The organism is Streptomyces sp. ME02-8801-2C, from assembly GCF_033793965.1.
Taxonomy (GTDB): Bacteria; Actinomycetota; Actinomycetes; order Streptomycetales; family Streptomycetaceae; genus Streptomyces.
Genome location: NZ_JARAXP010000006.1, coordinates 111905 through 338998 on the forward strand (window position 1 = coordinate 111905; position 227094 = coordinate 338998).

Consider the following 227094-nt stretch of genomic DNA (forward strand, 5'->3'; position numbering starts at 1 on the left):
GAAGGTCGAGCGGGGCGAACTGACGAGCGGGCCGATGTCGTCGACGGCGTACTACAGCACGTACGGCGTGAAGGCGGCGGTGACCGCGCCGGAGGGCGGGGACACGGCCGATTTCAAGGAGCTGCTGGGGAATTCGGGAGCCTCGTCGGTCCCGCCGGGTTAGGCTCACGGTCGTTTCTGTGAATCGACCGTGTGTTCACAGTGTTCTTTGTTCATCGTTCCTTGGGGGGAATCATGGGTGCTTCTTCTGTGCGTGCAGGACGTGTAGGCCTCGCTGTGCTGCTTCTCGGTACGGGCGCTGTCGCCTGTTCCAAGGGCGCCTCGGAGGAGTCGCCGAAGATGACGCCGGCGGCGGCCGTCGCCACGGCGGCCAAGAACGTGGAGTCCATCACCTCCTTCAGCTACCGGATGACCGGCAAGATGCCCGAGGAGGGCCGCGTCAAGGCCGAGGCCAAGATGCGTCTCAAGCCCGACCTGGCGATGAGCATGAAGATCACGGCTCTCGACAAGGGCGCCGACGGCACCGCCGAGATCCGTCTCGTCGACAAGGCGATGTTCATAGGCGGCGGCGCGGCTGCGGCCAAGGAGATGGACGGCAAGAGCTGGATCAAGTTCGACATGGCCGCACTCGGCGCGGCCGGCGCGGGCGGTTCGCTCGGGGCCGCCGGGCAGGCCGACAAGAACCCCGCCCAGGAGTCCACCTTCCTCACGGGTTCCAAGGACGTGAAGGAGGTCGGCACCGAGACCGTGGACGGGGTGAAGACCACGCACTACCAGGGCACGGTCACCCTCGACCAGTTCCGCGAGCACCTCAAGTCCCAGAGCAAGGTGACCCGCGAGCAGCGCGAGAAGAGCCTCGAGCAGTACGAGAAGCTCGGCATCGACAAGTTCACGATGGACATGTGGATCGGCAAGGACCAGCGGCCCAAGCAGTTCCGGATGCGTGGCGCCGCCGACAAGGGGCCCCTCGACATGATGGTCACCTTCGACGGCTTCAACGTGCCGGTGAACATCGCCGCGCCGCCCGCCAAGGACGTCGCGGACCTCGCCGAGATGATGAAGGGTGCGCAGGGCTGAGGGTCTTTTGGCCTGTGTTCGCTGCGGGGCGGTGGGGGCTGGTCGCGCAGTTCCCCGCGCCCCTAGGCGCGCCCCTTGCGGGGCGCGATTTGCTTGGTGCGGATACCCTCACGTACTCTCCTTGAGAAGCCAAAGACCGCTGGTCGTTGCCTTGTGCTCGTAAGAGGACTTGGTGGCCGAAGGATCCGCTGAACTGCGGACGACCCGCGCAGGTGACTGTGGAAGTGCTCCCGGACGGACTCCGCTCACGGAATTCGTTTGGTCGAGCTCACGCCCCGTGCGCCTGCGCCGGGGCGTTTCGTTTTCCCAGTCTCCTTCCGAGCGGTCCTCATCACCCGGAAGGAGGCCACGCTTATGGCAAGGCCCGACAAGGCTGCCGCGGTAGCCGAGCTCGCGGACCAGTTCCGCAGCTCGAACGCCGCTGTGCTGACCGAGTACCGGGGTCTCACCGTGGCGCAGCTCAAGACGCTGCGTCGTTCGCTCGGTGAAGACGCCCAGTACGCCGTGGTGAAGAACACGCTGACCAAGATCGCGGCCAACGAGGCCGGGATCTCCACGCTCGACGACCTGTTCAACGGTCCGACGGCGGTTGCCTTCATCACCGGTGACCCGGTGGTGTCGGCGAAGGGTCTTCGTGACTTCGCCAAGGACAACCCGAACCTCGTCATCAAGGGCGGTGTCCTTGACGGCAAGGCGCTGTCCGCCGACGAGATCAAGAAGCTTGCGGACCTCGAGTCCCGCGAGGTTCTGCTCAGCAAGCTGGCCGGTGCTTTCAAGGGCAAGCAGTCCCAGGCTGCCTCGCTCTTCCAGGCGCTGCCGTCGAAGTTCGTCCGCACCGCGGAGGCGCTTCGCGTCAAGCTCGCCGAGCAGGGCGGTGCCGAGTAATTCGGCTCGCACTCTGACCGCCGCCTGACGCGGTGGTCGACGCGGGCCGAACGTACGCCCGCCGACATGTACATCCGGCACCTGCCGAATTGACTGGAAGGATCGCCCAACATGGCGACGAAGCTGTCCCAGGAAGAGCTGCTCGAGCAGTTCGAGTCCCTCACCCTCATCGAGCTCTCCGAGTTCGTGAAGGCGTTCGAGGAGAAGTTCGACGTCACCGCCGCCGCGGCCGTCGCCGTTGCCGGCCCGGCCGGCCCGGCCGCCCCGGCCGAGGCCGCTGAGGAGCAGGACGAGTTCGACGTCGTCCTCACCGGCGCCGGCGAGAAGAAGATCCAGGTCATCAAGGTCGTGCGTGAGCTGACCTCCCTGGGTCTGAAGGAGGCCAAGGACCTCGTGGACGGCGCCCCGAAGCCCGTTCTCGAGAAGGTCGCCAAGGAGGCCGCCGAGAAGGCTGCCGAGTCCCTCAAGGCCGCCGGCGCCTCGGTCGAGGTCAAGTAACTCGACTTGCGGCTGACACAGGGCTGTCCGTAGCCCTGTAACGCTGACGCAGTGAAGAGCGATCATCCATCTGGGTGGTCGCTCTTCGGCGTTCGAGGGGTCGGGTCGTGGCTGCCTTGCAGGCTCGTTGACGGCGAGTAAGGTGATCTTCGTCCTGCCTCCGAACGCCCCTGATGACATGCCGTACGTGACGATGGCAGCACCGGGTTTGGGGCATGGAGGCCTTGACGAACCGCACGTAGCGCGCAATTCTCAGGACGCGTCGTCACATCGATCCGAATCCGAGGCATGGATCGGTGGCGAAGAGGGCAGTATCGATGTGCATCGAGGGCGTGGCTTGCAGCAGGGGTTGAGAGCAACGAGGGTCTTCAAAAACCCGCACTGGACATCAGTGGGCCAAGTGGCTACACTGACCCTTTGCGCTGCCTGTTAGCTGCCTCCTGCCCGTCACCAGGGGCATGCCCTCGCTTGAGCACCGACGATCGGACCTTCTCCGACCTGGCCTTTCCGGCTGGTCGTGGAGCGCCCGTCTCTGTGCCCCGGTGAGGGGCCGGTACGCGCGTAGTGAGTCCGAGCCCTCGGAAGGACCCCCTCTTGGCCGCCTCGCGCACTGCCTCCGCGAATACGAACCACGGCGCCAGCACTGCCCCGCTGCGCATCTCTTTTGCAAAGATCAAGGAGCCCCTCGAGGTTCCGAACCTCCTTGCGCTGCAAACCGAGAGCTTCGACTGGCTGCTCGGTAACGCCGCGTGGAAGGCTCGTGTCGAGGCGGCTCTGGACAGCGGACAGGACGTCCCCACCAAGTCCGGTCTGGAGGAGATCTTCGAGGAGATCTCCCCGATCGAGGACTTCTCCGGGTCGATGTCCCTGACGTTCCGCGACCACCGCTTCGAGCCTCCGAAGAACTCGATCGACGAGTGCAAGGAGCGCGACTTCACGTACTCCGCGCCCCTTTTCGTCACGGCCGAGTTCACCAACAACGAGACCGGCGAGATCAAGTCCCAGACGGTCTTCATGGGCGACTTCCCGCTCATGACCAACAAGGGCACCTTCGTCATCAACGGCACCGAGCGTGTCGTCGTGTCGCAGCTGGTCCGTTCGCCGGGTGTCTACTTCGACTCCTCCATCGACAAGACGTCCGACAAGGACATCTTCTCCTCCAAGGTGATCCCCTCCCGGGGCGCCTGGCTGGAGATGGAGATCGACAAGCGCGACATGGTCGGTGTCCGCATCGACCGCAAGCGCAAGCAGTCCGTCACCGTCCTCCTGAAGGCTCTCGGCTGGACCACCGAGCAGATCCTCGAGGAGTTCGGCGAGTACGAGTCCATGCGCGCGACCCTGGAGAAGGACCACACCCAGGGCCAGGACGACGCGCTGCTCGACATCTACCGCAAGCTCCGTCCGGGCGAGCCGCCGACCCGTGAGGCCGCGCAGACGCTTCTGGAGAACCTGTACTTCAACCCGAAGCGCTACGACCTCGCCAAGGTCGGCCGTTACAAGGTCAACAAGAAGCTGGGCGGCGAGGCCCCGCTGGACGCCGGTGTGCTGACCGTCGAGGACATCATCTCGACGATCAAGTACCTGGTGAAGCTGCACGCCGGTGAGACCGAGACCGTTGGCGACAACGGCACGACGATCGTCGTCGAGACCGACGACATCGACCACTTCGGCAACCGTCGTCTGCGCAACGTCGGCGAGCTCATCCAGAACCAGGTCCGTACGGGTCTGGCGCGTATGGAGCGAGTCGTCCGCGAGCGCATGACGACTCAGGACGTCGAGGCGATCACGCCGCAGACCCTGATCAACATCCGGCCGGTCGTCGCCTCCATCAAGGAGTTCTTCGGCACCAGCCAGCTGTCGCAGTTCATGGACCAGAACAACCCGCTGTCGGGTCTCACCCACAAGCGCCGTCTGTCGGCTCTTGGCCCGGGTGGTCTCTCCCGTGAGCGGGCCGGCTTCGAGGTCCGTGACGTGCACCCCTCGCACTACGGCCGCATGTGCCCGATCGAGACCCCTGAAGGCCCGAACATCGGTCTGATCGGCTCGCTCGCCTCCTACGGCCGGGTCAACGCGTTCGGGTTCGTCGAGACCCCGTACCGCAAGGTCGTCGAGGGTGTCGTCACCGACGACGTCGACTACCTGACCGCCGACGAGGAAGACCGGTTCGTGATCGCCCAGGCGAACGCGACCCTCTCCGAGGACATGCGCTTCGAGGAGTCCCGCGTTCTCGTCCGCCGCCGTGGCGGCGAGATCGACTACATCCCCGGCGACGACGTCGACTACATGGACGTCTCCCCGCGCCAGATGGTGTCCGTCGCGACCGCGATGATCCCCTTCCTGGAGCACGACGACGCCAACCGTGCCCTCATGGGCGCGAACATGATGCGCCAGGCCGTGCCGCTGATCACCGCCGAGGCCCCCCTCGTCGGTACGGGCATGGAGTACCGCTGCGCCGTCGACGCCGGCGACGTCATCAAGGCCGAGAAGGCGGGTGTGGTCCAGGAGGTCTCCGCGGACTACGTCACCGTCGCCAACGACGACGGCACGTACACCACGTACCGCGTCGCGAAGTTCTCGCGCTCCAACCAGGGCACCTCGGTCAACCAGAAGGTCGTCGTCAACGAGGGCGACCGGGTCGTCGAGAACCAGGTTCTCGCCGACGGTCCGGCCACCCAGGAAGGCGAGATGGCGCTGGGCAAGAACCTGCTCGTCGCCTTCATGCCCTGGGAGGGTCACAACTACGAGGACGCGATCATCCTGTCGCAGCGCCTCGTGCAGGACGACGTCCTCTCCTCGATCCACATCGAGGAGCACGAGGTCGACGCCCGTGACACCAAGCTCGGCCCCGAGGAGATCACCCGGGACATCCCGAACGTCTCCGAGGAGGTCCTCGCCGACCTCGACGAGCGCGGCATCATCCGCATCGGTGCCGAGGTCGTCGCCGGTGACATCCTCGTCGGCAAGGTCACGCCCAAGGGTGAGACCGAGCTGACCCCCGAGGAGCGCCTGCTCCGCGCGATCTTCGGTGAGAAGGCGCGCGAGGTGCGCGACACATCGCTGAAGGTGCCGCACGGCGAGATCGGCAAGGTCATCGGCGTCCGCGTCTTCGACCGTGAGGAGGGCGACGAGCTGCCGCCGGGCGTGAACCAGCTGGTTCGGGTCTACGTGGCGCAGAAGCGCAAGATCACGGACGGTGACAAGCTCGCCGGCCGCCACGGCAACAAGGGTGTTATCTCGAAGATCCTTCCGATCGAGGACATGCCGTTCCTCGAGGACGGAACTCCGGTCGACATCATCCTCAACCCGCTCGGTGTGCCGTCCCGAATGAACCCGGGACAGGTACTGGAGATCCACCTCGGCTGGCTCGCCAGTCGCGGCTGGGACGTCTCCGGCCTCGCGGAGGACTGGGCGCAGCGCCTCCAGGCCATCGAGGCCGACGTGGTCGCTCCCGGTACCAACGTCGCCACCCCCGTCTTCGACGGTGCGCGTGAGGACGAGCTGGCGGGTCTGCTGAACCACACCATCCCGAACCGCGACGGTTCGCGCATGGTGCTCCCGACAGGTAAGGCGCCCCTGTTCGACGGCCGCTCCGGCGAGCCGTTCCCGGAGCCGGTCTCGGTCGGCTACATGTACATCCTCAAGCTCCACCACCTGGTCGACGACAAGCTGCACGCCCGTTCGACCGGTCCGTACTCGATGATCACCCAGCAGCCGCTGGGTGGTAAGGCCCAGTTCGGTGGCCAGCGATTCGGTGAGATGGAGGTGTGGGCGCTGGAGGCATACGGCGCCGCGTACGCCCTCCAGGAGCTGCTGACCATCAAGTCCGACGACGTGACCGGCCGCGTGAAGGTCTACGAGGCCATCGTCAAGGGCGAGAACATCCCCGAGCCCGGCATCCCCGAGTCCTTCAAGGTGCTCATCAAGGAGATGCAGTCTCTCTGCCTCAACGTGGAGGTGCTGTCCAGTGACGGTATGTCCATCGAAATGCGTGACACCGACGAGGACGTCTTCCGCGCGGCGGAGGAGCTCGGCATCGACCTGTCCAGGCGTGAGCCGAGCAGCGTCGAAGAGGTCTGACGGGAGTTCGGCAGGCCTTGAGCGATCAAGGCCTGCCGGCCCCAGGACCCCCGTATCAGACCCCATGACTTACAACCCTGAGAGGGATTGACGCATAGTGCTCGACGTCAACTTCTTCGACGAGCTCCGGATCGGCCTGGCTACGGCGGACGACATCCGTCAGTGGAGCCACGGCGAGGTCAAGAAGCCCGAGACGATCAACTACCGCACGCTCAAGCCCGAAAAGGACGGACTCTTCTGCGAGAAGATCTTCGGTCCGACCCGGGACTGGGAGTGCTACTGCGGCAAGTACAAGCGCGTCCGCTTCAAGGGCATCATCTGTGAGCGCTGTGGCGTCGAGGTCACTCGCGCCAAGGTGCGCCGTGAGCGGATGGGCCACATCGAGCTGGCCGCTCCCGTCACCCACATCTGGTACTTCAAGGGCGTTCCGTCGCGTCTTGGCTACCTGCTCGACCTCGCCCCGAAGGACCTCGAGAAGGTCATCTACTTCGCGGCGTACATGATCACGTACGTCGACGACGAGCGTCGTACGCGTGACCTGCCCTCCCTGGAGGCGCACGTCTCCGTCGAGCGGCAGCAGATCGAGAACCGGCGTGACGCCGACCTCGAGGCCCGCGCCAAGAAGCTCGAGAGCGACCTGGGCGAGCTGGAGGCCGAGGGCGCCAAGGCCGACGTACGCCGCAAGGTGCGCGAAGGTGCCGAGCGGGAGATGAAGCAGCTGCGCGACCGTTCGCAGCGCGAGATCGACCGCCTCGACGAGGTGTGGACCCGGTTCAAGAACCTCAAGGTCCAGGACCTGGAGGGCGACGAGCTGCTCTACCGCGAGCTGCGCGACCGCTTCGGGACCTACTTCGACGGTTCGATGGGTGCCGCGGCGCTGCAGAAGCGCCTGGAGTCCTTCGACCTCGAGGAGGAGGCCGAGCGTCTCCGCGAGATCATCCGTACCGGCAAGGGCCAGAAGAAGACCCGCGCCCTGAAGCGGCTGAAGGTCGTGTCTGCGTTCCTGCAGACCTCCAACAGCCCCAAGGGCATGGTCCTCGACTGCGTCCCGGTCATCCCGCCGGACCTTCGCCCGATGGTGCAGCTGGACGGTGGCCGCTTCGCGACCTCCGACCTGAACGACCTGTACCGCCGTGTGATCAACCGCAACAACCGACTGAAGCGGCTTCTCGACCTCGGCGCGCCCGAGATCATCGTGAACAACGAGAAGCGCATGCTCCAGGAGGCCGTGGACGCGCTGTTCGACAACGGTCGTCGTGGCCGTCCGGTCACCGGTCCCGGTAACCGCCCGCTGAAGTCCCTGAGCGACATGCTCAAGGGCAAGCAGGGTCGATTCCGTCAGAACCTGCTCGGCAAGCGTGTGGACTACTCCGCGCGTTCCGTGATCGTCGTCGGTCCGCAGCTGAAGCTGCACCAGTGCGGTCTGCCGAAGGCGATGGCGCTGGAGCTCTTCAAGCCGTTCGTGATGAAGCGCCTGGTCGACCTGAACCACGCGCAGAACATCAAGAGCGCGAAGAGGATGGTCGAGCGCGGCCGGACCGTCGTGTACGACGTTCTGGAAGAGGTCATCGCGGAGCACCCGGTTCTCCTGAACCGTGCGCCCACTCTGCACCGCCTCGGCATCCAGGCCTTCGAGCCGCAGCTCGTCGAGGGCAAGGCCATCCAGATCCACCCGCTCGTCTGCACCGCGTTCAACGCGGACTTCGACGGTGACCAGATGGCCGTCCACCTGCCGCTCTCCGCGGAGGCGCAGGCCGAGGCCCGCATCCTGATGCTGTCCTCGAACAACATCCTCAAGCCCGCCGACGGCCGTCCGGTGACGATGCCGACCCAGGACATGGTCCTCGGTCTGTTCTTCCTCACCACCGACGGTGAACTGCGTGACGTCAAGGGCGAGGGCCGCGCGTTCGGCTCCACGGCCGAGGCGATCATGGCGTTCGACGCCGGTGAGCTCGCGCTGCAGTCGGCGATCGACATCCGCTTCCCGGTGGGCACCATCCCGCCGCGCGGCTGGACCCCGCCGGCCCGCGAGGAGAACGAGCCCGAGTGGCAGCAGGGGGACACCTTCCGCCTGCGCACCACCCTGGGCCGCGCGCTCTTCAACGAGCTGCTGCCCGAGGACTACCCGTTCGTCGACTACTCGGTGGGCAAGAAGCAGCTGGGTGAGATCGTCAACGACCTCGCCGAGCGCTACCCCAAGGTCATCGTGGCGGCGACGCTCGACAACCTGAAGTCGGCCGGCTTCTACTGGGGTACCCGCTCCGGTGTCACCGTGGCCATCTCCGACGTCGTCGTGCCCGAGGCCAAGAAGGCCATCGTCGCGGGCTACGAGGCGCAGGACGAGAAGGTCCAGAAGCAGTACGAGCGCGGTCTGATCACCAAGGACGAGCGCACGCAGGAGCTCATCGCGATCTGGACCAAGGCGACCAACGAGGTCGCCGAGGCGATGAACGCGAACTTCCCCAAGACGAACCCCATCTTCATGATGGTTGACTCGGGTGCCCGAGGAAACATGATGCAGATGCGGCAGATCGCCGGTATGCGTGGTCTGGTGTCGAACGCCAAGAACGAGACGATTCCGCGTCCCATCAAGGCGTCGTTCCGCGAGGGCCTGTCCGTGCTGGAGTACTTCATCTCCACCCACGGTGCCCGTAAGGGTCTCGCCGACACCGCCCTGCGTACCGCCGACTCGGGTTACCTCACCCGTCGTCTGGTGGACGTCTCGCAGGACGTCATCATCCGCGAGGAGGACTGCGGCACCGACCGCGGCCTCAAGCTGGCCATCGCCGAGCGCGGCGAGGACGGTGTGCTGCGCAAGACCGAGAACGTCGAGACGTCGGTGTACGCACGTGCGCTGGCCGAGGACATCACCCTCGACGGACGTGTGCTGGCCCCGGCCAACACCGACCTCGGTGACGTCCTCATCGACGAGCTCGTCAAGCACGGCGTCGAGGAGGTCAAGACCCGCTCGGTCCTGACCTGCGAGTCCGCCGTCGGCACCTGCGCCATGTGCTACGGCCGTTCGCTGGCCACCGGCAAGCTGGTCGACATCGGTGAGGCGGTCGGCATCATCGCCGCCCAGTCCATCGGTGAGCCCGGTACCCAGCTGACGATGCGTACCTTCCACACCGGTGGTGTGGCCGGTGACGACATCACCCAGGGTCTGCCCCGTGTCGTCGAGCTCTTCGAGGCTCGTACGCCCAAGGGTGTCGCCCCGATCTCGGAGGCGGCCGGCCGCGTCCGTATCGAGGAGACCGAGAAGACCAAGAAGATCGTCATCACCCCGGACGACGGCAGCGACGAGACGGCGTTCCCGATCTCGAAGCGCGCCAAGGTCATGGTGCGTGAGGGTGACCACGTCGAGGTGGGCCAGAAGCTCACCTTCGGTGCCACCAACCCGCACGACGTGCTGCGGATCCTCGGTCAGCGCGCGGTCCAGGTCCACCTGGTCGGCGAGGTCCAGAAGGTCTACAACTCGCAGGGTGTGTCGATCCACGACAAGCACATCGAGATCATCATCCGGCAGATGCTCCGCCGTGTGACGATCATCGAGTCCGGCGACGCCGAGCTGCTGCCCGGTGAGCTGGTCGAGCGTGGCAAGTTCGAGACCGAGAACCGTCGTGTGGTCCAGGAAGGCGGCCACCCGGCCTCCGGCCGTCCGCAGCTGATGGGTATCACCAAGGCCTCGCTGGCGACGGAGTCCTGGCTGTCGGCCGCCTCCTTCCAGGAGACGACCCGAGTGCTGACGGACGCGGCGATCAACGCCAAGTCCGACAGCCTCATCGGCCTCAAGGAGAACGTCATCATCGGTAAGCTCATCCCGGCCGGTACGGGTCTGTCCCGCTACCGCAACATCCGGGTCGAGCCGACCGAGGAAGCGAAGGCCGCGATGTACTCGGCCGTCGGCTACGACGACATCGACTACTCGCCGTTCGGCACGGGCTCCGGCCAGGCCGTTCCGCTGGAGGACTACGACTACGGTCCGTACAACCAGTAAGGCGTACGTCTGAAGCACTGAAGGGCGGCCACTCCGTTTCGTACGGGGTGGCCGCCCTTCGGCTTTCAGGCCCCGCAGCCGTACATCAGCTGCGGCTGGGCGTAGACCGTGCCGGAGGTGCTCGTGACCTGCGCCTGGATCTCGACCCTGAGCAGACTGCCGAGGGACGCGGCCAGGTCGTCGGTGACGGCCGCCGTGCGGTCGAAGTCCGAGCCCGCCGCGACCGTGTCGCCCCACTGGGCGCCGCCCACGAGCACCCGGACCGAACCGGTGGCGCCCGAGCTGGCACCGGACTGCACGCGAAGACGCATGCTCGGCTGCCACAGCGGGTTGTGCGACACCGCGATCGTCGTCCAGGCGGTCGCGGTGGTCTGCGGCCAGCGGGTCACCGTGGTGTCCTGCGGGGGCAGCATCGCCAGCCAGGGCCGGGCCAGGCCCCCGGCACCGACGGAGAAGACGGCCGAGTCACCCGACGCCGGCAGTACGTGGAGCCAGCCCCCGTCGGTGATCTCCACGCCGCCGCCGGCCACCCTGTTGAGCGCGGGCCGTGAGTTGACGGCCGTGGACAGCTGCTGGATACGGCGTTCCATGGCGGTGAGCCGGTCGATGATGTCCTCGGGCAGCTGGGGCATCAGGGTTCCTCCAGATAGAGCTCCGCGGTGTCGGGGCGGCCGCGCTGCGCCGGGCTGACCTTGACGCCGATGATCCGGTAGCGGACGTCCAGGCCCTCGGGCCACCACTCGTCGGTGATGCGGATACGGACCGTCCGGCCGAGCAGCGCGGGCGGCACCATGTCGTCGAGGCGGACGCTGATCTCGGGGACCACCACCGCGCCGGCGGCCGAGGCCAGTTCGGCGGTGGCCAGGGAGCGGAGCGTGTCGGTGTCGGCGACCGTGTTGTGGTCCGAGGTCAGGTCGATGAGCGGGTAGCCGGCGTTGATCAGGGCGGTGGCCGGCGGGGCGTCGGCGTACAGCGGACGGGAGTCCTCGGCCTGGTTGTCGTTGACCGAGGCGCCGCGGGCGCGGGCGGTGGTGCCGCCGCGGGTGGCGTCGCGCGGGAAGGAGTACGACAGGATCGTGCCCGGACGGTCCATCACCAGATCGGTCGTCCCGGTGCGGATCGTCGGACTGCCCAGGCGCAGTCTGCGGATGCGGGCGCCGGTGGCCGGGTCGCGGTATACGGCGATGTGGTGCTCGAAGCCGTTGTCCATGGCGGCCAGCGCGTCGAGTGCCTCGGAGTAGACGATCTCGTCGCCGTCGCGGTACGAGACGGTCCGGGTCGCCGAGGAGGTCTCGGTGCCGTAGGTGACGAGGATGTCGCCGCCGGGGAGCGAGGTCTGCATGTGCCGCCACAGGTTCCGCGCCAGGTCCAGCTGCTCGGTGTCCGGGTAGCTGAGGTTGGCGCGGATACGGCGGCGGCCCGCGTACGAGTCGAAGGTCGCCGCCTGGAGGCCGAGGGTGAGCACACCGCGTTCGTCGCTCTGCAGGGTGCTGGTCCAGATGATGCCGCCCCACCACAGGTCGCTGCCGCGCTCCAGATAGACCGCTGTGCGGCCCTCCTCGATACGGCGGACCCGGGCGGCGAGGGCCGCGGTGGGGACGGGGATGGTGCCGGAGAACGATCCGGCCCTGCCGATGTAGTCGTCGACGGTGACGTCCCGTACGGGCAGGATGTCGATGGTGCGGTCGGTGCGCAGGTCGCAGAAGATCGCGCGGTACGGGGTGGTGACGGTTGCCATACGGCGGTCAACTCCTGTGTCGCGTCCTGAACGGGGAACGGGGCTCAGGACGCGGATTGGTAGGTGCCGGAGATCGACAGGACGGAGTTGGCGATCCAGGGGAAGGGGTTGGCCTTGTTCCACGCGGCGGTGGCGGTGCCCAGCGTGGTGGTGAACCGGGTCGCGACGCCGATGCCGTCGGCGGTGGTGGCCAGCTGGCAGGTGCCCTGGAAGAACTTGAAGCCGTCGGCGTTGAAGCCGACCACGTTCAGCACGATGTCGGTCATCCAGCCGAGGGCCGGGGGAGCGGGCAGGGAGAAGGACCACGTGGCGGCGGCGTCCTGGGCCGCGATGTTGGTCGTCGTCCCGATCGCCAGGCGGAGCCGGAGATGGACGACCGTGCCGATCTTGGCGTAGTTGGCGTTCAGGGCGCCGTTGCCGACGACCGGGGCGACGCCGGAGCTGGCCGACCAGACGGGCGTGTAGTTCTGCCAGGTGGGGACCTGCTGGTAGGAGACCCAGGTGCTGCCGTTCCAGCGCTGGAGCAGGCCGTTCGGGCCGTCGCGGTACTGGCCGCCGTAACTGCCGGTGCTGAGAGCGCCGTTGGGGGCGATGCCGCCGATGGCGCCGGGGTAGGAGACCCAGGCAGTACCGTTCCAGCGTTGCAGGGAGCTGCCGGTGTCGCGGTACTGGCCGGGGTAGGCGCCGGTGCGGGAGTCGTTGTCCGTCGGGAGGATGCCGCCGACGGCTACGACACTGGTGCGCAGGTCGGTGACGGTGGAGGCGGAGGCCCAGGTGATGCCTCCGTTGCCGGCGCTGGAGTTCGCCAGGACCGTGACGGTGTACAGGGGCAGCGCGGCGGCGGGAGTCGCGGGCGGGGCGGGGTCGGTGGCGGAGGCGGTGCCCTTGACGATCTCGACCACGGCTTCGGTGCGGCCCGAGGAGTCGTACTGGTCGTCGTAGATCCGTAGGACGACGAGGTCCTTGCGGGCGTACTCCTGACCGTCGCCGAACGTGAGTCTGATCGGGTCGGTGACGGCGACCGGGTAGGCGCCCCGGTCGTCCTCGGCCTGTACGACGGCCCGGCCGACTCCCACGGTGGCGGTCATGCCGCCGGAGGTGCCGGTCAGCGCGAAGCCCGTGAGGCGGAAGTCCCCGCCAGGGGAGCCCGGGAAGATGCCGGAGCGGCCTCGGATGCCGGTGGCGGGGGTGACGCCGGTCTGGGCGACGCGGGTGTCCTCGCGAGTCTGGCCGTTCGGGGACAGCCAGGCGGAGCGTGCGTTCATGCCGAGCCCTTCTGTGGGAGAGGGAGAGTTCCGGGAACCGGGGAGTGCGTGCCGTCACCACTCCGCGCTGCGCCAGCGCACCGACATCTGCGCGCCGGAGCCGAAGTCGTCGGGGCGGAAGGCCAGTTGGGCGCGGCCCGGGGCGAGCGCGAACAGTTCCTCCGGGCCGCTGTCCGGGGCGGCGGTGTACCGGCGGGAGGCGGTGCCGTTGAGGGTGACCGTCCCGGCGCCGGTGTCCACGACGAGCTGGTCGCCGGCGGCGAGCCGGATGGTGTAGCGCAGTCGGCGGCCGGTATTGCGGTCGGTCACCGTGGGGTTGACGCAGGGGCCGCTGAAGGTGATCACCGGGTGGGTGGGCGCGGAGCCGTCGTTCTCGGCCATGACATCGCCGGTGGAGACGGTCTGGCCCCAGTACAGCGGCCAGGTCAGCGGCCAGCTCAGTCCGCTCTCCGGCTGCGGGGGCCCGGTGACCGCACTCTGTTCGGCGACCAGGTAGCGGCGCGGATCGGTGGCGTACCACTGGACGGCCGCCTTGGAGACGCCCTGGGTCGCGTACACGCGGTCGGCGGCCAGGACGCGCTGGCTGACCCGGGCACGGACGGCCAGGATCTCGCCGTGCAGCCGTACCGCCAGCCAGCGCTCCTCGTCGCCGAGCAGCAGGGCCCGGCGCAGGACGCGGGTCGCGGCCAGCGCGGACCGGGGGCTGCTCGTCGTCTCCGGCAGGGTCCACACGGTGGCGCCGATCCGGCGGGGCTTGGCATAGCGGGCGCCTGCCCAGGCGCCGTGGGCGGTGGGGTGGTCGGCGTCGCCGGTGTCGAAGTCCGGCAGGTCCTCCCAGCCGGTGAGCCCGCCGCGGTCGATCTCGTACGCCGTACCGGGGCCCATCAGCAGCCCGGCCCACTGGATCTGCCCTTCGCGGGTGATGAGTGAGCCAGGGGGCGGGTCCGGATCCGGGTCCGGGGTGGAGTCGGGGTACGCGGTCGTCTCGGCAAGTGCCTCGGCCATGGGGCCGTCACCTCACTGTCATGGGCCTTGTCAGGGATCTGCGGGACCTGCGGGGGCCTTCAGGGATGCGCGTGGGCCGAGGCGAGGAAGAGCAGGTCCTCGGCGGTGGCCCGGGATCCGGCGCCGTCCGCCTCGCGGAACTCGGCCATCCGGTACGGCGAGGACGACGGGGCCCGCCTCCTGCTCGCGAGGGCCCGCTGCTGTTCCAGGGCCGTGAGCGGCAGCACCTTGCCCGCGCGGTGGGCGATTCCGGGTACCGCGACACCGCCCTCGGCGAGCATCGGGATCTTGGGAATGTTGATGCCGAACGTCTTGCCGAGGATGTTGACGCTCAGCGAGTTGAGGCCGTCGATGATCCAGTTGGCGAAGGCGATCAGGCCGTTGATCGGGGCCTTGACCAGGCCGGCGACCATCTCGACCCCCGTACCGAGGAACCTCCCGATGCCGCCGAGCGTGCTCGACATGGCGTTCTTGATCCGCTGGAACATGTCCGGGATGGAATGAGTGATCCAGTTGACGGCGGACTCCAGGACGCCCTGGAAGCCACGCCACACGGAGTCGACCTTCTCGCGCAGCGCCTGCGTGTTCCCGGTGGTGAGCGCCTGCAGAACGGCGAAGCCGGTGCCGACGACCACGCCGACCACGGAAAGGACGGTCGAGACGATGGTGAGGAGCGCGCCGAAGTACGTGCTCACCAAGGTCGCGATGGTCTCCAGGACCGGGGTGATGACGGCGAGATACCCCTCGACGTACTTGAGCACGATCGTCGCGAGCTGCTCGATGATCCGTTGCCCGGCCTCGGAGTTCACGGCGAGGTCGATGAGCCAGCCGGCGACGGGCAGGAGCAGGCCTGCGACGAAGCCGATCGGGTTGGCGCGGGTGAGGAGGTTGATGACCATCATCACGCCGGCGCCGATGGTCATGGCGAGGCCGAAGGCACCCATCAGGTCGCCCACGACGCCCATGGTGCCGGCGAACCCGGCGAGGAGCGTGGCCACCGTGGCGAGCCCGGCCCTGAGCAGGCCGGCGGAGCGCGCGGCGCTCCTGGTCCGGTCGCCGAACGACTTCATGCCCGTGCCGGCCGTCGCGGCCGACTGACCGAGCCTGGTCACCGAACGGGCGGCGGCGTCGGCCCCGGACTTGACCCGGCTCACCGCCTGGCCGCTCCGGGAGACGGAGGCGCGGATGCCGCCGGTGGCCGTGGCGGCGTTCCGGATCCGGCCGGTGAGCCCGCGCAGGGCGCTCGCGCTCCGCGCCGCCTGCGTCCGGAAGGCGTTCAGCACGGGCAGGACGGGGGCGAACGGGTCGGCGCCTGCCGGGCCTGCTGCCGCCGCTGCGGCACTCATCCCCGCCACCCCCGTGCCTTGGCCAGGAACATCAGCGCGTCGGCGGTGCGCTGCGGGTCACTGGAGGTGGCCGCGTAGTAGTTCTCGATGTGCAGGGCACCGCCCCCGCCGGTGGCTCCGTCGGTGCCGATGCGGCCCTGCGCCGCCGCGTTCCTGAGCATCCGGTCCAGCTTGCTCAGCGGCAGCACGGCTTCCGCTTCTCCGGCCTCGGCGAGGATCGCCGGTACGCCGCCGGAGCGGGGCAGTACGACACCGCCGGTGGCGAGGGTGGGGATCCTCGGCAGGTTCAGCCCGAAGGTCTTGCCGCCGACGAACGGCACCCAGCCCGGGATCGACACCCTGATGCTGTTGAGCTTGCCGATCGCGGAGTTGATGAGCCCGATGACCGCGTTGATCGGTGTTCTCACGGCGTTCTTGATTCCGTCGAAGGCACGGCCCGCGATGTCCTTGAGCCCGTTCCAGGCGCTGGTGAGTCTGTCCTTGACGGCCTGGAAAGCGTTCGGGATGGCGGACTTCACCCAGTTGATCACGGGGGTGATCACGGCCTTGATGCCGTTCCACACGCCGCTGACGACGCTTTTGATCGCGTTGAGGACGGTGGTGATGATGGTCTTCCAGATGTTGAAGTACGTCCGGATGACCGTGGCCACGGCCTGCACAACGGTGGAGATGGCCGTTCTGATCCCTTCCCAGATCTTCTTGATCAGGTCGGCGGCGGTTCTCATGATGGGCCCGATGGCCTTCATGACTCTTCCGATGACCGACTGGATGACCTCGAAAGCCGTCTTGAGGATCTTCTGCATGGTTTTCGACTGGGTCGCCATGTCGACGACCTTCTGAATGAGCGGAGCCAGCAGGCTCATGAGCATGCCGAACAGGTTGCCCTTCATCGACTTGTTCATCTTGTCCTGGCCCTTGGCCGCTTTGTTCGACCCGGCCTCGTATTTCGAGATGCCGGTGCCGGCGGTCTGGCCTGCCTTGCCTGTTTTGGTCAGAGACTTCTCGGCCTGGTCCGTGGCGCTCCGCACGGAGTTCGCGGCGGTCACCGCACCTTGGGTCGCCGCCGTGTTTGATTTGATCTGGCCCGCGGTCTTCTGCTCAGCGGTGCCGAGCTTGCTTGTGGCCGTCGCGGCGCTGTTCGCGTTCGTGTTGTAGTTGCCCAGGAAATTGTTGGCGCCGGTCAGTGGGGCGACGAGTGTGGTGATGGTGCGGGCAAGGCCTGCGAAGGCGTTCTTCAGCGTGTTGACCGCGCCGGCGGTTTTCGCCAGATCCGCCGGCTTGGGGGAGCTCAGCGCGGGGCCGGTGGGTTGTGGCGTGCCCGACTTGGCGGAACCCGGTTTTTCGGGTGTCGTGGGCGTCTCGGGCTTCGGGGGCTCCTTTCCTTTTTTGAACCATTCCTTGATGATCTTCTTGGTGTCGTCGAACAGGACAAGGAGGGTGGCGGCCGACAAGATCAGGGAGACGATCAGAACCGATATGGCGCCGAAGTTCGCGGCTTTGAGGGCCTGGAGGATTTCCTTGACGACGGGAATGTTGGAGCCGGCGGCCACAGCGTCCGTGGGCTTGTCTGCCGGCCCGGCTGCGATGGCCCTCTTGAGATCGGTTATTTTCTCGTCGAGCAGCTTCGTGCTGACCAGCTGATTGCGCAGGTCATTGATGCTCGTCTCGATCGAGGTTGTTTTGTCGTATACCTCATCAGTTGTGTGGTTGGCCACTTTCGACAACCTTCCTTGCCCGTTGTGGTGGCGCGGTGAAAGAACCGCCGGGATTTCGTGTCACGATCCTGCTGCGAACCGCCGCAGCCGAGTGGTCGGTGAACTACCGTGTGACTGACGGGACTTGACGCACGAGAGCAAGGCCGATGCGGTGGACGGGGAAGCGAGCAGGTTTCGGCACGACCATGTGATCGACTGGCTCGACCAGTCCAAGGACCTGGCCCATTTGATCGCCCGAGTGTCCGAACTGGTCCTCCGGCAGGGCTACGAACCCGAAGACCTCGTCGTCATGCCCCGCGCCGAGCTCGACCGGCGTGAACTCACCGCCTACAGCGCGGGCTGGGCCGACGTCGTCTCGGAGCAGCTGCCCGGGATACGGCACGAATACGAGGTCCGGATCACCGCCGCCTACCTCCAGGGCCAGGAGGACGCACGGATCGGGCGCCGGCCCCGCCGGACGGGACCCTCGAAGAGGCCCGAGGGTGAGCGCGACGGCGAGGTCATTCCGCTGCCGTACGTCCAGCTGCTCGAACCTCCGCCCGCCGTGACCGGAGTGGAGCGGCGAGGGGAACGGGAGCGGGCCGTGGCCAACCGTGAGCCCGGGGCAGTGGTGGGGTCCGGGCCGGCTTCCGGGTCGGATGCGCCCCCCGGCCCCCAGCCCGATCTCCTGCTCTCGGCCCGTGAGGTACGGGAGCGGCGCGCGGCCGGGGCGTCTCGCGGACAGGAGCAGGAGGCGCCCCCGGCGGAGCCCCCGGACCCGCCCGAGCCTGCCTGACGGCGACCCGGATCGCCGGAATCTCTCGCGGCACCGGCGCTACCCGAAGAAGCGAGCCACCTGGGACGGAGTCGCTGTCGTCGACGTCGGCGACGAAGGCGGTGGTGTCGCTTCCGTGCCGTCGGTATCGTCCCCGTAGTACGGGAACCCGTCCTTGGATCCGTACCGGTCCTCGCCCGCTCTCCCCACCCTCCCGTCCTCCGGCCGCGGTACCGGCGTCGGCAGCTCTGGTGGATCCGCGTCCTCGTCCCTGTTGACGGACGCGAACATCCAGTTGGCGGCGGCCAGATGGTCCACGGTCGCGGCCAGCAGATGGTCGGCGATCGACCACTCGGCGGCCTCGCCGTGCAGTTCCCGGTTCAGGGCGCAGTCGCGCGGCAGATGCTTGACGAGCACCGCGAGCCGTCGGGAGGAGAGCCGGCCGCGATGCCAGTCGAGCAGGTCGATGCCGTAGAAGCGGAGCAGGTCCGCCTCCAGTGCCTCGGCGTGTTCGTCGACGAACACGCCGAGGCTCAGCCTTCCCCCAGGCCGAGCCCCGTCTCCTTGCCGTATGCCTCGAGGATCGCGGCGATGTCCTGCATGGTGACCTCGTGCCGTTCGAAGCGAGCGAACTGCTCCTCGCCCATGAGCAGCTCGAGCAGCCCGTCCACGTCGTTGTCGTCGAGCTTGCGCAGGGCCTTGGCGGTGGCGCGGGACAGCTCGGTCGGCAGGGTGAAGGTGTCGCCGTCCAGGTTGAACGACCAGGTGCGTCCAAGGGCTTCGAGGCGTTGGGCGCGGGCGGCGTTGACGTCGAAAGAGGACATCTCGGTCGTACTCCTTGTCAGAGGCAGTGGTGTGGGGCGGTTCGGGGCGGTTGGGGCCGGACACCGGCTGCGTAGGGGCCGCCCCCGGTGGCCGCTCCCGGTGTCCGGCGGGTGGAGCGGGTCAGACCGCGTACGCCGCGTCCTTCATGACGAAGCCGCCCAGGGATTCGCCCTCCGCGGAGGCGAGGGCCTGGAAGGTGATGCCGAGCTGGGCCGGGGCCTTGCGGCCCAGCTTGATGTCGTCGGACGCCGTGACCTGGCCGCGCGGGATGCCGAAGCGGTACGTCACGACCGAGCCGTCACTCGCCCGCACGTCCGTGAACTCGAGACCGAGTGCGCGGACGTCGGCGTACGCCCGGTCGGCGATCTCGTACTCGAAGACACCCGAGCCGCCCGCGGAGCCCTCGACGGGCTTCACCGAGCCGCCGCCCATGAAGAACGGCAGCGTGTCCTCGTTGAACTGGAGCAGCGAGAACTTCAGCGTCAGGTCCCGGTCGGAGTACACGAAGTGCACCGGGCTGATTGTCTGCCAGCTGTCGACGGCCTCCAGCTTGTCCTTCTTGCTGAAGGTGACCCCCTCGCCGGAGGTGTAGCCCAGGTTCTTCCAGGCGGCGCCCCAGTCGGCGGCCGGGGTGTCGGAGAAGGCTGTCGGTACGGCCGTGCCGGCGACGGCGACGTAGAGGCGGCCGCTTCCCGCGATGCGGATCTCTGAGGTGTTGCTACCTGCCATGGCTGGTTCTCCTCAACTCGTGGACAGAACTAAGGGGTCAATAGACGTTCACGGACACCTTGAGGACGCACACGTAACGGTTGGCCGCCCTGTAGAGGTAGTCGGGCAGCCAGCGGGGGCCGTCCTCCTCCACGACGTCGGTGATCAGATTCGTGCCGTACGTATGTCCGGCCGCGGCGAGTACGGCGCGACGGCCCGCGTTGGCCAGGGTGTGGGCGGCGGCCTTGGTCGGCCCGTACACCTCCAGCTCGATGAGCGGTTCGTCGACGTGCAGATCGCCGATCCAGGCGCCACCGCGCCGGTTGACGAGGACGGCGGATTCGGTGCCGTCGAAGTCGCTGGGCGGCTCGACCGCGACGAGCGCGGTGGAGAGGGCCGGGTCGGCTTCGAGGATGTCCACGATCAGGGCTTCGACTTCGAGAAAGGTCTCGGGGGGAGGTATGGGTGAGGTCATGCCGGATCACCTCGGGCGGCTGGGCGGCTGGGGCGAGCAGGGCGGGCGCACGAAAAAGGGGTTCCTGAAATGTCAGGAACCCCTGGTGAGCGGACACAGCTCTGCTGCTGGCGCCAACTGTGACAGATTGCGCGCTCGCGCGCAACTTGCTCAGTGCGAGGCGAGTGGCGTCCCCGCGCCGGCGGCCGGCAGGAACGGCTCCACGGCTCTGGCGAATCGCGCGCGCCGGTCCGCCGGCACCCCGAGGAGCTCTGCCGCCTCGTCGACGGTCAGTCGGCGCATCGGGGTGGAGGCCGGAAGCGGGGCGGGCAGGTGCGCGCGGGGTTCGGTCAGTTCCTCGGCGGTCAGCCGGCCGGAGCGGATGAGCATCTCGCGGACGGACACGTCCAGCACGCGGGCGAGCCGACGGGTGGTCTCCAGGTCCGGCATGCTCTGCCGGTGCAGTAGCCGCGTCACGGCGGCCCGGTGTACGCCCGCCTCGTCCGCGATGCGTGACTTCCCGCCGCCGCGTGGGCTGTCGATGTCGTAGCCGCGCCCGCGCATCAACCCTTCGACCCATGCCGCGAACACGTCAAGCTCGGGGGTGGTCATTGGCGCTACTCGCTTTCTTCGGGGGTGTCGAGAGTTTAGCTTGCTTGCGCGCGCGGAATTACGAGCGTGCGGCCACTGTGGCGCAAGGGCACGGGGGAAAGGTCCGGGGGCATGTGGGGTTCGTTGGACGGACGGCGCGAGAGCGCCATTCATAGCGTTCATGGCTTGGGCGCTCAGAACTTCTCGGTGTCGGGGATCGCGGCCGACCCCTGCCTCGGAGGTTCCGATGGCTGACTGCCCGACCGCGCACGCCGCGCTGTGGATCGGCGTCCTGGTGCAGCAGTTCCCCGAACTCGCCGAGGAGTTGGCTCCCGGCCGGGGCCGCCCGCCCGGTAACCGGGGCCGTACGGCACCCGAGCCCTCGGCGGAACTCGGCGCTCGCCTCCGCCGGGAACGCGAGGAGGCCCTGTTGCTCCAGCAGCACCACGGTCTGGCGGCCCCCGGGCCCGGAACGGCTCCGCTGCGCCTGCACATATCCGACGCCATCCGTGACATCGCGGACGGCGTGATCGAACTGGAGGAGGCCGTACGCGACCGGCTCGGGCTGGCCCGGTCGGACCGTGCTCCCGTGCCGGAACGGTTGTGCCGTATCGGTGCCCTGCTCGACGAGATCGCCACGGACCCCGAGCTGGCCGCGCATGTGCGCGACGAGACCCGCCGGATGGCCCGCCGCTGCGCCCGGGCGTTGGGCGACAGCGAGATCGTCGTACGGGTGTCCGGTCGCTGCCCCTGGTGCGACTCGGTCTCCCTGCGGGCCTTCCCCGACCGCCGGGCGGTTCTCTGCATCAACCCCGCGTGCCGCTGCACCGATACCGACTGCGGCTGCCACCACGATCCCGGCCATCGGCACAGGTGGCCGGAAGGGGAGTGGGAGGAACGGATCGCCACCGCGGGCTCGTTCGTGGGGAGCAGCCGGTGAACCCGCCGACGAACACGCGGACGAGCGCTTCGTGGGACGGTTCGGCGACCCTGATCACCGGTGAACTGGCGGCCCGCGAGATCGGCGTGGCACCTGCCACCATTCGCAAATGGGTTCAGCTGGGTCGTCTCACCGCTGCGGGCCGGGCCGGCCGTGCCCTGCTCTTCCGCCTGGAGGACGTGTTCGCCGCGGAACGCGCGACGCGTGCGGCGGCCAGGCGGTCACGGGAACGCTGAAGTCCCCGAGGACGCTGAAGTCGCCGAGGACGCTGAAGGGCGGCCACCCGGACGCGGGGTGACCCCCCTTCGAGGGGGCCGGTGACGCTTCGGCTCAGCGCTGTTGCTGCTGCAGGTAGGGCTGCAGGTGGTGCAGCCGGGTGTAGTAGTCCGGGTGTGAGGAGAGCAGCTTGCTCAGCGGGCTCTCCTCCGGGGCCACGCCGTTGTTGAGCGCGGCGAGCGCTGCCGTCTGCCGCTGCTCCTCCTGGTGGAGCTTGCCGAGTACGGAGGCCAGCATCGGGGCGAAGCCGAGGGCGGCGGCGTGCTCGTCGGCGCGGAGTTCGGCGCGGCGGCCGACGGCTGCGAGCGCGTACGGAACGCCGAGGATCAGCAGGGGCAGGCCGTACAGGGTGCTTATGGTCGCCATGGCGATGCCGCCGAGGACGAGTACGACGAAGCCGACGCCGAAGCAGGAGAAGGCGCGGGACACCTGGAAGACGAACACGGAGAAGGCGCGCAGGAACCGCCAGGCGATACGGCCCGGCTGCGCGTACCAGTAGCCGAGGAGCCCCGACCAGGCGTGGCCGCCGACGTGGTGGCCCAGCTCGTGGGCCATGACGGCGGCGAGTTCGCCGTTGGGCAGCTCGTTCATGGCGAAGCGGGTGACGCCGACGATGTGGCCGGCGGCGGCGACCGCGTTCAGGCCGTCGCTGTCCTCGACCCAGAGTTCGTAGTTGCGGCCCTCGACGCCCGCGCGGGCGGTGACCTCGCGCCAGACCGGCTCGAGTTTGGCTCGTTCTTGCGGCGTGGGGTGGCGCAGGTGGAGCAGACGGCGCGCGAGGGCGCTTTCGGTGGGCTTGTGGAAGACGAGTGCGCCGCTCAGGATCCAGGCGATGATCACGAGGAAGGCGAGGTCGCCGAAGAAGAGGGAGAACATGCTGACGACGAGGAGGCTGCAGAGGAAGTTCGGCAGGTAGAGGAGGAGGTTGCCCACGGCGGTGGCGTCGGTACGCCGCTGGTGGGCGGCGATGTGGACGCGGCCACGGTCGGTGGAGATGTGGTGGGGGTGCTCGGTGGGGCCGGCGTCGGACGCGCTGGGTGTCGCGGGGGCTGCCGGGGGCTGCGGAGGGGGCGTGTACTGCGGGGGGATGGGCTGGGCGGTGGCCTGGGGGTAGGGCGGGGGCTGGGCGGGGGTGGCACCCGGGTAGGCGGGGGGTTGGCCCGGGGTAGGGGTGGCGCCCGGGTGGGTGCGGGCGTCGGTGGGCGAGGTCGCGCCCGGGTAGGTGGGGGGCTGGGGGGTGCCCGGGTAGGTCGGGGGTTCGGCGGTGCCCGGGTACTGGGGTGGCTGGGGCGTGCCTGGGATGGCCCCGCCCTGGGTGGTGTCCGGGTTGGTCTCGGGTTGGGCGGAGCCCGGGTAGGCCGGAGGCTGGGCAGGTTCCGGGTACTGGGGTGGCTGGGTCCTGCCCGGGTCGGTCTCGGGGTGGGGCGAGCGCGGGTACGTCGGGGGTTGGGCCGTGCCGGGGTACTGGGGTGCCTGGTCGGCGCCCGGGTACTGGGGTGGCTGGGTCCTGCCCGGGTCGGTCTCGGGGTGGGGCGGCCCCGGGTACGTCGGGGGTTGTGTCATGCCGGGGTGCTGGGCTGGCTGGGCAGGTTCCGGGTACTGGGGTGGCTGGGTCCTGCCCGGGTCGGTCTCGGGGTGGGGCGACCCCGGGTACTTCGAGGGTTGGGTCATGCCGGGGTACTGGGGCGCCTGGTCGGCGCCCGGGTTGGTCTCCGGTTGGGTGGCCCCCGGGTACTGGGGTGCCTGGGTGGAGCTCGGGTAGGTCGGGGGCTCGGCGAAGCCCGGGTACGACGGGGGTCGGGTCGGGTCCGGATATGAGGGTGGCCGGGGCGGGTCCTGGCTCGAGGGCTGGTGGGCCTGGGTCGGGTACGACGGTGGCTGGGTGGTGGTCGGGTACTCGGGTGGCTGGGTCGAGTCCGGGTACCGGGGTGCTTGGTGCGCGGCCTGGGGGTTCGTGGGCGTGGGTTGGCCGGGGTAGGGCGGCGCGGACTGCTGCTGGGGTACTGCCAGGTCAGGGTAGGGCGGCGGGTACAGCGGCTGCTCGGAGGGCTCGGGGTGTTCCGATGGGGACGACGGTGGGTGGGTCATGGTCTTCCTTCAGGTGCCGGGGTGGTGGCTGAGCGGTCCGAACCTGTTCAGCCGATGAGCAGCGAGGCGGGGAGGAGGAGCGTGCCGGCGCAGAACGAGATCAGGCCGGTACGGATCCACTGGTGCTTGCGCGCGGCGATACGGCTCGTCTCGGTGAGCGCCGAGGTGAGCGCGGCCGTGGGATCGCGCTGCGTGTCGGCGAGCGCTGTCTCCAACTGGCCCAGCCGTACGGCCTGTTGGATGTCGCCGAAGTAGGAGAGGGGCTGGCCCGGCGTCCAGGGTTCGGAGCGGTAGCGGGGCAGGACGGCAAGGAGCAGCGAGAACAGGGACAGCACCAGGGACGCGGCCCCGGCGCTCCAGACGACGGTGCCGAACGTGGTCAGCGCGGCCGGGTTCCAGTTCCGCCCGGCGAGCAGTCCGCTGAACACCCCGGCGGTCATGCCGAGCGCGGCCACCAGGACGGATGCCTTGCTGTCGGCTCGGGCGATCTCGGTACGGAGGTCCACGAGGAGGCGCTCGCAGAGCTGGATGCGGTCGGCGGGGCCGGCGGGAGTTCCTGGCGGGGGCTGGGCCGGGGTGGTGGGAGCGGGGTCGAGCGTCACCTGCCGCTGCCCGCCCTGTCTTCCTCCGCCTTCGAACCGGCATCGGCGCCTTCGGCCGGCCCGTCCGGCGGTGCGATCTGCTGCTCGGGGAGGGTCGGGGTGCTGCCGTAGCCCGGGGGCGGCTGCCAGGCGGGGGCGGCGGCGCCGGGGGTATGGGGAGCGGGCGGGGTGTACGGCTGCTGGTACGGCGGGGGAGTGGGCGGGGTGTAGGCGGGGATCGTGGGGGCGCCGGGGAAGCTGCTGCCGGGGCCCGGGGTGCCGTACGCGGGGGCTGCTCCGTAGGGCGCGGCGGTGCCGGGGGCGGGGGTGCCCGGAGGTGTCGCAGGCTGGGCCGGGGGCTGGGTGCCCCAGGTGGGGGCGGTGGCCGGCGGCTGACCGGGAGCGGCAGCCGGCGGCGCCGGGGGCTGGGCCGACTGGGCCTGGGGAGCGGCGCCCTGGAGCTGATCGGAGGGCTCGGGGCCGGACCGGCCGAAGGAGTGGCCGGGGTGGGCCTGCGAGGGGTCCGAATGGCCGGGGGTGTTGTCGGGGTGAGCGCGCGAGGAGTCGAGGCCACCGGGGACGGGCCTGCCCGGGGTGACTCCCGGCTGGCTCGGAGCGAAGCCTGGCTGGCCCGGGGCGACTCCCGGCTGGCCCGAGGCGAAGCCTGGCTGGCCCTGGGGGATGACCGGCTGGCCCGGGGTGATTCCCGGCTGGTCCTTGGTGAAGCCCGGGTGTGCCGGGAACCCAGGGGCCCCGGGGGCCCCAGAGAACTCAGGGGGCCCAGGGAATCCGGGGGCCCCGGTGGTTCCAGGGAATCCGGGGGCCCCGGCGGGCCCAGAGAACCCAGGGGCCCCGGCGGGCCCAGAGAACCCAGGGGTCCCAGGGCTCCCAGGGGTCCCGGGGGACCAAGGAACCCCGGGGGGCCCAGGGACCCCGGCGGCCCCAGGAACCCCCTGCCCGTACGGCGTCTCCGGCGTCTCCGGGCCCGCCAGTGGTGGAGGGGTCTGGGGGACGCCCGGGAGGCGTTGGTTCAGGATGTCGCTCACCGTGCGCAGAGCCAGCTGCTTCGGGCCCTCCAGTTCGAACTTCTCCGCGTTGTCGCCGTGCAGCAGGTCCTTCACCAGGTCCATCTGGGCCTGGATCATGCGGAGCTGGTCGTCGCGCATGCTCGTCATGACCATGCGGGAGTCCTCGGGGTGCTGGGCGAGGTGGAGGGCCCAGGCCTGGACTCCGCCCTGTTGCAGGTGCCACTGGTAGAAGGCGATCTTCTGTGCCTCTATCTGCTGCAACTCCAGTTCCTGGTGGCCCTGTTGGATGGAGAGCTGATGCTGCTGGCTGCTCTGCAGGGCCGCCTGTTCGTAGTCCCAGCGCTGCTGCTGGAGGGCCAGGTGCTGCTGCTGGGCGCCGTACGACATCGAGCGCTCGATCTGGAGGGCGTCCTGCTGACGGTTGCGGCGGTCCACCTCCACATCGATCTCGGAGCCGCGCTGGGCCGCCCGTACCTGCTCGGTCGCCGAGTGGTCGATCGCCTGGAGGCGGCGCTGGTGGTCGATGTTCTCCTGGTCGCGGCGCAGCCGCAGGGTCCAGGTCGCCTGGAGGCCGGCGGGGGCGCCCAGCGGGCCCAGGACGTTGATCGCCTGGAGGAGCTCCCCCTCGGCCGCCGCGCTGTCCGCGATCGGAAAGCGCCGGCTCACCGGGCGTGCGGCGCGCTGGAGCTCACCGATGAGCAGGCCGGGCACGTCCCGGTGCCCGCTCTCCACGAACCGGGCCGGGTCGACGACCTGCCAGGACATGTCGATCTCGGCCGAGAACTCGAACGCGTCGTTGTCACTGGGGAGGGTCAGCGTGCCGGAGAACGGGTGCACGCCCATGTCGATCTCGTACACCGCCGTGTAGTGGCGGGCGGCGATCTCGCTGCGGGTCGGGCGGCGGGGCGGGAGGTAGGACTCGTAGCCGCCCTTGGCGGTCGCGAAGACGAGCGCGTGGTCGATCCGGACCGTCGACTTCAGGGAGAGTTCGAAGCGCGACAGCTGCCGCACGGTGAGGACCGGGTCGATCAGCTGGGTGTGCCGGTCCGCGGTCTGCTGCCACTCGGGCGGGCGGTTGAAGGCGGGCATCGTGCGTTGCTCCTCGGTGAGCGGGGACGTGACTTACTGGCGGACGGGGAGCGTCGTGATCAGGCGGGCCGCCACCGCGGGCGGGGCCGCGCCGTCCTCGCCCGGCATCGTCCGCAGGAGGTGGCCCAGACGCTGGTACTCCGCCGGGGTGGTGACCAGGGTCGGGAGAAGGGCCGCCAGGGCCCATTCCGTGGTCGTGGAGCGGTCGGCGATGAGGACCCACTCGCGCAGCACGTCCAGGGCATGCCGGGTCGCGTTCGGGTCGCCCAACGCCGCCCGCCACAGGAACGGGATGCCGTGGGCGGCGGCCGAGCCCTCGGTGGCCGACCGCGCGTACCAGTCGAGGACCAGCGGATGGCCGTACCGCTCGTCGTCCTGCGTGTGACGGCAGGCGCTGACGAAGCCGTCGATGGTCAGGTCGTGTACCGGGCGGTCGTCGGCGAGGTGCGTGCGCAGTTCGGCGAGGACGCGGTCGCCGGCCTCGGAGAGGAGCAGCAGGGCGACCGCCTCGGCGAGTTCGCGGGCCATCTCGCGGTCGAAGGCGTCCTGGTCGGCCAGCCCCCGGTGCAGGCTGCGGGCCGCGGCGCGCAGGGCGGCCAGGGCCTGTTCGGGGCGTTCGGCGCCGATCAGCGCGTACGCCCGTACGGCCACCCAGCGCAGCCGCCGGTCCTCGCCCTTGGACCACTCGTCGAGGATGCGCGGGATGTTCGGCGTGTCGATGAGATGGGCGAGGGTGAGCGCGTTGACGGCCACCAGGCGGTGCCGGAAGCGGTTGGAGATCGCCCAGGGTTCGATCACCAGGGCCATGGCCGAGGGCAGATCCGTGCGGGCCAGGACGGCCACGGTGGACGCGGCCCGGGTACGTACGAGAGGGCGGCCGTCGTCGGCCAGCCGGCGCAGCCAGTCGATCAGCGCGGGACGCGCGGAGGGGTGGCCCGTCCAGACCTCGCGCAGGAGTACGAGAGAGGCGCGGTCGTCGACGAACGCGGCCTTCCGCTGGGTGACCGGGCCCCACTCGGTGTTCTCGTCCTCCTCGTACAGCCTGGCGCGGGCCAGTTGGAGGCGCTTGCCTACGTGGGTGCCGAACACGGGGACGTCGGCATGCGTGGCCGGGGACTGGGTCTGCTGGAGGAAGCGGTAGAGCAGGTCGCTGAGCTCGGCGGTGAGGGCGTACGGACCGCCGTCGAACGAGGCCAGCGCGACCAGGAACGCCTTGTCGCGCAGATGGACCGACCCCTCGTCCTCCTCGAACCACTCCTGGACCTGGTTCTCCAGCGAGATCAGGGAGAACTGGCCGACGGCGTCCTCGGTGACCTCGCCGGCCGCGAACCGGCCGAGCAGCTGTGCGAAGGCGGCGACCTCGCGGAGCTGGTGACTGCGGCCGAGGAACTCGGTGACGTAAGGGAGTTCGAGCAGTTTCGCCGCCGTCTCCTGGTCGTCGACGCGGCTGCGCAGATGTGCGGCGAGCACCTCGGCCGGAGGCGGCGACCGCCATTCGACGACCGGTACGTCCTCCAGTACGGCGGTGTGGCCGACGGTGACGACGAGGTACGCGTCCTGCGCGGCCAGCCGGTCGCGGGCGGCGAGGAGATGGTGCTCCCGGAGGGGGCGGTCACGGCGGGTGGCGAGGTCGGCGAGGACATAGCCGCGGGTCCGGTTCCCGGGTTCCTCAGCGGTCTCCTTCGGCGCGGTGAACCTGTCCGCCAGCGCGCTCGGGTTCGTGTCGCGGTCGATCGTGTGTACGGGGGCTGCCCCGAGCCGGTGCAGAAGGGTCAGGGCTGCCGTGCGTCTGCCGGTGAAGCGGGCGCCGGACAGGACGAGGACGCGGTCGCGGCGCAGCCGGGCGAGCAGGTCCTCGACGGTCGCCTCGGCGGCGACGAACGAGGCGGCGAGCCGGTCGAGCGTGGACTGCGGGACCTCGCCGGAGGCGGTGGACGGCGCGGAGAACCCGGGCATCGACCACTGGTGGATCTCCGTCTTGGTGCCCATGATCACGTCACCGGTGACCCGGCCCCCGCTGACACCGTGCTGGTCGCCGCCGACCAGGCTGCCGCCGAAGCGGGCACGGTCGCCGACGTTCATGCTCCGGGGGCTGTGGTGGATCAGGTCACGCCGGGCCGACCAGGCGGTCTGGGGCCGCTCCTGTTCCTCCGAGCCCTCGGCGCCCTCGGACTCCTTCGCGTCCTTGGCGGCGCCCTCTCTGCCGTCCTTGCCGTCCTTGCCGTCGTCGGCGGCGGGCGGGTCCTCGGGCCCGGAGCGGGCGGGGGACGGCGCGTCCGGGGTGCTCATGAGGCGTCACCCCCGTTGCTGCCGCCCATGTTGACGTCCCCGGTGACCTGACCGCCGCTGACGCCGTGCTGGTCGCCGGCCACCACACTGCCGCCGACGTTCACGGCGCCGTTGAAGTTGAAGACGGCGCCCGGCGCGGGGCGGCTCTCCGGCGCCGGGGAGGTGCCCTGCGCGGGGACCCTGGGTGACTCCGTCGCATCCGGCGCCTGTGGCGTCTGCGCTGTCCGCGGTGTCTGCGGTGTCTGCGGTGTCTGCGGCGCCGGGCGGTCCCCCGAACCGCCCGGCGCCTCCCCCGCCCCCGTGTCACGGTGGTCCTGGTCGGCCGTACTGTCCGGCGCCGCCTGGTGGCCGCTGGGCGGCGGGCCGTGCAGCCACGCCTTCATCGGGCCGTTCTTGGTTTCCACCCCGACCGCGTGGAACTCGCCGGCCGGGATGCCGGGATGGTCGTGCCGTACGACGCCGGTGTACAGGGCGTCCGAGACGATCAGGGCGAGGTCGTCGGGGCGTTCGCGCAGCGCCGCCCGCAGCAGCTGGGCGTCCAGCAGCCGGCAGGCGTCGTTCAGGTCGGTGCCGACCCAGCCGTCGTGGTCGTCCACGGCCACGTAACCGGTGGCCACGACCCCGCGCAGCCGGATCTGGGCCGAGCTGGACGCCATCCGGTTGACGACCTTCAACTGTGCCGGGACGTCCACGAGGAGGGCCCGGAGCAGGGCGGTGACCGGGGCGTTCGCGTCGATCAGCTCCATCACGGAGTCGCCGCGGTCGGCGCGCAGACGGCGGGTCTCGTCGATACCGGCGCTCTCCAGCGCGCGGTCGGTGATGTCGTACAGCATGCGCCGCAGGTACGCCTGCTCGACGTCGTCCCGGTCGCTGAACCTCTCGATGTCCAGCAGCAGGATCGTGCGGCTCACGGGGTCGGTCATGGTCGCCCTTCGACAATGTGCGGGGTGCTTGCAGCAGCGTGGTGGGTGGGGGTGGTGAGGTGTGAGGGCGGATGACGCAGTCGGAGTGTGACGGTGTGCACATACGCTCCGCGGGGTGGGGGAGTTGGTGCGGGCGTCGATCTGGGGGCTGCCGCCCCCAGGCCCCCGCTCCGGCCCTGAACGGGCCTTGTCCTCAATCGCCGGACGGGCTGAGTTGCCTGGACCGGCGTCAAGAAAGCAGCCGTCCGCGGAAGCCACCGCGCGGACACCACCGCACGCAGCCACCGCGCGGACACCACCGCACGCAGCCACCGCACGGACACCACCGCACGCAGCCACCGCACGGGAAGCCACGGCACGCAGCCCCGCACGGAGGTGCGCCGCAGGGACGCCGCCGCACGCAGTCGCCGCACGGAGTGCGCCGCGCGGAAGCCACCGGACGGAAGCCACGGCACGCAGCCCCCGTACGGAGGTGCGCCGCGCGGAAGCCCCCCCCCGCACGGAAGCCACGGCGCGGAAGCCCCCGAGCGGAAGCCACGGCATGCAGCCCCGCACGGAGGTGCCCCGCTGGGACGCCGCCGCACGCAGTCGCCGCACGGAGGTGCGCCGCGCGAGCCCCCGGACGGAAGCCACGGCACGCAGCCCCCGTACGGAGGTGCGCCGCGCGGAAGCCCCCCCGCACGGAAGCCACGGCGCGGAAGCCCCCGAGCGGAAGCCACGGCATGCAGCCCCGCACGGAGGTGCCCCGCTGGGACGCCGCCGCACGCAGCCGCCGCACGGAGGTGCCGCACGGAGGTGCGCCGCGCGAGCCCCCGGACGGAAGCCACGGCACGCAGCCCCGCACGGAGGTGCGCCGCAGGGACGCCACGGCACGCAGCCCCGCCCGGACGTGCGCCGCAGGGACGCCACGGCGTGCAGCCCCGCACGGACGTGCGCCGCGCGGAAGCCCCCGAACGGAAATGCGCCGCATGGAAGCGTGGCCGTCGTATCCCGGCTCACCCCTTCTCACCCCTCCGCCGCGGCGATCTCTCGCAGGATGTCCGGTCTGCGTATCAGGAGCGCCCGTCTTCCCGTCTCCACCGCCTCCTTCTCGCGCAGTTCCTTCAGCAGACGCTGGACCATCTCCCGTGACGCGCCCACCGAACCCGCCAGTTCCTGCTTGCTCAGGGGGACGGAGAGTTCGATGCCCTCGGGGGTGCGGCGGCCGTGGGTGCGGGCCAGGTCGAGGAGGAGGATCGCGAAACGTTCTCGGACGTTCATGGACGCGAACTCCAGGCGGCGGCGGTCCGCGGCCCGGGTGCGGTCGGCCGTGAGGCCCAGGAGGGCGAACGAAACAGCAGGTGAACGGCTCAGGAAGTCCTTGAAGCGTTCGTGTTCGACCGCTACCGCGCGGACCGCCTCCAGGGCGGTGACGGTGGCCGAGCGGGGGCGGCCGGTGAGCGCCGCCGACTCGCCGACTATGTCGCCGGGGCCGCGCAGCGAAAGGAGGGCCTCGTAGCCGTTGGCGGCGGACGCGGTCACCTTCGTCCAGCCCTGGACGAGGAAGAGGACGTGGGAGGAGGGCTCACTCTGGTGGATCAGGGCGACCCGGGTGGCGAAATTCAGCTCGCGGCCCAGGGACAGGAGGGCTGTGCGGTCGTGCTGTTCGAGGCGGGCGAGGAAGGGCACCCGGTCGTCCAGGCCCCCGTCGTCCAGTGAGTACGCGGCCGTCCTCATCACGCTCTGCCCCCGAATCGTCGCAGCGGACGGATCAAGGTACTGAACGGGCAGGTCCCCGGAGCTGTAAAGGGCGCGATTCAGCCACCTTGGCTCGCAAGCGGCCAAAAGTAGGCGCAAGCTGCCACAAGCAGTCAAAGGAGGGTTCGGAAGTGGCCTGGGGCTGGGCGTGTCGTAGCGGCCTTCATTTGTTTTGACCGAAGTCGTTGAGGTAGGTACGCTCAGACCTTGTGCCTGGGGTGTGCCCTGGCCCTCGTGCGTGCCTTCGAACCGCACGGGGAGCCGTAAGCGGCCACCGCGATCTGCGCCCTTCCCGCCTCACGGCGGGAATCCGCAGTATCCGACACACCCGACCGCGTGGGTCGGCGACGTTCCAGGTTAGCTTCACCATCGGCACACAGAAACCGGAGAAGTAGTGCCTACGATCCAGCAGCTGGTCCGGAAGGGCCGGCAGGACAAGGTCGAGAAGAACAAGACGCCCGCGCTCGAGGGTTCTCCCCAGCGCCGTGGTGTCTGCACGCGTGTGTTCACGACCACCCCGAAGAAGCCGAACTCGGCCCTGCGTAAGGTCGCGCGTGTGCGTCTGACCAGCGGGATCGAAGTCACCGCTTACATTCCGGGTGAGGGACACAACCTGCAGGAGCACTCCATCGTGCTCGTGCGTGGTGGCCGTGTGAAGGACCTGCCCGGTGTTCGCTACAAGATCATCCGCGGCTCGCTTGACACCCAGGGTGTCAAGAACCGCAAGCAGGCCCGCAGCCGCTACGGCGCCAAGAAGGAGAAGTAAGAATGCCTCGTAAGGGCCCCGCCCCGAAGCGCCCGGTCATCATCGACCCGGTCTACGGTTCTCCTCTTGTCACGTCGCTGATCAACAAGGTGCTGCTGAACGGCAAGCGCTCCACCGCCGAGCGCATCGTGTACGGCGCCATGGAGGGCCTGCGCGAGAAGACCAGCAACGACCCGGTCATCACGCTGAAGCGCGCGCTGGAGAACATCAAGCCGACCCTCGAGGTCAAGTCCCGCCGTGTCGGTGGTGCGACGTACCAGGTTCCGATCGAGGTCAAGCCCGGTCGCGCCAACACGCTCGCGCTGCGCTGGCTGGTCGGTTACTCCCGCGCCCGTCGCGAGAAGACCATGACCGAGCGTCTGCTCAACGAGCTTCTCGACGCTTCGAACGGCCTCGGTGCGGCCGTGAAGAAGCGCGAGGACACCCACAAGATGGCCGAGTCCAACAAGGCCTTCGCGCACTACCGCTGGTAGTCGCTACCCCCATCGAGACCGAGAGAAGACCGAAGCCTTATGGCTACCACTTCACTTGACCTGGCCAGGGTCCGCAACATCGGGATCATGGCCCACATCGACGCGGGCAAGACGACCACCACCGAGCGGATCCTCTTCTACACCGGCGTCAGCTACAAGATCGGTGAGGTCCACGACGGCGCCGCGACCATGGACTGGATGGAGCAGGAGCAGGAGCGTGGCATCACGATCACCTCTGCTGCGACCACCTGTCACTGGCCGCTGGAGGACGTCGACCACACGATCAACATCATCGACACCCCCGGGCACGTCGACTTCACCGTCGAGGTGGAGCGTTCGCTCCGCGTCCTCGACGGCGCCGTCACGGTGTTCGACGGTGTCGCGGGTGTCGAGCCGCAGTCCGAGACGGTGTGGCGTCAGGCCGACCGTTACGGCGTGCCGCGCATCTGCTTCGTCAACAAGCTCGACCGGACCGGCGCGGAGTTCCACCGCTGCGTGGACATGATCAAGGACCGCCTCGGCGCGGTTCCGATCATCATGCAGCTGCCGATCGGCGCCGAGATGGACTTCAAGGGCGTAGTGGACCTGGTCCGCATGAAGGCGCTCGTGTGGTCCGCCGAGGCGGCGAAGGGCGAGATGTACGACGTCGTCGACATCCCCGCCACGCACGTCGAGGCTGCCGAGGAGTACCGCGGCAAGCTGGTCGAGACCGTCGCGGAGAACGACGACGAGATCATGGAGCTGTTCCTGGAGGGCCAGGAGCCCACCGAGGAGCAGCTGTACGCCGCGATCCGTCGTGTCACCATTGCGTCCGGCAAGTCCGACGGCGTCACGGTCACCCCGGTGTTCTGTGGCACCGCGTTCAAGAACAAGGGCGTCCAGCCCCTGCTCGACGCGGTCGTGCGCTACCTGCCGACCCCGCTCGACGTCGAGGCCATCGAGGGCCACGACGTCAAGGACCCCGAGGTCGTCGTCAAGCGCAAGCCGTCCGAGGACGAGCCGCTGTCCGCGCTGGCGTTCAAGATCATGAGCGACCCGCACCTCGGCAAGCTCACCTTCGTCCGGGTTTACTCGGGCCGCCTGGAGACCGGCACCGCGGTGCTGAACTCCGTCAAGGGCAAGAAGGAGCGCATCGGCAAGATCTACCGCATGCACGCGAACAAGCGTGAGGAGATCGACGCGGTGGGCGCCGGCGACATCGTCGCCGTGATGGGTCTGAAGCAGACCACGACCGGTGAGACCCTCTGTGACGACAAGAACCCGGTGATCCTGGAGTCCATGGACTTCCCGGCGCCGGTCATCCAGGTCGCCATCGAGCCCAAGTCCAAGGGTGACCAGGAGAAGCTGGGTGTAGCCATCCAGCGTCTCGCGGAGGAGGACCCCTCCTTCCACGTTCACTCGGACGAGGAGACCGGCCAGACCATCCTCGGCGGTATGGGCGAGCTGCACCTCGAGGTGCTGGTCGACCGTATGAAGCGCGAGTTCCGCGTCGAGGCCAACGTCGGCAAGCCGCAGGTCGCCTACCGTGAGACGATCCGTAAGGTCGTCGAGCGCGTGGACTACACCCACAAGAAGCAGACCGGTGGTACCGGTCAGTTCGCCAAGGTGCAGATCGCGATCGAGCCCATCACCGAGTCCGACGGCCCGGCGTACGAGTTCGTCAACAAGGTGACCGGTGGCCGTATCCCGCGGGAGTACATCCCGTCGGTGGACGCCGGTGCGCAGGAGGCCATGCAGTTCGGCATCCTCGCGGGCTACGAGATGACGGGCGTCCGCGTCACGCTTCTCGACGGTGCCTACCACGAGGTCGACTCCTCCGAACTGGCGTTCAAGATCGCTGGCTCGCAGGCCTTCAAGGAGGCCGCCCGCAAGGCGTCCCCCGTGCTCCTCGAGCCGATGATGGCCGTCGAGGTCACCACGCCCGAGGAGTCGATGGGTGATGTCATCGGCGACCTCAACTCCCGCCGTGGCCAGATCCAGGCCATGGAGGAGCGCAGCGGCGCCCGCGTCGTGAAGGGCCTCGTGCCCCTCTCGGAGATGTTCGGCTACGTCGGTGACCTCCGCAGCAAGACCTCGGGTCGCGCAAGCTACTCGATGCAGTTCGACTCCTACGCCGAGGTTCCCCGGAACGTCGCCGAGGAGATCATCGCGAAGGCCAAGGGCGAGTAACACACCCCGTTTACACGCTTTAGGCTTGACACCGACCGCCGGGGGAAACCCGGGAGGGAAAACCCCGGCGGGCGGCATCCCAGCAAAGATCACCTGGCGCCGATGAGTAAGGCGTACCAGAACCACTCCGCAGGAGGACCCCAGTGGCGAAGGCAAAGTTCGAGCGGACTAAGCCGCACGTCAACATCGGCACCATCGGTCACATCGACCACGGTAAGACGACCCTCACGGCCGCCATTACCAAGGTGCTGCACGACAAGTACCCCGACCTGAACGAGGCCTCGGCCTTCGACCAGATCGACAAGGCTCCTGAAGAGCGTCAGCGCGGTATCACCATCTCCATCGCGCACGTCGAGTACCAGACGGAGGGTCGTCACTACGCCCACGTCGACTGCCCGGGTCACGCGGACTACATCAAGAACATGATCACCGGTGCCGCCCAGATGGACGGCGCGATCCTGGTCGTGGCCGCCACCGACGGCCCGATGCCGCAGACCAAGGAGCACGTGCTCCTGGCCCGCCAGGTCGGCGTGCCGTACATCGTCGTCGCCCTGAACAAGGCCGACATGGTGGACGACGAGGAGATCCTGGAGCTCGTCGAGCTCGAGGTCCGTGAGCTCCTCTCCGAGTACGAGTTCCCGGGCGACGACCTGCCGGTCGTCAAGGTCTCGGCGCTCAAGGCGCTCGAGGGCGACGCCGAGTGGGGTCAGTCGGTTCTCGACCTCATGGCTGCCGTCGACGAGGCGATCCCGACCCCCGAGCGTGACGTCGACAAGCCGTTCCTCATGCCCGTCGAGGACGTCTTCACGATCACCGGTCGCGGTACGGTCGTCACCGGCCGTATCGAGCGTGGTGTCCTGAAGGTCAACGAGACCGTTGACATCATCGGCATCAAGCAGGAGAAGACCACCACCACGGTCACCGGCATCGAGATGTTCCGCAAGCTGCTCGACGAGGGCCAGGCCGGTGAGAACGTCGGTCTGCTCCTCCGTGGCATCAAGCGCGAGGACGTCGAGCGCGGCCAGGTCATCATCAAGCCGGGCTCGGTCACCCCGCACACCTCGTTCGAGGCGCAGGCCTACATCCTGTCCAAGGACGAGGGCGGCCGTCACACGCCGTTCTTCAACAACTACCGCCCCCAGTTCTACTTCCGCACCACGGACGTGACCGGCGTCGTGACCCTCCCCGAGGGCACCGAGATGGTCATGCCGGGCGACAACACCGAGATGAGCGTCGAGCTCATCCAGCCCATCGCCATGGAAGAGGGCCTGAAGTTCGCCATCCGTGAGGGTGGCCGGACCGTGGGCGCCGGCCAGGTCATCAAGATCAACAAGTAATCACTTGTTGGCTTGACAGCCTGACCCCGGTAGCTCTCGCGAGCTTCCAGAGGAGGCCCGTACGACTTCGGTCGTGCGGGCCTCTTTGCTGTTACGAAACTATTCGGCGCGCACGACCCGTTCCCCCCGCTGGTCACTCCCTTCACTATTTGTCATGTCACTGACCAAATTCGGCGGAGGGGTGGGTACGTTCATGTCTGGGTCCGTCAGCCGCAGGGCTGTGCTCGGTGTCGGTGCCGGTCTCGCGGCGGTGCCGGTGCTGTCGGGGGTCGCGCGGGCCGGGGAGGGTGCGGCTCGGCGCACGGACTCCGGTGCGTACATCTCGTTCACCGGCGGTGCGTTCGCGGTCGTCGGGGCGCCGGTCGTCGTCAGCGCCGAGGACCACCCCGGAGTCGTACGGGCCGCCGGTGACCTGCGGGACGACATCGAACGCGTCACGGGTGTACGTCCGGGCGAGACCGTCGCCCGCGAGGTGATCCTCGTCGGCACGATCGGCCGCAGCCCGCTGATCGACGGTCTGATCCGCTCCGGCAAGCTCGACGTCACAGGCATCGCCGGCCGCTGGGAGACCTCGCTGCAGACGGTCGTGGAGCGCCCGATGCCCGGCGTCGACCGGGCCTTCGTCATCGCGGGCAGCGACCCGCGCGGCACGATCTTCGGCGCGTACGACGTCTCGTACGGCATCGGGGTCTCGCCCTGGTACTGGTGGGACGACGTGCCGCCGGTCCACCGGGACGCGGTGTACGTCCTGCCGGGCAGGCACACACAGGGCACCCCCGCCGTGAAGTACCGCGGGATCTTCATCAACGACGAGAACCCGGCGCTCGGGACCTGGGCCCCGCGCTTCTTCGGCCCCGGAAAGGCCCCCGGCCACCCCGGAGGCTTCAACGCGGCCTTCTTCGAGCGGGTCTTCGAGGTGCTGCTGCGCCTCAAGGCGAACTACCTCTGGCCGGCCGTCTGGGGCCGGGCGTTCGCCGAGGACGACCCGGAGAACCACGCCCGCGCGAAGGCGTACGGCATCGTCATGGGCACCTCCCACGAGGCGCCGATGATGCGGGGCATCGAGGAGTGGAACCGGCACGCGGTACCCGCCGTACGCGACAGCGCGGGGAACATCGTGACGCCGGGCCGCGACCCCTACGGGGGCACCGGGGAGTGGTCGTACCGGCGGAACGCGGCGGCCGTGCGGGCGTACTGGCGCGACGGCATCCAGCGGATGGTCGACCAGGACTTCGAGGGCGTCGTCACCCTGGGCATGCGCGGCAACGGCGACACGAGCCTGCCGGACGGCGACGGCATCGAGCTGATGCGGGAGATCATCGAGACACAGCGCGGGATCATCGCCGAGGTGACCGGGAAGCCCGTGGGGGAGACCCCGCAGGTGTGGACCCTGTACAAGGAGGTCCAGCGCTACTGGGACCGCGGGCTACGCGTCCCCGACGATGTCACCGTCGTCCTGACGGACGACAACTGGGGCAACATCCGCAAGCACCCGAACCCGGCGGAACCGGCGAGGAGCGGCGGCTACGGCCTCTACTACCACTTCGACTACGTGGGCGTCGGCCGCAACTACAAGTGGGTGGACACCACCAACCTCCACAACCTCTGGGACCAGCTCCACCAGGCCCACGCCTACGGCAACCACGGCCTGTGGGTGGCCAACGTCGGCGATCTGAAGGGCAACGAACTCCCCACCGAGTTCTTCCTCAACTACGCCTGGAACCCGACTCGTTGGGACCTGTCCGACCTGGAGGAGTGGGAACGCCGGTACGCCCGCCAGAACTTCGGCGCGGAGCACGCGGGGGCGATCGCTTCCGTCCTCGCCGAGTACGGGCAGCTCCAGGCCCGCCGCAAGCCGGAGCTGCTGAACCGCCGGATCACCCTGAACCCGGAGAAGGACCCGACGAAGGACGAGTCGGCGATCGTGTACGACGACCAGGAGACCCCGTTCGCCTTCGGGCACCGGGAGTTGGAGCGCGCGACGGAGGACTGGCGGCGGCTGGGGAAGGAGGCCGAGCGGGTACGCAGGCGCCTGCCCGCCCGGCTCCAGGACGCGTGGTACGAGCTCGTCGGGTACGCGGTGGAGGCGTCCGTCAACCTGTACGACCTGCGCGAGGCGGAGTTCAAGAACTTGCTGTACGCGGCCCAGGGCCGCGCGGCGACGAACGACCGCGCGGCGGAGGCGGAAGCCGGCCTGGAACGGGACTTCGCACTCGCCGCCCGCTTCAACCACCAGGTGGCGGACGGCAAGTGGGAGGGCTTCCAGACACAACCGCACATCGACTACGGGGACATCGAACGGTACGGGCCCAACGCGCCCTGGCAGCAGCCCGAGAAGAACAACGTGGCGCTCCCGGACGTGCTGTTCCCTGCGGTGCGGCGCGTGGAGCTGCCGCTGGGTGGTGAGTTGGGGGTTTCCGTCGACGGGTCCGAGGACTCGGGGGAGTGGTGGCCGGGGGGTTCCTCGGCTCCGGCCGTGCTCCCGGTCTTCAGCCCGTACCAGACACGCCCCGACCAGTACATCGAGGTGTTCAACCGGGGGCGTACGCCGTTCGAGTACCGGGTGGAGTCGTCGGTGCCGTGGCTGGTGGTGGACCGGTCGAGGGGGCGGGTCGAGCAGCAGGTGCGGTTGCGGGTGTCGGTGGACTGGGCCCGGGTGCCGGACGGTCGTACGGATGCCTCGCTGACGGTGTCGGGTGCGGGGGCGTCGGTGACGGTCGCTTGCGTGACCCAGAAGCCGTCGCGGAGGGAGCGTCGGGGGCTGCGGGGGTTCGTGGAGGCCGGGGGTTATGTGGCGATCGACGCCGACAACTACTCGCGTGCGAAGGGGACGTGGCGGCGACTGGAGCGTATCGGCCGTACGGGCGCGGGGATGACGCCATGGCCGGTGACGGCTTCGCGCCGGACCCCGGGCGGGGCGTCGGCACGGCTGGAGTACGACGTCAGCCTGCTGTCGGCGGGCGAGGTGACGGTGTGGGCCTACCTCTCGCCGCGCAACCCGACGCTCGCGACCGGCGGGCTGCGCTATGCGGTCTCGTTCGACGAGGCCGAGCCCCAGCAGGCCGACATCCACGCGGTGACGGGTGCGGACGACGGCCTCATGAACAAGCAGTGGGCCCGCCACACCTCCGACAACGTGAACGTGACGGCGACCAGGCACGCGGTGACGGCGCCGGGCGTCCACCGGCTGAAGTTCTGGGCGGTCGACCCGACGGTGGTGGTGCAGCGGCTGGTGATCGACACGGGCGGGCTGACACCGACGTATCTGGGACCGCTGGAGAGCCACCGCGTCCGCTGAGCCAAGAGGCAGGCAGTACACCCATATGAGAAGTAGTGAGGGGACCCGTAAATGAACGTCTTCCGCATGCCTGTTTCCGTGGCGGTGCTGGGTGCGACGCTGGCGATCACCGGCGCGGGTGCGCAGCCGGCCTCCGCGCACCCGGACCCCGTCCCGCTGAGGGCGCTGGCGGCCGGCACCGGCGTACGCATCGGCACGGCCGTGGACATGGCGGCACTGGCCGACGACACGACGTACCGGAGGACGACGGCCCGGGAGTTCAACTCGGTGACCGCCGAGAACGTCATGAAGTGGGAGTCGGTGGAGCCGGCGCGGGGGACGTACGACTGGCGGCCGGCGGACGACCTGGTCCGCTTCGCGCGGGCGCACGGGCAGGCGGTACGGGGGCACACGCTGGTGTGGCACAACCAGCTGCCGGGATGGCTGACGACGGGGGTCGCCGACGGCTCGATAGGGGCGCGGGAGCTCCGAGGAATCCTGCGGGACCACATCACCAAGGAGGTGAAGCGGTACAAGGGCCGGATCTACCAGTGGGACGTGGTGAACGAGGTCTTCGAGGAGGACGGTTCGCTGCGCGACACGATCTGGCTGCGCGAACTGGGCCCGACCTACATCGAGGACGCCTTCCGCTGGGCCCACGCGGCCGACCCGAAGGCCAAGCTGTTCCTGAACGACTACAACGTGGAGGGCGTCAACGTGAAGTCGACGGCCTACTACGACCTGGCGAAACGCCTCCGCGCGGCCGGGGTCCCGGTCCAGGGCTTCGGCATCCAGGGCCACCTGGCCATCCAGTACGGCTTCCCGGGCCAGGTCGCCGAGAACCTCGCCCGCTTCGAGAAGCTGGGCATGCAGACGGCGTTCACGGAGGTGGACGTACGGATGATCCTGCCGGTGACCGAGGAGAAACTGGCGACGCAGGCGACGTACTTCCGGGGCCTGCTGGACGCGTGCGTCCACGCGCGCCGGTGCACCTCGTTCACGGTATGGGGGTTCAGCGACAAGTACTCGTGGGTGCCGGGCGTCTTCGGCGGACAGGGCGCGGCGACACTGATGGACGAGGGGTACGGACGCAAGCCGGCGTTCGCGGCGGTGGGGGAGGGGTTGGGGGCGGGGGACTGACAAGGTGCTGAGCGCTGGGGGTCCGTACGAGTGATCGTGGGGCGCGGGCGGGTGCCGTTGGACGGGTCGCGTGGGCTGCTGCTTAGCTGGTGGGAGGACAGTGCCCGGCCTGTCCGAGTCAGCGACGCGAGTGAGAGAGGTGCCCGGTGGAGACTCCCCGACTGGAGGAGGTACGCCTGCACTCCTTCAAGAGCTTCACCAACCAGGTCCTTCCCCTGCAGAACCTCACGATCCTCATCGGGCGCAACGGCAGCGGCAAGTCCAACGCCCTGGACGCGCTGCTTGTGTTGTCCCGGCTGGCGTCGGGCGAGTCGGTTCGGGACGCGCTGGACGGGCCCCGGGGCGGGGGCGAGGAGCCGATCCGGGGCGGGGCGGAAGGGTGCGCTCCGCTGGGGGAGGACACGTTTTTCCTGGGGTGCCGGATCCGGTCGGGGGAGAAGGTCTTCGACCTCGACGTACAGATCGAGGTCGCTCCCGAGGTCCGTATCGCGAACGAACGGCTGACAGCCGTGACCGGAGTGAGTTACGCCAACCGGAAGATGGACGGTCGCACCCTTGTGACCCGTGACCACAAGTACCGAGGCGTGCGCTACTTCGCTGGGCGGACGGCACCGGTGCTGGGTGGTGCGGCCTACCCTGACAGGCTGTTGACCAGCCAGGTTCCGGTCGCGGTGCCCACGACCACAGAGGCGGGGAGGCTGGTGCACCGGGGTGCGCAGACCGTCCTCACGGCTCTGCGCGAGATGTTCCTGCTGGACCCGGTTCCGCACCTCATGAGGCAGTACGTCAATGCCCGCGACACCGAGCTGAGGCGCAACGCCGACAACCTGAGCGCGGCGGTGGCGAGCCTGCGTACGACCGACCCTCTCGCGTTCGACCGGCTCACCGAACTGGTGGCGGGCATGCCCGAGTACCCGATCCGTCGGATCAGCAGCGTCGGTACGGCGCTGGGTGACGTGCAGTTGGTACTGCGTGAGGCGGGCTACCACGGCACCGAACACGACGTACCGGCCCGGCTCCTCAGCGACGGAATGCTGCGCTTCCTGGCCTGCGGCACGGCGTTGCTGAGCGCTCCCGTAGTCGACGGCGGTGATGATCACGGCGCCGCATCGCAGCGGCACTTGGTGGTCGAGGAGATCGAGAACGGCCTGTATCCGACCCAGGCCGCGCGAGTACTGCGGCTGATGAAGGAGGAGTCGGCCCGCCGCCGTATCGACGTGCTGTTCACCACCCACAGCCCGGCCCTCCTCAACTCCCTCACCGCACAGGATCATTCGGGTGTCATCGTGTGCAGCAGGGACCCGGAGTCGGGCGAGAGCCGCCTGACCCGGCTCACGGAGCTGCCCGGATACGTCGACCTGCTCGCGGCCGGCGATCTGGGGGACGCGGTGAGCAAGGGCCGTCTGCCCGACGCCGTGCGCCCCCGGGACACGGAAGTGGTCGGTGTCGAGGACTTCCTGAGGAGCCTGTGAGCACGTGAGCGTGAGCAAGCCGCCGCGTCGACCCGGCCTCCGGCTCCCGGTCGTCGATTTCCTGGACACGTCGGTCTTCGTGGAGATCCTCGACGTGCCCTTCATGAACGATCACCGCGCCGAGGTCCTGACGGAGATGGACGCCAGGCTGAAGGCCGGCGTGCGTTTCGTTCTGCCGACGGCCACGGTGGTGGAGACCGGCAACCACGTCTTCCAGGTCAAGGAGGGGGAAGCACGTCGGCGCTGCGCGGGCGTGTTCATGGCGCTACTGCGCAGGACTGCGCTGGGCGAGGCCCCGTGGGTCCTGCACGAGCGAACCTGGGACGGCGCGTTCCTGGGCGCCCTGTGCGACGGCGGCAGTACGGGCATGAACCTCACCGAGCATGCCGCGCGCCAGCAGCTGGGCACAGGGGACCTGAGCATCGTGGCGGAGCGGGACCTGTACGCGGCCAGGGTGCGGGCGGAGGTCCGCATCTGGACGCTGGAGGCGACCATGGGGACCTGGGCGGAGCTGCCCTGAGTCCGTCAGAGGCGAGCGTCTACAAAAGTACCGACAAAAATTCACAAACTCCCTGCTCGCGGATCAGGTTCGGAGTGGCGGCCGCACCGATCCCATCGGTACCTTCGTTCTCTTGATCGCACTGATGTCTTACGGGGGAGCAACTGTGAAGCGCCGCGGATGCCGCATATGAGTGACCTGCGTCTCGACGACACCATATTCGCGGACCTGAAGAAGACCTTCTCCTCGATAAGCGACCGCATGGAGGCGACCCGGCGCAGTCTGCGCAGCGCGGATGCCTCGTGCGTCGGTGAGAGCGGGCTGGTCGAGGACGTGCAGGACTTCGCCGACGACTGGGGCTACGGCATCAAGCAGCTCGGCAAGCACACCCAGGGCGCGGTGAAGATGATCAACAAGATCGCCGAGACCTTCGACGGGCTCGACCTGGAGCTGGCCGAGTCCCTCAAGGCCGCCAAGGCCTCGAAGAAGGGCAAGTGACGTGGCGGGTCAGCGGATCGTCCCGCCGAGCATAGGTTGGGACCCCACCCCGGGAGACGTCGAGGACACCCGGGAACTCGCCAGGCGGCTCGGCAAGCTGGCGACCGAACTGGGCACGGCGCTGGGGGAGTTGGAGCGGATCGAGTGCGGCGCCTGGAAGGGCAAGACCGCGATCGCGTTCACGGAGTACATAGGCGAGGACGTCACCCCGCTCATCCGCAAGAGCCATGACTCCTTCGACAAGGCCTCGCGTGCGCTGCATCGCTGGGCGGGCGAACTCCAGGAATTCCAGGAGGAGACGGACCGCCTGGACAAGTCCGCCAAGGAGAAGCTCGACGCCAAGTCGACGGCCAAGGAGGGCACTGATGAGTACGGCAAGGCCTCCGGTGACGTCAACGGGGTCATCCAGAAGGTCCACGAACTGGAGGAGCGTTACCGGAGGGCCGCCGGTCACATCAGCAAGGAGCTGGACAAGGCCGCCGACATCGCCCCGGACGAGCCCGGCTTCTGGGACAAGCTCGGCACGGGGATCGCGGATGCGTGGGGTGCCACGGGGGACTGGCTCAAGGAGCACGCGGATCTGATCAAGGAGATCGGCGACGTACTGAGCCTGGTCAGCAGCGCCCTGGGTGTCCTTGCCATCATCACCGCCCCCTTCGAGCCGATCGGGGCGATCTTCGCCGCCGCGGCGATGATCACGAGCGGTGCCGCGCTACTGACCCATGTGGTGGCCAAGGCGGCCGGGGCGGATGTGAGCTGGGCGGACATCGGGTTCGACGCGCTGGGGATTCTGCCGGGGGTCAAGGGGCTCACGGGGACTGCCGAACTGGCCAAGGGCGCTAACGCCGGTGCACGCGCTCTCAAACTCGGCTCGGGGTTTCGCGCGGCGGAGGCAGAAAGCAAGTTGTTCGTTCTCTTCGGCCCTGCGAAGACCATCCCGGTCATCAAGCTCGAGGCCGGCGGAAGCCGTATGGCCCTCGCTGTCGAGAGCGGACTGCAGAACGTACGCAAGGGACAGTTGCTCGGAACTCAGGGCATCAACCTGGTCGCGTCCAAGCTGCCGTTCATCAAGAGCGCCGAAGACATCATCGCGCCGATGAGCAACGCGGGCCGCGCCCTGGACGCCACCATCAAGGGCGCACTCACCGGCAATAAGGCGCACACCATCGCCACCAACGACTACGGGAACTGAGCACCGCCGTATGGACAACTCCGAAGAACTTCGGATGCCGGTCGTGGAAGGCGTGACGCTGCCGCCCATGACCATCCGCCTTCCCGAGGGAATGCATGCGATCGAGGTCTCCCTCGACGAGACCGAACGGACCGAAGCCGTAAGGAAGCTGGTCCGGGACATCTACCCACGGGGCGAGGAGCCCCTGTGGGAGGCGATGAGCGCCCTGTACAGCACCACAGCACAGGAGATGTCGTCGGGCGGCGTCTCGTTCTTCGGTATCGGGCTGTACGACATCGGGGACGGCGGCGGTGTGGCGCACTGCTCGCTCACGGTGGCGGTGTTCGAGTCCGGGAAAGCGGATCCGGACGTCGTCGCCCAGGGCGTCTTCGCGACGCTTGGCCCCGATCCCCTTCGTGACGTGACCTGGTTGGACCTACCTTGCGGGCCAGCGGTGTCGGTGATCTCCTTCCGTAAGCTCGTGGTGGACGGCCAGTACACGAAGAGCGGCGATGACGAGGAACTGACGATGGGGCAGATCCAGGTACACATCCCCTTCTCGACAGGTCCTTACACCGTCGTGATCACCTTGGACACGGCCTCTGTGGAACAGTGGGACGAGTTCACGCACGCCATTGCCGGAATCGTCGGATCGCTGGAATTCCCCAGCTCAGGAGAGATGACGTACTGATGGACTGGAATCCCGCCGCCGACGAAGACCAGCTCTACCGAATTACCGTCAAATTCGCGACCGGTGTGGCTCCTGCGGTCTCCGGCAGTAGATGGTTCCGGGACCTCGAGCGCAACGACATCCAGGGTGAACTGACCGGATGGCCTGCGGGCCCCGTTTTCACTCCGCGTACGGCGGGCGATCAGACTGCGCGTCGTGTCGGACGTGGCTTCCTCTCCGCGATCCCCGTGATCGCGAACATCATCGCCAACATCGGCGGAGCCGGCGGCTCACCCTTTGGCAGTGGTCTTGGATCGGGCAAGCCGGAGGAACCGGAGAACGAGGTCGACGACTTCCCCGTGATGTGGGCCGCCCCCGGCACGCTCGCCCGTGCGGTGCCGTGGGAGCTTGATCCCGGGCGCCGCCCGGAGGGGTACGTCACTGATCTCGTGCTGACCAGTCGACGACTGCTCTTCCTGGACGAAGTCGGCGTCCTGGCGGAATTTCCGCGGGAATCCATCTCCGGGGCCCGGCAAATGGAGTACAGCAAGGTCGGCGCGGATCTGCGCCTGACGTTTGCCGATCAGTCCTGGATTCGCCTCTTCACCGGAAATCCGAAAAATGCCGAACGGCTCGTTGGGCTGCTCAGCGGAAGCGCACAGGCAGTGCCGGAGAGCGCCCTGACCGAGGCACAGCGTCAGCGGGCGGCCCGTTTCATGGCCAATTTCCGGAATACCCCGCTGCCGCCGACATACGTCAGGCTCACCAGCGGAATCGTCCTCCTGGAAGCCTGCATTCCTTCCAAGGCCGACAAGGATCTTTTCGAGGTGACCTGGACGACGATGGACGACAAGGGCGAGCCGGCGCAGCCGGAACCAGGCGACCTGTAGGGCACCCCCCTCACCCCACCCCACACTCCGCCCAAACCGTCTTCCGAGGCCGCGGCCCCAGTTTCACCCCCCACCGCTCCGCCAACGCCTCCACGATCACCAGTCCCCGCCCCGACTCGCTGTCCGGCCCCACCTCCCGTACCCCCGGCATCACGTCGTCCCGGGTGTCCGTCACCTCGATGCGCAAGGTGGCGCCCATGACGTACAGCGCGAGCCGGAAATCGCGGCCGGGTACGCGGCCGTGGGTCACGACATTCGCCGCGAGTTCGGCGACGAGATGTTCGGCGGGGTCCAACGGGAGCCTCCATTCGCGCAGTTGCTGTACCGCCAGCTGACGAGCCTGCCGGGCTCCACAGGGCGTGGGCGGCAGGAGGGCGCTGAAGTTGTTGGTGTTGCCGATGAGTTGGGTCCGGTGATCGACGGTTTCTTGGTTCATGTCACTCAGCGTGGCCGAACATGCTTGCCTTGACGTGCGGTGACGCCGGTGCGTATCCGTGCTGTCCGGTTCTTGTCTCGCCCTGTCTCGGCTGTCTCGGATGACGTGCGGGTACGGGTGCGCGTTGGAGGTGGGTGGGCATGAGCAACGAAGGTATGGACGAGGCTGGCTGGGACATCGAGCCCGGAGACGAAAGTGCGCCCTTGATGGAGGGGCTTGGGCGACTCGTCAAGTTCTGCCGGGAGCAGGCCGGGATGCGGGTGGCCGACTTCGCCCAAGCCATGGGGTACGGCGAGGACATGATCCGCAAGATCGAGCGTGGGGCACGGATTCCAAGGGTGGAGTTCCTGGATCGTGCTGACGATGTTCTGAACGCGCACGGGCATCTGAGGTCCTTCAAGGAGGACGTGGAGAAGGCTCAGTACCCGAAGAAGGTGCGCGAGCTGAAGAAGATGGAGGACCGGGCCGTCGAGATGTTGCTGTACAGCAACCACAACATCCACGGCCTGTTGCAGACACGGGAGTTCGCGCAGGCGCTGCTCGGGACATGGCGGCCCAAGCTCTCGACGCAGGATCTGGACGGGGCGGTCGCTGGGCGCATGGCGCGGCAGACCGTGTTCCAGCGGGAGCCTGCTGCGGAGCTCAGTTTTGTCCAGGAACAGGTGACTCTCGAACGTCCCATCGGCGGGACAATGGTGCTGCGGCAACAGCTGGAACACCTGCTGGAGGTCGCCCAGTTGCCGAACGTCGAGTTCCAGGTGATGCCGACCGCACGCGCGGATCACCCGGGAACAGGCGGTCGCATCCAGGTGCTGAAATTCGGGGACGGTACGGGAGCGGGGCGCACCGACGACGAGTTCGGCGGACGGCCGGTCTCCAGCCCGAGGCAGCTCCAGATCCTCGAACTGCGGTATGGCATCATCCGAACTCAGGCGCTCTCCCCGGGGGAGTCGCTGGCCTTCATCGAGCAAGCGCTGGGAGCACTATGAGCGCCACGGAACTCAACTGGTTCAAGAGCAGCTACAGCGACAGCAGCAATCCCAGCGACTGCGTCGAAATAGCCACCACCCCCACCCTCATCCACATCCGCGACTCCAAATCCCCCCAGGGCCCCCGTCTCGCTCTCGCCCCCACCGCCTGGGCGGAGTTCATCCCGTACGCGTCCGGCAGTTGATCACACCGGTGTAGCCTTTCCGATTCCTTTACACATCGGAGAGGCCTGAATGAACCGAAGACGTAGCGCCGCCGTGATCGCGACAGCCGGGGCCCTCGCGCTCTCGGTGCTCAACGCCCCGGCAGCGCAGGCCAAGGACACGGGCATCGTCGTGTCGGACCTGGTCATCAACAACGGAAAGCCGATCGTGGTCGGCACCTCGAGGGTGGTGGAACCGCCCGTCACCTTCAATATCGCTCTGCCTCCCGGGTACGGCACTGACGACCCGTTCCGCTACTCCACGGATCCCTTTCTGTATCGGGGAAGTCTGACGCAGGCGGCTGACACTGGGGACAGCTACATAGGGCTGGGCGGATACACCTGTTATGACGTCAGCGCCAAGAAAGCTCGTTGCGAGGGCACCCTCTACATCGATCCCCATCCGTCGCGTGAGCAGGTCGACTCCAACAGCGACGCCACCAACTGGCGGATTGCTGTGTCGCTGCGTCTGTTCAAGGCGGACGAGGTGACTCTCGTCGCCCAGGAGTTCGAGACAAGGCCCGGTGGCGTCTCCCTGAGGCGCGCCGCCAAGCTCGCCGTCGCCGACGCCACCCCGGAGCCGGTCGCCAAGGGCAAGAAGGTCACCCTCGCCGGCAAGCTCACCCGGGCGAACTGGACCACCCACAAGAACGGCCCCTACGCCGGCAGCACGGTCGCTCTCCAGTTCCGCGCCAAGAACGCCACGACCTTCAAGACGCTCAAGAAGGTCACCACCAACAGCGCGGGTGCCCTTCGCACCACGGTCACGGCCTCCACCGACGGGTTCTTCCGGTGGGTGTACCTCGGGAACACGACCACCGGCACCGCGACCAGCGGCCAGGACTACATCGACGTGCGCTGAACCAACGACCGACCAGCTGGATGAACCGTCTGTCGAAGCCGCGCCATGTGTGTGCGGCTCCGACAGACGGCGCGCTGCGGTCGGCGGGACTTCGGTTACTGGTCCGCGAAGAGGTCCGCAGCGGAAGTGGCGGTGAGGGCGCGGGTGAGCCAGGTGCGCAGTGTCTCAGTGTCGTCGCAGCCGGTGATCCGGTCACGGATCTCATCGGTCACGTCGACGCCGCGCTGCTCCAGGACGAGCAGTATGGCGGTGGCCTGGCCTTCGGCCTGGCCCTGTGCTCGGCCCTGTGCTCGGCCTTCGTCGCGGATCTCTTCCGCGATGTACGACTTGTAGAAGGAGAGGTCCACGGCCACCAGTTTCCTCCAGTACTGCCTGGCCGGGCGGTCGCCCATGCCTTGTGCGGTGAATTCGATGATCGGGTCGGCGATGTCCTCGGGCTCGCCCTGCAGAGCTGTGGACAGTGCTTTCAGTATGGCAAAGATGTCCGGATCGGTCGCGTGCGTGATGGCGGACAGGGCGGCCAGTGCCAGGTCAGCGCGGGCCTCGGCCGGGTCGGTGATGACGGGGGTGTTGTGCGGGCCCACCACGAGGGGCGTGAGAGTGAGCGTGGGCAGTCCGGGCGGGCCGCTGGTCACCGGTTGCTGGGCCCATTTGGCCACGGCGTGGTCCTGGCACACGACCATGAGCGCGGTGGGCAGCTTGTACGTGGTCCACAAGTACGACGTGTAGTACGCCCAGCTCGCGGGCTTGGCCGGGTTCTTCGTCCGCTGCGACTCGATGGCCAGGAGGTAGGAGCCGTGCTCGGCGCTCTTCAGCCGTAGGAGGGTGTCCACGCGGCGTTCGACAGGCTCGGTCTCGGTGAGGTCGGTGGGCATGACGGTGACTTCCACCGGGGTGGGGAGCGAGAAGCCGAGCACGTCGGAGAGGCGGCTGAAGAGGCGTGGATCGTGCTGGAAGATGCGGTGCATCGCCTCGTGGGGCGCGCTGACCATAAGGGTTCCTGGGAGTGTGAGGTCGTACGAGCCATGCGTTGAGAAATTGCCTTTGGCATGTTCCGAGGTGGATCTGGCTGTGAGCGTAGGAGTCCAACAGGGGCTGGCAGCAGCCAAGTTGGTGATGTTCACCCTGACGGGTGGCTGACTCCGAGAGCCGGTCCGCCGTCGAGTTGACGGCCTTCGCCGCATCTGCCGGGCTTCGGACCGCGGAAGGCCCGCTCACAGTCGTCGCAGTTCTGGAGTGGATGCCGGACGGGCGGCGCATGCCCTTCGGCTGGAAGGTCGGAGGTGGCGGAGGCGAGTTGTGCGGAGCGGATCTCCTACTCAGGCCACTGAGCGACGCCGAGGCGCGGCGGACGGACAGACGAGCCGGGGGGCGTCCTCACGTATGCGCGGGCTGCTCCAGCAACAGGCGTACCAGCAAGTCGAGTTCCTCAGCTGCGAGGGAACTGCGGGATCTCGTACGCTTCCGGCAGTTGATCGAGCAGCTACCGGAAGAAGGTGCGCATGAACGCAGGTATACGGGGCCGAAGACGTACCGCCGCCGTGATCGCGACAGCTGGAGTCCTCGCGCTCTCGGTGCTCAACGCCCCGGCAGCGCAGGCCAAGGACACGGGCATCGTCCTGTCGGACCTGGTCATCAACAACGGCAAGCCGATCGTGATCGGCACGTCGCGGGTGGTGGAACCGCCCACCCGCTTCAACATCACCCTGCCCGCCGGGTACAGCACGGACAACCCGTCCCGCTATGACGCGCACCCCTTCCTCTACCGGGGAAACATCACGCACGCGGCCGACAGCGGAGACAACTACCTGGGGCCGGGCGGATACATCTGTTACGAGCTCGACGCCCACAGGGCCCGATGCGAGGGCGCGATGTACATCGACCCCGCGGCGCGCGACGAGATCGACTCCAACGACGACGCCACCACGTGGAAGATCGGCGTGTCCCTCCGTCTCTACCCGGCCGGCGACGGCCCTGTGGTCGCTCAGGAGTACGAGACGAGGCCCGGAAGTGTCTCCCTGAGGCGGGCCGCGAAGCTCGCCGTCGCCGACGCCACCCCGGAGCCGGTCGCCAAGGGCAAGAAGCTCACCCTCAAGGGCAAGCTCACCCGTGCGAACTGGACCACCTTCAGGAACGGTCCCTACGCCGCCAGTACGGTCAGCCTCCAGTTCCGCGCGAACAACGCCACCACCTTCAAGACACTCAAGAAGGTGACGACCAACAGCGCCGGTGCCCTGCGCACCACGGTCACCGCCTCCGCCGACGGCTTCTTCCGGTGGGTGTACTACGGCAACTCGACGACGGGCACCGCCACCAGCGCCCAGGACTACATCGACGTGCGCTGAGCGTCGTACGGCGTCGTCGGGGGTGTACAGGACATCCGGTCAGTGCGTGAGGCGTCCACCCAACAGCGGCAGCAGCCGCTCCCGGAGGAGTCGGCGGGCCGGGTCCCAGTTCGCCCACAGGAGTTTGTGGCGGGTGCCGTCCGTCATGACCACCTCCAGGCCGGAGGTGGTCAGCCCGCCGTGCAGGCGGGCTGTGGCAATCCCCGAGAACGGGATCAGTTTGTTCGTGGGGTGAGCGGCCAGGACCGTCGTCGGGTCGTGGGCAATGAGTCGGTAGGGTTCCCGGGCCGTCAGGCCGGAGCCGTGGGAGTTGGCCACCGTCTGCATCAACCCGCTGCGGATGCGCAGCAGACCCTCGGGAAGCAGCCACAGTTCGCCGTGGATCCAGTCCAGCCAGCCGGTCGTACAGGTACTGGTCAGCAGGCGGGCCTGTACCAGGCGTACACGGGAGGCGCGGGCCACCGACTCCGTCAGCAGCGTGCTCCACGCGTCGAGGGACGAGACCCGGTGGCCTTCCCCGACGGAGTCGGCCCGTCCCAGGAAGAAGACATGCGCCCGGCCGGCCCCGAACAGCTGGACGACGAGCTGGACCTGCCAGGACGGAGAGGCGATCCGTAGGTCCAGCGCGGCCAGGTCCGCCGACCACAGGCCGTCCGCGACCTGTAGGCCCTCCGCCCGCCAGGCATGTATGTGCGATTCCAGGCGGATCGCGGCGCTGTTCAGGTCCATGTCATATGTCACATCGGAATCATGGTCGATGCGCCCGGGTGGGGGACAAGCCCCGCCCGGGTTTGACCTTCGTCACCCTGCGGGTATTCTCTCCGGCTCGATTGGCGGAGCCCCTGCCCCGTATGGCAGACTGTCCGAGTTGCTCGGTCGAGTGTTGATGCTGCGCGCCTCCCGCCGGGAGGACCGAAAGCGAGTCCCACAGTACTCGTCGCCCTATCTGTCGTAAGGCAGCGCTGGGGCGGACGTACGGGAATCTTTCGGGAAGTGTCAGTGCGGCGCCGGCCAGGCACCCGGTGGGTCCGCGTCAGGAACGTCTGGCGCAGTCGCCCTCGGCCTGCGGTTCCGGAAGGGCCGTGTTGTGTCACCCCGTGCAGGGACGTCTCGGATGGGACATCCATGTCGGTGAGAGCGCGACACACCCGACCGCGTGGGTCGGAGAAGCAGGGCGGCGAAGCAGTACGGGACACCGGGTTCCAGAGCGTACGAAGAGACAGGACTACTGAGTAGCCATGGCGGGACAGAAGATCCGCATCCGGCTCAAGGCCTACGACCACGAGGTCATCGACTCCTCGGCGAAGAAGATCGTCGAGACGGTGACTCGCACTGGTGCGTCGGTCGCGGGCCCGGTGCCGCTGCCCACTGAGAAGAACGTGTACTGCGTCATCAAGTCGCCGCACAAGTACAAGGACTCGCGCGAGCACTTCGAGATGCGCACGCACAAGCGCCTGATCGACATCCTCGACCCGACGCCCAAGACCGTTGACTCTCTGATGCGACTCGACCTCCCGGCCGGTGTCGACATCGAGATCAAGCTCTAGGGGACGGTGATCTGAGAATGGCTAAGCAGATCAAGGGCATCCTGGGCGAGAAGCTCGGCATGACGCAGGTGTGGGACGAGAACAACCGCGTTGTTCCGGTCACCGTCGTCAAGGCCGGCCCGAACGTCGTGACCCAGGTCCGTACGAATGACTCCGACGGCTACGAGTCGGTCCAGATCGCCTTCGGCGAGATCGACCCTCGCAAGGTGAACAAGCCCCTCAAGGGTCACTTCGCCAAGGCTGACGTCACCCCCCGCCGCCACCTCGTCGAGATCCGTACCGCTGACGCCAGCGAGTACACCCTCGGCCAGGAGATCACCGCCGAGACCTTCGAGGCCGGCGTCAAGGTGGACGTGACCGGCAAGAGCAAGGGCAAGGGCTTCGCCGGTGTCATGAAGCGTCACAACTTCAAGGGCCTCGGCGCCGGCCACGGTGTCCAGCGCAAGCACCGCTCCCCCGGCTCGATCGGTGGCTGCGCCACCCCCGGCCGTGTGTTCAAGGGCGTCCGCATGGCGGGCCGCATGGGCAACGAGCGGGTCACCACCCAGAACCTGACCGTCCACGCCGTTGACGCGGAGAAGGGTCTGCTGCTCATCAAGGGCGCTATCCCTGGTCCGAACGGCGGCCTCGTCCTGGTCCGCACCGCGGCCAAGGGGGCCTGAGGTACCGATGAGCACTGTTGACATCCTTTCGCCCGCTGGCGAGAAGACCGGTAGCGTCGAGCTCCCCGCGGAGATCTTCGACGTAGAGAAGATCAGCATCCCGCTGCTTCACCAGGTCGTCGTCGCACAGCTGGCCGCTGCCCGTCAGGGCACGCACAAGACCAAGACCCGCGCCGAGGTCCGTGGTGGTGGCCGCAAGCCGTACCGCCAGAAGGGCACCGGCCGCGCGCGCCAGGGTTCGACCCGTGCGCCGCAGTTCGCCGGTGGTGGCGTCGTGCACGGTCCCGTGCCGCGTGACTACTCGCAGCGGACCCCGAAGAAGATGAAGGCCGCGGCCCTGCGCCACGCCCTCACCGACCGGGCCCGCAACGCTCGCATCCACGTCGTCACCGGCGTGATCGAGGGCGACAACCCCTCCACCAAGGCCGCGAAGAGCCTGCTCGCCAAGATCAGTGAGCGCAAGAACGTGCTGCTGGTCATCGAGCGCTCCGACGAGGCCGGGCTGCTTTCGGCCCGCAACCTGCCCCAGGTGCACATCCTGGACCCGGGCCAGCTGAACACGTACGACGTTCTCGTCTCGGACGACGTGGTCTTCACCCAGGCCGCTTTCGAGTCCTTCGTGTCCGGCCCCAAGGCCACTGACACCGAAGGGAGCGAGGTCTGATGGCGATCCGTCACCCCGCCATTGCCTCCAAGGCGGCCAAGGCCGCCAAGGCCGCGCGCGTCGCCAAGGCGAAGCGCCACGAGGCCGAGGGCAAGAACACCGTCGTCACGCCGGCCAGCAAGTCGTACACGGACCCCCGTGACGTCCTGCTGAAGCCCGTCGTGTCCGAGAAGAGCTACGCGCTCATCGACGAGAACAAGTACACGTTCATCGTCGCTCCCGGCAGCAACAAGACCCAGATCAAGCAGGCCGTCCAGGCGGTCTTCTCGGTCAAGGTCACCGGGGTCAACACGATCAACCGCATCGGCAAGCGCAAGCGCACCAAGAGCGGTTTCGGTAAGCGCGCTGACACCAAGCGCGCGATCGTGACCCTCGCCGAGGGCGACCGTATCGACATCTTCGGCGGTCCGGCCGCGTAAGCGGGTCGGATCGTCCGATATCGGACGAGGACTGAGAAATGGGAATCCGCAAGTACAAGCCGACTACGCCGGGCCGCCGTGGCTCCAGCGTCGCCGACTTCGTCGAGGTCACGCGGTCCACGCCGGAGAAGTCGCTGGTTCGCCCCCTGCACAGCAAGGGCGGCCGTAACAATTCCGGTCGTGTGACCGTTCGCCACCAGGGTGGCGGACACAAGCGCGCCTACCGCGTGATCGACTTCCGTCGTCACGACAAGGACGGCGTGCCGGCGAAGGTCGCGCACATCGAGTACGACCCCAACCGCACCGCGCGCATCGCGCTGCTGCACTACGCGGACGGCGAGAAGCGCTACATCCTCGCCCCCCGCAACCTGTCGCAGGGTGACCGCGTCGAGAACGGTCCCGGGGCCGACATCAAGCCGGGCAACAACCTGGCGCTCCGCAACATCCCGGTCGGTACCACGATCCACGCGATCGAGATCCGTCCCGGTGGCGGCGCCAAGTTCGCCCGCTCCGCCGGTGCCTCGGTGCAGCTGCTGGCGAAGGAGGGCACGATGGCCCACCTTCGTATGCCCTCCGGTGAGATCCGCCTGGTCGACCAGCGCTGCCGCGCCACGGTCGGCGAGGTCGGCAACGCCGAGCAGAGCAACATCAACTGGGGCAAGGCCGGCCGCAAGCGCTGGCTGGGCGTCCGCCCGACCGTCCGCGGTGTGGCGATGAACCCGGTTGACCACCCGCACGGTGGTGGTGAAGGCAAGACCTCCGGTGGTCGTCACCCGGTCTCGCCGTGGGGTCAGAAGGAGGGTCGTACTCGTTCGCCGAAGAAGGCTTCGAACAAGTACATCGTCCGCCGCCGCAAGACGAACAAGAAGCGCTAGGAGCGGGTTTAGATGCCGCGCAGTCTCAAGAAGGGGCCCTTCGTCGACGACCACCTGATCAAGAAGGTGGACGCACAGAACGAAGCCGGTTCCAAGAACGTCATCAAGACCTGGTCCCGTCGCTCGATGATCATCCCGGCCATGCTCGGCCACACGATCGCGGTGCACAACGGCAAGACCCACATTCCGGTGTTTGTCACCGAGTCGATGGTCGGCCACAAGCTCGGCGAGTTCTCGCCGACGCGCACCTTCCGGGGTCACGTCAAGGACGACCGGAAGTCGAAGCGCCGCTAACGCGGGGTGGAATCGACCATGACAGACACTGGAAGGACAACCATGGAAGCCAGGGCCCAGGCGCGGTACATCCGCGTTACGCCCATGAAGGCCCGCCGCGTGGTGGACCTTATCCGTGGCATGGATGCCACGGAGGCTCAGGCGGTCCTGCGTTTCGCCCCGCAGGCCGCGAGCGTGCCGGTCGGCAAGGTGCTTGACAGCGCCATTGCCAACGCCGCGCACAACTACGACCACACCGACGCCGACAGCCTTTTCATCTCCGAGGCGTTCGTCGACGAGGGCCCGACCCTGAAGCGGTTCCGTCCGCGTGCCCAGGGCCGCGCCTACCGGATCCGCAAGCGGACCAGCCACATCACCGTGGTCGTCAGCAGCAAGGAAGGTTCCCGGTAATGGGCCAGAAGGTAAACCCGCACGGGTTCCGACTCGGCATCACCACCGACTTCAAGTCGCGTTGGTACGCCGACAAGCTGTACAAGGACTACGTCGGAGAAGACGTCGCCATCCGTCGGATGATGACGTCCGGCATGGAGCGCGCCGGTATCTCGAAGGTTGAGATCGAGCGCACCCGCGACCGCGTCCGCGTCGACATCCACACCGCGCGTCCGGGCATCGTCATCGGCCGCCGCGGCGCCGAGGCCGACCGTATCCGTGGCGACCTGGAGAAGCTGACCAAGAAGCAGGTTCAGCTCAACATCCTCGAGGTCAAGAACCCGGAGACGGACGCTCAGCTGGTGGCCCAGGCCGTCGCCGAGCAGCTCTCCTCCCGCGTCTCCTTCCGTCGGGCCATGCGCAAGAGCATGCAGTCCGCCATGAAGGCCGGCGCCAAGGGCATCAAGATCCAGTGCGGTGGCCGTCTCGGCGGCGCCGAGATGTCCCGCTCGGAGTTCTACCGCGAGGGCCGTGTGCCCCTGCACACCCTCCGTGCGAACGTCGACTACGGCTTCTTCGAGGCCAAGACGACCTTCGGCCGTATCGGTGTGAAGGTCTGGATCTACAAGGGCGACGTCAAGAACATCGCCGAGGTCCGCGCCGAGAACGCTGCTGCCCGTGCGGGTAACCGCCCGGCCCGCGGCGGTGCCGGTGGCGGCAGCGACCGTCCGGCCCGTGGTGGTGGCCGTGGTGGCGAGCGTGGCGGCCGCGGCCGCAAGCCGCAGCAGGCTCCCGCTGCCGAGGCCCCCAAGGCCGAGGCCCCGGCGGCTGCCGCTCCGGCTGAGAGCACCGGAACGGAGGCCTGACCGAAATGCTGATCCCCCGTAGGGTCAAGCACCGCAAGCAGCACCACCCGAAGCGTCGTGGCATGTCCAAGGGTGGTACGACGGTCGCGTTCGGCGAGTACGGCATTCAGGCCGTCACGCCGGCGTACGTGACCAACCGCCAGATCGAGGCGGCCCGTATCGCGATGACCCGCCACATCAAGCGTGGCGGCAAGGTCTGGATCAACATCTACCCGGACCGCCCCCTCACCAAGAAGCCTGCCGAGACCCGCATGGGTTCCGGTAAGGGTTCCCCCGAGTGGTGGATCGCGAACGTGCACCCCGGTCGGGTCATGTTCGAGCTGTCCTACCCCAACGAGAAGATCGCCCGTGAGGCCCTCACTCGCGCAGCCCACAAGCTGCCGATGAAGTGCCGGATCGTCAAGCGCGAGGCAGGTGAAGCGTGATGTCGGCCGGTACCAAGGCGTCCGAGCTGCGCGAACTGGGTGACGAGGAGCTTCTCGCGAAGCTCCGCGAAGCCAAGGAAGAGCTGTTCAACCTCCGCTTCCAGGCGGCGACCGGTCAGCTCGAGAACCACGGTCGGCTCAAGGCCGTCCGCAAGGACATCGCGCGGATCTACACCCTGATGCGTGAGCGCGAGCTGGGCATCGAGACGGTGGAGAGCGCCTGATGAGCGAGAGCAACGTGACTGAGCAGACCGAAGCCCGCGGCTTCCGCAAGACCCGTGAGGGTCTCGTCGTCAGCGACAAGATGGACAAGACCGTCGTCGTCGCCGTCGAGGACCGCGTGAAGCACGCGCTGTACGGCAAGGTCATCCGCCGTACCAGCAAGCTCAAGGCTCACGACGAGCAGAACGCCGCCGGCGTCGGCGACCGTGTCCTCCTCATGGAGACCCGGCCGCTGTCCGCCACGAAGCGGTGGCGCATCGTCGAGATCCTCGAGAAGGCCAAGTAATACCTCCTGCGGGCACCCCCGCAGGACAGTTCCGCCAGGCTCGGTGGGGGCCTCGTACTCGTAAGAGATACGAGTCCCCCGCCGGGAACCGGCAGACAATCAGGAGATAGACGTGATCCAGCAGGAGTCGCGACTGCGTGTCGCCGACAACACTGGTGCGAAGGAAATCCTTTGCATCCGTGTCCTCGGTGGCTCCGGTCGCCGCTACGCGGGCATCGGTGACGTCATCGTCGCCACCGTCAAGGACGCGATCCCCGGCGGCAACGTGAAGAAGGGTGACGTCATCAAGGCGGTCATCGTTCGCACCGTCAAGGAGCGCCGCCGTCCCGACGGCTCGTACATCCGCTTCGACGAGAACGCCGCTGTCGTTCTGAAGAACGACGGCGACCCTCGTGGCACCCGTATCTTCGGCCCGGTCGGCCGGGAGCTGCGCGAGAAGAAGTTCATGAAGATCATCTCGCTCGCGCCGGAGGTGCTGTAAGCATGAAGATCAAGAAGGGCGACCTGGTTCAGGTCATCACCGGTAAGGACAAGGGCAAGCAGGGCAAGGTCATCGCGGCCTTCCCCCGCGAGGACCGCGTCCTGGTCGAGGGTGTCAACCGGGTCAAGAAGCACACCAAGGCCGGCCCGACCGCTCGCGGTTCGCAGGCCGGCGGCATCGTCACGACCGAGGCGCCCGTCCACGTCTCCAACGTCCAGCTGGTCGTTGAGAAGGACGGCAACAAGGTTGTCACGCGTGTCGGTTACCGCTTCGACGACGAGGGCAACAAGATCCGCGTTGCCAAGCGGACGGGTGAGGACATCTGATGGCTACCACCACCACTCCGCGTCTCAAGACGAAGTACCGCGAGGACATCGCGGGCAAGCTGCGTGAGGAGTTCTCCTACGAGAACGTCATGCAGATCCCCGGCCTCGTCAAGATCGTGGTCAACATGGGTGTGGGCGACGCCGCCCGCGACTCCAAGCTGATCGAGGGCGCCATCCGCGACCTCACCACGATCACCGGTCAGAAGCCGGCCGTCACCAAGGCCCGCAAGTCCATCGCGCAGTTCAAGCTGCGTGAGGGTCAGCCGATCGGTGCCCACGTCACGCTCCGTGGCGACCGCATGTGGGAGTTCCTGGACCGCACCCTGTCGCTCGCGCTGCCGCGCATCCGCGACTTCCGTGGTCTGTCCCCCAAGCAGTTCGACGGCCGTGGCAACTACACCTTCGGTCTCACCGAGCAGGTCATGTTCCACGAGATCGACCAGGACAAGATCGACCGCACCCGGGGTATGGACATCACCGTGGTGACCACGGCGACCAACGACGCTGAGGGCCGTGCGCTCCTCCGTCACCTCGGCTTCCCCTTCAAGGAGGCGTGAGCGAGATGGCGAAGAAGGCTCTGATTGCCAAGGCTGCTCGTAAGCCCAAGTTCGGCGTACGTGGCTACACGCGCTGCCAGCGCTGCGGCCGTCCGCACTCCGTGTACCGCAAGTTCGGCCTGTGCCGCGTGTGCCTTCGTGAGATGGCTCACCGTGGCGAGCTGCCGGGCGTGACCAAGAGCTCCTGGTAATCCCGTTTTCTAGGGATTCCCGAAGCTCTCGGTAAGCAATGGGTTGGTCAGGTGCCCACCCCTCCATGGCTTAGGCTGGGAGGGTTGGGCGCTTGACGCCCGTACGACTTACTACGCCGTAGGTCCCCCGCACCGCACCCGTCCCGCCACTGAGTGAGTGGGGAGAGGGATGGCGCATTCAGGAAACCCCGGCGAGAGAGGCCGAAGGCCAATTCATGACCATGACTGATCCGATCGCGGACATGCTGACTCGTCTGCGTAACGCGAACTCGGCATACCACGACAGCGTGGGTATGCCGCACAGCAAGATCAAGTCGCACATCGCGGAGATCCTCCAGCAGGAGGGCTTCATCACGGGCTGGAAGGTCGAGGACGCCGAGGTCGGCAAGAACCTCGTTCTCGAGCTGAAGTTCGGCCCGAACCGTGAGCGCTCCATCGCGGGCATCAAGCGGATCTCCAAGCCCGGTCTCCGGGTGTACGCGAAGTCCACCAACCTGCCGAAGGTGCTCGGCGGCCTGGGCGTGGCGATCATCTCCACGTCGCACGGTCTCCTCACCGACAAGCAGGCCGGCAAGAAGGGCGTAGGCGGAGAAGTCCTCGCCTACGTCTGGTAGAAGGGAACGGAGGAAACAGCTATGTCGCGTATTGGCAAGCTCCCCATCACGGTTCCCGCCGGCGTGGACGTCACCATCGACGGCCGTACGGTCCAGGTGAAGGGCCCCAAGGGCACTCTCTCCCACACCGTCGCTGCGCCGATCGACATCGCCAAGGGTGAGGACGGCGTTCTCAACGTCACCCGCCCCAACGACGAGCGTCAGAACAAGGCCCTGCACGGCCTGTCCCGCACGCTGGTGGCGAACATGATCACCGGCGTGACCGCGGGTTACGTGAAGAAGCTCGAGATCAGCGGTGTCGGTTACCGCGTGGCGGCGAAGGGCACGAGCCTCGAGTTCGCGCTCGGCTACAGCCACTCGATCACCGTCGAGGCGCCCGAGGGCATCTCGTTCAAGGTCGAGAACCCGACCCGCTTCTCTGTCGAGGGAATCGACAAGCAGAAGGTCGGCGAGGTTGCGGCCAACATCCGCAAGCTGCGCAAGCCCGACCCGTACAAGGCCAAGGGCGTCAAGTACGAGGGCGAAGTCATCCGCCGCAAGGTCGGAAAGGCGGGTAAGTAAGCCATGGCATACGGTACGAAGATCGCTAAGGGCGACGCTTACAAGCGTGCTGCCATCAAGCGGCGTCACATCCGCATCCGTAAGAAGGTCAACGGAACGGCTGAGCGTCCCCGCCTGGTTGTGACCCGCTCGAACCGCCACATCGTGGCCCAGGTCATCGACGACATCCAGGGTCACACCCTGGCGTCGGCGTCGACCCTGGACGCTTCGATCCGCGGTGCCGAGGGCGATGACAAGTCGGCGCAGGCCGGCAAGGTCGGCGCACTGGTCGCCGAGCGTGCCAAGGCCGCAGGTGTCGAGGCCGTCGTGTTCGACCGTGGTGGCAGCCGGTACGCCGGTCGCATCGCCGCCCTGGCCGACGCCGCCCGCGAAGCCGGGCTCAAGTTCTGAGCCGCCCGTCGCGCTTGCGGCCTTGTGCCGCGGCGCAGCGTAGCTAGCGGAAAAAGAGAGAGGTAATCCAATGGCTGGACCCCAGCGCCGCGGAAGCGGTGCCGGTGGCGGCGAGCGGCGGGACCGGAAGGGCCGTGACGGCGGCGCTGCTGCCGCCGAGAAGACCGCGTACGTTGAGCGCGTTGTCGCGATCAACCGCGTCGCCAAGGTTGTGAAGGGTGGTCGTCGCTTCAGCTTCACCGCGCTGGTCGTGGTGGGCGATGGCGATGGCACCGTAGGTGTCGGTTACGGCAAGGCCAAGGAGGTGCCGGCCGCGATCGCCAAGGGTGTTGAAGAGGCCAAGAAGCACTTCTTCAAGGTCCCCCGTATCCAGGGCACCATCCCGCACCCGATCACGGGCGAGAAGGCCGCGGGCGTCGTCCTGCTCAAGCCTGCTTCCCCCGGTACCGGCGTTATCGCCGGTGGCCCGGTGCGTGCTGTCCTGGAGTGCGCCGGCGTTCACGACATCCTGTCGAAGTCGCTCGGCTCGTCCAACGCGATCAACATCGTGCACGCGACCGTGGCGGCCCTCAAGGGCCTGCAGCGTCCCGAGGAGATCGCGGCTCGCCGTGGTCTGCCCCTCGAGGACGTCGCCCCCGCGGCTCTGCTCCGTGCGCGTGCGGGAGCGGGTGCGTAATGGCTCGCCTCAAGGTCACGCAGACGAAGTCGTACATCGGCAGCAAGCAGAACCACCGTGACACTCTGCGGTCCCTTGGTCTCAAGGGGATCAACACCGTGGTCGTCAAGGAGGACCGCCCCGAGTTCCGCGGAATGGTGCACACCGTCCGCCACCTCGTGACGGTTGAGGAGGTCGACTGATCATGGCGGAGAACAACCCGCTCAAGATCCACAACCTCCGTCCCGCCCCGGGCGCCAAGACCGCCAAGACCCGTGTGGGTCGTGGTGAGGCGTCGAAGGGTAAGACGGCTGGTCGTGGTACCAAGGGCACTAAGGCCCGTTACCAGGTTCCGGAGCGCTTCGAGGGTGGGCAGATGCCCCTCCACATGCGTCTCCCGAAGCTCAAGGGCTTCAAGAACCCGTTCAAGACCGAGTACCAGGTCGTGAACCTCGACAAGCTGGGCGCGCTGTACCCGGAGGGTGGCGAGGTCACCGTCGAGGGTCTCGTCTCCAAGGGTGCCGTTCGCAAGAACAGCCTCGTCAAGGTCCTCGGCCAGGGCGAGATCTCCGTGGCGCTGCAGGTGACGGTCGACGCCGTCTCCGGCTCCGCCAAGGAGAAGATCACCGCCGCCGGCGGTACCGTCACCGAGCTCGTCTGAACACCACAGGCGTCTCGATGACTTGAGCGATCCCTGCCGGGGATACCCCACAAATGGGGTATCCCCGGTTGGTCGTTCCTAGGGAGGCATGGTCGCCGGTAAGGTGGCCAGGCACTGTCAACCTGAGTCCGGTGTGCTGATGAGGAACTCCGGACCCCTCTTGGCTGTTAGTTATCTGTCAACGTATTCGTCGAACCTCAAGACCGTCACCTCTGACGCAGTAGCGCGGGGGTCGCAGGAGGCACCGTGCTTACCGCGTTCGCCCGGGCGTTCAAGACGCCCGACCTGCGCAAGAAGCTGCTCTTCACGCTCGGCATCATCGTGGTCTATCGGGTGGGTACGCACATCCCGATCCCCGGTGTCGACTATCAGAACGTCCAGACGTGTATCGACGTCGCGAAGGGCGGAAGCCAGGGCCTGTTCGGTCTGGTCAACATGTTCAGCGGCGGGGCGCTGCTGCAGATCACGATCTTCGCGCTGGGCATCATGCCGTACATCACGGCGAGCATCATCCTGCAGCTGCTGACGGTGGTGATCCCGCGTCTGGAAGCCCTCAAGAAGGAGGGCCAGGCGGGCACAGCGAAGATCACGCAGTACACCCGTTACCTGACAGTGGCTCTCGCCATCCTCCAGGGCACCGGTCTGGTCGCCACCGCGCGCAGCGGTGCGCTCTTCAGCGGTTGCCAGGTCGCCAGCGAGATCGTCCCGGACCAGTCGATCTTCGTGACCATCACCATGGTCATCACCATGACCGCCGGTACGGCCGTCGTCATGTGGCTCGGTGAGCTCATCACCGACCGCGGTATCGGCAACGGCATGTCCATCCTGATGTTCATCTCGATCGCGGCCACCTTCCCGTCCGCGCTGTGGGCCATCAAGACCCAGGGCGACCTGGCGGGCGGCTGGATCGAGTTCGGCACGGTCATCGCGGTCGGGCTCGTCATGGTCGCGCTGGTGGTCTTCGTCGAGCAGGCTCAGCGCCGTATCCCGGTCCAGTACGCGAAGCGCATGATCGGCCGTCGCTCCTACGGCGGTACTTCGACGTACATTCCGCTCAAGGTCAACCAGGCCGGCATCATCCCTGTGATCTTTGCCTCCTCGTTGCTCTACATTCCGGCGTTGATCGCGCAGTTCTCCGGTGGAAACTCCGGGTGGAAGACGTGGATCGAGCAGAACCTGACCAAGGGTGACCACCCGATTTACATCGCCACGTACTTCACGCTGATCGTTTTCTTCGCGTTCTTCTATGTCGCCATCTCCTTCAACCCCGAAGAAGTAGCCGACAACATGAAGAAGTATGGTGGCTTCATCCCGGGCATCCGGGCTGGTCGGCCGACTGCTGAGTACCTGAGCTACGTACTCAACCGGATCACCTGGCCGGGTTCGCTGTACCTGGGTCTGATCGCTCTCGTACCAACGATGGCGTTGGTTGGTTTCAATGCAAACCAGAACTTCCCGTTCGGTGGGACCAGCATCCTCATCATCGTGGGTGTCGGTCTTGAGACCGTGAAGCAGATTGAGAGCCAGCTCCAGCAGCGCAATTACGAAGGGTTCCTCCGCTGATGCGAATCGTCCTCGTCGGGCCGCCTGGTGCCGGGAAGGGAACGCAGGCCGCGTTCCTGGCAAAGAACCTGTCGATCCCGCACATCTCCACGGGCGACCTCTTCCGGGCCAACATCAGCAAGCAGACGGAACTCGGGAAACTCGCGAAGTCCTACATGGACGCGGGCAACCTGGTGCCGGACGAGGTCACGATCGCGATGGCCAAGGACCGCATGGAGCAGTCCGACGCCGTGAACGGCTTTCTGCTCGACGGCTTCCCGCGGAACGTCTCGCAGGCCGAGGCGCTGGACGAGATGCTCAAGGCCGAGTCCATGAAGCTGGACGCGGTCCTCGACCTGGAGGTCCCCGAGGACGAGGTGGTCAAGCGCATCGCCGGCCGCCGCATCTGCCGTAACGACTCGGCGCACGTCTTCCACGTGACGTACCAGCCGTCGAAGGCCGAGGGTGTCTGTGACACCTGCGGCGGCGAGCTGTACCAGCGGGACGACGACTCCGAGGAGACGGTCCGCAAGCGGCTGGAGGTCTACCACACCCAGACCGAGCCGATCATCGACTACTACAAGGCCCAGGGCCTCGTGGTGACGATCTCGGCGCTCGGCAAGGTGGAGGACGTCACCGGCAAGGCGATGGCCGCGCTGAAGGGTGAGGGCGAGGGCGAGTAGTTCCTTCCGGTCCCTCCCGGTCCCTTTGTTTGTACGTCGGACAGCCGCGGTTCCCGTCAGGGGACCGCGGCTGCTGCGTGCGTGCCGGGCCCCGTATCGTTGACCCGTTACCCGCGTTCAGCCAGTCCGGTCGGTCCGGTCGGTCCACGAAAGGCCGTTGTCCCCATGGTGCAGATCAAGACCCCCGAGCAGATCGCCAAGATGCGTGAGGCGGGGCTTGTCGTCGCCGCCATCCACGCGGCCACCCGTGAGGCGGCCGTGCCGGGCGCCAGTACGAATGATCTGGACCAGGTCGCGCGGAAGGTGCTCGCGGAGCACAACGCGAAGCCGAACTTCCTCGGGTACGGCGGCTTCCCCTCCACCATCTGCACCTCCGTCAACGAGGTCGTCGTCCACGGCATCCCGTCCGACGAGGTCGTGCTGAAGGACGGGGACATGATCTCCATCGACTGCGGCGCGATCGTCGACGGCTGGCACGGGGACGCGGCGTACACGGCGTTCGTGGGGTCCGGGCACGCGCCGGAGCTGATCGAGCTGTCGCGGGTGACGGAGGAGTCGATGTGGGCCGGGATCGCCGCGATGAAGCTGGGGAACCGGCTGGTTGATGTCTCGCGGGCGATCGAGACGTACATCCGGCGCCAGCCCAAGGCGGGGGGCGGGCGGTACGGGATCATCGAGGACTACGGCGGGCACGGTATCGGGACCGAGATGCACATGGACCCGCATCTGCTGAACTACGTCGAGCGCAGGCGGGGGAAGGGGCCGAAGCTGGTTCCCGGGTTCTGTCTGGCGATCGAGCCCATGGTGTCGTTGGGTACGCCGAAGACCGAGGTTCTCGCTGACGACTGGACGGTCATCACCACGGATGGGACCTGGTCGTCGCACTGGGAGCATTCTGTGGCGTTGACGGAGGATGGGCCGCTCGTGCTTACGTCTCCCGACGGGGGGGCGGCCAAGTTGGCGGAGCTCGGGGTTGCTGCGGCGCCCGATCCGCTCGCGTAGAGCGTTTTCTCGCCCCCGCCGCCCCTACCCGTCCCATCCCCAGGGGGCTGTGCCCCCTGGACCCCCCTTCGGCCTGGACGGCCTCGTCCTCAAACGCCGGACGGGCTGAAAGGCGCACGCCGGGCGGGCTGGGAGACCGGCCGGCCGGTTAAGGATCAGCTCTGTGGGGCACTCTTTCTCGATTCGTCTTTCCGGGTGTGCTGTCGTAGACTGACTCGTCGGCTCTCGTGCACCCGCATGTCCGCATGCGCCCCTCTGGGGAACGCAAGGGAGTCGATCAAGGTAGTCGATTCGAAGGGCGAAGCGTGGCCAAGAAGCAAGGTGCCATCGAGATCGAGGGCACTGTCGTCGAGTCTCTTCCGAACGCCATGTTCAAGGTTGAGCTCCAGAACGGCCACCAGGTCCTGGCACACATCAGCGGCAAGATGCGTATGCACTACATCCGCATCCTCCCTGACGACCGGGTCGTGGTGGAGCTGTCTCCGTACGACCTGACTCGTGGCCGGATCGTCTACCGGTACAAGTGAGCTTGGGCGAGTCCCGTACTTGCCTCGACGGCCGGGAGGGTCGTCGCCGGACAGGTCTCACCTGTCAAACTCCCCGGAGCGATCCAGGGGAGAGTCTTTCTGATCAGTCGGGAAGAGAACTCCAACGATACAAGTAGATCTTTATTCTCGCCCTCCGTCTGCACCTGGCGTGGGGCACTGACCCGGAGAACCTCACCCCATGAAGGTCAAGCCGAGCGTCAAGAAGATCTGCGACAAGTGCAGGGTGATCCGCCGTCACGGTCGGGTCATGGTCATCTGCGAGAACCCGCGCCACAAGCAGCGCCAGGGCTGACGCACGACCTCCCTTCTGCACCCGCAGAACTTCGCGCGACGCGAGCAGTAGTACATGTTCATACGCAGAGCCCAGGTCTGGAGTTCCCGAGGACCTGATACCCCCGGTCGGAGGCCGGGGACCCGGTTCGTACCTCGTACGGCGGGCTGGGAAGCGGCTTTGTGGAAGACCTCCGAACGACAACTGGAGCCATTGAATGGCACGCGTTTCCGGTGTTGACATCCCGCGTGAAAAGCGTGTGGAGGTCGCCCTCACCTACGTGTTCGGCATCGGCCGGACCCTCTCCCAGCTGACGCTGGCGGAGACTGGCGTGGACCCGAACACCCGTGTTCGGGACCTCTCCGAGGAGCAGCTCGTCGCGATCCGCGAGTACGTGGACGCCAACATCAAGACCGAGGGTGACCTCCGTCGCGAGATCCAGGGCGACATTCGCCGCAAGATCGAGATCGGCTGCTACCAGGGTATTCGCCACCGCCGTGGCCTGCCCGTCCACGGTCAGCGCACCAGCACGAACGCTCGTACCCGCAAGGGCCCGCGTCGCGCCATCGCCGGCAAGAAGAAGCCGGGCAAGAAGTAGTCCTCAGCGGACAACGCTTCATCAGCGGTCTTCGCTGTAGGACCGACCACCTCCCCGTAGGAGAAGTAGATGCCCCCCAAGGGTCGTCAGGGCGCTGCCAAGAAGGTGCGCCGCAAGGAAAAGAAGAACGTCGCTCACGGGCACGCTCACATCAAGAGCACGTTCAACAACACGATCGTCTCGATCACGGACCCCGCGGGCAACGTGATCTCCTGGGCCTCCGCCGGCCACGTCGGCTTCAAGGGCTCGCGCAAGTCCACCCCCTTCGCCGCGCAGATGGCCGCCGAGTCGGCTGCCCGTCGCGCGCAGGAGCACGGCATGCGCAAGGTCGACGTCTTCGTCAAGGGCCCGGGTTCGGGTCGCGAGACGGCCATCCGTTCGCTGCAGGCGACCGGTCTTGAGGTTGGCTCCATCCAGGACGTCACCCCCACCCCGCACAACGGTTGCCGTCCGCCCAAGCGCCGTCGCGTCTGACGCGTCGGTCGCCGTGCGTCTGATCTGACGTTCGGGTTTCGCTTGGCGGTTTGAGGTTTTCGGGCGGTATGGCTCTTCGGAGCCGTATCGCCCGTACCCTTGTAGTACTAGTCGGGCATCAAATAGCGGGTGCCCATGACTGAAGGATCACAGCATGCTGATTGCTCAGCGTCCCTCGTTGACCGAAGAGGTCGTCGACGAGTTCCGCTCCCGGTTCGTCATCGAGCCGCTGGAGCCGGGATTCGGCTACACCCTCGGTAACTCGCTCCGCCGGACCCTTCTCTCGTCGATCCCGGGTGCGGCCGTCACCAGCATCCGTATCGACGGCGTTCTGCACGAGTTCACCACCGTGCCGGGTGTCAAGGAAGACGTCACCGACCTCATCCTCAACATCAAGCAGCTTGTTGTCAGCAGTGAGCACGACGAGCCTGTCGTGATGTACCTGCGCAAGCAGGGCCCCGGGCTCGTCACCGCCGCTGACATCGCGCCGCCGGCCGGTGTCGAGGTGCACAACCCCGACCTCGTCCTCGCCACGCTCAACGGCAAGGGCAAGCTGGAGATGGAGCTGACCGTCGAGCGCGGTCGCGGTTACGTCTCCGCTGTGCAGAACAAGCAGGTGGGCCAGGAGATCGGCCGTATCCCGGTCGACTCGATCTACTCGCCGGTTCTGAAGGTCACGTACAAGGTCGAGGCCACGCGTGTCGAGCAGCGCACCGACTTCGACAAGCTGATCGTCGACGTCGAGACCAAGCAGGCGATGCGTCCCCGTGACGCCATGGCCTCCGCCGGTAAGACGCTCGTCGAGCTGTTCGGGCTCGCCCGTGAGCTCAACGTCGACGCCGAGGGCATCGACATGGGCCCGTCCCCGACCGACGCCGCGCTGGCCGCTGACCTCGCGCTGCCGATCGAGGAGCTGGAGCTCACCGTCCGGTCGTACAACTGCCTCAAGCGTGAGGGCATCCACTCCGTGGGTGAGCTCGTGGCTCGTTCCGAGGCCGACCTGCTCGACATCCGCAACTTCGGTGCGAAGTCGATCGACGAGGTCAAGGCCAAGCTCGCGACGATGGGGCTTGCGCTCAAGGACTCGCCTCCCGGCTTCGACCCGACCGCTGCGGCTGACGCCTTTGGCGCCGATGATGATGTTGACGCCGGGTTCGTGGAGACCGAGCAGTACTAAGCAGTACTAGTAGCTCGGGGCTCGCGGTTTTTTGAGTTTGGGTGCGGGTGCGCTGTGGCTTGTCGCGCAGTTCCCCGCGCCCCTTCCGGGGGCGCCCCTTTTGGGGCTTCCCGGATCTCCGACGGGTGATCGCCCGCTCGGACACTGACTCTGGTACCTGATACGGCCGGGGCAGACAACAAGGAGAAAGATCATGCCGAAGCCCGCCAAGGGTGCCCGTCTGGGCGGCAGTGCCGCGCACGAGAAGCTGCTTCTTGCGAACCTCGCGAAGTCGCTCTTCGAGCACGGCAAGATCACGACCACTGAGGCGAAGGCGCGCCGGCTTCGTCCGTACGCCGAGCGTCTGGTCACCAAGGCGAAGAAGGGCGACCTTCACAACCGCCGTCAGGTGCTCCAGGTCATCACGGACAAGAGCGTCGTCCACACGCTCTTCACCGAGATCGGCCCGCGCTACGAGAACCGCCCGGGTGGTTACACCCGTATCACCAAGATCGGTAACCGTCGTGGCGACAACGCGCCCATGGCTGTCATCGAGCTGGTGGAGGCCCTGACCGTGGCCCAGCAGGCCACCGGTGAGGCCGAGGCGGCCACCAAGCGTGCCGTCAAGGAAGACACCCTCAAGAAGGACGCCCCGGTCGAGACCGAGGCTGCCGATGAGGTTGTCGAGGACGCCAAGCCGGCCGACGAGGCCGCCGAAGAGTCCAAGGACGCGTAAGCGTCTACGAAAAGCGGGTCCGTTCCTTTCAGGTGCGGGCCCGCTTTTGTGTTGTTGAGAGGATCTCCCTGTGAGCGATGACGTAGAGCCCGGGTTCGTGCGGGTGCGGCTGGACCTTTCCTATGACGGCACCGCGTTCTCCGGGTGGGCCAAGCAGGCCGGGGGACGGCGGACCGTGCAGGGGGAGATCGAGGACGCCCTGCGGACGGTGACGCGGTCCGGGGAGAGCAGGTACGAGCTGACCGTGGCCGGGCGTACCGATGCCGGGGTGCACGCTCGGGGGCAGGTGGCCCATGTCGATCTGCCGGTCGGGGTGTGGGCGGAGCACCAGGAGAAGCTGCTCAAGCGGCTTGCCGGGCGGCTCAGCAAGGACGTGCGGGTGTGGCGGGTCGCCGAGGCGCCTGCCGGGTTCAACGCCCGTTTCGCCGCCCTTTGGCGGCGCTATGTGTACCGGGTCGGTGATCGGCCCGGCGGGGTGGATCCGCTGCTGCGCAACCATGTGCTCTGGCACGACTGGGAGTTGGACGTCGCCGTGATGGACGCCGCCGCCAAGTCCCTGGTCGGGGAGCACGACTTCGCCGCGTACGCGAAGAAGCGCGAGGGCGCTTCGACGGTTCGGGAGATTTTCGACTTCGGGGTGCGCAGGCGGCTGGACGGCATCGTCGAGATCGAGGTCCGCGCCGATGCCTTCTGCCACAACCAGGTGCGGTCCATGGTCGGCGCGCTGCTGTTCGTGGGGGACGGGCATCGAGGCGTGGAGTGGCCGAGGAAGGTCCTCGACGCCCGGGTGCGCGACAGCGCCGTGCATGTCGTACGGCCGTACGGGCTGACCTTGGAGGAGGTGGCCTATCCGGCGGACGAGCTGCTGGCCGACCGGCAGCTGCAGGCTCGGCGGGTGCGGGGCGAGGTGCACTGACGGGGGGAAACCGGGGGTGCGCGTATCAGTGGACGGTCGGGCAGGCGGCGGCCGTGGCGGTGATGCGTACGGCCCTGGCGGGGATCCGCAGGCCGCACGACAGCCGTAGCTGGGCGGGCAGTTCGTTCTGGGCGCCGATGTGGGTGTGGCAGCCCACCACGACCTCGCGCAGGGTCGATTCGCCGCCGATGGTGGAGTCGTGGTCCACCACGGAGCCGTGGATCCGGGCACCGGCGCCCACGGAGACGTTCCCGCCGATGATGGAGTGGTCGACGACGGCATGCGCGCCGATGACGGCGTGCGGGCCGATCGTCGAGCCCCCGGTGACCCGGGCGGTGGGGTCGACCTCGGCCGTGGGGTGGATCAGGGCTTCGGCCGGACGACCCACCAGGGGAGAGGTGGCCCTGCCGGTGACCAGGTCGGCGGAGCCGCGGACGAAGGCCAGCGGGGTGCCGAGGTCACGCCAGTAGTCGGCGGTGGTGTGGCCGAACACGCGCCGGCCTGCGGCGACGAGTTGCGGGAACGTCTCCTGTTCGACGGAGACCTCACGGTCGGCCGGGATGGCGTCGAGGACCGACCTGCGGAAGACGTAGCAGCCGGCGTTGATCTGGTCGGTGACGCACTCCTCGGCCGTCTTCGGCTTCTCCAGGAAGGACAGCACCCTTCCCGCCTCGTCGGTGGGGACCAGACCGAAGGCGCGCGGGTCGGTGACCCGGGTGAGGTGCAGCGTCACGTCCGCTGCCCGGTCCTCGTGGTGCGCCAGGAGGGCACGCAGGTCGACGCCGGACAGGATGTCGCCGTTGAGGACGAGGACCGGTGCGTCCGGCGCGCCGCCGCGCAGGAGGCGCCCGGCGTTGCGGATCGCCCCGCCGGTGCCGAGCGGCACGTCCTCCACGGCGTAGGAGATCTCCAGGTCCTGGGAGAAGTCCTTGAACTCCGCCTCGAAGAGGCCGGCGAGATACGAGGTGGCGAACACGACGTGTTCCACGCCGGCGTGCATCAGCTTGGCGATCTGGTGCCGGATGAAGGAGGAGCCCGCGACGCCCAGCAGCGGCTTCGGGGTGTGGTTGGTCAGCGGGCGCAGGCGTGTTCCCTTGCCGCCCACGAGGATGATGGCTTCCTGCATGACTGCCTCGCTCGGTCAGCTCGGGGCGTGGGGCCGGTCGCTGCTGCGAACTCGGCTACGGATGGGCGTGGTTGTCGATGACATGCCGTGGAAGGCTCCCCGTGAGATCGGTCGTGCGTCGAGGCAGTACGGATCTCCGCCGGGCACGCCGAAGAGCGCCCTGTCAGGGGCGGTCCGGGTGCCATGTTTCCCCAACGCCGTCTTTGGCGACTTCGGCTGCAGAAAAGTTCAGAGGCCCCCCGGGCATCGGGAACCGCAAGTCGAAGGAACGTGATCCTTGCATATGCGAAGGAGTCAGGGAACGGTTGTGAGGATCATGTGCCTAAGACTTAACCAATTCACGCCTTGGGGTGCGATGGCGCCGAAATGGCCGACGATCGGTGATCGTCGGCCATTTGGGAGGCTTTGTGCTACTGGCTGGCGGCCGAGGCCTGTGCCTCGCCGCGGCGCCTGATCTGGCGGAAGGCGAACTCGGCCAGGTCGTCGCCCGTGGTGAAGACCGCCGTGCTCTTCGTCGTCACGTCCTTGCCGTCGGTGAAACCGGCGATCGTGAAGTAGGCGTAGCGGCCGTAGGAGTTGGTCGTCGAGCGGCAGATCGCCGAGCGGCAGAAGGTGGGGACACCGCCGCCGGACAGGGACTCGACGATGCTCTTCTTGTCCACCGTGGCCTTGACCTTCGTGGCCTGTGCCTCGGTGTTGAAGACGGCCACGCCGACCGTCACCGCGACGCCGTCCTTGCTGTAGGTGACGCGCAGGAAGCGCGTGCACCTGTTGTCCTTGAGGATCTTCGAAAGGCTGTTCTTGGCGGCCGACCCACAGTTCGTCGTGTCTGCGGTCGGGCCCTTCTTGTAGAGGCGCTCGCCCATCGTCAGCTGCGTACCCGGGAAGAGGTCGTCCGGGGCCAGTGGCGCCGTGTCCTTCTTCACATCGGATATGAAGTCCTTCGGGTCCAGCGGCGGCGGCGCGCTGGTCGGCGCGAACGACGGCGCCGCCGAGGAGGTGTCGCTGGGGATGTCCGCGGTTGCGGGCAGGCCGGAGGTCGGCCGGTTGGTCGCCTCGTTGCTGCCGTCCGCGTTGACCATGGCCATGGCCACGGCCGCGCCCACGCCGACGGTGGCCACCGCGGCCCCGACGATCAGCAGGAGTCTGCGGCGTCTGTTACGGGTCTCGGACGCCTCGGCGAGTGCGGCCCAGTCGGGAGCCTGGCCGCCGACCTGACCGCCCCACGGCTGCTGCGGAGCCCGGCCGGCCTGGTCGTCCCACGGCTGCTGCGGGGTATTCGGTTTCCAGGGATCCCACTGAGGTCCCCCCTGCCCAAAGCTCATGGGCGCATCTTAGACGCCGTGCAACCCGTGTGCCGATGCCTCTCAGGCCCGTATCACCGGCCTCGGGGACAACAGGGTCGGGGTTCAGGGTGGTTTCTCACACACCGGCCCGGACTGTCCCCCCGCGTCCCCGCAGCCGGCGTTCCCCGACCTCGTTTTGACCCGTCCGGGGCGGCGCGGGTAGCCTGGACCCTTGTAATGCGTATCGGCTTGGTCGTTCTCACGCGAGAGGCCCCTACGTAGGTTCCCTGGAGCAGTTACCAGTGGGCGGCATACGGGCATGGTTCCCGGCGACTGTCGTCCCCAGCTGCACGATCGCTTCAGTGATGCCATGTGTCAGGACCATTCCACTGAAGAAGCGAAGGCTACGAAGTGCGTACGTTCAGCCCTAAGCCCGGCGACATCACTCGCCAGTGGTACGTCATCGACGCCCAGGATGTCGTCCTGGGCCGTCTGGCCACCACTGCCGCGAACATCCTGCGGGGCAAGCACAAGCCGATTTTCGCGCCTCACGTCGATGCCGGTGACTTCGTCATCATCATCAACGCCGACAAGGTGCACCTCTCCGGCAACAAGAAGACCCAGAAGATGGCATACCGCCACTCCGGCTACCCGGGTGGTCTGCGTTCCGTCCGCTACGACGAGCTTCTGGCGAAGAACCCCGAGAAGGCCGTCGAGAAGGCCATCAAGGGCATGATCCCCAAGAACACCCTGGGCCGTCAGGTGCTCTCCAAGCTGAAGGTCTACTCGGGCGACCAGCACCCCCACGCTGCGCAGCAGCCGGTGCCGTTCGAGATCACCCAGGTCGCGCAGTAGTTCCGGCCACCCCCTAAGACGTAGAGAATTCTGAGGAGAATCGTGGCCGAGACCACTGTCGAGCAGCCGCTCGACGAGAACGCCGATGTCGAGTTCGAGAACGCCGACGTCGAGAGCTACACCACCGAGTCCGAGGTGCCCGTCGAGGGCGAGTACACCTCCGAGTCGCTCGCGGGCCGCTTCGGTGACCCGCAGCCGGCGGCCGGCCTGGGCCGTCGCAAGAACGCCATCGCCCGCGTCCGGATCGTCCCGGGCACCGGCAAGTGGAAGATCAACGGTCGCACCCTTGAGGACTACTTCCCCAACAAGGTGCACCAGCAGGAAGTCAACGAGCCCTTCAAGGTGCTCGAGCTCGAGGGCCGCTACGACGTCCTCGCCCGCATCGCGGGTGGCGGTGTCTCCGGCCAGGCCGGCGCCCTGCGCCTCGGTGTGGCCCGCGCGCTGAACGAGGCCGACGTGGACAACAACCGCGGCGCCCTCAAGAAGGCCGGCTTCCTCCGTCGCGACGACCGTGCGGTCGAGCGCAAGAAGGCCGGTCTCAAGAAGGCCCGCAAGGCCCCGCAGTACAGCAAGCGTTAATCGCTCGGCTGTTCCCGGACGTTTCGCACGTCTTGTACGTATCGCCCCGGCGGCACTTCAGTGCCGCCGGGGCGGTTCGTTTACCGGGGACATTGCGTAGCACAGCCTTACGGCACATGTTTGAGGAACGCTTCCCTACAGCCTGGAAACAGGCACAGGGGATATACGTAGCCAGGTCCGGCATGGACACTCGGCACGAGCCGCACAATCCCAGCACCTTCGGAGGACACCAGTGGGACGACTCTTCGGCACGGACGGCGTGCGCGGTGTCGCCAACGCGGACCTGACAGCCGAAATGGCTCTCGGCCTGTCCGTCGCGGCGGCCCACGTACTCGCCGAGGCGGGTTCGTTCGAGGGCCACCGGCCGGTCGCCGTGGTCGGACGGGACCCACGTGCGTCGGGAGAGTTCCTGGAGGCCGCCGTGGTCGCGGGCCTCGCCAGTGCGGGTGTCGACGTCCTGCTGGTCGGCGTGCTGCCCACCCCGGCCGTCGCGTTCCTCACCGCGGAACTGGGCGCCGACCTCGGCGTGATGCTCTCCGCCAGCCACAACGCCATGCCCGACAACGGCGTCAAGTTCCTGGCCCGCGGCGGCCACAAACTCGACGACGAGCTGGAGGAGCGGATCGAGGCCGTCTACGAGGAGCACCGCACCGGCGCTCCCTGGGACCGGCCGACCGGCCGGGGCGTGGGCCGCGTCCGGACGTACGACGAGGGCTTCGAGCAGTACGTCTCCCATCTCGTCGGTGTCCTGCCGAATCGGCTGGACGGCCTGAAGGTGGTCCTGGACGAGGCGCACGGCGCCGCCAGCCTGGTCTCGCCCGAGGTGTTCACCCGGGCCGGCGCCGAGATCGTCACCATCGGCGCGGAGCCGGACGGCCTCAACATCAACGACGGTTACGGGTCCACCCACCTCGGCAAGCTCCAGGCCGCCGTCATCGAGCACGGGGCCGACCTCGGTATCGCCCACGACGGCGACGCCGACCGCTGCCTCGCCGTCGACCACACCGGTGCGGAGGTGGACGGCGACCAGATCATGGCCGTACTCGCGCTGGCGATGCGGGAGCGGGGCGTGCTGCGGGCCGACACCGTCGTCGCGACCGTGATGTCCAACCTGGGCTTCAAGCTGGCGATGGAGCGGGAGGGGCTGTCGCTGGTCCAGACGGCGGTCGGGGACCGGTACGTCCTGGAGGAGATGAAGGAGCACGGGTACGCGCTCGGCGGCGAGCAGTCCGGACACGTGATCATCTGGGACCACGCGACGACGGGTGACGGGACGCTGACGGGGTTGCTGTTGGCGGCACGGGTGGCGCAGACGGGTCGTACGCTGCGGGAGCTTGCCGCGGTGATGGAGCGGTTGCCGCAGGTGCTGGTGAATGTGCCCGATGTCGATCGGACGCGGGTGGGGTCATCTGCTGAGCTGGCGGCTGCTGTTGCCGATGCCGAGCGTGAACTTGGGGCGACCGGGCGGGTGTTGTTGCGGCCTTCCGGGACCGAGCCGTTGGTTCGGGTGATGGTTGAGGCGGCGGATATTGATCAGGCTCGGTCTGTGGCTGGGCGGTTGGCGGATGTTGTGAAGTCGGCGTTGGGGTAAGCGGGTTGGGGGCGGGGGGTGCTGTGCGTGGCGGGGTGCGGGTGCGTTGTGGCTTGTCGCGCAGTTCCCCGCGCCCCTGTGGGGCGCGTCTGTGCTGGTGCGTCTCAGATGGTTTGACGTGATTTTTTCTGGGTGCTCCACAGCCATTTCTGGGCCAGTAGCGTGAGGGTGGCGGCCAGGAGGATGCCTGCCAGGTTCAGGAGTAGTTGGACTGTGGAGCCCCAGGTCTGGTTGGTGTCGCCGTAGCTCAGGGCCACGGCCGCGTTCGCGGCGGCCGGGACTGTTGTGACCGAGATGGCCACGCCCACCAGGGCGCCTGACTTCGACGACGTCAGGGAGAGGGTGCCCGCGGCGCCCGCCAGGACCGCCACGACGAACGAGAACCAGTCGTAGGCGTAGACGAAACCGGTGTTGGGGCGGTCCGCTTCCAACTGGGCCTTGGTGAACAGGCCGACGGCGTCCATGAAGAAGCTGAAGCCGACCGTCACCAGCATCGCCACCGCGAAGCCCACCAGCAGGGCGATCAGGGAGCGGGCCGCCAGTCTTCGGTGGCGTTGGACCAGGGCTGTGCTGAGGCCGGCCAGGGGGCCGAACTCCGGGCCGACCGCCATCGCGCCCACGATCAGGATCGCGTTGTCGAGGACCACACCGCAGGCCGCGATCATCGTGGCGAGCGTGAGGAAGGCGACGTAGGTGATCGACAGCGTCGACTCCTCGTGTGTCGCGTCCGCGAGGTGCTCCCACAGGACCGCGTCCGCGCCCTCGCCGGGTGCCTCCTCCTCCGCCTTGTCGGCGCGCTCGGAGAGCGACAGGTCGATGTTCTCCACGGCGATCGAACCGGTCGCGTCCAGGCCCAACCGCCGCAGCCCGGCGATGAGTTCGTCGCCCGCCTCGCGGGCCACGTCGCACATCACGACATCGCCGACGGGGTTGCGGGCGGCGCCGGGCAGGACGACGAGGTGGGTGGTGCCGACCGTCTTCTCGATCAGCTGGACCACGTCTTCGGTTCTGTCGGCCGGGGCGATGAGGCGTAGGTGGAGCATGGGAGCAGGGTACGACTACAGCTTGCGCAGGCTGAGCCGTTGCACCTTGTGGTCGGGGCCCTTGCGGATGATCAGGGTGGCGCGGCCCCGGGTGGGGGCCACGTTCTCCAGGAGGTTCACCTTGTTGATGGTGCGCCAGGTGGTGCGGGCGTAGTCGAGGGCCTCGTCCTCCGAGACCTGCGTGTACTTGCGGAAGTACGAGGACGGGTTCTGGAACGCCGTCTCGCGCAGCCGTCGGAAGCGGTTGAGGTACCAGCGCTCGATGTCCTCGGGGCGGGCGTCGACGTACACGCTGAAGTCGAAGTAGTCGGCGAGGCCGACGCGGGTGCGGCCGTCGCTGCCGGGGAGAGCGGGCTGCAGGACGTTCAGGCCCTCGACGATGAGGATGTCGGGGCGGCGGACCGTGAGCTTCTCGCCGGGGACGATGTCGTAGATGAGGTGGGAGTAGACGGGGGCCGTGACCTCGTCCTTGCCCGCCTTGATGTCCGCCACGAAGCGGGTGAGGGCCCGGCGGTCGTACGACTCGGGGAAACCTTTCCGCGACATCAGGCCACGGGAGGTCAGCTCCGCGGTGGGGAGCAGGAAGCCGTCCGTGGTCACCAGTTCCACGCGTGGGTGTTCGGGCCAGCGGGAGAGCAGGGCCTGGAGGAGACGGGCGACGGTCGACTTGCCCACGGCGACCGAGCCGGCGACCCCTATGACGAACGGTGTGCCGGTCTGGGCGCCCTGTTCGCCGAGGAAGGTGTTCAGGGCCCCTCTCAGCCCGTCCGTGGCGCCGATGTAGAGGTTGAGGAGGCGGGAGAGCGGGAGGTAGATGTCCCGCACCTCGTCCAGGTCGATGACATCGCCCAGGCCGCGCAGCTTCTCGACCTCCTCGGCGGTGAGGGGCAGCGGCGTCTTGTCGCGCAGCGCGCTCCACTCGGAACGGGTGAGGTCGACGTAGGGAGTCGCCTCCGGCCGCTGCCGGTGGGCGCTCCGGGGCATCGAGGAGACCGGAGAGATCACAGTCCATTGTTACGGCAGTGTGGACGGGGTGGGGGGTGGAGTGCGTCACGCCCGTGCCGTGGAGCGTCATGTCACGAGTGGGTGTCGAATGCGGGTTCGAGGATTTTCCTGTGGGGTCCCTACGTAAAGTGCGTGCAAAGCAGGCATCGCGAAGATCCAAAGAGCCCTGAAGAGAAAGAGCTTTCCCCCTTGAGGAACACCGTCGTTCGCCGTACCGCACTCGCCGCATCCGTCGCCGCGCTCGCCCTTCTCGGCACCGCCTGCGGCAGCTCTCCCGAACCCGCCAAGTCTGCCGGCGACGGTGGTGACAAGTCCTCCGGTACGAGCGGCGAGGAGAAGACCGCCGTCAAGGCGCTCACCGCCGCCGAGCTGGAGAAGGCCGCCCTCACGCAGGCGGACGTCAAGAGCGGGACCCTCGACGAGAAGGTGCCGGCCAAGGACAACCTCGCACAGGAAAAGGTGACCTCGGACAAGGCGGAGTGCGCGCCGCTTGCCTACCTCCAGTCCGGAACCCACGTCGGCAAGCCGGCGGCCACCGTGAAGCGCCTGTGGAAGGGCGACGCCCCGAAGCCCGCCGCCGGGGCGAAGGACGAGGACCAGTTCCTCGCCAGGCTGAACGTGCCGCAGGCCATTCTCACGCTGGCCAGCTACGAGGACGGCGGCGCCGAGCAGGTCATGAAGGACCTGAACAACTCCGTCGACAAGTGCGCCGCCGGGTTCGCCTTCAACGTGACCGGTGAGAAGAACAACGCCCTGAAGGTGACGAAGACCGCGGCACCCGAGGGCGCGGACGAGGCGCTGGCCGTGACGCTGATCGTGGACGCGGGCCGGAAGGCGCCGATGAAGTCCGTCGTCGTCCGCAAGGGCTCCACCGTCCTCTTCGCCCCCGTCGTCAACATCGCCTCGATATCCACCGGCAAGGACTACGCCTACCCCACGGAGATCGTCGAGGCGCAGCTCACCAAGCTCGGCTGAGCGGCTCCCGCCACCGGCGGGAATTTCCGATATCGGGCACGCGCTGCGGGGTTGCGGCGCGTGTTCGATCGTAGGCTGCGCGCTATGTGCGGAATCGTGGGTTACGTGGGGCCGCAGTCGGCTCTGGATGTCGTGATGGCAGGGCTGAAGCGGCTGGAGTACCGGGGGTACGACTCGGCCGGTGTGGCTGTGCTGGCGGACGGTGGGCTGGCCGGCGCCAAGAAGGCCGGGAAGCTGGTCAACCTGGAGAAGGAGCTCGTGGAGCGGCCGTTGCCCACGGGGGGTACGGGCATCGGGCACACCCGCTGGGCCACGCACGGCGCGCCGACCGACGCCAACGCCCATCCGCATCTCGACAACGCCGGGCGCGTGGCCGTCGTCCACAACGGGATCATCGAGAACTTCGCCTGTCTGCGGGCGGAGTTGGCCGAGCGCGGGCATGAACTCGCCTCCGAGACCGACACCGAGGTCGTCGCCCATCTGCTCGCCGAGGAGTTCTCCTCCTGCGCCGACCTGGCCGAGGCCATGCGGCTGGTGTGCCGGCGGCTGGAGGGCGCGTTCACGCTGGTCGCGGTGCACGCCGACGAGCCGGACGTGGTGGTCGGCGCGCGGCGGAACTCACCGCTGGTGGTGGGCGTTGGAGAGGGCGAGGCCTTTCTCGCCTCGGACGTCGCCGCGTTCATCGCCCACACGCGGTCGGCGATCGAGCTGGGTCAGGACGAGGTGGTGGAGCTGCGCCGGGACGGGGTCACGGTGACGGGCTTCGACGGCGGTGCGGGGGACGCGCGGGCGTATCACGTCGACTGGGATGTGTCGGCCGCGGAAAAGGGGGGCTATGACTACTTCATGCTCAAGGAGATCGCCGAGCAGCCCAAGGCTGTCGCCGATACCCTGCTGGGGCGAATCGACGCGGCCGGCTCACTGACGCTGGACGAGGTGCGGATCCCTGCGGGTGCGTTGCGGGAGGTCGAGAAGGTTGTCGTTGTTGCCTGCGGTACGGCCTTCCATGCCGGGTTGATCGCCAAGTACGCCATCGAGCACTGGACTCGCGTTCCGTGCGAGGTGGAGTTGGCGAGCGAGTTCCGGTACCGGGATCCGATCCTCGACTCGCGGACCCTCGTCATCGCCATCTCCCAGTCCGGCGAGACCATGGACACCCTGATGGCGCTGCGGCACGCCCGCGAACAGGGTGCCAAGGTGCTGGCCGTCTGCAACACCAACGGCTCGACGATCCCGCGTGAGTCGGACGCGGTGCTGTACACGCATGCGGGGCCCGAGGTCGCCGTCGCCTCGACCAAGGCGTTTCTTACGCAGTTGGTGGCCTGTTATCTGGTCGCGCTGTATCTGGGGCAGGTGCGCGGCACGAAGGGGGGCGACGAGATCCGGGCCGTCGTCCGGGACCTGGCGGAGATCTCCGGTGAGGTCGAACGGGTGCTGGAGACCATGGAGCCCGTGCGTGAGCTGGCACGGTCGCTCGCCGACAAGAACACCGTGCTGTTCCTGGGGCGGCACGTGGGGTATCCGGTGGCGTTGGAGGGCGCGCTCAAGCTGAAGGAGCTTGCTTACATGCACGCCGAGGGGTTCGCCGCCGGCGAGCTGAAGCATGGGCCGATCGCGTTGATCGAGGACGATGTGCCGGTGGTGGTGGTTGTGCCGTCGGCGCGGGGGCGGTCCGTCCTCCACGACAAGATCGTGTCCAACATCCAGGAGATCCGGGCTCGGGGGGCGCGGACGATCGTTGTCGCGGAGGAGGGGGATGAGGCGGTGGTGCCGTACGCGGATCATCTGATCCGCATTCCTGCCACGCCGACCTTGCTGCAGCCGCTTGTCGCTACCGTGCCGTTGCAGGTGTTTGCCTGTGAGTTGGCGACGGCGCGGGGTAATGAGGTGGATCAGCCTCGGAATCTGGCGAAGTCTGTGACGGTGGAGTAGGGGGGCGGTGGGTGGACGGGTGCGGGTCGGTGGGGGCTGGTCGCGCAGTTCCCCGCGCCCCTGAGGGTGATGGGGTGCGGGGAGTTGGTAAGTGACCGGAGTCCACGGGTCATGGGGCCGCTCGTGCCATTGTGCTCGCCCTTTCTGTCAGGCGGGGGGACAGCAGTGTCGACTCCGGGGGCTGGGTCGTGTTGTTCAGTTTTCTCATCAGGAGGTCCACGGCTCGTGTTCCCACCTCCGCCGACGGGATGGCGACCGAGGTGACGGGGACGGGCAGGGCCTCGGCCACGTCGTCCGGGCAGATCGCGGCGATGGAGAGGTCGCCGGGGACGCGCAGGCCGAGTTGTTCGAAGGCGTCGATCAGCGGCTCCAGGATCGCTTCGTTGTGGACGACGACCCCCGTCAACGCCGGGTGCTCGCGCAGGAGTTGCTCCGCGACCACCCGGGCCGCGGCCGGTGATGCCTCGCACGGGTGGACCGAGGACGACAGGCCGCCCCGGTCCGCCGCCGCCGTGAACCCCTGGACCACGCGCTGGGCGAACGCGGTCCGGCGTACGTACACCTCGGGCGGTGAGCCGACCAGGGCGATCACCCGGTGGCCCAGGCCCGCCAGCCGTTCCACGCACAGCTCGCCCGCCGCCTTGAAGTCCAGGTCGATACAGGTCAGGCCGGCCGGGTCCGAGGGAAAGCCGATCAGGACCGACGGCAGGTCCAGTGAGCGCAGCAACGGCAGCCGGGGGTCCTCGAGTTGGACGTCCATCACGATCAGCGCGTCCACGAGAGCGGTGTCCGCCACCCGGTGCAGGCCGGCCTCGCCCTCCTCCTGGGTGAGGAGCAGGACGTCGTGGTCGTGCCGGCGCGCGGCCGTCACCACCGACACCGCGAACTGCATCGCGACCGGGACGTGGATGCCGGTCCGCAACGGGATGACCAGTGCCAGTACGTTGGCTCTGTGGCTGGCCAGGGCCCGCGCGCCCGCGTGCGGGCGGTAGCCGAGTTCCTTGATGGAGCGTTCGATGCGCTGCCGGGTCTCCTCGGAGATCGGGCGCTTGCCGCTGAGGGCGTACGAGACCGTGCTCGGGGAGACCCCGGCATGTCGTGCCACATCGGTGATCTTCACCATCACTCGCCTCCCGACTCGAGGGATGACCCCGACTCCTTCGATCCCAGTTCCAGCGTCAGGAACCCGGTGCCCGCCTTCGCGCGCACCTCGCGGTTGCCCGCCGCCAGTCCCCACGGCGCCGACGGATCGCTGCACGACGCCCGCAGTGTGTCGCCCTCGCGGACGACCGTGAACGTCAACTCGCCTACCGGTACGGTCACTTGGGCGCCGCGCTCCATGCCGTACGCGTGCAGGGTGACATCGTCGGCGTACGCGTAGTCGGGGCGGTCGTCCACCGCGCCCACCGGGATCACCGACCCGGGGCGCACCAGCAGCGGCACGCTGTCGAAGCCGTGGCGCTCGCGTGTCCAGCGGGGGCCGGTCACCGTGCGGCCGGTCAGGAAGTGGGTCCACTCGCCCTCGGGGATGTAGTAGGAGACCTCGCCCTCGTCGCTGAACACGGGCGCGACCAGCAGGTCCGGGCCGAGCATGAACTGCCGTTCCAGATGGGCGCATCCGGGGTCGTCCGGGAACTCCAGGACCATCGCGCGCATCATCGGGACGCCCTCGGTGTGGGCGGTGCGGGCGGCCTCGTAGAGGTAGGGCATGAGGCGGAGCTTCAGGCGGGTGAAGAGCCGCAGTACGTCGACGGCCTCCTCGTCGAACAGCCATGGCACCCGGTAGCTGGAACTGCCGTGCAGACGGCTGTGGGAGGAGAGGAGGCCGAAGGCGATCCACCGTTTGAAGAGGGCCGGGCTCGGGGTGCCCTCGAAGCCGCCGATGTCGTGGCTCCAGTAGCCGAACCCGGAGAGCCCCAGGGACAGTCCGCCGCGCAGCGACTCCGCCATCGACTCGTACGTGGCCTCGCAGTCGCCGCCCCAGTGGACCGGGAACTGCTGGCTGCCGGCCGTCGCCGACCGCGCGAACACCACCGCCTCGCCTTCGCCGCGGTGCTTGCGCAGCACGTCGAAGACGGTCCTGTTGTAGAGGTACGTGTAGTAGTTGTGCATCCGCTCCGGGTCCGAGCCGTCGGCGAACTCCACGTCCAGCGGGACCCGTTCACCGAAGTCGGTCTTGAAGCAGTCGACGCCCTGGGCGAGCAGCGCCTCGAGTTTCGACGCGTACCAGTCGCGGGCGGCCGGGCTGGTGAAGTCGACCAGCGCCATGCCCGGCTGCCACAGGTCCCACTGCCAGACGCTGCCGTCGGGCCTGCGCAGCAGATGGCCGAGTGCCTTGCCCTCTGCGAAGAGCGGCGAGCGCTGGGCTATGTACGGGTTGATCCAGACGCTGATGTGCAGGCCCTTCGCCTTCAGCCGCTGGAGCATGCCTTCGGGGTCGGGGAACACCCGCGGGTCCCACTGGAAGTCGCACCAGTTGAACTCGCGCATCCAGAAGCAGTCGAAGTGGAAGACGGAGAGCGGCAGTTGGCGCTCGCGCATGCCCTCGATGAACGACGTCACCGTCTCCTCGTCGTAGGAGGTGGTGAAGGAGGTGGACAGCCACAGGCCGAACGACCAGGGCGGTGGGAGCGCCGGGCGGCCGGTCAGGGCCGTGTACTTGCGGAGGATGTCCTTGGGGGTCGGGCCGTGGATGACGTAGTACGTCAACTGCTGTGTCTCGGCGCTGAACTGGACCCGGGACACCGCCTCCGAGCCGACCTCGAAGGACACCCGGCCGGGGTGGTCGACGAAGACGCCGTAGCCCGCGTCCGTGAGGTAGAACGGGACGTTCTTGTAGGCCTGTTCGGTGGCCGTGCCGCCGTCGGCGTTCCACATGTCGACGACCTGGCCGTTCTTGACGAGCGGGCCGAAGCGCTCGCCGAGACCGTACACGCTCGTCCCCACGCCAAGACCGAGCTGCTCGCGCAGATAGTGGGCGCCGGTCGTCGCGTCCCGCATGATGCCCATGCCCTTGGGGCCGCTGCTGGTGAGGACACGGCCGTGGGCGAGGAAGTCGACGTGCCAGGGGCTGGTGCGGCCGAACCGGACGGAGAGGGTGCCGGAGGTGAGGGTGGCGTACTCATCGTCGTACTCGGTATGGGCCGTCAGGTCCTCCTTGCGCACCTCGAACTGGGGGCTCTGCGGCTGCTCGCCCTGGAAGTGCGTGAACGTGACGCCGATGACGTCGGGCATCGGGGCGTGGGCGCTGATCGTCACGACCGGTCCCTTCAGCAGGTCGCCGCGGTGGCGGATGGGCTGGGTCGGCGCGTGGATGTCCAACGTGCCGTCGACGTCCGTCACATCGAGCGCCGCGACCGGGTGGGCGGCGGTGACGCCCTCGCGCAGCAGCCAGTAGCCGTCGGTGAACTTCACGTGGGGGGTCCTTACTTGACGGCACCCACGGCGATGCCGCGAGTGAGAGTTCGCTGGAAGACGAGGAAGAAGACGAGGGCGGGCAACACACCGAGCAGGGCAGCCGCGTTGGTCATCGTGGCGTCCATCAGTCGCTGGCCCTGGAGGACACCGAGGGCCACCGACACCGTCTGGTTGTCATTGGAGATCAGCATCACCAGGGGGAGCAGGAACTCGTTCCAGGTCCAGATGAAGAAGAAGACGAGGAGCACACCGAGAGTCGGGCGGCTGACCGGGACGACGATCCGCCACAGCACCTGCCACTTGTTCGCGCCGTCGATGCGCGCGGCCTCGATGATCTCCCGTGGGAACTGGCCGAGCACCGAGGAGAGGAGATACGTGCCGAAGGCCGCCTGGATCACCGTGAAGACGATGATCACGCTCAACCGGGTGTCGTACAGGCCGACTTCCTTGCTCAGGTAGTACACCGGGTAGACCAGCGCCTCCTGCGGCAGCATGTTCGCGAGGACGAAGAAGGCCAGCACCCAGGTGCGACCCCTGATCCGGCCGATGCCGATCGCGTACGCGTTCAGTACGGACAGGACGGCCGCGAGGACCGCCACCGACCCGCTGATCAGCAGGGAGTTGACGAGTTTCCGCCCGAAGTCCACCCGCTCCCAGAAGTCCTTGACGCCGTCCAGGTAGAGGCCCTCGGGGAGGCTGAGCGGGCCGTTCGCGGAGTACTCGGCGGGTGACTTCACGGCGTTGACGGCGACGATCAGGAACGGTACGACCATGAACAGGGCCGCGAGGACGAGGGCGACGAGCACCGGGGAGCGGCGCAGGGCGGTCGTCATGCCCGTACCCCCTTCGGAGAGTCCTCGGCGTCCTCGGCCCGGGTCTGGAGCTTCAGGCCGACGAGTGAGACGGCGAGGATGATCACCGTGAGGACGGTGGAGACGGCGGCGCCGTAGCCGACCTGGGTCTTCTCGAAGAACGTGGTGAAGGAGAAGTACGACGGCACGTTGGTCGCGCCGCCCGGGCCGCCCTTCGTCAGGACGTACACCGCGCCGAACACCTTCAGCGCGGCGATCGTGCACCAGGTGAGGACCACGTAGGTCTCGGGGCGGATCTGCGGGAGCGTGATGTGCCGGAAGCGGCGCCACCAGCCGGCGCCGTCCAGTTCGGCGGCCTCGTAGAGCTGCGGGTCGACGCGTTGCAGTCCCGCCATGAAGACGACCAGTGGGAAGCCGAGCTGTACCCAGACCATCACGCCCATCACGCTGTAGAGCGCGATGTCCGGGTCGCCGAGCCAGTCCTGCTGCCAGGAGCCGAGGCCGACGGCCTTCAGCAGCTCGTTGAGCGAGCCGTTGTCGGGCGCGAGGATCCAGCTCCAGACGATGCCCGCGATCGCGATCGGCAGCACCTGCGGGAGATAGAAGCAGGCACGCAGCACCGCCGCCCAGCGACTCCCGAAGTGCTTGCCGACGAAGTCGAACAGGGCGGCGGCCAGGACCAGTCCGAGCACGGTGGGTACGGCCGCCATCGCCACCACCATGAACAGGCTGTGCCGGAACGACGCCCAGAACTCCGAATCGTCCAGCAGGTCACGGTAGTTGGCGAGCCCCGCCCATTCCGGGGAGCCCACGCCCCGCCAGTCGGTGAAGCTCACCCCGGTGTTCATCAGGAACGGCACGACGATCACGGCCAGGAAGGCGAGCACCCCGGGGAGGAGGAAGAGGGCATACGAGTCCTTGGCCCGGCGCCCCGAACTTCCCTGTTTCCGTGCGGAGTCGGCGACCCGGCCGTGCCTTCCGGCTCGCTCGGCGGTGGCCGTCATGTCTTCGGTACGCCCTTGTCGTAGGCCTCCTGCAACGCGTCGAGGACCGCGTCCGGCTTCTCGCTGCCCGTGATCAGCTTCTGGACCTCGGAGACGAGGACGTCGTAGAAGCCGGGGGCCGGCCAGTCGGGGTAGAAGGCGAGGCCGTCCCTGCCGGAGAGGGTGTTGAAGTCGGCGATCAGCGACTTGGCCTGCGGGTCGGTGATGGCGGCCGGGTCGGCGGCCACCGGGACCCCGCCCTTGTTGCCGAGCAGGTTCTGGATCTTCTCCGACATGGTGATGTCGATGAAGTCGTAGGCGAGTTCCTTGTTCTTGGCGCCCTTGGGCACGACCCACAGGTTGCCGCCGGAGCCGAGTGTGAGGCCGCTGTCGGGCCACAGGAACGTGCCCCAGTCGAACTTCGCCTCGCTCTTGAAGCGGCCGTACCACCAGCTGCCGGAGAACAGGATCGGGCTCTTGCCCTGGATGAAGGAGACGCCCGCGTCCTCCGCCTTCAGACCGCTGGAGTTCTTGCCGAAGTACCCCTTCTTCACCCAGTCGGCGAAGGTCTCGGCACCGTAGGTCCAGGCGGCATCGTGGAAGTCCGTCTTCCCCTTGTACAGCTCGTACTTGTCGACCCAGGCGCGGTCCGCCTTCGACAGGGCGAGCTGGTACAGGTACTGCTGGGCCGGGTACTCGGCGCCCGCGTCGGCCAGCGGGGTGATGCCGTCGGCGACGAACTTGTCCATCGTGGCGGTGAGTTCGGCGAACGAGGTCGGCTCGGCGATCCCGTGCTTCTTGAAGAGGTCCTTGTTGTAGAACACCATCGTGTACTCGGCGTAGTTGGGCACGCCGTACCAACTGCCGGAACCCATCACGCCGTTGGTGTCGTACTGGCTGGTGGTGCGGACACCCGCGCCGATCTTCTTGTCCCAGCCGCGCTTCGTCACCTCGGCGGTCAGGTCGGTGAGCAGGCCCTGGGTGGAGAGCAGGCCGGCCGTCGCATTGCCCTTGTTGTACTCCATCAGGTCGGGCGCGTCGGAGGAGTTGAGGACCATCGGGGCGGTCTTCTGGATCTGTTCGAAGCCCTTCTCCTCGAACTCCACCGTGACGCCCGGATGCGTCGCCTTGAACTCCTCGACGGCCGCCTTCCAGGCCTGCCCCATCGCACTGTCGGGGCCCTCGTAGTGCCACAGGCGCAGGGTCTTCCCGTCGGACGTCCCACTGTCCGAGCCTCCGCAGGAGGCCACGAGCAGGGCCCCGGTCAGGGCCCCCACCAGGGCTGTCGCCGTCTTCGTCCTACGCCTGCCATACCTTCTTGCCGTCAACATCCAGTGCCTCCGGGGGAGTCGGATGGATCTCGGTCACCGGTCGCGCGCCGGGGTCGTCGAACGGTTCGACGCGGGTCGTCGAAGCGCTTCGACGGGCGAAGGTATGTGTGGTGTGTGAACCAGTCAATGGGGCGTGCGTGAATTGGCCCGCCGGGCCGCGGTGAGCGACAGCAGCAGCGCGCTCGCCGCCGCCGCGAGCGGGACGCCGTACCCCGCCGTGGCCGACACCCGTTCCGTCACCCAGCCGCCGGCCGCCGAACCGGCGGCTATGCCGCCCAGGAGGCCGGTCACCGCGAGGGTCATGCCCTCGTTGAGACGGCCCTCAGGAGTCCGCTGCTGGACCAGCGTCATGTTCGTGATCATCGTGGGCGCGGTGGCCGTCCCGGCGATCAGCAGGGCTCCCGCGAGAACGAGGAGTGAGCCGGTCAGGGCGGCGGCGAGCAGGGGCAGTGACATCAGGACCGTCATCGCGGCCAGGCACCAGGGATGGCGCCGCTCGGCGGACCCGGCCGGGCGCAGCGCCCCGTACAGCAGACCGGCCGCACAGGATCCGGCCGCCTGGAGGGCGAGTACGGCACCGGCGGCGGCCCGGTGCCCCCGCTCGTCGGCGAAGGCGATCGTGACGACCTCCATCGACCCGAACACGGCGCCCGTGGCCAGACATACGGCGAGCAGCGGACGCATGCCGGGGGCGCGCGGCAACGACGTACCCCGCGTGTGAAGCCCTTCGACGCGGGGGCGGGCGGGCGGCTCGGTCGAGCGCTGGGCGGTGAAGAGGAGAACGCCGGTCACCAGCAGGACGACCCCGACGAGCGTGCCCGCCTCCGGGAACAACGCCCCGCACAGGAAGGACGCGAGTACCGGGCCCAGCATGAAACAGAGCTCGTCGGCGGCCTGTTCGAAGGAGTTGGCGGTGTGGAGTGCCTTCTCGTCGCCGTCCAGGAGATGGGCCCAGCGGGCGCGTGACATGCCGCCCGTGTTGGGGGTCGTGGCGGTGGCGGCGTAGGCGGCGAAGAGGGTCCAGTCGGGGGCGCCGTACCGCGCGCAGAGCAGCAGGGCGAGGGAGCCGAGGGCGGCAAGTGCCGTGGCCGGTACGGCGATTCGGGCCTGGCCGTGCCGGTCCACGAGCCGTGCGGTCCAGGGCGCGACCACGGCTGTCGCGGCGAGGCCGGTCGCGGTGACGGCACCGGCCAGGGCGTACGAGCCGCGCGACCCGGCGATCATGATGACCGCGCTCACGCTGAACATACCCATGGGGAGCCGGGCGATCAGGTTCCCGACGGTGAAGGCGCGGGCGCCGGGGTGGGCGAAGAGGTGGCGGTAGGGGCCGGGTGGGTGACGGTTGGCGGGGATGCGCCTGCGGGTTCGGGGGAGCGTGAAGAGGCGGTGGTTGGGGCCGGGTGGGTGGGGGTCGGCCGGGATGCGCCTGCGGGCGCGGGTGCGGGGGCTGAAGTCGGCGATGACCAGGGTGTCCTGGGTGACGGCGGACAATGGCTGGGAGCCCGCTCGGCGTGGTGGCTGCGGCATGCGTCCACCGTCGCCCGGGGTCGATCACCAGGTCCAACACCTGATCCGTGCCGATTGACGCATCCTGGTTGTAAGTTCGCCGGATGTCTGCCCCGAATCACCTCGACCCCCGTCTGCTGCGCGCCTTCGTCGCCGTCGCCGAGGAACTGCACTTCACCCGGGCCGCCGCCCGTCTCTATGTGGCCCAGCAGGCGCTGAGCCGTGACATCCGGCGGCTGGAACGGGAGTTGGGCGCCGACCTCTTCGTACGGTCGACCCGGCGGGTGGCCCTGTCGGCCGAAGGTGAGCGCCTGCTGCCGTACGCCCGGCGGGTGTTGGCGGCCCACGACGAGTTGCTTGCCGCGTTCGGGGAGGCCCGGCCGCTGCTGGTGGACCTCAACTCGCCGGGGCTGACGACCGGGCGGCGGGTGCTGCACCGGGCGCGTGAACTCGCCCCCGACCACGAGCTGATGGCCCGGTTCGAGAGCGGACTCACCTACGCGGCGGGCGAGTTGCTCGGGGGCCGGCTTGACGCGTCGTTCGGACGGTTCGCGGGCCTGGACCCGGTGCTACGGGCACAGCTGGACCAACAGCCCGTGCGCTACGAGCCCATGGCGGTCGTCCTGCCCGAGGACCACCGCTTGGCCGCGCTGACCGAGGTGCCGTTGGCCGCGCTCGCGGGGGAGACCGTGTACGCGGGGGCCGGAAACCCTCGTACCCCCGAGTGGACCGATCTCGCGCGTCGGCTTTTCCACGGGCGGGGGATCGAGATCGCGCCACCCGCGCCGCTCGCTGTGGGCGACGAGGAGTTCCAAAGGATCATGGCCAGGACGCGGACCCCGGTCCTCGCTGTCGTGGACTTCCCCGCCCTGCCCGGAACGGTGGTTCGACCGCTGGTCGACCCGGTTCCGCTGTCCCTCGTGTCGTTGGTGTGGCGGAAGGGTCTGGTCCACCCGGGATTCGACGCTCTTCGACGGGCCGCGGCCCAACTCGCGGACGCGGAAGGGTGGCTGCGGAGGCCTGTCGAGGGGTGGATTCCAGCCGCTGAGCACAACATCATTCAAGCTCACAAGTAACACATGGCAAACACTGGACCTTCACGTGCGCTACATTCGACTTCCCGGGTGCAGTATGACAAATGGGGGCGCTCGGATCGGATGGGGGTCCGATTCGAACATCGGTAGTACGAAAATCCCGGAATCGTACGCGCGCCCGAAAGGTTCCCGTGGGGGGATGTGCGTGCGAGTGAAAAAGTGGCGAGAAGACGCCCAGCCGGAGTGGTCCGACAGTGGTAACGGCGGCGGTTCCGAAGTCGGGGCCGTGTCCGGAACCCAGCAGCTGCCAGGAGTAACCCCGGGTAGCACCGGACCGGTACCCCGGCAGCGTCATGCCGGGGCACCGGCCCGCCCCGGAGGCAGAGGAGCCCACGCCCAGCCGCGCTCCAGCAGAGGCGGAGCCGGGCCGTCGCCCAGTGCCCCTTGGGAGAACGAGGCGGAGGCCGGTCACACCCACGACCCGCACGAGGTGACGGTCCAGCTCGACGGAGTGGGCCGGCAGCTGGACGAACTCCTCGTCCGGCAGGCCAAGGAGGGCCAGGACGCCGACGGCGTGGGTGCCGGTGACGGCCCCGTCTTCGTCGACGAGACCGGCCGCCGTAGCCGCCGGTACCGCAGGATTGGCATCGTCGTGGGCATCTCCTGCGCCGTGTACGCCGTCGTCATCGTCGCCACCCTCCTCTCCGGCAACTCGGACGCGCCCTGGCTGCCTGTCCCCGGCCAGCAGGACGAGCAGCCCGCCGGCCAGGTCGAGACGAGCCCGCTGCCCGCCGAGTCGGCCGAGCCGACGGACACGGCCGAGGCCACGCCGGGGGCCCCGGAGGCCTCGGTGAGCGCGGGGGCCACTCCTTCGTCGAAGGGGACTCCTGCCGCTGCCGCCGCCACGCCGGGCATGTCGCCCAGCGCCTCGAACCCGGGTACGTCCGTCGAGCCCCAGCCCTCGGTCAGCGCCAGCAAGCCGGAGCCGGGGACCACCACGCCCGAGCCGGAACCCGAACCGTCCGTGTCGGTGTCCAGTTCGCCGGAGCCGAGCCCTTCGGAGAGCACCGCTCCCTCGTCCGAGCCGTCTCCCTCGGTGTCCCCGGCCGGGGACGGCGGCACGGTCGCCGGCGGTCCCAGCGACCCGACCCCGATCGCCGAGAGCCCGGCCGAACCGAGCGCCACGCTCGCGAGCGGTGACGGCTACGGCGACGACGACCCGGCCGCCTCACCGACGTCGGCAACTTCGCCAACGACGGCGACCGTGACGGCTTAGCGGGCGCCCGACGAGCGCAGGCCGAGGCCGACCCGCTCGTTCCGCCCAGCAGAACCACATCCAGCAGAACGCCGAGCAGATCACCGTCTGTCTCTGTCGACTCCCTACTCGACTCGCAACTCTCCACTCGCGACTGCCGACTGTCGACCCCGTTCTGATCTCCTCGTCCCCGGAGAACAACCTCTGATGGCATCCCGCTCCCGCCGCCACGGCGCCTCGAACGGCGCCGGGGGCGCCGTCCGGCGCCGACGGCTGCCCATGCGTCTGCTGCTCCCCTCGCTCATCCTGCTCGCCCTGATGGCGATGCTGATGCTGCGCGGGTACGTGCACAGCGAAATCCTCGCCGACCACCGCATCCAGCCCGAGGCCTCCGCCGACCGGGTACCGGAGAAGATCCTGGAGGGCGGCCCGGTCATCGACACCAGAAGCGGCCGGACCACCAGCCTGAACGTCCCCGACCACCGGCTCGTCCTCACGTTCGACGACGGCCCGGACCCCGAGTGGACCCCCAAGGTCCTCGACGTCCTCAAGAAGCACCACGCGCACGCGGTCTTCTTCGTCACCGGGACCATGGCCTCGCGCTACCCGGATCTCGTACAGCGCATGGTCGAAGAGGGCCACGAGGTGGGGCTGCACACCTTCAACCACCCCGATCTCTCCTTCCAGTCGAAGAAACGAATCGACTGGGAGCTGTCGCAGAACCAGCTGGCGCTCGCCGGTGCGGCGGGCATCCGTACCTCGCTGTTCCGGCCGCCGTACTCCTCCTTCGCCGACGCCATGGACAACGAGTCGTGGCCGGTCACGGAGTACATCGGCAAGCGCGGCTACATCACCGTCGTCAACAACACGGACAGCGAGGACTGGCGCAAGCCCGGCGTCGACGCGATCATCCGCGAGGCCACCCCCAAGGGGGGCAAGGGCGCGATCGTCCTCATGCACGACTCCGGCGGCGACCGCCACCAGACCGTCGAGGCCCTCGACCGCTTCCTGCCCGACATGAAGAAGAAGGGGTACGCGTTCCGCAACCTCACCGAGGCCCTCGACGCGCCCAGCGCGCACACGCCGGTCGCCGGCGTCGAGCTGGCCAAGGGCAAGGCGTGGACATTCCTGGTGCAGGCCTCCGACGAGATCACCGGCGCGCTGGTCGTCGGTCTCGCGATCATCGGTGTGCTGGTGTTCACCCGGTTCGGCCTGATGCTGCTGCTCTCGGTCCTGCACGCCCGCCGCACCCGCCGACCCGACTTCAGCTGGGGCCCGCCGATCACCGAACCGGTGTCGGTGCTGGTGCCGGCGTACAACGAGGCCAAGTGCATCGAGGCCACCGTGCGTTCACTGATGCGCAGCGAGCATCCCATCGAGGTGATCGTCATCGACGACGGGTCCAGCGACGGCACGGCCCGCATCGTCGAGAACATGGGCCTGCCGAACGTACGCGTCGTGCGCCAGCTCAACGCGGGCAAGCCCGCCGCCCTCAACAGGGGTGTGGCGAACGCCCGTTACAACCTGATCGTGATGATGGACGGCGACACGGTCTTCGAGCCCGGTACCGTCCGCGAACTCGTCCAGCCCTTCGGTGACCCGCGCGTGGGCGCCGTCGCCGGCAACGCCAAGGTCGGCAACAAGGACTCCCTGATCGGCGCCTGGCAGCACATCGAGTACGTGATGGGCTTCAACCTGGACCGCCGGATGTACGACGTCCTGGGCTGCATGCCCACCATCCCCGGCGCGGTCGGCGCGTTCCGGCGCTCCGCCCTGAAGCGGGTGGGCGGGATGAGCGACGACACGCTCGCCGAGGACACGGACATCACGATGGCCCTGCACCGCGACGGCTGGCGGGTCGTGTACGCGGAGAACGCGCGCGCCTGGACCGAGGCTCCGGAGTCCGTCCAGCAGCTGTGGTCCCAGCGCTACCGCTGGTCGTACGGCACCATGCAGGCGATCTGGAAGCACCGCCGTTCCGTCGTCGAACGGGGCCCGTCGGGCCGCTTCGGCCGGGTGGGCCTGCCCTTCGTGTCGCTGTTCATGGTGGTGGCACCGCTCCTCGCCCCCCTGATCGACGTGTTCCTGCTCTACGGGCTGGTGTTCGGCCCGACCGGGAAGACCGTCCTCGCCTGGCTGGGCGTACTCGCCATCCAACTGATCTGCGCGGCCTACGCGTTCCGCCTCGACCGGGAGAAGATGACCCACCTGATCTCGCTGCCCCTGCAACAGATCCTCTACCGCCAGCTCATGTACGTCGTGCTGCTGCAGTCCTGGATCACCGCGCTCACCGGCGGCCGGCTGCGCTGGCAGAAGCTCCGGCGCACCGGGGTCGTCGGCTCGGCACCGGAAGCCGTACCGGCCGCCCGGACGAGCGGCGGCGACAGGAGGCCGGTGGCATGACCCAGCACCCCACGTCGGCCACGACGCCGACCGACGAACCGACGACCACACAGGCGTACGAGGTTCCACGGCAACCGACCACCGACGAGCCGCCCTCCGTGGTCGAGGCGCCCAAAGGGGCGAAGCCGGGCCGTGACCGCTACCTCGACCTGCTCCGCAGCATCGCCCTGGTCAGGGTCGTGGTCTACCACCTGTTCGGCTGGGCATGGCTGACGGTCGTGTTCCCGTCCATGGGCGTGATGTTCGCGCTCGCGGGTTCGCTGATGGCCCGTTCCCTGAAACGCCCCGCACTCGGGGTGATCCGGGGCCGGATCCGGCGCCTGCTGCCCCCGCTGTGGGTGTTCAGCGTCGTGGCGCTGACACTGATGTTCCTCGGCGGCTGGGACCCGGCCAAGGATCCCGACCACAGCGGCACCTTCGGCCTGGTCGAACTCCTCAACTACGTCATCCCGGTGGGCGCCCCGCCGTTCCCCTGGAGCATCGGCTCCAAGTCGGGCTTGCTGGAGAACACGTGGGCGGTGCAGGCCGCGGGCCCGCTCTGGTACCTGCGGGCATATCTGTGGTTCGTGGTCGCCTCGCCGCTGCTGCTGTGGGCGTTCCGCCGGGTCCCGTGGGCGACGCTGCTCGCGCCGCTGGCCCTGACGGCGGTCGTCGGTACGGGAGTTGTCACCATCCCCGGTGAGACGGGCAACGCGGTGACCGACTTCGCGGTGTACGGCGGTTGCTGGGTGCTGGGCTTCGCCCATCACGAGGGCCTGCTGAAGGAGATCCCGCGCTATGTCTCCGTGTCCTGCGCGGCCCTGCTCATGGCCTTCGGCATCTGGTGGGCCTCGGGCCACAAGGGCCCCGACGGCTGGGACCTGAACGACATCCCGCTGGCCCAGGCGATGTGGTCGTTCGGGTTCGTGGTGATCCTGCTCCAGTACTCCCCGTCGTGGCAGGAGCTGCCGGGCCGCCTGGCGAAGTGGGACAGGCTGGTCACGCTCTCCAACAACAGGGCCGTCACGATCTATCTGTGGCACAACCTGCTGATCATGGCGACGGTGCCACTGATCGACCGCCTGTACGAACTCCCGTTCATGACCGACGGAATGGTGTCCGCGCTGGACACGACGTACAACCTGTGGATGTTCGTCCTGGTCTGGCCCTTGATCGGCCTGACGATCCTGACTCTGGGCTGGGTCGAGGACGTGGCCGCCAAGAGGGGGGCTCGGTTCTGGCCGGACGGGGCGAAGCGCACGGGCAGGGGACGGCGGGGCTGAGCGACGGGGAGGGGGACGGGGAGTGGGACGGCCCGGCACCCTGGTGGGTGCCGGGCCGTGTTGTGCCGACTGTCCGACGTCAGCCGTCTTCTTCCTCGTCCTCCTCGTCCCGGTCCTCGTCGTCGTCCTCGTCGTCGAGGGGGCCGAGCTTCGGGAGTACGTCCGTGTCCAGGCCGTACTCGTCGAAGATGTCCTCCAGCGCCCGGACCATGGCGTCCACTCCGGGTTCTCGAACGATGACAAGGTCTTGAACCTGGAAGTACTGACCGCCCAGGCACTCACCGGTGGTCGCCCAGCGGCCCATGACCGAGTCGATCGCAGACCGGGTGAGCAGTGTCGCGCTCCACCGCGTCCCGTCGGGGCCGGTGATCACGGCGTCCACGTTGTCGACGGTCTCCGGGGAGTCACCATCGCCGATGAGGAAGCGGAGGGACAGCTTCGCGGTCCGGACGGTCCAGTAGGGGTCGTCATTTCTTTCCATACAGCTTCTTCAACCTGTTGAAGACCTTCTGTTCGTTGTCCTTGTCCGCCTTGGCCATGATCTCGATCGAGTTGCCCTCCTTGCGGAAGAACAACCGACCGCCGTTCCGGCCGCGGGCGTAGCTTATGCCGGTCGCCTTGTGGTAGGAGGTGCCGATGCCCGCCTTCATGTTGTCCATGCTCAACTGCTCGAAGAGATGGTCGAAGTCGGCCTGGACCTGCCGGTTCTTCCCCGCTTCGCGCGCCAATTCGGAGAGGACCTTGTCCTTGCCGATCGACGAGGACATGCAGTTCTTGGGGGCGGGCGCGGCAGCCAGGCCGACGGGTGCCACGGCGGGCGTCGCCGCCAGTGCCGTACGCGTGCCCCCAGCAGGAGCGAGGGCTGCCGCTCCGAGGACGTCGTCGGCGAGGCTCAGCAGGCACTTGACCGGCGTGCTGCCCTTGCGCAGTTTCTCCAGCAGTTTCCGGAGCCGGTCCAGGGTGTGTTTCGCCTGAGCCACGTCGTCGAGGAACTTGGCGATGCCACTGGACACCTTGACGATCGCCTTGGTGACCGCGGGGAGCTTGCCGACCGCCAGGACCAGGCTGCCCACGTCGACCAGCGACCACAGGCAGCTCTCGACGTCACCCGTACCGAAGCAGCGCTTGACGTTGTTGACGCCGATGACTTCGAGCAGGATCTCGGCGCCGTTCTGCTTGACCCAGTCGATGACATCCAGGGACGCGAGCGCCTTGGCCGCCCGGTAGTCGTCGACGCAGCTCTGGCCACACTGGGCGAGCAGCAGCGCCTCGTCGTCGGCGGACAGTCCGGGGCCGCTGTCGGGAGCGCCGGTCGCATTGGCGGCGCGCTCCGCCTGGACCCGCTTCTCGTACTCCTCCTCAGCCTTGGTGGCGGAGGCGTCGGCGTCCTTGGCGGCGCCGTCCGCGTTCTTCGCGGCAGCCTCCGCCGCGGTGGCGTAACTCTCCGACTGGGCCGCGGTGTCGCGGGCACTCGCGGCGTCGGCGGTGGCCGCGTCGGCAGCCTGGTGGGCACCGGCCGCGTCGCGCTCGGCCTCGGTGGCCTCGTTGTTCGCGGCGGTGGCCTCGCTCTTGGCGGTGTAGGCCGCGGTCTGGGCGTAGGCGGCGTCCGAACTCGCCTGCGCGTCGTACGCCTGGGCGTTGATGTCGGCCTTCTTGGCCGCCTCCGCCGCCTTGGCGGCTTCGGCGGCGGAGGCACGGGCCGCTGCCACCGATGTGGCGGCCTTCGCGGCGTCGGCGGCTGCGTTCGCCGCGGCCGTGGCAGCCGCCTTGGCGTCGGCGGCTGCCTTGTCGGCCAGCGCCTTCGCGGCTGCGGCGGCCTTCGCCGCGTCGTCGGCCTTGGCCTTGGCCGCCGCTGCCTGCTGCTCGGCGAGGGTCAGCGAGGTCTGACCGGTGAGGACGGCGTAGGCGGCGGCGGAGTCGGTCTCCTTATAAGGGGTGCCGATGTTGATGGCGTCGTTGGCGGGCCTGATCACCTCGGCGGCCGAGTCGCGCGCCGCGCTCGCGGCCTCGCTCGCCGCGTAGGCCTGGCCGGCGGTGACCGCCGCCCAATTGGCCGTCTTCAGGGCCTCTTCGCGGGCGGCCGTGGCCTGTTGCCGGGCGGTGACGGCGGCCGCGGCCGCCTTCTTGGCCTCGACCTCCGCGTTCTCGGCGTTCTTCTGCGCGGCTGCGGAGGCGCTGATCGCCGTGGCGGCGGCAGCGTGCGCGGTGACGGCCGCGGCATGGGTGGTGAGTGCCGCGGCGGCGGCGCCGTCCGCCGCCGACTGTGCCGTACCGGCTGCCGCGTCCGCCCGGGTGGCGGCGGCGCGGGCGTTGAGGGCGGCGGTCGTGGCGGTCGCGGCGTTCTGCCGCGCACTGGCCGCTGCCGCCGTCGCGGTGTTCGCGGCGGCCCTGGCCTCGGTCGCGGCGGCCCGGGTCTCGGCTGCTGTCGCCGTACCGACGGCTGCCGCCGCTGCCGCTTCGAGCGCGGCGGCCCGGGACAGCGCGGCCTGCTCGGTCTCCTGCGCCGCCTTTGCCCGGTCCCGTGCCTCGTAGGCCTCTTGCTGCGCTTCGACGGTCGCCTCAAAGCGGGTCGAGGCGGTCGCTCCCGCCGTCTCGGCGGCCCCCCGCGCGGTGGCCGCCGTCTCCGCGTCCGCCTTGGCGCGGGTCTCCGCGTCCTGGGCCTTGGCGCGTTCACGGCTGGCGGTGGCGTGTTCGGCCTTCGCCACGTCGCGGGCGGCCTCGGCGTCGGCGCGCCGGGCGGCGGCCGTGGCGGCGCCGGTCCGCGCGGTCTTCTCGGCAGCCTCGGCGGTGGCCTGCGCGGCCTTCGCCTTGGTGGCGTTGGCGGCGGCCTCCTTGGCCTGTACGTCCGCTGCCGTCGCCGCGGCCTTCGCCTGGGCGGCGGCCTCCTCGGCGGCGGCCCGACGGAACTCGGTGTTGAGCGCGTGCGCCTGGGTCTGCGCCAGAGCGAACTGCGCCTTCGCATCGGCGACGGTGGCCTTGGCGGCGTTCACCGCGGTCTGGGTGGCCTTGGCGGCTGCCTGGGCTGCCGCGTACGAGGCTTTCACGACCTGCGCCGACTGCTGGGCGTACAGCAGACCGCGCCCACGGGGCGTCTTGGCCGAGTCCGCGATGGCGTACGCACTGCTCTGGGCGGCGACCGCCTTGTCGGCGGCGGTCTTGGCGGCGGTCACGGCCTGGTTGGCCAGGGTGAGCTGGGCGGAGACCCGGGTGCGGGCGTTGGCCAGGTCGGTGGTGGCCTGCGTGAAGACGGCGGCCTTGGGGCGCAGGGGGTCGTCCTTGGGCTGCCCGGCCCAGTACTTCTGCCAGACCAGGATCTGTTCGGCGAGCCAGGCCTGTGCGATCCCCTCGATCATCGCGTCCGTCGCCTTGTGCACCTGCGCGGCGGCGGTCACCTCGGCGGCCATGATGTCGGCCCGGGGCTTGGCCTGGGACGCGTACTCCGCCTCCCACTCCGCGTAGGCGGTGGCCGTTACGGAGGCGAGCACCCGGCGCGGGTCGATGGGGTTCCAGCTGTCGCAGTTGCCCCAGGCGATCTTGAGCTGTTCCACCTCCATGCGGTACTCGGCGCTGTCCTCCGCCGGTGCCTGCCGGGGGAAGCCGCCCTGTCGCAGATAGCGGGCGATGTCGGTCGAGGTGGTGCCGTTGTAGGGGGCGGTGAGGCTGCCGTTGGACAGCATCAGATCCGCGATCCGGTCGTCGCCCTGCGGATCCTTGCCGGTGATCACGGCGTTGAGCTTCTTGGCGCTGGCGATGGCGGCCGCACCGGGAACGCTGCGGCCGTCCTCCCCGAAGCGGTCGTACAGCTGTTTCTGCGGGCCGATGGTGAAGGCGCGGATGGTCGCGTCGAACTCGGGTGCGTGCAGCGTGACGCCGCCGTCACCGCCGTAGTACGAGGTGGCGTACGCGCGGTTGGCTGCCTCCCAGCGGGCGGTGCTCGCGTTGGAGGCGGTGACGTAGTCGGAGATCCCGGCGACGTCGTCGGTCACGGCGTCGTCCAGGACGCTGGGGTAGATGTTGGCCCGGCGGTACAGGGCCGCGGCCAGCTCGGTGTCGGTGCCGTTGAGGGCCTTCGACGCGGCGGCCTTCAGCACCGGCCCGCCGATGTGCAGTCCGAAGCCGGCCTCGCAGCGGTTGGCACGGAGGTCCTGGCCGAAGGAGATCCGGGTGCCGCCGGTGTCCGGCAGCGGCTCGGGGGTGGCGCCGGCCGGTACGGCGTACACCAGGCCGGACAGCACGGCTACCGCTGTCGCCAGTGCGACGCCGGCCGGGCCCTTGCGCGGGCCATGGGACATGGATCTGCTCCGGGGACGGCCCCGTAAAAGTAACGCTCTGCGCACGTTGCTTCCCGTCTTCTCGGTCGAAGGTCGAAGGATCGGCCCAGAAGGGGAAGCGGCGAACGGCGAACGCATCGCGCGGCAACAGAAAATGACGTACGTCGGAAAAAGGACGGTACGTCAGAGAACGCGAGGACACAGACAACGGCGCCCGGACGCGGGCAGGGAGCACGAGCCGCACTGGTCACGCACGGCACTCCTTGCCCCACTTCCCCCGTGGGCACGGAGATACTTACACATCGAACTGGCTTGCGAAAGAGGCTTGTTGGCGGTGATCCCGGCTTCGCCGGACGGCGCGGTCGGCGGCAGCGGCACCATCGAAAGACCGCCGACGAGTCGTCGGACTCAGTCCTTTGCGCCGGGAAGTCCGCGTGACCGGGAGACGGTCCGCGAGATCGTGAGGCCGTACGGCCGCATGCGCCAAGGCGGTCCGCCACGCCGCTGAACCTCAGCGCAGGACCAGCAGCACCGCCAGGGCGATGAGCAGTGAGTCGATCCGGTCCAGCAGGCCGCCGGAGCCCGGCAGCCAGTGGCCGGCGTCCTTTGCCCGGGCGCCCCGCTTGACCATGGACTCCAGAAGGTCCCCGGCCGGGCCGCCGACCGCCACCGCGATCGCCATCGGCCAGCTCAGCGCCGACAGCACCGCGAGCACGCCGATGCCCGCCGTCGCCCCGGCCAGCGTCCCGCTCCACCGCTTGGCCGGTGACAGTGGCGACAGACGCGGGCCGCCCAGCCTCCGGCCGGCGAAGTACGCCACGATGTCGGCGATCGAGACGGCCACGAACAACGCGAGCGCACTCGCTCCCAGCGGCACCAGCGCGGCCAGCACACTCAGCCAGGCCAGCCCGAGCAGGCCGGCGCCGAGCCGACGCAGTCCATGGTCGGCGTCACCGGTCAGGAGTGGCGGCGCGGCCACCGCGAGCGCCCCGACCGCGACCACCCGTAGTACCTGCCCGGGCGCCAGCCATGCGGCCAGCACCACGCCCGACACCGCCGCGGCCAGCACCAGCCGGTCCACCGGGCCCAGCTGCATCAGCCCGCCGAACTCCAGCACCGCGATCACCCCGACCACGACGGCCAGGGCCGCTGTCCCCGGGTGGCCCCACCAGAACGCACCGGTGACCAGCGGCACCCCGACCGCCCAGGCGCACCACCTGACCATCAGCTCACGGCGCCGCGACGCCACCACCGCGACTCCGCCGAGCGCCAGCGCCCCACCGAGGTAGGGCGCCAGCGAGGCAACAGTGATCACCGGGCGGATCCGGCGGCGGGAACGGGCTCAGGCAGGGAAGCGGGCGACGAGGTCGCCGCACGCGGCCTCAGTACGTCAAGAGCGGTCTGGAACGCGGCCACGATGCGCGCGTTCTCGGCGGTGTCCCGCACCGCGACCCGCACGGTGCGTCCCTCGTACTCCGGCGACAAGGGCGACAGATCGCGCAGATAGACGTCGTGGGCGCGGCACTCGTTCACCACCTGTGCGGCGCTCGGCCCGCCGGGCGGCAGGGTCACCGAGAGGAAGTTCGCCACGCCCTCCTCCACGACCACGGTCTCGTCCACCCCGGCCAGGTCGGCGGCCAGTCGCCGGCGCAGCTCGTGGGTGCGCAGCCAGCAGTCGCTGTAGTACGCCGGGTCGCGCAGGGCGGCCACCGCGGCCAGCTGCGCGGGGAGGCTGACCGGCCAGGGCGGCGTCCATCGGCGTAGTCGCGCCGCGGTGACCGGCTCGGCCACCAGGTACGCGGCCCGCATTCCGGAGAGCGCGTACATCTTGGAGAGCGAGGTGCAGACCACCACGCGCGGGTCCGTGGCGGCGAGGTCGGCGAGCGACTCGCCCAGGTCGACATAACCGAGGTAGGCCTCGTCGATCCACCAGCGGGTCCGGGCCGGAGCGGCGGCGATCACCGCACGCAGCTCGGCGGCCGGCGCGTGACGTCCGGTCGGGTTGTTGGGGTTGACCACCACCACGAGGTCGTAGTGCTCGGCCCCGACGACAGCTGCCAGCCGGGCCGGATCGATCCGCCAGCCGTCCTCGCGGCGCAACCGGAACCGGTCCACCCGGCAGCCGATCACCCGCTCCGTGACGTGGGCGTACTCGCCGTAGCCCGGATCCATCAGCAGCACCCTGCTCTCCGGGGTCAGCCACCGCCCGAACGCCCGGAAGATCAGGTCGGACGAACCGGCGCCGACCGCGAGGGTCTCCGCCGGCAGCGCCCGGGACGCGGCGATCTCCGCCAGCAGACCCTCGGCACCGGTCGGCGGCGAGGTACGGGCCGTCCAGCCCGGATCCTCCGTGAGCGCCGCCCGTACCCCGGGAGCGGGAGGGAACCAGGCGTCCAGCACATCGGCCGCGACCACCTCCCGACGCCGCCCCAGACTGCGGAAGTCCGTACCGATGGCGGTGAACGAGGCACCGCCGTGCTCGCAGCCGTCCGGCCGGGGCGCGAACGGCATGTCCAGCCGCCAGTCCACGGCGGACCGCAACCGCTCCAGCGTGGTGCGGTAACGCTCCATCGTGGCCCTGGTCAGCTCGGCCACGCTCCCGGTCAGCACCTCGAACGTCACCGCCCCACTGCGGACGGTCCGGCCGACCGGGCGCAGGCCGGCGGCCAGATACATGTCGAGCAGCTCGGTACGCCCCATCGCCACCACCTGCCGACCACCCCGGGAGGCGATCCAGCGCAGCGCCGCGTACATCAGCAGCGGAGCTGCCGCGGAGGCCCGCCAGCGCGGCTCGACGGTGAGGATCCGCACCTCGAACAGACCGCTGTCGTTCAGCAGGGGCAACTCGTCGCGGGTCAGGTACTTGTCCAGCCCGTACCGCCCCAGCCAGGGCGGAGTCAGACTGACGAACCCGACACGATCCGCGCCTCGCGCCGCGACCAGATAGACGTTGTCCCCGTCCAGCCCGTCCCGAAGCCGCCCACTCGGATCCGGCCCATGCTGGCCCAACTCCCGCGCGTACACCCGGTGACGCAGCTCGTGGACCCACTCAAGATCCTCCGGTGTGGCAACGCGCACCTGCAGATCACGACGCATGAGCACCTCTCTCGACACGAACGGAACGCCCCATCGTCCGCAACCCGGCGGAGGCCCGTCAGGGCCGAGCGACTCAGGGGGGCTGAGTACGCGTACTCATCAGACCCGCCCCGCCCGAGGTGACCCAGGCGCGCCCGCGTGCGGTGATCAGTCCGGCCGGGACATCTCCCGACACCCGGGTGTACGCCCTTCGCCTGCCCCACGGCCCCCGTGCCGCACGAGTCGCACGTATGACTCTACGAGCCGCTTTGAAGGGGCACGGCATGGAGGAAGTCCTTGATGCGTGACCAATGCGTACCGGCACACGAAGGGGCCGGCGTCCGTGCGGCTGACCGCACGGGGGGACAGGCGGTTGCGGGTGGGTGCGTGGGATACGAACGCGGAGCGTGGGCGTGGGCTGCTGCTCATGCAGGAGTACGCCAGCTCGTGGGGCGGTTGGCCGCTCGGCGACGGTCTGCTCGACCGCGGTGCCGGGAAGCTGTTGTGGTTCGAGGTCGGTGCCGGGCTCAGCGGTCGATGAGGGCTGAGTCGAGCACGTTCGTCTCGGCCGGCGCTTGCACGTTCACGGGCTCGTCAAAAGCGCTGTAGGTGGTCGTGGTGCTGTATTCGGTGCCCTCGTAGACAACCTTGAGGATGTACGGCTTGCCCTCGGTGGCGACGTAGAAGATGAAGGCGCCGCCCTTGTCCTCCTCGTCGGTCACCACGAGACGTATCGCCGAGGTTCCGTCGACCTCGGTTGATTCACCCTTCTTCGCCGTACCGAAGGACGTGAAGTCACGGCTGCAGTCGGAGAGCCCGTCGCCCGGCTGTGCGTTGCTCGCTGCGGTCTTGATCCAGGTGTCCTGGGCTCCGTCCATGGCCTTGCCCGACCACCCCTCGATGTACTCCCGGTTCGGGCGGACGTAGTCCGTTTCGCCGACTCTGATCTGCTCGAGGACGGCTCCCTTCGCCTCCCACGTCACCTTCGACGTGCACCTGCTGTCGAGGTCGGTGGTCAGGCGGCTGGAGATGTCGCCACCCTTGTTCTTGGCCTTGGTGGTGACTCCTTCGATGGTCACCGACTTGAGTCCGCTCATGGTGTCGTTGGCATCGTCGAGCATCTGCTGGGCGGTGAGCATGTCCGTAGGGTCGCTGCCCGAGCAGCCGGTCGTGGTGGCACCCACCAGCAGGCACGCCAACCCAGCCATGACGGTGATCGATTTCATGCGCACAAGTCCCCCCAGGTCACGAGGAGACAGATTAACGGTGGTATGCCGATGGCGTGAGCGGCATGATCGGCAAAGTCGTCGAGTGGCCCCGTCCCTCGTCACCGCCATCAACCGGGCTGAGGCCGGGAGGCTGGTAGGTGCTGTGCGGGGCGGTTTCAGGTTTTCGACCCGGTCGAACCGAGTCACCGGCAGATGGTGTCACCGTCGAGTTCCAGGCTGCGGCCGGCGGCGCCCCTCAGAGTGCGCATTTCGTAGCACAAGGATACGGGCGTCTGATCTGGTCTTCCCTCTGGTCGGCGGAACCTTTATCACGCTACTCGCGGAGTGAGGGTAAAGGGCAGCGCATGATTTGCTCTGGTGTCTGCCCCTCGCGTCCCGTTACCGTGATGCTGCCCCGGGCCTTCCCGCCCCGCAAGGTCAGCCGATCGCCCTCGTGAGAGAACGAAGTTGAGCAAGGCACAGTCGCCCTCCGGACACGCGCCGGTCTTCGGACTGATCACGCCCGAGGACTGGTATCGCATTCCACTGCAGCCCCGGGAGCGCCGCGAGGCGTCCGTGAGCGCGCTGATCAGGAGACAGTTCGCCGGTGTCGACGACCAGCCGATCCTGCGCCGCAAGGCCGAGGAGCAGCTGCTCGACACGGCCGGCGCCGGGGTCGAGCAGGGCGGAGTCGTGCTGTACCTGTCGTTCCTGGAGGTCAGCGGCATCCCGCTGTCCGCCTCTCTCCTGGTCTCCCACCTCCACCAGAAGTTCGACAGCCTGGACGCGGTCGCCGCGCTCGCCGGTTCGGGCGAGGTCCAGCTGACGAGGCTGCCCGCCGGACGGGCGGCCCGGCTGGTCCGGCGTGAGCGGTCGAAGCAGTCGCGGAAGCTGGGGTCCGAGTTCGAGGACACCGTTGTGGAGTACTTCGTGCCGGTCCCGGACCGCGACGAGGTACTGATGTTGACCTTCAGCACTCCGCTGGAACCGATCGCGGACGCCATGGTCGGGCTGTTCGACGCGGTGGCCGGTACTTTGCGGTGGCAGAAAGTCGACAGGGCGGAAGACAGCGCAGAAGACAACGGGGAGAAAGAAGAGGGATGGGCGAGCGACTGAGGGTCGACCTGGACGACCTGGAAACGGTCGGCACCGGTCTGCGGACGGTGGCGACCGAACTGGAGGGTCTCGACAAGCTCATGGACGCGTACGACCGCCGTACCGTCGGCCACCAGCAACTCCACGAACGACTGCAGGACTTCTCGGACGGTTGGGACGACAACCGCAAGAAGATGATCGAGCAGATCCAGGGCCTCGGGCAGGTCGCTCACGAGTCGGCCAAGGCGTACAAGGAACTCGACACCGCGCTGTACGACGCGCTCACGGGCAAGGGGAAGAAGAAGTGACCCGCCCCGCGGACCACCGGTGGGAGGTGCTGGGGGAGAGCGGCGACCCTGTGCCTGGTGACGTCCACGAACTGCAGGCCCTCTCGCGCCGGTTCGAGGCCACGGCCAAGACCATCACCGACACCACCGAGGCGCTGCGTCGGCTCGGGAACCTGGAGAGCTGGGACTCCGAGGCCGGGAAGGCCTTCGCCGAGAAGGCCGACGACACGGCGAAGACGGTCGGCAAGGCTCACGACCGCTACGCCGACGCAGCGTCCGCGCTGAAGACGTACTACACCGAGCTGGAGACCATTCAGGGGGACGCGGACAAGCTCCTGCGCGAGGCGGAGACCAAGGACGGCGAGCTGACCTCGGCCAAGTCCGCCGCCGGCGACCCGCCCAAGGGCACCACTGACGGCGAGCAGAAGAAGCTCGACAAGAAGGTGACCGACGTTCAGGAGGGCCTGGACGGCCTGCGCGGCCGGCTCGCGGCGGTGAAGACCCGCCACAAGGAGGCGGGCGACAAGGCGGCCAAGGCCATCCATGACACGACGGAGGGGGATGGGCTCAATGACGGGTGGCTGGATGATCTGCGGGATTCGCTGAAGACCATCAGTGAGATCGCGGGGGCAATCGCCGCGGTCTGTGGACTCGCGGCGCTGCTGGTCGGCTGGATTCCGATCATTGGACAGGCTCTGGCGGGGGTGCTGGGCACCATCGCCCTGGTGATGACGGTCGTCTCACTCGTCTGTCACGTCCTGCTCGCCATCAACGGCGACGGGTCCTGGGGCGATGTGGCGATGGACGTCCTCGGACTGGCGACGTTCGGCATCGGGCGGGTCTTCACCTCTGGCGCCAAGCTCGCGACCACCGTCGGGCGCAGCCGGGTCTGGACCGCCGCGAACCAGTACGTCCGTGCCTGGAACCCGGGGGCGAACTCGCGCGCGACGCGTGCGCTCGTCGAGTCGATGGTCGGGCCGCGCGCCGGAGCCCTCGACAACGTGGCGCTGCCCAACGTGTCGCTGGGAGCCGCCTTCAAGGGGCTGCCGAGATCCTTCGCGGACGACCTGAGCGCGGTACGCAGCAACTTCGGCCTCCTGGCCAGGGGAGGCGACAACTTCGCCGCGATGCGCAACGCCTACAACACGGCGGGGGCGCGTGGCCTGGCCAGTATGTACGGGGGACCGGGCATGGTCGACGAACTCGCACGGATGAAGAACATCGGCGCGGACGACCTCGCCATGATCGGTACCCCCGACGCCTTCAAGCAGGCCATCGCGTACAACTCGGTGGCGCTCGGCGGTATGGCGGCAGGTACGACATCCGATTCCATCAGCTTCGCCGGACTGTTCGGCGGCGACCCGGAGATCGACGTCACCGGTTCCGACGCCTCGCTGGCGGGGAGGTGACGGCCATGGTCACGGACGACTGGCGCCAGTGCCGGGTCATGCTTCCCGCCCCGCAGAACTGGCTGGTCCTGGACCTGCGAAACGAGGACCCCGAGGCCTGGGCCCGCGAGGTCGCGGCGCTGCACCTGGCCGAGGACACGCCCGCCGAGGCGCGGGACGCGTTCGCCATGGACGTCCTGTGGTACTGGGGCGTGGCGGTCCGGCTGCGGGCGTTGTGCGCGGCGGTGCTTGCCCCGCCGGAGAGCGCGATCATCGCCTCGTACACGGTCAGGGAACTGAGAATCCCGCCCGAGTCCCTTACCGTCACCGCCTTCCGCGCCGAGGCGGCCCGAGCGGAGGGGCCGTACTTCGGCGAGCAGGGGCTCACGGAGGTCGAGCTGCCGCTGGGACCGGCCCTCAGGGTCCACCGGCTGGAGCCGACGGCGCCGGACTCCGACGGTGGCTCCATCGTGGAGGGGCTGGCCCACTACGTCCTGCCGCGTAAGTACCCCACGGCGCTGGAATGCCGGCTGCTGTGGTCGACCCTGGGCTTCGGCGAGGAGCTGGAGAAGATCGCCGACGAGCTGGCGGAGTCAGTCCTTCTGGAGTGAGACCGACGGACGACGGGACCCTGGGCGGCGGATTCCGACCACGCCGCCCAGGCCGACCTTCTCCCACGGGAACAGCCCTATCGGGACCCAGCAGAAGCCGATGACGCAGACCGCGACGAAGGTCGTGATCTGCTGAGGCAGAAGCCACCCCAGCAGGGACACCAGGACGGCCAGGACAAACACGTAGACGTCGAAGAGGACCAGCCCAAGAACCGTCTTGGCCGCCGAGCCCAGCCCCATCCGCGGTTCGTCCCCGGAGCCGCGCACCATGTTGATCAGCATCAGCGGCAGGTACAGCCCAGGAATCGCCCCGAGAGCGATTCCGCCGATGATCAGGGCGCCCTGCCCGTCCTCGTGAACCAAGGACGACAGCGTGGAGTCCCCGAGCCTCATCATCAGGAACACAGCGCCGAACGCCCCGCCCATCGTCGTCGCGAAGACGACAAGGAACCCCACCGCGAACAACACGTTTCCGCCGAAGGAGCGCTGAGCTGCAGGCTGCGCCTGCGGCCTGTCGGACCTGGACTCGGCGGACATGGATTCTCCCGTTCCCTGTGTGGGGTCCGGTAGAGGATAGCGGCACCTCAAGGCCCCCAAGAGTGGGTGTCGGCACCCTGCGCAACGCTCTGGCCGTAACCTCGTTCTGCGTAACCTCTCATCCCATCTCCTCGCGGGGTGAGAGCAAAGTTCCCTTCCGGTCACCCACAGCCACAGGGCGGAAACGCGCTCTATCTACCTTCGGGACTCATCACCGCTCAGCACCGCAAAAAGAACCACCCGAGCCCCGGACCACCGTGGAGGCGTCATGACAGCCCCTAGTTCAGCCCCCGCACCCGGCAGGGGAGGCCGCTGGATCGAGCACTGGGATCCCGAGGACGAGGCCTTCTGGAACGCGACCGGGGAGAAGGTTGCCCGTCGCAACCTGTTCTTCTCCGTCCTCTCCGAGCACATCGGTTTCTCCATCTGGACGCTGTGGTCCGTGATGGTGCTGTTCATGGGGCCGGAGTACGGGCTCACCCCGGCGGACAAGTTCTTCATCGTGTCGATGGCCACGGCCGTCGGCGCCGTCGTCCGCGTCCCCTACACCTTCGCCGTCGCCCTCTTCGGTGGCCGGAACTGGACCATCGTCTCCGCGTCGCTGCTGCTCATCCCGACGATCGCGGCGTTCATCGTCATGAAGCCGGGGACGTCGTTCAACACCTTCCTGGTGTGCGCCATGCTCGCCGGCATCGGCGGCGGCAACTTCGCCTCCAGCATGACCAACATCAACGCCTTCTTCCCGCTCAGGAAGAAGGGGTGGGCTCTCGGGCTCAACGCCGGTGGCGGCAACATCGGTGTCCCGGTCGTGCAGCTCATCGGCCTCGCCGTCATCGGCGCGAGCGGCGGACCGCGCGTGCTCCTGGGGATCTACATCCCGCTCATCCTCATCGCCGCCATCCTCGCCGCCGTCTACATGGACAACATCTCGTCGCTGAAGAACGACACCGGCGCCGCCAAGGACGCCGTCAAGGACGCGCACACCTGGATCATGTCCTTCCTCTACATCGGGACGTTCGGCTCGTTCATCGGCTACGGCTTCGCGTTCGGTCTGGTCCTGCAGACCCAGTTCGGCCGTACGCCCCTGCAGGCCGCGTACGTCACCTTCATCGGCCCGCTGCTGGGCTCGCTGATCCGGCCCGTGGGCGGTGCGCTCGCCGACCGCTTCGGCGGCGCGAAGATCTCCCTGTGGAACTACGTCGCCATGGCCGCCGCGACCGCCTTCATCGTCGTCGCGTCGATGCAGAAGTCGCTGCCGCTGTTCACCACGGCCTTCATCGTCCTGTTCATTCTCACCGGCCTCGGCAACGGCTCGACCTTCAAGATGATCCCCGGCATCTTCCAGGCCAAGGCCTTCGCCAAGGGACTCGAGGGTGAGGAGGCCGCCGCGTACGGTCGCAGGCTCTCCGGCGCCTCCATGGGAATCATCGGTGCGGTGGGCGCCCTCGGTGGCCTCGGCATCAACCTGGCCCTGCGCCAGTCCTTCCTCTCGGTGGGCTCCGGCACCGGTGCCTTCGTCGCCTTCCTCGCCTTCTACGGGGTCTGCTTCCTGGTCACCTGGGCCGTATACCTTCGCCGCCCGGCGACCACTCAGGCCCCCGAAGCCACCACCTCCGACGCAAAGCCGCAGCTCAACTACGCCGAGGTGTGACCTTCGCCCGAAAGGGCTTAAGTAACACCAGCGACATGAAGCCGAACCGAGCCTGTCACGCGCCGTTGACAGGCTCGTTCGGCACGCTTGTGCAAGAAGATGTGACCCGACTGCGGGACGAGAGCCATGTACGACGAACAGCAGCGACCGGAACGACCGGAGCACGGCCCACCGGACCACGGCCCCCTCGCGGGGTTCACCGTGGGCGTCACGGCCGCGCGTCGGGCCGACGAACTCGGGACCCTCCTCCAGCGGCGGGGCGCCGCCGTCATACACGCCCCCGCCCTGCGGATCGTGCAGCTCGCCGACGACAGCGAGCTTCTCGCGGCCACCAAGCAGCTGATCTCACAGGCGCCGGACATCGTCGTCGCCACCACCGCCATCGGCTTCCGGGGCTGGATCGAGGCCGCCGACGGCTGGGGGCTCGGCTCCGACCTGCTCGCCTGCCTCGGCGGCGTGGAACTGCTGGCCCGCGGGCCCAAGGTCAAGGGCTCCGTCCGGGCCGCCGGGCTCACGGAGGACTGGTCACCGTCCTCCGAGTCCATGGCCGAGGTGCTCGACCGGCTTCTGGAGGAGGGCGTCGACGGGCGCCGTATCGCCATCCAGCTGCACGGGGAGCCGCTGCCCGGCTTCGTCGAGTCGCTGCGGGCCGCGGGCGCCGAGGTCGTCGGTGTGCCCGTCTACCGGTGGATGCCGCCGGAGGACATCGGTCCCGTCGACCGGCTCCTCGACGCCACCGTCTCGCGCGGTCTGGACGCGCTCACCTTCACCAGCGCCCCCGCCGCCGCGTCTCTCCTCTCCCGCGCCGAGGAACGCGGCCAGCTGCCCGAGCTGCTCGCCGCCCTCAACCACGACGTCCTGCCCGCGTGCGTCGGCCCGGTCACCGCGCTGCCGCTGCAGGCCCACGGCGTCGACACGGTGTCCCCGGAACGCTTCCGGCTCGGCCCCCTCGTACAGCTCCTCTGCCAGGAACTCCCGGCCCGCGCGCGGGCGTTGCCCATCGCCGGGCACCGGGTCGAGATCCGCGGGCACGCCGTCCTGGTCGACGGCGTCCTGCGTCCCGTACCGCCGGCCGGGATGTCCCTGCTCCGGGCGCTGTCCCGGCAGCCGGGCTGGGTCGTCGCCCGCGCCGAACTGCTGCGCGCCCTGCCCGGAGCCGGCCGCGACGAACACGCCGTGGAAACGGCGATGGCTCGCCTGCGCACAGCGCTGGGCGCCCCCAAGCTGATCCAGACGGTCGTCAAACGCGGCTACCGCCTGGCCCTGGACCCAGCAGCAGACGCAAAGTACGCCGACACGTAGGCCTCCGGCGGGGGCGGGGGCGGGGGGTAGGTGAGGTGGCTCGGGGCCGGGTTGTCGCTGACGGCGTGGGTTGAGTCGGGCGGCCTGAAGATCGGGCGGTGGCTTCCGCCTAGCTCTTGGACCCGGCGGCGGACGCAAAGTACGCCGACACGTAGGCCTCCGGCGGGGGCGGGGGGTGGGTGAGGTTGCTCGGGGCTGGGTTGTCGCTGCCGGCGTGGGTTGTCCGGGTGGCGTTTGTGAGTGCTTGAGCCGGGCGGGCTGATGATCGGACGTGGCTTTCGCCTGGCCCTGGACCGAGCGGCGGACGCGAAGTACGCCGACGCGTTGGCCTCCGGCGGGGTCCGGGGGGTGGGTGAGCCAGGCGGGGCTGAGTCGTCGCGTCCGGGTGGCGTTTGTGGGTGCTTGAGCCGGGCGGGGTGATTGTCCGACGTGCCTTCGGTCGGCGGACCCGGGGGCCTACGCGATCCGCCGGCTCACTCGTAGGCCCTCCCGGGCAGGACCGGGGGGCGGGCGCCTCTTGGTCCTGGTCCGTGTTGTCCGGGTGCCGTCCTTGGTGTGGCCGAGGTGGCCGTGCCGTCGTCGTCCGTGGCTGCTTCGCCGCGTGGGCGCGGCCCGGTCCAGTGGTCCCGGCGTGATCGGGCCGCGTCCTGAGCGGCTCTCGGCACGGAGGGACCTGGCACGGAGGGACTTGGCACCGGGCGTCAGGCAGCGCCGCCCTGTACGCGCGCGCGTGCGTGCGGCCGGGACCCCGTTCACTCCTCCTCCGTACCCCGTGAACAACCGGCGCGGAGCGTGTTCGCCGCTGCGCGAGGGGTTCCGGCTGTGGCGGTGGGCGGGCACTGTAGAGGGAACGGTTCCCTCGGCCTCGTGCGGGGCGACTTCTAGGCGGTGACAGGCGCATGGCATCGGAGACGACCGTGGCCACAGCCTCGTACTCGTACGAACTGCGTTTCGACGCCGGGCGGATCTGCCTGGACCTGCTGGCGACCGCCCATCCCGACGAACGGCTCGGCGCCGTCGAGCCGCTTCGGGCCTGGATCGCCGCGTCAGGGCTCGTCCCCGGGGGGACGGCACTGCGTCATGTCGACGGCTCCTGGGTTCCGCGCTTTCGTGAACTGCGGGCTCTGACCGGCCGGTTGACCGGACAGCTGGTGCAGAAACCGCCGGCCGCCGACCCCCGTTCCCTGGACCAGGCCCTGACCCGCCTCAACGAGCTCGCCCGCGCCGCGCCCCCGGCGACCCGCGCCGTCCGCGCCCCGGACGGCACGCTCGTACGGGAGTTGCACGGGCCGCCCGAGTGCGCGGCGCTGCTCGGCGCGGTCGCCCGGGACGCCGTGGAACTGCTCACCGACCCCGACGCGCGCGCGTGCCTGCGCCAGTGCGAGGGCGACAGTTGCCCGATCGTCTATCTCGACACCTCCCGGGGCAGGCGGCGCAGATGGTGTTCGAGCGAGATCTGCGGCAACCGGGAGCGGGTCGCGAGGCACCGGCGGCGGGCCGCACTGGCACGCGCGTAGTGGGCGACGACCGGTCGCAGATCGCGCATAGCGGGCCTGTGCGACGGAATCGGGCGTATCAAGTGCCGTGGGTTCCAGTGACGTTGGTTACACGTGTGTTTCCCGTCTAATGGTTTCGGGCATCGCGCCGAACTTGCCAATGTGGCGAAAACGTAAAGCACTTGCGGCAGGAATGTGCTCTCTTGTCCCTCGCGTCGCGTCCAGCTAAAGAAAGTTGTGGTCGCGCCGTTGAACATCCCGCACACCGCTTCCGTACCTCGGGGGGAGCGACCGGCCGGGGGAACCCGGGACAGCGGAGGTGGGCGTGCGCAAGTATTCCGTCGTGGCCAATGAACAAGCACCGAGGGCCCGACATCGCATGTCCCAGCCCTCGGAACCCGACGAGGACCTGATGCGTGCGCTGTACCGAGAGCACGCGGGGCCCCTTCTGGCATACGTCCTCAGGCTGGTCGCGGGAGACCGGCAACGCGCCGAGGACGTCGTGCAGGAGACGCTTATCCGTGCCTGGAAGAACGCCGGTCAGCTCAATCGAGCAACCGGTTCGGTACGCCCCTGGCTGGTGACGGTCGCCCGGCGCATCGTCATCGACGGTCACCGCAGCCGGCAGGCCCGGCCGCAGGAGGTGGACCCGTCGCCGCTGGAGGTCATCCCCGCGGAGGACGAGATCGACAAGGCGTTGTGGCTGATGACGTTGTCGGACGCGCTCGACGACCTGACCCCCGCCCACCGGGAGGTCCTGGTCGAGACCTACTTCAAGGGGCGTACCGTGAACGAAGCCGCCGAGACGCTGGGCATACCCAGCGGCACGGTGCGCTCACGGGTCTTCTATGCCCTGCGTTCGATGAAGCTCGCACTGGAGGAGCGGGGGGTGACGGCATGAGCATTTACGGGGGTTTCGGAGCGGGTAGTCCTGGTTCCATGCGAGGAATGCAGGGTTCCCAGGGTCCGAACGAACACGAAACCGTAGGCGCCTACGCCCTCGGCATCCTCGACGACGCGGAGGCCACGGCCTTCGAGGCACACCTCGCCGGCTGCGAATGGTGCGCCCAGCAGCTCGACGAGCTGGCCGGGATGGAACCGATGCTGGCCGCCCTCGCGGACCTGCCCGGTGCCCAGGGAACTCCCGCCATCGGCGAGTCGCTGTCCGCCCGCCCGAGCCCACAGCTCGCGACGCGGCTGGTCGACGAGGTCGCCGAAAAGCGCGCGAGCAGGCGTCGGCGCAGCTTCTACATGGTGGCCGCCGCGGCAGCCCTCATCATCGGCGGCCCGACCGCGGTGTTCGCGACGACGGGCGGCGACACCACCAGCGAGGCCAAGCCCTCGCCGGCGGTGACGGTCAAGTCCGCGGGCAACGCCAAGGACGACTTCGCCACCATGACCGACCGGGTCTCCGCCACCGACCCCACCACCAAGGTCACCGCGACCGTGGCGATGGCGCCGAAGGCGTGGGGTGTCAGCGCGGTCCTGGAGCTGGGCGGCGTCAAGGGCCCGCTCAAGTGCTCCCTGATCGTCGTCGGCAAGGACGGCTCGCGCGAGACCATGTCCAACTGGTCCGTCCCGACGGCCGGCTACGGCATCAAGGACGCCGCGACCGAAGCGGCCCGCAACCCGCTCTACATCCACGGCGGGACGGCCTTCAACGCCGACCAGATCGACCACTACGAGGTGGTCGACTCCACCGGCAAGCGGCTCGTCGAGGTCGACGCCTGACGCCTGCACCATCGCTCCACGACAGCTCTGCGACCGCTCCAGAATCGTTCCTCCGCCGCTCCGTGACCGCCCCGGGACGCCTTGTACGAAGACTCGTACGGTGTCCCGGGGCGGACTCGTAGCATCACGGCCTCCTTTTCGCGTACGGTTGACGGCTGCCCAGCACGTCAGAAGGGGGCCCGGTGGCCGCTCAGGCTCAGCAGGAAACGGCGCTCGTTCCGGTCGAGGACTCCTCAGTTCAGGACTCCGTCCGCGACCGCGAGATCAGCGTCGAACAGGAACACCTGGACCGGGTGTACCGGCGTCTCGAGGAGAAGATCGACGAGGCCGAGTTCCTCATGCAGGACGCGGCCAAGCGCGGTCAGGTCGGCACCCCCGGCGCACTCGCCGAACGGGACGCCCAGGTGTTCCGGGCCGGCATCCACCTCAACAGGCTGAACAACGAGTTCGAGGACTTCCTCTTCGGCCGTATCGACCTGCTGCGGGGCAAGGACGGCAAGAAGGGCCCCGACGGCGCCTACACGGCCGTGGAGGCCGCGGAGGGCGCCGTACGCCCCGACGGCACCGCCGACATCGCGGAGACCCTCCACATCGGCCGTATCGGCGTCCTCGACGCGGACTACGCGCCCCTCGTCATCGACTGGCGCGCCCCGGCCGCCGCGCCCTTCTACCGCTCGACCCCGGTCGACCCCGGCCGGGTCGTCCGGCGGCGTGTCATCCGTTCCAAGGGCCGGCGGGTCCTCGGCGTCGAGGACGACCTGATGCGCCCCGAGCTGACGGCGTCCCTCGACGGGCGCGAGCTCGCCGTGATCGGCGACGGCGCCCTGATGGCGGCCCTCGGCCAGGCCCGCAGCCACACCATGCGGGACATCGTCTCGTCCATCCAGGCCGAACAGGACCTGGTCATCCGCGCCCCCGCCGCCTCCGTGACGTACGTCGAGGGCGGCCCCGGCACCGGCAAGACGGCCGTCGCTCTGCACCGCGCCGCCTACCTCCTCTACCAGGACCGGCGCCGGTACGCGGGCGGCATCCTGATCGTCTCCCCGACCCCGCTGCTGGTCGCGTACACCGAGGGCGTCCTGCCGTCCCTGGGCGAGGAGGGCCAGGTCGCCATCCGCGCGATCGGCTCCCTCGTCGACGGCGCCGAGGCCACCCTGTACGACTCCCCGGCCGTGGCCCGTGCCAAGGGCTCGTACCGCATGCTCAAGGTGCTGCGGAAGGCCGCGCGAGGCGCCCTGGAGCAGTACGACTCGCCGACGGTGACCAGCCGGCTGAGGGTCGTCGCCTTCGGCCGCCGCATCGAACTCGAGGCCCCCGAACTGGCCCGCATCCGCGAGTCGGCGCTCAGCGGCACGGCACCCGTGAACCTGCTGCGCCCGCGCGCCCGCCGGCTCCTCCTGGACGCCCTGTGGGCCCGCTCGGGCGCCCAGGGCCGCCACACGGACCCGGAACTCGCCGCCGAACTGCGCTCCTCCTTCGACGAGGACGTCACCACCGAGGACGACTTCATCGCGTTCCTCGACGCCTGGTGGCCGGAACTGACCCCCGCGTCGGTCCTCGCCGCCATGTCCGACGAGCGTCGCCTCGGCCGCTGGGCCCGCCGGATCCTCAACCCCGGCGAGGTCCGCCGGGTCGCCCGCGCCCTCAAGCGCGACGGACTCTCGGTCCACGACGTGGCCATGCTGGACGAGCTCAACGCGATCCTCGGCACCCCGGCCCGCCCCCGCAAGCGGCGCGACCTGGACCCCCTGGACCAGCTCAGCGGCCTCGAGGAGCTGATGCCCGTACGGGAGGAGACGCAGCGCGAACGCGCCGAGCGGCTCGCCCAGGAGCGCACCGAGTACGCCCACGTCATCGTCGACGAGGCCCAGGACCTCACCCCGATGCAGTGGCGCATGGTCGGCCGCCGCGGCCGGCACGCCACCTGGACGGTCGTCGGCGACCCGGCCCAGTCCTCCTGGTCCGACCCCGACGAGGCCGCCGAGGCCCGTGACGAGGCCCTGGGCACCCGTCCGCGCCGCCGCTTCACCCTCACCGTCAACTACCGCAACCCGGCCGAGATCGCCGAACTGGCCGCCAAGGTCCTGGCCCTGGCGATGCCGGGCTCGGACTCCCCGAGGGCGGTCCGCTCGACGGGCGTGGAGCCGCGTTTTGTGGGAACAAACATCGGACACAGTGTGCCCGTACGCGGCTCGCTGGCCCAGTCGGTGCGCGAGGAGGCCGCCCGCCTCCTCGACCTCGTGGACGGCACGGTCGGCGTCGTCGTGGCGATGAACCGCCGTGAGGAGGCGGCCCGCTGGCTGGCGGGCCTGGGCGACCGCGTGGTGGCCCTGGGCAGCCTGGAGGCCAAGGGCCTGGAGTACGACGCCACCGTGGTCGTCTCCCCGGCGGAGATCGCCGACGAGAGCCCCGCCGGCCTGCGGGTCCTGTACGTCGCCCTGACCCGTGCCACCCAGCAGCTCACGGTCGTCTCGACGGACCGCGACGAGCCCGACGCGCGAGGGGTGCCCGACCTTCTGAGGGACTGAGGAAAAGACAGTGGACGATGGGAATTGCCTTACGGGGATCGTTTGTTACCGTTGACGTGGCACCGGCTCGATCCAAGCCCCCGGGCCCAACCTTCGTCGCTACGAGCGACCACTTGCCGCGAGGCGAGCATGGCGGGTCGGTGCCACTGAACGTCGAGAGGTCCACGCCACCAGGTGGCGTGGACCTCTCTCTGTTGTGAACAAAAGGTTCGCAATCGAGCCCCCGCTACCAGCTACTCAACGGTAGGTGCGACGATCGGACGGCAAACCAAGCATCAGGGTGAAATCAGAAGGAAGTCGGCCATGGCAACGGCGCCCAGCGTCTCCTACTCGATCACGGTCCGGTTGGAGGTGCCCGCGAGCGGAACCGCGGTCTCCCAGATCACCACCGCCGTGGAGTCCTCCGGAGGCTCGGTGACCGGCCTCGACGTCACCGCTTCCGGCCACGAACTGCTCCGGATCGACGTCACCATCGCGGCGACCTCGACCGCGCACGCCGACGAGATCGTGCAGAAGCTCCGCGGCATCGAGGGCGTCAGCCTCGGCAAGGTCTCGGACCGTACGTTCCTCATGCACCTCGGCGGCAAGATCGAGATGGCGTCCAAGCACCCCATCCGCAACCGTGACGACCTCTCCATGATCTACACCCCGGGCGTGGCCCGCGTGTGCATGGCGATCGCCGAGAACCCCGAGGACGCCCGTCGCCTCACCATCAAGCGCAACACCGTCGCGGTCGTCACGGACGGCTCGGCCGTGCTGGGCCTCGGCAACATCGGCCCGATGGCCGCGATGCCGGTCATGGAGGGCAAGGCGGCCCTCTTCAAGCGCTTCGCCGACATCGACGCCTGGCCGCTGTGCCTGGACACCCAGGACACCGACGAGATCGTCGCGATCGTCAAGGCGATCGCCCCGGGCTTCGCCGGCATCAACCTCGAGGACATCTCGGCCCCGCGCTGCTTCGAGATCGAGGCCCGTCTGCGCGAGGCCCTCGACATCCCCGTCTTCCACGACGACCAGCACGGCACCGCGATCGTCGTCCTCGCCGCCCTCACCAACGCCCTGCGCGTCACGGGCAAGTCGATCGGTGACATCCGGGTCGTCATGTCGGGCGCGGGCGCGGCCGGCACGGCCATCCTCAAGCTGCTCATCGCGGCCGGCGTCAAGACCGCCGTCGTCGCCGACATCCAGGGCGTCGTCCACGCGGACCGCGCGGACCTGGTGAACGCGGCCCCGGACTCCCCGCTGCGCTGGATCGCCGACAACACCAACCTCGAGGGCCTCACCGGCACCCTCAAGGAGGCCGTGCGCGGCGCTGACGTCTTCATCGGCGTCTCCGCCCCGAACGTCCTCGACGGCGACGACGTGGCCGCGATGGCGGACGGCGCCATCGTCTTCGCGCTCGCGAATCCCGACCCCGAGGTCGACCCGACGATCGCCCGCCAGACGGCCGCGGTCGTGGCCACCGGCCGCTCGGACTTCCCGAACCAGATCAACAACGTGCTGGTCTTCCCGGGTGTCTTCCGAGGCCTGCTGGACGCGCAGTCCCGCACGGTCAACACCGAGATGATGCTCGCGGCGGCCACCGCACTCGCGAACGTCGTCACCGAGGACGAGCTCAACCCGAACTACATCGTGCCGAGCGTCTTCAACGACAAGGTCGCGGGCGCGGTGGCGGGTGCGGTGCGGGAAGCGGCGAAGGCGGCGGGCGCCGCCGAATAGGCGTCCACACCGGCCGGCACGCCCCGCGTGTGACGGTTGCCACGGGCCCCCGTACCGGCGCGTCGGGGGCGCCGTGCCCCCGGGCGCCTCTAGGGTGGCGGCCAGGTTCAGCCTGTCGGCCCCGGCCGCTGACGCTTTCCGAGTGACTTCCAAGGGTGTTCGTCTGACTCCCCAGGGGTGCCGGATTGGCTTTCCCGCCGCAGGTGGGGGCAGGATGCGTCTTCGGGCGTGAGGGTCCGACGGCGGACCCGGGTCCGGGGACCCACCGAGGACCCTGGCAGCATCGGCTTCGCTGTGCCCCCCATGCGGCTCCGCCGTGGGGCACGCCTCAACAGCAAGAAGAACACGGGAGTAACAACATGAACCGCAGTGAGCTGGTGGCCGCCCTGGCCGACCGCGCCGAGGTCACCCGCAAGGACGCCGACGCCGTTCTGGCCGCGTTCGCCGAGACCGTCGGTGAGATCGTCGCCAAGGGCGACGAGAAGGTCACCATCCCCGGCTTCCTGACCTTCGAGCGCACCCACCGTGCCGCTCGCACCGCGCGGAACCCGCAGACCGGCGACCCGATCGACATCCCCGCCGGTTTCAGCGTCAAGGTCTCCGCGGGCTCCAAGCTCAAGGAAGCGGCCAAGGGTAAGTAACGGCGCCTGTTCGTCGACATGGCTTGGCGCCGTGGGCGACTGCGGGCCCGCCGTGGCTGGTCGCGCAGTTCCCCGCGCCCCTGAGGGGGCTGCAGTTGACGCCGATGGGGCGGTCACCCGGGTTCGGGTGGCCGCCCCATCGGCGTTCGTGCGACTGCCGTGGTTATCCGAGCGCCTTGCCCGGCAGCTCGACCTTCGCGCCCAGTTCTACGAGCTTCTCCATGCTGTGCCTTCCGGGGGATAGCCCCCGGACCCCCAGCCGCGACCCGGAATCGGCCTGCGTGGCAGTGGCGAGGTGGAGTGGCTAGCCGAGCGCCTTGCCCGGCAGCTCGACCTTCGCGCCCAGTTCTACGAGCTTCTCCATGCTGTGCCATCCGGGGGATAACCCCCGGACCCCCAGCCGCGACCCGGAATCGGCCTGCGTGGCAGTGGCGAGGTGGAGTGGCTAGCCGAGCGCCTTGCCCGGGAGTTCCACCTTCGCGCCCAGCTCTATGAGCTTCTCCATGAAGTTCTCGTAGCCCCGGTTGATCAGGTCGATGCCGTGGACCCTGGACGTGCCCTGGGCGGCCAGGGCCGCGATGAGGTACGAGAAGCCGCCCCGGAGGTCCGGGATGACCAGGTCGGCGCCCTGGAGGCGCGTGGGGCCCGACACGACCGCCGAGTGGAGGAAGTTGCGCTGCCCGAAGCGGCAGTGGGAGCCGCCGAGGCACTCGCGGTAGAGCTGGATGTGCGCGCCCATCTGGTTGAGCGCGGAGGTGAAGCCGAGGCGCGACTCGTACACCGTCTCGTGGACGATGGACAGGCCGGTGGCCTGGGTCAGGGCGACCACCAGGGGCTGCTGCCAGTCCGTCTGGAAGCCCGGGTGCACGTCCGTCTCCAGCGCGATCGACTTCAGCTGGCCGCCGGGGTGCCAGAAGCGGATGCCCTCGTCGTCGATCTCGAAGGCACCGCCCACCTTCCGGTAGGTGTTCAGGAACGTCATCATCGACCGCTGCTGGGCGCCGCGGACATAGATGTTGCCCTCGGTCGCCAGCGCCGCCGACGCCCACGACGCGGCCTCCAGACGGTCCGGGAGGGCCGCGTGGGTGTAGCCGCCGAGCGAGTCGACACCGGTGACGCGGATGGTCCGGTCGGTGTCCATGGCGATGATCGCGCCCATCTTCTGCAGTACGCAGATGAGGTCCTCGATCTCGGGCTCCACGGCCGCGTTGGACAGCTCCGTGACGCCCTCCGCCAGCACCGCCGTCAACAGGACCTGCTCGGTCGCGCCCACGGACGGGTAGGGCAGCTTGATCTTCGTACCGCGCAGCCGCTGCGGAGCCTCCAGGTACTGCCCGTCCGCGCGCTTCTCGATCGTCGCGCCGAACTGCCGCAGCACCTCGAAGTGGAAGTCGATGGGCCGGCCGCCGATGTCGCAGCCGCCGAGGCCCGGGATGAACGCGTGCCCGAGGCGGTGCAGCAGCGGGCCGCAGAGGAGGATCGGGATACGGCTCGAACCCGCGTGCGCGTCGATGTCGGCGACGTTGGCGCTCTCCACGTGCGACGGGTCCATGATCAGCTCGCCGGGCTCCTCGCCCGGACGGACCGTCACCCCGTGCAGCTGGAGCAGCCCGCGCACGACACGGACGTCACGAATGTCGGGGACATTGCGCAGTCGACTTGGCGCACTGCCCAGCAGGGCCGCGACCATGGCCTTCGGTACGAGGTTCTTCGCACCGCGGACACGGATCTCGCCCTCCAGCGGGGTGCCGCCGTGGACAATCAGTACGTCGTCTGTGCCGTTGACCGTCATGTATCTCGCGTTCCGATGAGTGGGCGGGTGTTGGCGGGCCCGTCGTGCAGGACGCGGTCGAACAGGCCGCGGTCGTCAAGGCACGCGCAGGAGCCGAAGAGCAAGGGTAATCGCCGAACACCCCCCTTCTGTAAGCCCAGGCACGGCCCAGCCGTGTCATAGCTTTGCCACAACACGAACCGTTCGCCGCCGGGCACATGGGGTCACCGGCGCGGGCGCGCGCCCGTCCCGCTTCGCTGCGCTCTGACCTGCCTTCACCCCGGTACTCCGATTGACTCCCCGCACAGGGGGAAGATGCGGGATCATGTCTGGCATGACCGAGGTGTCCTCGCTCACAGGGCGGCTGCTCGTGGCCACGCCCGCCCTGGCGGACCCCAACTTCGACCGCGCGGTAGTGCTTCTTCTCGACCACGACGAGAAGGGCTCCCTCGGTGTCGTCCTCAACCGGCCGACCCCGGTGGACGTCGGGGACATCCTGGAGGGTTGGGCCGAACTCGCCGGCGACCCGGGGGTCGTCTTCCAGGGCGGCCCGGTCGCCCTCGACTCGGCGCTCGGCGTCGCGGTCATCCCCGGCGGCGGTACGGGGTCCGGTGAGCGCGCACCACTCGGCTGGCGGCGCGTGCACGGCGCGATCGGCGTCGTCGACCTGGAGGCGCCGCCCGAGCTGCTGGCCAAGGCGCTCGGGTCGCTGCGCATCTTCGCCGGGTACGCGGGGTGGGGCCCGGGGCAGCTGGAGGACGAGCTGACGGACGGCGCCTGGTACGTCGTCGAGTCGGAGCCGGGAGATGTCTCCTCGCCGTCCCCGGAACGCCTGTGGCGCGAGGTTCTCCGGCGCCAGCGCAGCGAACTGGCGATGGTCGCGACGTACGCGGACGACCCTTCGCTGAACTGACCGCTGTGACCTTCAGTACCCTTGCCGTTATGAGCACTCTTGAGCCTGAGACCCAGCCCCAGCGCGGGACTGGTACGGGGACCCTCGTCGAACCGGCGCCGCAGACCTCGCACGGCGACGGCGACCACGAGCGCTTCGCCCACTACGTCCAGAAGGACAAGATCATGGCGAGCGCCCTCGACGGGACTCCCGTCGTCGCGCTCTGCGGCAAGGTCTGGGTGCCGGGCCGCGACCCGAAGAAGTACCCCGTCTGTCCCATGTGCAAGGAGATCTACGAGTCCATGGGCTCCGGCGGTGACGAGGGCAAGGGCGACGGCAAGAAGTAGGCCGCGCCGGCCGGTACTCCCGTATCCGTAGCGGCCCTCAAAGGTCTACCGAGTCCCCCAGAGGTCCCCAGGTGCGTTTTGCGCGCCCTGGGGACCTTTGTGCTGTCTGTCGTTGCGCGGGATGCGGCGGCCGGTCACAGAGTGGTGGAGAGGTGGTCAAGACCTCTTGTGGCCGTGTCCCCGCAGTCCATAGCCTCCGTGATGTTGTGCAGAGCGAAACATCCATTGCGTATGTTGCAACGCTTTCACCGGAGGAAACGCCAGATGAAGCTCTCTGTCCCATCTGCCCGACTGGTCGCCTCCGTGGCCGCCCTGACCCTTGCCGGGCTCACTGCCACCGCTTGTGCCCCCGAAACTTCGGACAACTCCTCCTCCGGCAAGGACGAGCAGACCGGCACTCTGCGCGTATGGCTGTTCCAGGAGGTCGGCAACGCCCCGAAGGAGAAGGTCGTCACCTCGGTCGTCGACGCCTTCGAGAAGGCCCACAAGGGCGCCGACGTCAAGGTCGAGTACATCCCCGTCGAGACCCGCGCCCAGCGCATCAAGGCCGCCTTCAACGACCCGAAGAGCGCCCCCGACGTCATCGAGTACGGCAACACGGACACCGCCGGGTACGTCCACGACGGCGGACTCCTCGACATCACCAAGGAGTTCGCGGCCTGGAACGAGGCGAAGGACACCGACCCCACGGCCCGCCAGTCCGTCACCGTCGACGGCAAGGTCTACGGCGCCCCCTTCTTCGTGGGCGTCCGCGCCCTGTACTACCGCACCGACATCTTCAAGGAACTCGGCCTCGAGGTGCCGAAGACCATGGCCGAGTTGACGTCGACCGCGCACGCGATCCGCGCGGCCGAGCCCGACCTCTACGGCATCGCGGTCGGCGGCGCCTTCACCTACGGCGCGATGCCGTTCATCTGGGCCAACGGCGGCGAACTCGCCACCGGCCGAGGCGGTTCGTACGCCTCCGCCATCGACAGCGCCGCCGCCCAGAAGGGCATCAAGGCCTACACCTCCCTCTTCGGCGACGACAACTGTCCCGCCGCCAAGTGCGCGGGCATGGGCGGCAACGACACCATCACCGCCTTCGCCGCGGGCAAGGCCGGCATGGCGATCGGCGGCGACTTCAACCACGCGGCCGTCGAGGCCGGCAAGGTCAAGGGTGACTACGCCGTCGTACCGCTGCCCGGCGTCGAGGCCGGCTCGGTGGCACCCGCGTTCGCGGGCGGGAACAACCTCGGTGTGCTGAACAGCACTTCGCACCGGACGCTCGCCGTCCAGTTGATGGAACAGCTCGCCTCCAAGCGGACGCAGACCGAACTCTTCGATTCCATGGGCTTCTTGCCGACGTTCGCGGACACGCGTGCGGTCGTTGCCAAGAAGCAGGCGTATGTCGCGCCCTTCGTGAAAACGCTCGAGGCGGGGACGAAGTTCGTGCCGGCTTCGCCGGCGTGGTCCCAGATCGACTCCTCGCTGGTGCTGCCGACGATGTTCCAGTCGATCGTCAGTGGCAAGAAGGGGGTTGCGGCGGCCTCGGCGGAGGCGGCGCAGAAGATGGACGATGCGTTTGGCTCCGCCGGGTGAGGGGGGCTACTGGGGTGGGGGGTGCGGAGCGTCGGCGGGTGCGGGTGCGTTGTGGCTTGTCGCGCAGTTCCCCGCGCCCCTTTGGTCGGGCCACTGCCCCCTGGATTTATCTTGCCCCTGCTCTCCTTGTTCTTGGGGGGTTGCTGCTTTACCCCATCTATCAGCTTGGGTTGATTTCGGTTTTTCATTACACCCAGGCTCAGGTCAGTGGTGGGGCGCCCGTTACCTTTGAAGGGCTCGGCAACTATCGGGAGATCTTTTCCGACTCGGAGTTCTGGCGGGTGTTGCTGGCGACCGTCGTCTTCGCGGCTGCCTGTGTAGGTTCCACGCTCTCCGTCGGGTGTGCTCTTGCCGTGCTGCTGACCCGGGTGCGGGCCCTTCCCCGGCTGGCGTTGATGCTGGCGGCGCTCGGGGCGTGGGCGACCCCCGCGGTCACCGGGTCCACGGTCTGGCTGTTCCTCTTCGACCCCGACTTCGGGCCGGTCAACCGGGTGCTTGGCCTCGGCGACCACTCATGGACGTACGGCCGGTTCAGCGCCTTCTTCCTCGTTCTGCTCGAAGTGGTTTGGTGCTCCTTCCCGTTCGTGATGGTCACGGTGTACGCGGGGATCCGTGCCGTCCCCGCCGAGGTGCTCGAGGCGGCGGCCCTGGACGGCGCCTCCCAGCTGCGGATCTGGCGCTCGGTGCTGGCGCCGATGCTCCGCCCGATCCTGGTGGTCGTCACCATCCAGTCGGTCATCTGGGACTTCAAGGTCTTCACCCAGATCTATGTGATGACGAACGGGGGCGGCATCGCCGGCCAGAACCTCACCCTCAACGTCTACGCCTACCAGCAGGCCTTCGCCTCCTCCCAGTACAGCCTCGGCTCGGCGATCGGAATCGTGATGCTGCTGATCCTGCTCGCCGTGACCCTCGGGTACCTGCGGCTGCTGCGCAGACAGGGGGAGGAGCTGTGACGTACGGCAACGTTGTCCGAGGGCGACGCTTCGTGCGGCGGCCCTGGCGGCTGGCCGCCGAGGTGTCGGCGCTGCTGATCGCGGCCGTCGTCGCCTTTCCCCTCTACTGGATGGTGCTCAGCGCCTTCAAACCGGCCGGTGAGATCGAGTCGACCGAGCCGCGCCCCTGGACGACGGCCCCTTCCCTTGACTCCTTCCGGCGGGTCTTCGGGCAGCAGGAATTCGGCCGGTACTTTCTCAACAGCCTTGTGGTCGCCTCCTCCGTGGTCGTCGTCTCGGCGCTGATCGCCTTTCTCGCGGCGACCGCCGTGACACGATTCCGGTTCCGATTCCGGACCACCCTGCTGATCATGTTCCTGGTGGCCCAGATGGTGCCCGTGGAGGCGCTCACGATCCCGCTGTTCTTCCTGATGCGGGACTTCGGGCAGCTGAACACCCTGGGTTCCCTGATCCTGCCGCACATCGCCTTCTCGCTGCCCTTCGCGATCTGGATGCTGCGGGGATTCGTGAAGGCCGTTCCCGAGGCGTTGGAGGAGGCCGCGTACATCGACGGGGCGAGCCGGTCGCGATTCCTGTGGCAGATCCTTTTCCCGCTGGTCTTCCCCGGGCTGGTGGCCACCAGCGTGTTCTCCTTCATCTCGGCCTGGAACGACTTCCTGTTCGCCAAGTCGTTCATCATCAGCGACACCTCCCAGTCGACGCTGCCGATGGCCCTGCTGGTCTTCTACAAGCCCGACGACCCGGACTGGGGAGGCGTGATGGCCGCCTCCACGGTGATGACGATTCCGGTGCTGGTGTTCTTCGTACTCGTGCAGCGCCGACTGGTGTCGGGGCTCGGTGGAGCGGTTAAGGACTGAACCGACATGACTGAACTGATTCCGGCGCCCGTGACCCTGCGGGACGTCGCCTCCGCCGGCGGCTTCGTGTTCGACGAGAACACGGTCGTCGACGCGGGGCCCGGCACCGAGACGACGGAACGCTGGCTGCGCGGTGTGCTCGGGGCGGCGACCGGGCTCGCGCTGCCGCCCGGCTCGGGCAACGACGGAGAGACCGTCCGGCTGCGGGTGCTGCCCGAGGACGCCGGTCATCTCGGCCCCGAGGGCTACAAGCTGTACGTCAACGGGGACGACATCACCATCCACGGCGGCGGGCCGGCCGGCGTGTTCTGGGGTGCGCAGACGCTCCGTCAGCTGCTCGGGCCCGATGCCTTCCGCCGTGCCCCTGTGACCCCCGGCCGGCAATGGCTCGTCCCCGGTACGTTCGTCGAGGACACCCCTCGCTTCGGCTGGCGCGGCCTCATGCTCGACGTCTCCCGGCACTTCATGCCCAAGGACGGTGTCCTGCGCTACCTGGATCTGATGGCGGCGCACAAACTCAACGTCTTCCACTTCCACCTGACGGACGACCAGGGCTGGCGCGTCGAGATCAAGCGGTACCCGAGGCTGACGGAGGTCGGCTCCTGGCGGGCCCGGACGAAATTCGGCCACCGAGCCTCACCGCTGTGGGAGGAGAAGCCGCACGGGGGCTTCTACACCCAGGACGACATCCGCGAGATCGTCGCCTACGCCGCCGAACGGCATATCCGGGTGGTCCCCGAAATCGACGTACCGGGGCACTCGCAGGCCGCCATCGCCGCGTATCCGGAACTCGGCAACACGGATGTCATCGACACGACCTCCCTCTCCGTCTGGGACAACTGGGGCGTCAGTCACAACGTACTCGCCCCCACTGACAACACCCTGCGCTTCTACGAGGGCGTCTTCGAGGAACTCCTCGACCTGTTTCCGGGTGAGTTCATTCATGTCGGCGGTGACGAGTGCGCGAAGGAGCAGTGGCGGGAGTCGCCCACCGCGCAGGCCCGTATCGAGGAACTCGGGGTCGGGGACGAGGACGGGCTGCAGTCCTGGTTCATCGCGCACTTCGACAAGTGGCTCTCCGCGCGCGGGCGTCGGCTCATCGGCTGGGACGAGATCCTGGAGGGCGGCCTCGCACCCGGCGCCGCGGTCTCCTCCTGGCGCGGTTACGCGGGCGGCATCACCGCCGCGCGCGCGGGACACGACGTCGTCATGTGCCCCGAGCAGTACGTGTACCTGGACCACCGTCAGCACGGCGGCACCGATGAACCCTTCCCCATCGGGTACGTCCGCACCCTTGAGGATGTCTTCCGTTTCGAGCCGGTTCCCTCGGAGTTGGGCCCCGAGGAGGCGCGGCACGTCCTCGGCACCCAGGCCAATCTGTGGACCGAGGTGATGGAGGACATCGGGCGCGTGGACTACCAGGCGTTCCCGCGGCTGGCGGCCTTCGCCGAGGTCGCCTGGAGCGAGCTGCCCGCGCCCGCCGAGCGGGACTTCGTCGACTTCGAGCGCCGGATGGCCGCCCATTACGGGCGACTTGATGCCCTCGGGGTCGGTTATCGGCCGCCCGCGGGGCCGCGTCCGTGGCAGCGGCGGCCGGCCCCGGAAGGCATGAAGGGCAGTCTCGGGCGTCCGATCGAGGGGGCGCCCCCGAACGCGTGAGGCCGCACGCGTCCCCACGAACAAAAGTCCCCCAACAGTCTCCGATCGGTTCGAATCAGAGCTGATCGGAGATGTCGTACGAAAACGGACCATGCCGCTGGCGAGAGGGGCGAATGCCTCCTGGCGGACCCCCGCGTTCGGGTCTCGCGAGAATGTGCCAGAGTTGCCACGTCCGCCCTGTCAGCACGTACCGTACGGCAACACAGGTGGGACCAGGTGGGGCAGCGGGAAGGGGCAGCCGGTTTGACCACGCACGCACCGCAGGCGGCGCAGGCCGTGACGCTGCCCGCCTCGCTGGACGAGGCCGTCGCGGCACTCGCCGCCATGCCGACCGCCGTTCCCGTGGCGGGCGGCACCGACCTCATGGCCACCGTCAACTCGGGGCAGCTCAGGCCCGCAGCGCTCGTCGGCCTCGGCCGGATCAGCGAGATCCGGGGCTGGCAGTACCAGGACGGCCACGCCCTGCTCGGCGCCGGCCTCACCCACGCGCGGATGGGCCGCCCCGACTTCGCCGCCCTGATCCCGGCCCTGGCCGCCTCCGCGCGTGCCGCGGGCCCACCGCAGATCCGCAACGCGGGCACCCTGGGCGGCAACATCGCCACGGCCGCCCCCACGGGGGACGCGCTGCCCGTGCTGGCCGCCCTGGAGGCGACGCTCATCATCGCGGGCCCCGGCGGCGCCCGCCGTGAGATCCCCGTGTCGCACCTGCTGGCCGGGGTGGAGATGCTGCGCGCCGGTGAACTCATCGGCTTCGTGCGCGTGCCCCTGCTGCACGCCCCCCAGGTCTTCCTGAAGGCGACCGGACGGACCGGCCCCGGGCGCGCCCTCGCGTCCGTCGCGCTCGTCCTCGACCCCGCCCGGCGTGGAGTCAGGTGCGCCGTCGGTGCCATAGCGCCGATGCCGCTGCGTCCGCTGGACGCCGAGCAGTGGGTCGCCCGGCTCATCGACTGGGACAACAACCGCACGATCGTCCCGGAGGCACTGGGTGCCTTCGGCGAGTACGTCGCCGCGGCCTGCATTCCCGACCCGGCCCCGGCCGAGGACGGCTCCGTACCACCGCTTCCGCCCGCTGTGATGCATCTGCGGCGCACTGTCGCCGCGCTGGCCCGGCGAGCACTGGGGAGGGCACTGTCGTGACCGACGACCAGTACGGCGACGACCAGTACGAGGACCCGCGCGCAGGCCGGCAGCCGGAGCGGCGCGAAGACGGCGTGCCCCCTGGCGCGGGCCGCTGGGACCCGCTGCCCCAGGGCGACTACGACGACGGGGCCACCGCGTTCGTGAAGCTCCCCGAAGGCGGCATCGACGCGCTGCTGACCTCCGTGGACAGCCCGCTGGCCGCTCCCGGCCACGGATACGTGCCCCCGCGCATAGAGGCGGCGCCGGGCGCGGGACCCGAGGACGGTTCCACCGGCGCGCCGGGTGCGCCGGGCGCGTGGGGGGCTCCGCCCGCGCCCCCCGGGGGCGCCCAGTGGCCGGACCCGAACGCCGTGCCCCAGGAGGCCGCGCGGCACGACGGGTTCAGCTACGACCAGAGCTCCACGGGACAGTGGGCCTTCGAGCAGGGCGCCGGTGGGCCCGAGGCAGCCGCTGCCGGCGTCCCGGGCCGCGAGGTGACCGGGGAGTGGCGGATCCCCGTCGCCATTGGTGACCTTCCGGACGAATCGGGCGAGTTCAGTACCTCGGCACTGGTCGAGCAGTGGGGCGGCACACCGCCCGCCACGCTCCCCGGCGGCGCGCCCGCGCCCTGGGCGACGGAGGGGGCGGGCCAGTCCTGGGCGCCCGCGGCCGAGCCGGAGCAGGGGCAGGAGTCGCGGCCGGAGTCGGAGACCTCCGATCGGACGACGGGCGCGGGAACGACGTACGCGCCCGAAACCGCGCACGAAACAGGCGGCGTTGGTCGCGCGACCGATGAGACCGGTCACCCGGCGGACGCCTCCGGTCGCACCGCCGCCGAGGCCGGTCACCCGGTCGCCGACGAGGACCAAGGCCCCGCCGCTGTCGTCCACGACCCCGCCGAAGCCCCTGACGGCCCCGCAGAGGCCGCCGTGGAGCCCGACCCGCCCGCCAGGCCGGGTACCTCGCCGGAGGCCGCCGAGGAGCCCGTGGCGGGCGAGTCGGACGCGGACTCCGAGGCATCGGGTGCCACCACGACCGCCGAGCAGCCCGCCGCCGAGCCCGAAGCGGCCGAGGACGCCCCCGGACCGCCCGGCGAGGAACACCCCCTCGCCTCCTACGTGCTGCGCGTCAACGGCTCCGACCGGCCCGTCACCGACGCCTGGATCGGCGAGTCGCTGCTCTACGTACTGCGCGAGCGCCTCGGCCTCGCCGGTGCCAAGGACGGCTGCTCCCAGGGCGAGTGCGGGGCCTGCAACGTCCAGGTCGACGGACGGCTCGTCGCCTCCTGCCTGGTGCCCGCGGTCACCGCCGCAGGCAGCGAGGTACGCACCGTCGAGGGCCTCGCCGCCGACGGACGGCCCTCGGACGTCCAGCGGGCGCTCGCCAAGTGCGGTGCCGTGCAGTGCGGTTTCTGCATCCCCGGGATGGCGATGACCGTGCACGACCTCCTGGAGGGCAACCCCGCCCCGACCGAACTGGAGACGCGCCAGGCCCTGTGCGGCAACCTGTGCCGCTGCTCCGGCTACCGGGGCGTCCTGGAGGCGGTCCGCGAGGTCGTCGCCGGACGCGAGGCGCACGCCGCCGAGGACGGGGAGGACGGCGAGGCCCGCATCCCGCACCAGGCCGGACCGGGCGGCGGCGGCGTCAACCCGTCCGCGTTCGACGCCCCGGGCTTCGAGCCCGCCCGGAACCACGACTCGCACGCGTATGACCAGACTCACGGCCAGGACGGAGGCCAGACGTGAGCAACGAAGCCGCCACCGCGACCACGGCCGCGGAGGCCGCCCCCGACGCGGAGGCACTCCCGCACGGCCTCGGCGTGTCGCTGCCGGCCGCCGACGCGCGCGCGAAGACGGAGGGCACGTTCCCGTACGCGGCCGACCTGTGGGCCGAGGGCCTGCTGTGGGCCGCCGTACTGCGCTCACCGCACCCGCACGCGCGCATCATCTCCATCGACACCGCCCACGCGCGCGAGATGCCCGGCGTACGGGCCGTCGTGACGCACGAGGACGTGCCGGGCGTGGAGCTGCACGGCCGTGGCCGGGCCGACCGCCCGATGTTCGCCTCCGAGGTCGTACGCCACCACGGGGAGCCCATCGCCGCGGTCGCCGCCGACCACCCGGACACCGCACGCATGGCGGCGGCGGCGATCTTCGTCGAGTACGAAGTACTCGACCCGGTGACCGACCCCGAGCAGGCCTTCGAGGCCGAACCGCTGCACCCCGACGGCAACCTGATCCGGCACATCCCGCTGCGCCACGGCGACCCGGAGGCGGCCGGCGAGATCGTCGTGGAGGGCCTCTACCGGATCGGCCGCCAGGACCCGGCGCCCATCGGCGCCGAGGCGGGCCTCGCCGTACCGCGCCCCGACGGCGGCGTGGAGCTCTACCTCGCCTCCACCGACCCGCACGCCGACCGCGCCGCCGCCGCCGCCTGCTACGGCCTGGAGCCGGAACGGGTGAAAGTGGTCGTCACCGGGGTCCCCGGCGCCACCGCCGACCGCGAGGACCAGGGCTTCCAGCTCCCGCTGGGCCTGTTGGCCCTCAAGACCGGCTGCCCGGTGAAACTGACGGCGACCCGCGAAGAGTCCTTCCTGGGCCACGTCCACAGACACCCCACGCTCCTGCGCTACCGCCACCACGCGGACGCCGACGGCAAGCTGGTGAAGGTCGAGGCGCAGATCCTGCTCGACGCGGGCGCGTACGCGGACACCTCCGCCGAGGCCCTCGCGGCGGCCGTGTCCTTCGCCTGCGGCCCCTACGTCGTCCCCAACGCCTTCATCGAGGGCTGGGCGGTGCGCACCAACAACCCCCCCTCCGGCCATGTGCGCGGCGAGGGCGCGATGCAGGTCTGCGCGGCCTACGAGGCCCAGATGGACAAGCTCGCGAAGAGACTCGGCGTCGACCCGGCCGAGCTGCGCCTGCGCAACGTGATGGCCACCGGCGACGTACTGCCCACCGGCCAGTCCGTCACCTGTCCGGCCCCCGTCGCCGAACTCCTCCAGGCGGTACGGGACTTCCCGCTCCCCGCGCTCCCCAAGGACACTCCCGAGGACGAGTGGCTGCTGCCGGGCGGCCCCGAGGGCGCCGGCGAACCGGGCGCGGTCCGCCGGGGCGTCGGCTACGGCCTCGGCATGGTTCACATGCTCGGCGCCGAGGGCGCGGACGAGGTCTCGACGGCCACCGTCAAGGTCCACGACGGCATCGCCACGGTCCTGTGCGCGGCGGTGGAGACAGGCCAGGGCTTCACCACCCTGGCCCGCCAGATCGTCCAGGAGACCCTGGGCATCGACGAGGTCCACGTGGCCCCCGTCGACACCGACCAGCCCCCGGCCGGCCCGGGCGCCAGGGGCCGCCACACCTGGGTGTCGGGCGGCGCGGTGGAACGGGCCGCGAAGATGGTGCGCACCCAGCTCCTCCAGCCCCTGGCGCACAAGTTCGGCATGTCCACGGAGCTGCTCCAGATCATCGACGGCAAGATCACCTCGTACGACGGTGTCCTGTCGACCACGGTGACCGAGGCGATGGACGGCAAGGAACTGTGGGCCACCGCCCAGTGCCGCCCCCACCCCACGGAACCCCTCGACGAGGCGGGCCAGGGCGACGCCTTCGTGGGCCTTGCGTTCTGCGCGATCCGCGCGGTGGTGGACGTCGACATCGAACTGGGGTCGGTACGCGTGGTGGAGCTGGCGCTCGCCCAGGACGTCGGCCGGGTCCTCAACCCGGCCCAGCTCGCGGCCCGGATCGAGGCGGGCGTCACCCAGGGCGTGGGCATCGCGCTGACGGAGAACCTGCGCTCCGCGCGCGGGCTGATCCGCCACCCCGACCTCACGGGCTACGCCCTCCCGACCGCCCTCGACGCCCCGGACATCCGGATCGTCAAGCTGGTCGAGGAACGGGACGTGGTCGCCCCCTTCGGCGCGAAGGCGGCGAGCGCGGTGCCGGTGGTGACGTCCCCGGCGGCCATCGCCTCGGCGGTACGCGCGGCGACGGGCCGCCCGGTGAACCGCCTCCCGATCCGCCCGCAGGCGGCGGTGGTGACGACACCATGACGACTCCGGCTCCCGGTCCCGCTCCGGAGGAGCAGCCGCGGTACGAGTCCGGGCCGACGCCCGGCAAGGTGCTGGCGTGGGTGCTGCTGTTCATGGTGGCGGCGGTCGTGGTCGTCGTGGGTGGCGTGTACTTCGGCTGAGAGTCGTCGGATGGGGCTCCGCCGCAGGTCAGGGCCCGTTGTCAGTGGTGGCGCGTAGTGTTCTGGGCAGTGGGAGGGCCTGCCGGGCAGCGGACGTTTTCGCGTCCCGCCCGGGGGACTGCGAACAACCATGCGCGGGGGAAACCATGAGCACGACGATCACGCTGACCAGGGGCGAACTGCCGACGCGCGTGGGACTGCCGTCCGCCAGGGGTGAGTTGAGGTTCGGCGCACTGCGTACCCGGGCAGGGCGGACAGGGGCGGTGCGCGCCGGGGCTGTCCGGACCGGGGCCGTGCGGACCGGGGCCGTGCGGACGGTGGTGAACCAGCCGACCCCGCAGACCCCGCCGAACCCGACGGGTGAGACAGCTACGAGGCACTTCTCGCCCGCCGGCTCCGTCCGTGCGGACCGGCGCCAGTCGGCCTCCCCGCTGGAGACGCTGGTGCGGTTCGCGGCGGCGACGGAGGAGTTGGCGGTCGCGCGAGCCCAACTGGCTCTGTCCGCAGGCGGGTTCACCGCCCTTACGGCGGCGGAGACGTCCAGGCAGCTGCTGACGGTGTTCGCACAGGGCACCAGCGGTGATGTCCTGCCGTACTGGAAGATGGCCGCCCTGATCCGCCCGCTGGCCAGGTTCGCCGTGCCCGGGGCGGAGTCGGGCCTCGCCCTCGACCTGCCCGGCCGGCTTCTGGAGCAGGAGTTCGGCCACGCCAAGGTGGCCCGCTTCGAGGACGTCGACTTCCCGGCATCGCTCACCCACGAGCCGACGCGCCGCTTCCTGGCCGGCACGGGACTCCCGGAGGACGGTCTCCACTTCCACCTGGACAGCGACATACCGCTGCCGACCCTCGCCGAGTACTGCGCGGACGAGGACACGGCGACCGAACTCCCCGAAGGCGCGGCCGACTTGATCCGCCTGGGCCGCCTGGCCGGGGGCAACAGCATGGTCCTGGACGGCAGAACGGGCACGATCCTCACCTGGAACGAGCCCGAGGCCACCCTGCACCGGCTGAACACGGACCTCTCGACGCTCGCCTTCACCCTGTGGCTGCTGCGCCGGGCACGGACGATCGACTTCGACGGCGAGGCGGGCAGGGTGCTCTGACGCCGCGACGGCAACGCCGGCACGGCCGCCCGCACAAGGCGGTCGGCCGTGCCGAGCGGCATGGAGGCCGTGGCGGGAATCGAACCCGCGTAATTCGCTTTGCAGGCGAATCCCTGAACCACTCGGGCACACGGCCGGGTTGGGAGCGGAGGGTGTCCGTTCCGAACTTCGTGACTCGACCGTAGGGGCGGGGAACGTGGGGGAACAAGGGAACCGGGCGGGCTGCAACGGGACTGCCACACGCCGTTCATGAAACAGGGGGCGTACGACCAAGGTCCCGGGTGGGCCCCCTACCTCCGACAGGGGTCAAGGTTGGGGTTGGCCCTTACGCTGGCTTTCATGACCTCCCTGGAACCGGGCGACACAGGCGTCGCCGTCGAAACGGACACCCCGCCGACTGCCGTATCCGGTGAGGGGGTGCTCGGGCGTTCCTATCGGGCGCTCAGCGTCGGGATCGTCTCCGTCGTGCTGCTGATCGCCTTCGAGGCGACGGCTGTGGGGACGGCCATGCCCGTGGCGGCGCGGGAGCTGGACGGGGTGTCGCTGTACGCGTTCGCGTTCTCCGGGTACTTCACGACCAGCCTCTTCGGGATGGTGCTCTCCGGCCGGTGGTCGGACCGCAGGGGGCCGCTGGGGGCGCTGACCACCGGGATCGCCGCCTTCGCCGCCGGGTTGCTGTTGTCCGGGACCGCCGGGGTCATGTGGCTGTTCATCGCCGGGCGTGCTGTACAGGGGCTGGGCGGCGGGCTGGTGATCGTCGCCCTGTACGTCGTGGTCGGGCGGGCCTATCCCGAACGGTTGCGGGCCTCCATCATGGCCGCGTTCGCCGCGAGTTGGGTGGTGCCCTCCGTGGTCGGGCCCCTCGCCGCCGGCGCGGTCACCGAACAGCTGGGCTGGCGTTGGGTGTTCGTCGGGATACCGGTGCTGGTCGTCTTCCCGCTCGCCCTCGCGCTGCCCCAGATACGTCGGCTGGCCGGCGGGACCGTGACGAAAGGGGGGCGGGGAGGACAAGGGGGACAAGGGGGTGCGGAGGAGGGGCGGCGTCGTATCCGGCTCGCGCTGGGGATCTCTTTCGGTGCCGGGCTGCTCCAGTACGCCGCCCAGGATCTGCGGTGGTTCTCCGTCGTTCCCGGGCTCCTCGGCCTCTCGCTGCTCGTGCCCGCCGCGCTCGGACTGCTTCCCCGGGGGACCTACCGGGCCGCGCGCGGGTTGCCGTCCGTCGTGTTGCTGCGCGGTGTGGCCGCGGGGTCGTTCATCGCGGCCGAGTCCTTCGTACCGCTGATGCTCGTCACGCAGCGGGGGCTGTCGCCGACGATGGCCGGGTTCTCGCTCGCGGCGGGCGGGGTGACCTGGGCGCTGGGGTCGTCCGTCCAGGCGCGGGCGCGGATGGAGCCGTACCGGGAGCGGACGATGACGTTCGGGATGGTGGTGGTCGCGCTCTCCATCGCCGCGGCGCCCGCCGTGCTGATCGACGCGGTGCCGGTGTGGACGCTGGCGGTGGTGTGGGCGTTCGGGTGCTTCGGGATGGGGCTGGTGATCTCGAGCACCAGTGTGCTGCTGCTGCAGCTCTCCGCCCCCGAGGAGGCCGGCACCAACTCCGCGGCCCTGCAGATCTCCGACGGCCTCTCCAACGTGCTGCTGCTGGCCGGCGGGGGTGCGGCGTTCGCCGCGCTGGGCGGGGGGACGCTGAGCCACACGGCGACCGAGGCCTCCGCTTCACATCCGGCCGCCTTCGCCGTCGTGTTCCTGCCGATGGCGGGGGTGGCGTTGGTGGGGGCTTGGGTGACTACGCGGTTGCGAGTGGAATCGCGGTGACACCAGGCGGTACCGCGTAGTACCGTTGGTGCATGGCTGGACTGAACCTGCGGTTTTCGGACGATGAGCTCGACTCCCTGCGTGAACGTGCGGCAGCGGAGGGGCGCAGCATGCAGGCCTTCGCGCACGACGCTGTGATCGAGGCCATAAACGAGCATTCGAGACTGTTCAACGAGGCTGCTGATCACGTACTGAAGGCCAGCGTCGAGCTGAACCGGAGGCTCGCCTGATGCACTACCTGACCCTCCCCGAGTTGCTGAACCTCGCGAAGCGGCTCGGGGCGGACGACGTGCGCGACTTCGGGCTCCTGGACTCGGCTCTCGCGCGGCCGCAGTCGAGCGTGTTCGGGCAGGACGCCTATCCCGACGTCTGGCAGAAGGCTGCAGCGCTGATGGAGTCCCTCGCTCGCAACCACGCACTCATCGACGGGAACAAACGCATCGCCTGGTACGCGACCTGGGTTTTCCTGCACATGAACGGCCATCCACTGGATGCGGAGTTCGATGTGGACGAGGCCGAGGCGTTTGTCCTGGACGTATGCCAAGGTGCCCTGGACGTGCCGAAGATCGCCACGCAGTTGCCGCGCTTCGCGCGCTGACTCTTCCGGATGCTGTGAGCTGAGTCCCATCCCTGGGTGACCCCGCGTCGTACGCGCGTTGGCAGTCCCGGGCCGCCGGTAGGGTGGCCCGGTTGTCATACGTAGCCCGAGCCCTCGGCTCCCGTTCGACCACCCCGGAGACCGTGACTACCACCGCCGCCAGCGCTTCCCCCGGCACCGCCGCGAATCATCACCTCTCGCCCGCCTTCCCCGGCCGTGCCCCCTGGGGCACCGCCAGCAAGCTGCGCGCCTGGCAGCAGGGGGCGATGGAGAGGTATCTCAAGGAGCAGCCGCGTGACTTCCTCGCCGTCGCCACCCCCGGCGCCGGCAAGACGACGTTCGCGCTGACGCTCGCCTCCTGGCTGCTGCACCACCATGTCGTGCAGCAGGTGACCGTGGTCGCGCCCACCGAGCACCTGAAGAAGCAGTGGGCCGAGGCGGCGGCGCGGATAGGGATCAAACTCGATCCCGAGTACAGCGCCGGACCGCTCAGCAAGGAGTACCAGGGCGTCGCCGTGACGTACGCGGGCGTCGGTGTGCGGCCCATGCTGCACCGCAACCGCTGCGAACAGCGCAAGACCCTCGTCATCCTCGACGAGATCCACCACGCCGGTGACTCCAAGTCCTGGGGCGAGGCCTGTCTCGAGGCGTTCGAGCCCGCCACCCGGCGGCTCGCGCTCACCGGGACACCGTTCCGCTCCGACACCAACCCCATCCCCTTCGTCACGTACGAGGAGGGGAACGACGGGATCCGGCGCTCCTCCGCCGACTACACCTACGGCTATGGCAACGCGCTCGCCGACCACGTCGTGCGGCCCGTCATCTTCCTCTCCTACAGCGGACAGATGCGGTGGCGGACCAAGGCCGGTGATGAGATCGCGGCCCGGCTCGGCGAGCCGATGACCAAGGACGCCGTGTCGCAGGCCTGGCGTACCGCCCTCGACCCGCGCGGCGAGTGGATGCCCAGCGTGCTGCGCGCCGCCGACAAGCGGCTGACCGAGGTGCGCAAGGGCATCCCGGACGCAGGGGCGCTCGTCATCGCCTCCGACCAGGAGTCCGCCCGCGCCTACGCCAAGCTGATCCGCGACATCACCGGGACCCGGGCGACCCTCGTCCTCTCCGACGACACCGGCGCCTCCGCCCGCATCGACGAGTTCAGCCAGAGCAACGACCGGTGGATGGTCGCCGTACGCATGGTGTCCGAGGGCGTCGACGTGCCCCGGCTGGCGGTCGGGGTGTACGCCACGACCATCTCCACGCCCCTCTTCTTCGCGCAGGCCGTCGGACGCTTCGTGCGTTCCCGGCGGCGCGGCGAGACGGCCTCGGTGTTCCTGCCGACCGTCCCCGACCTCCTCACCTTCGCCAACGAGATGGAGGTCGAGCGCGACCACGCCCTCGACAAGCCCAAGAAGGCCGGCGAGGAGGACCCGTACGCCGAATCCGAGAAGGAGATGGAGGAGGCGAACCGGGAGGAGGACGAGGACACCGGCGAGCAGGAGCAGTTCTCCTTCGAGGCGCTGGAGTCCGACGCCGTCTTCGACCGGGTGCTGTACGACGGCGCCGAGTTCGGTATGCAGGCGCACCCGGGGAGCGAGGAGGAGCAGGACTACCTCGGCATCCCGGGGCTGCTCGAACCCGACCAGGTGCAGATGCTGTTGCAGAAGCGGCAGGCCCGGCAGATCGCGCACAGCCGCAAGAAGCCCGACGACGAGGCCGACCTCCTCGAACTGCCCGCCGAGCGGCGGCCCGTGGTCTCCCACAAGGAGATGCTGGAACTGCGCAAGCAGCTCAACACCATGGTCGGCGCGTACGTCCACCAGAGCGGCAAGCCGCACGGGGTGATCCACACCGAACTGCGCCGCGTGTGCGGCGGGCCGCCGAGCGCCGAGGCGACGGCGGGACAGTTGCGACAGCGCATCGCCAAAGTGCAGGAATGGGCGACCCGGATGCGGTGATCGCCGCACCGCCCTCCGGAGCGTCCGGTGAGGGGGCGTACGCGGTCGCTCACACGCCGTGCATTTCGGGAGGAAGCGCAGTAGTCCGTACCGCGGAGTGACCGGATTCTGGACGGAGCCTTCCGCTGAGCGAACCCCCTTCGCTACTGTCCCCGCAACGCACACGCCCCGTGGCAGCGACGCCGCGGAGCGCAGTCGTGAAGCGACCGTGTCCGGGACAGCCCCGGCCGCCGCCGATCGGCCGCCTCTGACGCGCGTCGCCAACGGGACCGGCGACGCATCCGCCGCCAGGGAGTTGCCGACCTCACCACGTGAAGGAGTGGGCGTCGTGACCGCGGAGACCTCCCAGACGCTCGACCGGGGACTGCGCGTCCTCAAGCTGCTCGCCGACACCGACCACGGTCTGACCGTGACCGAGCTGTCGACCCGGCTCGGCGTGAACCGGACCGTCGTGTACCGCCTGCTGGCCACCCTGGAACAGCACGCGCTCGTACGCCGCGACCTGGGCGGCCGGGCCCGCGTCGGGCTGGGGGTACTGCGACTCGGGCGGCAGGTGCATCCCCTCGTACGGGAGGCGGCGCTGCCCGCGCTCAGATCGCTGGCCGAGGACATAGGCGCGACCGCCCACCTGACCCTGGTCGACGGGACGGAGGCGCTCGCCGTGGCCGTCGTCGAGCCGACCTGGACCGACTACCACGTGGCCTACCGGGCCGGTTTCCGCCACCCCTTGGAGCGCGGCGCGGCCGGCAAGGCCATCCTCTCGGCCCGGCAGCAGCCCCCCACCGACCCCGGATACACCCTCACCCACGGCGAGCTGGAGGCCGGCGCGAGCGGGGCGGCCGCGCCGCTCATCGGGGTGACGGGAGTCGAGGGGAGCGTCGGGGTGGTGATGCTCGCCGACGCGGTGCCGGAGCGGGTGGGGCCGCGTGTCATGGACGCGGCCCGCGAGGTGTCCGAGGCGCTGCGCTGAGCGGTGGCCCGCCGGGCGGGCCTTGGGGACTGAGGCGGGCTGCTGCTCGGTGGCCGGGTGCGGCTTGGGGCCGTACGAGGGGTTGTGCTGAGCGGTGGGCCTCGCGGACCCCCGGGCCCCTTGAAGGTCAGGGCCAGGGCGGCCGACCCCGGCCGGAAAATGGCCCCGCGTTAGATTGACCTCGTGCTCTCTCGCCTCACGCGCCCCCGGGCCGTCGCCGTCTGTGCTCTGCCCGTCGTGGCCCTTCTCGCCACGGCGGCCCTCGCGCCGCTGCCGTTCTCCGTGGCGCAGCCCGGTATGACGGCGAACGTGCTCGGCGCCAACGCGGGCGACCCGGTCATCACCATCACCGGCGCGACCACCCGCAAGACCACCGGCGAGCTCCGGATGACGACGATCGAGGCCACTGGCCCCGACGCCCACGTGAGCCTCGGGGACGTACTCGACGGCTGGTTCCGCAGCGACCAGGCCGTGATGCCGCGCGACTCGGTCTACCCGAGCGGGAACAGCACCAAGGAGATCGAGGAGCACAACGCGGCCGAGATGAAGGAGTCGCAGGACGCGGCGGCCGAGGCCGCCCTGAAATACCTGGACGAGGACTCCGGCAAGATCAAGGTCAGCCTCGAGCTCGCCGACGTCGGCGGGCCCAGTGCCGGGCTCCTCTTCTCCCTCGGCGTCGTCGACAAGCTCGACGGCGACGGCAAGGGCGGCGACCTGACCGGGGGCCGCACCATCGCCGGTACGGGGACGATCGACGCGGACGGAACGGTCGGGGCGGTGGGTGGGGTGGGGCTGAAGACGCAGGCCGCGCGTCGTGACGGGGCGACCGTCTTCCTGGTGCCCAAGGCGGAGTGCTCGGACGCGAAGTCGGAGCTGCCGAAAGGGCTGCGGTTGATTCCGGTCACGTCGCTCAAGGGCGCGGTGGGGTCGTTGGTGGCGTTGGAGACGGGGCGGGGGGCGGTGCCGAGCTGTTAGCTCAGCACCGCCCCCCGCCCCTGACCCCCGCCTCACCTCACCTGACCAACTCCCAGTCCTGTGAACCATCCGTAGCCGCGTTCTGCAAGGTCAGCGGTGCCCCCGCGGACGCGCCGGTCAGGTACAGGGCCGTGTTCTTGGCCGACTGCAGCTTGTAGAAGCCGTCGTCCGTCTTGACCAGGTTCCAGCTGCCCGTGGCGCTGTTGTCGACCCACTGCCCGATGCGCTGGCCGACCGTCGCGTTCCCGGTCCAGATGGCCGCCGCGCGACCGCCGGACTTGTTCAGCAGGGTCGTACCGCCGCCAGGCTCGGTCACCACATGCCAGTACTGGGTGTCCGGGTTCGCCGCCGATCCAGGCGTCTCCAGCGCGACGTCGGGCACGTCCGCGTTGCCGAGGTTCGCGTCGTTGGTGTGGTTCCCGGTGCCGATCACCTGGTCGGTCTTCCGGTTCACCAACTGGTAGTAGGCGCCGGCCGACTTGCCCAGGTCGACTTCCGCGAACGCGAGTGTCGAGGTGCCCTGGTTGTTGAGGATCGAGACGCGGCCGGTGCCCTCCACATACTGCAGGCTGCGGCTGTAGGCACCCGGCGAGGTCGTCTGGTACTCCTTCCAGCGGCCGTCGCTGCGCCCGCTCTCGTTGACCCAGACGCTGCCGCTGTTACTGGCGTTGTAGACCAGCCGCCCACCGGGAAGCTGGATGATGACCGGACTGCCACCCGTGGCCGGCGCCCGCGAACCGGTGTCGACCGGCAGCGAGGTGACCGGGTTGCCCGAGGAGCCGAGGAAGAACTTCAGCGGGTCGTTGGCGAGCACGTACCGCGTGTTGACTCCGCCGCCCCAGTACTCGTACGGGAGAAGCCACTTGCCGTCCGTCGTCCGGACGACGTTGGCCATGCCGGGCCGGCCGCCGCCGATCTCCGTCTTGCCGCCACCCATGTCGTCGGTCAGTCCCGCGACGTCGACGACGGGGGCGCTCCACTGCGTCGTCGACCGGCCGTTCCAGGTCTTGTGGGCGAGGATCTGGCCGTGCGAGTCCGTGGCGGTGGCGTTCGCGGGGTCCAGGGTGGGGACGCCGGTGGTCGCGTTGTAGCCGGTGTAGTCGTTCTCGTCGGAGTAGTAGCAGACGAGCTGGCCCTTGTGGACCATCAGGTACGGCTCCCAGACGGGGTCGACCTGCTTGTTGGTGTTCGCGGCGGCGATGTTCTGGCCGACCGCGCCCGCGCTGCCGCCCTGCCAGCCACCCGTCGCGACGACGTTCTCGACCTTCCATGTCGCGCCGTCGTCGGTGCTCGAGAACAGGGCGATCGCCACGTCGCTGCGGTCGCCGTCGTTGGACGGCGTCCAGTTCGGGTCGGCCGCCTTGTGCTCCTTGTAGTAGGCGTCGTCGCCCGACACGACACTCGCCAGGAGCAGCGTGCCCGCCTTGAGGTTGCCGACGTCCTGCGGGAGCGCGTACAGGTAGGGGTTCGTCCAGTTGCTCTTGTACTTGGCGTACTGGGGATCACTGGAGAGGTACGCGGGTGCCTTGACCTCGGAGAGCGGCTGCCACGACGTTCCGTTGTCGTCGCTCTTGTAGACGGGGAGGGTCTCCCGGTCGGCGCTGCCCGTCGCCGTCACGACGGTGGCCTTCTCGAACGCCGCGACCAGCCGCCCGCTCGGCAGCTGTGCCGACTTCGGGTAGATCGCGCAGTTGCCCCGGCCCTTGAGACACGGCTCGTTGCCGAGCTGGTAGAGGATCCCGCCGGTCGGGTTGTAGGCCTGCGCACTGGCCATGGGTATGGCCAGCAGGGCGCCGGCCGCGACGAGACTTCCCAGCGCCTTCGCCGGCTTTCCTCTACTCTGCGTTCTCCGCATTACCGCTCCGATCACTGTGCCCCGACCCCACGCATGACTGCGTAGTCAGGCCGGATTCTGTGGCCCGGATCGAGTCGCCGTCAATACTTGTGTCACAGCTGTTTCCTGGGGATTACGGCTTGGATTGACGATTCCGAGTGTTGACCCGCACACTGATCACGGCGGTTTTCTGACAGCGCAGTCTGAGAAAGAGGGAGCTTCGGTGGCTGGCACCCAGAGTCGTGACGGCGTCTCACGGCCACCGGCGACGAGCACCGATGTCGCGCGGCTCGCCGGTGTCTCCCAGAAGACCGTGTCGCGGGTCATGAACAACGAGCCGTACGTCCGTGAGGAGCTCCGGGAGCGGGTGCTGCGGGCGGCCCAGCAGCTCGGGTACCGCCCCAACGGCGCGGCGCGCAGCCTCACCTCGGGCCGGAGCCGCAGGCTGGGCGTGATCTCGCTCGGCGCCCGCCTCTACGGGCCCACGACCATGCTCGTCGCGATAGAGCGCTCGGCGCGGCGGCTCGGCTACTCGGTGAGCGTCGCCCACACCACCGAGGACGACGAGCACAGCACGGCCGAGGCCATCGACAGCCTGCTCGAACAGGGTGTCGACGGCATCGTGCTGTCGGAGGCGATCGACGAGGGAAGCCCCGTCAAGGTCTGGCTGGACGTGCCCATCCTCACCATCGGGCGCTTTCCCGGTCTGGTCGCGGCGCGGCGGATCCGCTCGGCGGAGAAGTCGGACCGAAGCGGGTATGTGGCGACCCGGCACCTCATCGACCTCGGGCACACCGAGATCAGGCATGTGTCGGGGCCGGGTCAGTGGTGGGCGTCCCGTGACCGTGCGGACGGCTGGCGCTCGGCGCTGAACGAGGCGGGCCTGCCGGTGGCCGAGCCCGTCGAGGGGGACTGGTCCTGCGCGAGCGGTTACGAGGCGGGCCTGCGACTGGCGGACGACGAGGCGATGACCGCGGTCTTCGTGGCGAACGACGACATGGCGATCGGCCTGGTCAGGGCGCTGCACGAGCGGGGCCGCCGGGTTCCGGACGATGTGAGCGTCGTCGGCATGGACGACATCCCGGCCGCCCGCTTCCAGCAGCCCGCGCTGACGACGGTGGCGCAGGACTTCGACTCGGTGGCCACGGAGGGCATCGACCTGCTGGTCGACGAGATCACGAACCCCGGCTCGACGGAACGAGTCCTGCACGAGGTGGACCCGCCGTTGGTGGTACGGGAGTCGAGCGCGCGACCGCGGTCCAGCTGAGCGGGAGCCTGCCTGGCAGGGCTGAGGCGGGTTTCGGGTTCGGGTCGGGGACGGGCGCCGGACTGCGGGTGGGTGTTCAGGGCTTGGTGCGTCCGGCCACAGTCGGAGGAGGGCGCAGCCAGGGACGCTGAGCACTCCGGGCGAGCGGCATCGAGCGGGGGAGGGCGTCGCTCCCCGCAGCCGGGCTCCTCTGCGCAGCGGCGATGCCGCCGCACCCTCACACCTGCGGCACGATCCGCCGGGCCGGCTTCAGGCGATCCGGTGCCTCGGCGGTGCGGAGGTCGGGAGCGGGTCGACCCTTAGGGGGTCCGGCTGGCGGGGGTGTGCCGGTCTTGGGGGTGCTGTGGTGAGAGCGTGGGTGGGTGAGCGCTGTAGGGCGGGTGGGTGTCGCTGCGGTCCTGTGCTGTGGCCCGGCACGCTGGACCTGGAGCCGTGGGCCGGTTTCAGGTGATGCGGTGCCTCGGCGGTGCGGAGGTCGGGTGCGGGTCGACCCTTAGGGGGTCCGGCCGGCGGGGGTGTGCCGGTCTAGCGGGGTGCGCTGGGTGGTGAGAGCGTGGGTGGGTGACCGCTGTAGAGGGGGCGGGTGTCGCTGCGGTCCTGTGCTGTGGCCCGGCACGCTGGACCTGGAGCCGTGGGCCGGTTTCAGGTGATGCGGGGCCTTGGCGGTGCGGAGGTCGGGTGCGGGTCGACCCTTACGGGGGTTCGACCGGCGCGGGTGTGCCGGTCTTGCGGGGGTGCTGGGTGGCGAGAGCGTGGGCGGGTCCCCGCCGTAGGGCGGGTGGGTGTCGCTGCGGTCCTGTGCTGTGGCCCGGCACGCTGGACCTGGAGCCGTGGGCCGGTTTCAGGTGATGCGGGGCCTCGGCGGTGCGGAGGTCGGGTGCGGGTCGACCCTTAGGGGGTCCGGCCGGCGGGGGTGTGCCGGTCTTGCGGGGGTGCTGGGTGGCGAGAGCGTGGGCGGGTGCCCGGCGCAGAGTGGGCGGTGTCGCCGCGGCCCCGCGTCGCGGCCCGGCACCCGAGACCGGGGCCCGGTCTCAGGCGATTCGGGGGCTCGGCGGTGCCGATGCCAGGCGCAGGCCGAGTTCTACGAGGGTCCAGCCGACTCGGGTGCGCAGGTCCTGTGAGGGGTGCTTGGCCGCGAGGGCGAGGCGGTGGGCGTCGGCCTCGGCGCGGAGGTCGGCGGCGTGGAGGTGGTGGGCGGCGAGGTAGGACTCGGGGTTCATCGGCGTCGGCCTCTCAGCTCGTGTGGGACGGGAAGACATGGGTGTGGACGCGTACCGTCTCGGCCTCCGGGGTGCCTTCGGCCGGGGCGTGGGCGCGGTAGCTGTCGACGAGTTCGTGCATCCGGTGGATCAGCTCGAGGGCGGTCTCGGGTGTCAGCCGTAGCGTCATGTCACTCAGGTCCGAGGACCGCTTCCAGGCGTCGGACCAGTCGTTCGGGTTGCCCAGCCAGGTCGAGATCTCCCGGGTGTGGGTGTTCGCGACCTCGTGGATGAACAGGTCGGCGGCGCCCCGGACAGCCGGGTCGGGGTCCTTGAGCAGGGCGTCGTCGAACTCCACGCCCTCGTGGGCGGCCCGCCACCAGCGCTCCCGCCCCTTGCCGTGCTCGGGCGCGTCCTCGACGAAGCCGTGCGCGGCGAGCTGGCGCAGGTGATAGCTGGTCGCGCCGCTCGACTCGCCCAGTTTCGCGGCCAGTTGGGAGGCGGTGGCGGGCCCGCCGCGACGCAGCGCCGTCAGCAGCTGCATCCGCAGAGGGTGCGCGAGACCGCGCAGTGAACGGGCGTTGAGGACGTGGGGGGTCAGTTTCTCGGGGATCTCAGGCTGCTGCTCCGGCATGTGTCCAAAGATAGCGTTGCAAAGGAATGGTTGCAAGGATTTCTTTGCAAGCAGTTCTTTGGAAGGGCTGTTCGCGGGCCCCCTTCATCGACTCAGTCGCCGTCGTGCTCCGACGCCGCCTGTTCCACCAGCGGGATGATCCGCAGTGGAACCGGGTTCTCCATGACGATCGCCGTCGCCGCCCGGACGATGCCGTCGATACCCACCACCCGGTCGATCACCCGCTGGAGATCCGCGTTCGAACGGGCCACCAGCCGGCACAGCATGTCCCCGTTGCCGGTGGTCGTGAGCAGTTCCAGCACCTCCGGGACCGATGCCAGGTGGGCCCGTACGTCCCGCCCCTGCCCCTGGCGGATCTGGAGCGTCGCGAAGGCGGTGACCGGGTAGCCGAGGGCCGCCGGGTCCACCTGCGGCCCGAACCCCCGGATGACGCCGTTCGACTGGAGCCGGTCGAGACGCGCCTGCGCCGTCCCCCGAGCCACCCCCAGCCGCCGGGACATCTCCAGTACGCCGATCCGCGGTTCCCGCGCGAGCAGCACGATGATCCGTCCGTCCAACTCGTCGATCGCCACAACAGCCCCACTCGCTCCTGGTCATCCCTGGTCATCCTGTACAGAAAGCGCGGCCACACGCCCAAGCAGCTGAGCAGAATGTCCAGCTCCAGCGCAAACTGTTGCGCATCTTGCCGTGCCGGGGCGAGGCTGCCGTTATGACGCAGACCACACACCTCACTCCCGACACCGCGCGGCAGGCAGACCCCTTCCCGGTCAAGGGAATGGACGCGGTCGTCTTCGCCGTGGGCAACGCCAAGCAGGCGGCGCACTACTACTCCACGGCCTTCGGCATGCGGCTCGTCGCCTACTCCGGGCCGGAGACGGGCAGCCGTGAGACGGCGTCGTACGTCCTGGAGAACGGCTCCGCCCGGTTCGTGTTCACCTCCGTCGTCAAGCCGGCCACCACCTGGGGCCACTTCCTGGCCGGACATGTGGCCGAGCACGGTGACGGCGTCGTCGACCTCGCCATCGAGGTCCCGGACGCCCGCGCCGCGTACACGTACGCCGTCGAGCACGGCGCCCACTCCCTGGCCGAGCCGTACGAGCTGAAGGACGAGCACGGCACGGTCGTACTCGCCGTGATCGCCACGTACGGCCAGACCCGGCACACCCTCGTCGAGCGCACGGGGTACGACGGCCCCTACCTCCCGGGGTTCGCCGCCGCCGCTCCGATGGTCGAACCGCCCGCCCGGCGCACCTTCCAGGCGATCGACCACTGTGTGGGCAACGTCGAACTCGGCCACATGGACGAATGGGTCGGCTTCTACAACAAGGTCATGGGTTTCACGAACATGAAGGAGTTCGTGGGCGACGACATCGCCACCGAGTACAGCGCGCTGATGTCGAAGGTCGTCGCCGACGGCACCCTCAAGGTCAAGTTCCCGATCAACGAGCCCGCCCTCGCCAAGAAGAAGTCCCAGATCGACGAGTATCTGGAGTTCTACGGGGGCGCCGGCGTCCAGCACATCGCGCTCAACTCGAACGACATCGTCGAGACCGTACGGACCATGCGGGCGGCCGGGGTCCAGTTCCTCGACACCCCCGACTCGTACTACGACACCCTGGGGGAGTGGGTCGGCGACACCCGCGTCCCGATCGACACCCTCCGCGAGCTGAAGATCCTCGCCGACCGTGACGAGGACGGCTATCTGCTCCAGATCTTCACCAAGCCGGTCCAGGACAAGCCGACCGTCTTCTTCGAGATCATCGAACGCCACGGCTCGATGGGCTTCGGCAAGGGCAACTTCAAGGCCCTCTTCGAGGCGATCGAACGGGAGCAGGACAAGCGCGGCAACCTGTAACCCACGGGGTAGCAACTGGCGGCCTCAGGGCGTCAGTCGGGCGGGCCGGACACCACCGGCTCGCCCAGCGCGTCCATTGCCTCCAGCGCCTCCTTCGCCACCCGTACCCCCGCCTGCGAGAAGTACGGGTTGATCCGCAACGCCTCCTCCAGATGCCGGCGTGCGGGACCCGTGAGCCCCAACTCCCTCTCGATCATGCCCCGGTGGTACGCGTACGGCGCGCTGCGCACCTCGCCGCCGTGCTCCTTGTCGGTCGCCCGCTTCGCCCAGTCGAGCGCCTCCGCGTCCTTGCCCGCCCGGTGCAACGCCCAGCCCAGCGCGTCCGCGACCTCGAGGCCCGGCTGCCGCGCCCACTCCGCCCTCAGCCGCCGTACCGCCGACGCCGCGTCCCCGTGGTCCGCCTCGAAGCGGCCGAGCAGCAACTCCCCGTCCACACCGGCGGTTTGATCCTTCGCGACCCGCGTCCGCAGTGCCGCGTACTGAGCCCGAGCCTCCGCCGACCGGCCTAGGGAGTCGTACAACTCGCCCAGTTCCAGCATGAATTGCGGCGACGGCTGTCTCGCGAGCGCCGACCGGTAGGCGCCGAGGGCCTCCGTCGAACGGCCCAACGCGGCCAACGCCCGTCCCTCGCCCGCCCGTGCGGAGCCCAGCGCGGGATCGAGACGCCGGGCCGCCTTGAAGTGCCTCAGTGCGTCCGCCGGTTCACCTCGCTCCCACGCCAACTCGCCTGCCCGGTACTGCCATTCGGCCTCCTCGGCTGCGGTCCTGGCCCGCGCCGCCGCGTCCGCCAGAGCCGCCTGCGCGTCCTCGCGCCGGCCCTGGTCCCGGTACACACCCGCCGCCCGCGCCAGCACCGCAGGCACCGCCGCCCCGGAACGCAGCTCCCGCAGCCGCTCCAGCGTCCCCCGCACCGCCTTGTAGTCACCGAGGCCCGTGTACGCGTCGAGCAGCGCCGGATACGACGTCCAGCGCTGCGGCGCCTGACGCACCGCCGCCTCGCCCCACTTCCGCGCGGCCGGGAAGTCACGGCGCGCGTTCGCCAGCGCCGCCATCCCGCCCAGCCCCTCCACTTTGTCCGCCGACCGCACGTTCAGCGAGGTACGCAGCGCCCGTTCCGCCCTCGGGAAGTCCAGGGGGTCCGCCGTCCGCCGCCCGCGCTCCACATAGGCCGCCCCGAGCTGCGCCCAGGCCTGCCCGTCACCCACATGGGTGCGTACGAACGCCTCGCGGTCGCCGATGAACGCCGTCAGGTCGGGCAGCACGGCCGGTGCCCCGGCGGTCACCGCCCGTGCCGCGCGGGCCGCCGGACCAGAGGCCGGGGCCTGGGCGGGGCGGTCCGGGGGCAGCAGCATCAGCGCGCCGCCGAGTGCCGCACACCCCGCGAGTACGGCGGTCAGCGGGCGCGGGAGGACACGAACACGGGCACGAGCACCGGCACGAACACCGGCACGGGCGCGGACACGGGCACGGACTCTCTCCATCTCCATGGCGCTCACTGTGCGTCAGTACGACGACCGGATTCCCGTACCGAATGCTCCTCGCTGACGGGGTTCACACCGATGGCCCCGGGGTGCGACGCTGTGATCATGAGCCGTATCCAAGCCGCACCCGACGAAGCCCAGGGCAACCTCACGGACCGGCTCCTCGCGGAGCTGCCGGCCGAGGCCGTGCTCACCGATCCCGATGTCACCGCCGCCTACGCCAACGACATGGCGAGCTTCTGCGCGGCGGGCACCCCGGCCGTCGTGGTCCTGCCGCGCACCGTCGAGCAGGTCCAGCACGTCATGCGTGTCGCCACCGAACTGCGCGTCCCGGTCGTCCCGCAGGGCGCCCGTACCGGACTGTCGGGCGGGGCCAACGCGTCCGAGGGCTGCATCGTGCTGTCGCTCGTGAAGATGGACCGGATCCTGGAGATCAACCCGGTCGACCGCATCGCCGTCGTCGAGCCCGGCGTCATCAACGCCACCCTCTCCCGCGCGGTCAACGAACACGGCCTGTACTACCCGCCGGACCCCTCCAGCTGGGAGATGTGCACGATCGGCGGCAACATCGGCACCGCGTCCGGCGGGCTGTGCTGCGTGAAGTACGGCGTCACGGCGGAGTACGTCCTCGGCCTGGACGTCGTCCTGGCCGACGGGCGGCTCATGTCGACCGGGCGGCGCACCGCGAAGGGTGTCGCCGGATACGACCTCACCCGGCTGTTCGTGGGCTCGGAGGGCTCGCTCGGCATCGTCGTACGGGCGGTGCTGGCGCTGAAGCCGCAGCCGCCCCAGCAGCTGGTCCTCGCCGCCGAGTTCCCCTCGGCCGCCGCCGCGTGCGACGCCGTGTGCCGGATCATGGAGGGCGGTCATGTGCCGTCCCTCCTCGAACTGATGGACCGTACGACCGTCAAGGCCGTCAACGACCTGGCCAACATGGGGCTCCCGGAGACCACCGAGGCCCTTCTGCTCTGCGCCTTCGACACCCACGACCCCGCCGCCGACCTGGCCGCCGTCGGCGCGCTCTGCGAGACGGCCGGGGCCACCGAGGTGGTCCCCGCCGACGACGCCGCCGAGTCCGAACTCCTCCTCCAGGCACGGCGGTTGTGCCTTGTCGCGCTCGAGGCGGTCAAGGGCACGACGATGATCGACGACGTGTGCGTACCCCGGTCGCGGCTCGGTGAGCTGCTGGAGGGGGTCGAGCACATCGCCGAGAAGTACCAGCTGACCATCGGCGTCTGCGCCCACGCAGGCGACGGCAACACCCACCCCACCGTCTGCTTCGACGCCCAGGACCCCGACGAGTCCCGGCGGGCCCGCGAGTCCTTCGACGAGATCATGGCCCTCGGCCTGGAACTCGGCGGCACGATCACCGGGGAGCACGGCGTCGGCATCCTCAAGAAGGAGTGGCTGGCGCGCGAGCTGGGCCCGGTGGGCGTGGAGATGCAGCGGGCGGTGAAGGCGGCCTTCGACCCGCTGGGCCTCCTGAACCCGGGCAAGCTGTTCTGACGACCATCCGGGTACGTCACACGTACCCCTCTCCGTCCTGGGACTCGTCCGACGGCCACGGGTCGCGCAGCCACAGGTCGTCGGTACAGCCCGCGGTGGGGGCGAGCAGCTCGGCGAGGCCGTCGTCGATGCCGAGCTGATCGGCCTCGGTGCCGGGCGGGACCGCCCGCAGCGTGCGCTCGAGCCATGCCGACACCTGGGCGGTGGGCGCCTCAAGGAGGGCGTCCCCGCCGGGTGAACTCAGCGCCATCAGGACGACACTGCGCCCCTCGACCTTCGTCGGCCATACCCGCACGTCACCGTGACCGCACGGCCTGAACACCCCCTCGACGAGGAGTTCACGGGCGAACGTCCAGTTCACGGGGTTGTCGGAGCTGATGTGGAAGGCGATGTGGACGGCGAACGGATCGTTGGTGCGGTAGGTGAGGCGGGCGGGGACGGGGATGCTCCGCTCCGGCGACAGGATGAGCTTCAACTCCAGTTCCCGTTCCACCACGGTGTTCATGGCGTGAGTCATGGCGGGCACTTCCTCTCGTTTGCGGCAGGCCCGCATCGGGCCCGTACGAGGAGAGAGCGCGGGGAGGCGTCAGCATTACGCGGGTTCGGAGAGATTTTTCGGAGAAGTTTTTTCGCGAACGATGTCGGACGGTGTCGGAGCCGTCGCGACAGATGGCAGAAGCTGTCACGAACGGAGTAGGTACGGCCGGAGGGGTAATAGGGTGTGCGCCGGTCTGATAGATGTGGGGCACCCCAAATGACCCCCGAGCAGATACGGGACGACGGACATGAGCGCCCCAACCCCGGCCCCCGGTGACGACAGGCCCAGCGAAGGGTATTACCCGGACCCGTCCATTCCTGGATATGTCCGGTTCTGGAACGGCTCCTCCTGGGTGCCGGGCACCAGCCGGCCGGCGCCGTCCGACGGCGCGTCCGTCGCGGCGCGGGTCGAGGAGACCGGGCCGCACTTCTTCGACGAGGACCCGCAGTCACCGTCGCAGGCGCCGGCCGCCGAGCCGCGCCGGGCGACCCCGGCCGAGGCCCAGCACGGCAGCCGGCCCGAACCGGCGTCCGCCTGGGGCGCCGACCGCTCCCATCAGTCCGGCTTCGGCGGCAATCGCGACCGCCAGATCTCCTGGGGCTCCCCGGCACCGGCCGCCGACCCGAGGACGCCCGACCCCAGGGCCGCGAGCGAGTCCCCGGTTCAGCCGGACGGGTGGTCGGCCCGTACGGACGGTTCGGCGACGATTCCGCCGGTGGAGCCGGACTCCGGTGGCGCCGGTGACGTGCCCGAGTCGGGCACGTTCGTGTTCCGCCGGCCCATCCCGGGCCCGGCCGCCACCGGCGCCGAACAAGGCGTTCCCGGCACCCGTGGCCCCGTGCCCTCCGAGGGCACCATGACCTTCCGTGCGCCGACCCCGCGCACGGGGCGCGAGGGCGGGGCGGGCGGCGCGCAGCCGGGGAGCACCAGCTCGCCCGAGGGCGCGCAGGGCCCGGTCACGGCACCCGCGGCCACACCCGCACCGGCACCCGCGCAGGGCCGCGGGTTCGGCGCCGGCAAGGCCGCGGCGGCCCGCGCGGCGGCGGCCCAGGGCGCCAACCCGGCCCTGCTGCCCGCCACCCCGGCCGTCCCCCAGCAGAACACCCCCGGCACCGGCGCGCCCATGGCCCCCGGCACCCCCGGTGGCGGCCAGCCCTCCTGGGCCATGGCACCCCGCCCGGCCGGAGCCGACGAGGGCGGGGAACCGCGCGTCGCGCCCTGGAAGCCGCCCGTCGAGGACGTGTTCCAGGCCGCCGCCCGCCGTCGGGCGGCGGCCCGTCCGGCGGGCCTCGGCAAGCGGCTGGTGGCACGCCTCGTGGACACCCTGGTCCTCGGCGCCCTGACCGCCGTGGCCGCCGTACCGCTGGGCACCATGGCCGTCGACCACATCAACGGCAAGATCGACGAGGCCAAGCTGTCCGGCGAGACCGTGACCGTATGGCTGCTGGACGGCACGACCGGCCTCTACCTGGGCATCGTGCTGGCTGTACTGCTGCTCGCCGGGGTCCTGTCCGAGGCATGGCCCACCGCCAAGTGGGGCCGCACCCTAGGCAAGAAGCTGGTCGGTCTCGAGGTCCAGGACATCGAGGGCCACGAGCCACCGTCGTTCGGCGCGGCCCTGCGCCGCTGGCTCGTCTACTGCGTCCCGGGGCTGCTCGGCATCGGTGTCGTGGGCGTCCTGTGGTGCCTGTTCGACCGCCCGTGGCGCCAGGCCTGGCACGACAAGGCGGCACACACGTTCGTGGCGGGCTGACCTCGAGCCAACGCCGACCGGGTTACCCCGGACGGCCGCTCGCCGGATGCGGAGCCGGGCGGTTCACGGTCGACTCGGGCCATGAGCAGCGAACCGCCCCCCGGCGCCGGTCAGCAGCCACCGGACGACGACGACCCGTTCAAGAAGCGGCAACCGCCCCCGTCGTACGGCGCGGGCGATCCGTACGACAACTCGAGCCCGGCCGCCGGCGGCACGCCACCCGAAGGCGGCGGCGATCCCTACGCCGGCTCAGGCCGCCCCGCCGGCGGCTCGCCCTACGGAGGCGGCGGCGGTGATCCCTACGGCGGGGCCGCAGACCCCCTCGCCGGTATGCCCCCGCTCGCGGACGGCGCTCGGCGCGTGATCGCGCGGATCATCGACATCATCCTCGTCGGTATCGTCGTATGGCTGCTGACCTGGGGATTCAACGTCCACGAGTACGACGTCGACAGCGACGACATCAACTACGGCCGCTCGGCCGGCCAGTCGCTCATCGCCGCCGTGCTCTACATCGCGTACGACACGATCCTGATGTCCCGGACCGGGCAGACGCTCGGGAAGCGGTGGCTCCGGCTGCGGCTGGCCAACCTCGACAACGGCGACACGCCCTCCGCGCAGACCGTGTTCGTCCGGTCGCTCGTGCTGTGGATCCCGTTCGCGTTCTGCTGCGCCTGCATCTGGACGGCGATCGCGGGCGGCTGGAGCTTCTTCGACAAGCCGTACAAGCAGGGGCTGCACGACAAGGCGGCCAAGACGGTGGTGGTCAGTACGGGCTGATGGCGGGTTGATCGCGGCTGCTCGTGGGCTGGTCGACTCCGGGGAACGCAACAGCGGTTGGGTGGGGCCTGCGTCACGCAGGCCCCACCCAACCGCTGTTGGCGTATGGGGCAGCAGAGGGGGCGGTTCAGTCCTGTTGCGCCGAAGCCTGTACCGGGACGCGTTCGCGTTGCGGTGCCGTGGCGGTGGCGGCGGCGGTGGCCGACGAGGCGACGACCTGTGAGGTGGTCCTGGTCCGACCGGGCCGGGGCACGGTCATGGCGACGAGGAGTCCCAACACGAGCCCCACGAGGGCGATCAGCGCGACCCCCGGGCCCGAACTCGTCTGGGACAGCAGCAGCATGGCGAGCGTCGAGAGAATCACGGTGCACGAACCGTAGGCGAGCTGTGCGACGGTCGGGCGAGGCGCAGTCGGACGAGGCATGGCAATCGAGTCCTCGTTGGATTCGGGGGTGAGGGGAGCGTGTCGACCTGGCTTTCCACCGGACAACCGGCGTTCCACCAACCGACTCTAATCGCGTGCATGCCCGACTGGAACGCGCGGTAAGCGTGACCTAACCCACGGCGCCGGAGCACAGGGGGCGCACGGAGTCATGACGTCCAGCAGCTGGACGCGCCCGCGCGCCGGTAATGCATTTGACCTGTCCAAGTCAAGATCTGTCTTTTCTTCTAAACCTCTAGTCAAATTACGTCACTTGACTACACGCGTATACCGCGCGCGGACAGCTTCCGAACCAGGAACCCCCCATCCGCGCGGACGGGCGCGGGGGAGGACCTCAAGTGACCAGCAGACCCTGGACGTTCAGAACGGCGGCCGTCGGAGTGGCACTCGCCACAGCCGCCGCCACCTTCTCCACCTTCGCCATAGCCGAGGCCGACTCGGGCTCCGGCAAGGGCGCTTCAGCCGTACCCGCTGCCAACCGCCATGACCCGGCGGAGCGGCAGCACGCCGAGCACGACCTCGACGGTCCGCTCAGCCAGACCCAGGAGGCCCAGCGCGAGGAGGCCCTCAGGCAGGTCATCTCCGGCGAGGCCACGGCCAAGAGCCGCAACGGCTCGCAGGTGGTGCAGCTCAAGAGCGGCAAGGGCAAGGGCAAGTACGTCGAACTCGGCCGCGAGCGGACCGACAAGATCTTCACGATCCTCGTCGAGTTCGGCGACCAGATCGACGCCCGCTACGGCGGCACGCCCGGCCCGCTGCACAACCAGATCGCCGCGCCGGACCGCACCCAGGACAACAGCACGGCCTGGCAGGCGGACTACAACACCAAGCACTTCAAAGAGCTCTACTTCGGCACCGGCAAGAACGTCGAGTCGATGAAGAAGTACTACGAGAAGCAGTCCTCGGGCCGCTACTCGATCGAGGGCACGGTCTCGGACTGGGTGAAGGTGCCCTACAACGAGGCCCGTTACGGTTCCAACAGTTGCGACCCCGACAACTGCGCATGGTTCGCGGTGCAGGACGGGGTCAACGCGTGGGTCGCGGCGCAGAAGGCAGCCGGCGCGACCGACGCGGCGATCAAGACCCAGCTGGCCGCGTACGACCAGTGGGACCGCTACGACTTCGACGCCGACGGCAACTTCAACGAGCCCGACGGCTACATCGACCACTTCCAGATCGTGCACGCCGGTGAGGACGAGTCCGCCGGCGGCGGCGCACAGGGCGAGGACGCCATCTGGGCGCACCGCTCGTACGCCTTCGGCACCGACAAGGGCACCAGCGGCCCCGCGAACAACCTGCTCGGCGGCGCGCAGATCGGTGACACCGGCATCTGGGTCGGCGACTACACCGTCCAGCCCGAGAACGGCGGACTCGGTGTCTTCGCCCACGAGTACGGCCACGACCTCGGTCTGCCGGACCACTACGACACCACCAACACCGGTGAGAACTCGACCGGTTACTGGACCCTGATGTCGTCCGGCTCCTGGCTGGGCACCGGCGGCGACAACATCGGCAACCTGCCCGGTGACATGACCGCCTGGGACAAGCTCCAGCTGGGCTGGCTCGACTACGACACGGCGAAGGCCGGGAAGAAGTCGAACCACAAGCTGGGCGTCGCCGAGTACAACACGAAGAACGCGCAGGCGGTCGTCGTCCAGCTGCCGAACAAGACGGTCACCACCGAGGTCGTCACCCCGGCGCAGGGCGCGACCCAGTGGTGGAGCGGCAGCGACAACAACCTCAACAACACGCTGACCCGTCCGGTCGACCTCACCGGCAAGTCCTCGGCCGCCCTCACCCTGGACGGCTGGTACGACGTCGAGGCCGACTACGACTACGTGTACACCGAGGTCTCCACCAACGGCGGCGCCACCTGGACGCCCCTGGACGGCACCGTCGACGGCGCGGCGATCCCGCGCGACGGCAGCGGCCGGCCGGCGCTCACCGGCACGCTCGACGCGTACAAGAAGCTGGTGTACCCGCTGGACGCCTACGCGGGCCAGAAGTTCGACCTGCGCTTCCGCTACTCGTCCGACAGCGGTGTCTCCCAGACGGGCTTCGCGGCCGATGAGATCACCGTCACCGCCGACGGTTCCACCCTCTTCGCCGACAACGCGGAGAGCGCGGACGCCGCCTGGAAGTCGAAGGGTTTCTCGCGCATCGGCGCGTCCTTCACGGACACCTACCCGCAGTACTACATCGCGGAGAACCGCCAGTACGTGTCGTACGACAAGACCCTCAAGGTCGGCCCGTACAACTTCGGCTTCGCGACGACCCGTCCGGCGTGGGTCGAGCACTTCCCGTACCAGACCGGCCTGTTGATCTGGAAGTGGGACACCTCCCAGAAGGACAACAACGTCACCGCCCACCCGGGCCTCGGCAAGATCCTTCCGGTGGACGCGCACCCGACCCCGCTGAAGTGGGCGGACGGCACGCTGATGCGCAACCGCATCCAGTCCTACGACTCACCCTTCAGCCTGTACCGCACGGACGCGCTCCGGCTGCACAAGGCGGACGTGCTCACGAAGGTCGCCTCCCAGAAGGGCGTGCCGGTCTTCAACGACCGCACCTCCACGTACTACGACGCGGCGACCCCGCTGGCGGGTGTGAAGATCACTGACACCAACACCAAGATCAAGATCGTCAAGCAGGCCAAGGACGGCTCCACGATCTCCATCCAGGTGAGCCCCGCAGGGAAGTAATTCGTATAACTGCAGGTCAGAGCATGATCGGCCGTGACCCCCTGGCGGGTCGCGGCCGATCGTGTTTAGGTGCCTCCTGTGGCTTTCTTATTGACACCGAGTCCCACGGGGGGTGTGACCGCATGGCCGCAGGAGGTTTCTGCAAGCTGCCCAGTGGCAGCGTGGTGGTGGCGTTGAACCTGCCCAGCCCCGCCGCTCCGACGGGCAGGCCGACAGGCGTGTGCCTGGACGACGTACGTGTCCTGGTGCTGGCCCAGAACCGCGCCAGGGCACTGACCCGCCTGCGCAACCTGGGCCTGCGAGCGGTGTACCTCCGGGGCAACGCGGCCCCGCCCACCCCGGACGAGATCACGGCGGTCCTGCACCACCCCGACGGGCTGATATGGCGTACGGCCCCCGACAACAGCGTCCCGTCCGTCCCGGAGCGCACGGAGCTGTGGCATCCGATCAGGTCGTTGCTACGGAGGCCGACGGCACGGGTGTGAGCGGCGCGGCTGGCAGGGGCGTGACGGCCGCCCGAGGGCATCGGGGTGCCGGCGCCCCGGGGTCCGGTGCGGACGCTGGCGCGGTCGGCACGGGTGCGGACGGTGGCGCGGCCGGTGCGGACGGTGGCGCGGTCGGCGCGGGTGTGACGGCGACTCAACGGCAAGGGGAAGCGGGGCCCCGATGCCCGGGGGTGTCGCTCCGGCGGGTGGTCCCCCGTCCTGCGACCTAGTCCCGCCGTCGGATGTGACCGTCCGGCGTACGCCATAGCCTCGCCACATGACAGCAGCTGACGACGCCCACCCCGAAGGCCCCCGCAGCCCCGAGCAGCGCAAGCGCGAGGCGCTCGAACGCCTCGCGAAGGACATCGACGTCTGGGTCGCCACCGCCGACGCCGGCGGCGAGCCGTGCCTCGTCCCGCTCTCCTACTTCTGGGACGGCGAGTCGGTGTGGCTGGCCACCCGCGACACCAACCCGACCGGCCGCAACCTGATCGCCACGGGCCGGGTCCGCCTCTGCTTCGGCCACACCCGCGACGTGGTCCTGATCCACGGCACCGCCCACATGCTGACCCGCGAAGAGCTGCCCGCCGAGGTGGGCGACGGCTTCGCCGCGAAGGAAGGGTGGGATCCGCGCGAGGACCACGCGTCGTACGTCTGGTTCCAGATCACCCCGGAGGTACTGCAGGCATGGGGGACGGTCCCGGAGATGACCGGCCGGACCCTGATGCGCGACGGCAAGTGGCTGAACCAGGACAGCTGACCGGAGCGCAGGGGGCCGTCAGACGACCGGCTTGCCGGAGAGGTCCACGCCCGCTGCTCGTAGTTTTTCCAGGCCCGTCCTTCGGCCGTGGCCTCGGCCATGTCGGCCCGGAGGCCGAGCGGGGTCTATGCAGGGGAGCCGTCGTGCGCCGGTGCAGGGCAGCTGTCCGGAGCGCAGGGGCCCCTCAAACGACCGGCTTGCCCGACAGTTCCACGCCCGCCGCCCGCAGTTCTTCCAGGGCCCGTTCCGTCGTGCCCTCGGCCACTCCGGCCGTGAGGTCCAGCAGGACCTGGGTGCGGAAGCCCTCGCGGGCCGCGTCCAGGGCGGTGGCGCGGACGCAGTGGTCGGTCGCGATGCCGACCACGTCCACCTCGTCGATCTCGCGGGCCCGCAGCCACTCGGCCAGGCCGACGCCGTTCTCGTCGGCGCCCTCGAAACCGCTGTAGGCCGCCGCGTACGCGCCCTTGTCGAACACGGCGTCGATCGCGCCGGAGGCGACCGCGGGGGCGAAGTTCGGGTGGAAGCCGACACCCTCCGTGCCGGCCACGCAGTGCGCGGGCCAGGAGTGCTGGAAGTCGGGGTTGTCGGCGAAGTGGCCGCCGGGGGCGATGTGGTGGTCGCGGGTCGCCACGACATGGCGGTATCCGGCGGGGGCCTGCCCGATCAGCTCGGTGATCGCGGCGGCGACATCGGCACCCCCGGCCACCGCGAGACTGCCTCCCTCGCAGAAGTCGTTCTGCACGTCTACGACGATCAAGGCGCGGCGCATGGTCGGTGTCCTTCGACTGCCGGTGTGAATATGTGAACTTCCGAGCCTAGAGACTTCGGCTCCACTTCGGGAGGGGGCATTCGGGGCAACCGGGGCAACCGGTGCGCGAAAACCCCCGTTGCCCCTGTGCCCCGGGGTGTCAGGAATCAAGCTGGATGTACTCCGTCGGAATGACGGCCTCCCCGCGCGACAACTGCGTCGCCGACAACGGCAGGTTCGCTCGCGCGACGGCATGCCGGTCCCGTACGACATCCAGCGGCTCCCGGGCGACCACCTGGCCGCCCTTCACGAGCTCCACCAGCAGCTGCCGGTCCGCCAGTTCGCCCGGCACCGGTCCCGTACCGATCACCTCGGCCTCCGCGACCCCGTCCCGGTCGAGCCGCCGGGCCGCCCACTTCCGGCCCCCGATCGACGTCTTGCCGCCGCTCGACTTCTTCGCCACCGGGACCAGCGGAGCCTTCGGGTCCGCCGACTCGGCACGGGCGACCAGTTTGTAGACCATGGAGCAGGTGGGGTGGCCGGAACCCGTCACCAGCTGCGTCCCGACCCCGTACGCGTCCACCGGCGCCGCCGCCAGCGAGGCGATCGCGTACTCGTCGAGGTCCGAGGTCACGATGATCCGCGTCCGTTCGGCCCCCAGCGCGTCCAGCTGCTGCCGCACCCGGTGCGCGACCAGGAGCAGATCGCCCGAGTCGATGCGCACCGCGCCCAGCTCCGGCCCGGCGACCTCCACCGCGGCCCGTACCGCCTCCGTGACGTCGTACGTGTCCACCAGTAGCGTCGTGTTCCGGCCCAGCGAGTCCACCTGGGCCTGGAAGGCGTCCCGCTCGCGGTCGTGCAGCAGGGTGAACGCGTGGGCGCTCGTCCCGACGGTCGGGATGCCGTAACGGAAACCGGCGGCCAGGTCGGACGTGGTCGCGAACCCGCCGACGTACGCGGCGCGGGAGGCGGCCACCGCGGCCAGCTCGTGGGTGCGCCGGGCGCCCATCTCGATCAGCGGGCGGTCACCGGCGGCCGAGGCCATCCGGGACGCCGCCGCGGCGATCGCCGAGTCGTGGTTGAGGATCGACAGGATCACCGTCTCCAGCAGCACGCACTCCGCGAAGGAGCCCTCGACCCGCAGGATCGGCGAGCCCGGGAAGTAGACCTCGCCCTCGGGATAGCCCCAGACGTCCCCGCCGAACCGGTACGAGGCCAGCCACTCCAGGGTCGCCTCGTCGACGATCCGGCGCTCGCGCAGAAAACCGAGGACGTCCGCGTCGAAGCGGAAGTTCTCCACCGCGTCGAGCACCCGCCCGGTACCCGCGACCACGCCGTAACGGCGCCCCTCGGGCAGCCGCCGGGTGAAGACCTCGAAGACCGACCGCCGGTCGGCGGTACCCGCCTGCAGGGCGGCCTGGAGCATCGTCAGCTCGTAGTGATCCGTGAAGAGCGCTGTCGAGGGGACGTCCACCGGCAGCCCAAGCTCCGCTGTGTTCATGAGAGGCGATGCTACCCCCATCTCGTCACTTTGACGATTTCCGGATGTGACGAGGGTGCGACCGGGGGTGCGTTCGGGTGTGATTTGGCCGGTGACCCCCTTCTGGTGGCAGCATGGGCATGTGACGTCACCCGCTCCCGTAGAGATCGAACGAACCGAGTCGGCGGAGGAGACCTTCGCCGTACCCGAGCCCGACGTCCCCTGGGTCACCATCGTCCACAACGACCCGGTCAACCTCATGAGCTATGTGACCTACGTCTTCCAGTCCTACTTCGGCTACCCGAAGGACAAGGCCACCAAGCTCATGAAGGACGTCCACCACAAAGGCCGGGCGGTCGTCTCCAGCGGCAGCCGCGAGGAGATGGAACGCGACGTGCAGGCCATGCACGGCTACGGCCTGTGGGCCACCCTCCAGCAGGACCGGAAGTAACCCGACCCAGCGCGCAGGACCGGAAGTCAGCGAACTCTATTCATGCCAGGACAATTCGAACCGCTCCCCGGCGGCGGCGCGGCCGTCGCCCTCGACGACGTCGAGATCTCCATCATCCGGTCGCTGTCGGTCCAGCTCCTCGAGCTGATCGGCCCCGGCGCCGCCGAGGACGCCCCCGACGACCCGCTCGCCGAGCTGTTCGCCGAGGGTCCGACCGAGCCGCCCTCCGACCCGGTCCTCCGCCGCCTGTTCCCGGACGCCTACGGCGACCCCGTCGACGTACCGTCCTCGCCCGAGCAGGCACAGGAGGAACGCGAGCACGCCGCCGAGTTCCGCCGCTTCACCGAGAACGACCTGCGCACCGGCAAACGCGAGAGCGCCCTCGCCGTGATCCGCTCCCTGGACGCGCTGACGCCGGCCGGTGACGGGGGCGCGGTGCTCAAGCTGTCCCACGAGGAGTCCCAGCGCTGGCTGGGCACCCTCAACGACCTGCGCCTGGCCATCGGCTCCCGGCTCGACGTCGTCGACGAGGAGGACACCGACCTCCTCTACCGGCTGCCGGACGAGGACCCGCGCAAGCCGATGGTGATGGCGTACCTGTGGCTGGGCGGCCTGCAGGAGACCCTCGTCGCCACGCTGCTGCCCTGAGGCGCCCTGAGATTCCCTGACGCGGTCGTCGTCCGGCATGTGGACCGTCCCGTACCAACCCTCGGTACGGGACGGTCCCTCTGTCTATCCTGGCCAGCATGCTGACCATCACCCAGACCCTCGTCGACCAGATCGTCGCCCACGCGCGCAAGGACCATCCGGACGAGGCGTGCGGTGTCATCGCGGGCCCGGAGGGCTCCGACCGGCCCGAGCGCTTCATCCCGATGCTGAACGCCGCCGGGTCTCCGACGTTCTACGAGTTCGACAGCGGCGAGCACAAGAAGGTGCACGATGAGATGTGGGACCGCGACGAGGAGGCGGTGATCGTCTACCACTCCCACACCATGACCGAGGCCTACCCGTCCCGCACCGACATCTCCTACGCCCACGAACCCCAGGCCCACTACGTCCTCGTCTCGACCCGCGACACCGACGGAGCCGGCGACTTCCAATTCCGCTCGTTCCGCATCGTCGAGGGCGTCGTCACCGAGGAAGAGGTCAACGTCGTAGAGGCGTACTGACCGCCCGCGACCTGGTGGTCTCACCTTTCGGCCCGAAAATGTCCAGAATGCGGGACAGGTCTCCGGGATCCGGACCGGGAATCGATACGATGAGCCCATGGTTTCCTACGACGTGAGCGAGAAGACGCCGGGCACCCCGCTGCTCGTGGCGCGGCTGCACGTCGACCTGTGCAGGCTGGCCAGCGCCATCTGTTGATGCTGCCCCCTGCCGCCGTACGGCCGTGAGCCGCGGCGCCTCACACGCATGACCAGCACAAACCTGCTTTTTCGCGCCGCCGCGCGTTCATCGACCTACCACTTCCGACAGGAGCCCCGAGTCATGGCCATCGAGGTCCGCATCCCGACCATCCTCCGCACCTACACCGACGGCGAGAAGGCCGTCCCCGGTGCCGGGGAGACCCTCGCCGAGCTCTTCGCCGACCTCGAAACCCGGCACACGGGCGTCCAGGCCCGCATCGTGGACGACGGCAAGCTGCGCCGCTTCATCAACGTCTACCTCAACGACGAGGACGTCCGCTTCCTCGACGGCATCAACACCAAGCTCGCCGACGGCGACACCGTGACCATCCTGCCGGCCGTCGCCGGCGGCATGGCCTGATCGGCCCCTGCACCCATGCGCTACGACTCGCCGCTGGCCGCGGTAGGCAACACCCCCCTGGTGCGCCTGCCGCGGCTGTCGCCGTCCGCCGACGTACGGATCTGGGCGAAGCTGGAGGACCGCAACCCCACCGGCTCGGTCAAGGACCGCCCCGCCCTGCACATGATCGAGCAGGCCGAGAAGGACGGCCGGCTCACCCCCGGCTGCACCATCCTCGAACCCACCTCGGGCAACACCGGCATCTCCCTCGCCATGGCCGCCAAGCTCAAGGGCTACCGCATGGTCTGTGTGATGCCCGAGAACACCTCGCAGGAACGCCGCGAACTGCTCGGCATGTGGGGCGCCGAGATCATCCCCAGCCCTGCCGCCGGCGGCTCCAACACGGCCGTACGCGTCGCCAAGGAACTCGCCGCCGAGCACCCGGACTGGGTGATGCTCTACCAGTACGGCAACCCGGACAACGCGGGCGCCCACTACGCCGGCACCGGCCCGGAGATCCTCACCGACCTCCCCTCCATCACCCACTTCGTCGCCGGCCTCGGCACGACCGGGACCCTGATGGGCGTCGGCCGCTACCTCCGGGAGCACAAGCCGGACGTGAAGATCGTCGCCGCCGAGCCGCGCTACGACGACCTGGTCTACGGCCTGCGCAACCTCGACGAGGGCTTCGTACCCGAGCTGTACGACGCCTCCGTCCTCACCACCCGCTTCTCCGTCGGCTCGGCGGACGCGGTCACCCGCACCCGGGAACTCCTCCAGCAGGAGGGCATCTTCGCGGGCGTCTCCACCGGCGCCGCACTGCACGCCGCGATCGGCGTCGGCAACAAGGCCGTCAAGGCGGGCGAGAGCGCGGACATCGTCTTCGTCGTCGCCGACGGTGGCTGGAAATACCTCTCGACAGGCGTCTACACGGCGGCCACGACAGAGGAAGCGATCGAGACACTGCAGGGCCAGCTCTGGGCGTAGGTCCCCGAGGGGCCGCCGAGCGTCACATCACGAGGCGAGGTGTCGGACCTGGTCCCACAGGGCCGGGTCCACCACCCCCGCCCGGCGCCGGAACTCCCCCACATGCACGACCCGCAACTCGTCCGTCTCCAGGAAACTCGGCCGGCCCTGCGTATCGCCCACCGCACCCGGCGGCAGCGGGATCACTCCGGGCCGCTCGTCGTGGTACTTGCTGGTGATCTTCGCGACCGTCACACGCCGACCGTGCACCGCGAGCACCAGACACGGCCGGTCCTTGCCCCCGGGGCCGTCCTCGAAGGGCACGTTCGCCCACCAGATCTCCGCGGGCCGCGGCCGTACGGACCGCCCCCGTGGCCCCTTCGGCCCCTCGCCCCGCCCCGGTGGCCTGCCCCCGCGCCTCGGCGGCCGATGCCCGCGCCCCCAGCCGTCCACCAGCGCCGCGACCAGCGCGAGCAGCACGACGGCCGCCAGGGCGAGCCACCATGACGTGTCCATACAGAAACGGTACCGGCGCACTCACCGCGCCGCCCGCGCTACCCGTGCTTCGCGTCCAGCCGAACCGGTGACAGCACAGGTGAGTTCGCCCACAACAGCCCTTGGCGGAGGAGCGACAGGGGGTTTTGCGCCTTACGCTCGAAGGCACCGCAAGAACCCCGTTCACCTTTGTTTGACGCTCCCCGCCCGCGGAGGTTTCTGCTTTATGAAGCTCACCGTCGTCGGCTGCTCGGGGTCGTTCCCGTCCGCGGAATCGGCCTGTTCGAGCTACCTCGTAGAGGCCGACGGCTTCCGGCTGCTCCTCGACATGGGCAACGGTGCCCTTGGTGAGTTGCAGCGCCACTGCGGTCTCTACGACCTCGACGCGATCTTTCTCAGCCATCTCCACGCCGATCACTGCATCGACATGTGCGCGTACTTCGTCGCCCGGTACTACCGCCACGAGGGCGGGCGCTGCGACCCGATCCCCGTCTACGGCCCCGAGGGCACCGAACACCGCCTCACCACCGCGTACGCCGACACCCCCACCGCCTCCTCCATGAGCGAGGTCTTCGACTTCCACACGGTCAAGCCGAGCACCTTCGACATCGGCCCGTTCACCGTCCACACCGAACGCGTGCGCCACCCGGTGGAGGCGTACGGCATCCGGATCGAACACGCCGGGAAGTCACTCACGTACTCCGGGGACACCGGCACCAGCGACGCGCTGGACCAACTCGCCCGCAACACCGACCTGTTCCTCTGCGAGGCCGCGTTCACCCACGGCAAGGAGAACATCCCGGACCTGCACCTCAACGGCCGCGAGGCGGGCGAGACGGCGAAACGCGCGGGCGCGCGCAAGCTGGTCCTGACCCACATCCCCCCGTGGACCGACCCCCAGGTCAACCTGGCCGACGCCCGAGAGGTGTTCAGGGGCCCGGTAGAACTCGCTACGCCGAGGGTGACGTACGAGATCTGACGTGTCGTAGACATACGGGGGCCCCGGAACCGAGTCGGTTCCGGGGCCCCTTGTCATGCCGTACGACGGTCTCTCACGCCTTGGTGAGATCCTCGACCTCCTCCTCGGGCTCGCGGCCCGGGGTGGGGAGGTTGAACTTGGCGATGGCGAAGCGGAAGACGAAGTAGTAGATCGCGCCGAAGACGAGGCCGACCGGGATCAACAGCCAGGGCTTGGTGGAGATGCCCCAGTTGATGAAGACGTCGATGAAGCCGGCCGAGAAGCTGAAGCCCATGTGCATGCCGAGGGCCCAGGTCACGGCCATGGAGACCGCGGTGAGGACCGCGTGGATGGCGTACAGCACCGGGGCGATGAACATGAAGGTGAACTCGATCGGCTCGGTGACGCCCGTGAAGAACGAGGTGAGCGCCATCGACATCATCATGCCCAGCACGGCCTTGCGACGCTCGGGACGGGCGGAGTGAGCGATCGCGAGGGCGGCGGCCGGCAGACCGAACATCATGATCGGGAAGAAGCCGGTCATGAACATACCGGCAGACGGGTCACCGCCGAAGAAGCGCGGCAGGTCGCCGTGGAAGACCGTGCCGGCGGAGTCGGTGAAGTCGCCGATCTGGAACCAGGCCACCGAGTTCACGAACTGGTGCATGCCGATCGGGATCAGCGCACGGTTGATGAGACCGAAGAGAGCGGCGCCGAAGGAACCCAGACCAGTCATCCACTCGCCGAAGTTGGTGATGACATCACCGATGGGCTGCCAGCCCAGGACGACCAGGACACCGAGGACGGTACCGAGGGCGGCCGTGATGATCGGCACGAGCCGCCGGCCGTTGAAGAAGCCGAGCCAGTCCACGAGCTGCTTGCGGTGGTAGCGCTGCCAGAGCACCGCTGTCAGGAGGCCCAGGATGATGCCGCCGAGCACGCCCGGGTTCTCGAAGGTCGCGGCCTGGGCGGCCTCGTTGCCCTTCTGCCAGAAGCCGCCGCCGAGTCCGGTGCCGGTGTAGGTGGCGCCCTCGTGGCCGTCCTTGATCGGGTACTGGTGGATCACCGCGTAGTAGGTGAGGAACCCGACCACGGCTGCCAGCGCCGTCGAGCCGTCCGACTTCTTCGCGAAGCCGATGGCGACGCCTATGCAGAACAGGAGGGGCAGGCCGAAGGAACCGTCCAGCAGGGCGCCACCGGCTCCGGCGAACACCTTCGCCACATCGGCGGGGATGTGGAACCTCTCCTGCGAGTCGGCCTGGCCGAGCCGGAGCAGAAGCCCCGCCGCCGGAAGTACGGCGATCGGCAACTGCAGGCTGCGGCCGACCTTCTGCAGGCCCTGGAACAGGCCGGATCCCCTCTTCTTCGCGGGGACCGCCGCGGCGGTGGCGGTGCTCATACTTCCTCCAACGGGGGACGTGGTCTACACCAATCAGTGGTGTAGACCATGTTGTAGCACGGTGAAGGCCGTATAAGGAACCCGCGATTTCACAACAGATGCAGACTGGTGTAGACCAGTCGGCGAACAGTGCGCAGACCGCTCGCGAACATCCGCCAACTATGGGTTACTGCGACAAAGTGGCTCGGACCAGGGAGTAGGACATGTCCACCAAGGCAGAGAAGATCGTCGCCGGGCTCGGCGGCCTCGACAACATCGAAGAGGTCGAGGGCTGCATCACCCGCCTGCGCTGCGAGGTCGTCGACCCCCAACTGGTCGACGACGCGGCCCTCAAGGCCGCCGGCGCCCACGGCGTCGTCAAGATGGGCTCCGCGATCCAGGTCGTCATCGGCACGGACGCCGACCCGATCGCCGCGGACATCGAGGACATGATGTGAACACCCTTGCGTAGTGCGGGCGTTCACCCCTGAGGGGCCCCTCTCCCGCCACGGGAAGGGCCCCTTCCGCCGTTACGGATAGGCTCGTCGCCATGTCACGTATCGACGGCCGCACCCCCGAACAGCTCCGCCCCGTCACCATCGAACGCGGGTGGAGCAAGCACGCCGAGGGCTCCGTCCTCGTCTCCTTCGGCGACACGAAGGTCTTCTGCACAGCCTCCGTCTCCGAAGGCGTCCCGCGCTGGCGCAAGGGCAGCGGCGAGGGCTGGGTCACCGCCGAGTACTCGATGCTCCCGCGCGCCACCAACACCCGCGGCGACCGCGAATCCGTCCGCGGCAAGATCGGCGGCCGTACGCACGAGATCAGCCGCCTCATCGGCCGCTCCCTGCGCGCGGTCATCGACTACAAGGCGCTCGGCGAGAACACGATCGTCCTCGACTGCGACGTCCTCCAGGCCGACGGCGGCACCCGCACGGCCGCCATCACCGGCGCGTACGTCGCCCTCGCCGACGCCATCACCTGGGCGCAGGGCAAGAAGCTGATCCGCCACAACCGCCAGCCCCTCACCGGCACGGTGAGCGCGGTGTCGGTCGGAATCGTGGGCGGGGTACCGCTCCTCGACCTCTGCTACGAGGAGGACGTCCGCGCCGAGACCGACATGAACGTCGTCTGCACCGGCGACGGCCGCTTCGTCGAGGTCCAGGGCACCGCCGAGGCCGAACCGTTCGCCCGCGACGAGCTGAACGCCCTCCTCGACCTCGCGGTGGCCGGCTGCACCGACCTGGCGGCACTGCAGCGCAAGGCGCTGGAAGCGAACCTGGAAAGGTAAAGGAAACGCCAAATAAGGTGGGGGCCGCAGCAACCGCACGATGGCTCCACCGCGTCTCCAGGAATACCCAGAAGCATGGGCGTACGGCGACGATGATGCACCGCCGTACGCCCGACCAGCCAGTACGTCACGCACTGAGCAGTCAGTCAACGGAGGGAATCCGAACCATGCCCGTCAGTCGCCGACTCCGTAACGCCGCCCGAGGCCTCGGACGGGGGCGCCGTGCGACAGCCGTCGCCGCAACCGTCGCGGCCGTCGCGCTGACCGCCGGGCTCACCACCGGATGCGACGCCGTCAACAAGGCCCTGGACTGCGTCCAGACCGCCGACGCCATCGCCACCAGCGTCTCCAACCTCCAGGACGCGGTCCAGAACGCGGCAAACGACCCGACACAGGCCGACGAGGCCCTCGCGTCGATCGACAAGAACCTCAGCGACCTCGGCGACAAGACGGACAACACCGACGTCAACAAGGCGGTCGACGACCTCAACAAGGCCGTGGACAACGTCCGTACGGCCATCAAGAACGGCGACGCGACCCCCGACGTCACCGGCGTCACGGACGCGGCCGGCGAACTGACGAAGGTCTGCACGTCGTAAACGGGTCGCGGACGAGCCCGGGGAGGCCGGGATACTGGACGCCATGACACGCCTGATCCTCGCCACCCGCAACGCCGGAAAGATCACCGAGCTGAGGCAGATCCTCGCCGACGCGGCCCTCCCCATGGACCTGGTCGGCGCGGACGCCTACCCCGACATCCCCGACGTCAAGGAAACGGGCGTCACCTTCGCGGAGAACGCCCTGCTCAAGGCCCACGCCTTGGCCCAGGCAACAGGCCTCCCGGCGGTGGCCGACGACTCGGGCCTGTGCGTGGACGTCCTGAACGGCGCCCCGGGCATCTTCTCGGCCCGCTGGTCGGGCAAACACGGAGACGACCGGGCCAACCTGGACCTGTTGCTCGCCCAGCTCTCGGACATCGCGGACGAACACCGGGGCGCCCACTTCGCGTGCGCGGCGGCCCTGGCACTCCCGGACGGCACGGAGAGGGTGGTGGAGGGCCGGCTGCTGGGCGTACTCCGCCACGCCCCGGAGGGCACGGGCGGCTTCGGCTACGACCCGATCCTCCAGCCGGAGGGCGAGACCAGGACGTGCGCACAACTGACGGCCGCCGAGAAGAACGCGATCAGCCATCGGGGGCAGGCGTTTCGGGGGTTGGTGCCGGTGGTGCGGGAGTTGTTGGGCTGAGGCGCCGGTACAGGAACGGCCTGCGAATCGATCCTTCGATTCGCAGGCCGTTTGTGTGCGGCGGAAGGGATTCGAACCCTCAAGCCCGATCAAGGGCCACAGATCCTAAGTCTGCTGTGTCGCCATTGCACCACCGCCGCTAGCCGCCTGCCATCGTACCGGGCGGGCGGCCGCTGGTGGGCGGGGGTTTTGTGTTGACGGGCCCTCAGACGCCCAGGTCCTTGATGATCTTCGCCACGTGGCCCGTCGCCCGGACGTTGTACAGGGCCCGTTCGACCTTGCCCTCCTCGTCCACCACGATCGTGGAGCGGATGACGCCCATGTACGTCTTGCCGTAGTTCATCTTCTCGCCGAAGGCCGCGTACGCCTCCAGGACCGTCTTGTCCGTGTCGCCGAGCAGGGTGACCTTCAGGTTCTCCTTCTCGCGGAACTTCGCGAGCTTCTCCGGCTTGTCGGGGGAGATTCCGATCACGTCGTAGCCCGCGCCGGCCAGCAGTTCCAGGTTGTCCGTGAAGTCGCAGGCCTGCTTGGTGCAGCCGGGGGTCAGGGCGGCCGGGTAGAAGTAGACGATGACCTTGCGGCCCTTGTGGTCGGCCAGCGACACCTCGTTGCCGTCGGCGTCGGGCAGGGTGAAGGCCGGGGCCACATCACCGGGCTGGAGTCGCTCGCTCATCGGTCTGGTCTCCTCGTACGTCCTCGTCCTGAAAGGTGCCGCTCCGAGCCTAACCGGGGGTGCTGACAGTGCGCTCCGAGGTGGAACTGACAGACTGTCCGGAGCAGTCGTCAAGGCAGCAGCTACGCATCAGCAACTCATCAGCAGACTTCGGAGGGCGTACGGTGGCGGACACCTCGGACAGCAGCAGAACTCCGGCGCAGATCGAGGCGGACATCAGGCGTCGTCGCGAGACCCTGGCCGAGACGCTCGACGAGATCGGGGTGCGGGTGCACCCGAAGACGATCGTCGGCGATGCCAAGGCCAAGGTCGTCTCGAACATCGATCACACCCTTGGGCGTGCCTACGTCGGTGTGAACCGTGTTGTCGGCGACGTCAAGGGCCAGTTCGTCGACGAGGAGGGCGCGCCCAGGATCGAGCGGATCGTGCCTGTCGCCCTGGTGGTCGTGGGGCTGGTCGGGCTGCTCGCTCTGGGTACCCGGCGGCGCAAGGGCTGAAGAGGCAGGTAGGTTCGGAGGGTGAGCGCCAAAAGCAATGAGAAGAGCATCCATCACGACAAGCTGCCCATCCGGATGCTGCACGACCGGGTGCTCGTGCGGCAGGACGCCACCGAGGGTGAGCGGCGTTCGGGTGGCGGCATCCTGATCCCCGCCACCGCGGCCGTCGGGCGCCGGCTGGCGTGGGCCGAGGTCGTCGCGGTCGGGCAGAACGTTCGTACGGTGGAGCCGGGGGATCGGGTCCTGTACGACCCGGAGGACCTCGCCGAGGTCGAGGTGCGCGGGGTCGCCTATGTGCTGATGCGCGAGCGCGATCTGCATGCTGTCGCGGCCGACCGCTTCGAGGGTTCCGAGGACTCGACCGGCCTGTATCTCTGACCCACCCATCCCTGCATAGGTATTCGCGGTACGCAGAGGGGCTGGTGACCATGTCACCAGCCCCTCTGTCGTTCGCTTCAGCCGATGGCCGTCCGCGTCAGCTCCTTCTCGGGGTCAGAGCGCCGCCGTTCGTCACCCCCGGCGTCGCTCCTCCCGCGTCGCCGCCCGGGTCCGTCCCGCCGCCGGCGTCGGTGTTTCCGCCGCCCGTGTCGGCCGTGCCGCCGGTGTCCGTCCCGGTGCCGCCCGTGTCGGTGGCGCCGCCGGTGTCCGCCGTACCGCCGGTGGTGGCCGTGCCGCCGGTGGTGGGCGCGCCGCCTGTCGTCGCGCCGCCGGTGGTGGTGGTTGTGCCGCCGCCTGTCGTCGTCGTGCCGCCGGTCGTCGTGCCCCCCGTGGTCGGTGTCGAGCTCGGGGTTTCCTGGGGACCGCCGGTGGTGCCGTTGGTGGTGGTGCCGCCGTTGTCCTGGCCGGCGTCGGTGCCGGGGTCGGGCTGCGGGTTGACGGGCGGGAGGGGCTGTTCGTCGGCGCCCTCCTGGAGCTGGAGGTCGAACTCCTTCACCTTCTTGCCCTTCAGGGCCGACTTGGTGAACTGGGCCCAGATCTCGGCGGGCGCGCCGCCGCCGTTGACGCGGGCGAGGCCCATCGCGCCGTACAGCGACTTGTGCTTGCCGGTCTCGGGGTCCTGGCCCATGACGGCGACGACCGTCGCGAGGTCGGGGGTGTAGCCGGCGAACCAGGCCGCCGTGTCCTCCTCGGCGGTGCCGGTCTTGCCGGCCACCGGGCGGTCGGCGTCCTGGGCGGCGGTCGCCGTGCCCTCCTCGACCACGCTCTGCAGGACGGCCGTGGTCGTGTCGGCGGCCTCGCGCGACACCACCTGCTTCGTCTTCTGCTTGGGGAGCCTCACCGTCCCCTCCGTGCCGTCCTTGGTGATCTTCTCGATGATCGTGTACGTGCCGTGCCTGCCGTGGTTCGCGAGCGTGGCGTACGCCTCCGTCATGTCGAGGACGCTGGCCGTCGACGTGCCGAGGGCGATGGACGGGTACGGGTTGAGGTCGGGCGTGTCGGACGGGAGACCGAGGTCGATCGCCGTCTGCTTGACCTTCGCGGGGCCCACGTCCACGGCCATCTGCGCGTACACCGAGTTGACGGACTTGTTGGTGGCCGTCCGTACGGTGATCTGGCCGTACGAGCCCTGGTCCTCGTTCTCGGGGTTGTACTCCGGGCCGCTCCAGCCCTCCACGGGGCGTTTGTTGGTGCCGTCGTAGTAGGTGTTCGGGGTGATCGTCCGGCCGTCCTGGGTCACCGAGCCGTTCTCGACGGCGGAGGTGAACACGAACGGCTTGAAGGTGGAGCCGTCCTGGTAGTCACGGCGGGTCGCGTTGTTGACGTACTGCTTGGTGTAGTCGATGCCGCCGTACATCGCGACGACCTTGCCGGTGGCGGGGTCGATGGCGACGCCGCCCGCGCGGACGTAGTTGTCGACCTTGTTGTTCTTCTTGTCGAGCTTCTTCATCACCTTGTCGTTGACGGCCTTCACGAAGGCGTCCTGCTTGGGCTTCTGCAGGGTGGTGGTGATGCGGTAGCCGCCGGCCTGGAGTTCGCTCTCGGTGAGGATCTTGTTGTCGAAGAGGTAGTCGTTGACCGCCTTGACGAGGTAGCCGCGCTGGCCGGACATGCCCGTCGAGACGATCGACTGCTTCGGCTCGGGGAAGGTGATGGAATTCCGCTCGGACTGCGTCAGCCAGCCCTTCTTGACCATGCCGTCGAGGACGTAGGCCCAGCGGGCGAGCGCGGCAGGCCTGTTCTCGGGGTGGGCGATCACGTCGTACTCGCTCGGCGCGTTCAGCAGCGCGGCGAGGTAGGCGCCCTGGCCTGCGGTCAGGTCGATGGCGTCGACGCCGTAGTAGGCCTGGGCGGCGGCCTGGAGGCCGTAGGAGTTGCGGCCGGCGTAGCTGGTGTTGAGGTAGCCCTCCAGGATCTCGTCCTTGGTCTTCACCCGGTCCAGCTTGATGGAGATGAAGAACTCCTTCACCTTTCGGGTGACGGTCTGCTCCTGTGCGAGGTAGTAGTTCTTCACGTACTGCTGGGTGATCGTCGACCCGGACTGCTTGCCCTTGCCGGTCACCGTGTTCCAGGCGGCGCGGATCATGGCCTTGGGGTCGACCGCCGACTCGGTGTAGAAGTCGCGGTCCTCGGCGGCCAGTACGGCGTGCTGGGCGTCCTTGGAGATCTGCGACAGGGGCACGTTCTCCCGGTTGACCTCGCCGTCGCGGGCGAGTTGGCTGCCGTCGGCGTAGAGGTAGACGTTGCTCTGCTTGGTGGCCGCGGCGTTCGCCGCCGGGATGTGCACCATGTAGTAGCCGAGCGCGAACAGGCCGATGACCAGCAGCACCCCGAGTACGAACGTGCCGAGCACGAAGCGCCAGGTCGGAACCAGCCGCCGCCATCCGGTACGCCGAGGACGCCTGCCCTTGCCCTTCGGGGCGGACGCGGCAGCCTGCGCGGCTTCCTTGCCCGGCTGGCCCTTCTCACCCGTCCGGCCCTGCTGAGCCGCCCCGGCCGCCCCAGCCGCCCGGACAGTCTGAGCCTGCTGGGCCTTCCCAGCCGCCCCAGCCGTCTGGGCCGTCCGAGCCGCGTGGGCCGCCGCCTGCACCTGCTGGGCCATCCGGGCCTGCTTGGCCGCCCGAGCCTCCTTGGCCGTCAGGGCCTGCGCGGCTGCCTCAGCCTGCTGCGGCACCTGGGCCTGCTTGGCCGTCTGGGCGTGCGCGGCTTCCTGGGCCTGCTGCGGCACCTGGGTCTGCTTGGCCGCCCGAGCCTCCTTGGCCGTCAGGGCCTGCGCGGCGGCCTGGGCCTGCTTGGTCGGCTGAGCCTGCGCGGGTGCCTGGGCCTGCTGTGGCACCTGGCTCTGCTTGGTCGGCTGGGCCTCCGCGGCTGCCTCAGCCTGTTTTGCCGGCTTGGCCTGCCGCGGCGGCTGGGTCTTCTCCGGCTTCCCGCCCTCCGCCACTTCGGGCTCTACGTCCGGTTCCGAGTCCGGTGCTGCGTCCGGTTCCACGTCCGATTCCCTGACCGGTTCCACATCGCGATCCACGTCGGATTCAACGTCGATCCGCACGTCGGGTTCTGCGGGTGCCCGGTCCTTCGTCGGTTGCTGCGGCTCTGGCTGGTCGCTCATGCGGTGCACGGACTCCTGTTTCGCGTCGTACGTTCCCGTACGACCTCTCACGCGTTCAAACCTCTACAACGCCCCCTCTTGAAGACTGTCGCACCGCCCGATCAGTTCCCTGACCTCTGCACCCAACCCTTCCTGCCGAAAACGCGTGGCGGGCGGGCCGGGCCGCCCACTAGGCTCCTGCGCTTCGGTCCGCATACGTGCGGACGCATGCGAACACGTGCGGAAAGGCTGGTGTCGTGGGTTCTGGGCGGTTGTACGCGGCCGTCGCGGCCGGGGGTTTCCGACGTTATGCCACGTACAGGACGGCCACGCTGGCGGGGATGTTCACCAACACCGTCTTCGGGGTGATCCTCGCCTACACGTACATCGCGCTGTGGGACGAGAGACCGCACCTCGGCGGGTACGACCAGTCCCAGGCTCTCACCTATGTGTGGCTGGGCCAGGCGCTGCTGATGACGATGTGCGTGATGGGTACGGGCTTCGAGGACGAGCTGATCGAGCGTATCCGTACGGGTGACATCGCGATCGACCTGTACCGTCCGGCCGACCTGCAGCTGTGGTGGCTGGCCCAGGACATGGGCCGGGCCCTGTTCCACCTGCTGGGCCGGGGGCTGGTCCCGGTCGCGATCGGCGCTTGGCTGTTCGACCTGACGCTTCCCTCCGACCCGCAGACCTGGCTGGCGTTCCTGGCGGCGGTGGCGCTCGGGATGCTGGTGAGCTATTCGTTCCGGTTCCTGGTGGCGCTGACCGCGTTCTGGCTGCTCGACGGTGCGGGCATCATCCAGATGGCATGGCTCGCGGGCGTCTTCTGCTCGGGCATGGTGCTGCCGCTGAACGTGTTCCCGGGGCTGCTCGGCGAGATCGTACGGGCGTTGCCGTGGGCGGCGCTGATCCAGGCGCCGGCGGACATCCTGCTGGGGGAGGCGGATCCGCTGGGCACGTTCGCGTTCCAGGCCGGGTGGGCGGTGGCGCTGCTGGCGGTGGGGCGCTTGTTGCAGGCGGTCGCTACTCGGCGGGTGGTGGTTCAGGGTGGGTGACGTGGGTCTCGGTGGTACCGGAGCTCGCGGGGGTGCCTGGGACGACGGGCCGCTCAGCCGCAGGGAGCGTGTGGTCGACGGCGTACGGGCCTATCGGATGATCGCCGCGATGTGGGTCCGTTCCACGATGGCGTACCGGGCCTCGTTCGCGATGACCACGATCGGGAACTTCGTGGCGACCGGCCTGGACTTCCTGGCGATCATGCTGATGTTCTCGCAGATCGACCGGCTCGGCGGCTACTCGCTGCCCGAGGTCGCGTTTCTGTACGGGCTGTCGGCGGTCGCGTTCGGGATCGCCGACCTCGTCGTGGGGTCGATGGACCGGCTGGGGCGCCGGGTCCGGGACGGCACCCTGGACACGCTGCTCGTCCGGCCGGCGCCGGTGCTCGCGCAGGTTGCCGCAGACCGGTTCGCGGTGCGCCGGATCGGCCGGATCACCCAGGGGCTGCTGGTGCTCGGCTACGCCCTGCTCACCCTCGACGACGTCCACTGGACGACGGTCAAGGTGCTGCTGATGCCGGTGATGGTGATCAGTGGCGGGGCGATCTTCTGCGCGGTGTTCGTCGGGGGAGGGGCCTTCCAGTTCGTGGCGCGGGACGCATCCGAGGTGCAGAACGCGTTCACGTACGGGGGCACCACGCTGTTGCAGTATCCGCCGGGTCTGTTCGCGCAGGACCTGGTGCGCGGGGTGACGTTCGTCCTCCCGCTGGCCTTCGTCAACTGGCTGCCCGCGCTGTATGTGCTGGGCCGGCCCTACCCGCTCGACCTGCCGGAGTGGGTGGCGTTCCTGCCGCCGCTGGTGGCGGCGGGCTGCTGCGCGCTCGCCGGTCTGGCGTGGCGCGCGGGACTTCGTACGTACCGGAGCACGGGGAGTTAGGCGAGTGGACAGCCAGATGGACGGTTCCTTCAGTAAATCCGCCGACGAGTCCTTGAACGAGTCCATGAACGAGTCGTTCATCGTGCTGGACGGTGTCGAGAAGGTCTTCGACGTGCGTAAGCGGACCGGGTTCATGCGCAGTGAGCGGCGGGAGGTGCGGGCGGTCGACTCGATCTCCTTCCGGGTGGCTCGCGGGGAGATGGTCGGCTACATCGGCCCGAACGGTGCCGGGAAGTCGACGACGATCAAGATGCTGACGGGCATCCTCACCCCGAGCGGCGGCCGACTGCGTGTCGCCGGTATCGACCCGTCCCGTGAGCGCACGCGGCTCGCGCGGCGGATCGGGGTGGTGTTCGGGCAGCGTACGACGTTGTGGTGGGACCTTCCGCTGATCGACTCGTACCGTCTGATGCACCGCATGTACCGCATCCCTGACGCCCGTTACCGGGAGAACCTGGACCGCTGCGTCGAACTCCTCGAGCTGGGAGACCTGTTGGACGTGCCGGTCCGTCAACTGTCCCTGGGGCAGCGGATGCGGGGCGACATCGCGGCGGCTCTGCTGCACGACCCCGAGGTGCTGTACCTCGACGAGCCGACGATCGGCCTGGACGTCATCTCGAAGGCCCGGGTACGTGAGTTCCTGCGCGACCTGAACACCGAGCGCGGTACGACGGTCCTGCTCACCACGCACGACCTCCAGGACATCGAGCAGCTCTGCTCGCGCGTGATGGTCATCGACCACGGCCGGCTGATGTACGACGGTCCGCTGACCGGTCTGCACGAGGTGGGCGACAGCGAGCGGACCCTCGTCGTGGACCTGGAGCGGGAGCTGCCGCCGATCGGCGTGCCGTCGGCGCGGGTCGTACGGGTGGAGGGTCCGAGGCAGTGGCTGGCGTTCCCGGCGTCGGAGTCGGCGGCTCCGCTGGTGGCGCGGATCGCGGCGGAGTATCCGCTGGTGGACCTGTCGGTGCGGGAGCCGGACATCGAGGCTGTGATCGCGAAAATGTACGCCGAACAGGCCGAGAAATCGGGGAGAGCGGTGTCGTAGCCGCCCTCGCGGGGATCTGCTGGAACCTCGTAGGCTGCCTGTATGACGGACGACCTTCCGGAGCTGCGCGCTTCCGACGCCGATCGTGAACGAGTCGCCGAGGTGTTGCGGGACGCCCTTGCGGAGGGGCGGCTCGACATGGCGGAGTTCGAGGAGCGGTTGGACGCGACGTATCAGGCGCGTACGTACGGTGAGTTGGCGCCGATCACTCGTGACCTGCCCGGGGCCGGGGTGAGTGCGCCCGCGGTGAGCATGGTCAAGCAGCCTGTGGGGGGCGGGAGTTGGGCGGAGCGGGTGGTCGGGGGTGAGGGCACCTCGCGGTGGGGGGTCGCGATCATGGGCGGGTTTCAGCGCAAGGGGCGCTGGACTGTGCCGCGGGTGTTCAACTCGGTCGCGTTCTGGGGTGGTGGGGAACTCGATCTGCGTGAGGCGAACTTCGCGGAGCACGAGGTGGTCATCAACTGCGTCGCGATCATGGGGGGTGTGGATGTGATCGTGCCACCGGGCGTCGAGGTGGTGGTGCGGGGCATCGGCATCATGGGCGGATTCGACCACAGCCAGGAAGGGGTGCTGGGGGATCCCGGTGCCCCGCGGGTGATCATCCAGGGGTTCGCCTTCTGGGGCGGGGTGGGCGTGACCCGCAAACTCCCGAAGGCGGAACGCCAACGCCTGAAGGCGGAACGCCGCGAGGCCCGAGGAGAACTGGACAGCTGACGCGGGGTGGGCCGGGGACGGATCGCGCAGCCCGGCGCTGAACGGGGTGCCACCGCGCCCACCCGTGCCGCCCCTGGCGGCACGCCTGCCCGCAGCGACAGGCCCGCCTTCAAGGGACGCGGGCGGGTCGGTGTTTTTCAGGGGACGCGGGGAACGGCGCGACGAGCCCCCCGGCCGGGCCGGTGTTTTTCAGGGACGCGGGGAACGGCGCGACGAGCCCCCGCCGGGCCCGCAGTGAGGGCGCTGCCAAGGCCCGCGGGGAACGACGCGGCCGACCTCACCGGCCGTTTTTCAAGGGCGCGGGGAACTACGCGACCAACTCCCGCCGGGCCCGCGTTTTCAGGGGCGCGGGGAACTGCGCGACCAGCCCCCGCCGGGCCCGCAGTGAGGGCGCTGCCAAGGCCCGCGGGGAACGACGCGGCCGACCTCACCGGCCGTTTTTCAGGGGCGCGGGGAACTGCGCGACCAACTCCCGCCGGGCCCGCGTTTTCAGGGGCGCGGGGAACTGCGCGACCAGCCCCCACCGGCCCGCGCCCTCCGAACGCGCCCCCGACACCCCCAGCCCCTACAGCCGCGCCGGCGCAGCCCCCTTCAACTCCTCCAAGTCGAACACCTCCGCCATCCGCGCATACCCCGCATCACTCGGATGCAAGTGATCCCCCGAGTTGAACCCCGGCAGGAACCTCCGAGGATCCCGCGGATCCCGCATCGCCTTGTCGAAGTCGACGTACGCGTCATACACCCGCCCCGCCCGGATCTCCGCGTTCACGGCCTGCCGCAACCCCTCGGTCGTCGCCGAGTACCCGTGGAACCCCCCGAAGGGCATCAGCGTCGCCCCCACCACCCGCAGGCCCCGCCCGTGCGCCTCCGCGACCATCTGCCGCAGCCCGGCGACGATCGACGACGCCTTCAGGGCCTTGGGGTTGCGGGAGCGCAGGATGTCGTTGACGCCCAGGTCGATGACGACGACCTTGACGTTCGGATGGTCGAGCACGTCCCGCCCGAACCGTTCCAGCCCGCTCGCGTTGGGCGCCGGAATGCTGAGACCGCCCGGCTTCAGGACGCGGTTGCCGCCGATGCCCTGGTTGAGGACGCTGTAGTGGGGCACGTCCGCGCCGGTCTCCGCCGCAGCGTGGAGGCGGTCGGACAGGACGTCGGGCCAGCGGCTGTTGGTGCCCACGCTGGACGTGGTGCCGGCGGTGAGCGAGTCGCCGAGGAAGACGACCGTGCCGTCGGCCTCGTTGCTGAAGACGTCCAGGGCGGTGACGTACCGCCAGGCCTCGACCTGCTCGGTGTAGGCGGCGGCGTAGGGGTCCTCGGTGCGGTCGCCGAGCGCGGCGTACGAGATCTGCCGGGCGTGCGGGTGGTAGGTGACCGGGCCGGACGGGATCGCGGAGTACGTCGTCACGAGGACGTCGCTGTCGCGCGGGACGACGATCCGTACCGCGTCGCTGACGATCTGCTGCCCGGCCGGGATGGTCACCGAGGGGCTGCCGCCGAAGGTGAGCCGGCGCATGGTGCCGGCGTCGGCGGACGCGCTGTTCGCGGCGGCGGCGACGGCGATCGAGGCGTGGGCGATGGTCAGGGGCTGGGTGCCGTACAGGTTGGAGAGGGTGGCGCGGGCACTCGTACCGCCGGCCGAGGTGTGCACCACGTTGCGCAGGGAGCGGCCGGCCAGGCCCTGGACGGCGGTTCCGGGCTCGCCGCCGACCGGGGAGGCGGACCAGGTGCCGACCCAGGTGCCGGCGGACGCGGGGGCGACGGCGTTGCCCGAGTCGCCGCGGGCGCGGCTGACGGTCTTGGCCTGTGGGGTGGTGCCGTCGTCGAGGGTCGCCCCGACGTAGATGGCGGTGGATACGGCCACGACGAGTGTGATCATCGCGGCGAACAAGCCATAACCGTGGCGCCTGGTCATGGGGTGCGTGACTCCTAGTGCGGTGGGGAGCGTGGGGCTCCGGTGGGCTGCGCCCATGATGCGGGATGGGCCTGCGGGGGTCGGCCGAATCGTTCGGACTCACCCCCTCCGGATATACGTGGGGAACTCCTGTTCCGTTCCGGGAGTAGGTCAAGAAGGGACAATGTGTGGGGGATCACTGAACGGTGGAGCGAATGGAACGCAGGAGAACGGGTTCAGAGGACGCGTCCGGAGGCGCCAGAGGGGCCAGAGGTGCCGATGGGGCCGGGGTGACCGAAGGGGCCGCCCCGGGGGCCGTCCCCGGTCGGGCCATGAACGCCTTCGGTCCCGCCGACGAGGAGCGCATGCGCGGCGTGCGTCGGATGAAGCTCACCGCAGTCGGGCTGCTGGCCTTCGTCGCCGTCGTGTACGTCCTCGCCAAGTGGGCCGGTGAGCAGGGCGCCGGCGGCTGGACGGGGTATGTCGCGGCGGCGGCCGAGGCGGGCATGGTCGGTGCGATGGCCGACTGGTTCGCGGTCACCGCCCTCTTCCGCCGTCCCCTCGGCCTGCCCATCCCGCACACGGCGATCATCCCCACCAAGAAGGACCAACTCGGCATCTCCCTGGGGGAGTTCGTCGGCGAGAACTTCCTCTCCCAGGACGTCGTACGCCAGCGCCTGCGTGCCGTGGGCATCGGCAGCCGCCTCGGCACGTGGCTGGCGGAGCCGGAGCACGCGGACCGTGTCACCGCCGAGCTGTCGGCGGCGCTGCGCGGCGCGCTCACCGTCCTGCGCGACTCCGACGTCCAGGCCGTCGTCGGCGAGGCCATCACCCGGCGGGCCGACGCCCAGGAGATCGCGCCCGGCATCGGCAAGATGCTGGAGAAGGTCGTCGTCGACGGCGGCCACAAGCGGGTCGTCGACCTCGTCTGCGTACGCGCGCACGACTGGCTCGTCCTGCACGAGGAGGAGGTCATGGGCGCCGTGCAGGGCGGCGCGCCCGGCTGGACGCCCAAGTTCGTGGACAAGAAGGTCGGCGAGCGCGTCTACAAGGAACTGCTGCGCTTCGTCACCGAGATGCGCGACGCGCCCTCCCATCCGGCGCGCGGCGCCCTGGACCGCTTCCTCACCGACTTCGCCGCCGACCTCCAGTCCGACACGGACACACGCGCGCGTGTCGAGCGGCTGAAGACCGAGGTGCTGGGGCGCGGCGAGGTCCAGGACCTGATCGCGTCCGCCTGGACGGCCGTACGCTCGATGATCGTTTCGGCGGCGGAGGACGAGCGCAGCGAACTGCGGCTGCGCGTACGGGCGTCGCTGCTGTCGCTGGGTTCGCGGATGTCGGTGGACGCCGGTCTGCAGAGCAAGGTGGACGGCTGGGTCGAGGGCGCGGCGGTGTACGTCGTGACGACCTATCAGGGCGAGATCACCTCCCTGATCACGGACACGGTCGCGGGCTGGGACGCCGAGCACACGACGAAGAAGATCGAGGCCCACATCGGCCGCGACCTGCAGTTCATCCGTATCAACGGCACGGTGGTCGGCTCGCTGGTCGGACTGCTGATCTACGCGGTGTCGCGGGCGGTGGGGGTGTAGGCCGGCGGATAGGTACCCGTACCTGAGTACGCGTACTCTGTCGGACCGTCTCCAGAGAGGTAACCCTCGAAGGTATGACCGAGACAACGGGGAACGGCACCATCTGGAAGCTGCTCAGGCCGTTGCGGACGCGCCCCTGGGCCGAGCGCTGGCTGACCCGCGCCCTCGGCGCCGCGGTCGCTTCGGCGTCGTACGTCGTGTGCGTGCCCTGGGAGTTGCGCAACCGGGCGCAGCACGTGGGCTCGATCGATGAGACCACGCCGGTTACGGGCGTGGGCGTCGCCGCCCTGGGCGTCCTGCTGCTGCTTCTGGGCGCGTACTTCGGGTATCGCGACCGGCGGGGCTGGCCTGTGCTGCTGGTGGCGGTCCCCCCGGCGACCCTTATGTACGTCTCCCTGAGCACCCAGCCCGGCCCACCTGACGGATTCGCCAACGCCTGGCCCCTGACCTGGGCCTTCTTCACGCTGGTCATGGCGGCGGGGGTGCTGGTCGCGGCGAGCGTGGGGCGGGCGTTCCAGGTGGAGGAGGAATCCCTGGAGGGGCTGGTGTCGGCGGGACGCGGCTGAGTCCCGAGGGTGCGCGATCCTAGGCCCCGGTGGTGGAACCGGGCCGGACGATCATCAGCACCGTGACCGTGGCCCACAGAAGGTTGAACACGCCGGTGAACATGGCGAGTTGAACGGTCGCGGCCCGGTCCCCGCTTCCCTCGACGACTGTCTCCTGCCGGGGCAGCACCAGTACGACCAGGACGATCGCCGCCGCGACGGTCAGCGCCATGGACACGATCAGCCAGGCGTCACCCATCACCCCCATGCTCGTGGCCGTGGCGATCCCGAAGACGGGTACGGCGATGCCGACACCCGCGTACACCCGGCAGATCCGGTGCAGGAGCCGTACGGTCTCCCGTGCCCGGGGATCGTCGGGCGCCTCGAGTGCCTTGCGGGCGCTGGGCGGGAACATGCTGGCGGCGACGGTCACGGGCCCGACGGCGATGATCGCGGCCAGGACATGGACGGCGAGAAGGAACTTGGTCACGGGGTGACGGTAGGCGTGGGGAGGGGCGCGCAGAAGTGGCGCTTTTGCCATGGGTCAACGGATTGTCGCCACCGGATTCTCTAGGCTCCAGCCATGCCCACCGACACCCCGACTGTCATGCCCACCTCCACGCACCCCCCTGTCGCGCACACCGTCGCCGTACTGGCCCTCGATGGCGTCATCCCGTTCGATCTCTCCGCGCCGATCGACGCCTTCGGCTGGGCGCGGCTTCCGGACGGGCGGGAGGCGTATCGCGTACGGGTCTGCTCGGTCGCCGACGAGGTGAGCGCGGGGCCGTTCACCGTGCGGGCGCCGTACGGGCTCGACGCGTTGGGGGACGCCGACACGATCGTCCTGCCGGGCATCGCCGACCCGACCCCGCCATTGCCGCCGGGCGTCACGGAGGCGCTGCGCGCGGCGGCGGCGAGCGGGACGAGGATCGCCTCGATCTGCGTCGGCGCGTTCCTCTTCGCGGCGACGGGCCTGCTGGACGGCCTGCGTGCCACCACGCACTGGATCGCCGCGCAGGACCTCGCGGACAGCTACCCGGCGGTGACCGTCGATCCGAACGTCCTGTACGTCGACAACGGCCAGTTCCTCACCTCGGCGGGCGCGGCGGCGGCGTTGGACATGTGCCTGCACATGATCCGGGGCGACCACGGCTCGGCGGTCGCCGCGCAGGCGGCCAGGATGTGTGTGATGCCCCTCGAACGGGAGGGCGGGCAGGCCCAGTTCATCGTCCGGGCCCAGCCGCCGGCCCCGGCGGGCGCGACGATGGAACCGGTACTGCGCTGGCTGGAGGACCACGCGGACCAGGGCGACCTGACGCTGGCCGACATCGCGGCGCAGGCGGGGATGAGCGCCCGTACCCTGAACCGCCGTTTCCGCGAACAGACCGGCACGACACCCCTGCAGTGGCTGCACCGGGCGCGGGTCCGGCAGGCGCAGCACCTGCTGGAGACGACGACGCACCCGGTCGAACGGATCGCTGCCCAGACGGGGTTCGGGTCACCGACGGCTTTCCGGGACCGTTTCAAACGGGTGGTCGGGACCAGCCCGTACGCCTACCGGCGGGCGTTCCAGAGGGCGCCCGGAACTGCCTAGTGCCGGTCGGCGACGGCCCAGGAGGCGAGGGCTACGGCCCCGGCGACCCCGAACACGGCGGGCCAGGCGCCGACCTTCTTGGCCAGGGGGTGCGATCCGGCGAAGGCGGCGACGTACGCGACGGTCAGCGCCCCGGCGGCCGTTGCGCCCGCCTGCTCCTGCCACTGCTGGGCGGCGACGGTCCCCGCTACGGCCAGTACGGCGCCGCCGAGCTGCCGGTTCCGGCTCCAGCGGGCGACGGCGTACCCGCCGACGAGACCGCCGGCGGCCACGAGCGCCGTAGGAACCTTCGTCTTCGCCATGGCCATGGTTGCCTGCCTCCCGCTGATGAGTCGTAGTCGTATGGGGCGAGGCTAACTCGTGTGGCCCGGCATCCCCTTCGCCGGGGTGACGGCCCGTCGACGTCAGTGGTTCGAGGTCATTGGTTCGAGTGGTTTGCCGTCCTCGTCCGTGTGAACGCGCCTACGCCGTACGGCTCATGCGCCAACAGTGAGACGTGATGAGCACACAGAATTCTTCACACACGTCCCAGCCCGCATCGCCGCCGCCCTCGCGTCGTGCCGTGGTCACCGCGACCGGGGTCTCGGCGCTCGCCGCAGGGCTCGCCGTCACCTCCGCCGGATCCGCGACCGCGCTGAGCCCTGCCGTAGATCCCGCCACTGCTCCCGCCACTGCTCCCTTCATCGCTCCCTCCACCCCGGCGCCGCCCGGCATCGACCGCCAGGCGTACCGGACGGTCGCCCGTGCCATCGCCGTCTACGACGAGCACGACAACTCCCTTGTCCCGGCGTACCTCCGAGCCATCGAGAACGGCCTGCCCACCGGCCGGGCGAAGACCACGAAACGCGTCCTGGTCATCGGCGCGGGACCGGCCGGCCTGCTCGCCGCAGACCTGCTCAACCGGGCGGGCCACGACGTCGTCGTGATCGAGGCCAACGGCAACCGCGTCGGCGGACGCGTCAAGACCTTCCGCAAGGGCGGCCACGAGAACGGCGAGCAGCCGTTCGCCGACCCCAGGCAGTACGCCGAGGCCGGGGCCATGCGCCTGCCCGACAGCCACCCGCTCCTCATGGCGCTGATCAAGAAGTACGACCTCGCGCGCCAGGAGTTCTACCTGGTGGACGTCGAGGTCGACAACCCGGGTCGGAAGGCCAACCGCACCTGGATCCACGTCAACGGCGTGCACATGCGCCGCGCCGACTACGAGAAGCACCCCGAGACGATCAACGACACCTTCGGCGTCACCGGCCCCAACCGCACCAGGACCGCCGCCGCGATCCTCACCGAGGCACTCAGGCCCGCTCGCCTTCTGGTCCAGGACAAGGAGGGAACCGACCTGGTCAACGGGTGGATCACGGTCCTGGAGAAGTACGGCCACTGGTCCATGTACCGGTATCTCACCGAGGTCGCCGGGCTCGACACCAGGACCATCGACCTCATCGGCACCATCCAGAACCTGACCTCGCGGCTGCACCTCTCCTTCGTACACAGCTTCCTGTCCAGCGTGCTGATCGCGCCGAGCACCAAGTTCTGGGAGCTCAAGGGCGGCACGGCGACGCTTGCCGACGCCCTGTACGCGCCGGTGAAGGGGAAGGTGAGGCTCGACAGGCGCGCCGTACGCATCGAACGGGGCCACGGGGACGGCGGCAGCTACGGGGACGGCGAAAAGGTGCGGGTGTACACCGTGTCGGAGGACTGCCAGACCGGCAAGGGGGGTGCCACCGAGGTGTTCGAGGGTGACGAGGCGATCATCACCGTCCCCTTCTCGGGGCTGCGCCATGTGACCTTCGACCCGCCGCTCTCCTACGGCAAGCGCCGGGCCGTCACGGAGCTGCACTACGACGCCGCGACCAAGGTGCTGCTGGAGTTCTCCCAGCGCTGGTGGGAGTTCACCGAGGAGCAGTGGCGCCAGGCGCTGAACTCCATCGAGGACGGGCTCTACGACAAGTACCGGGCGGGCAGGGTGCGGGACGCGAGGCACCTCGGCGCGCACGCGTCCGTGAAGAAGCTGGGAGTGACGATCCCCGACGGGCTGAAGGAGTGCTTCACCGCCTTCAGGCCCGGACGTCCCGGACGGCCCGGCCCGGGCGGCGAACCGGAGGCCGCCCATGTGCGTGGCGGCGGATCGGTGAGCGACAACGCGAACCGCTTCATGTACTTCGAACACGCGAGCCCCATGGAGGGCAGCGACGGCGGCATCGTGCTCGCCTCCTACAGCTGGTCGGACGACGCCCTCAAGTGGGACGCGTTCGCCGACGAGGAGCGGTATCTGCGCGCGCTCGCGGGAGTTCAGGCCGTCTTCGGTCGCCGCTGCGAGGTGTTCTTCACCGGCAAGTGCAAAACACAGTCCTGGATGCGCGACCACTACGCCTACGGCGAGGCTTCCGTCCTCTTCCCCGGCCAGCACGCGGAACTGTTCCCCGACGTTCCCACCTCCGAGGGGCCGTTGCACTTCGCGGGCTGCCACACCTCCATCAAGCCCGCCTGGATCGAAGGCGCACTCGAATCCGCCGTCCGCACGGCCCTGAAGGTCCACACGGGCTGACGGAGGCCGATCAGCCGAGGTTGGTTCGGGCTGCTCGACAACCGGCCTGGACCAACCTCCGGACCTGGCGATCCCGTGCTCGGCTAAGGTGCGCGAATGCCAAACACGCGTACGTACGGCAGCTACCGGACGGGTGGCCTGTGGGCCGCCGCCGGGATCTCGTTCGGTGCTGTGATCGTCGGCTCGGCGGTGGCGTTGTTCGGCATGCTGGAATTCGACGAGCGGTGCCAGCAGGGTCTGGTCACGGGGCCGGGCGCCCTCCGCCACGTGCGGAACCAGCCCTTCCCACCGGCCACCGTCTGCGAGTTCGAGCGCGGGGACGTCACCTCCGTCGGAGGCGGGCTGGTGCTTGGCGGGCTGCTGTGGCTCAGCATGCTCGTCCTGGTCATATGCCTGTTCGCCGCGTTGATCGCGGAGTGGTTCGAGCCACGGCTCGGCGGCCCCTGGGTGACGCCGATCTCCAGGACGGCGAAGCTGCGTCGTACGGGGACGGCGTTCTTCGTGACCGGCTCCGCGTTCCTGATGTTCTACGCCCTGGCCGGCTGGAAACTCCTCGCGGGCCCGGCCTCGGCCTGCTCGACGGGCGCGGACTGGGGAACCAACCCGCCGAGGACCCTGCAGTACAGCTTCCTTCCACCCCAGGCGACCTGCCAGTACACCAGCGGCATGACGCGGCGCATGAACCCGGACTGGGTGGCTTCCCTGGCAACGGAGTTGGCGGTTCCCGCGCTGGTGGCCGGAGTGGGGTTCGCGCTGGCATGGTGGCGGTGGCGTTCGGACCGGTCGGACGACTCCGGTCGGGAGGGCGGTTCCGGTCGGGAGGGGTCTCCCGGCCGGGCAGACGCTCCCCGCACCGGCTCCCCGCTCACGTGACGTCGATCTCGAGGACGACCGGACAGTGGTCGGAGGCCTTGGGCTTGTCCGTTCCGACGCCGAAGAGGCGGGGGCCCATGTATTTGGCCGCGCGCAGGGGCAGTCCCTTGCGGAAGATCTCCGGGACCGTGGTGGTCGCGGCGGCGAGTGAGGCCGACGGCAGCAGATAGTCCAGTTGCCGGTATTCCTCCTCCGCGGCCCAGTAGTGGGTCCACTGCTCGTCCGACGGCAGTCGGGTCACGACGTTCTCGACCTGGTCCCAGCCGACCAGGTCGGCGATGGCCGGGCTGCCTTCCTCGTTCGTCTCCATGTAGTCGTTGAAATCGCCCAGGACCACGAACGGATGGTCGCCCGGGGTGCGACCGAAGCGCTCGGTGACGAGCTCCATGACCTTCGTGGCCTGCTGCAGTCGCTTCTCGCGGGTCTTCAGCCGCCCCTCGCTCATCGACTTGAAGTGGTTGACGAAGAGCGTCACCGTCTTCTTCCTGTCGCCCGCCCCGACCTCCACGTCGACTTCGAGACAGTCCCGGGAGAACAGCGCCGTCGTGGGGCTCGAGGGGTCGAGGAAGTGCTGGTGGGAGCGGATGTGGGTGATCGGGAACCTGGAGAGCACGGCCACGTCGATCAGCCGCGGGTCGTTTCCGTCGACCCCGGCGACGTACGGGTAGGCCGCACCGAGCGAACGTGCGCGGAAGTGCTTGAGCGTGTCCACGTTCTCCACTTCCTGGAGTGCGAGAACGTCCGCTCCGACCTCCCGCAACGCGGCTCCGGTGATGGCCTTGTCCTCCTGTCCCAGCTCGTCGAACCGGGTCTGATCGACAAGCCAGCCCCGCTTGTTGGCGTCCGCGGGATTCACATGGTCCTTGAAGCGCCAACGGGCGAAGAGGTTCTCGACGTTGAACGTCGCCAATCGCAGAATGGTCATCCGGGACCTCCGGGCGAGTCGGATCCACCCCGTGCATCCCCCGAACTCCAGCTTCCTCCGACGCCCCCGACTCGCAACCTCGGGCAGGACGGGCCCGACTCGCGACCCCGTAAGGATGCGCGCATCCTGGAACGGAGGACCGAAGGGGGCGTTCGCGCGGAGGCGGGGGCCGTGTCAGTCCCCGGCCGTAGCGTGTGCGCGTGACGCGACTCCCGCGACTCCCGCGACTTCCGCAACTCCCGAGCCGCCCGCGACTCCCGAGCCACCCGCAACTCCTCCAGACGTACTCCTACTTACGCCCCTCGGCCGTGCGCGCCTCCACGGCCGGACATACCCTCGCGCCCTCGCGCTGGAGACCTCCGGCGGGTCCGCCCCGGCCGGAGCCGCGGCCACCGTCCGTTTCTTCGACCGATGAGTTTCTCCGTGATCCGCGGTCAGAGGTCAGAGTCAGAGGTCATGGTCGGTGCGCGACACCGCGAGTTGCCGTCGCGGCGCACACCGGCCGACCCTGCTGAGAACGAACCCGACACGAGACACCGAGGAACCCAGATGCGCACCCTGATCAGCACCGCCTTCGTCTCCCTCGACGGCGTCATGGAGGCCCCGGGCGGCGAGTCCGGTTACCGCAACGCCGGCTGGACCTTCAAGGACGTCGAGTTCCTGCCCGAGGCCTTCGAGATCAAGGGCCGTGAGCAGACCGAGGCCACCGCGATGCTCCTGGGCCGGACCAGCTACGAGGCCTTCAGCCCTGTGTGGCCCGACATGGAGGACTTCGCCGAGTACAAGGTGATGCCGAAGTACGTCGTCTCCACCACCCTCACCGAGGACGCCCTGGTCTCGAACTGGGGCGACACCACCATCCTGCGCTCCCTCGACGAGGTCGCCGCGCTGAAGGAGACCGAGGGCGGCCCGATCATCGTCCACGGCAGCGCCACCCTGAACCACGGCCTGTCGGACGCGGGCCTGATCGACCGCTACCACCTGCTCGTCTTCCCGCTCCTGCTCGGCGCGGGCAAGCGTCTGTTCAGCGCCACGGACAAGGACACCCAGAAGCTGAAGCTCGTCGAACACGAGGCGTACGCCAACGGCCTGCAGAAGAACGTCTTCGACGTGGTCCGCTGATCCGCTGACCGGCATGCCATGCTGTCGAGCCGACGCTCAGACGTCGAACAACGCGCCCGGCGCGCCCGACGGTCCGCCGAGAAGGGCGAGCCCCGCCGGGGTGATGGTGTGCAGGACGTACCTGCTGCGGCGCACGCTCAGCAGCAGGCCCGCCCGGCGCAGAACGGCGGTGTGCTGGCTCGCCGCGGCGCCGGAGATACCGATCCGCCGGGCGAGCTCACCGGTCGTACGGCCCGTCACGGCGTCCGCCAGGATCGCGGCCCGGGTACGCCCGACCAACTCGCCCAGCCGCGTGGCCCGTTCCATGGCACTGTGCCCCCGGGCCCAGTCGCCGGCGTGCTGGATCGGATAGACCAGGACGGGGGTCCGCTCGGGGGAGGGGGCGGCGAGCATGACGGGTCTTCGGGAGCAGAAGAAGCACGGCTGGAGCAGCAACCCCCTTCCCCCGAGCCGCAGTTCACGGTCGAAGGGGTACGGGGCCTCGAGTACGGGCGGCTCCCAGCGCAGCACGGGCCGGAAGCTCGCCAGGAGTCCGTCGGTGCCGCCCGCCAGGGCTGCCCGGGCACGGGCGGCCAGGTCGGCTTCCACCTGGGCCCGGATGTGCGGACGGAAGGGCAGGAGCGCACGCCGGTAGTAGGTGCGCAGGGCGCCGCCGAGCCGGTGCAGGGCCTCGGGTTCGCCCTCGGCCAGGGCGCGGACCTCGGCCGGCAGGGGCCGCCGCGGCCGGTGCCGGGAGGCGGCCAGCCTCGCGAGGTCGGCGCGCAGGACGGGCTTGGGTGTGGTGAGCACGGCCTCGACCGCGCTGTCGAGGCCGGGGACGCGGCTCCGGTCGGGCGTGAGGAAGTCCGGCGAGTAGCCGCGCGGTGGCAGGAGCGCGGCGAGCAGCACGTCCGACGGTCCCAGCAGGGGCCGTACGAGTCGCCTCCAGTCGCCGAAGGCGGGGTTGTTGTCCTCTCCGGCCAGCGCCTGGAAGCTGTTGCTGATTTCCCAGAGGTGATCGGGAACGGCGGCGACACGAACACGCGCGACGTCCTCGGCGGTGAAGTGCACCCGCAGCATGGGGGTCTCCGATGGTGGTCGGTCATCGGGTGGGTAGCGGTGCCCTACGACAGTGACCGAGCCCCATCAGCGGGGGCAAGGGGGCATTCGGCCACCCGCTGCCGCCGTGTCCCGACACACGCTCGCCCGGCCTCTGGCAGAGGCCGGGCGAGAGCTGCTGGTGGTCTGGCGGGCGGTCTAGCAGGGCTTGACGTACCAGATCGGGTCCCAGTTGAAGCTGGGGTGGTGGGAGGGTGCGCCGAGGGTGGTGTAGATGACGGTGCGGTTCCGGTCCTTGAGCTGCGCTCGGGTGCCGGGGGTCTGGTTGTTGTAGAAGGAGCCGAGGCCGGTCCAGTTGGTCAGGGCGTAGTCCCGGCAGTTGTACAGGGCGAGTCGCTCGCCGGTGCCGTTCTGGCCGCGGTACATGCAGAAGTACTCGTAGTCGCACTCCCACGCCGCCGCGGCCCGGGTACCGGCCGGTTTGGTCAGGTCGCGGGCGTACTTCTCGCCGGGGACGGCCACCAGGAGCGTCGCGCCTTCGGCGAGGCGGATCTCGTTCGCGGAGATCTGGCGTCCCCCCTGTTGCGCGATGTTGCGTTCCACCTTGGCCTGGAGGGCGTCGGCCTGCCCCTGGGTGAGCCCGGCGGCACGAGCCTGCGCAGCGAAGGCCGTGTCGGCCTGCGTGGACGCGGCGGATGCGGGGCCGGTCATCCCCATGGCGAGGAGAGCGACGGATGCCGCCGCGACGGACGCGAACCGTTTCACTACGGACATGTCATCCCTGTCTGTTGGAGGAGCGGGAGGGCCCCATGCTGTTGCGGGCTGCCGGACGCCACCAGATGTTTAAGTCAGGGCTTAGCCGTCGGGCGGCGTGGACGGACCTCGCCACGGGCCCCGCATGGTGATCAGAAGTAGGAGAGGCGACATGAGCGCACCCGAAGTCCTGATGGTCGGAGTCGTGTTCGGTGAGTCACCGCGCTGGCACGACGGACGGCTCTGGTTCTCCGACTGGGGCGCGAACCAGGTGATCGCGCTCGGCACCGACGGCGGCCACGAGGTGGTCGTGACCGTGCCGTCGTTCCCGATGTGCATCGACTTCCTCCCCGACGGACGACTGCTGGTCGTGGACTCGGCCCGGCGACAGCTGCTGCGCCGTGAGCCCGACGGTTCGCTCGTCCGGCACGCGGACCTGTCCGAGGTCTCGGAAAAGCCGTGGAACGACATCGTGGTCGACGACCGGGGCAACGCCTACGTCAACACCATCGGCTTCGACTTCCCCGGCGGCGAGTTCGCGCCGGGCCTCGTCGTACTCGTCACGCCGGAGGGTTACGTCCGTCAGGTCGCCGACGACGTCGCGTTCCCGAACGGCATGGCGATCACCCCGGACGGCGGAACGCTGATCCTCGCCGAGTCGTACGCCAACCGGCTCACGGCGTACGACATCGGAGCGGACGGAGGACTCACCGACCGGCGCGTGTGGGCGGAGACCCCCGGCGACCATCCGGACGGGATCTGCGTGGATGCCGAGGGCGCGGTCTGGTACGCCGACGTGGGCAACCAGCACTGCGTACGGGTACGTGAGGGAGGCGAGGTGATGGCCACGGTCGACCTGGACCGCGGCGCCTTCGCCTGCGCACTCAGCCGGGGCGAGGATCCGCGTCTGTACGTCGTCGGCCAGAACTGGGGCGGACCCGAATCACCGGAACCCACCGGACGGGTCGTGGCGTTCCCGGCACCTGCGCCTGGCGCCGGAAGACCCTGACCACTTGGTTCACGCGCGTGGCAGCACGCCCAGGAGCGTCGACGTGAAGGAGATCCGCAGAGCGTCCCGCAGCTCCAGGTTGAACACGCCGAGAGCGGGTTCGTCCGCGTAGGCGGCGAGGACGCTGGGCGGCGGCGGGACGTACGACGACAGGGCGCCCGCCGAGACCAGGATCAGCAGGCAGAACAGCTGTGCGTCCTCGCCGAGTTCGGGCACATGGCGGCGCAACAGCTCGGCCATGGCCTCGGTCCTCGCGAGGTAGGACCGCTTGTGCCGCTTGACCACCTCGACCGAGACGTTGTGCTCGAGCACGCCGCCCTGGGCGCCGAAGAGGTCGCACAGCACCACGTTGCCCGCCAGCGACCGGCTGAGGATCTCCGCCAACTGCCCCGCCCGCACCTCCGGCGCCGCGTGTGCTTCGATGCCTGCGGCCAGCTCGTCCGCCAGCTCGGCGAGCCAGCTCTCCAGGAAGACGTCAAGCAGTTCGAGCAGCACCGCCTCGCGCGACTCGAAATATCGCAGGACGTTCGACTTGGCGAGGCCCACCCGTCGGCTGAGCTCGTTGAGGCTCACGTCGGCCACGGGCATCTCGTCGAGCATCGCCGCCGCCGTGTCCAGGATCGCCCGGCGGCGGATCTCCCGCTGCTCCTCGCTTCGCGCCCGCTGAAATGTCACACCCCGAGTCTAACTTAAAGACCGGCGGTCTCTTGACATGAGACCGACGGTCTCTTAACTTGGACACTCATAACAGACCGACGGTTCTTTAGGGGTGGGCGATGAGTGGCAGCAGCTGGACCGAGCAGGACATCCCCGATCAGCGTGGCCGGGTGGCGATCGTGACCGGCGCCAACACCGGGCTGGGCTTCGAGACCGCCCGGATGCTCGCCGAGCGCGGGGCCGCGGTGGTTCTGGCGGTCCGCGACCTCGAGAAGGGCAAGCGGGCAGCCGCCCGCATCACCGGCGACGTCACCGTCCAGGCCCTGGACCTGACCTCCCTCGACTCGATCAGGTCCGCGGCGGCCGACCTGCGCGCCGCCCACCCGCGCATCGACCTGCTGATCAACAACGCGGGCGTGATGTACACCCCGCGGCAACTCACCGCCGACGGTTTCGAGCTGCAGTTCGGCACCAACCACCTCGGCCACTTCGCCCTGACCGGCCTGCTCCTTGACCGGCTTCTGCCCGTCCCCGGCTCCCGCGTCGTGACCGTCAGCAGCGTCGGTCACCGCATCCGGGCCGCCATCCACTTCGACGACCTGCAGTGGGAGCGCTCGTACGGTCGCGTCGCAGCGTACGGCCAGTCGAAACTCGCCAACCTGATGTTCACGTACGAACTGCAGCGCCGACTCGCCCCACACGGCACCACGGTCGCGACGGCCGCCCACCCCGGCGTGTCCAACACCGAGCTCGTCCGCAACGCGCCCGCCGCGCTTCGCGTACCCACCACCTGGCTCGCACCCCTCTTCACCCAGAAGCCCGAGATGGGCGCCCTGCCCACGCTGCGCGCCGCCACGGATCCGGCGGTCGCCGGCGGGCAGTACTACGGCCCCGGCAACCGAGGCGAGTTCCGGGGCTACCCGAAGCTGGTCACCTCCAGCCCCGACTCCCACGACCAGACAGCTCAGCAGCGCCTGTGGACCGTCTCCGAGGAGCTCACCGGGGTGAGGTTTCCCGTGGGGTGAGGCGGGCGGTGACTCCATGTCACTGTCAGACCTGGCTGTTACGGTCCGTCGACATGGCAGAAAACGACCGCAAGGCAGATGACGACGGCATGCGAACTCGGCCGACTGGGCCACTGGCAGAAGACGACGGCATCGCATGGCTCGGCGAGCGCTGGACGAGCGACACGCCGGACCCCATCCTCGGCCGCCAGGCGGGTCTCGTGTTCGCGGAGGGAATCGCGCCGCAGGACCTGGCGGTGGTCTTCGGAGCCGTGCCCTGGGAGATACCCGAGCCGGTGAGCGCAGAGGCCAAGGCCATCTACGACCGAACCCACCCGCACACCAACACCCACGTCCCCGACGAACCCAGCCTGACGGTCTACGGCAAGGAGGGCCGCTGGTCCTTCCTCGCCGGGAACTTCGACTTCCTGATCCACTTCCAAAAAGGGTTCGCGCTGCCGCAGGGAACCGGCCGGGTCATCCTCCTCTACAACATCATCGCCAGAGGCATGTACCTGATGCTCTACTTCGAAGACGGTCAACGGGTATGGAGCGACGAGATCTACGGCTGCTTCGACGAGGAGACGAAAGGAAACGGCGGCCACTACTTCGACTACGCGCCGAAGATGTCCTTCCTCAACTGGGCCATGCACGACGCGGGTTGCCGCCCCGAGGTCCACTACGTCGACGGCCGGCCGGTCTTCGCCGACGAGGGCTGGATACCCGACTGGCGGCAACGGTTCCTCAAGGGGCTGGAGATCGCGTTCGGGATCTCGGTGCGCCGGGAGAGGTTTGATGGGGGTGGGTATCCGCTGGCCAATGTCTACTGGGTCTGATCACTCCGGGGCTGGCGGGGCGGTAAGGGCAGCGCTACGCACATGTGCTCCTGCTGGACACCTACTCGTACTCGCTGCTCCAGAAGTCCAGGGCCTTTTCGATCAGTTCCTTGGCGTCGTTCCCGTAGTAAGCAGCGCTGCTGAGAAGACCGAAGGCCTTGTTGTGCAGGGCGAGTTCGGCCGGGTCGGTGATGTCCACGCCGGTGGAGACGAGTTCGTAGTTCACCCGCTCGCCGTCGTAGATGCTGAAGCCGGATGCGGGCACCATGCCGACCTCGGCGGTCGCGGGAAGGACGCCGAAGGTGAGGGAGGGGAGGTCGATCTCGCGGAGAAGACGTTCGAGTTGCCCGCGCATCACCTCGGGCCCGCCGACATGCGTGTACAGCGACTGCTCCCCGAGGATCACGTCGTAGTGATGCTCACCGTCGTACAGAACCTGCTGACGCTCCATACGCTTCGCCACTCCCGCCGGCACATCGTCCGGCACACCGAGGAAGTCGACGACCTTCCGAAGGATCACGGTCGCGTACGCCTCGGTCTGGAGAGTGCCCCAGATCATGTCGGGCACGTACGACTTGCCGTGCCGCGTCCGCTGGTACCAGCCGATGACCTCGTTCTGGATGTCTTCGGTACCGGTGGACAGGCGGTGTTGCCAGGGGACTGAAATGGTCACCGTGTCACTCCTTGAGGCTCGCGCCGTGAGGCATCCCCGCATCCCCGCATCCGCGTGGTCCGGCACTCGCTTCTGCTACTTGTCGGCGGACTGCCACTCGTGATCGAGAACGGCGTGGACGATGCTGTCCCGCCACATGCCTCCCCGCTGGATGTGCTCGCGAATCCGGCCTTCCACGACCATCCCGGCCCGTTCCATGGTGCGGGCGGAGGCCTCGTTGTCGGGCGAACGCGCGCCCCAGACCCGGTGCAGGCCAAGGTCCTCGAAGGCAACGGCCAGGAAGAGCTGGACAGTCTCCAGACCGTATCCACACCCCCAACTCGACGCCCTGAGGGCGAAGCCCATGGTCGCGGCCCTCGGCTGGTGCGGATCCAGCGCCAGACGGCCGAAGCCGACAAGATCTCCGCCCATCCTCTCGACAACAGCCAAGGCGTATTCGCGGCGCTCGTCCGCATGAGCGGCCTCGATGGAACGGGTGACGATCCGCTCGACCTGGTCCCGGGTGCGGGGGTCGAAAGAGAGGTGTTCCGTGGCTCTTGGGTCGCCGTAGATGGCGTGGACGGCGTCCACGTCGCCGGGGGCGAGTTCGCGGACGAGGAGACGTTCGCTGGAGCGGCGCACCGGATGCATGCTGGGACCATACTGGGGCTGATCGGCATGGGCCGGAATGTCCGGTGTCACGGTCGCGCGTATGACGCTCTTGCCATCAACAACTCGTGCTGTCGATCTACGTGTTGAACCGATTGACGAGATCCTTGATCGAGTGGAGAGGTCACTTCAGACGCGCTTGGAACGGAACACGCTGGTGCGCAAGCGCCGCTCCGTCGGGGCCCGCACCAACCGCGACTCGTGGGTACGTGTCGAGCGGCGGGGGATCGACAGGATCGGCGTCCAGGGGTGGAACGGTACCGAGTGCGCCGCGCGTCTGAAGGGCATCGCTCAGCCCGCCTGGCAGGGATCTGTGGTCTGGCGGGACCAGGACGAGCACGTGATGTGGCGGGCCGACGAGACCGACCTCCTGCCCGGAGCACCGATCGGCACTGCCGTACTGAGTGACGACCCGAAGCTGTCCGACGAGTGGTGGCAGGCGTTCAACACCACGCTGGACGCACTAGCGTCGCAGCACACGACGCGTATCGCCACGCCGGACACGGTGACCATCACGCAGGCCGTCGTCACCGAGTCGGTTCGTAGCACGTTCGCCGGTGACTTCGACACGACGGTTGAGCGGTGGGTTCCGGCCCACGCGGACCTGAACTGGGCCAACATGACCGCGCCGACGTTTTGCCTCTTCGACTGGGAGGACTGGGGCAACGCGCCCCGAGGACTGGACTCCGCCTCGCTGTGGGGGAGTTCCCTCGCCGTCCCGGCCCTGGCTGATCGCGTACGGCAGGAGCGGCGTCACGACTTCGAGAGCCGGGACGGCAAGCTGATGACGCTGTTCGTCTGCTCGAAGATCCTCGGGCCTCACGCGCATCCGGAGGACCCTCGCCTACGGCCCGCGCGCCGCATGGCGGGGCTGATTCTGCACCGGGTGCGGACCGGAGAGCATTGGAGTGAGGAGGGGCCAGGCCTAGGCTTCGGCTGACAGAAGAACCCGCGTCCGTTCGAGGTCGACGGCGATAATCCGCACCGATATGGCCTGGTCCTCGTGGGTAAACTCCGCAAGGTCCGCGACCGGCTCGGCGAGTGGAACGAGCCCGCTCAGCCCACTCGCGGAGCACGATGCCCACTGGCGATTGTGATCGGCGTGCCAGACCACCTCGCCCGTGACGAACTAGCAGGGATGACCCGCCCCCGGGGCGCTTCCTTCCCTTGGGGCCGATCTCTTCGGTGATCTCGCCGTTCTCGATCTTCTGGCGTAGAGACTCAGGGACCTGGAAGGTTTCCTGTGACAGCGCGGGTGGCGTTTCCGTGCTTACGACGCTGTTTCCGGCGCCGTTCCGTGTTCCAAATACGCGGTCATGCCGTTGGCGCGGGCCTCGATGCCAGCGGTGATACGGCGTACGAGTCGGGGGATGGTGAGTGCCGACAGTTCTCCGGCGTCGTGGAAGGCGTAGCTGCGGACCTCGTTGGCCTGTAGCGCGATGTGCTGGCACTCGTCGGCGGTGAGGCGGCCTCCGTCGAAGAGATAGAGGACCTTGTCTCCCTCTCCCGGGTTCGGCGCCCAGTCCACGACGAGCAGGTGGCCGATGGCGGGCTTGATGCCCAGTTCCTCATGGACTTCGCGCACGCAGGCTTGCAGGGGTGATTCTCCCTGCTCGACGTATCCGCCGGGGATGTCGCGGTAGTCCTTGTACGAGGGTTCGACGAGCAGGATCCGATCGGCGTCGTCGAAGAACAGAGCGCCGGCTGCCATGCGCGGGCGGGCCATCTTCGCTTCGTGCTCGTTCTCGCTCACGGGATGGACTCTAGCCGCCGACGACGCCGAGCCTGCGGGCCAGGTCTGCCACGGGCTGGGATGGGCGGCCTCGGGTGCCGCGGATCCAGCCGATGACCAGTCCCCGGCTGAGGTAGTGGTGGCGTACCTGTTCGGGGCCGGCTCGTTCGGCGTCCAGCAAGGTCGCCAAGGCTTCGTCGGTCCGGTTCCAGGCGCTCAGCGCTCGGGCGACTTCCAGGCTGTGCCTGACGCGTCGTTCGGCGGGCAAGCCGCTGGTGTCGATGCGTTGGCCGAGGTCCGCGGCTATCTGGATGTCTCCGAGCTCGCCGGCTGTGGCGACGCAGTGGATGGCCACATTGGTCGGGCCGAAGGCCGTCCACAGGTGGTTGGCGTCGGTGCCCAGCCGCTGTGCGGCTTCGTCGGCTTCCCGGAGGAAGGTCTGCGTCGTTGCCCGGTCTTCTGCTCGGGCGGCCGCCATGGCGCCGACGAGGAAGAGCGTCCCGTAGACCGAGAGGTACTCGTCGTTCGCGGTGCCCAGGCCGGGCTGCATGACTGCCGCCGCATCGTTGACCAGCTGGATCGCGGCGGTGAAGCGGCCGGTGGCCATCAGGCAGTGTGTGACCGCGCGGAAGAGCGAGCCCGTCACTGTGTCCTGGCCGCTCTGTTGCGCTGCCGCCAGACCACGGTCGGCGGCGATCCACGCCAGTGCCGACTCCCCGACCTTGCCCAACACCATTGCCGCACCGTGGTAAGCCAGAGCGAGCTCGGCATTGGCCTCCTCCCCTTCGCGCCCTGAGTACGCGCGGGTGGCGCCAAGAGCATCGGCCACGACAAGGGGAAGCCGTCGAGTCGCGAAGCCGTACCGGGACACCTGGTAGGCGTCGAGGACCTCCTTCACGTCTGCCCGCAGGTCCTCCAGGGCGGGTGGTTCATCGTCGGGTGGGGGTCCCAGCAAGGGCGTGAGCTGCTTGTAGTCCATGAGGGCTTCGCGCAGGGCGGGGACCGTGCGGCGACCGCTGTCGTTCGACCAGTCCATGAGCGTCGGTTCGGCAAGCAGGTCTCCGAGAGAGACGTCGAGGGCCCCGGCGAGCGAGGTGATCACCGAAAGGCGGTCGAGCTCGATCCGATTGTTCTCCGCTTTGCTCAGCCAGTCCGTGGTGCGTCCGACAAGGCCGGCCAGGACCTCTTGGGAAAGGCCACGTCGGCGCCGGTACCAGGCGACGCGCTCGCCGATGGTCAGGGTCTCTGTCATCCCTCGCATGTCCTGAGCATCTCCTCGTGGCTGAATGGGACCCCGGAAAGATTTTCCGGGGTGCCGTCGGACTCCTTGCCTACCGTCGCAGCAGACCGAGAAAGCCGCTGGGCAATGTGGGCAACTCCCTTCGCCCCGGCTGACTTTGGCGATCGGCCCTGCTTCTCGAACGGGAGTAGGGCACGGCCCGCTGAATGGAGGTGTGGAGGGTGCACAGCGCGAAGGTGACGGAGTCGTGGATCGAGCAGGAACTCGGTCCGTTCGGCCCGACAACCCTCAAGCCGTACTCCAGAACCCGGTTCGCCACGGACGGCAGTGCCATGCTGAAGGTCTACGTGAGCATTGCCCCCGAGGGTCGGCGCCTGCGTGAGGCTGCGACGATCGAGCGTGTCACCCTCCTGCTCCTGGGCCTCTCGGTCCCGGCCGTCCTGGCCACGGAAAGCGTCGCGGCCGGGTCTTGGACGGCGTTCCGGGCAGTGGATGGCACACCGTGCTCGGTAGGCACGCACAAGGCGACGGAGGAGTACATCGGCCAAGTCGTGACTGTAAGCGGCAGACTGCACCGGCCTACTGCCGGCGCCACTCCCGGCTCCGGCTGGAGCGTGCGGCGATCCGGTCCTGTTTCCTCGCGCCGGTTTCTGTTGGACCAGTTCTCCCCTCGCTGCCGGTGGCTGCCCTGGTGGCAGTGCTGGATGAGGCTCTACAGACGATCGATTCCCACCCGGCGGTTCGCCTGCATGGCGATCTCAAACCCGAGCACTTCCTCGTCGACAGCGGGCGTTTGCACGTCGTCGACTGGGAGGCGAGAGCCTGTGGGCCAGCCGTTCTCGACTACACGGACGTGGCCTTTCACCTCGTGCGCGACCTGGTGTACGAGGGCGTACCGCCCGGACGCATCCCGGTCGATCTCCTGACCCAGCTGCCGTTCAGCGGGCCGGTGCTCGCCTGCCGTCTGTTCCTCTGGCTCGATCGCCGTCGGACCCAGGACGTCGGCCTCGTCACTGCCCACGATGTCGCCCGACTCGCCACCGAAGAACAGGCTGTCTCCGCGTACAAGTCGCTCGCTCAGACCATCGCGCTTCTTCGCGCTGTCGGCGTACCTCGCTGATTCCCTGCCTCATCGCTCGCCCCCAGGCGTGCGGACGCCTGCGCTCATTCCCTTCTGTCCAACCCTGAACGGGAGTTCGTGATGCCTCGTACGAGCACGATCATCGGCAACAGCCACCTCGTCATCGACACCGCCATGGCCGGACCGGACACGAGCGCAGCTGTGGACGGTTCGTGTTCCGGCGACGTGCAGCAGTTCGCGGAGGCTCTTCGCAGCAGCGGAGAAGACGCCGACGACAGCTGGCGCCGCTGGGCACGTCGGTTGCTGAGCGGTGAGGGTCTCTGCCCGGTGCTGCTTTCGCGGGTCTGGGCGGAGGTCGTCTCGTTCGACGAGAAGCTCGCGGCTTTCCTCGCGAGCCCTGTGTCCGTGCCGGACGGCACCATCATCGTCTCGGGCAGCGGGAAAGAGACCTTCAAGACGTTCAACGTGTCGACGGCTGCCAGTCTGCTAGCCGCCGCCAGCGGGGTGAACGTCGTCAAGGGCACTTCCTCGTCGGTCTCGGCTGTCTCGGGCTCGTCCGACGTTCTGGCGGCGCTCGGCCTTCCCGTGCTGTCGGAGCCGGCCCGCAGTCCGGAGTACGTTGCCGCGTACGGCATCGCCTTCGTCGACTACGCCTCATTCTGCCCGCGTTATGCCGCCCGCTACGACGGCCGGTTCGACTTCCTCAGCCCGATGAGCTTCTTCATGCCGACGGCAACCCTGGTCGTCTCGGCCGATGCCTTCCTTCACGGGCTGGCCCACGACGACGTGCAGACCGCCGCGCTCGGCATCCACGCCACACGCCCAGACATCGCCCGTGGCCGGGTTGTCACGACCCGGATCGGGCCCGGCCAGCGGATCGATGAGCTCGCTTCGGTCGGGATCAGCACCAGCGCGGTGCTGCAGAACGGTGGCGTACAGCTCCTGCGACACCACCGAGAGCGTGCCACCAGCATGTGGCAGCGAACGGTGCGGCACCGCTCCGACCACTCCTCGAACGCCGCAGCCCTGGTCGAGGCCCTCCGCCCTGACGGTGACCCGGCCGCAACCGAACTCGTCGAATACAACGCCGCGGCCATCCTCGCCACCGCACGCTGCGGGGTTGGTAACGACGACGCCCTGCAGCTGGTCCGCGAGGCTCGTCTCGACGGCCGGGCCCAGCGGCTTCTCTCCCGCCTTCGCACCGCCACCTCGAAGGGAATCCGATGACTCCGCAGCCTCTGCCCGTCACCGACCACTGGGTCACGAAGACCCTCGGCCCGCTGACTCGCCGGTTCACCCACCACGACCGGCTCCAGGAGGTCTTACCCCTGGACAGCGACCGACCGCTGGCCGTCGTCACTGGCTTCGGCCCCACCAACGCCCCCACAGCGGGAACCCTGTCCGTGATGCTTGGGGTCATCGAGCTGCAGCGCTACCTCCGCGTGCCGATGACGGTGGTCGTCTCCGAGTTGGGCGCCTGGAATTCCCGCAACGTGCCGTGGAGCCAGCTCACTGATGTCCGTGACCAGATGTTCGCCTTCATACGGGCGATCGGTCTCGACTCGCAGCCCGGTAGTGCTCCGGTGCGGTTGCGTTCGCACGTCGACCACGCCAACCTCGTGCGTTGCGGGCGCATTGCCCGGTTCCTCAGCCGCCAGGACTTCCTCGACCACCACGAAGACCTGGTCGACCTTTATCAGGACCACGGCCTGCTCGGCAGCGAGGTCGGTCTCACCGTGGACGCGCTCTACACGGTCGCCGACATCCTCGGGCCTGCGGAGGAAGGCGCGGCGCGGGTGCTCATGCTCTCGGGTCTGGAGGAGAGCTACTTCACCGAACTCTCCCGCATCGTCCTGCAGCGGCAGCGCGAGGCCGGCGAACTCAGCCTGGGCTGGCAGGTGGACCTTGGCGCCCTGTACTTCCGGGTCCTGGAGGGTCTCGGCGGCTACCCCAAGATGTCGAAGAGTATCCCTGCCTCAAGCATCCACCTCGGAATGACCGACGCCGAGATCGCCGAGCGCATTCTCGCCTGCGACGAAGCCAGCCAGCGGCCCCTGCTCTCGGCGATCGAGCTGAGCAGCGGGTGGCCCATGTCAGAGATCGACCAGGCGCGCGCCGCCTACCAGCACAGGAGGCGGGAGCCCGCTGGCTGGCAGCTGACGAAACAGCGGTTCGCGGAGACGTTCGCCACCTACGCCGGGATCTGGCGGGAGTGCGGTCGGTGACTGCCGAACCGACGTACATCGTGCTGGGAGGTGCCGGCCGGCTCGGTCGGCACCTCCTCCCCAAGCTCCGAGCGCAGCGCTCCCCCGTCATAGGCATCTCGCGGAACCCGCCCGGCGACTCTGCGGAACGACACTCGAGTTGGGTTCGCGCTGACCTCACCGAGACCTCCCGATGGCCAAACGCACTCGACGCGCTCCGGCAGGTCCTCTGCGGTCAGCAGGAGGTCGTGATCGCTGACCTCTTGCTCGACCGGATCAGCGTCACCTCAATGCGTACGTCGATCATCGCTGCCACTCGCTTCGTTCTCCGAACGCAGGAGGTGCTCGCCACCGAGGGGCGCTCGGTACGAGTCCTCGCCGCCAGCACCACGGCCGCGCTGGCACCGCGCGGATTGCAGACTCCCTACGGCCTGGCCAAGCGGGAACAAGCCCTCCACTACTCCCGGTTGGGCCGCATCGACCTCGTCCTCCTGCCGCAGATGGTCGGTGTCGAACGGTCGGCCAAGCCACCGGCCGGCGGCAGCGTGACCATCGGGGGGAGCTGTTCGTACGACGCTGCTGCCGCAGTGCTGCACGCGGTCGGCCACCAACCGGCCCAGCGATCTCTGTGGGTCGTCCGCAGCAGCGACCCGTACGAGCCGTCCCCGGGCGGCCTCACTGGCCTTCCCAGCGCCGTCAGCGCCCTGATCATCTCGCGAACCACCGGCAGGGACAGTCTGACCGCGCACCGCCGGGCCAGTCGTGAGCGCCTGGCCCTCCTTCCGACGCAGATCCGGGCCCGTGTCGACCACCACCGTGCGCCCGACCAGCTTCTCCGCCCGTTCGAGAGGCGCCTGCACATGCCGCGCGCCCGGACCGTCATCGCCAGTACCCAGCCCGCCCCCGATCCATCGGAGGAAGACCATGCGTATCGCCCCTGAGACTGTGGTCCTCGGCACAGGCTTCGCCGGCCTCACCTCCGCAGTGCGGCTGGCCGAGGACGGTCACCGTGTCCGCTGCCACGGTGACGGCGCCGTCGGCGCGTCGCAGCAGAATTTCGGCCAGCTCCACTCGGGCGCCGTCTACGCCCCAGTGCTTCCTGAGGTGGCAGCCGCCTGCTGGCAGCACCGGAGCCGGTGGTTCGGTCTGCTCGACGCGGAGACCTTGCGATCGCACGGACTGGCGTTGTTCACCAACCATCGCGAGGTCGAGCGATACACGCTGGCGTGGTCGAGCCTCGGGATCCCCGTACGTCCAATGCCCGCAGCGGAGCTGGACCACATCGGCATCCACCCGAACCCTGCTCCGGCTGCCGCGTTCGCCCTGCCCGACATCTCCGTGAACGTGATGGCCTTGCAGGCCAGGACCCAGGCGCACGCGGTGGGCCTCGGCGTCATCTTCCCCCTTTCTGAGTCGTGCGTTCCCGTGCTGTCCGGTAACGAGGTCGTCCTGCGGGACCCGTCCCTCGGGTACTACCGGCCCAGCACCCTGGTCCTGGCCGCCGGGCATCGAACAGCCGGCCTGCTCGACCTGCTCGGTATCCAGCATCCCCTCGCCGTCAGCCGCCTGCCGTACGGCGTGCTGGAGGGCCCGAACCGACAACACCTGCTCACCTACTGGCTCGACGGCGACATGCTCGCGCTCAGCCCACAGCCGAACGGGCTCCACGTCGCGCTGCCGGGTCGCGTGGCGGATCCCGTCGACGAGAGCAAGGAGCACTACCGTCTCGCGGCATCGCTCTCCAGGCGCTGGCCTGCTCTCCCGGCAGAGAAGCTCCGCCTCAAGTGGGGGCACGTCGCCGAGCCAGCGAGTGTCCAGCCCGACCCGTCAGCGCTCGTGGTCGACCTCAGTAACCCTTCACCCGGGTGGGGCCAGGTAGCCAACCTGGTCGTCTGTCTGCCGGGCAAGTGGACCACTGCCTGGCATGCAGCCGACCAGGTGGCTCAGGCGGTAGCCGCCAGCGGCTGACCGCCGTATGGTCACCCGATTCCAGTGGCTTTGCGCACCTGCTCCAGCACAGTCTGAGCCCGCCTACGGGCCTTGACTGCCCCCATGGCCAACAGTTCGTCAAGCTCGCTGCCTGGCTGCATCAGCGCGTCATACCGCGCGCGCAGCGGCCCCAACTGCTCGTTCAGCACGGTGTAGAGCTCGTCCTTCAGCTGACCCCAGCCCATGCCGCCGGCCTCCAGACGGGCACGGACCTCAGCTGTCGTCCCGGGGCTGGCGAAGTGGGCCAGCAGCTGGAAGACGGGGGAGGTGTCGGGGTCCTTCGGCGCTTCCACCGGCGTGCTGTCGGTGGGGATCCGGCGCACGATCTTCCGCAGCTCCGCTTCGCGGGCGAACAACGGGATCGTGTTGCCGTACGACTTGCTCATCTTCCGCCCGTCGGTGCCGGGCAGGGTGCGGCCGCTGTCTTCGGTCGGCACGACGGCCTTGGGGATCTTCAGCCGGAAGCTGTCGCCGTAGACGGCGTTGAAGGCTCCGGCGATGTCAGCCGCGTACTCGACGTGCTGCAGCTGATCCTTGCCGACCGGGACGAGGTCGGCCTCCATGATCAGGATGTCGACGGCCATCAGAACCGGGTAGTTGAACAGTCCCATATTGACCCCGGCATCGAGGTCTTCCACTCCGGCGTCCCGGTTCCGGTCCCGCGCGGCCTTGTAGGCATGGGCCCGGTTCATCAGCCCCTTGGCGCTGAAGCACGAGAGAACCCAGTGCAGCTCGAAGATCTCCGGCACATCCGACTGCCGGTAGAAGATCGTGCGCTCCGGGTCGAGTCCTGCCGCCAGCCAGGTGGCTGCCACCGACCGGGTCCATCGAGCGAGCAGCTCCGGATCGCGTACCGACGTCAGCGCGTGGTAGTCCGCGATGAAGTAGATCGATTCGGCTCCGCCGGCCAGCTCCAACGCCGGCTTGATGGCTCCGACGAAGTTGCCGAGATGCGGCTCTCCAGTGGGCTTGATGCCGGTGAGCGACACCTTCGAATCAGCATTCACCATGCAGAAAGCCTACCGGCGCGGCGGGCTGAAGCGTCCGGTGATTTGGCGTGTGGTGATCTACGACTTCGCCCGAATCGGCGCGGTTCATTCCTTGGTGCAGCCGATCGTGGCGTAGGCCAGATCGCGGGAGCTGTCTGGGCACGGTGATCGGCATGGCGACCAATGGCGACATGCAAGCGGCGCTGCGCCTCGCTGAGCGGGCTCGCGAGGTAGGGCACGTGTCGGGGCGGGAACCCTGGCGCGAGGCGTTGCAGCGGATCAGCCGCAGGCAGCTCGGTTGGCGAAACGGCTGACCGGTCTCCCTGAGCTGGGCGCGCCGTTGCAGGACACGATCTCGCGCGAGCGGATGGGCTGGCGGCAGCGCGCGGCCAACCTGGACGGGGAGTCCCTAGCCCATCAACTCGGCTTGGGGCTCCATGAGTTCTCGTGCCATGCGGCCGGTGTCTTCGGCAGACATGCATGCGTGGGCTTTGTTGGAGTTCGGCTGTTCAGTCCAGGGTCTACATCAGTCTTCCTCGATCAGCAGACCTGCAAGCTTCAGCATGATGTTCACCCTGTCCTCACGCCCAAGCCGAAGCCACTCAGCGAAGACCACCTCGACGTCGTCGCGCTCTGGCCGCCCGGACTGCATGAGCCGGTAGAGCCGACGCCTGTCCTCGCGGCTGCTGAGAGCGGATGCGTGCGTCAGCACCTCGTCAAGGGTCGGCAAAGCTCTACCCGACCCCCTGATCCCAGCGGTGCAGCGTTGACATTCCGCGCGAAGGTTCGACAGCTCCGTGCTAATCGGCGGGGTCGGGTCAATTGGGTGAACGATGAGTATGGCCCGTTGGTCCTCGTCGTCGGCGTAAAATTCTCCAGCCCTAGTACCGCAGGTCTGGCACACGAAATCGGCCCTTTCGAGGGCTTCACGGCGGCGGGCGCTGGAGATCCGCGGCCGTGAAGGTTCCTTCGGTCTTTCTCCCAGGTCTATACGGGTTCCTGTTGCCGTTAGCCGGTATTCGTCAGGCTGGAGGCGCGGATCTGTCTTGTAGTTGTCGATCTGCCAGCCCAGTTCACGAAGATCGCGCATGCGGCGATCTGCTTGTGCCACCCCGGGAACGCCTTGAAAGAGCTGCAGCTTTGTAAAGACGTTTCCTTCGCCCACCGTAGCCAGAAATTCGGCGACCCTCACCTTCGATGACCGCCGCACGGGACGCTCTTCCGTCATCTCTTCCTCCTGTCCGGCTCGTTGGGTGTGGTGCCGACTGTACCTCGTGGCGGTGACGGCTCGAACTCGTGTACCTTCGGCGAAACGATTCTGGTGGCCGTCAACGTCCGGCGACGTCCGGCAGATCTTGATCGGGGAGGTCAGACGGTCTGATGGAAACGGTTGGCTGGGCTACCGCAGCGGTTTCTGCGATCTGGGGTGGGAGCCTCGTGGTGGGCTACATCCTCGACCAGGTTCCCGCCTTGTCGGCCAAGGCGGAGAGGGCCATCACTGCGCTGCGTCGCCTGAAGGCTGCCTGGCATGACAGCGAGGGAGTGCGGCAGCAGGAACGGGCGGCCCTGGAGAAGAGTGAGGACGAGCGGCACCGCCGCCGCTGACGTGCCTCCTGTCGTGGGTGCCGCTGTCCGGCGCAGGAACTGCCTGGCTTCACCTGCGGATGTGCGCAGTCTCTCCTGAACGTCGGTCTAGCGGGCGCCTTCCAAGGATTCACTGAAACGGGGTTGCGGTCCTCGCCTTCACTGAGCGCGAAGCATGCCGGCCAAGAAACCTGCCCAGGTCTTCCCCTGTACGACAACATGGGAGTGCTCCGGTTGTTTGGAGTCCCGTATGAGCACCGCGGACAGAGTGAAGGCAGCCTCCAAGCACTCAGTCGTGTTGCCTCCGCTGTATGACGACTTGAACCAGGCGAAGTCGGGGGCGGGGTGGGGAGTGGTGGACATCTACAGCTCCTTGCGGGCGCGATGGATCATGGAAGAGGAGGCTTCCATGTCCAACGCTTGTGCGCGGAGGTACTCGAACGCAAGTCGGTATCTCTCCAGTTCCTCCTCTTTCTCCAGGAAGAGGGAACCCGTGTGGAAGTCGACGTAGACGACATCAAGGGCTTGCTCGGTGCCGCCGATGATCACAAAGCTGCCGAGGGCTGCGGAGTGTGCTCCCCTGGCGAAGGGCAGTACTTGAAGCGTGATGTGGGGAGACTCGTTCGCTTCCAGTAGCCGATCGAGCTGTTCCTTCATGATGTGGGGCGACCCGACGACGCGACGGATCACGGACTCATCAAGGATCGCCCACAAGCGTGGCGGCTTCGGGCGGGCGAGAACCTCTTGGCGCTTCATGCGGATGTCCACGAGCCGATCGATCTCGGCTGATTCGAGAGGTACTTCGTTCGCCCTCTGCAAGGCCGTGCTGTAAGCGCGGGTCTGCAGGAGGCCTGGTACGTAGACGCACGAGAAGTGATCCTCGCGTACGGCCTCATCCTCAAGGGTGAGCAGCAGGTTCATGCTCTCGGGGATGGAGTCGGCGAACGAACTCCACCAGCCCTGCTGCTTCGCGTCCTTGGCGAGGGCAACAACCGCGTTCCGCTCGGCCTCAGTTGCCTCGTACTCACGGCACAGCGCATCGACCACGATCCACTTGACCGGCCCTGCCTGGGTTTCGTATCGGCTCACCGTTGCTTTGGACACGCCCACGAGCCGACCGGCCTCCTCGAGGGTCAGTCCCTTTTGGGAGCGCAACTTGCGCATCATCGCGCCGAGTTGGCGGCGTCGTGTCGTAGTGCGTCCGGACATGAGGCTCCTTGTGCTGGCCCGGGCGCAGACCCGGATACCTGTTCAGGCTAGACAGCGTGAACGTTGGCCCACCGCGAGATTCACTCGATGGGTTCTCGTGAGAAGTTACACAGTGAGAGTTCTCTATGTCATGCTCGCTGGCAGACCGCTACGCAATGCAGCCGCACGGATGCGGCAGGCGCAGCATGTGCGTGGCTGGGAGGGAGGAGTCTCCATGCTCGGCTGCGAAGTCACCGAACCCCGACCCCGCTGTGTCCTGCCTTTCGAGGCAGCGCCGGCGGAGGTCCGCCTGCTGCGGAAAGCGGCCATCGCGCAGCTCGACCAGTGGGGGATGCTTGTCGCCGCCGACGAAGTGGCACTGCTTGTCACGGAACTCGCTACCAACGTCATCAAACACGTCGGCGAAGGTGTGGCAGCGACCTTGATCCTCGAGTGGCGGAGCGAGCGCCTGCGCGTCGAAGTCCACGACAAGAGCCGTATGGCCCCGGAGCTCAAGGCTGAGAGCTGCGATCAGGAGTGCGGTCGCGGTCTGCATCTGATTGGAGGCCTTGCGGTGGACTGGGGAACGGTGCTGATGGCGGCCGGCAAGGCCGTCTGGTGCGAGATCCAGCTCAACCGAACTGGGGCATGTGGGCGTATCGAACGAGCCGTTGGAGTTCTGGAGAGCTATCAGGGAGTCGTCGGCACAACCGCTCTGCGGGGCGACCGGAAGGGCACAGGATTTGAGGAGTCGGCCATTGAGCTGGTCACAGACCTCCTCCACTGGACAGCCGCTCGCGGCAATGATCCGGACGACATTCTCGACCGTGCGCAGATGCACTATGAGGCGGAAGCGGACGCTGCTTAGTACGCCGTCGGCAGATGGGTGGAGGCGCTGCGGCCAGCACGAGTCCCCTGCGGTGCCACCCAACACGTCAGCGCCGGCGGGTCAGCGAAGCGCGGCACGGAGGATCGCGCCGGCATCATCCGGGCTGCCTTGTTCATGGAGTTCTATGGCCACCTGCATGATGTCGTGTTCGGCCTGGTCGCGGCCGTAGATGTGGATCAAGTTGTCGGCGAGGCGATCCTGTTGTTGCTGCCGGAGAAGGCGCAGCACGATGGCTGTCTCGACGGGACTGAGGACTTCGGTTGTCTGACGCAGCAAGGTGAGCGCGGCGTCTTGCCTGCCCTCCCTGTGCATCTCCTTGGCTTGTTCTGCCAGCTGGCGTACGGCGGCCACATCCTTCCGCATCCGCTGCCGGTCCCCCTTGCGGCGGGGGACCGGCAGCGGTTTTCTCGGACTATGCGCGGCGAGACGTGCTTGCAAGCCGGCTCTGGTCGCGTCGAGTTCGGTGATGGTTGCCTCCAGGGTCGCGACCTTGTGTCTCATCGAGACCAGTTCCGCGGCCCTCTCCTGGAGGCTGGCGCAATCCGATTGGGCAGCGTGCAACTGTCTGGTGAGCGAATCGATTCGCTTGCTCAGCGCAGCGCAGGTGTGGCAGCGCCGTTCGGCTGCGGCTCTGGTTCGCAGGTCTGTCAACTCGTCCAAGGTGACGCCGACAGCCTCTTCGGCACCGCCAGCGTCTGAACAAGCTTCCTTGTGGAGCTTCTCGATGAACTCCGGGCCCGGGATGGTTTTGCCGCTCAGGAAGCGGGACAGCGAACTCGCATTGCTGAACAGGCGAGTTGCCGCGCTTGTCTGAGATAGCGGCTTTCCTGCTGATGTAGCGGATATTTCAGGTCTGAGGTGATAGCAGAGGCCCTGAAGGGCTATGGCGAGAGCTCGCCTGCCAGGAGGAACGTCATCCTGCAACTCCTTGTTTACCCAGCCGAGTTCGGCTGCGACCTCGCCGCCCTGTGTCATATACCGCTGCCTCTCTGCTCCGCCCAGTCCGTGCTCGACTGCTACCGGATGCCCGTCTGAAGTGCTCTGACGTTCCACGGCCCAAGTCAGGTTCCCGTAATTCTTCACGGGCTGTTCAGAGCCGGCCCTTGCTCTTTTCTGAGCATGGGCTCCTTCACTGGACTTGCGATCGGGCCGTGGTGTCAGACTGAACGGGCCACCCGAAGGCGGGGGATGCAGGCCTACGGGTGTTCTGTTGTTGCAGCGTGGGTTGTGTAGAGGTGTGCCACAGGACTGACTGGAGGTTGCCGATGACACTGCCGTCTTGGCAGAACAAGGAACTGGGAAGCATGGCGCGGGGGGCGCGGTGGCTGGTCGAGGTTGTGGGTGTGGGGAACATCTTCACTAAGGCGCAGTTGCGTGAGGCCTTTCCCGACGTCGCTCAGATCGACAGGCGGTTGCGGGATCTTCGCGATCATGGCTGGCGGCTCGACACCAGCCGGGATGACCCCTCCCTGCTGCAGCAGGAGCAGCGCTTCGTGATACAGGGCGCCGACGTCTGGATTCCGGGCAAGTCGAAGGCGCCGAAGCACAAGAGCAGCATCACCGCCGCGCAGCGCGCGAAAGTCTTCCACGAGGACAACAACCTCTGCCGGTCGTGCGGCATCGGTGCCGGCGAAGCCTACGAGGACGGGGGCGGCATCGAGACGGCCAAACTGAATGTGGCCCGCCGGAAGGTGCTCCACGCTGATGGGGAGGTTGCCTACCAGCTCATCACCGAGTGCAAGAGGTGTGGGGTCGGCGGTGGAGCTGACCGTGAGGTCGACCTCGGGGCGCTCCTGGACCTAGTAGAGGATCTTGCCCCGCTGGAACAGCAGCTCTTCGCCAAGTGGATCGCCGCTGACCAGCGGTCCATCAGCCCGATCGAAAAGGTCTGGGGTATCTACCGGACCCTGCCGCAGGAATCTCGTGCCGCCGTGGCTCAGGCCCTCGACGACATCGCTTAAGAAGAGGACGGGGAAGTTCATGGTGCGGGAGTTCCCGCCGCCGCCGCGCGCGGCAGAGTTCAGCGAGCTGATCAAGAAGAGGCTGGAGGAGGTGAAGGCGGCGGGAGGTACCCGGGAGACCGTCACGGTCGACTGGAGTGGGCAGCAGGCGCACGTCGAGGTGATCGATCTCCCCCTCAGCGGCCTCTATCTCAATCCAGGAACGCACCGGATCCGTGCCCAGCGCAGCCACGACCCTGCCCGGGACGAGATCCTTGACAAGGATCCCTATGGCGATAAGGGCCAAGACTACCTGAGGGTCCTGCTGCAGGCCCGGCCGACCAACCCGGAGATGCGGGACGTCGAGTTCGACAAGCTGAAGGAAGATCTGCAGAAGTTCGGCCAGAACGATCCAGGCCTTGTCACGCACCACGGGGTACTGGTGAACGGCAACACGCGTGCCGTCGCGCTGCGAGAACTTGGCGTGCAGTCGATGCGCGTGGGCGTGCTGCCCTCGTCGTTCACTCAGGCGGACATTGACGCTGTCGAGCTGGCGTTGCAGCTCCGTCTCGATCAGCGGCGGGACTACTCGTACATCAACCGGCTGCTTGCGATGGAGGAACAGGCAGCTCTGGGCCGGACCCCCGAGCAGATCGCCAAGGAGTTCCGGATCAGGACGGCGACCTACCATCAGGAGCGGTGGATTCTCAGCACGGTCAAGGAGCTGAACGACCGCAGCAAGAGTGGCGGGGGAGTGGCGCTGCGGCTGGTCGACTGGGAAGGTGCCCAGGAGCGTCTCAAGGAGCTTCAGCGGCTGTATCTGAAGCTGGAAACTATGGACCGTGATCAGGCCGAGGTCCTTAAGGAGTGGCGGCTGGCCGCGATCCTCCTGGATTTCTCGAAGACGGATGTCCGGCACATCGATGAGCACTTCCTGGAGCAGGAGTACCTGAGCCGGGAGCTGCCCGTGGACCTGGCGGCAACCGGGGCGGACGGTTCACAGCCGGTGGCGGTGTCCATTCCCGGGCTGGGACTGGAGGTCCCCGCTGCCTCGTCTGCTGTATCGGCGGCCCGGGCGCTGAATGACAAGATTCTTCGCGCCGCTGCTACGGTCCGCACCGCGAAGGCCGAACTCCCCGACAGCGAGAAGGCCAAGGCCCAGACGCTTCTCGACGAGGCGAAAAACGCTTTCGACCGGGCGATCGACAGCCACGGACGGGATGCCCGGGTCCGCAAGCGCAAGCAGCTGGCGCCGGCACGCCTTGCCGACGCGTGCGCCAACATCGACCAGTGCGTGACTGACCTAGTTCAGGCCCGAACTTCGCACAGCCTCGATGAAGAGGCCTTTGACGAGGCTGTGCTCAAGCTCCGGGGTAGTCTCCGCAAGCTTGCCCAGCAGGCTGGCCGTGGCATTGCGAACCCCGGCGATGGGGTTTCCTGGCTCCTTGCGGCTGCCGCTGCGGAGGGCCTCCAGTGACGGAGAGTGCAACGGAAACGTCCCTGCACCTAGGGTTCGACGAGACGCGCACGCGCGTAGTCCTCAGGACCAGTGATCAGTACCAGCAGGATCTTGTTCAGCTGGTCGCCCGTTTCCGCACGGGTGGCCAGCGGGGCCCGCTCGCTGCCTCCATCGCTCTAGATGAACTCCTCGCAGACCTGGGTGCCCTCAGTAACTGGCCACATCCCGTGGGCGTGGAATGGGCTCCGGAGTTGCGGAGCCTCGTGGCCGGCGTGGTCCAGGACGCCAATGCGGTCAGTGAGCGACTGGCCGGTTCCACTACGCGTGGCGAGGTAGATCCCGGAGCAGTCCCAAGCCTGCTCGGGGACTCCTGGGAAGCTGAACTCAGCCAGTTTCAGCGCAGGGATATCGCGAAGTTGCTCTCACTTGGGCACGGGGCGAACTTCAGTGTGCCTGGAGCGGGCAAAACCCGTGTGGCGCTCGCTGTGTACGCGGCTCAGAAGGCCCAGGGCAAGGTCACGCGGGTTTTGGTTGTCTGCCCCAAGTCAGCGTACGAGTCGTGGCGTTACGAAACCGCCGTGTGCTTCAGCTACCCCCTGCGTACCCATGTTCTTGACGGATCGCTGGATCAATGGGCAGAGGTGCTGATCGTCAATTACGAGCGGCTCGACCGCTCACTGCCCATGCTGGCCAGCTGGCTGAGAGCGGGTCCATCGATGATCATTCTCGATGAGGCCCACCGGATGAAGCTCGGTGCACGTGGAACGTATGGTGCTGCATGCATGGCGCTCGGCCCGCTGGCGGAACGGCGGCTGATCCTCACTGGAACGCCGGCGCCGAATGGCTCCAAGGACCTGGAGAACCTCCTGGGCTTTGTCTGGCCCGGCCACGGCCAGCGCACGGTCGTCCAAGCTGTGTCGGGCGGGGACCTCGCCTACGCGAGTACGGTTCTGAGGCCGCTGTTCACCAGGACGACCAAGGACGAACTCGGTCTTCCACCGATGGAACTGCGTATGCGGTACGTCGATATGCCGGCCCTGCACAGCGAGATCTACAGCTCCCTGGTGGGAGGTATGAGCAGTGGCGCAGCCCGGGAAGACCTCAGCTCTCTCGGTAAGACAGCGCTGCGCCTGCTGATGGCGGCAACGAGCCCTGCGCTACTTCTGGAGGGCGGAAGTCGGTACGAGCCTCTGGCCTACCAACTGCCACCGATGGAGATCCCCACTGGCAGCTCGTTGTACTCGCTCATGCAGAACCTGCCTGACTACGAGCTGTCGCCCAAGTACAAAGAAACGGTCGCGATCGTTGCTGCTAATGCCGCGCAGGGCCGTAAGACGCTGGTGTGGACGACGTTTGTACGCAGTCTGACGACCATGGCTCAGATGCTTGAGAAGTACAGTCCGGCGGTCGTCTACGGTGGCACGCCGGACCGGGACGAACAGCTGCGCCGCTTTCGTGAGGACCCCAGCTGCATGGTGCTGATCTCGAACCCCGCCACCTTGGGCGAGGGCATTAGCTTGCACCACGACTGCCATGACGCCGTCTACGTGGACCGCGACTTCATGGCTGGACGCTTCCTTCAGAGCCTCGACCGGATCCATCGGTTGGGCCTGGCGCCAGACACCAACACTCGGGTCACGGTGCTGGCGGCGCGTAACACGATCGATGAGGTCGTTGAGGTCCGGCTTGACCAGAAGCTTGAGTTCATGGGCAAGATCCTTGACGACCCTACGGTGCAGCAGCTTGCTGATCTACAGGAGGAACCGTCGGTAGCGGCGGGTCTTGCGCCGAGCGACATGGAGGCGTTGTTGCGGCACATGGGTAGCCGGTAGAGTTCCTCGTTTCGGCCGCGACAGTGGCAGACTCTGGGTGTTCAAGACTCCAAGATCCAGTAGACGATCATGGATTTTTGGACACCTGGATCGTTTCGAGTCACTCCCGGAAGGAGCGCTATGCGCCCCAGCGGTCGCCAGCGTCCGCAGTTCACCGTGCCGTTGACCTCAGTGGAGATCTGTGCCGGCGCAGGTGGACAAGCCGTTGGGCTGCATCAGGCCGGCTTCGATCACCTTGATCTTGTCGAGTGGGATCTTCATGCAGTGCGCACGCTGAAGGCGAACGTGAGCAACTGGCCTAGGTGGAGCCGTGAGCGGGCTGAAGCGCTTGAGTCAATGGATGTTAGGGAATTCCTTGGCTCAAAGGCTCATAAAAGACTTAAGGCCAGTCTTGGGGGGGAGCGGCTGGATCTGTTGGCTGGCGGTGTGCCGTGTCCTCCGTTTTCACTTGCAGGAAAAAGGCTCGGCAAGGATGACGAGCGTGATCTTTTTCCGGATGCTTTGAGGATCGTCAGAGACTTGATGCCCAAGGCCGTCATGATTGAAAATGTCCGAGGTATTCTGGAGCCTCCAGAAGTTTTTATCGAATATCGTCGGGATATCTTGAGTGAACTGCGTGAACTAGGTTATGTGGTGCCGAAGATCGAGCGCGATTGGTCGGCGGCAGAGCAGGACTTGGCCATGCGCAAGGTTTGGCGCAGGATGGATGCAAATAAGTTTGGTGTTCCTCAACTCCGTCCTCGGGCAATCCTGGTCGCTATCCACGAGGATGTTTTTGACGCCAGTGATGTTGAATTTGTATGGCCGGACCACTTGGATGGTAAACAGGCAACGGTTGTTGGTGAGCTTGCTGAGAGCATGGAAAGGCGCTGCCAGGATTTTTGGAACAAAAATAAGGACGGGGAGCGAGCAAAGCGCGGTGACCGGACGGGGAAGGCTGTTTACCGGGATTGGCTGCGTGCTGCCACAGAGGCCGCGGAGGCGGGCAGAGGTATCGCTCCGACCCTGGTAGGGGGGTCAAGGAAGCATGGCGGTGCTGACCTTGGGCCGACCAGAGCCAAGCGTGCCTGGGCAGCGCTGGGAGTTGACGGGATGGGCCTCGCGAATGATCGCGAAGACTGCGACCCGGAGCGTGATCTTTTCCGGCCCGCTGGCCCGATGTTGACTGTTGAACAGGCTGCGATTATCCAGGGCTTCCCGGAGCGGTGGAATTTCCAGGGAAAGAAGACGGCTCGGTACCGTCAGGTGGGCAACGCTTTTCCGCCCCCAGTGGCTGAAGCCGTTGGGCGAGCTATCGCTGCCGTGCTGCGGCCGGAGTGCCGGGATGAGTTGCTCAGCGAATATGTGATGGATGCTGGTAACTCAGCTGCCGAAATGCGGCATCCGGAACAGATGGCGTTTCCTGTATCAGGCGGGTCGCGAATTCGTGCGGCGGGCAAGAACCGTCGTAGCAATCTGGATCGCGCAGATATCTGACTGCTCGTGCTCCCAGAACCGGAGCACGAGCCACCCGGCTTCTTTCAGACGCTGATCGGTGTCACGGTCCCGCTTGACATTACGTAGGACCTTGTCTGACCAATATCCCGAGTTTGTCTTGGGCGGGACATAGTGCTCAGGGCAACCGTGCCAGTAACACCCGTCGATGAAAACGGCGACTTTTGCGGGACGGAACACCATGTCTGCTGTCCGTCGGAGGTCGGGCAGCGGACGGGTACATACGCGGTAGCGCAGTCCCTGGGCGTGCACGAGCCGTCTGATCAGCTGTTCGGGTTTGGTATCGCGGCTGCGGATCGCCTGCATATTGCGGCGGCGAGCGGCGGATGAAGCCCAGGAACCCACTGGCGCTTCCCACTGCGGATCATTTGGCACGCCTCAGAGCCTAGACCGGTTGATGCGCCGCTTGGTAAGGGAAGCGGTTCAGAATGCGCCAACGGCCGCCCAGCCGTCGCGCACTCGAGCCGGCCCGGACGCAAGGCCCGGGCTCCTAGCCTTCACCCGCCCGCTTACAGACGGCAACCCCTCGATCTGCCCCCAAGCTGCGCAACATCCTCCTCCGCCTTCGCCAGGCGCCCCCGGGTCTTCTCCACCACATTGTCTCGGGGCCTTCGCCAAGAACGCCTCGTTGCCGAGCTCGCTGATCAGGCGGCGTCCCACGATCAGACCGACATCCTGTACGTCAGGTCCTGCATCGCTCGCGCAAGCGTCTGTGACGAGCCAGGGTGCGTAGCCGGTTCTCGAAGGCCTGACCGGCGGACTTCACGCGAGCTCAGACGCGCACCGATGAGTTTCCCGCCCCGCGCCGGTCTGCCCACCTACGACCGATTCACGAAAGGCTGGCGCCATGCGGAAACTGATCTACGGCATGAACCTGTCCCTGGACGGCTACATCGCCGCGCCCGGCGGCGACATCAGCTGGGGTGTGCCGAGCGACGAGCTGTTCCAGTTCTGGTCCGACCAGTTGCAGGCGACCGACCTGACGCTGTACGGACGCAAGCTGTGGCAGACGATGAGCTCCCACTGGCCGACCGGCGACCAGCAGCCGGGCGTCACCCCGGCGGAGATCGAGTTCGCGCGCCGCTGGCGGGACATGTCGAAGGTGGTGTTCTCCTCGACGATCGACAAGGTCGACTGGAACACCCGCCTGGTCACCGGCGACGCGGTCGCCGAGATCACCAGGCTCAAGGCCGAGGACGGCGGTCCGATGGACATCGGCGGCGCGACGCTCGCCGGGGCGGCCATGCGGGCCGGGCTGATCGACGAGTACGTACTGGCTACCGTGCCCGTCCTGGTGGGCGGCGGTACGCCGTTCTTCAGCGCGTTGGACAACTGGGTGAACCTGAACATGGTGGAGACGCGGACGTTTCCCGGCGGCGTGATCCTGACCAGGTACGAGACGAGGCGCTGAGCGCCCCGTCACGCGACTCGACCGCCTGCCGACCCTCGCCACATCGAACCTGCTGGCCGAGTGGCGAGGGCCGGGGGCCGAGCGCCGAGCATCTTGCTCGGCCACCGCGAAGAGCCCCAACGAGTTACAGCGAGTTCCAGGGAGTCCAAAGAGCCCCGGACCACTCTCCGGGGCTCCTCCGCTGCCGTGCCCGCTAAGCAGACTCCAACCCCTCGATCTGCCCCCCAAGCCGCACAACATCCCCCTCCGCCTTCGCCAGGCGCCCCCGGATCCTCTCCACCACACTGTCCGGCGCCTTCGCCAGGAACGCCTCGTTGGTGAGCTTGGCCTCTGCCTGTTGCCGCTCCTTCTGCGCCGCCGCCAGGTCCTTCGTGAGGCGTCTGCGTTCCGCCTCGACGTCGATCGTGCCGGAGAGGTCGAGGGTGACTGTGGCACCGGCGATCGGGAGGGTGGCGGTGGCGTTGAAGGTGTCGCCTTCCGGCTGGAGGCGCAGGAGTTGGCGGATGGCGGCCTCGTGGGCGGCGAGCCGTGTGCTCGTCAGGTCCAGGCGGGCCGGGACCTTCTGGCCCGGCTGGAGGCCCTGGTCGGAGCGGAAGCGGCGGACCTCCGTGATCACCTGCTGGAGGTCGGCGATCTCCGCCTCGGCAGCCGGGTCGCGGAAGCCGCTGTCCGCCGGCCAGTCGGCGATCACGAGGGACTCGCGGCCGGTCAGCGTCGTCCAGAGGCTCTCGGTGACGAACGGGACGACCGGGTGGAGGAGGCGCAGGGTGACGTCGAGGACCTCGCCGAGGACGCGGCCGGAGACCTTCGCCTGCTCGCCGCCCGCGAAAAAAGTGGTCTTGGACAGTTCCACGTACCAGTCGAAGACCTCGTCCCACGCGAAGTGGTAGAGGGAGTCGGCGAGTTTCGCGAACTGGTAGTCGTCGTAGTGGGCGTCCGCCTCGGCGACGGTCGCGTTGAGGCGGGACAGGATCCAGCGGTCCGGCGCCGACAGGCGTTCCACGGGCGGGAGTTCGCCCTCGGTCGTGGCGCCGTTCATGAGCGCGAAGCGCGTGGCGTTCCAGATCTTGTTGGCGAAGTTGCGGGACGCCTGGACCCAGTCTTCGCCGATCGGCACGTCCGTACCGGGGTTGGCGCCCCGGGCGAGCGTGAACCGAAGAGCGTCGGAGCCGTACTTGTCCATCCAGTCCAGCGGATTGACCGTGTTGCCGAACGACTTCGACATCTTCTTGCCGTGCTCGTCACGGACCATGCCGTGGAACGCGATGGTGCGGAAGGGGACTTCGCCGTCCATCGCGTACAGGCCGAACATCATCATCCGGGCGACCCAGAAGAACATGAGGTCGTAGCCGGTGACGAGGACGGAGTTCGGATAGAACTTCTCGAGGTCCGGGGTCTGTTCGGGCCAGCCGAGGGTGGAGAACGGCCACAGGCCGGCGGAGAACCACGTGTCGAGTACGTCGGTGTCCTGGCTCCAGCCGTCACCGGTCGGCGGCTGCTCGTCGGGGCCGACGCAGACCGTCTCGCCGTTCGGGCCGTGCCAGACGGGGATGCGGTGGCCCCACCACAACTGGCGTGAGATGCACCAGTCGTGGAGGTTGTCGACCCAGTCGAAGTACCGCTGGGACATGTCGGCGGGGTGGATGTTCACGCGGCCGTCGCGAACCGCGTCACCGGCCGCCCGGGCGAGCGGCCCGACCTTGACCCACCACTGCAGGGACAGCCGAGGCTCGACGGTCGTCCTGCAGCGCGAGCAGTGGCCGACCGAGTGGACGTACGGGCGTTTCTCGGCGACGATCCGGCCCTCGGCGCGCAACGCGGCGACGATCGCGGAGCGGGCCTCGAAGCGGTCCAGGCCCTGGAAGGGGCCGTGGACGGTGATGACGCCGCGTTCGTCCATGACGGTCATCGAGTCGAGGTTGTGGCGCCGCCCGATGGCGAAGTCGTTGGGGTCGTGGGCCGGGGTGACCTTGACCGCGCCGGTGCCGAACTCCGGGTCGACGTGGGTGTCCGCGACGACCGGGATGGTGCGGTTGGTCAGCGGCAGCCTGATCTGCTTGCCGATGAGCGACGCGTACCGCTCGTCGTCCGGGTGGACGGCGACCGCCGTGTCACCGAGCATCGTCTCGGCGCGGGTCGTCGCGACGACGAGGGTCTCGTCGCCCTCGCCGTACTTGATGGAGACGAGCTCACCGTCGTCGTCCTGGTAGTCGACCTCGATGTCCGAGATGGCCGTCAGACAGCGCGGGCACCAGTTGATGATGCGCTCGGCGCGGTAGATCAGCTCGTCGTCGAACATCTTCTTGAAGACGGTTTGGACGGCACGGGACAGGCCCTCGTCCATGGTGAAACGGTCGCGGCTCCATGCGACACCGTTGCCGAGGCGCCTCATCTGGCCGGCGATCCCACCGCCGGACTCCAGCTTCCACTGCCAGACACGGTCGACGAAAGCCTCACGGCCGAGGTCGTGACGGGACTTGCCCTCCTTGGCGAGCTCGCGCTCGACCACGTTCTGTGTGGCGATGCCGGCGTGGTCCATCCCCGGCTGCCACAGCGTCTCGTAGCCCTGCATGCGCTTGCGGCGGGTGAGGGCGTCGATCAGCGTGTGCTCGAAGGCGTGGCCGAGGTGGAGGGAGCCGGTGACGTTCGGGGGCGGGATGACGATCGTGTACGCGGGCTTGTCGCTCTTCGCGTCGGCCTCGAAGTAACCGCGCTCTACCCAGCGCTCGTACAACTGTCCCTCTACCTCGGCCGGCGCGTACTGAGTCGGCAGTTCGGGTTCGGGGGAGCTGTTCGGCCCGCTGTCGGGGCGCTGAGTGTCGTCGGTCACAGCGGCAGTCTAGGAGCCCGGGGTCTTCCCCTTCGCGGGATTTCCTCCCCACGAAGATCCCTACAGGCACGACATCACGACAGCCTTCATCAGGCGGCGTGCAGCGTAGGCCGGTAGATCAGCTCCTGGATGCCGCCGCCGAGCGTCCGGCTCTCGAGCAGTTCGAGGTCGAAGTCGGCCGCGCCCTCGAAGATCGGGCTCAGTCCGTTCTGACCGGTGATGACGGGGAAGAGCGTCACCTGGACGCGGTCGACCAGGCCCGCCGCCATCAGGGACCGGTTCATCGCCAGGCTGCCGTGCGAGCGCAGCGGTACGTCGGACTCCTTCTTGAGCCGAGCGACGACGTCCACGGCGTCGCCGCTCGCGAGAGTCGCGTCCGACCAGTCGAGAGGGCCGTCCAGCGTGGTCGAGACCACCGTCGCGGGCAGGCTCGTCATCCGGGTGACCCATGGGTCCCGTACGTCGGAGTCCTCGGTGCTCGCGGCCAGCATGCGCGTGAACGCCCTGTACGTGTTGGCCCCGAAGACCATCCGCTGGTCCTCGCTGTACTGGGCGAGGCGGTGGTCGAGGAACTCGGGGCCCTGCTTGCCCCAGTAGCCGGTCCAGTTGCCGCCGGCGGCGCCGAAGCCGTCGAGGCTGGAAAAGACGTCGAATGTGTAGGTGGCGGTCATGATGTTCTCCTCGCGGGCGGTTGAAAGGTCCCGTAGGTCCTGCGGATCCCGTAGGTCCTGCGGATCCCGTAGGTCCTGCGGAGGGCCGTAGATCCTGCGGATCGTGTTGATAGAGACCGGGAGCCACGGCAGAACTCATCGCCGTTGAACTCTCGGAATCCGACCGCCCGCCCCCTCTGGCGCGCTCACCGCCCCGGCAGCGACCGTTCGTCAGTTGAAGTCTGGCGGCAATGCCCCCAGAACGGCCGCGAGGCCACGCGGGTCCCGGCGGGCGATGTTGTGGCCGACCGGGATCTCGTGCACCCGCCAGTCCGAGTCGTTGCGCAGCCGTTCGGTCAGGGGTACGAATGGGCTGCCCGGCCATGGGCCGCCGCTGATGAACGTTCGGGCGAGGGCGCGGGTGGGGTTGCCTCCCAGCCTGATCGACTGGACGAAGCTCGCCATGGGGTGTGGTCGCGCGCGAGGGTCGAGTCCCTCGGGCACCGCGACCCATCGACCGTCGGCGCGGGCGCCGGCGATGAACAACTCCCGGAAGCTGTCGCTGGTCAACGACCAGCACGAGTCCCCGTCGTCCGGGACGTATGCGTCGATGAAGACGAGCTGGTCGATGCGGTCGCCGAGTCGGTCCGCGACACCGGCGACGACCATCCCTCCGTAGCTGTGCCCGCACAGTGCGAGGGGCGTTTCCGCGTCGCTGCGTTCGATGATCTCGGCCACCTGGTCGATGTGGGCGTCGAGGTTCGGCGGGCGGTCCACGTCGACCGGGCCGTCCGACTCCAGCCCCGACAGGGTCACCGCCTCGACGTGGTGGCCGTCTCCGCGCAACTCGGCGGCCACCGCGTCGAAGACCCATCCGCCCTGCCAACCGCCCGGCACCATCACGAACTTCACCGCGTCATCGTAGGCCGGTGCCGGCGGCGGGACCCGTACACCTCGACGAGTACAGACGAGTACAGACGAGTACAGCTGCGGATCGCACCCGTCTCGGCAGCGCCCGGGCCGGTGGCGGCGGATCGTCGGGCGGGGCCGTACGCACCGGCCGGCTGCGGAGACGGGTCGGTAGCGCCGGTCACCAGGTCGTGCCGGCGGGCTCCTCGATGGTGGCGTTGATGCGGTTGAAGAAGTTGGTGAGGCCGATCATCAGAATGATCGCGGAGAGCTGCTTCTCGTCGAAGTGGTCCGCGGCCTCGTTCCACACCTCGTCGGGGACGGCCTTGCCGGAGCGGTCGGCGATCCGGGTGGCGACCTCGGTGAGGGCCAGGGCCGCGCGCTCCTCGGCGGAGAAGAACGGCGCCTCGCGCCAGGCGGCCACGGCGTGCAGGCGTTCGTCGCTCTCGCCGTGCTTCTTGGCGCCCGCCACGCCGGCGAACACGCAGGCGCTGCATCCGTTGATCTGGCTGGCCCGCAGGTGGACCAGCTCCAGGATCTGCGGGGAGACGCCACCCTGGTACATGGCCTTGTAGATGTTCTGGATGCCCTTCATGGCGTCCGGCAGGACCAGGGCGGGGTTCTTCATCCGGGCAGTGGTGGTGATCGCGGTGCTGATCTCGGTGGTGATCTCGGCGGTCATCTGGTTCGCTCCTCGTGATCCGTTAGCGTCTGTCACTGGACCGACGGATCCGGACACGGGGGTGTGACAGGTGAGCGAGAACTTTTTTCTGGCCGACCGCTTCGAGGCGGAGCGGCACGGGCTCCGGGTGGTGGCCTACCGCATGCTGGGGTCGCTCGCGGAGGCGGAGGACGCCGTCCAGGAGGCTTGGCTCAAGCTCAGCCGCTCCGATGTGAGCGACGTGAGGAATCTCGGGGCCTGGCTCACCACGGTCGTGGGCCGGATATGCCTGGACATGCTCCGCTCGCGTACGTCGCGACGCGAGGATCCGCTGCCCGAGCAGGACGGGTCGGTCCGGCTGCCGGACCCGGTGGTCACCGCGCTGTCCCGCGTCGACCCCGAGCAGGAGATCCTGATCGCGGACTCGGTGGGCATCGCCCTCATGATCGTGTTGGAGGCCCTCTCCCCGGCCGAGCGGCTCGCCTTCGTCCTCCACGACATGTTCGACGTGCCCTTCGACGACATCGCGCCCATCCTCGGTCGGACCACGGTTTCCACCCGGCAGCTCGCCAGCCGCGCCCGCCGCCGGGTTCAGGACGCCGCCCCGGCGGCCGACACGGACAACGCCCGCAAACGCGACGTCGTCAACGCCTTCCTGACCGCCTCCCGCGGCGGCGACTTCGAGGCGCTCCTGACCGTCCTCGACCCCGACGTGGTCGCGCGTTCCGACGGCGGCACGCTCGTCCCGAGCATCCTGCGGCGCGGCGCGGGCGATGTGGCGGCGCAGGCGATCACCTTCGCCCGCTTCGCGGCGGACGCTCGTCTGGTGCTGGTCAACGGTACGCCCGGCGTTGTCTCGTTCGCCGGGGGTCGACCGCTGTCCGTCATGTCGTTCACCATCCGGGACGGCCGCATCACCGGACTCGACATCCTCACCGACCCTGACCGACTGACCACGCTCGGCCTGACCGACTGACCCGACCGACCATGCGTGGTCCGATCGCCTGACCGACTGACCCGTCAGACCATGCGTGGTCCGACCACCTGATCGCCTGATCGCGCGACCGATGGCGACCCCCTACCGCGGAGCAATCGCCCCGTCATACACATTCCCCGGCGTCACGATCCCCGTGACCGCCCGGGCGAGCAGCGTCGACGGTTCCTGGCCCTCGCTGGGGATGTCCGTGTTGATCATGATGACCAGGGTGGCCTTCTGCGACGGCAGATAGACCGTCACCGTCTGGTAGCCCGGGATCGAGCCGTTGTGGCCGATCCAGCCGCCGGTTGTGAAGATGCCGAGGCCGTAGCTGAGGCCCGGGAAGCCGGTCGGCAGGGTCTTGAGGCGCTCGGCCTGGGTCTGGGGGGTCAGCAGGGTTCCGGTGGCGACGACGCGGGCCCAGCGGCGCAGATCGTGCAAGTCGGAGATCATCGCCCCGGCCGCCCACGCCCAACTGGGGTTCCAGTCCGTGGCGTCGGCGACCGCGCCGCTCAGCGTCTGGTTCGTGTAGCCGCGCGGATGCGGCTCGGGGAACTCGGGTCCCTGGGGGAAGAGGGTGTGACGCAGGTGGGCCGGCCGCAGCACCCGCTCGTGGATGAAGTCGGCGAGCTGCTGACCGCTGACCTTCTCGATCACCAGGCCGAGCAGCACGAGGTTGGTGTTGGAGTACTGGAACTCCGTACCCGGCGCGAAGGTGTTCTCGTGCTTGAAGCCGTACGCGAGCACTTCCCGGGGGGTGAAGTAGCGCTGCGGGTCGCTCAGCAGGTCATGGACGAAGTCCGGGTCGGACGTGTACGGGAACAGGCCGCTGCGCATCTCCGCGAGGTGGCGCAGGGTGATGTGGCGGCCGTTCGGTACGCCGGGGACGTAACGGGAGATCGGGTCGTCCAGCCCGATCCGGTGGTCGTCGACGAGTTCGAGCAGCGCGGTGACCGTGAAGGTCTTGGTCTCGCTGCCGATCCGTACGTAGCCGTCGGTGGTCATGGGCCGGCGGGTGGCGGTGTCGGCGACGCCGGTCGCGCGGACGTAGCTTCCCTTGCCGGGCATCCACAGTCCGACGACGACTCCGGGGATGTCGGCCTGTCGGCGGACGTCCTCGATCGCCTTGTCCAGCCGGGCGGTCACCTCGGGGGAGAGCGTGCTCGGAGGGCAGCTGTCCTGGTCCTGGCCGTAGGGACGGTGCTGCCTGTCGTCCTGGCAGTGCTGCTCGGCCGTAGCGGGCCGGGCCGTCGCGGCGGGGACCGCTGCCGTCCCGATCAGCGCACACGCCGCGAACAGTGCCGCGGCGAGCATCCTGCGGTGGGGGGTATGTCGCATCCGGGATGCCTCTTCCAACTCGGGCGGGCTCGGACGGCAACATCACCATCGGCGACTCGTCGCAGCTGACCCCTTCCGGTCACGTACCGGCGAGTCCACTCGTTCGGCGCCGCTCGCCGACGGCTGCGGCGGCCCGTCCCCCGAATGGCTCGCTGATGCGACAGGCGTCAGGGCAGGACCTTCACTGGAAGACATGCCCTCCCTAGACGAGACACCGACGCAGATACAGCCAAAGGCGCAGGCACAGGCACAGGCGTCCGCCCGGCGCCTTCGCCTCGCTGCCGCGCTGGGCGTGGTCGCCGCCCTGGCCGGCAGCGGCTGTACGACGGATGCCGACACGGGTGCCGACACGTCCGCCGCCGTCCGCAAGGTGGCGGCGGAGGCCTCGCCGCTGCCCACCGTCCCGCCGGCCCAGCCGCCGCCGCGCCTCACGCGGGCCAAGGTCGACGCCGCGGTGGACAAGCTCGACGGCGTCGTACAGGACGCCATGCGCAAAACCGGTGTGCCGGGGGTCGCCGTCGGCGTGGTGTACGACGACAAGGTGCTGTATCTCAAGGGCTTCGGCGTACGGAAGGCCGGCGCGGAGGGCAAGGTCGGGCCCGACACCGTCTTCCAGCTCGCCTCGGTCTCCAAGCCGGTCGCGTCGACGGTGGTCGCCGCGGCCGTGGGGGAGAAGACGGTCGGCTGGGACGACCCCGTCGTCAAGTACAGTCCCGGCTTCGCCCTCAAGGACCCCTGGGTCACCCGCCACGCCACGCTCGCCGACCTGTTCTCGCACCGCACCGGCCTGCCCGACCACGCCGGGGACATCCTGGAGGACCTCGGCTTCGACCGCTCGTACATCCTGGAACGTCTGCGGTACGAACCCCTGACCCCGTTCCGTGCCAGCTACGCGTACACCAACTTCGGGCTGACCGAAGCCGGCGTCGCCGTCGCGCGGGCGGCGGGCACCAGCTGGGAGAAACTGTCCGCCGACAAGCTGTACCGGCCGCTCGGCATGGACCGCACCAGCTCCACCTTCGCCGACTACGAGAAGGCCGGGAACAAGGCCGTCACCCATGTGAAGCAGGGCGACACCTGGCAGGCCAAATTCGTACGGAACGCCGATGCCCAGAGCCCGGCGGGCGGGGCCAGCTCCACCGTCCGGGACATGACTAAGTGGCTGCGCCTGCAGCTCGGCAACGGGGAGTTCGAGGGGCGGCGGGTGGTCGATGCCGAGGCCCTGGACGAGACCCACCTTCCGCACAGCCTCTCCGAGCCGCCGCACGCGCCGGCGGGCAGATCCGGGTTCTACGGGCTCGGCTGGAACGTCAGTTACGACGACCAGGGCAGGCTGAAGCTCGGCCACTCCGGTGGCTTCGCGCTGGGCGCGGCCACCAACGTCGCGCTGCTGCCCTCGGAGAAGCTCGGCATCGTCGTCCTCACCAACGGCGCGCCCGTCGGCGTACCCGAGTCGATCTCCGCGACCTTCCTCGACACCGCGCAGACGGGTGGGCCCACGGTCGACTGGCTGACGTTCCTCGGCCCGCTCATCGAGGGGGCCGTCGCGGGCGAACGCTCCGAGACCGACTACGCAAAGCCCCCGGCAAAGCCGGCCAAGGCCAGGGCGGACGACGCCTACACGGGAACGTACGCCAACGACTTCTACGGACCGATGACCGTCGGCTCCGCCCCGGGCGACGACCTCGTCATGCAACTCGGCCCGAAGAAACAGCGGTTCACCCTGCGGCACTACGACGGCGACACCTTCTACTACAGCACCACGGGCGAGAACGCGGTCGGCCTGTCCGGCGTGACCTTCACGGTCGGCTCCGACGGCCGGGCCGACAAGGTCAAGGTCGAGAACCTCGACACGAGCGGCCTCGGCACGTTCACCAGGGAATAGCTGACTGGTCGCGAGCGGCGCGCGGACTTTCGACGGACGCGGGGCAACCGTCGTGGCCGCGCGCCCCGAACCCCCAGCCGTCCAGGCAGGTCAACCCAGGGTCCAGCGGATCATCCAGGCCTCGTTCTGGATGGAGACGACACTTTCGCACTCGGCGATGAATCCTTCGACGAATGCTGGATTTCGGTCGCTCGTCTGCTCCCAGCGTTCGAGCAGCCGCTCCAACTCCTGTGCGGTACGGGAGAATTCCAGCTGTTGGTACGCATATCGCTGAGCGGTCGAATGAGCGGCGACAGCTACCGACACCGAAGCAGCGACGGCAACCCACGCCGCGACCGCCTCAACCGCGTAAACGCCGGCGACCGCCGCCATCAAGGCTCCCAGGCCGCCGAGAAGGAACTCCAGACGCTCGACGAACTGGACGCGGCGGTGCATCAGTTCCGCTTTGGGCCGGTAGTACGTCGTGAGCTGCCCCTTCAGCCGATGCTCCACATAGGAGCCTGGATCCGTGACGGCGGGCAGGGGCCGACCGACCGCAGTGATGCCGAACGTGTAGTGAGAGAGATCAACACTGCTCTCGCGGTATCGCGCGACGCGTCCCAGCAGGGCCTCGGCGGCCCCGGAGCTGTGCTGCGCCCCGCCTCCGGCCAGGTAGGCGTAGGACTCGGCCTTGAAAGCCTCCGACACCGCCCGCAATCTGGTCCAGTCACTCAGTCGGCCGGGACCGCCACGTTGCGCCATCAACGGTGCGGTCCCGGCGGCAACAGCAGCAGCTGCAGCGAAAGCACGTCCAACGGAAGGGTGGCCGCTCATGGTCTGGGATGCCACGGTTCCCAACGTGGCGGCCGCGATCCCCAACGTCAACGCCGTCAGCCGAGCACGCTCGATAGACAGCTTGAGTTTGTTCGCGGCCTGCGACCACACACTCTGCGCATCCCAGACCATCCGTATCGCCGTGTCCTCAGATCTCTGCGTCACGGTTGGATTCTGACGGCTGAGAGCCTGAACCACGAGGGAGTTGGAGGACCTGCTCACTCCGATTCAAGGCCGGCAAGCCGTAGTACGCGATCACAATCGACGGCGCACGGACGCCTCTTCCTCCAGAGCGCCCACACGGTGATACGCGTCGGCGGCTAATGTCCACATGGACTGGGCCTCATCGACGAGCCCTTCCGAATGCAGGACTTCGGCCCACGCGGCGCTGCTGCGGGCCACGCCGTGCCACTCACCGAGTTCTTGGCACAGCTCCACAGCCATGCTGAACGCCCGGAGAGCCTCGTCCGGCGTGCCGGTCTCCGTGTGCGTCGTCCCCAGACTGTGCCAGGCCCGGCTCTCCCCGGAGCGGTCGCCGAGGTTCTGGTACACGTCACGCTCATGGGTGAAGGCCTCGATCGCCCCGGTGAAGTCGCTCAGACCTCGCAGCCCGATCCCCATGCAGCCCCATGCCCTGGCCTCACCGTCCAGGTCACCGACGCGTTGCGCCGCGTCGAGGGCAACCCGGCTGACCTCTGTGAGTACCTGGAAGGCCTGAATCTCGCGTAGATATTCCGCGAGTGCAAGGCTCAGACGCATCGTTGTGCGTGCGTGGGGCCCCCGGGCGGCCCAAAATGCCGTGGAGGCGAGGTTCTTCCACTCGTCCCCCAGCCAGTTCTGTGCTTCCTGGGCGTTGCTGAACGGTCCCTGAACCGTTTGTTCCGGCTCTGATCGCACACGCCGCACAGCGTGCTCCGTCATGTGGACGTAGTACTCGAGCAGCCGACCCCAGGCTTCCTCGTCCTCATTCGGCCGTGCCTGCTTCTCAGCCCTGCGCGTCAGTACGAAAGCACGGACCAGATCGGACATCCTCCATCGGTCGGCCCCAGTCTCGCGGTCCACGAAGGAATAGCGGACCAGGCCGTTCAACTGGCTCGCGGGGACAGGCCTGTCGGGGAGGAGCACCGCGATCGCCGTGGTACTCAACGCAGCGCTGGGTGCGCCGGCCAGCAGCCGGAGCAGTTGGGCCTGATCCTTGCTGAGCCTGCGGTGGGATGACTCGAAGGCCGCGCGGACACTCAGCTCCCCGTCGTCGAGTCGGTCGACACGGGTTGCCGGATCGCTCAGTTCGTCAACGAGGGAGGCCACCGGCATGCCGGGATCACTGACCAGGATCGCGGCGGCGATGCGCAGTGCCAGCGGCAGGCCGTCGCAGAGCTCGGCGAGTTGTTCCACAGAAGTCGGTTCGGTGATCAAGCGGGTGTCCGACGGGTCCGCTGTGCTCGTGGCTTTGTGTAGCAGTGCGTGTGCTTCGTCCTTCTTCAGTCGGCCCAGTCGCAGGAAGGAGGCGTCAAGCTGAGGTAGGGCAGCGCGCGATGTGACGATGGCGCGGTTCAGCGGATCGCGGGGGAGAAGCGGCTGGACCTGGGCGTTGGTGGACGCGTTGTCCGCGACGATCAGGACCGGACCCTGCGACCGCATTCGTTCGGCGAGGACGGAGTGGTACAGGAACACGCGGTCGTCGGAGCCTTCTGGAATATCGGCTGCCGTCACACCAAGAGCGCGCAGGACGGCGTGCACCGCATCGCTGGTGGTGGTGCGGCGTGATTTGTCTCCGTGCAGGTCCAGAAAGACCGTCCCCCCGGGGAACCACCCACGCATCCGCGCGTCGTGTGCGGCGGCCAAGGCCAAGGTCGTCTTGCCGACGCCGGCCAGCCCGGATACCGACAGGGCTGTGGGCCGGCCGGCGTCGGCCAATGTCGGGTCGAGGGCGTGCATCAGGCGTGCCAGCTCCTCCTCGCGGCCGATGAGGCGCGTAGGCGCCGGCGGCAGTGTGTCCGGGGCGGTGAACTCGTGTGCGGCGCCCGGGGGTGGCTCACCGGTCGTGGTTCCGGCCGTACCCAGGCCTTCACGCAATACGTACGTGAGTCCGCGGGCCGTTCGTAGCCGCACCCGGGTGTCACCGATCGGTACCGTCACCGCCTGGCCGTCGGCAACCATCACGGTGCGCACGGACACCTCCGGGTGACTGCCACCGTCCAGCATCACTTCGATCATCCGGGGATGTGTGTCCGGGACGGGAACTGCCACGGCACGGCCACCCGAGGCTGTGCCGACGAGAAGCTCGTCTCCCGCCAACGAGACCGGCAGCGGTACATCGGCCAAGCCTTCCGCGACGACGGCGGCGTCCTCGATCCGCAGGTCGTCCGGCGTTCGCAGCTCGGAGAGGTCCAGGCCGGACGCCCGCGGTGAGGCGAGGGTGGCGAGCTGCCATGCGGTCGTCGTGCTCCGGACCGGCTCCGGCAGCCGTTCCCAGGCTCCGGCCAGCCAGTCGGCGATGCCGTCTCGTCCTTCGGAGACGAGGGCCCGCAGGGCGGGCTGCAACGCCTGGTCGATGCTCTCCGCCGGGTCCAGGTCGCCCTGGACATAAAGCCAGGCGACCCGTTCCTCCAAGGCAAGGGCAGGGGACAGATCGGCATGGACACGGGAGATGACGTCCCACAGGTCGGTGATCGGATCGTCCGCCGGGCTGAGGGCGATCTTCTCCGCGAGTGCCTCACGTAGGCCGGGCAGCAGCTCGGGACGAAGAGCGATCGCCGACGGCGTACGGGAAGCCACCCAGTCGCTGAACCACAGGTCCGACTCGGCGGCGACGTCCAGATACGGGAACACCGTCAGACGGACAGCCCGCAGCAGCTCCGGTTCGACGCGGGTGGCCACGCTGAGCGCCACAGCCAGTTCGTAGGCTCCGGGTGACAGATCCGCGGGTACCCGCACCGACGAGGTGAGGGCAGGGGCCGGCCGCTTGGACCGTGTCACGAACTCCTGGACCAGATGCTCGGATCCGCCCACTCTGCGGACCAGACCGGCGAAGGTCGCCGCTTCCCGCCTGGTGACCGTTCCAGGGCTGGGCAGCAGATCGAGGACGGACGAGCCGACCCGGGCCAGGG

216 protein-coding genes, 2 tRNA genes and 3 pseudogenes (2 of these 221 only partly in view) are annotated in these 227094 nt (G+C 68.8%); 145 read left to right on the top strand and 76 right to left on the bottom strand.

The features are described from left to right. From PV396_RS20645 to PV396_RS20670, 6 genes are all read left to right on the top strand, one after another. On the top strand, nt 1-163 hold the 3' end of the coding sequence (locus PV396_RS20645; protein WP_319206590.1) for a hypothetical protein. 737 nt of this gene lie to the left of the window's left edge; the window shows 163 of its 900 coding nt (coding positions 738-900); its start codon lies beyond the left edge, outside the window; the stop codon is at nt 161-163. Nucleotides 164-234: 71 nt separating this feature from the next. Then, on the top strand, nt 235-1077 hold the full coding sequence (locus PV396_RS20650; protein WP_416071446.1) for a DUF1396 domain-containing protein: 843 nt from the start codon (nt 235-237) through the stop codon (nt 1075-1077). A 354-nt stretch (nt 1078-1431) separates the two neighbouring features. After that, nucleotides 1432-1962 (top strand): 50S ribosomal protein L10, encoded by a 531-nt coding sequence (gene rplJ / locus PV396_RS20655; protein ID WP_055528987.1) that lies wholly within the window; start codon nt 1432-1434, stop codon nt 1960-1962. Nucleotides 1963-2073: 111 nt separating this feature from the next. Then, nucleotides 2074-2460, top strand: a complete 387-nt coding sequence (gene rplL / locus PV396_RS20660; RefSeq protein WP_319206595.1) for a 50S ribosomal protein L7/L12 — start codon at nt 2074-2076, stop codon at nt 2458-2460. Between the two features lie 594 nt (nt 2461-3054). Then, nucleotides 3055-6537 (top strand): DNA-directed RNA polymerase subunit beta, encoded by a 3483-nt coding sequence (gene rpoB, locus PV396_RS20665; protein ID WP_319206598.1) that lies wholly within the window; start codon nt 3055-3057, stop codon nt 6535-6537. Nucleotides 6538-6634: 97 nt separating this feature from the next. Continuing rightward, on the top strand, nt 6635-10534 hold the full coding sequence (locus tag PV396_RS20670) for a DNA-directed RNA polymerase subunit beta' (RefSeq protein WP_319206599.1): 3900 nt from the start codon (nt 6635-6637) through the stop codon (nt 10532-10534). 65 nt (nt 10535-10599) lie between these two features. On the opposite strand, the gene PV396_RS20675 is transcribed toward PV396_RS20670, so the two are convergent. From PV396_RS20675 to PV396_RS20700, 6 genes are read right to left on the bottom strand one after another with little or no spacing between them, the layout of a single operon-like run. Next, nucleotides 10600-11166 carry a hypothetical protein gene (locus PV396_RS20675; RefSeq protein ID WP_319206600.1) on the bottom strand — a complete coding sequence of 189 codons (567 nt, stop codon included), beginning with the start codon at nt 11164-11166 and terminating at the stop codon, nt 10600-10602. Further along, on the bottom strand, nt 11166-12272 hold the full coding sequence (locus PV396_RS20680) for a hypothetical protein (protein WP_319206602.1): 1107 nt from the start codon (nt 12270-12272) through the stop codon (nt 11166-11168). The genes PV396_RS20675 and PV396_RS20680 overlap by 1 nt, the downstream gene beginning before the upstream one ends. Before the next feature lie 44 nt (nt 12273-12316). Beyond that, nucleotides 12317-13537: a hypothetical protein gene (locus PV396_RS20685; RefSeq protein ID WP_319206604.1), complete on the bottom strand. Its 1221-nt coding sequence runs from the start codon at nt 13535-13537 to the stop codon at nt 12317-12319. A 54-nt stretch (nt 13538-13591) separates the two neighbouring features. Beyond that, complete coding sequence (locus PV396_RS20690; protein WP_319206606.1) at nt 13592-14542, bottom strand: phage distal tail protein; 951 nt, start codon at nt 14540-14542, stop codon at nt 13592-13594. A 59-nt stretch (nt 14543-14601) separates the two neighbouring features. Then, entirely contained in the window at nt 14602-15888 is a 1287-nt protein-coding gene (locus PV396_RS20695) for a tape-measure protein (protein WP_319206608.1), read from the bottom strand. Beyond that, entirely contained in the window at nt 15885-17093 is a 1209-nt protein-coding gene (locus tag PV396_RS20700) for a phage tail protein (RefSeq protein ID WP_319207369.1), read from the bottom strand. The genes PV396_RS20695 and PV396_RS20700 overlap by 4 nt, the downstream gene beginning before the upstream one ends. A 634-nt stretch (nt 17094-17727) precedes the next feature. On the opposite strand from PV396_RS20700, the gene PV396_RS20705 reads away from it, so the two are divergent. After that, a complete protein-coding gene (locus PV396_RS20705; RefSeq protein ID WP_319206610.1) occupies nt 17728-18378 on the top strand; it encodes a hypothetical protein in 651 nt (216 codons plus the stop codon). A gap of 39 nt (nt 18379-18417) precedes the next feature. On the opposite strand, the gene PV396_RS20710 is transcribed toward PV396_RS20705, so the two are convergent. From PV396_RS20710 to PV396_RS20730, 5 genes are all read right to left on the bottom strand, one after another. Then, nucleotides 18418-18882: a hypothetical protein gene (locus tag PV396_RS20710; protein WP_416071447.1), complete on the bottom strand. Its 465-nt coding sequence runs from the start codon at nt 18880-18882 to the stop codon at nt 18418-18420. Nucleotides 18883-18890: 8 nt separating this feature from the next. Further along, nucleotides 18891-19181: a hypothetical protein gene (locus tag PV396_RS20715; protein WP_319206612.1), complete on the bottom strand. Its 291-nt coding sequence runs from the start codon at nt 19179-19181 to the stop codon at nt 18891-18893. Between the two features lie 121 nt (nt 19182-19302). Beyond that, entirely contained in the window at nt 19303-19911 is a 609-nt protein-coding gene (locus PV396_RS20720; protein ID WP_319206614.1) for a phage tail protein, read from the bottom strand. Nucleotides 19912-19948: 37 nt separating this feature from the next. After that, the gene (locus PV396_RS20725; RefSeq protein ID WP_319206616.1) at nt 19949-20365 is read right to left on the bottom strand and encodes a hypothetical protein; all 417 of its coding nucleotides are present in this window, start codon (nt 20363-20365) and stop codon (nt 19949-19951) included. 150 nt (nt 20366-20515) lie between these two features. Continuing rightward, complete coding sequence (locus PV396_RS20730; protein ID WP_319206617.1) at nt 20516-20956, bottom strand: helix-turn-helix transcriptional regulator; 441 nt, start codon at nt 20954-20956, stop codon at nt 20516-20518. 226 nt (nt 20957-21182) lie between these two features. Between PV396_RS20730 and PV396_RS20735 the strand changes: the two genes are divergently transcribed. Then, nucleotides 21183-21875, top strand: a complete 693-nt coding sequence (locus PV396_RS20735; protein WP_319206619.1) for a hypothetical protein — start codon at nt 21183-21185, stop codon at nt 21873-21875. After that, nucleotides 21872-22111, top strand: a complete 240-nt coding sequence (locus PV396_RS20740; protein WP_319206621.1) for a hypothetical protein — start codon at nt 21872-21874, stop codon at nt 22109-22111. Before PV396_RS20735 ends, PV396_RS20740 begins: the two co-directional genes overlap by 4 nt. Nucleotides 22112-22205: 94 nt before the next feature. Here the strand turns inward: PV396_RS20740 and PV396_RS20745 are convergent, their stop codons facing one another. The 6 genes from PV396_RS20745 to PV396_RS20770 all read right to left on the bottom strand — a co-directional run bounded on the left by PV396_RS20745 (nt 22206) and on the right by PV396_RS20770 (nt 31865). Then, nucleotides 22206-24239: a M48 family metalloprotease gene (locus tag PV396_RS20745; protein ID WP_319206623.1), complete on the bottom strand. Its 2034-nt coding sequence runs from the start codon at nt 24237-24239 to the stop codon at nt 22206-22208. 47 nt (nt 24240-24286) lie between these two features. Further along, complete coding sequence (locus PV396_RS20750; RefSeq protein ID WP_416071448.1) at nt 24287-24841, bottom strand: Pycsar system effector family protein; 555 nt, start codon at nt 24839-24841, stop codon at nt 24287-24289. Next, the gene (locus PV396_RS20755) at nt 24838-26937 is read right to left on the bottom strand and encodes a collagen-like protein (RefSeq protein ID WP_319206625.1); all 2100 of its coding nucleotides are present in this window, start codon (nt 26935-26937) and stop codon (nt 24838-24840) included. The genes PV396_RS20750 and PV396_RS20755 overlap by 4 nt, the downstream gene beginning before the upstream one ends. Nucleotides 26938-26970: 33 nt before the next feature. Then, nucleotides 26971-29226 (bottom strand): hypothetical protein, encoded by a 2256-nt coding sequence (locus PV396_RS20760; RefSeq protein WP_319206626.1) that lies wholly within the window; start codon nt 29224-29226, stop codon nt 26971-26973. After that, nucleotides 29223-30149 carry a hypothetical protein gene (locus PV396_RS20765; protein ID WP_319206628.1) on the bottom strand — a complete coding sequence of 309 codons (927 nt, stop codon included), beginning with the start codon at nt 30147-30149 and terminating at the stop codon, nt 29223-29225. Before PV396_RS20765 ends, PV396_RS20760 begins: the two co-directional genes overlap by 4 nt. Before the next feature lie 1005 nt (nt 30150-31154). Next, complete coding sequence (locus PV396_RS20770; RefSeq protein ID WP_319207377.1) at nt 31155-31865, bottom strand: Crp/Fnr family transcriptional regulator; 711 nt, start codon at nt 31863-31865, stop codon at nt 31155-31157. Nucleotides 31866-32280: 415 nt separating this feature from the next. On the opposite strand from PV396_RS20770, the gene rpsL reads away from it, so the two are divergent. The 12 genes from rpsL to PV396_RS20830 all read left to right on the top strand — a co-directional run bounded on the left by rpsL (nt 32281) and on the right by PV396_RS20830 (nt 46248). After that, on the top strand, nt 32281-32652 hold the full coding sequence (gene rpsL, locus PV396_RS20775; RefSeq protein WP_003948652.1) for a 30S ribosomal protein S12: 372 nt from the start codon (nt 32281-32283) through the stop codon (nt 32650-32652). Nucleotides 32653-32654: 2 nt separating this feature from the next. After that, on the top strand, nt 32655-33125 hold the full coding sequence (rpsG, locus tag PV396_RS20780; RefSeq protein ID WP_005481264.1) for a 30S ribosomal protein S7: 471 nt from the start codon (nt 32655-32657) through the stop codon (nt 33123-33125). 39 nt (nt 33126-33164) lie between these two features. Next, complete coding sequence (fusA, locus tag PV396_RS20785; RefSeq protein ID WP_319206630.1) at nt 33165-35294, top strand: elongation factor G; 2130 nt, start codon at nt 33165-33167, stop codon at nt 35292-35294. Between the two features lie 143 nt (nt 35295-35437). After that, entirely contained in the window at nt 35438-36631 is a 1194-nt protein-coding gene (gene tuf / locus PV396_RS20790) for an elongation factor Tu (RefSeq protein ID WP_235475526.1), read from the top strand. Between the two features lie 193 nt (nt 36632-36824). Then, nucleotides 36825-39929, top strand: coding sequence for a glycosyl hydrolase 115 family protein (locus PV396_RS20795; protein WP_319206633.1), 3105 nt, complete (start codon nt 36825-36827; stop codon nt 39927-39929). 66 nt (nt 39930-39995) lie between these two features. After that, nucleotides 39996-41048, top strand: coding sequence for an endo-1,4-beta-xylanase (locus PV396_RS20800; protein ID WP_319206634.1), 1053 nt, complete (start codon nt 39996-39998; stop codon nt 41046-41048). 146 nt (nt 41049-41194) lie between these two features. Beyond that, nucleotides 41195-42520: an AAA family ATPase gene (locus tag PV396_RS20805; protein WP_319206636.1), complete on the top strand. Its 1326-nt coding sequence runs from the start codon at nt 41195-41197 to the stop codon at nt 42518-42520. A gap of 4 nt (nt 42521-42524) precedes the next feature. Next, complete coding sequence (locus PV396_RS20810; protein WP_319206637.1) at nt 42525-43040, top strand: hypothetical protein; 516 nt, start codon at nt 42525-42527, stop codon at nt 43038-43040. A 168-nt stretch (nt 43041-43208) separates the two neighbouring features. Further along, on the top strand, nt 43209-43517 hold the full coding sequence (locus PV396_RS20815; RefSeq protein ID WP_319206638.1) for a hypothetical protein: 309 nt from the start codon (nt 43209-43211) through the stop codon (nt 43515-43517). Between the two features lies 1 nt (nt 43518). After that, entirely contained in the window at nt 43519-44709 is a 1191-nt protein-coding gene (locus PV396_RS20820; protein WP_319206639.1) for an enoyl-CoA hydratase/isomerase family protein, read from the top strand. Nucleotides 44710-44719: 10 nt separating this feature from the next. After that, nucleotides 44720-45379, top strand: coding sequence for a hypothetical protein (locus PV396_RS20825; RefSeq protein WP_319206641.1), 660 nt, complete (start codon nt 44720-44722; stop codon nt 45377-45379). Continuing rightward, nucleotides 45379-46248 (top strand): hypothetical protein, encoded by an 870-nt coding sequence (locus PV396_RS20830; protein ID WP_319206643.1) that lies wholly within the window; start codon nt 45379-45381, stop codon nt 46246-46248. The genes PV396_RS20825 and PV396_RS20830 overlap by 1 nt, the downstream gene beginning before the upstream one ends. A 10-nt stretch (nt 46249-46258) precedes the next feature. On the opposite strand, the gene PV396_RS20835 is transcribed toward PV396_RS20830, so the two are convergent. Then, nucleotides 46259-46684, bottom strand: coding sequence for an ATP-binding protein (locus PV396_RS20835; protein ID WP_319206644.1), 426 nt, complete (start codon nt 46682-46684; stop codon nt 46259-46261). A 140-nt stretch (nt 46685-46824) separates the two neighbouring features. Here PV396_RS20835 and PV396_RS20840 point away from each other — a divergent pair, with 140 nt between their 5' ends. Genes PV396_RS20840 through PV396_RS20850 form a run of 3 tightly spaced genes read left to right on the top strand, consistent with a single transcriptional unit; the run spans nt 46825 to nt 48738 of the window. Next, the gene (locus tag PV396_RS20840) at nt 46825-47673 is read left to right on the top strand and encodes a helix-turn-helix transcriptional regulator (protein WP_319207378.1); all 849 of its coding nucleotides are present in this window, start codon (nt 46825-46827) and stop codon (nt 47671-47673) included. Continuing rightward, nucleotides 47670-47858, top strand: a complete 189-nt coding sequence (locus tag PV396_RS20845) for a DUF397 domain-containing protein (RefSeq protein ID WP_319206646.1) — start codon at nt 47670-47672, stop codon at nt 47856-47858. The genes PV396_RS20840 and PV396_RS20845 overlap by 4 nt, the downstream gene beginning before the upstream one ends. 49 nt (nt 47859-47907) lie before the next feature. After that, nucleotides 47908-48738, top strand: a complete 831-nt coding sequence (locus PV396_RS20850) for a hypothetical protein (protein WP_319206648.1) — start codon at nt 47908-47910, stop codon at nt 48736-48738. Between the two features lie 95 nt (nt 48739-48833). Here PV396_RS20850 and PV396_RS20855 read toward each other — a convergent pair whose 3' ends face one another. Continuing rightward, complete coding sequence (locus PV396_RS20855; RefSeq protein ID WP_319206650.1) at nt 48834-49730, bottom strand: hypothetical protein; 897 nt, start codon at nt 49728-49730, stop codon at nt 48834-48836. 510 nt (nt 49731-50240) lie between these two features. On the opposite strand from PV396_RS20855, the gene PV396_RS20860 reads away from it, so the two are divergent. Further along, nucleotides 50241-51083, top strand: a complete 843-nt coding sequence (locus PV396_RS20860) for a hypothetical protein (RefSeq protein ID WP_319206652.1) — start codon at nt 50241-50243, stop codon at nt 51081-51083. Between the two features lie 39 nt (nt 51084-51122). Here PV396_RS20860 and PV396_RS20865 read toward each other — a convergent pair whose 3' ends face one another. Continuing rightward, a complete protein-coding gene (locus PV396_RS20865; RefSeq protein WP_319206653.1) occupies nt 51123-51824 on the bottom strand; it encodes a hypothetical protein in 702 nt (233 codons plus the stop codon). A gap of 497 nt (nt 51825-52321) precedes the next feature. On the opposite strand from PV396_RS20865, the gene rpsJ reads away from it, so the two are divergent. The 31 genes from rpsJ to truA all read left to right on the top strand — a co-directional run bounded on the left by rpsJ (nt 52322) and on the right by truA (nt 70074). After that, a complete protein-coding gene (rpsJ, locus tag PV396_RS20870) occupies nt 52322-52630 on the top strand; it encodes a 30S ribosomal protein S10 (protein ID WP_003948644.1) in 309 nt (102 codons plus the stop codon). Nucleotides 52631-52647: 17 nt separating this feature from the next. Next, nucleotides 52648-53292: a 50S ribosomal protein L3 gene (gene rplC, locus PV396_RS20875; protein ID WP_319206654.1), complete on the top strand. Its 645-nt coding sequence runs from the start codon at nt 52648-52650 to the stop codon at nt 53290-53292. A gap of 7 nt (nt 53293-53299) precedes the next feature. Then, entirely contained in the window at nt 53300-53956 is a 657-nt protein-coding gene (gene rplD, locus PV396_RS20880; protein ID WP_319206655.1) for a 50S ribosomal protein L4, read from the top strand. Further along, the gene (rplW, locus tag PV396_RS20885) at nt 53956-54375 is read left to right on the top strand and encodes a 50S ribosomal protein L23 (RefSeq protein ID WP_319206656.1); all 420 of its coding nucleotides are present in this window, start codon (nt 53956-53958) and stop codon (nt 54373-54375) included. Before rplD ends, rplW begins: the two co-directional genes overlap by 1 nt. A gap of 38 nt (nt 54376-54413) precedes the next feature. Beyond that, nucleotides 54414-55250 (top strand): 50S ribosomal protein L2, encoded by an 837-nt coding sequence (gene rplB, locus PV396_RS20890; RefSeq protein WP_006376052.1) that lies wholly within the window; start codon nt 54414-54416, stop codon nt 55248-55250. Between the two features lie 12 nt (nt 55251-55262). Beyond that, nucleotides 55263-55544 carry a 30S ribosomal protein S19 gene (rpsS, locus tag PV396_RS20895; protein WP_010986346.1) on the top strand — a complete coding sequence of 94 codons (282 nt, stop codon included), beginning with the start codon at nt 55263-55265 and terminating at the stop codon, nt 55542-55544. Nucleotides 55545-55586: 42 nt separating this feature from the next. Continuing rightward, nucleotides 55587-55934: a 50S ribosomal protein L22 gene (rplV, locus tag PV396_RS20900; RefSeq protein ID WP_319206659.1), complete on the top strand. Its 348-nt coding sequence runs from the start codon at nt 55587-55589 to the stop codon at nt 55932-55934. Next, entirely contained in the window at nt 55934-56779 is an 846-nt protein-coding gene (gene rpsC, locus PV396_RS20905) for a 30S ribosomal protein S3 (RefSeq protein WP_319206660.1), read from the top strand. Before rplV ends, rpsC begins: the two co-directional genes overlap by 1 nt. 5 nt (nt 56780-56784) lie before the next feature. Beyond that, nucleotides 56785-57204 (top strand): 50S ribosomal protein L16, encoded by a 420-nt coding sequence (gene rplP / locus PV396_RS20910; protein WP_319206662.1) that lies wholly within the window; start codon nt 56785-56787, stop codon nt 57202-57204. Further along, nucleotides 57204-57428: a 50S ribosomal protein L29 gene (gene rpmC, locus PV396_RS20915; RefSeq protein ID WP_003998824.1), complete on the top strand. Its 225-nt coding sequence runs from the start codon at nt 57204-57206 to the stop codon at nt 57426-57428. Before rplP ends, rpmC begins: the two co-directional genes overlap by 1 nt. After that, nucleotides 57428-57712 (top strand): 30S ribosomal protein S17, encoded by a 285-nt coding sequence (rpsQ, locus tag PV396_RS20920; RefSeq protein ID WP_319206664.1) that lies wholly within the window; start codon nt 57428-57430, stop codon nt 57710-57712. The genes rpmC and rpsQ overlap by 1 nt, the downstream gene beginning before the upstream one ends. Before the next feature lie 112 nt (nt 57713-57824). Next, entirely contained in the window at nt 57825-58193 is a 369-nt protein-coding gene (gene rplN / locus PV396_RS20925) for a 50S ribosomal protein L14 (protein WP_006376015.1), read from the top strand. Nucleotides 58194-58195: 2 nt separating this feature from the next. Then, nucleotides 58196-58519, top strand: a complete 324-nt coding sequence (gene rplX, locus PV396_RS20930) for a 50S ribosomal protein L24 (RefSeq protein WP_052839850.1) — start codon at nt 58196-58198, stop codon at nt 58517-58519. Beyond that, complete coding sequence (gene rplE, locus PV396_RS20935) at nt 58519-59076, top strand: 50S ribosomal protein L5 (RefSeq protein WP_319206666.1); 558 nt, start codon at nt 58519-58521, stop codon at nt 59074-59076. The genes rplX and rplE overlap by 1 nt, the downstream gene beginning before the upstream one ends. Nucleotides 59077-59081: 5 nt before the next feature. Then, nucleotides 59082-59267 (top strand): type Z 30S ribosomal protein S14, encoded by a 186-nt coding sequence (locus tag PV396_RS20940; protein WP_003948630.1) that lies wholly within the window; start codon nt 59082-59084, stop codon nt 59265-59267. 215 nt (nt 59268-59482) lie between these two features. Then, on the top strand, nt 59483-59881 hold the full coding sequence (gene rpsH / locus PV396_RS20945) for a 30S ribosomal protein S8 (protein WP_043443042.1): 399 nt from the start codon (nt 59483-59485) through the stop codon (nt 59879-59881). Between the two features lie 21 nt (nt 59882-59902). Further along, on the top strand, nt 59903-60442 hold the full coding sequence (gene rplF / locus PV396_RS20950; protein ID WP_319206669.1) for a 50S ribosomal protein L6: 540 nt from the start codon (nt 59903-59905) through the stop codon (nt 60440-60442). Between the two features lie 3 nt (nt 60443-60445). Next, nucleotides 60446-60832 carry a 50S ribosomal protein L18 gene (rplR, locus tag PV396_RS20955; protein WP_319206671.1) on the top strand — a complete coding sequence of 129 codons (387 nt, stop codon included), beginning with the start codon at nt 60446-60448 and terminating at the stop codon, nt 60830-60832. Nucleotides 60833-60902: 70 nt separating this feature from the next. Next, nucleotides 60903-61508, top strand: coding sequence for a 30S ribosomal protein S5 (gene rpsE, locus PV396_RS20960; RefSeq protein ID WP_006376045.1), 606 nt, complete (start codon nt 60903-60905; stop codon nt 61506-61508). After that, on the top strand, nt 61508-61690 hold the full coding sequence (gene rpmD, locus PV396_RS20965; RefSeq protein WP_006376032.1) for a 50S ribosomal protein L30: 183 nt from the start codon (nt 61508-61510) through the stop codon (nt 61688-61690). The genes rpsE and rpmD overlap by 1 nt, the downstream gene beginning before the upstream one ends. A 2-nt stretch (nt 61691-61692) precedes the next feature. Beyond that, nucleotides 61693-62148 carry a 50S ribosomal protein L15 gene (rplO, locus tag PV396_RS20970; protein WP_319206673.1) on the top strand — a complete coding sequence of 152 codons (456 nt, stop codon included), beginning with the start codon at nt 61693-61695 and terminating at the stop codon, nt 62146-62148. A 246-nt stretch (nt 62149-62394) separates the two neighbouring features. Next, the gene (gene secY / locus PV396_RS20975) at nt 62395-63711 is read left to right on the top strand and encodes a preprotein translocase subunit SecY (RefSeq protein ID WP_319206674.1); all 1317 of its coding nucleotides are present in this window, start codon (nt 62395-62397) and stop codon (nt 63709-63711) included. Next, entirely contained in the window at nt 63711-64373 is a 663-nt protein-coding gene (locus PV396_RS20980; RefSeq protein WP_319206676.1) for an adenylate kinase, read from the top strand. The genes secY and PV396_RS20980 overlap by 1 nt, the downstream gene beginning before the upstream one ends. A 165-nt stretch (nt 64374-64538) precedes the next feature. Next, complete coding sequence (gene map, locus PV396_RS20985; RefSeq protein ID WP_319206677.1) at nt 64539-65375, top strand: type I methionyl aminopeptidase; 837 nt, start codon at nt 64539-64541, stop codon at nt 65373-65375. Nucleotides 65376-65680: 305 nt separating this feature from the next. Beyond that, nucleotides 65681-65902 carry a translation initiation factor IF-1 gene (gene infA / locus PV396_RS20990; protein WP_003948620.1) on the top strand — a complete coding sequence of 74 codons (222 nt, stop codon included), beginning with the start codon at nt 65681-65683 and terminating at the stop codon, nt 65900-65902. A 199-nt stretch (nt 65903-66101) separates the two neighbouring features. Continuing rightward, on the top strand, nt 66102-66215 hold the full coding sequence (rpmJ, locus tag PV396_RS20995) for a 50S ribosomal protein L36 (protein ID WP_003998809.1): 114 nt from the start codon (nt 66102-66104) through the stop codon (nt 66213-66215). A gap of 196 nt (nt 66216-66411) precedes the next feature. Further along, entirely contained in the window at nt 66412-66792 is a 381-nt protein-coding gene (gene rpsM, locus PV396_RS21000) for a 30S ribosomal protein S13 (RefSeq protein WP_053746337.1), read from the top strand. Between the two features lie 69 nt (nt 66793-66861). Beyond that, nucleotides 66862-67266 carry a 30S ribosomal protein S11 gene (gene rpsK / locus PV396_RS21005; protein ID WP_006376016.1) on the top strand — a complete coding sequence of 135 codons (405 nt, stop codon included), beginning with the start codon at nt 66862-66864 and terminating at the stop codon, nt 67264-67266. Nucleotides 67267-67420: 154 nt separating this feature from the next. Next, nucleotides 67421-68443 (top strand): DNA-directed RNA polymerase subunit alpha, encoded by a 1023-nt coding sequence (locus PV396_RS21010; protein WP_319206678.1) that lies wholly within the window; start codon nt 67421-67423, stop codon nt 68441-68443. A 193-nt stretch (nt 68444-68636) separates the two neighbouring features. After that, nucleotides 68637-69158, top strand: a complete 522-nt coding sequence (gene rplQ, locus PV396_RS21015) for a 50S ribosomal protein L17 (RefSeq protein WP_319206680.1) — start codon at nt 68637-68639, stop codon at nt 69156-69158. A 70-nt stretch (nt 69159-69228) separates the two neighbouring features. After that, nucleotides 69229-70074 (top strand): tRNA pseudouridine(38-40) synthase TruA, encoded by an 846-nt coding sequence (gene truA / locus PV396_RS21020; RefSeq protein ID WP_319206682.1) that lies wholly within the window; start codon nt 69229-69231, stop codon nt 70072-70074. A gap of 25 nt (nt 70075-70099) precedes the next feature. On the opposite strand, the gene PV396_RS21025 is transcribed toward truA, so the two are convergent. Then, nucleotides 70100-71200, bottom strand: a complete 1101-nt coding sequence (locus PV396_RS21025) for an NDP-sugar synthase (RefSeq protein WP_319206684.1) — start codon at nt 71198-71200, stop codon at nt 70100-70102. A 410-nt stretch (nt 71201-71610) separates the two neighbouring features. Continuing rightward, complete coding sequence (locus PV396_RS21030) at nt 71611-72525, bottom strand: hypothetical protein (protein WP_319206686.1); 915 nt, start codon at nt 72523-72525, stop codon at nt 71611-71613. A gap of 372 nt (nt 72526-72897) precedes the next feature. Here PV396_RS21030 and rplM point away from each other — a divergent pair, with 372 nt between their 5' ends. The 3 genes from rplM to glmM all read left to right on the top strand — a co-directional run bounded on the left by rplM (nt 72898) and on the right by glmM (nt 75511). Beyond that, nucleotides 72898-73341, top strand: a complete 444-nt coding sequence (gene rplM, locus PV396_RS21035; RefSeq protein ID WP_319206688.1) for a 50S ribosomal protein L13 — start codon at nt 72898-72900, stop codon at nt 73339-73341. A 42-nt stretch (nt 73342-73383) separates the two neighbouring features. Continuing rightward, nucleotides 73384-73920, top strand: coding sequence for a 30S ribosomal protein S9 (rpsI, locus tag PV396_RS21040; RefSeq protein ID WP_319206689.1), 537 nt, complete (start codon nt 73384-73386; stop codon nt 73918-73920). 232 nt (nt 73921-74152) lie between these two features. Further along, the gene (gene glmM / locus PV396_RS21045) at nt 74153-75511 is read left to right on the top strand and encodes a phosphoglucosamine mutase (RefSeq protein WP_319206691.1); all 1359 of its coding nucleotides are present in this window, start codon (nt 74153-74155) and stop codon (nt 75509-75511) included. A 104-nt stretch (nt 75512-75615) separates the two neighbouring features. On the opposite strand, the gene PV396_RS21050 is transcribed toward glmM, so the two are convergent. Further along, on the bottom strand, nt 75616-76554 hold the full coding sequence (locus PV396_RS21050) for a DUF389 domain-containing protein (protein WP_319206692.1): 939 nt from the start codon (nt 76552-76554) through the stop codon (nt 75616-75618). Nucleotides 76555-76569: 15 nt separating this feature from the next. Beyond that, complete coding sequence (gene coaA, locus PV396_RS21055; protein WP_416071461.1) at nt 76570-77538, bottom strand: type I pantothenate kinase; 969 nt, start codon at nt 77536-77538, stop codon at nt 76570-76572. Nucleotides 77539-77748: 210 nt separating this feature from the next. Here coaA and PV396_RS21060 point away from each other — a divergent pair, with 210 nt between their 5' ends. Further along, nucleotides 77749-78534: a hypothetical protein gene (locus tag PV396_RS21060; RefSeq protein WP_319206694.1), complete on the top strand. Its 786-nt coding sequence runs from the start codon at nt 77749-77751 to the stop codon at nt 78532-78534. A gap of 84 nt (nt 78535-78618) precedes the next feature. Next, nucleotides 78619-80466 carry a glutamine--fructose-6-phosphate transaminase (isomerizing) gene (gene glmS / locus PV396_RS21065; RefSeq protein WP_319206697.1) on the top strand — a complete coding sequence of 616 codons (1848 nt, stop codon included), beginning with the start codon at nt 78619-78621 and terminating at the stop codon, nt 80464-80466. 109 nt (nt 80467-80575) lie between these two features. On the opposite strand, the gene PV396_RS21070 is transcribed toward glmS, so the two are convergent. The 6 genes from PV396_RS21070 to PV396_RS21095 form a co-directional block, all read right to left on the bottom strand. Next, nucleotides 80576-81589 carry a LacI family DNA-binding transcriptional regulator gene (locus tag PV396_RS21070; RefSeq protein ID WP_319206699.1) on the bottom strand — a complete coding sequence of 338 codons (1014 nt, stop codon included), beginning with the start codon at nt 81587-81589 and terminating at the stop codon, nt 80576-80578. Then, nucleotides 81589-83880 carry an alpha-xylosidase gene (yicI, locus tag PV396_RS21075; protein WP_319206701.1) on the bottom strand — a complete coding sequence of 764 codons (2292 nt, stop codon included), beginning with the start codon at nt 83878-83880 and terminating at the stop codon, nt 81589-81591. Before yicI ends, PV396_RS21070 begins: the two co-directional genes overlap by 1 nt. An 11-nt stretch (nt 83881-83891) precedes the next feature. After that, on the bottom strand, nt 83892-84716 hold the full coding sequence (locus tag PV396_RS21080) for a carbohydrate ABC transporter permease (protein WP_319206702.1): 825 nt from the start codon (nt 84714-84716) through the stop codon (nt 83892-83894). Further along, nucleotides 84713-85699, bottom strand: a complete 987-nt coding sequence (locus PV396_RS21085; protein ID WP_319206704.1) for a sugar ABC transporter permease — start codon at nt 85697-85699, stop codon at nt 84713-84715. Before PV396_RS21085 ends, PV396_RS21080 begins: the two co-directional genes overlap by 4 nt. Next, nucleotides 85696-87009 carry an ABC transporter substrate-binding protein gene (locus PV396_RS21090; RefSeq protein WP_319206706.1) on the bottom strand — a complete coding sequence of 438 codons (1314 nt, stop codon included), beginning with the start codon at nt 87007-87009 and terminating at the stop codon, nt 85696-85698. Before PV396_RS21090 ends, PV396_RS21085 begins: the two co-directional genes overlap by 4 nt. Before the next feature lie 123 nt (nt 87010-87132). Beyond that, on the bottom strand, nt 87133-88536 hold the full coding sequence (locus PV396_RS21095) for an MFS transporter (protein WP_319206707.1): 1404 nt from the start codon (nt 88534-88536) through the stop codon (nt 87133-87135). A gap of 83 nt (nt 88537-88619) precedes the next feature. Between PV396_RS21095 and PV396_RS21100 the strand changes: the two genes are divergently transcribed. The 4 genes from PV396_RS21100 to PV396_RS21115 all read left to right on the top strand — a co-directional run bounded on the left by PV396_RS21100 (nt 88620) and on the right by PV396_RS21115 (nt 94469). Next, complete coding sequence (locus tag PV396_RS21100; protein ID WP_319206708.1) at nt 88620-89591, top strand: LysR family transcriptional regulator; 972 nt, start codon at nt 88620-88622, stop codon at nt 89589-89591. A gap of 448 nt (nt 89592-90039) precedes the next feature. Further along, the gene (locus tag PV396_RS21105; protein WP_319206710.1) at nt 90040-90825 is read left to right on the top strand and encodes a hypothetical protein; all 786 of its coding nucleotides are present in this window, start codon (nt 90040-90042) and stop codon (nt 90823-90825) included. Nucleotides 90826-91011: 186 nt separating this feature from the next. Beyond that, nucleotides 91012-93207 carry a polysaccharide deacetylase family protein gene (locus PV396_RS21110; protein WP_319206712.1) on the top strand — a complete coding sequence of 732 codons (2196 nt, stop codon included), beginning with the start codon at nt 91012-91014 and terminating at the stop codon, nt 93205-93207. Then, entirely contained in the window at nt 93204-94469 is a 1266-nt protein-coding gene (locus PV396_RS21115) for an acyltransferase (RefSeq protein WP_319206714.1), read from the top strand. The genes PV396_RS21110 and PV396_RS21115 overlap by 4 nt, the downstream gene beginning before the upstream one ends. A gap of 79 nt (nt 94470-94548) precedes the next feature. On the opposite strand, the gene PV396_RS21120 is transcribed toward PV396_RS21115, so the two are convergent. The 4 genes from PV396_RS21120 to PV396_RS21135 form a co-directional block, all read right to left on the bottom strand. Further along, nucleotides 94549-94950, bottom strand: a complete 402-nt coding sequence (locus tag PV396_RS21120) for a hypothetical protein (protein ID WP_319206716.1) — start codon at nt 94948-94950, stop codon at nt 94549-94551. Next, a complete protein-coding gene (locus PV396_RS21125) occupies nt 94937-98761 on the bottom strand; it encodes a hypothetical protein (RefSeq protein WP_319206717.1) in 3825 nt (1274 codons plus the stop codon). The genes PV396_RS21120 and PV396_RS21125 overlap by 14 nt, the downstream gene beginning before the upstream one ends. Before the next feature lie 490 nt (nt 98762-99251). After that, nucleotides 99252-100055: a phosphatidate cytidylyltransferase gene (locus tag PV396_RS21130; RefSeq protein ID WP_319206719.1), complete on the bottom strand. Its 804-nt coding sequence runs from the start codon at nt 100053-100055 to the stop codon at nt 99252-99254. Continuing rightward, complete coding sequence (locus PV396_RS21135; protein WP_319206722.1) at nt 100052-101836, bottom strand: histidinol-phosphate transaminase; 1785 nt, start codon at nt 101834-101836, stop codon at nt 100052-100054. Before PV396_RS21135 ends, PV396_RS21130 begins: the two co-directional genes overlap by 4 nt. Nucleotides 101837-101982: 146 nt before the next feature. On the opposite strand from PV396_RS21135, the pseudogene PV396_RS21140 reads away from it, so the two are divergent. Then, nucleotides 101983-102356, top strand: a pseudogene (locus PV396_RS21140) (ATP-binding protein). Here the strand turns inward: PV396_RS21140 and PV396_RS21145 are convergent. Next, the gene (locus PV396_RS21145; protein ID WP_319206724.1) at nt 102343-103041 is read right to left on the bottom strand and encodes a hypothetical protein; all 699 of its coding nucleotides are present in this window, start codon (nt 103039-103041) and stop codon (nt 102343-102345) included. The pseudogene PV396_RS21140 and the gene PV396_RS21145 sit on opposite strands and share 14 nt — an antisense overlap. Before the next feature lie 450 nt (nt 103042-103491). Between PV396_RS21145 and PV396_RS21150 the strand changes: the two genes are divergently transcribed. From PV396_RS21150 to PV396_RS21165, 4 genes are read left to right on the top strand one after another with little or no spacing between them, the layout of a single operon-like run. Beyond that, nucleotides 103492-104139 (top strand): hypothetical protein, encoded by a 648-nt coding sequence (locus PV396_RS21150; RefSeq protein WP_319206725.1) that lies wholly within the window; start codon nt 103492-103494, stop codon nt 104137-104139. Then, nucleotides 104124-104426: a hypothetical protein gene (locus PV396_RS21155; RefSeq protein ID WP_319206726.1), complete on the top strand. Its 303-nt coding sequence runs from the start codon at nt 104124-104126 to the stop codon at nt 104424-104426. The genes PV396_RS21150 and PV396_RS21155 overlap by 16 nt, the downstream gene beginning before the upstream one ends. After that, entirely contained in the window at nt 104423-105814 is a 1392-nt protein-coding gene (locus PV396_RS21160; RefSeq protein ID WP_319206728.1) for a putative T7SS-secreted protein, read from the top strand. Before PV396_RS21155 ends, PV396_RS21160 begins: the two co-directional genes overlap by 4 nt. A 5-nt stretch (nt 105815-105819) precedes the next feature. Beyond that, nucleotides 105820-106404, top strand: coding sequence for a hypothetical protein (locus PV396_RS21165; RefSeq protein ID WP_319206730.1), 585 nt, complete (start codon nt 105820-105822; stop codon nt 106402-106404). Here PV396_RS21165 and PV396_RS21170 read toward each other — a convergent pair. After that, nucleotides 106387-106941: a hypothetical protein gene (locus PV396_RS21170; RefSeq protein ID WP_319206732.1), complete on the bottom strand. Its 555-nt coding sequence runs from the start codon at nt 106939-106941 to the stop codon at nt 106387-106389. The genes PV396_RS21165 and PV396_RS21170 overlap by 18 nt on opposite strands. Before the next feature lie 268 nt (nt 106942-107209). Between PV396_RS21170 and PV396_RS21175 the strand changes: the two genes are divergently transcribed. The 8 genes from PV396_RS21175 to PV396_RS21210 all read left to right on the top strand — a co-directional run bounded on the left by PV396_RS21175 (nt 107210) and on the right by PV396_RS21210 (nt 118009). Continuing rightward, nucleotides 107210-108592 carry a nitrate/nitrite transporter gene (locus PV396_RS21175; RefSeq protein ID WP_319206734.1) on the top strand — a complete coding sequence of 461 codons (1383 nt, stop codon included), beginning with the start codon at nt 107210-107212 and terminating at the stop codon, nt 108590-108592. A gap of 126 nt (nt 108593-108718) precedes the next feature. Beyond that, nucleotides 108719-109894: a uroporphyrinogen-III synthase gene (locus tag PV396_RS21180; RefSeq protein ID WP_319206736.1), complete on the top strand. Its 1176-nt coding sequence runs from the start codon at nt 108719-108721 to the stop codon at nt 109892-109894. An 899-nt stretch (nt 109895-110793) separates the two neighbouring features. Further along, nucleotides 110794-111411 carry a CGNR zinc finger domain-containing protein gene (locus PV396_RS21185; RefSeq protein WP_319206739.1) on the top strand — a complete coding sequence of 206 codons (618 nt, stop codon included), beginning with the start codon at nt 110794-110796 and terminating at the stop codon, nt 111409-111411. Between the two features lie 358 nt (nt 111412-111769). After that, nucleotides 111770-112291, top strand: a complete 522-nt coding sequence (locus PV396_RS21190; RefSeq protein WP_044471680.1) for a sigma-70 family RNA polymerase sigma factor — start codon at nt 111770-111772, stop codon at nt 112289-112291. Between the two features lie 47 nt (nt 112292-112338). Further along, nucleotides 112339-113121: an anti-sigma factor family protein gene (locus PV396_RS21195; RefSeq protein WP_319206742.1), complete on the top strand. Its 783-nt coding sequence runs from the start codon at nt 112339-112341 to the stop codon at nt 113119-113121. 182 nt (nt 113122-113303) lie between these two features. Then, complete coding sequence (locus PV396_RS21200; protein ID WP_319206744.1) at nt 113304-115649, top strand: HelD family protein; 2346 nt, start codon at nt 113304-113306, stop codon at nt 115647-115649. Nucleotides 115650-115952: 303 nt separating this feature from the next. Beyond that, the gene (locus tag PV396_RS21205; protein WP_319206746.1) at nt 115953-117368 is read left to right on the top strand and encodes an NAD-dependent malic enzyme; all 1416 of its coding nucleotides are present in this window, start codon (nt 115953-115955) and stop codon (nt 117366-117368) included. 359 nt (nt 117369-117727) lie between these two features. Then, complete coding sequence (locus tag PV396_RS21210; RefSeq protein ID WP_053741618.1) at nt 117728-118009, top strand: HU family DNA-binding protein; 282 nt, start codon at nt 117728-117730, stop codon at nt 118007-118009. A 445-nt stretch (nt 118010-118454) separates the two neighbouring features. Here PV396_RS21210 and murA read toward each other — a convergent pair whose 3' ends face one another. Then, nucleotides 118455-119801, bottom strand: coding sequence for a UDP-N-acetylglucosamine 1-carboxyvinyltransferase (gene murA, locus PV396_RS21215; RefSeq protein ID WP_319206749.1), 1347 nt, complete (start codon nt 119799-119801; stop codon nt 118455-118457). Between the two features lie 313 nt (nt 119802-120114). Here murA and PV396_RS21220 point away from each other — a divergent pair, with 313 nt between their 5' ends. From PV396_RS21220 to PV396_RS21270, 11 genes are all read left to right on the top strand, one after another. Continuing rightward, nucleotides 120115-120693 carry a YqgE/AlgH family protein gene (locus PV396_RS21220; protein ID WP_319206750.1) on the top strand — a complete coding sequence of 193 codons (579 nt, stop codon included), beginning with the start codon at nt 120115-120117 and terminating at the stop codon, nt 120691-120693. Nucleotides 120694-120722: 29 nt separating this feature from the next. Beyond that, complete coding sequence (locus PV396_RS21225; protein WP_053741615.1) at nt 120723-121019, top strand: DUF3039 domain-containing protein; 297 nt, start codon at nt 120723-120725, stop codon at nt 121017-121019. A 264-nt stretch (nt 121020-121283) separates the two neighbouring features. Then, on the top strand, nt 121284-122600 hold the full coding sequence (locus PV396_RS21230) for an extracellular solute-binding protein (protein ID WP_319206753.1): 1317 nt from the start codon (nt 121284-121286) through the stop codon (nt 122598-122600). A 38-nt stretch (nt 122601-122638) separates the two neighbouring features. Next, nucleotides 122639-123556, top strand: a complete 918-nt coding sequence (locus PV396_RS21235) for a sugar ABC transporter permease (RefSeq protein WP_319207379.1) — start codon at nt 122639-122641, stop codon at nt 123554-123556. After that, a complete protein-coding gene (locus PV396_RS21240) occupies nt 123553-124413 on the top strand; it encodes a carbohydrate ABC transporter permease (protein ID WP_319206755.1) in 861 nt (286 codons plus the stop codon). Before PV396_RS21235 ends, PV396_RS21240 begins: the two co-directional genes overlap by 4 nt. 6 nt (nt 124414-124419) lie before the next feature. After that, nucleotides 124420-126072: a beta-N-acetylhexosaminidase gene (locus tag PV396_RS21245; RefSeq protein WP_319206757.1), complete on the top strand. Its 1653-nt coding sequence runs from the start codon at nt 124420-124422 to the stop codon at nt 126070-126072. A 243-nt stretch (nt 126073-126315) separates the two neighbouring features. Next, entirely contained in the window at nt 126316-127209 is an 894-nt protein-coding gene (locus PV396_RS21250) for an FAD binding domain-containing protein (protein WP_319206758.1), read from the top strand. Further along, on the top strand, nt 127206-128936 hold the full coding sequence (locus PV396_RS21255) for a 2Fe-2S iron-sulfur cluster-binding protein (RefSeq protein ID WP_416071449.1): 1731 nt from the start codon (nt 127206-127208) through the stop codon (nt 128934-128936). Before PV396_RS21250 ends, PV396_RS21255 begins: the two co-directional genes overlap by 4 nt. After that, entirely contained in the window at nt 128933-131242 is a 2310-nt protein-coding gene (locus tag PV396_RS21260) for a xanthine dehydrogenase family protein molybdopterin-binding subunit (protein ID WP_319206760.1), read from the top strand. Before PV396_RS21255 ends, PV396_RS21260 begins: the two co-directional genes overlap by 4 nt. After that, nucleotides 131239-131382 (top strand): hypothetical protein, encoded by a 144-nt coding sequence (locus PV396_RS21265; RefSeq protein WP_319206762.1) that lies wholly within the window; start codon nt 131239-131241, stop codon nt 131380-131382. Before PV396_RS21260 ends, PV396_RS21265 begins: the two co-directional genes overlap by 4 nt. A gap of 146 nt (nt 131383-131528) precedes the next feature. Then, nucleotides 131529-132485, top strand: a complete 957-nt coding sequence (locus PV396_RS21270) for an SUKH-4 family immunity protein (protein ID WP_319206764.1) — start codon at nt 131529-131531, stop codon at nt 132483-132485. Between the two features lie 61 nt (nt 132486-132546). Here PV396_RS21270 and PV396_RS21275 read toward each other — a convergent pair. Beyond that, a tRNA-Cys gene (locus PV396_RS21275) sits at nt 132547-132621 on the bottom strand. Nucleotides 132622-132824: 203 nt separating this feature from the next. Here PV396_RS21275 and PV396_RS21280 point away from each other — a divergent pair. The 6 genes from PV396_RS21280 (at nt 132825) to PV396_RS21305 (ending at nt 138798) form a co-directional block, all read left to right on the top strand. Beyond that, nucleotides 132825-134300, top strand: coding sequence for an MFS transporter (locus PV396_RS21280; protein ID WP_319206766.1), 1476 nt, complete (start codon nt 132825-132827; stop codon nt 134298-134300). A gap of 32 nt (nt 134301-134332) precedes the next feature. Next, nucleotides 134333-134530 carry a hypothetical protein gene (locus PV396_RS21285; protein ID WP_319206768.1) on the top strand — a complete coding sequence of 66 codons (198 nt, stop codon included), beginning with the start codon at nt 134333-134335 and terminating at the stop codon, nt 134528-134530. Then, the gene (locus PV396_RS21290; protein WP_319206770.1) at nt 134530-134898 is read left to right on the top strand and encodes a type II toxin-antitoxin system death-on-curing family toxin; all 369 of its coding nucleotides are present in this window, start codon (nt 134530-134532) and stop codon (nt 134896-134898) included. The genes PV396_RS21285 and PV396_RS21290 overlap by 1 nt, the downstream gene beginning before the upstream one ends. A 143-nt stretch (nt 134899-135041) precedes the next feature. Further along, entirely contained in the window at nt 135042-136853 is a 1812-nt protein-coding gene (locus PV396_RS21295; RefSeq protein ID WP_319206771.1) for a DEAD/DEAH box helicase, read from the top strand. Nucleotides 136854-137181: 328 nt separating this feature from the next. Then, a complete protein-coding gene (locus PV396_RS21300) occupies nt 137182-137823 on the top strand; it encodes an IclR family transcriptional regulator (RefSeq protein WP_319206773.1) in 642 nt (213 codons plus the stop codon). 183 nt (nt 137824-138006) lie between these two features. Continuing rightward, nucleotides 138007-138798, top strand: a complete 792-nt coding sequence (locus PV396_RS21305) for a S16 family serine protease (RefSeq protein ID WP_319206776.1) — start codon at nt 138007-138009, stop codon at nt 138796-138798. Between the two features lie 37 nt (nt 138799-138835). Here PV396_RS21305 and PV396_RS21310 read toward each other — a convergent pair whose 3' ends face one another. Next, nucleotides 138836-140653 (bottom strand): RICIN domain-containing protein, encoded by a 1818-nt coding sequence (locus tag PV396_RS21310; RefSeq protein WP_319206777.1) that lies wholly within the window; start codon nt 140651-140653, stop codon nt 138836-138838. A gap of 202 nt (nt 140654-140855) precedes the next feature. Between PV396_RS21310 and PV396_RS21315 the strand changes: the two genes are divergently transcribed. Next, nucleotides 140856-141899, top strand: a complete 1044-nt coding sequence (locus PV396_RS21315; protein WP_319206779.1) for a LacI family DNA-binding transcriptional regulator — start codon at nt 140856-140858, stop codon at nt 141897-141899. A gap of 1031 nt (nt 141900-142930) precedes the next feature. Here PV396_RS21315 and PV396_RS21320 read toward each other — a convergent pair. The 3 genes from PV396_RS21320 to PV396_RS21330 form a co-directional block, all read right to left on the bottom strand. Then, a complete protein-coding gene (locus tag PV396_RS21320; protein ID WP_319206781.1) occupies nt 142931-143119 on the bottom strand; it encodes a hypothetical protein in 189 nt (62 codons plus the stop codon). Nucleotides 143120-143132: 13 nt separating this feature from the next. Next, nucleotides 143133-143732 carry a metalloregulator ArsR/SmtB family transcription factor gene (locus tag PV396_RS21325; protein WP_319206783.1) on the bottom strand — a complete coding sequence of 200 codons (600 nt, stop codon included), beginning with the start codon at nt 143730-143732 and terminating at the stop codon, nt 143133-143135. A gap of 92 nt (nt 143733-143824) precedes the next feature. Then, on the bottom strand, nt 143825-144304 hold the full coding sequence (locus PV396_RS21330; RefSeq protein WP_319206785.1) for an Lrp/AsnC family transcriptional regulator: 480 nt from the start codon (nt 144302-144304) through the stop codon (nt 143825-143827). 137 nt (nt 144305-144441) lie between these two features. Here PV396_RS21330 and hppD point away from each other — a divergent pair, with 137 nt between their 5' ends. Then, nucleotides 144442-145587 carry a 4-hydroxyphenylpyruvate dioxygenase gene (gene hppD / locus PV396_RS21335; protein WP_319206787.1) on the top strand — a complete coding sequence of 382 codons (1146 nt, stop codon included), beginning with the start codon at nt 144442-144444 and terminating at the stop codon, nt 145585-145587. Between the two features lie 32 nt (nt 145588-145619). Here hppD and PV396_RS21340 read toward each other — a convergent pair whose 3' ends face one another. Then, nucleotides 145620-147074, bottom strand: coding sequence for a tetratricopeptide repeat protein (locus tag PV396_RS21340; protein ID WP_319206789.1), 1455 nt, complete (start codon nt 147072-147074; stop codon nt 145620-145622). 93 nt (nt 147075-147167) lie between these two features. On the opposite strand from PV396_RS21340, the gene PV396_RS21345 reads away from it, so the two are divergent. Continuing rightward, nucleotides 147168-148574 (top strand): FAD-binding oxidoreductase, encoded by a 1407-nt coding sequence (locus tag PV396_RS21345; protein WP_319206791.1) that lies wholly within the window; start codon nt 147168-147170, stop codon nt 148572-148574. Between the two features lie 16 nt (nt 148575-148590). Here PV396_RS21345 and PV396_RS21350 read toward each other — a convergent pair whose 3' ends face one another. Further along, a complete protein-coding gene (locus PV396_RS21350; protein ID WP_319207382.1) occupies nt 148591-149079 on the bottom strand; it encodes an SsgA family sporulation/cell division regulator in 489 nt (162 codons plus the stop codon). 280 nt (nt 149080-149359) lie between these two features. Here PV396_RS21350 and PV396_RS21355 point away from each other — a divergent pair, with 280 nt between their 5' ends. Further along, entirely contained in the window at nt 149360-150865 is a 1506-nt protein-coding gene (locus tag PV396_RS21355; RefSeq protein WP_319206792.1) for an RDD family protein, read from the top strand. 81 nt (nt 150866-150946) lie between these two features. Beyond that, a complete protein-coding gene (locus tag PV396_RS21360; protein ID WP_319206793.1) occupies nt 150947-151642 on the top strand; it encodes an RDD family protein in 696 nt (231 codons plus the stop codon). Nucleotides 151643-151769: 127 nt separating this feature from the next. Here PV396_RS21360 and PV396_RS21365 read toward each other — a convergent pair whose 3' ends face one another. Next, nucleotides 151770-152066: a hypothetical protein gene (locus tag PV396_RS21365; protein WP_319206794.1), complete on the bottom strand. Its 297-nt coding sequence runs from the start codon at nt 152064-152066 to the stop codon at nt 151770-151772. A 356-nt stretch (nt 152067-152422) separates the two neighbouring features. Here PV396_RS21365 and PV396_RS21370 point away from each other — a divergent pair, with 356 nt between their 5' ends. The 3 genes from PV396_RS21370 (at nt 152423) to PV396_RS21380 (ending at nt 156031) form a co-directional block, all read left to right on the top strand. Continuing rightward, nucleotides 152423-154786 (top strand): immune inhibitor A domain-containing protein, encoded by a 2364-nt coding sequence (locus PV396_RS21370; RefSeq protein WP_319206795.1) that lies wholly within the window; start codon nt 152423-152425, stop codon nt 154784-154786. Between the two features lie 122 nt (nt 154787-154908). Further along, nucleotides 154909-155271 carry a hypothetical protein gene (locus PV396_RS21375; RefSeq protein WP_319206797.1) on the top strand — a complete coding sequence of 121 codons (363 nt, stop codon included), beginning with the start codon at nt 154909-154911 and terminating at the stop codon, nt 155269-155271. A 277-nt stretch (nt 155272-155548) separates the two neighbouring features. Then, a complete protein-coding gene (locus tag PV396_RS21380) occupies nt 155549-156031 on the top strand; it encodes a pyridoxamine 5'-phosphate oxidase family protein (RefSeq protein WP_319206799.1) in 483 nt (160 codons plus the stop codon). 184 nt (nt 156032-156215) lie between these two features. On the opposite strand, the gene PV396_RS21385 is transcribed toward PV396_RS21380, so the two are convergent. After that, nucleotides 156216-156800, bottom strand: coding sequence for a nicotinamidase (locus tag PV396_RS21385; protein ID WP_319206801.1), 585 nt, complete (start codon nt 156798-156800; stop codon nt 156216-156218). 139 nt (nt 156801-156939) lie between these two features. Further along, a complete protein-coding gene (locus PV396_RS21390; protein WP_319206803.1) occupies nt 156940-158280 on the bottom strand; it encodes a nicotinate phosphoribosyltransferase in 1341 nt (446 codons plus the stop codon). A gap of 121 nt (nt 158281-158401) precedes the next feature. On the opposite strand from PV396_RS21390, the gene clpS reads away from it, so the two are divergent. The 6 genes from clpS to PV396_RS21420 all read left to right on the top strand — a co-directional run bounded on the left by clpS (nt 158402) and on the right by PV396_RS21420 (nt 161443). After that, entirely contained in the window at nt 158402-158710 is a 309-nt protein-coding gene (gene clpS, locus PV396_RS21395; RefSeq protein ID WP_319206805.1) for an ATP-dependent Clp protease adapter ClpS, read from the top strand. 42 nt (nt 158711-158752) lie between these two features. Then, nucleotides 158753-159358, top strand: coding sequence for a DUF2017 domain-containing protein (locus PV396_RS21400; RefSeq protein ID WP_319206808.1), 606 nt, complete (start codon nt 158753-158755; stop codon nt 159356-159358). Between the two features lie 98 nt (nt 159359-159456). After that, nucleotides 159457-159879, top strand: coding sequence for a M67 family metallopeptidase (locus tag PV396_RS21405; RefSeq protein WP_319206810.1), 423 nt, complete (start codon nt 159457-159459; stop codon nt 159877-159879). 97 nt (nt 159880-159976) lie between these two features. Further along, nucleotides 159977-160075: a putative leader peptide gene (locus tag PV396_RS21410; protein WP_107090850.1), complete on the top strand. Its 99-nt coding sequence runs from the start codon at nt 159977-159979 to the stop codon at nt 160073-160075. Between the two features lie 123 nt (nt 160076-160198). Then, nucleotides 160199-160477 (top strand): MoaD/ThiS family protein, encoded by a 279-nt coding sequence (locus PV396_RS21415; protein ID WP_319206814.1) that lies wholly within the window; start codon nt 160199-160201, stop codon nt 160475-160477. Nucleotides 160478-160492: 15 nt separating this feature from the next. Then, the gene (locus tag PV396_RS21420) at nt 160493-161443 is read left to right on the top strand and encodes a cysteine synthase (protein WP_319206817.1); all 951 of its coding nucleotides are present in this window, start codon (nt 160493-160495) and stop codon (nt 161441-161443) included. A 27-nt stretch (nt 161444-161470) separates the two neighbouring features. On the opposite strand, the gene PV396_RS21425 is transcribed toward PV396_RS21420, so the two are convergent. Continuing rightward, nucleotides 161471-161938: a type II toxin-antitoxin system PemK/MazF family toxin gene (locus PV396_RS21425; protein WP_319206818.1), complete on the bottom strand. Its 468-nt coding sequence runs from the start codon at nt 161936-161938 to the stop codon at nt 161471-161473. 205 nt (nt 161939-162143) lie between these two features. On the opposite strand from PV396_RS21425, the gene PV396_RS21430 reads away from it, so the two are divergent. Then, a complete protein-coding gene (locus PV396_RS21430) occupies nt 162144-162896 on the top strand; it encodes an MBL fold metallo-hydrolase (RefSeq protein WP_319206820.1) in 753 nt (250 codons plus the stop codon). Between the two features lie 73 nt (nt 162897-162969). Here the strand turns inward: PV396_RS21430 and PV396_RS21435 are convergent, their stop codons facing one another. Continuing rightward, complete coding sequence (locus PV396_RS21435) at nt 162970-164274, bottom strand: PTS transporter subunit EIIC (RefSeq protein ID WP_319206822.1); 1305 nt, start codon at nt 164272-164274, stop codon at nt 162970-162972. Between the two features lie 203 nt (nt 164275-164477). Here PV396_RS21435 and PV396_RS21440 point away from each other — a divergent pair, with 203 nt between their 5' ends. The 4 genes from PV396_RS21440 to rdgB all read left to right on the top strand — a co-directional run bounded on the left by PV396_RS21440 (nt 164478) and on the right by rdgB (nt 166786). Beyond that, the gene (locus PV396_RS21440; protein ID WP_319206824.1) at nt 164478-164711 is read left to right on the top strand and encodes a PTS glucose/sucrose transporter subunit IIB; all 234 of its coding nucleotides are present in this window, start codon (nt 164478-164480) and stop codon (nt 164709-164711) included. A gap of 92 nt (nt 164712-164803) precedes the next feature. Further along, nucleotides 164804-165541 carry a ribonuclease PH gene (gene rph / locus PV396_RS21445; protein ID WP_319206827.1) on the top strand — a complete coding sequence of 246 codons (738 nt, stop codon included), beginning with the start codon at nt 164804-164806 and terminating at the stop codon, nt 165539-165541. Between the two features lie 167 nt (nt 165542-165708). After that, on the top strand, nt 165709-166140 hold the full coding sequence (locus PV396_RS21450; protein WP_319206829.1) for a hypothetical protein: 432 nt from the start codon (nt 165709-165711) through the stop codon (nt 166138-166140). 43 nt (nt 166141-166183) lie between these two features. After that, nucleotides 166184-166786, top strand: a complete 603-nt coding sequence (rdgB, locus tag PV396_RS21455; protein WP_319206831.1) for an RdgB/HAM1 family non-canonical purine NTP pyrophosphatase — start codon at nt 166184-166186, stop codon at nt 166784-166786. Between the two features lie 56 nt (nt 166787-166842). Here rdgB and PV396_RS21460 read toward each other — a convergent pair. Then, a tRNA-Leu gene (locus PV396_RS21460) sits at nt 166843-166926 on the bottom strand. A 65-nt stretch (nt 166927-166991) separates the two neighbouring features. Beyond that, the gene (bcp, locus tag PV396_RS21465; RefSeq protein ID WP_319206833.1) at nt 166992-167459 is read right to left on the bottom strand and encodes a thioredoxin-dependent thiol peroxidase; all 468 of its coding nucleotides are present in this window, start codon (nt 167457-167459) and stop codon (nt 166992-166994) included. A gap of 164 nt (nt 167460-167623) precedes the next feature. On the opposite strand from bcp, the gene PV396_RS21470 reads away from it, so the two are divergent. Together PV396_RS21470 and PV396_RS21475 are read left to right on the top strand one after the other, a co-directional pair. Continuing rightward, nucleotides 167624-167956, top strand: a complete 333-nt coding sequence (locus tag PV396_RS21470) for a DUF3618 domain-containing protein (protein ID WP_319206836.1) — start codon at nt 167624-167626, stop codon at nt 167954-167956. Nucleotides 167957-167977: 21 nt separating this feature from the next. Next, nucleotides 167978-168334, top strand: a complete 357-nt coding sequence (locus tag PV396_RS21475; RefSeq protein WP_319206838.1) for a GroES family chaperonin — start codon at nt 167978-167980, stop codon at nt 168332-168334. 97 nt (nt 168335-168431) lie between these two features. Here PV396_RS21475 and PV396_RS21480 read toward each other — a convergent pair whose 3' ends face one another. Continuing rightward, nucleotides 168432-170996, bottom strand: a complete 2565-nt coding sequence (locus PV396_RS21480; protein WP_319207384.1) for a transglycosylase domain-containing protein — start codon at nt 170994-170996, stop codon at nt 168432-168434. A 743-nt stretch (nt 170997-171739) separates the two neighbouring features. On the opposite strand from PV396_RS21480, the gene PV396_RS21485 reads away from it, so the two are divergent. The 4 genes from PV396_RS21485 to PV396_RS21500 all read left to right on the top strand — a co-directional run bounded on the left by PV396_RS21485 (nt 171740) and on the right by PV396_RS21500 (nt 175179). Next, nucleotides 171740-172540 (top strand): ABC transporter permease, encoded by an 801-nt coding sequence (locus PV396_RS21485; RefSeq protein WP_319206841.1) that lies wholly within the window; start codon nt 171740-171742, stop codon nt 172538-172540. A 1-nt stretch (nt 172541) separates the two neighbouring features. Continuing rightward, entirely contained in the window at nt 172542-173417 is an 876-nt protein-coding gene (locus tag PV396_RS21490) for an ABC transporter permease (RefSeq protein ID WP_416071450.1), read from the top strand. A gap of 64 nt (nt 173418-173481) precedes the next feature. Next, complete coding sequence (locus PV396_RS21495) at nt 173482-174465, top strand: ATP-binding cassette domain-containing protein (RefSeq protein ID WP_319207388.1); 984 nt, start codon at nt 173482-173484, stop codon at nt 174463-174465. 42 nt (nt 174466-174507) lie between these two features. Continuing rightward, complete coding sequence (locus PV396_RS21500) at nt 174508-175179, top strand: DUF1707 domain-containing protein (protein ID WP_319206843.1); 672 nt, start codon at nt 174508-174510, stop codon at nt 175177-175179. Between the two features lie 565 nt (nt 175180-175744). On the opposite strand, the gene PV396_RS21505 is transcribed toward PV396_RS21500, so the two are convergent. Further along, nucleotides 175745-177094: an SGNH/GDSL hydrolase family protein gene (locus PV396_RS21505; RefSeq protein WP_319206845.1), complete on the bottom strand. Its 1350-nt coding sequence runs from the start codon at nt 177092-177094 to the stop codon at nt 175745-175747. Between the two features lie 311 nt (nt 177095-177405). Here PV396_RS21505 and PV396_RS21510 point away from each other — a divergent pair, with 311 nt between their 5' ends. Both PV396_RS21510 and PV396_RS21515 read left to right on the top strand, forming a co-directional pair. Continuing rightward, complete coding sequence (locus tag PV396_RS21510) at nt 177406-178668, top strand: DUF445 domain-containing protein (RefSeq protein WP_416071451.1); 1263 nt, start codon at nt 177406-177408, stop codon at nt 178666-178668. Between the two features lie 74 nt (nt 178669-178742). Next, nucleotides 178743-179234, top strand: coding sequence for a hypothetical protein (locus tag PV396_RS21515; RefSeq protein WP_319206849.1), 492 nt, complete (start codon nt 178743-178745; stop codon nt 179232-179234). A gap of 19 nt (nt 179235-179253) precedes the next feature. On the opposite strand, the gene PV396_RS21520 is transcribed toward PV396_RS21515, so the two are convergent. After that, nucleotides 179254-179703 (bottom strand): hypothetical protein, encoded by a 450-nt coding sequence (locus PV396_RS21520; protein ID WP_319206851.1) that lies wholly within the window; start codon nt 179701-179703, stop codon nt 179254-179256. A gap of 93 nt (nt 179704-179796) precedes the next feature. On the opposite strand from PV396_RS21520, the gene PV396_RS21525 reads away from it, so the two are divergent. Next, nucleotides 179797-180807 carry a GlxA family transcriptional regulator gene (locus PV396_RS21525; protein ID WP_319206853.1) on the top strand — a complete coding sequence of 337 codons (1011 nt, stop codon included), beginning with the start codon at nt 179797-179799 and terminating at the stop codon, nt 180805-180807. Here PV396_RS21525 and PV396_RS21530 read toward each other — a convergent pair. After that, the gene (locus PV396_RS21530; protein WP_319206855.1) at nt 180804-181115 is read right to left on the bottom strand and encodes a hypothetical protein; all 312 of its coding nucleotides are present in this window, start codon (nt 181113-181115) and stop codon (nt 180804-180806) included. The two genes, PV396_RS21525 and PV396_RS21530, sit on opposite strands and share 4 nt — an antisense overlap. A gap of 191 nt (nt 181116-181306) precedes the next feature. On the opposite strand from PV396_RS21530, the gene PV396_RS21535 reads away from it, so the two are divergent. Beyond that, complete coding sequence (locus PV396_RS21535; protein ID WP_319206856.1) at nt 181307-183352, top strand: FAD-dependent oxidoreductase; 2046 nt, start codon at nt 181307-181309, stop codon at nt 183350-183352. A 96-nt stretch (nt 183353-183448) separates the two neighbouring features. Then, a complete protein-coding gene (locus tag PV396_RS21540) occupies nt 183449-184225 on the top strand; it encodes a hypothetical protein (RefSeq protein WP_319206858.1) in 777 nt (258 codons plus the stop codon). Here the strand turns inward: PV396_RS21540 and PV396_RS21545 are convergent. Further along, nucleotides 184218-185150, bottom strand: a complete 933-nt coding sequence (locus PV396_RS21545; protein WP_319206860.1) for an endonuclease/exonuclease/phosphatase family protein — start codon at nt 185148-185150, stop codon at nt 184218-184220. The genes PV396_RS21540 and PV396_RS21545 overlap by 8 nt on opposite strands. A 549-nt stretch (nt 185151-185699) precedes the next feature. Between PV396_RS21545 and PV396_RS21550 the strand changes: the two genes are divergently transcribed. Further along, entirely contained in the window at nt 185700-186272 is a 573-nt protein-coding gene (locus tag PV396_RS21550; protein WP_319206862.1) for a dihydrofolate reductase family protein, read from the top strand. 36 nt (nt 186273-186308) lie between these two features. Here PV396_RS21550 and PV396_RS21555 read toward each other — a convergent pair whose 3' ends face one another. Beyond that, nucleotides 186309-187331 (bottom strand): helix-turn-helix domain-containing protein, encoded by a 1023-nt coding sequence (locus PV396_RS21555; RefSeq protein WP_319206864.1) that lies wholly within the window; start codon nt 187329-187331, stop codon nt 186309-186311. Nucleotides 187332-187508: 177 nt separating this feature from the next. Further along, entirely contained in the window at nt 187509-188084 is a 576-nt protein-coding gene (locus tag PV396_RS21560; protein WP_319206866.1) for a peptidase inhibitor family I36 protein, read from the bottom strand. Between the two features lie 151 nt (nt 188085-188235). On the opposite strand from PV396_RS21560, the gene PV396_RS21565 reads away from it, so the two are divergent. Beyond that, a complete protein-coding gene (locus PV396_RS21565) occupies nt 188236-189072 on the top strand; it encodes an SMP-30/gluconolactonase/LRE family protein (protein WP_319206868.1) in 837 nt (278 codons plus the stop codon). Between the two features lie 9 nt (nt 189073-189081). Here the strand turns inward: PV396_RS21565 and PV396_RS21570 are convergent, their stop codons facing one another. Further along, complete coding sequence (locus PV396_RS21570; RefSeq protein ID WP_319206870.1) at nt 189082-189747, bottom strand: TetR/AcrR family transcriptional regulator; 666 nt, start codon at nt 189745-189747, stop codon at nt 189082-189084. Between the two features lie 101 nt (nt 189748-189848). Between PV396_RS21570 and PV396_RS21575 the strand changes: the two genes are divergently transcribed. Together PV396_RS21575 and PV396_RS21580 are read left to right on the top strand one after the other, a co-directional pair. Next, a complete protein-coding gene (locus PV396_RS21575; RefSeq protein WP_319206872.1) occupies nt 189849-190754 on the top strand; it encodes an SDR family NAD(P)-dependent oxidoreductase in 906 nt (301 codons plus the stop codon). A 53-nt stretch (nt 190755-190807) separates the two neighbouring features. After that, entirely contained in the window at nt 190808-191569 is a 762-nt protein-coding gene (locus PV396_RS21580) for a hypothetical protein (protein WP_319206874.1), read from the top strand. Nucleotides 191570-191630: 61 nt separating this feature from the next. Here PV396_RS21580 and PV396_RS21585 read toward each other — a convergent pair whose 3' ends face one another. Then, entirely contained in the window at nt 191631-192242 is a 612-nt protein-coding gene (locus PV396_RS21585; protein WP_319206876.1) for a DUF5753 domain-containing protein, read from the bottom strand. 75 nt (nt 192243-192317) lie between these two features. After that, nucleotides 192318-192872: a GNAT family N-acetyltransferase gene (locus PV396_RS21590; protein ID WP_319206878.1), complete on the bottom strand. Its 555-nt coding sequence runs from the start codon at nt 192870-192872 to the stop codon at nt 192318-192320. A 61-nt stretch (nt 192873-192933) separates the two neighbouring features. Here PV396_RS21590 and PV396_RS21595 point away from each other — a divergent pair, with 61 nt between their 5' ends. After that, complete coding sequence (locus PV396_RS21595; RefSeq protein WP_319206879.1) at nt 192934-193830, top strand: hypothetical protein; 897 nt, start codon at nt 192934-192936, stop codon at nt 193828-193830. A 330-nt stretch (nt 193831-194160) separates the two neighbouring features. Here the strand turns inward: PV396_RS21595 and PV396_RS21600 are convergent, their stop codons facing one another. Both PV396_RS21600 and PV396_RS21605 read right to left on the bottom strand, forming a co-directional pair. Next, the gene (locus PV396_RS21600) at nt 194161-194643 is read right to left on the bottom strand and encodes an NUDIX hydrolase (RefSeq protein ID WP_319206880.1); all 483 of its coding nucleotides are present in this window, start codon (nt 194641-194643) and stop codon (nt 194161-194163) included. A gap of 10 nt (nt 194644-194653) precedes the next feature. Next, entirely contained in the window at nt 194654-195874 is a 1221-nt protein-coding gene (locus PV396_RS21605) for a helix-turn-helix domain-containing protein (RefSeq protein ID WP_319207390.1), read from the bottom strand. 454 nt (nt 195875-196328) lie between these two features. Here PV396_RS21605 and PV396_RS21610 point away from each other — a divergent pair. From PV396_RS21610 to PV396_RS21630, 6 genes and pseudogenes are all read left to right on the top strand, one after another. Continuing rightward, nucleotides 196329-196982, top strand: a pseudogene (locus PV396_RS21610) (phosphotransferase); the annotation flags it as partial. A gap of 135 nt (nt 196983-197117) precedes the next feature. After that, nucleotides 197118-198170 carry a hypothetical protein gene (locus PV396_RS21615; protein WP_319206884.1) on the top strand — a complete coding sequence of 351 codons (1053 nt, stop codon included), beginning with the start codon at nt 197118-197120 and terminating at the stop codon, nt 198168-198170. Continuing rightward, on the top strand, nt 198167-199168 hold the full coding sequence (locus tag PV396_RS21620) for a hypothetical protein (RefSeq protein WP_319206886.1): 1002 nt from the start codon (nt 198167-198169) through the stop codon (nt 199166-199168). Before PV396_RS21615 ends, PV396_RS21620 begins: the two co-directional genes overlap by 4 nt. Before the next feature lie 20 nt (nt 199169-199188). Beyond that, nucleotides 199189-199350, top strand: a pseudogene (locus PV396_RS45180) (NAD-dependent epimerase/dehydratase family protein); the annotation flags it as partial. Between the two features lie 45 nt (nt 199351-199395). Continuing rightward, complete coding sequence (locus tag PV396_RS21625) at nt 199396-200088, top strand: hypothetical protein (protein ID WP_319206888.1); 693 nt, start codon at nt 199396-199398, stop codon at nt 200086-200088. Next, nucleotides 200072-201115: an FAD-dependent oxidoreductase gene (locus tag PV396_RS21630; protein ID WP_319206890.1), complete on the top strand. Its 1044-nt coding sequence runs from the start codon at nt 200072-200074 to the stop codon at nt 201113-201115. The genes PV396_RS21625 and PV396_RS21630 overlap by 17 nt, the downstream gene beginning before the upstream one ends. Before the next feature lie 11 nt (nt 201116-201126). Here PV396_RS21630 and PV396_RS21635 read toward each other — a convergent pair whose 3' ends face one another. Both PV396_RS21635 and PV396_RS21640 read right to left on the bottom strand, forming a co-directional pair. After that, the gene (locus PV396_RS21635; RefSeq protein WP_319206892.1) at nt 201127-202146 is read right to left on the bottom strand and encodes a tryptophan--tRNA ligase; all 1020 of its coding nucleotides are present in this window, start codon (nt 202144-202146) and stop codon (nt 201127-201129) included. 505 nt (nt 202147-202651) lie between these two features. Then, entirely contained in the window at nt 202652-203353 is a 702-nt protein-coding gene (locus PV396_RS21640) for a hypothetical protein (protein WP_319206893.1), read from the bottom strand. A gap of 209 nt (nt 203354-203562) precedes the next feature. Between PV396_RS21640 and PV396_RS21645 the strand changes: the two genes are divergently transcribed. Then, nucleotides 203563-203730: a hypothetical protein gene (locus tag PV396_RS21645; RefSeq protein WP_319206895.1), complete on the top strand. Its 168-nt coding sequence runs from the start codon at nt 203563-203565 to the stop codon at nt 203728-203730. A 138-nt stretch (nt 203731-203868) separates the two neighbouring features. Here PV396_RS21645 and PV396_RS21650 read toward each other — a convergent pair whose 3' ends face one another. Beyond that, nucleotides 203869-204072: a DUF397 domain-containing protein gene (locus PV396_RS21650; RefSeq protein WP_319206898.1), complete on the bottom strand. Its 204-nt coding sequence runs from the start codon at nt 204070-204072 to the stop codon at nt 203869-203871. Then, the gene (locus PV396_RS21655) at nt 204073-204918 is read right to left on the bottom strand and encodes a helix-turn-helix transcriptional regulator (protein ID WP_319206900.1); all 846 of its coding nucleotides are present in this window, start codon (nt 204916-204918) and stop codon (nt 204073-204075) included. 214 nt (nt 204919-205132) lie between these two features. Between PV396_RS21655 and PV396_RS21660 the strand changes: the two genes are divergently transcribed. Beyond that, nucleotides 205133-205765, top strand: coding sequence for an ATP-binding protein (locus PV396_RS21660; protein ID WP_319206902.1), 633 nt, complete (start codon nt 205133-205135; stop codon nt 205763-205765). 81 nt (nt 205766-205846) lie between these two features. Here PV396_RS21660 and PV396_RS21665 read toward each other — a convergent pair whose 3' ends face one another. Further along, nucleotides 205847-206869: a helix-turn-helix transcriptional regulator gene (locus PV396_RS21665; RefSeq protein WP_319206904.1), complete on the bottom strand. Its 1023-nt coding sequence runs from the start codon at nt 206867-206869 to the stop codon at nt 205847-205849. 182 nt (nt 206870-207051) lie between these two features. On the opposite strand from PV396_RS21665, the gene PV396_RS21670 reads away from it, so the two are divergent. The 4 genes from PV396_RS21670 to PV396_RS21685 all read left to right on the top strand — a co-directional run bounded on the left by PV396_RS21670 (nt 207052) and on the right by PV396_RS21685 (nt 212493). Beyond that, complete coding sequence (locus PV396_RS21670; protein WP_319206906.1) at nt 207052-207747, top strand: hypothetical protein; 696 nt, start codon at nt 207052-207054, stop codon at nt 207745-207747. A gap of 19 nt (nt 207748-207766) precedes the next feature. Beyond that, complete coding sequence (locus PV396_RS21675; protein ID WP_319206908.1) at nt 207767-209203, top strand: hypothetical protein; 1437 nt, start codon at nt 207767-207769, stop codon at nt 209201-209203. Then, complete coding sequence (locus PV396_RS21680) at nt 209200-211017, top strand: DEAD/DEAH box helicase (RefSeq protein ID WP_319206911.1); 1818 nt, start codon at nt 209200-209202, stop codon at nt 211015-211017. The genes PV396_RS21675 and PV396_RS21680 overlap by 4 nt, the downstream gene beginning before the upstream one ends. Before the next feature lie 120 nt (nt 211018-211137). Beyond that, nucleotides 211138-212493, top strand: a complete 1356-nt coding sequence (locus PV396_RS21685; RefSeq protein WP_319206913.1) for a DNA (cytosine-5-)-methyltransferase — start codon at nt 211138-211140, stop codon at nt 212491-212493. Here the strand turns inward: PV396_RS21685 and PV396_RS21690 are convergent. Continuing rightward, nucleotides 212425-212856, bottom strand: a complete 432-nt coding sequence (locus PV396_RS21690) for a very short patch repair endonuclease (protein ID WP_319207393.1) — start codon at nt 212854-212856, stop codon at nt 212425-212427. The two genes, PV396_RS21685 and PV396_RS21690, sit on opposite strands and share 69 nt — an antisense overlap. Before the next feature lie 502 nt (nt 212857-213358). On the opposite strand from PV396_RS21690, the gene PV396_RS21695 reads away from it, so the two are divergent. Next, nucleotides 213359-213922 carry a dihydrofolate reductase family protein gene (locus PV396_RS21695; protein WP_319206915.1) on the top strand — a complete coding sequence of 188 codons (564 nt, stop codon included), beginning with the start codon at nt 213359-213361 and terminating at the stop codon, nt 213920-213922. A 193-nt stretch (nt 213923-214115) separates the two neighbouring features. On the opposite strand, the gene PV396_RS21700 is transcribed toward PV396_RS21695, so the two are convergent. The 4 genes from PV396_RS21700 to PV396_RS21715 form a co-directional block, all read right to left on the bottom strand. Beyond that, entirely contained in the window at nt 214116-216752 is a 2637-nt protein-coding gene (locus tag PV396_RS21700; protein ID WP_319206917.1) for a valine--tRNA ligase, read from the bottom strand. 89 nt (nt 216753-216841) lie between these two features. Continuing rightward, entirely contained in the window at nt 216842-217423 is a 582-nt protein-coding gene (locus PV396_RS21705; RefSeq protein ID WP_319206919.1) for a dihydrofolate reductase family protein, read from the bottom strand. Between the two features lie 210 nt (nt 217424-217633). Then, the gene (locus tag PV396_RS21710) at nt 217634-218314 is read right to left on the bottom strand and encodes an alpha/beta hydrolase (RefSeq protein WP_319206922.1); all 681 of its coding nucleotides are present in this window, start codon (nt 218312-218314) and stop codon (nt 217634-217636) included. A gap of 178 nt (nt 218315-218492) precedes the next feature. Next, entirely contained in the window at nt 218493-218993 is a 501-nt protein-coding gene (locus PV396_RS21715) for a carboxymuconolactone decarboxylase family protein (protein ID WP_319206923.1), read from the bottom strand. A 70-nt stretch (nt 218994-219063) separates the two neighbouring features. Here PV396_RS21715 and PV396_RS21720 point away from each other — a divergent pair, with 70 nt between their 5' ends. Continuing rightward, the gene (locus PV396_RS21720; protein ID WP_319206924.1) at nt 219064-219948 is read left to right on the top strand and encodes a sigma-70 family RNA polymerase sigma factor; all 885 of its coding nucleotides are present in this window, start codon (nt 219064-219066) and stop codon (nt 219946-219948) included. Nucleotides 219949-220050: 102 nt separating this feature from the next. Here the strand turns inward: PV396_RS21720 and PV396_RS21725 are convergent, their stop codons facing one another. Beyond that, the gene (locus PV396_RS21725; protein WP_319206926.1) at nt 220051-221286 is read right to left on the bottom strand and encodes a serine hydrolase domain-containing protein; all 1236 of its coding nucleotides are present in this window, start codon (nt 221284-221286) and stop codon (nt 220051-220053) included. A 193-nt stretch (nt 221287-221479) separates the two neighbouring features. Between PV396_RS21725 and PV396_RS21730 the strand changes: the two genes are divergently transcribed. Next, nucleotides 221480-223171, top strand: a complete 1692-nt coding sequence (locus tag PV396_RS21730) for a serine hydrolase (RefSeq protein WP_319206928.1) — start codon at nt 221480-221482, stop codon at nt 223169-223171. A gap of 90 nt (nt 223172-223261) precedes the next feature. Here PV396_RS21730 and PV396_RS21735 read toward each other — a convergent pair whose 3' ends face one another. Together PV396_RS21735 and PV396_RS21740 are read right to left on the bottom strand one after the other, a co-directional pair. Continuing rightward, nucleotides 223262-224149, bottom strand: coding sequence for a DUF4231 domain-containing protein (locus PV396_RS21735; RefSeq protein WP_319206930.1), 888 nt, complete (start codon nt 224147-224149; stop codon nt 223262-223264). A 90-nt stretch (nt 224150-224239) separates the two neighbouring features. Further along, nucleotides 224240-227094 carry the 3' portion of an NACHT domain-containing protein gene (locus PV396_RS21740; protein ID WP_319206933.1) on the bottom strand. Its footprint extends 2140 nt past the window's final position, so only the last 2855 of its 4995 coding nucleotides appear in the window; its start codon lies off the right edge, out of view; its stop codon occupies nt 224240-224242.

Coding starts and splice junctions, on each gene's coding strand:
- PV396_RS20650 (WP_416071446.1), top strand. CDS start 235: ATGGGTGCTTCTTCTGTGCGTGCAGGACGTGTAGGCCTCGCTGTGCTG.
- rplJ (WP_055528987.1), top strand. CDS start 1,432: ATGGCAAGGCCCGACAAGGCTGCCGCGGTAGCCGAGCTCGCGGACCAG.
- rplL (WP_319206595.1), top strand. CDS start 2,074: ATGGCGACGAAGCTGTCCCAGGAAGAGCTGCTCGAGCAGTTCGAGTCC.
- PV396_RS20675 (WP_319206600.1), bottom strand. CDS start 11,166: ATGCCCCAGCTGCCCGAGGACATCATCGACCGGCTCACCGCCATGGAA.
- PV396_RS20680 (WP_319206602.1), bottom strand. CDS start 12,272: ATGGCAACCGTCACCACCCCGTACCGCGCGATCTTCTGCGACCTGCGC.
- PV396_RS20685 (WP_319206604.1), bottom strand. CDS start 13,537: ATGAACGCACGCTCCGCCTGGCTGTCCCCGAACGGCCAGACTCGCGAG.
- PV396_RS20690 (WP_319206606.1), bottom strand. CDS start 14,542: ATGGCCGAGGCACTTGCCGAGACGACCGCGTACCCCGACTCCACCCCG.
- PV396_RS20695 (WP_319206608.1), bottom strand. CDS start 15,888: ATGAGTGCCGCAGCGGCGGCAGCAGGCCCGGCAGGCGCCGACCCGTTC.
- PV396_RS20715 (WP_319206612.1), bottom strand. CDS start 19,181: ATGTCCTCTTTCGACGTCAACGCCGCCCGCGCCCAACGCCTCGAAGCC.
- PV396_RS20720 (WP_319206614.1), bottom strand. CDS start 19,911: ATGGCAGGTAGCAACACCTCAGAGATCCGCATCGCGGGAAGCGGCCGC.
- PV396_RS20725 (WP_319206616.1), bottom strand. CDS start 20,365: ATGACCTCACCCATACCTCCCCCCGAGACCTTTCTCGAAGTCGAAGCC.
- PV396_RS20730 (WP_319206617.1), bottom strand. CDS start 20,956: ATGACCACCCCCGAGCTTGACGTGTTCGCGGCATGGGTCGAAGGGTTG.
- PV396_RS20735 (WP_319206619.1), top strand. CDS start 21,183: ATGGCTGACTGCCCGACCGCGCACGCCGCGCTGTGGATCGGCGTCCTG.
- PV396_RS20745 (WP_319206623.1), bottom strand. CDS start 24,239: ATGACCCACCCACCGTCGTCCCCATCGGAACACCCCGAGCCCTCCGAG.
- PV396_RS20755 (WP_319206625.1), bottom strand. CDS start 26,937: ATGCCCGCCTTCAACCGCCCGCCCGAGTGGCAGCAGACCGCGGACCGG.
- PV396_RS20760 (WP_319206626.1), bottom strand. CDS start 29,226: ATGAGCACCCCGGACGCGCCGTCCCCCGCCCGCTCCGGGCCCGAGGAC.
- PV396_RS20765 (WP_319206628.1), bottom strand. CDS start 30,149: ATGACCGACCCCGTGAGCCGCACGATCCTGCTGCTGGACATCGAGAGG.
- PV396_RS20770 (WP_319207377.1), bottom strand. CDS start 31,865: ATGAGGACGGCCGCGTACTCACTGGACGACGGGGGCCTGGACGACCGG.
- rpsG (WP_005481264.1), top strand. CDS start 32,655: ATGCCTCGTAAGGGCCCCGCCCCGAAGCGCCCGGTCATCATCGACCCG.
- fusA (WP_319206630.1), top strand. CDS start 33,165: ATGGCTACCACTTCACTTGACCTGGCCAGGGTCCGCAACATCGGGATC.
- PV396_RS20795 (WP_319206633.1), top strand. CDS start 36,825: ATGTCTGGGTCCGTCAGCCGCAGGGCTGTGCTCGGTGTCGGTGCCGGT.
- PV396_RS20800 (WP_319206634.1), top strand. CDS start 39,996: ATGCCTGTTTCCGTGGCGGTGCTGGGTGCGACGCTGGCGATCACCGGC.
- PV396_RS20815 (WP_319206638.1), top strand. CDS start 43,209: ATGAGTGACCTGCGTCTCGACGACACCATATTCGCGGACCTGAAGAAG.
- PV396_RS20825 (WP_319206641.1), top strand. CDS start 44,720: ATGGACAACTCCGAAGAACTTCGGATGCCGGTCGTGGAAGGCGTGACG.
- PV396_RS20830 (WP_319206643.1), top strand. CDS start 45,379: ATGGACTGGAATCCCGCCGCCGACGAAGACCAGCTCTACCGAATTACC.
- PV396_RS20835 (WP_319206644.1), bottom strand. CDS start 46,684: ATGAACCAAGAAACCGTCGATCACCGGACCCAACTCATCGGCAACACC.
- PV396_RS20840 (WP_319207378.1), top strand. CDS start 46,825: ATGAGCAACGAAGGTATGGACGAGGCTGGCTGGGACATCGAGCCCGGA.
- PV396_RS20845 (WP_319206646.1), top strand. CDS start 47,670: ATGAGCGCCACGGAACTCAACTGGTTCAAGAGCAGCTACAGCGACAGC.
- PV396_RS20850 (WP_319206648.1), top strand. CDS start 47,908: ATGAACCGAAGACGTAGCGCCGCCGTGATCGCGACAGCCGGGGCCCTC.
- PV396_RS20855 (WP_319206650.1), bottom strand. CDS start 49,730: ATGGTCAGCGCGCCCCACGAGGCGATGCACCGCATCTTCCAGCACGAT.
- PV396_RS20860 (WP_319206652.1), top strand. CDS start 50,241: ATGAACGCAGGTATACGGGGCCGAAGACGTACCGCCGCCGTGATCGCG.
- rpsJ (WP_003948644.1), top strand. CDS start 52,322: ATGGCGGGACAGAAGATCCGCATCCGGCTCAAGGCCTACGACCACGAG.
- rplC (WP_319206654.1), top strand. CDS start 52,648: ATGGCTAAGCAGATCAAGGGCATCCTGGGCGAGAAGCTCGGCATGACG.
- rplD (WP_319206655.1), top strand. CDS start 53,300: ATGAGCACTGTTGACATCCTTTCGCCCGCTGGCGAGAAGACCGGTAGC.
- rplW (WP_319206656.1), top strand. CDS start 53,956: ATGGCGATCCGTCACCCCGCCATTGCCTCCAAGGCGGCCAAGGCCGCC.
- rplB (WP_006376052.1), top strand. CDS start 54,414: ATGGGAATCCGCAAGTACAAGCCGACTACGCCGGGCCGCCGTGGCTCC.
- rpsS (WP_010986346.1), top strand. CDS start 55,263: ATGCCGCGCAGTCTCAAGAAGGGGCCCTTCGTCGACGACCACCTGATC.
- rplV (WP_319206659.1), top strand. CDS start 55,587: ATGGAAGCCAGGGCCCAGGCGCGGTACATCCGCGTTACGCCCATGAAG.
- rpsC (WP_319206660.1), top strand. CDS start 55,934: ATGGGCCAGAAGGTAAACCCGCACGGGTTCCGACTCGGCATCACCACC.
- rplP (WP_319206662.1), top strand. CDS start 56,785: ATGCTGATCCCCCGTAGGGTCAAGCACCGCAAGCAGCACCACCCGAAG.
- rpmC (WP_003998824.1), top strand. CDS start 57,204: ATGTCGGCCGGTACCAAGGCGTCCGAGCTGCGCGAACTGGGTGACGAG.
- rpsQ (WP_319206664.1), top strand. CDS start 57,428: ATGAGCGAGAGCAACGTGACTGAGCAGACCGAAGCCCGCGGCTTCCGC.
- rplX (WP_052839850.1), top strand. CDS start 58,196: ATGAAGATCAAGAAGGGCGACCTGGTTCAGGTCATCACCGGTAAGGAC.
- rplE (WP_319206666.1), top strand. CDS start 58,519: ATGGCTACCACCACCACTCCGCGTCTCAAGACGAAGTACCGCGAGGAC.
- PV396_RS20940 (WP_003948630.1), top strand. CDS start 59,082: ATGGCGAAGAAGGCTCTGATTGCCAAGGCTGCTCGTAAGCCCAAGTTC.
- rpsH (WP_043443042.1), top strand. CDS start 59,483: ATGACCATGACTGATCCGATCGCGGACATGCTGACTCGTCTGCGTAAC.
- rplF (WP_319206669.1), top strand. CDS start 59,903: ATGTCGCGTATTGGCAAGCTCCCCATCACGGTTCCCGCCGGCGTGGAC.
- rplR (WP_319206671.1), top strand. CDS start 60,446: ATGGCATACGGTACGAAGATCGCTAAGGGCGACGCTTACAAGCGTGCT.
- rpsE (WP_006376045.1), top strand. CDS start 60,903: ATGGCTGGACCCCAGCGCCGCGGAAGCGGTGCCGGTGGCGGCGAGCGG.
- rpmD (WP_006376032.1), top strand. CDS start 61,508: ATGGCTCGCCTCAAGGTCACGCAGACGAAGTCGTACATCGGCAGCAAG.
- rplO (WP_319206673.1), top strand. CDS start 61,693: ATGGCGGAGAACAACCCGCTCAAGATCCACAACCTCCGTCCCGCCCCG.
- PV396_RS20980 (WP_319206676.1), top strand. CDS start 63,711: ATGCGAATCGTCCTCGTCGGGCCGCCTGGTGCCGGGAAGGGAACGCAG.
- map (WP_319206677.1), top strand. CDS start 64,539: ATGGTGCAGATCAAGACCCCCGAGCAGATCGCCAAGATGCGTGAGGCG.
- rpmJ (WP_003998809.1), top strand. CDS start 66,102: ATGAAGGTCAAGCCGAGCGTCAAGAAGATCTGCGACAAGTGCAGGGTG.
- rpsM (WP_053746337.1), top strand. CDS start 66,412: ATGGCACGCGTTTCCGGTGTTGACATCCCGCGTGAAAAGCGTGTGGAG.
- rpsK (WP_006376016.1), top strand. CDS start 66,862: ATGCCCCCCAAGGGTCGTCAGGGCGCTGCCAAGAAGGTGCGCCGCAAG.
- PV396_RS21010 (WP_319206678.1), top strand. CDS start 67,421: ATGCTGATTGCTCAGCGTCCCTCGTTGACCGAAGAGGTCGTCGACGAG.
- rplQ (WP_319206680.1), top strand. CDS start 68,637: ATGCCGAAGCCCGCCAAGGGTGCCCGTCTGGGCGGCAGTGCCGCGCAC.
- PV396_RS21025 (WP_319206684.1), bottom strand. CDS start 71,200: ATGCAGGAAGCCATCATCCTCGTGGGCGGCAAGGGAACACGCCTGCGC.
- PV396_RS21030 (WP_319206686.1), bottom strand. CDS start 72,525: ATGAGCTTTGGGCAGGGGGGACCTCAGTGGGATCCCTGGAAACCGAAT.
- PV396_RS21050 (WP_319206692.1), bottom strand. CDS start 76,554: ATGCTCCACCTACGCCTCATCGCCCCGGCCGACAGAACCGAAGACGTG.
- coaA (WP_416071461.1), bottom strand. CDS start 77,538: ATGCCCCGGAGCGCCCACCGGCAGCGGCCGGAGGCGACTCCCTACGTC.
- glmS (WP_319206697.1), top strand. CDS start 78,619: ATGTGCGGAATCGTGGGTTACGTGGGGCCGCAGTCGGCTCTGGATGTC.
- PV396_RS21070 (WP_319206699.1), bottom strand. CDS start 81,589: ATGGTGAAGATCACCGATGTGGCACGACATGCCGGGGTCTCCCCGAGC.
- PV396_RS21080 (WP_319206702.1), bottom strand. CDS start 84,716: ATGACGACCGCCCTGCGCCGCTCCCCGGTGCTCGTCGCCCTCGTCCTC.
- PV396_RS21085 (WP_319206704.1), bottom strand. CDS start 85,699: ATGACGGCCACCGCCGAGCGAGCCGGAAGGCACGGCCGGGTCGCCGAC.
- PV396_RS21090 (WP_319206706.1), bottom strand. CDS start 87,009: ATGTTGACGGCAAGAAGGTATGGCAGGCGTAGGACGAAGACGGCGACA.
- PV396_RS21095 (WP_319206707.1), bottom strand. CDS start 88,536: ATGCCGCAGCCACCACGCCGAGCGGGCTCCCAGCCATTGTCCGCCGTC.
- PV396_RS21100 (WP_319206708.1), top strand. CDS start 88,620: ATGTCTGCCCCGAATCACCTCGACCCCCGTCTGCTGCGCGCCTTCGTC.
- PV396_RS21110 (WP_319206712.1), top strand. CDS start 91,012: ATGGCATCCCGCTCCCGCCGCCACGGCGCCTCGAACGGCGCCGGGGGC.
- PV396_RS21115 (WP_319206714.1), top strand. CDS start 93,204: ATGACCCAGCACCCCACGTCGGCCACGACGCCGACCGACGAACCGACG.
- PV396_RS21120 (WP_319206716.1), bottom strand. CDS start 94,950: ATGGAAAGAAATGACGACCCCTACTGGACCGTCCGGACCGCGAAGCTG.
- PV396_RS21125 (WP_319206717.1), bottom strand. CDS start 98,761: ATGTCCCATGGCCCGCGCAAGGGCCCGGCCGGCGTCGCACTGGCGACA.
- PV396_RS21135 (WP_319206722.1), bottom strand. CDS start 101,836: ATGCGTCGTGATCTGCAGGTGCGCGTTGCCACACCGGAGGATCTTGAG.
- PV396_RS21145 (WP_319206724.1), bottom strand. CDS start 103,041: ATGAAATCGATCACCGTCATGGCTGGGTTGGCGTGCCTGCTGGTGGGT.
- PV396_RS21155 (WP_319206726.1), top strand. CDS start 104,124: ATGGGCGAGCGACTGAGGGTCGACCTGGACGACCTGGAAACGGTCGGC.
- PV396_RS21165 (WP_319206730.1), top strand. CDS start 105,820: ATGGTCACGGACGACTGGCGCCAGTGCCGGGTCATGCTTCCCGCCCCG.
- PV396_RS21170 (WP_319206732.1), bottom strand. CDS start 106,941: ATGTCCGCCGAGTCCAGGTCCGACAGGCCGCAGGCGCAGCCTGCAGCT.
- PV396_RS21175 (WP_319206734.1), top strand. CDS start 107,210: ATGACAGCCCCTAGTTCAGCCCCCGCACCCGGCAGGGGAGGCCGCTGG.
- PV396_RS21180 (WP_319206736.1), top strand. CDS start 108,719: ATGTACGACGAACAGCAGCGACCGGAACGACCGGAGCACGGCCCACCG.
- PV396_RS21185 (WP_319206739.1), top strand. CDS start 110,794: ATGGCATCGGAGACGACCGTGGCCACAGCCTCGTACTCGTACGAACTG.
- PV396_RS21190 (WP_044471680.1), top strand. CDS start 111,770: ATGTCCCAGCCCTCGGAACCCGACGAGGACCTGATGCGTGCGCTGTAC.
- PV396_RS21195 (WP_319206742.1), top strand. CDS start 112,339: ATGCAGGGTTCCCAGGGTCCGAACGAACACGAAACCGTAGGCGCCTAC.
- PV396_RS21205 (WP_319206746.1), top strand. CDS start 115,953: ATGGCAACGGCGCCCAGCGTCTCCTACTCGATCACGGTCCGGTTGGAG.
- PV396_RS21210 (WP_053741618.1), top strand. CDS start 117,728: ATGAACCGCAGTGAGCTGGTGGCCGCCCTGGCCGACCGCGCCGAGGTC.
- murA (WP_319206749.1), bottom strand. CDS start 119,801: ATGACGGTCAACGGCACAGACGACGTACTGATTGTCCACGGCGGCACC.
- PV396_RS21220 (WP_319206750.1), top strand. CDS start 120,115: ATGACCGAGGTGTCCTCGCTCACAGGGCGGCTGCTCGTGGCCACGCCC.
- PV396_RS21225 (WP_053741615.1), top strand. CDS start 120,723: ATGAGCACTCTTGAGCCTGAGACCCAGCCCCAGCGCGGGACTGGTACG.
- PV396_RS21230 (WP_319206753.1), top strand. CDS start 121,284: ATGAAGCTCTCTGTCCCATCTGCCCGACTGGTCGCCTCCGTGGCCGCC.
- PV396_RS21245 (WP_319206757.1), top strand. CDS start 124,420: ATGACTGAACTGATTCCGGCGCCCGTGACCCTGCGGGACGTCGCCTCC.
- PV396_RS21265 (WP_319206762.1), top strand. CDS start 131,239: ATGACGACTCCGGCTCCCGGTCCCGCTCCGGAGGAGCAGCCGCGGTAC.
- PV396_RS21270 (WP_319206764.1), top strand. CDS start 131,529: ATGAGCACGACGATCACGCTGACCAGGGGCGAACTGCCGACGCGCGTG.
- PV396_RS21280 (WP_319206766.1), top strand. CDS start 132,825: ATGACCTCCCTGGAACCGGGCGACACAGGCGTCGCCGTCGAAACGGAC.
- PV396_RS21285 (WP_319206768.1), top strand. CDS start 134,333: ATGGCTGGACTGAACCTGCGGTTTTCGGACGATGAGCTCGACTCCCTG.
- PV396_RS21290 (WP_319206770.1), top strand. CDS start 134,530: ATGCACTACCTGACCCTCCCCGAGTTGCTGAACCTCGCGAAGCGGCTC.
- PV396_RS21310 (WP_319206777.1), bottom strand. CDS start 140,653: ATGCGGAGAACGCAGAGTAGAGGAAAGCCGGCGAAGGCGCTGGGAAGT.
- PV396_RS21320 (WP_319206781.1), bottom strand. CDS start 143,119: ATGAACCCCGAGTCCTACCTCGCCGCCCACCACCTCCACGCCGCCGAC.
- PV396_RS21325 (WP_319206783.1), bottom strand. CDS start 143,732: ATGCCGGAGCAGCAGCCTGAGATCCCCGAGAAACTGACCCCCCACGTC.
- hppD (WP_319206787.1), top strand. CDS start 144,442: ATGACGCAGACCACACACCTCACTCCCGACACCGCGCGGCAGGCAGAC.
- PV396_RS21340 (WP_319206789.1), bottom strand. CDS start 147,074: ATGGAGATGGAGAGAGTCCGTGCCCGTGTCCGCGCCCGTGCCGGTGTT.
- PV396_RS21350 (WP_319207382.1), bottom strand. CDS start 149,079: ATGAACACCGTGGTGGAACGGGAACTGGAGTTGAAGCTCATCCTGTCG.
- PV396_RS21355 (WP_319206792.1), top strand. CDS start 149,360: ATGAGCGCCCCAACCCCGGCCCCCGGTGACGACAGGCCCAGCGAAGGG.
- PV396_RS21360 (WP_319206793.1), top strand. CDS start 150,947: ATGAGCAGCGAACCGCCCCCCGGCGCCGGTCAGCAGCCACCGGACGAC.
- PV396_RS21365 (WP_319206794.1), bottom strand. CDS start 152,066: ATGCCTCGTCCGACTGCGCCTCGCCCGACCGTCGCACAGCTCGCCTAC.
- PV396_RS21375 (WP_319206797.1), top strand. CDS start 154,909: ATGGCCGCAGGAGGTTTCTGCAAGCTGCCCAGTGGCAGCGTGGTGGTG.
- PV396_RS21380 (WP_319206799.1), top strand. CDS start 155,549: ATGACAGCAGCTGACGACGCCCACCCCGAAGGCCCCCGCAGCCCCGAG.
- PV396_RS21385 (WP_319206801.1), bottom strand. CDS start 156,800: ATGCGCCGCGCCTTGATCGTCGTAGACGTGCAGAACGACTTCTGCGAG.
- PV396_RS21390 (WP_319206803.1), bottom strand. CDS start 158,280: ATGAACACAGCGGAGCTTGGGCTGCCGGTGGACGTCCCCTCGACAGCG.
- PV396_RS21400 (WP_319206808.1), top strand. CDS start 158,753: ATGCCAGGACAATTCGAACCGCTCCCCGGCGGCGGCGCGGCCGTCGCC.
- PV396_RS21405 (WP_319206810.1), top strand. CDS start 159,457: ATGCTGACCATCACCCAGACCCTCGTCGACCAGATCGTCGCCCACGCG.
- PV396_RS21410 (WP_107090850.1), top strand. CDS start 159,977: ATGGTTTCCTACGACGTGAGCGAGAAGACGCCGGGCACCCCGCTGCTC.
- PV396_RS21415 (WP_319206814.1), top strand. CDS start 160,199: ATGGCCATCGAGGTCCGCATCCCGACCATCCTCCGCACCTACACCGAC.
- PV396_RS21420 (WP_319206817.1), top strand. CDS start 160,493: ATGCGCTACGACTCGCCGCTGGCCGCGGTAGGCAACACCCCCCTGGTG.
- PV396_RS21425 (WP_319206818.1), bottom strand. CDS start 161,938: ATGGACACGTCATGGTGGCTCGCCCTGGCGGCCGTCGTGCTGCTCGCG.
- PV396_RS21430 (WP_319206820.1), top strand. CDS start 162,144: ATGAAGCTCACCGTCGTCGGCTGCTCGGGGTCGTTCCCGTCCGCGGAA.
- PV396_RS21435 (WP_319206822.1), bottom strand. CDS start 164,274: ATGAGCACCGCCACCGCCGCGGCGGTCCCCGCGAAGAAGAGGGGATCC.
- PV396_RS21440 (WP_319206824.1), top strand. CDS start 164,478: ATGTCCACCAAGGCAGAGAAGATCGTCGCCGGGCTCGGCGGCCTCGAC.
- rph (WP_319206827.1), top strand. CDS start 164,804: ATGTCACGTATCGACGGCCGCACCCCCGAACAGCTCCGCCCCGTCACC.
- PV396_RS21450 (WP_319206829.1), top strand. CDS start 165,709: ATGCCCGTCAGTCGCCGACTCCGTAACGCCGCCCGAGGCCTCGGACGG.
- rdgB (WP_319206831.1), top strand. CDS start 166,184: ATGACACGCCTGATCCTCGCCACCCGCAACGCCGGAAAGATCACCGAG.
- bcp (WP_319206833.1), bottom strand. CDS start 167,459: ATGAGCGAGCGACTCCAGCCCGGTGATGTGGCCCCGGCCTTCACCCTG.
- PV396_RS21480 (WP_319207384.1), bottom strand. CDS start 170,996: ATGGCCCAGCAGGTGCAGGCGGCGGCCCACGCGGCTCGGACGGCCCAG.
- PV396_RS21495 (WP_319207388.1), top strand. CDS start 173,482: ATGAACGAGTCGTTCATCGTGCTGGACGGTGTCGAGAAGGTCTTCGAC.
- PV396_RS21500 (WP_319206843.1), top strand. CDS start 174,508: ATGACGGACGACCTTCCGGAGCTGCGCGCTTCCGACGCCGATCGTGAA.
- PV396_RS21505 (WP_319206845.1), bottom strand. CDS start 177,094: ATGACCAGGCGCCACGGTTATGGCTTGTTCGCCGCGATGATCACACTC.
- PV396_RS21510 (WP_416071451.1), top strand. CDS start 177,406: ATGAACGCCTTCGGTCCCGCCGACGAGGAGCGCATGCGCGGCGTGCGT.
- PV396_RS21515 (WP_319206849.1), top strand. CDS start 178,743: ATGACCGAGACAACGGGGAACGGCACCATCTGGAAGCTGCTCAGGCCG.
- PV396_RS21525 (WP_319206853.1), top strand. CDS start 179,797: ATGCCCACCGACACCCCGACTGTCATGCCCACCTCCACGCACCCCCCT.
- PV396_RS21530 (WP_319206855.1), bottom strand. CDS start 181,115: ATGGCCATGGCGAAGACGAAGGTTCCTACGGCGCTCGTGGCCGCCGGC.
- PV396_RS21535 (WP_319206856.1), top strand. CDS start 181,307: ATGAGCACACAGAATTCTTCACACACGTCCCAGCCCGCATCGCCGCCG.
- PV396_RS21540 (WP_319206858.1), top strand. CDS start 183,449: ATGCCAAACACGCGTACGTACGGCAGCTACCGGACGGGTGGCCTGTGG.
- PV396_RS21545 (WP_319206860.1), bottom strand. CDS start 185,150: ATGACCATTCTGCGATTGGCGACGTTCAACGTCGAGAACCTCTTCGCC.
- PV396_RS21550 (WP_319206862.1), top strand. CDS start 185,700: ATGCGCACCCTGATCAGCACCGCCTTCGTCTCCCTCGACGGCGTCATG.
- PV396_RS21555 (WP_319206864.1), bottom strand. CDS start 187,331: ATGCTGCGGGTGCACTTCACCGCCGAGGACGTCGCGCGTGTTCGTGTC.
- PV396_RS21560 (WP_319206866.1), bottom strand. CDS start 188,084: ATGTCCGTAGTGAAACGGTTCGCGTCCGTCGCGGCGGCATCCGTCGCT.
- PV396_RS21565 (WP_319206868.1), top strand. CDS start 188,236: ATGAGCGCACCCGAAGTCCTGATGGTCGGAGTCGTGTTCGGTGAGTCA.
- PV396_RS21575 (WP_319206872.1), top strand. CDS start 189,849: ATGAGTGGCAGCAGCTGGACCGAGCAGGACATCCCCGATCAGCGTGGC.
- PV396_RS21580 (WP_319206874.1), top strand. CDS start 190,808: ATGGCAGAAAACGACCGCAAGGCAGATGACGACGGCATGCGAACTCGG.
- PV396_RS21590 (WP_319206878.1), bottom strand. CDS start 192,872: ATGCATCCGGTGCGCCGCTCCAGCGAACGTCTCCTCGTCCGCGAACTC.
- PV396_RS21595 (WP_319206879.1), top strand. CDS start 192,934: ATGACGCTCTTGCCATCAACAACTCGTGCTGTCGATCTACGTGTTGAA.
- PV396_RS21605 (WP_319207390.1), bottom strand. CDS start 195,874: ATGACAGAGACCCTGACCATCGGCGAGCGCGTCGCCTGGTACCGGCGC.
- PV396_RS21615 (WP_319206884.1), top strand. CDS start 197,118: ATGGCCGGACCGGACACGAGCGCAGCTGTGGACGGTTCGTGTTCCGGC.
- PV396_RS21620 (WP_319206886.1), top strand. CDS start 198,167: ATGACTCCGCAGCCTCTGCCCGTCACCGACCACTGGGTCACGAAGACC.
- PV396_RS21630 (WP_319206890.1), top strand. CDS start 200,072: ATGCGTATCGCCCCTGAGACTGTGGTCCTCGGCACAGGCTTCGCCGGC.
- PV396_RS21635 (WP_319206892.1), bottom strand. CDS start 202,146: ATGGTGAATGCTGATTCGAAGGTGTCGCTCACCGGCATCAAGCCCACT.
- PV396_RS21640 (WP_319206893.1), bottom strand. CDS start 203,353: ATGACGGAAGAGCGTCCCGTGCGGCGGTCATCGAAGGTGAGGGTCGCC.
- PV396_RS21650 (WP_319206898.1), bottom strand. CDS start 204,072: ATGTCCACCACTCCCCACCCCGCCCCCGACTTCGCCTGGTTCAAGTCG.
- PV396_RS21655 (WP_319206900.1), bottom strand. CDS start 204,918: ATGTCCGGACGCACTACGACACGACGCCGCCAACTCGGCGCGATGATG.
- PV396_RS21660 (WP_319206902.1), top strand. CDS start 205,133: ATGCTCGGCTGCGAAGTCACCGAACCCCGACCCCGCTGTGTCCTGCCT.
- PV396_RS21670 (WP_319206906.1), top strand. CDS start 207,052: ATGACACTGCCGTCTTGGCAGAACAAGGAACTGGGAAGCATGGCGCGG.
- PV396_RS21675 (WP_319206908.1), top strand. CDS start 207,767: ATGGTGCGGGAGTTCCCGCCGCCGCCGCGCGCGGCAGAGTTCAGCGAG.
- PV396_RS21685 (WP_319206913.1), top strand. CDS start 211,138: ATGCGCCCCAGCGGTCGCCAGCGTCCGCAGTTCACCGTGCCGTTGACC.
- PV396_RS21695 (WP_319206915.1), top strand. CDS start 213,359: ATGCGGAAACTGATCTACGGCATGAACCTGTCCCTGGACGGCTACATC.
- PV396_RS21705 (WP_319206919.1), bottom strand. CDS start 217,423: ATGACCGCCACCTACACATTCGACGTCTTTTCCAGCCTCGACGGCTTC.
- PV396_RS21715 (WP_319206923.1), bottom strand. CDS start 218,993: ATGACCGCCGAGATCACCACCGAGATCAGCACCGCGATCACCACCACT.
- PV396_RS21725 (WP_319206926.1), bottom strand. CDS start 221,286: ATGCGACATACCCCCCACCGCAGGATGCTCGCCGCGGCACTGTTCGCG.
- PV396_RS21730 (WP_319206928.1), top strand. CDS start 221,480: ATGCCCTCCCTAGACGAGACACCGACGCAGATACAGCCAAAGGCGCAG.